This window comes from Cohnella cellulosilytica, from assembly GCF_042431195.1.
In the GTDB taxonomy this organism is placed as follows: Bacteria; Bacillota; Bacilli; order Paenibacillales; family Paenibacillaceae; genus Cohnella; species Cohnella cellulosilytica.
In genome coordinates, this window is record NZ_JBHMDN010000016.1 from 1 (window position 1) to 230,686 (window position 230,686).

Here is a 230,686-nt window from a genome sequence, read left to right on the forward strand (position 1 = left end):
ACCGAGTAATGTCGAAGATTCTCCTTACCTATTCCTATAAGTGGAGCGCCGAGCGGCAGTTCCGCAGCTTGCTGGCCAATGAAGAGATGTTTGGCGCGGAGTTGTTGAATTTCGAATATTTGTTTATTGATGTGGCGCGATATACAGAAGACGAGCTGCTGTCGTTGTCCAACACCATCGGGTCTGTGTTTTTGCTGGACCAGACGGAAGACAGGCAGCAATTGTTAAACCGACTGGGCAAGCTGATGGGGACAATCCAGCGAATGCCGGAGGACAGTCAGCAGAAGTTTATGGCGTGGATGGCCAATATTTTTCTGCAAAAGCTGCCGGAGAATGAACCGAACGTGCAGCAGTTAATCCAAAACATGAAAGGAGATGCAAAGAATATGTCGCTGGAAAAAGTGCTGGACGATATTGAGCGTGAGGGTGAGCTAAGGGGCGAGCTTAGAGGTAAACTTGAGGGCAGGCTTGAAGGCAAGATGGAAGGTGAGCTAAAGGGGAAGGAACAGGTTGCGAAACGAATGATTGAGGAGCGACTCGATCCTGATCTGATCTCCCGCGTAACGGGCTTCTCTCTGGATAAGATTGATCAGTTACGCAAAGATGAGCAAAGTGGAACGGAATAAATGGATAACGCCCTTGATTTCGACAGCGGATCAAGGGCGTTATTCTAACGTGAGGGGGAGATGCAACGTATATGTCGCTGGAAAAGGTTTTGGACGATATTGAGCGTGAGGGTGAGCTTAGGGGTAAACTCGAGGGCAGGCTTGAAGGCAAGATTGAAGGCAAGATTGAAGGCGAGCTAAAGGGGAAGGAACAGGTTGCGAAGCGGATGATTGAAGAGCAACTCGATCCTGATCTGATCTCCCGCGTAACGGGCTTCTCTCTGGATAAGATTGATCAGTTACGGGCAGATCTTTGAGGGCGGCGAAAGAAGATCCCCGCTTGAGCAGTGCCTGGATAAAAAAAAGCTCCTGAATTAGCCTTGCGGCGGTTCGGGAGCTTTTGGATGTGCCGCCTGCGCGGATTACTTGCCGTCCGTCAGCGCTTGTACGACATCGTCAATTTTGGCGCTGTCCGCGATCGGGCCGCTGAGCATCCAACGCCTTGCGGATACATTGTACTTGTGGTTTTGCTTTACAGCGGGAATCGCTTTCCACACCTGTAATTTTTCTACTCCTGTCAGGGTATCCAGCGCTTTTTGATAGACTTCCGGCGGGGACATGGAGCCTCCCGCCGTGACGAACAAATAATCGGCGGTCAACTCGGGAAGCTTCTCCAGAGACAATGTAATGCCCCATGTCTCTTCGGTCGTTTTCCGGAGATCCGTAATGCTGGTCGCGGGAGTCAGACCCAGATCGTGATATAAGACGTTGCCGAAGGAAAAGTCCGGAAAGAACAGCTCGGCTTCCTTCTCCGAAGTTCGCACCAAAGCGACTGTTTTATTCGCGCCGACCGTTTGAATGATCGTCTCCCGGGCCTGCTTTAATTTATTCCGATAGGCTTGGAGAATCGCGTTCGCCTCATCCTCCAGACCAAGCGCCTGGCCTATCTTCACGATGGACTCCTGCCATTGATCCCGGTCGTAAGCGAGGGTTGGGGCAATTTTGGATAGCTTCTCATAGGCCGCCTGATCGGGGAAGCCGCTGGAAATAATAATCAAATCCGGCTGCGCGTCCAATACGGCTTCGTAATTGGGTTCGCTTCCGGATTGGAAGGTGGGAACGTTCTTCTCCTGCAGCTCCTCGTACAAAAAATCTCCTTCTTTTCTGTACGCCAGCACCAAAGGCACATCCAACGCCAGCAGAATGTCCTCTTGCAGGTAGCTGACGATACGCTTGGGATGGACAGGAATGACCGTCTCACCGTAATCGTGCTTAACGGATTTGGTTGTGTTGCCCTCCGGATTGGCTGCTGCCTCAGCGGAATCCGTTTGTGCCGGCTGGCTGGTTTGCTTGGAAGCGGCGCCATCGCTTGCCGACGGCTGGTCACCCGCCGCTTGATTCGCATTGCTTCCGCACGCGGTTAACAGGACCGCAAGCAGCGTCAGCGTCAAGCTCCATGCATATGTTCTTCGTTCCTTCCAGCGAGCGGTCCTACTTGGGTTGCTTTCTTTTATCGGCAGCATACTTTACCCCCACGTCTAATTTTGATAATGATTATCAATATCATTATCATTATCAGTATAGAGCGGATTTGTCCGGTTGTAAATAAAAGTAATTTGCGTACGAAAAGGGATCCATTTCGATTAGGGCAAGCCATCCTCATCGGCTATAATGGTTAAGGAATAGAGATAGGCTGGAATCGGACGGATGACGAAAGGGGCGATCGCAGTGGATGAGCTGGCGCAGGGCGTCTGGCTGCTGCCTTGGCGTATCGAGCGGGTGCGGTTGACGAAGGGCATGAAGTGGGAGGCCTGCCGGACGGATCGCCATCTGTTGGCGATCGCGGTCGCCGGAGAAGGACGCGCGAAGCTGAACGGCAGTTCGGCTCGTCTGTGCAAGCGACGCATCTGCGGCGTGCGTCCCGGACAGCATTTCGAGGTGGCGGCAGCAGCCGGCGCGGAGGAACTGTTGGAATTGCTGGTGCTGGAGTTTGCGGTGCATCGCCCGGCTCGGAAAGCGGAAGGCGACTCGTTAAATGCGAAAGCGGAGACGGAGCTTCTTGGAATGAGCGGATGGTTCGCCGTCCCGGCGGAGGAGTCAACCGTTGCCCTGGGCGAGCGTCTGGCGGAGCAGTGGGAGACGGCGGACGAACTGGCGCGGCTTCGGCTGCACGCTTTGTTCCTCGAGTTCGTCTACCGGATGGTTCGCGACGAACGCGAGCATGGGCGCCGCCAGGCCGGAGATCCGCTGGAGGCGGCGAGGCAACGAATGCACGATCGCTACAACGAGAACGTGACGGTCGGCCAACTGGCCCGATGGGCCGGCAGCAGCGCGACGCATTTTCGCGAGCGCTTCCGCAGCCGATACGGGATCGGGCCGCTGGAATATTTGACCGCCGCGCGGCTGAGAGCGGCCCGCCGCCTGCTGCTCTCGGCCGATCGTTCCGTTCGCGAGGTTGCCCATCAAGTCGGGTATCGCGACGAGTTCTACTTCAGCCGGCTGTTCAAGAAACGCGTCGGGCTTGCGCCTTCGGCTTACGCCCAAAGCCGGGACCGCCGGATTGCGGCGCTCGGTTATCCCGCAGTGGGCCAACTGCTCGCGCTGGGCGTAAGGCCGGCGGCGGCAGCATTAAACGACAGATGGTCGGCTTATTATCGCTCCTATTATCGCATCGAGCTTCCGCTATTTCGGACGGACCCGTTCGCAGCGGAGGCCGACGAGCTGCTCGGGGAGCTCGGACGGCTGTCTCCGGACGCGATCATCGGCGGGGGCTTCCAGGACCGACTGCTGCGGGAGCGGCTGGATCGGATCGCCCCCGTTCTGTTCACGCCTTGGTCGGACAGCGATTGGCGGGAGCAGCTGCGGACGACCGCGGCGTTCATCGGGCGATCGGAGGAGGCGGAGCGGTTTCTGAGCGGTTACGGCCGCAAGGCGGCCGCGGCCCGCGAGCGGCTGTCTGCATCGGTCGGCCGAGAGACCGTCATGGCGATGTGCGTCTCTCAAGATCGGCTGCTCGTCTACGGCCGCAGAAATATCGGCGCGGTGCTGTATGAGGATCTGGGATTGCACCCGGCGCGGAATGTGGCGGAGATCGACGATGTAGCGGAGGTCGCGGCAGAGCGGCTGGCCGAGTTCGAAGCCGACCGCATTCTGCTGATGGTTTGGGAGGACGAGGCTTCGCGTGCGGCTTGGAGCCGGTTGCGGAGCTCGGCGCACTGGCAGCGTCTTCGCGCGGTCCGAAGCCAGCGGGTGCAGCGGATCTCCCCGTTCCCTTGGCTGGAGTATACGGCGTTCGCCCACAATGCCGTCATCGATGAGGCGTTAAAGCTGTTCGCGGCGAAACGTCCAGTCGAATAGCGGCGTTTTGTCCATGGCAGCGGCGATCCGATCATATTATAATGGCCCTGTAATTGAGAAATATTATCAATTGGGGGCGGAGAATTTGGTTGTAAAAAGGAAATTATCACTGCTGCTGCTGTTCGGAATCGTCGCTCTGGCGGCAAGCGGCTGCGGCGGATCGAACGACGGCAACGCGGCTACCGCGTCGCCTGGGACGGCTTCCGTCTCGCCGACGCCGTCCGGCGGGGCCGGCGCTTCGGCGGAGACGCAGAGCCGGATCGTTACGGACGAAGCCGAACACCAGGTCGAGATTCCCGCCGATCCGCAGCGCATCTGGGCGCCATATCTGGAGGACCCGCTGACGGTGCTCGGCGTCAAGCCGGTAGCCCAGTGGACGCGCGGGGACAACGTCATCAGCTATTTGAAGGAGCAACTGGACGGATTGCCGAAGATCGATTTCGGGGCCGGCGGGCTTGATCCGGAGAACATCTCCTCGCACAACCCGGATCTGATTCTGCTGTTCGCCTCGTTCCTCGGCAACGACGGGGCGTACGAGCAATATGCGAAGATCGCTCCAACCTATTCGTTCGCCATGTCCGGAACCGATGGGCTGAAGACGCTGCGCACGCTGGGCGAGCTGCTGAACAAGTCGGATATCGCCGAGCAGGCCATTGCCGATTACGAGGCCAAGGCGGCGGATGCGAAGGAACGGCTTCAAGCGGCGATCGGGGACAAGCCCGTGGCGCTTGTGGACGTCGCCGGCAAGACGTTCTCGCTGCTGGGAGATCAATATTACGGCGGCAAGGTGCTTTACCGGGATCTTGGGCTGACGCCGACCAAGCTGGTGAAGGACGCGGGAGGAGAGGCCCGGGACGAGCTCTCGCTTGAGAAGATTCCCGAGCTGGACGATGCGTACGCGATCTTCATGATCACGGAGGAGGAAGGGGAGATTTTCGCCAAGGAAATGACGGACAGCAAGCTCTGGCAGAGCCTTCCCGCCGTGCAGCAAAACCGCGTGTTCCAGGCCGACTACGATTATTGGATCAACAGCGGGCTGATCGCGACCGGCAAGGTCGTGGACGAGGCGCTGGAGCAACTGAGCCGATAGGGTTGCCTTCGAGTCGACGGGCGACTGCCTGCCCCACATACGCGCAATTATGCCAAGGGGTTGTCCCATAAGTACAAAGAGCCGTACCGAACGATGATCGATGGAAGGGTGCAAGTCGCATCTATCTCCTTTTTTCCAGTCCCTTGCTGCGGCGCGTGGCGGACGAGCGCCATCCTGCTGCGCTCTGACGCACGGCGCCTTTGGTTTTGCGGCCAATCGGGTCGGATCGTCCGCGCCTGTTTGCTGTGAGAAACCGACTACACCCGTCCAGGGAGCGAAGAAGCAGGCATCGGCACCCGAATCGAAATGCGAGTACCGCGGCCGTCCTCCGTTCCCCGGAGCACGGTCATCGCGAAGTCGCTGCCATAGGCGAGCGCATAGCGGCGGTAAATGTTCAAAATCCCCGTATGCTGCCGGAAGAACGGGTCGCCGCTCCGGTCCTCGCCGTCGCCCAGATTGGACAGCAGTTCGAATACGTCGTCCGACATGCCGCGGCCGTTGTCCGCCACTTCGAACAGGACGCGACCGTTATCCAGCTCGACCGATACGCGGATAAGGAAGTCGTCGTTCCCGGCGGTTGGCGACCAGCCGTATTTTAACGCGTTTTCGACAAGCGGCTGAATGCTGAGCTTCATGACCGGCATCTCCAGCAGCTCCGGGGCGACCGCGAATTGCGCGTTGACCCGCTTGCCGTAGCGATAGGAGTGAATGTTCAGAAAATCCTGCGTATATTTGATTTCCTCCTTAAGCGGGGCCTTCCCCCCGTCCCCTCTGACGTTGTACCGCATCATCCGCGATACGCATCTCAGCATGTCGCTGACCGCCTCCCCGTTGTTGTGCAGCGAGTAGGATTCGATCGTCTCCAGCGTGTTGAACAGGAAGTGGGGGTTGATCTGCGCCTGCAGTTGGAGCAGCTCCTTCTCCTTCTCGCTCAGCTTGGATTGAATCACTTCCTCTCTCATCCGGTTAAGATCGTCCAGCATCTTGTTATAGGTCCGGATCAGGAAGCCGAATTCGTCGTAAGCGGTTTGCCGGATCGGCACGGAGGTTCCGTGTCCCAGCATTTGCATGCCGGCTTTCAGCCGCTGCAGAGGTCTGAGCACCATGCCCATAAACGGATAAGCGACGATAAGCGCGACGATCAGGCTGACGGCGGCGACGATCGCCGTAATCAGCCGGGCCTGCTCGACGCCCCGGGTCAGCTCGTTCAGCGGCGCGGCGCCGACGAGCGTCCAGTTCGCCAGCGGAATCGGACTGGACAAAATTTGATACGTTATGCCGTCGACGGTTTGCGTATATTTCTCCGAGGACAGACGGCCTTCGGCCAAGCTCTGGCGGAGCGCCTCGGTGACCGCCTCATCTTCCCCGAATTGGAACAGCTCTCCGCTGGTTTCGTTGTAGAGCATGACAAGACCGCTGCGGCCGAGCTGCGTATGATCCATCAGTCCCTGCAGCCAGGCAGCGTCGATCTCGATCGACAGCCAGGCGTAGACCGCGTTGCTGCGAAGGTCGATCACGGGCTTGACGAAGGTGACGACCTGTCTGTTCGAATCGGGCGGAAGCATATAAGCGAGCGGATGCGGCGGGATAAAGCCCTCCTGGGTCATGTCGTAAATGCCGCCGTAACGGTCGTCCGCGCGGAAGGAATAGTCGAACAGCCTGTGGCCCGTCTTGGACTCCGAGTAGACTTTGCCGAATTGATCCAGATACAGGGCGCCGACAATTTCCTTCTTGGACTGAATGATCAGCTGCAGCAGCGGGCGAAAGTTGATCGCGTATTGGGCCTGTCCGGGAATGTTGTCTGCGGGAACCGAAAGATACTTCTGAAATTCGAAGTCGATGGCGAGCGTGTCCAAATTGCCGTTAATGTCCGCCAAATAGCCGTTGATCTCGCCGGACATGTAATCGATCAGCTGCGAGGAGATCGCGGACGCGTATTCGGTGCCTGAACGGAGAAAAAAGAGCTGCGACAGGAAGCTGACGATCAAGGTCGGAAAAAGGGAGATCAGAATGAGCAGCACGAACAATTTGTTTCTCAGCGAACGGGCTCTGAACTTGCGTTTAAGGCTGTCAAGCATTGCGATGCCGCCTTTCCGAACAATTGAATACCGCTCCCTGAATCGATATGATGAACATGCAACGGTGTAAGCTTAATTCGTTGCCGAAGGTTCAAATTCCTTGCGAGGGGTCGTGGCATCCATGAGAATCTGCGTCATTGACGACGAGAGCGCGGTTCGATCCAGCGTCGTATTCAAATTGAAAAGCTTGTCGGACCGGCTTGAAGTGTTCGATGTGGAGGGCGGCTTGGAGGCGATGGACAAGGTGAGGAGGATACGCCCGCATCTTGTCATTACGGATATTCTGATGCCGGACGTGGACGGGCTTGAGCTGCTTAGCCGCATTAGAAGCGAGCTGCCGGCGACGCGGGTCGTCATGCTGAGCGGCTATAACGAATTCGAATACGCGAGGAAGGCGCTGCAGAACGGGGCCGTCAATTATTTGCTCAAGCCGATCGATCCGGACGAGCTGCGGGAGCTGCTAACGGCGATTGAACGGGAAGAGAAGGAGAAGCTGGCGGCCGATTTTCAAAACGGGGCCGGGCAACTGGCCGATCAGGGCATCGGCCTGGAACTGCTTGGCGCGGACGAGGCGGAGATGTGGTTCGACGAATGGACGGCCAAACGCGTTCGGCTGACGGAAGAGGGCGGCGCGGCAGGGGAAGAGACGGCGGGGCGCATTTTCACTTTTCGCTACAACGGCATTGCCCGCGGCTTCGTCAGCAGGTGCGGCTGGTCGGAGGAAGGCAGCTTCGCCAAGCCCGAGCAGTTCGCGGCCGCTCTGCTTCACGAGGCGGAGCGGTGGGAGACGGACCGGTTTTACGGGACCGGCACAGCTTTGCGTCGTCTGAGCGAACAAGAGCAAAGGCGGGAAACCCAGCTCAGACAGGCGGTTTTGCAGGCGGTCAAGGATCAGGACCCCGACCGGCTCGCAGCGCGGTTGACGGCCTATTTGGCGTTCGTCGAAGGCTTCTCGGCGCCGCAGGTGCGCCAAAAATGCGCTTATCTGATGGCTGCCCTCGACGAAGCGCTGACGACTAAATTCGGCGCGGCGATCGTCGAGGAGCATCAGCTGGCGTACTGGACTTCCTGGGTAGACCGGTATGCCGTCTGGCGCGAGCTTCGCGACCGGATCGAGGCGTTCGTGGTCGGAGGCGTCAGAGCGTTGATCGCGGCGGAGCAGGCCGAGCCGCACGACCTGGTGGAACGGGCGATGCGCCTTGTGCGCAGACAGATCGGCGGCCAGGTCGGCCTCGAGTCCGTCGCTTCTTCGCTGTCGGTGCATTCCGTCACGTTAAGCCGCCTGTTCAAGCAGCAGACCGGAGAAAATTTCGTTCGCTTCGTCGTTCGCGAGAAGATGAAGCAGGCGGCGAAGCTGCTGGCGGAGACGGACCGCAAGGCGGCGGACATTGCCGAACAGGTCGGATATACGGATTACCGCTATTTCGCTTTGCTGTTTAAGCAAGCGCACGGGTTTACGCCGTCGGAGTACCGCAAACGGACAGAGTGTTAAAAAAATCACACGCCCTGCTAATTTATTCGTCTACGGCGGGCGGAAGCCGCTTGCTATACTTCCTAATGTAACGAACACATAGGGAGGCGTTCATCGATGAAAAAAGCGCTGTCAGTCGGCCTGCTGGCCTTGTTGGCCGCAGGCGCCGCGTTATCGGGGTGCAGCGGCGGGTCCGATAGCGGGGCGAAGGGGGAGACCGGGGTTCGGGAGAGCGGTCAGGGCGAGCATGAAGCGGTCACCTTGAAGTTCATGCATCGCTGGCCGGAATCCCAGGCGGTTTTCGAGCAGGCGATCAAGGAGTTTCAGGAGAAGTACCCGTATATTACGGTAAATATGATGCCGACCCTGGTCGGGGACCAGTATAACGCGCAGCTGCAGGCGGCGGCATCAAGCAACGATTTGCCGGACATTTTTGCGAACTCCGCCGCGGTGCCGATCGATCAACTGGTACAGTTGGGGCTGATTCGCGATCTGGACGATGTCGTTCCCGCGGAGAAGCGGGAGGCGTTTTACGACGGAACCTGGACCGAAGGCTTTACGACGATCGACGGGAAAATTTACGCGCTGCCCCACTTTACGCCTCGGCGGTTCGCGCATGTGATGTACTACAACAAAGACGTGCTGGAGAAAGCGGGTCTGACCGAAGCGGACGTGCCCAAAAGCTGGGACGAGCTGGTCGCCGTCAGCGACAAGATCAGAGCGGTCGGCAGCGACGTCTATCCGCTGATCATCGGAGTCAAAACCGCCTGGCTGACGGAAGGCTTCATCGGGCAGATGGCGACCGCCATCACCCCGAACATTTTGCCCAATAACGGGACTTATCAAGGCTTCAACTACAATACGGGGGAATACGAATTTAACTCGCCAGGCCTTGTCGAGACGATGAAGTTTTTCAAGCAGCTGCAGGACGACAAAATTTTGCACCCGAACAGCCTTGTCATCGATTACCGCGAAGCGTCTTCCATGTTTGCGGGCGGCAAGGCGGCCTTCGACATCGACGGCACGTTCCTGACCTCCGAGCTGCAGGGGAACAACCAATTCGACGCATTCGGCGTCGCTCCGCTGCCGACCAAGGACGGCAAGCCGCAATATTATGCGTTCCAGGGGGAGACGAAGGCGTCGGTTCACATTAGCCAAAATACGAAGCATTACGAGGAAGCGAAGCTGTTCTTGCAATTTTACATGGACCGCATTTACACCTTGCAGATGGAAAACGGGGTCGAAGGCTCGCCGATTATCGCGCAGAACGAATCGACGCAGACGGACAATCCGCAGTTCGCGCAGGCCCAGCAAATCCAGGACGAGACCTTTATTCTGTCCCCGCACCAATATACCCGCAATGCGGCGACGGTGAAGGTGAACACGGAATTGAACGGCAAGAAGCCGAAGGCGACTCTCGGCAACATTTTCGAGGGCTATATGACCGGACAATTCAAGGATCTGGAGGAGACGCTGGGCAAGCTGAGCGCCGATTACAACGCAGCCTTGAACGATTCGCTGGAAAGGGTAAAAGCCGGAGGCGCAGAGGTCGGTCCGGACGACTTCAAGTTCCCGAACTGGACGCCGTTCGAGCCGTATTCGCAGGACAAGTACGACGAGCTGGGCAAGTAATTGCCCGGTTCGTCCCACCGGCGCAAGGAGGGGAACGCGATGAACGTGCCTGCGGCTGCCCGGACGCCGGTCAAGCCGGCCGTCCGGCTGAAACGGGAAACCGTGCGTTATTTGTGGGCGTATCTGTTTATTTTACCGCAGCTTGTTTTCTTTATCGTCTTTACGATTTATCCGATCGTGATGAGCTATGTGTACGCTTTCTTCGACTGGAGCGGCTTCGGACCGCTGTCCAACTTCGTTCGTTTCGAGAACTTCGCCCGGCTGCTTAAGGACGAGATGTTCTGGAACGCGTTCGGCAACAGCCTTGTTTTTATCGCGGCCAAGATCGTGATCCTGATGCCGACGACGCTGCTGATGGCGCTTGTGCTGAATCAGGTTTTCTTCAAGGGCAAAGTATTCTACCGGACGATGTATTTTCTGCCCGTCGTCGCTACGACGTCGATCGTCGGCATAATTATGAGATTCATCTTCGGCAACGATCAGGCTCTCGTCAACGAGGCGCTGAAGGCGCTTGGCCTGATCTCCGAACCGATCCCCTGGCTCGGTCAATCGGGGACGGCGATGGGCGTGCTGATCGTTGTCGGCTCGTGGAAGTTTTTCGGCATGATGATGGTGTACTGGCTGGCCGGGCTGCAGTCGCTTCCGGGGGATGTGTACGAAGCGGCCAAGGTGGACGGCGCCAATTATCTCCAGACGTTCCGGAGCATCACGCTGCCGCTGCTCGTGCCGGTGGGGGTCGTCATTTTGCTTCTGACCGTCGTCAACAGCATGAACGTGTTCGATCTCGTCAAGACGCTGACGGATGGCGGACCGTACTTCGCGACGGAGACGGTGGACTTGTACATTTACAACTATGCGTTCAGCACGAGCGGCTTTCCGCAGATCGGCTACGCTTCGGCGGCGGGCATCGTGTTCGGCCTGACGATCTTCGCGATCACGGCGCTGCTCGGCTGGCTGGGCAAGCGAACCGGCGACAGCCGGAAATCGCGGGCCGCCAAACAATCCGCGGGAGGGATGTAACGTGACCGCTCGATTTTCCGTCAAACATGCCGCCCTCCATCTGATATTGATCGCGCTTGGCATCGTCTGGATTTATCCGTTCGTCTGGATCGTCTCCTCCTCCTTAAAGACCAACACGGAGTTTATCGTTTCGGGCTTTAAGCTGCTGCCGGACAAAGCCCAGTGGGCCAATTACGCCCGGGCTTGGGAGACGGGCCATTTCTCGACCTATTTCGGCAATTCGGTTATCATTACCTGCTCGACGGTGGCGATCGTGATCGTCATGTGCGCGTTGACCGGTTACGCGCTCGGCCGCGTCAGGTTTCCGGGCTACAAGCTGTTCGTGCTGGCGATTACGGCCACGATGTTTATTCCCAAAGGCTATACCATTATCCCGATCTATCAGATCATCAAGCATTTGGGACTGCTCAACACGATGCCCGGCATCATTCTGGCCGAGTCGTCCGGCGCGCACGTGCTGTTCATTCTGCTGTACATGACGTACTTCCAGAACTTGCCCAAGGAGCTGGAGGAAGCTTCGGAGATGGACGGCGGCGGCTTCCTGCGCACCTTCTTCCGGGTGATGCTGCCGCTGGCCAAGCCGATTGTCGCGACGACGGCCATCATGCAATTTATTTGGACGTGGAACTCGTTCTTCGTTCCGTTGATTTTCAGCTTGAACAAGCCGGAGTTGCGCACGCTGGCGGTCGGGATGTATGCGTTCGCCGGCGAGCATACGATCGATTGGTCGGGCATGGCGGCAGGCGCCTCGATCGCCGTCGTGCCGGTCATTGTCGTCTTCATCGTGTTCCAGCGCTTCTTCATCGAAGGCATATCGGGATCGGTCAAAGGCTGACGGGCGGCAAAATGAAACGACGAATTCGGCCAACGGCCGATCACGTACGGGAGGTTGCGGAATATGGCTAAAAAGCCGCATTTGGTGTTATTCAACCCGGATCAATGGCGCGGCGACGCAATGGGGCATCTGGACAATCCGGCGGCGGTCACGCCGAACCTGGACCGGGTCACGCGGACGGACGGCGTGTCGTTCCGCAGCGCCTTCTGCCAGAATCCGGTCTGCACGCCGAGCCGCTGCTCCTTCATGAGCGGCTGGTATCCGCATGTGCGCGGTCATCGCACGATGTATCACATGATGCAGCCGGACGAACCGGTGCTGCTGAAAGCCTTGAAGGACGAAGGGTATTTCGTCTGGTGGGGCGGCAAGAACGATCTGGTTCCCGCCGAGAACGGTTTTGAGGATTATTGCGACGTAAAATACGAGCCGGAGCGTCCGCCGCAGCGGGAGACGAATTTGCATGCCGCCGACGAGTGGCGGGGAACGCCGGACGGAGACAACTATTATTCTTTCTACGCCGGCAGACGCGACACGCCGGACGGGGAGGACGATTACTACGACAGCGACTGGGCGAACGTGCTCGGCGCGATCGAGCAGATTCGCAACGCGCCGGAAGACCGGCCGCTGTGCATCTACCTGCCGCTGCTGTATCCGCATCCTCCCTACGGGGTCGAAGAACCGTATTTCAGCATGATTGACAGAAGCAAGCTGCCTCCGCGCATTCCCGCCCCCGAGCGTTGGGACGGCAAGCCGAGCCTGCTTGCGGGCATCCATGACAAGCAGGGGCTTCAGGGCTGGACGGAGGAGCGCTGGGACGAGCTGCGCGCGACGTATTACGGAATGTGCGCCCGGGTCGACCGGCAGTTCGGCATGGTGCTGGACGCGCTGCGCGAGAAGGGCATGTACGATGATACGGCCGTTTTCTTCTTCTCCGATCACGGCGATTTTACCGGGGATTACGGGCTGGTCGAGAAAACGCAAAATACGTTCGAGGACTGTCTGACGCGGGTGCCGTTTATCGTCAAGCCGCCGAAGGACGTTCCCGTTCGTCCGGGAATTCGCGACGCCTTGGTCGAGCTGGTCGATTTGCCGGCAACGGTGGAAGCGCTGGCGGGCTTGCGGCCGGAGCATACGCATTTCGGCCGGTCGCTGCTGCCGCTGATCGCGGGAGAGACGGACGTTCATCGCGACGCCGTCTTCTGCGAGGGCGGCAGGCTGCATGGCGAGGAGCAGTGCATGGAGCGCGAAAGCGCCTCGGTCGGCTCCAGCGGAGGCTTGTACTGGCCGCGCATCCAGTGGCAGCTGCAGGAGGGGCCGGAGCATACGAAGGCGGTGATGTGCCGCACGCGCGACTACAAATATGTCAGGCGATTCTACGAACCGGATGAGCTGTACGATTTGAGCGGCGATCCGGGAGAGACGACCAACCGGATCGACGATCCCGCGCTGGCGGATGTGCTGGCGGAGCTCAAGGACCGGCTGCTGACGTTCTATCAGGAAACCTGCGACGCCGTCCCGTTCCGCGCGAATCGGCGTTAACAAAGAAGAAGCATCTGTCTCTCCGAGGTTTTGCCCGGAAGGAGGCAGGTGCTTCTTTCGTCATGCCGGTGGAGTACGACTTCTTGCTGCTGCGAGATCTAGAGAGGAATTCCCAGAGTCGCTTTGGACAGCTTGATATTTTGCTGCAGCCGGTCGACGCGCCTCTTTACGGGCTTTTCCGCTTCCGGAACTCGGACGGACTGCTGCCGGTCTGGGCTTTAAATAGACGGCTGAAATAAAAGGAATCCTCGTATCCGATCGCTTCCGAAATTTGCTTCAACGGCAAAGCGGGCTCCAGCAGCAGCAGCTCCTTGGCTTTGTTCATGCGCAGCTTAATGACGTAATCGATCGGAGACTGTCCCTTGTGCTCCCGGTAAATTCGACTTAAATAAGAAGGCGCGAACCCGAAAGTATCGGATAGGCTTTGCAGCGAAATCGGGTTGTGGTAATTCGCTTGAATATATTGCTCGATTCGCTCCGCCCATTCCTCCTGGCTTTCCCTGACATCGGACTTGAGGAGGCCGCTGGAGCAAATTTCGTCGATAAGGAGGCACATGCCGGCATGCAGAGAGCGATAGGAAGGGGACGTACTGACCAATTCCCGAATGACCAGATCGGTGTGGACGAGTTGTCCCTTGGCGTCCGCGTCCAGCATTTGGACGATTGTCTGGATGAATTGCCTGAGCGCATGCTCCAGGCGGATTTGCGGCAGCCGCTGCGCGTTCGCCGCGTCGATCAGCTTGCTCAGCTCATGCTTGAAGTATTCCGGGCTTTGCCGGTTCAGCTTCTGAAAGATGCCCTCCATCTGGTTGTTTGGCGCCAAATGAGCGGGAGAATGTTCTTCGAAGTCATTGGCCGTAATTGTGGAATGTCCGAAGCGGCTGCTGTGGTTCAGCACGATCCGCGCTTTCTGCAAGTAAAACCCCAGATCGGAAATGTCCACCGCGCGGCTCCCTTTCACCAGGGTGACCGGCCAATCGTATCGGGTCAGTTCCTCGTACAGCTTTCCGGCAGCCGTCTCCAGCATGCTTTCCGCCGGGCCGTCTCCGGCATTGGCGGAGACGATCAGCACCTTCTCGTTGTCGTTGCGGCCGTCCACGATCCAGCGTTCGCCCCGCGGTTCCTCCGGGAGCAGCCGCTCTATCGGATGCCGCTTCCAATACTCCCGGAAGGAGAGGGTCAAAGAGGTGGGGAAGGATTGGAACGAGCCGACGCAGACCAGCAAATAAGCGGCCTCGCGATAAGGGGCGAAGAGCGATTTCGCTTCCCGGGACGGAACGTTGGGCGTTCCGCTGTCTACCCACTCTTTCAGCAGGGTTAATTGCCGCTCTCTCGCTCCCTGCAGACAGATGTCGGCCAGGCCGTCAAGCAGCTCAACCAAAGAATCGCGGGAAATCGGCTTGAGCAGGAAGTCGTGCACCCCCAGCTTTAACGCCTCTTTCGCATATTCGAACTCTTGATGGCCGCTCAGCACGACCGTCAGCGGCTTGCAGGGCAGGCTCTTCGTCTCCCGCAGCAGCTGCAGACCGTCCATGATCGGCATCCGGATGTCGGTAAAGACGACATCCGGCCGGGTTTTCTTCAATACCTCCATGGCTTCTTCCCCGTCGAAGGCCGTGTCCACGACCTGGAATCGGGGATCGCAGCTTTCGATCATTTGCACGATGGCTCTCAGTATCGGCGGTTCGTCTTCCACGACGACGCAGCGGATCATGCCGTGCCTCCCCCTTCCTCTGAGGAGACGGATTTGCCGCCAATCGTAACGACGGTTCCGTCCTTCGATGTGTTCTCCGCACGCAGAAAACCTTCTTCGCCATAGAGAAGCTTGAGGCGAATCCAGATATTGTGCAGACTTAGAGCTCCAATGCCTTGGGGAAGCGGATAAGGTCCCCCGCTTTTCAGCGAAACCTCCAACTGCTCGCTCATGCGTTCCAGCTTGCCTATCGCTTCTTCCGAGAATCCCATTCCGTTATCCCGGATTTTAATCTCCCAGCGCTGATCCTTCTGCACGCCTGTAAGGCGAATGCACCACGGAGGCCGCACGCTGCGAAAGCCGTGAGCGAAGCAGTTTTCCAGCAACGGCTGCAGGATCAGCTTGGGAACAAGCGCCTCGCGCATGTCCGGGTCGATGGAGATTTCATAGGTGAAGCGCTCCTCGTAACGCCATTTGACGAGCTTCAAATAGTTTTCGGCGAAGGCAAGCTCCTCTTTCAGCCGCACGTTCGTATTTTGATAGTTGGCCGCGTAGCGTAGCATGGCGGACAGCTCGGAGCACATGGAGACGATTTTGGAGCTGTTCAGCTCCTGGCCCGCAGCGCTGATCGCCATTAACGTATTGTATAGAAAATGCGGGTTCATCTGGGCTTGAAGGGCCATCACGTTGGCCTGCATCTCGCTGTTTTTGGCCAGCATGGCCTCGTTGATCGATTGATCCAGCCGGTCGAGCATTTGCCCGAAAGCTTCGTGAAGCAGCACGATTTCGTCGTTATTGGATTTCGTATTCAATTGCAGCGACAGATTGTCGATGGAGATGCGCTTAATATAGCTGCGCAAATTACGAATCGGCGCGTTCAGGTTATAGCTCAGCCCGTAGATGGCCGCGAGGGAGACGGCAAAAAAGAAGAGGACCGCCGCATAAATAAAGCGCTGAATCTCGTGCAGGAGCGACTTGTATTGAGCGGCGGGCTGGGCAAGTACGACCGTCCAGCCGCTGAAATCCGAACGCAGGGAAAACACGACTTCCTTCTCGCCGGTAGTCGAATGTTTCTGCTCCCCGTAGGGATACACGAGATTTCCGTCCGCGTCGTAAATGGACGCCGAGATTCGCGCGTCGGCGACGGGCTGAACGATCGTCTCCAGCATGGAATACGGCTGCTGAACCTCGACGGCGCCCAGCAGCTCGTTGCTTGTATAGGTGGCGAGGATCGGCCTGACGAACGAGACGACCGGAACGGTGGCTTCGTCAGAGAGCCAGGGATCGAGGCGGGTGGGCAGCATGAAGTTTCGGCTGGGCAGCTGCAGAACGTCGCCGATCCACGGCTGCTCCGCATAGGCGGCTTTTACCGCGCGCGCCTCTTCGCCGACATAACCGCTGGAGATGTAGGACTGATTCGCCGTAAACACCATGATGCGTCTGGCAAGCAGCTTGGGCGTGTTGGCGGCCAGCAATATTTTGCGAACGTAATCCGCTTCTTCCTTATATTCGTCGAAATAGTTGCCGCGGCCCGGATCGAATTGAACGGCATTGGTCAAATATTGGTGCAGCTCGCGGCTGGTAGCCACCTGGCTGGAGAGAATGTTCATTTCCCGAATCATGGCGTCGAGTTGGGAGGACACATTATGCAGCGATTGAACGACCCCTTCCTCGGCGCGTTCAAGCAGCAAAGAGCGAATATAAGCGATAAAAATCGTCACGATCACGGCGAGAAGAATGAAGATCAAGAAGGCATACCGCAGAAACGTGCGATGATGAAAGCTGATGTTCCGCATTCTGGCTGCTCCCTCTGCAATGAAGTGATTCTATCATACAACATAATCTCGCTTTCCATTACGAGAGTATTCGATAATCCATGCTCCATTTCCGAATCCTCCATTGGTAGTCGGGCGAATATCAGGTATATTTCGTAATGTAATCGTTCACATGCCGCATTCAAACAAATTTCAAGGGGGTTTATGTCAGACATGAACAAATGGATTCAACGCGTTACCGCACCGGCTGCCTTGAGCGTATTGCTGCTCGCTGCCGCGTGCGGCGGCAACGGAGCCGGCAATACGGCAGGCAATACCGCAGGGGAATCGCCGTCTGCTTCGCCGTCGGCCGTGCAGAAAGAGGAAGTCAAGAAGAAGGATCCGGTCACACTAACCTATACAACCTTCCAGGGCTGGCGGGACGAGGCGCTTGACCGGCTGATCGAGATGTATGAAGAAGAGTCGGGCAATAAAGTGGAACTGACGACGTTTCCCGACAATCAATATGAGAACGTCATCCGCACGAAGCTCGCCTCGGGCGACGCTCCGGACGTGTTCCAATTTTATTCGAACGGCACGTTGCTGCCGGGGGAACTGATAGAATCGCTGGACGATTCTCCGTGGGTCGCCAATCTGATCTTCCCCAAGCGCTATCAGCGTCCGTCCGACGGCAAGGTGATCACCGCTCCGCTGGGCGGAAGCCAGGTGCAGGGGATCGTCTATAACAAGGAGGTTTTCAAGAAGGCGGGCATCGAATCGGCGCCCAGGACGTATACGGAATTTGTGGACGCAGCGGAGAAGATCAAGGCGATTGGCGTGACGCCGATCTATCTGAACAACAAAGACGCCTGGTCCGCACAGCTCTACTTCCTGATGGCGTATTCCGACGTGCTGGCCAAGCAGGACGGGATCGGCGACAAGCTGCTGCACAATCAGGTGAAGCTGCAGGACGTGCCGGGAATCGTGGAAACGACGGAAAAAATTATGGCATTAAAGGATAAAGGGTACCTGAACGAGGATTTCAATTCGGCCACGTATCAGATGGCGTTCGAAGCGCTCGAGGCCGACCAGGTCGGCATGTGGGCGACGCTTAGCCAGTATTACAGCACGATGTCCGAGGACTACCCGGAGGCGGTCGACAAGCTCGGAATGTTCCCGTTTACGGCAAGCGATACCGACATTCACGCGTTGATCGCTCCTTCGGGCAACGGCAACTATATCAGCGCATCCAGCAAGCATAAAGACGCGGCCAAGGAATTTATCGATTTCCTGATGTCCGATAAAGCGCAAGAAGCGTATTTCTCGATAAAACCGGGCATTCCGCCGTTCAAAGGCATGGATAGCTTCGAAGCGAACCCATGGGAGAAGCAGATGCAGGAATACGCGAAGGAAATGCCGATCATGAACGCCTGGAACAACGAATTTACGTTCGAGATGAACTCCGGCGATCTGGGCAAGCTGCACCAGGATATGTTTATGGGCAAGGAGATCAAACAATCGTTCGATGACTGGTATCGCTCCATTGTGCCGCTGAATCAGGCGCGCAGCATCGAAGGCTGGTAATCGCGGCAGTCGGGGCAGCGGCGGAGCGTTCTTCTTGTCCGCCGCTGTCTCTCAATCAAGAGGTCAATTCATAATAGATTGCATAAGGATGGAAGTCCATTGAAAACAAGAGGACAATTGCAGCGGCGATTTTATCCGCTCTGGTTCGCGTTTCCCGCGCTCGCCGTCTACTTTATCTTTTTTATTTTCCCCAATTTGATGAGCTTCGTCTTTGCGTTTACGGATTGGAATTCCAACAATATGAAGAGCATGACGTTTAACGGTCTGCATAATTTCCGGTTCTTGTTCAGCGATCCGATCTTCGGCCGGGCCGTGCTCAATACGCTGACGTTCACGTTCGTTACCGTCGTCTTCACCAACGCGTTCGGCTTCCTCATGGCGCTGGGCGTCAACATGAAGCTGAAGACAACGAATTTTTTGCGCACCGTCTTCTTTGCTCCTTACATGCTAAGCACGATTGTAACCGGTCTTGTGTTCGGAGCGATCTACAATCCGCAGCACGGAATCCTTAACGCCTTTTTGCGATTTGTGCACCTGGACTTCTTGACGAGGGAATGGCTGGTGAACGCGAAGACCGCCTTGCTTGCCGTATGCGCGATGGAGATCTGGCAGGGAATGGGCTTCGCAATGGTCATCATTTTGGCCGGTCTGCAGACGATCAACAAGGAATACCATGAAGCCGCCTATATCGACGGCGCAGGGTATTTCCAGAGATTGCGCGCGATTACGATCCCGCTTGTCGCGCAATCGCTCATTGTCAGCGGACTGCTCAGCATGGTAAGCGGCATGAAGGTATTCGGGCAGATCTACGTATTGACCAACGGCGGACCGATGGACAGGACGCAGGTCATTGCGACCTCCATCTTCAAATATTTCGGCAGCGGTTTGTTCGGGTATTCCTCGGCGATGGGCCTTGTATTTACGGTTATCGTCACCGCCGCCAGCATCGCGATTCTCAGCGTTACGCGCAAGCTGGAGGTGGAGATGTGAGCGCCGCCAAAGAGGTTCAAATCGATCACGTTTCCCGTCCGCTCCGCTGGCTGACGGAAGCCGTGCTGCTCGTGTCCAGCTTGCTTATTCTGGTCCCCCTGTGGATGGTCGTGATCAACTCTCTGAAGACGAGGCGGGAAGCCAATCTGTTCGGCATCCTTCCTCCGGACAAGCTGGAGTGGAGCAATTACGCCATTGTATTCGAAGACGGCAGCGTCGTTCGTTCCTTCTTCAACGGGTTGTTTATGTCCACCGTCTCCTGCGTCTTGATCGTGCTGATGGCGATGATGGCCGCCTTCGTCATCGGCCGCAGACGTTCCCGGATGTCGGAGTTTATGTACTATCTGCTCGTGGCCGGATTGATCGTCCCGGCGGCGCTTGTGCCGACGTATTGGATTCTCAGCTCTTTGAACCTGATCGGAACGTTCGCCGGCGTGATTCTGATCTATATCGCGACCTGTCTGCCGTTCAGCGTGTTTCTGTACACGGGGTTTATCAAGACGGTTCCGCGCGAATTGGACGAGGCGGCGATTATGGACGGATCCGGACAGCTAAGATTGTTATTCGGTCTGATCTTTCCGCTGCTGAAGCCGGTAACGATGACCGTGGTGGTCATTAACTTTATCAGCACCTGGAACGAGGTCAACAACCAGCTGTTTTTTCTGAACAGCAAGCATTGGTCTATGCCGATGACCGTGTATAAATTTTTCGGAGAGTATACGCAGGATTGGAATCTGGTGTTCGCCGACATTCTCATTACGATCCTTCCGCTCTTGGCTATCTATCTGTTGGCGCAGAGATTTATTGTGTCCGGCTTGACCGCCGGAGCCGTGAAAGGATGATGCGCGGCACGGAGATCATCGGGACGATTCTATTTTTTGGAGGGAACAGGATGAGGTTAAAGCGCTGCTTGTCGGCGATGCTCGCGTTGGTCGTTCTAGGGTCCGCTGCTATCGCGACAGTCGATCTCAATCCCGTACATGCCGGGCAGCCGGTACTGGCCGAGGACGATTTCGAATCGGGGAACGACTTGAACTGGTTGTCCAATCTGGGAAATTGGCAGGTGGTCGAGGAGCCCGGCCGCGGTTACGTCTATAGTCAGGATAAAATGAACCAAAGCGGCTACTTTACCACGATAACCGACAAGAAGTTCGATAACTTCGAAATGGAGCTGGATTACAATATCGTCAACCGGGCCGGGGACAGCTACTGGGCCGGCGTTATGTTTCGAAAAAGCAATGAACTCGACAATTATAACGAGAGCGGATACCTGGTGACGGTTCAGTATAATGGCTGGATCAAGCTGTACAAGGCGGATGGCCACGGTGCGATTCAGGAAATTGCCGTCGGCAATGCGAACAAAGGGAATCAGATAGGCTGGTGCAGTCTGAAGGTGGCGGCGGAAGGAACGAATATTCGCGTTTACTATAACGGAGAGACAACGCCGGTCCTTGATATTCGCGACGACTCCTTCACAGACGGCTATGCCGGTCTGGTAACCGGGAGAACCTTCTCCAAATTCGACAATGTCGTAATCTCCCAAAAGCCAACCTTGCTGGAGGAAAATTTCGAAGGCCTGGACGATTCCGGATGGTCAAAGGATTCGGGCGCTTGGGCTGTCCAGACCAGCGCCTATGGCGACCATCAATTCTCGCAGCTGGCAACCGATGACGCGGCGGGCGGATATACGGCTGCGTTAAAGGATGCGCAATTCGGCGATTTCTCGTTGGAGTTTCAAATCGAATTGGGGCTGACCGGTCAGTGGGCCGGCGTATCGTTCCGCAAATCCGCCCCTGCGCATTCCTACTCGCAGAGCGGGTATATGGTTTTCCTGCGACCATCGGGCACGATCAGCCTCTACAAAGCGGGCGCGGGAGAAATAGCAAGCAGCAGCAAAGGAAGGCAGTTCGGCAGGAAAAGTCTGCGAATCGTCGCCGACGGTCCCGATATTCGCGTTTATTACGAGAACGAGCTTGAGCCGAGCATTCATGTGACGGATGCTGCCTTCGGCAGCGGGTACGTCAGTCTGGTCACCCGGGAGAACGGCGCGAGCTATGCGCATTTGATTTTTCGGAACCTAGCTCCCGTTCCAGTGTTTACGAGCGATTTCGATCAGGGCAGCGACGACGGCTGGATGTCGACCTTGGGCGATTGGCAGGTGGTTGAAGAAAGCGGCAACAAGGCGTACCGGCAGAGCCGGATGGACGACAGGGTTTATCAGGCGACGTGGCGGAACGGGCGCTTCGACAACTTCAACGCCGAGTTCGACTATGAGATGACGGACCGAACCGACGATGCCGGTTGGGCGGGACTTCAATTCCGCAAAGAGCAAGCGCAGGACAGGAGCGGGGACAGCGGTTATTTGGCGGTCGTGCAGTACGACGGCTGGATAAAGCTGTTCAAGGCCGACGGCGCCGGAGACTATCAATTGCTGGCGACAAGTCCGAGCAGCAAAGGACCGCAAACCGGCCGCAAGAAGCTTAGGATTAACGATGAAGGTCCGAATATCAACGTATACTACGATCAAGAAACCGTACCGTCCATTCAATATACCGACGACACCTATCGATTGGGCGGCTATGTTGGCCTGGCGACGAGACAAATCCGGGCGAGCGTAGACAACTTCACGATCTCAGCTGCGGATGAGGCGGTATACGATACGGTCGACATGGTCACCTCCGGTTTGAATATCGATGTGAACAGCACGGTTGCTTACCGGATTGTTGCGCAGAGCGGCGGAGTTCCCTACGACACCTCCGGGAGATCCTACACGCTGACTTACGATAAGGATAAGCTGTGCGTCGATCCCGATACGCAGAAAATCAAAGGCTTGCAGGCAGGCACACATCCGATTGTATTGGAGCAGGATGGCTTAACGAGCACGTTGGTCGTTCATGTCAACGATTATGACGAATACATTCGCGTGCGGGGCGAAACGCTGCTGGCGGAGGATTTCGAGGGGCAGGTGGGCGCCTCCTTCATGCCGGATTCCCATTTTACGATCGCGAACGAAGCGGGCAATCATGCGCTCCAGATCGACGGGAACGGAGCCGTTCGGCGGACGGATGTTCTTGGCAGCGTCTATTTGAATACGGATCATCTGATTGAAGCGGACGTGAAACAATTAAACGGCACGGCCGGCACGAACGGCGGATTTTCAATAGGCGCAAGGATGGGAGACGATCAGAAGAGTTATCTGTTCCGGTATATGGACATTATCCGGTACAATCCGGGCAGCCATAAATTCAATTCGCAGTCCGACTCGCTGCGGGACACGATCGGCATTGCCCGGAATGAAAATACGACTCAAAACGATTGGTATTACGGCAATGTCAGACTTGACGGACCGCTCGGGATCCTCGATACGGGCAGCAGAAGCTTCTTGGGCAAATCTTACCGAATGACAGCCGTCGTCGCGCCGTCCATAGGGCAGATGTCGCTGGAAATGAGCGAAGCCGCGAACGGCGCCGCAGTCGGTTCGGTCGCGGCGGCCACGGGCGGCAGCTTCCAGATGGAATCCGACCTGGATCTGATCACGGTCGATCGGCTGAACACCGGTACCAGCGGGGCGATGACCACGTTGGAAACCGGGGGCGCGTTCCTGCAAGCGGAAAATACGAAGGTTCAATTCGATAATGTGCGGATTTCCCGCTTGCATCCGGCGCGCGCCATTGAGCTTAAGCTCGAAGACGCGATTGTCGCTCCCGGCCAGGCGACCAGGCTCGAGGTCAGAGCTGTAACCGGAGCGCGAAGCTATACGTTGATTCCGTTAAACAACGTCGCATTTCGTTACGATCCGTCGGAAGTGACCCTGAATACGTCACTGGGCACGGTTGTTTCTTCGGTCCCCGGAGAGCATACGATTACGGTTAAGGCGGCGGATGCGGTAACCGGGAAGGAGAAGCAGTATACCGTTATTTTAACTGTGTTGGGCAGCCCGATAACGGAAGATTTCGAGAGCGGTTCTGTCACGCATCCGCGGTATTGGTCGATACCGGCAGACCATATGACAGCGGACGGAACGAACCGGGTTTACCGGCTTAGGGACGAGCACAGCCAGCTGTTCGGCTTGGAGGACTGGTCCAATTACAAGGTGAGCGGCAAGCTGAAAATCAAGGATAGCCGCATCAACCCCGACTTGTATAATACGGCCTTCGAGATCGTCATGCGGAAAAAGGCGGCGGAAGGCGAATATACGGCGCAGGGCGGCACTCCGTTCGTGTACCGGATGGCGGATGAGGACGCCGGCAATTATATGCGGATCGGCACCTCGCCGGGGCCAACGATTGATATCGAAGACGAGCAATGGCATACGTTCGCCGCGGAGGTCAGCGGCCAGCAGCTTATTTTCACGATTGACAATACGACGCAGTATTACGCCTGGGACGGATATACGCACGGCGGCTTCAGCTTTGCGGCCATCAACAGCGAGGTGTACCTCGACGATCTGATTGTGAGCCCTGCGGCGGGAGGACCGACGCTTCCGGTCAGCTCCCTGATTGGCCTGACTTCGCCGCGGACAAGCGTCGCCGCATCGGTGTACGATATTGTGAGCCTGTCGGGCTTAACGGCGGTGCAAGCGCATTATCCGGGCGGCGGCGCCAGCTTCGTCACTTTGCAGGACGGGCTGCAATGGGAGCTCGTTGACGGAGCGGATGACGCGGAATTGCTGGAGCAGGACACGCTGCGCTTTAAGCCGACGGCGAATGAGTCAAGCACGGTGACGGTCAGAGCGCGCTATGGGGACGAGCATGTAGACATTGCGATCGAACCTTTCGTGCCGGCGCAGGGGGAATATGCCTACGTGCTGGAAGGCACGGAAAAGCGACAGGAAAATTTGCTCTATATGCTGCGCAAGCGTTATGAGGAAGGCGGCATCGTACTGGGCCCGTCTGTGGGCGCTTCGTATCTGCCCAACGTTTTCGGCAAAATGATGCTCCATCCGAAGGCGAAAAATTATGACGAGGAATTGGCCTGGATGCGGCAATATTCGTACGACAACGAACATAGAAACGCCCTGCGCAAAGGAATCGGGGACAACGACTTCAGCAATATTCAGACGATTATTCTGTACAAGGAATTGTACGGCGCCGCCAATCTGTCCTCTGCGGCGTGGAACGACATGCTGGAGCTGGTGCAAACGTCGTATTATGCCGAGCCGCATTTGCGTTTATCGGAAAATCATATGCTGGTTCATTACGCTCTCGGATATCTGGTTGCGGAAATATGGCCGGACGCGCCGATGTGGAACGGGCTGACCGGGGCTGCGAACAAGGCAACCTATAAGACCTATATCAAGGACTGGATCAATAAGCGGCTAAAGCTCGGAATGGGGGAGTACGACTCTCACAGCTATTACGGCATAGATATCGGGGCGCTGTCGACGTTGTTCACTTACGCTTCGGACACCGATGTCAAGGCCATGGCTTCCACGATGCTGAATTACCTTTATGCGGATATGGCGGCGGACTCGCTGGACGGTTCCTTGACCGGAGCGGGCTTGCGTTCTTACCCGGACCCGGTGACCCATCTGTACGGGCATACGCATTACGGGGCGGACATGTTGTTCGACAATGCAATTGTCAAAATGAATGAAAATTATCCCGTGGCCAATGCACAGGCGGCGATGATTCCGCTCAGCGACTTCCGGCCGTCCGAAGTCGTGCTGCGCATCATGAGAGATCAGACGAAACGCTTCAACAACAAGGAGCGGCGTCAAGTCTATTCTCTGCCGGACGACAGGAACATTACGGCAAGTCTGAAGAAGTACACCCATATCACTCCAGAATACGGGCTCGGTTCCGTCGTGCAGCAGGATGTGCTGCCGTTATGGGTCGACACGGGTACGCCTTCCGAGGACGTCAATGGAACCTGGGTGCCGCAAACCCACCAGGAAATCCCGTTTAAGCTGACCTTCGGCAAGCAGAGCGGCTTGCATATTTTCGAGAGCCATCCGGGACCCAAGGGAGAGACGATGCTGAGCGACAGTCAGGGCTACTGGATGGGCAATCTGTACGACAAGGTGAATTACAAATACATGCAGGAGGACAATGTGGTCATCGGAATGCGGAAAATAAGCAAACCCGGCGTACCTCAATGGACGCACTTCTGGATGGAGAAAAACAAATTCGATCAAGTGGACGAAGAAGACGGCTGGATCTTTATCCACCACGGCAATGTGTACGCGGCGATCAGGCCGATGAAGGACGGGCAGGTTACGGCCTCTCCGCAATATACGTGGACGTTGTCCGGCAAATGGAAGGACAAGGAGATCAAGGTTCTGTCGCCGAATACGGCATTCGTATGCGAGGTCGTGGATCAAGCAGAGTACAGCGGGACATTCGCGCAATTCAAGGCAGATATCAAGGATAATCCGATCAGCTACAATGCCGGTTCATCGTACTCTATCGCCTATACCGGTCTTAACGGCAAGCAGCTGACGCTTGATTTTAATACGGATGTCAGGACGATAGACCAGACGGCGGTCGACTTCGACGCTTACAAGCTGCAGGATTCTCCCTACGTGACTGCCGATTGGAACGCGCCGCTGGCGAGCATTCGGCTGCAGTATGGAGATTTGACGGACACATTGGAAGAAATCGCGGATTTTAACGACTGACGACGGGAGACTTGCACATGCGGAAAGCTAACGAGAGCCTGCCTCTGTCGGCTGCGGAGGCGCAAAATATCGTGAACCGCCTCGTTGCCGGAACGGCCGGCATGGAGCTCACGACCTTCCACCCCGGAACGGGGCTTGAGCGGGTCATTGTCGACCCCGAATTTTGGAAACAGTCCTATATCACATGGGATTGGGGGCCGGGAGTGGCTCTGGCCGGACTGATCGATGCCGACGAATTCTCGACGGACGGCGCGGCCTATCGAACGGTGCGGAAATTTGTGCGCTACTGGATCGATCGCGGGCTTCCGCTCCAGACCGTCAACTCGACCCTCCCGTATTATGCGATGTTCTGGTTGGAGATGAGGGACGGCGAAGCCGCAATGGCGGATCGGGCGCGGCAAGCGGCGGAATACTGCCTGAAGGATGCCCGCTTCTGCACGAACGGGTTATGGAATCATACGGGACTCTATTTCGAATGGTCGGAGCAAGTATGGATCGATACGGTCTACGTGGCGGGACTGCTTCTGATTCGGGCCGGTGAAGCATGGAGCAACCGGGAATACGGCGATATGATTTTCGAACAGGTGATCGGGCATTGGGACGCGCTGTACTCGGCGGAAGCAGGGCTGCTGTATCACGGATACAGCGTTAACGAGAATCATCATTTTTCCGGCGTGTTTTGGGGGCGGGGCAACGCCTGGATGGCGCTTGTTCTGGCCGAAATGCTGGCCTCGCGTTCATTCGACGGCGACCGGCGCAAGATTCTTCTCGGCCATTGGACGAAGCTGGCGGACAAGCTGCTCGCCCTGCAGGACGGGACGGGGCTGTGGCATACCGTATTGCCGGACCCGGCAAGTCCGCTGGAGGCGTCGTGCACCGCCGGTTTCGCCAAGGCGTTCCTGCAAGGATGGAGGAGCGGCTCGCTGGACGATCGGTACCGCGACGCCGGGTTCAGAGCGATAGACGCCTTGCGGCATTATGTCGGCGATGCGGGCGATTTGTTCGGAACTTCAGCGGGCACGGGCGTGCTGGCGGATCCGGCGGAGTACGCCGCCGTCCCGATGCATCATATCCAGCCGTGGGGACAGGGGCTTGCGCTGCAGGCCTTCAGCGAATATCTTCGCTGCCTTAAGCGGGACTGAAGCGGGGGAATGGAAATGAAACTGGCGGCAGTGACCGACGAGATCAGCATAGACCCGCATGCGGCCGTCTATATCGGCGTCAAGCAATTCGGGATTCGACATTACGAGCTGCGGATGATGCCGGACGGAAGAGTGCCGGATATTTCGGAACAGACGGTTGATCGGCTAGTCGGGTTAAAAGAAAAATACGGGATTTCTTATTCGGCAATCAGCGCGGGGCTGTTCAAGTGCGAGCCGATTGCGGAGAAGATGGAGCATGAGCTGCGCGTTCGCCTGGAAGCCTGCATCGCGCTGGCCAAGAGACTCGACGTCTCCTTGATTACCGGCTTTGCCCTCATCGATCATCATCGGCATCGTCCGGCGGAGCTGTTCGAGCGCGCCGTGCCTTATTTTCAACAAGCCTGCGAACGGTTGGCCGAGGTGCAGATGACTTTTGCGGTCGAGACCGAATTTATGTCGGGATGCGAGACGGCGGCGGAAGCCCGCCGCATGATCGAGCGGACGGGGCCTCGGTTAAAAGTCAATTGGGACCCCGCCAACGCCTGGATTGCAGGCGAGCTGCCGCTTGAGGGATACGTCCACGTCTGTGGGCATTTGGCGAACGTCCATGTCAAGGATGCGGATACCCGGGATTGGCGCTCGCGCAATCCGTTCGTCCCGCTTGGCGACGGGAAGGTGCCCTGGCAGCCTGTTCTGGATGTGCTGACCCGGGATCGGACAGCTCCTATGCTGACCGTCGAGACGCATGTCGAGCCGCTCATTCCCAATACGGAAAAAGGCGTCTCCGTCCTGCGTAAAATGCTGCAGAACGCGGAGGCGGGAAGGGATTTATCATGCTGACGAGCGCGTTAATCGGAACGGGACAGATTGCAAGCAGCCTGCATTTGCCTGCACATCGGGGCTTGAGCGGATCGAGGCTGGAATGGGTTTGCGATGTGGATGAGCAGGCGGCTCGGCAATTTGCCGAGAGGTTCGGAATCCCGAAATGGACGACAAGGCTGGAGGAGGTTTTGTCCGACCTCGGAGTCGATTGGGTGGATATTGCAACGCCGAACCGTACGCATGAAGCTTTGGCCGTGCAAGCGATGTCAGCGGGCAAGCACGTTCTCTGCCAGAAGCCGATGGCGCATTCCGCGGAAGCCGCCGAGCGCATGGTCAGGACGGCGAGCGAGACCGGGCGGCAGTTGGGGATCTTGATGAGCTTCAGGAGCGATCCGATTCTCGGCTCGCTTCGTTCGATGATCGAGGCGGGCGCCTTCGGGCAAATCAGTCATTACCGGGGGAAGATGGTTTCTTCCGGGGGCTTCCGCTTAAACCGGGGAGACTGGCGAGAACAAGAAGCCGCCGGAGCGCTCGATTTGCTCGGAATTCATCTCATTGACCTGTTCCACTGGATGGAAAACGATGCGATCCAGTGGGTCCAGTCCATGAGCCGGACCTTGTACGCGCCAATGAAGGGCGACGACGTTACGCTTGCGATATACGGCTTCGAAAGCGGGGTAACGGCGCTGAGGGAGACGACTTATTGCTCGTACGCGCGGGAAGGCATGCCCGTTTATGCGCTCGAGATCAACGGTACGGAAGGCAGAGCCGCCTATCAGATCGAAACGGGACAATTGACGCTCCAGCTTAAACGGGGCTATGAAGGAGATTGCTTTTCCTGCCGGCCCAACGAGACTCATGCTTTCAAGTTCGCTCCCTACGGGAGCGATGCCCATGTGCACCGCGTTCACCAGCAGTTCGTCGACAGCCTTGCAGGCGAAGAGCCGTTTCCCTTGCAGGGGGAAGCGGGAGTGCGGGCGATGCGGCTCATCGAAGCGACGCGAAGGAGCTCCGCCAAGCACAAACGTGTAGTTTTATAACAAGCCGTCCGCTGCGAAGTGAGAGGCTATCCCATACTCATAGAGGGGCAACCTTATAAAATGATCCGTTTATTACCATGGGGATATATCTCTTTCCGCAGCTGATACGGTCATGAAATTAGGAATCGATTAACCCGTAACAGGGGAATTTCATGACCGTATGAGGCAGGCGCTTCGCTCTACAGGAGATATATCCCCATTCTTTTTGCGATCATTTTAATTGCCTCGGCTTATGGAGCAGCCTCTTGCTTCAATGCTTGCCGGCTCCCCCGACGATATCGCCTTGCCGCTCGCCTGTTTGATCCGTGCGGCAGCCGGTTTTGTCCCGCTATTTTCCGAGAATTGCCCCCTTTTTCAATTCGGAGTTCACACCGCGTACAAATTGGGGATTATAATCGGTAAATGAAGGCAAAACCCGATTGGAGGGGATGGACTTGGCAACCGTTATGGTCGTGGACGACGAACGGCATATCCGTGAGCTGGTGCGCTTGTACTTGGAGGACGAAGGGTTGGAGGTGGTCGAGCAATCCGACGGGATCTCGGCCTGGGAATATTATAACAGCCAGCCGGTCGACCTGATCGTGCTGGACGTCATGATGCCGCGCATGGACGGATGGGAGCTGTGCCGAAGGCTGCGGGCCGCCGGCGACAAGCCGGTGCTGATGATCACGGCCAAAGGGGAGTCGTTGGACCGGATTCGGGGCTTCCAGCTCGGAACGGACGATTATTTGGTGAAGCCGTTCGAGCCGATGGAGCTGGTTCTTCGGGTCAAGGCGCTGCTGAAACGGTACCGGATCTCGATCTCCGAGACGATTCGGCTGGGCGGCATTACGCTCGACATGACGAGCTACCAGATTCGCTACCGGGACACGGGGCGCAGCGAGTCGATTCCCTTAAAGGAATTCGAGCTGCTGGCGGCATTGGCCGGCTATCCGGGCAAGCTGCAAACCCGGGACGAGCTGATCCAGAAAATCTGGGGCTACGAGTACGAAGGGGACGAACGAACGGTAGATACGCACATTAAGCGGTTGAGGGAACGCTTCGGCGCGTATGAACGGGATTTCAAAATCGTCACCTTGCGCGGCTTGGGCTACCGTCTGGAGGTTTACCGTGATTAGATCGCTCTACGTGCGGGTCACCGCGGTTTTCCTGGCCGCGGTCACGCTCAGTCTGATCCCTTCTTTTTACCTGGCCACCAGTCTCTACGGCGATCATATTCAGAACGTTATCGCGCAAAGCATGATCGACAGCGGCAAAAAGGTGATACAGTCCTACGAAGCCTCCCCTCCCGACAATCGGGACACGTTGATGAAGGGAGTGACGGCGCTCCCGAGCATGACGATCCTGCTGTTCGGCCAGGACGGCAAGCTGCTGCACGGCGGCGACTCGCAAGCGGCCAAGCGGCTGCATCTGGGCGACGAAGAGCTTCAGGCGGTGCTAAGCGGAAGCGTATATCGCGGGGAGGGGCACGAACGGCCGGTTACGGTCGGTCTGCCGTTTCAGATCGACGGCGAGCGGTATGCGCTGTTCCTTGCGCCCGAAATCAAAAATATGCTGGGCACTGTGGGCGATTATTTGCAAATTGGATTTCTGCTTGCATTGCTGTTCGGCAGTCTGTTTATTCTGCTTGCCGCCCGCTATATCGTTCGTCCGCTGCAGCTGTTGACACGGGCGACCCGCAAAATGGCCAAGGGCGACTTCAGCATCCGGCTCGCCAGCAAGCGCAAGGACGAAATCGGACAGCTGACGCAAAGCTTTAACCAGATGGCGAACGAGCTGGGAGATCTGGAGGCGATCCGCCGGCAGTTCGTCTCGGACGTGTCCCACGAGATTCAATCGCCGCTCACGTCGATTAAAGGCTTTACCCATGCGCTGCTGCATAAAAAGATGGATGAAGCCGCTCGCCGGCGCCTGCTCGGCATTATCGAGGAGGAGAGCAATCGGCTGTCCCGGCTCAGCGAGGATTTGCTCCAACTGGCTTCGCTCGAGTACGAGCATCTGCGGCTGAATGTCGAAACCTTCCTCCTGGACAAGCAACTGCGCCATGTCGTCGTAGCGTTAGAGCCGCAATGGGCTTCCAAGGAGCTGGAGATGGAGCTGGAAGCGGATCAGACGACGATGCGCGGAGACCGGGACAAGCTGAACCAGCTGTGGGTCAACCTGCTCGGCAACGCCGTCAAATTCACCCCGGAGGGCGGCCGCATCCGGATCGCGGTCCGTTGCGACGAACAGAACGTCCGGGTAACGATAGCCGACAGCGGTCCAGGCATTTCCGAGCACGAGCAGGAGCACATTTTCAAACCGTTCTACAAGGTGGATAAATCCAGGGACCGGGCCGTCGGCGGCAACGGCATCGGCCTCTCGATCGTGAAGCGCATCGTCGACTTGCACCGCGGCGATATTCAGGTGCTCAGCCGCGTCGGCGAAGGAACGAACGTGACGGTTACGCTGCCGCTCGATCCCCCGGAACAAAATTTTTGAACGATACAGAATTTGTATGTTTCACTTATTCATTGTCTGTATCGTCTCCGACAGAAACGCGTGCGCCGTCCTGAGGACGCCGCAGGCGTTTTTGCTTGCGCCAGTACACAGTGCGTACAAATTCGCGTGATATGATCTCTCCAGATAAAGAGAGGAGAGATTGCAATTGAATTGGCTTACCAAGATCAGTCTGAAAAACGGCACCGCCGTCGTCATCCTAGTTTTGCTTATTCTGGGCTACGGCATGTATTCGGCTACGCAAATTAAGCAGCAGACGTTTCCGGACCTGGAGCTGCCCGCCGTGTTCGTGCAGGTAACGAAGCCCGGCGCGTCAACGGAAGAGATGGAGTCGGACGTGACGCTGCCGGTGGAAAACAGCCTGAAGGGGCTGCAAAGCTACGATTCGCTGACCAGCACCTCGACCGAGAATGCGGCCAGCGTGATCATCCAGTTCCCGTTCGGCTCCGATATGGACAAGCTGTCCGGGGAAGTCGAGGCCGCCGTCGGCAAAACCCGGCTGCCGGAGGGCGCCAGCGTTACGGTGCAGCGGCTATCGATCAACGCCCAGCCGATTTATCAGGCGGCGCTCTTCTCCGACAAGGACGATGCGCAGACGCTGGCGGAGAGGCTGGAGAACGAGGTCGTGCCGCAGATCGAGAAGCTGGCCGGCGTCAGCTCCGTCAATCTGAAGGGGACGTCGTCCGAACGGCTCGACATTGTCGTCGACAAAGCGAAGGCCGCGCAGCAGGGCATTACGCTGGGCGCGATCCGCAGCGCGCTGCAGTCGCTCGATTACGCGCTGCCGCTCGGCTCGGTGTCCGCGGACGAGACGACGATTCCGATCCGCCTCAGCGGGAAGATCAGCACGCTGGAGCAGATCGAGCTGCTGAAAGTCGGGACGGGCGCTCCGGCCGAAGGCGCTGCGGGAGGCATCCTCCTGGCGGACGTCGCGGAGATCAAGCCGATGCAGGTACAGGAGGAGCGAACCCGGTTTAACGGGGAGCCGAGCTACCTGCTGGAGGTCGTGAAGACGCAGGACGCGAACACGGCCGACGTCTCCGACGAGGTCAAGTCGCTGCTGGCGGGCTACGAGGAGAAGGGCGAGCTGAGCATTCACGTCGTCTCCGACCAAGGGGAAGAGATCAAGGAGTCGGTCTCCGGCCTTGTTCGCGAGGGATTGTACGGCGCGCTGTTCTGCGTGCTCATTATTTTCGCTTTCCTGCGCAACGTGCGGGCGACGCTTATCTCGATCGTCTCGCTGCCGATCTCGATCTTCGCCACGATCGCGCTGATGAACGAGATGGGCTATACGCTCAACATTATGACGCTGGGCGGGATTGCGGTATCGGTCGGACGCATCGTCGACGACAGCATCGTCGTCATCGAGAACATCTACCGCTGGAGACAGGAGAAAGGCGAGGAACTGCGCGGCAAGGAGCTCGCCTACAGGGCGACCCGCGAGGTGATCGGCGCCGTCGCTTCCTCGACGGTGGCGATGGTCGTCGTCTTCGCGCCGCTTGCCTTCGTCAGCGGCGTTATCGGCGAGTTTTTCCGCCCGTTCTCGCTTGCCGTCGTCATCTCGATTCTGACTTCCTTGTTCGTGGCCACGATGCTCATTCCGATTATGGGCGGCAAGTTCTTCAACCGCGTAAAGCCGCATAAGGAAGGCGGGCGGTTGGCCAACGGCTTCGAGCGGACGATCCGCGGCGCGCTCAAGCGCAAGGGAGCGGTCCTCGGCCTGGCGGTGCTGCTGCTAGTCGGCTCGCTCGGCCTCATTCCGCTGCTCGGCGTTTCCTTTCTTCCGGCAGAGTCTTCGCCTTCGGCATCCGTCGAGATCACACTGCCGGCCAAGAGCAGTCTGGACCAGACCGACCAGGTCGGAAGCAAGGTGGAGAGCTACTTGAAGGAGCTGCCGGGTGCGGAGAGCTATCAGATCTCCATCGGCAGCGGCTCCGGCCGGCGTATGTTCGGCGGCAGCGCAAGCGCGTATAAAGCGGCTGCGACCGTCCAGTTCGCCCAAGGCACCGATATGGACGCGACGATCGATCGCATGAACGGGGAGCTGCCGGCGCTGGCCGCGGCGGAAGTGCCGGGCACCACAATCGCGGTCAAAGCCGCCGAGCAGGCGGGAGCGCCGTCGGGCAACACCGTTGACGTGAGCATCTACTCGGACAACACCGAGCAATTGGCCGCGGCAGCGAAACAGGTCGAAGACCTGATGCGGCAGAACGCCGACTTGAAGGATGTCGCGAACAACATGAACGAAGTGGCGCCGAAGTGGGTCGTGACGCTGAATCAGCAGGGAATCGATCTGAATGTCAATCCTGCGATGATCATGCAGCTGGTGGGCGAGCAGCTGCGGCCGATGGACGTCGGAGCGTATAAGATCGACAACGAGAACCGGGCGGTCACTCTGTCTTACAAGCAGCAGATCACGTCCAGAGCCGAACTGGAGAGTGTTCCGATTCTGACGTCCGGCGGCGTGAAGCAGCTGGGCGATATCGCCGACGTGACGGAGCAGAACGCCTGGATTCAGGTCAACCACGACGACGGCAAGATGTACGCCCAGGTCAGCGGCACGGTCAAGGACGAGAACGCGGTCCAGGCGGTGACCCGACAGGTCGAATCGGACGTGCGCAGCCTGTCGCTGCCGGGCGGGGTCGAGCTGGAGTTCGGCGGCGGCCTGCGGATGATCAGCGACGGCTTCACCAGCATCGGCATCGCGATGGCCGCGGCCGTCGGACTCGTGTTCCTCGTGATGAGCGCAACGTTCGGCGGGCTGATTACGCCGCTGATCATTCTGTGCTCGCTGGTGTTCATCCCGGTCGGTTCCTTGAGCGCTCTGCTGATCACCGGCCAATCGCTGTCGATGAGCGCGATGATCGGCATGCTGATGCTCGTGGGCATCGTCGTCACGAACGCGGTCGTGCTGCTCGACCGGGTCGAGCATAACCGCAAAGCCGGCATTCCGATCCGCGAAGCGATCGTCGAAGCTTCAAAAACGCGGCTGCGGCCGATTCTGATGACGGCGTTCGCCACGATGCTGGCGCTGCTGCCTCTCGCGCTGTCCGGCTCGACGACAAGCCTGATCTCCGGCGGACTGGCGATTACCGTCATCGGCGGACTGTTCACCTCCACGCTGCTCACGCTGATCGTGATTCCGGTCATCTACGAGCTGGCTTGGCGCAAACGGAAGGTGCACGAAATCGAGAATTTCTGATATTGATAAAAACCGCGAAGGCTTGATGCCGCGCGGTTTTTGTCTATGTACGTCCAGCATGGGCGTCATCTCTACGGTGAAAGTCCGGAATGGGGGCTGGCAAGCGCCTACCATTAGCCAAGAGCAAGGGTGTCTGCCGCGAGGCGGAATCTGAAGGAGGCTGGAGGCAAACGCACGGCTCGAGGTACATGAATCCAATTTGAGGCGGTTGCAGCCGGATGAGTCACCATAACATGACGAAATCCTAAGCTGCCAAAGGCTGTAGCCGTAAACTTGGGCGAGCGCGGGCGGAAAGATGACGTTCTTATCTGGGGAGAGCTGCGGGAGACGCGAAGTAACTTCGTAACCGCGGCTGAGAAGCCACACTGAATCCGCAGGAGTCAGCAGAGGCCATAGTACGTGAGTACGGGACGCCGGAAAGCGGAAGGGCTGAACCGAAAGGAGAGAGGAAACCGATGCGTTCGCACGAAGAGGCAGAGACAGCAGAAAATCTCGTCAGAGAGCTCACGGCAAAGAGAAGCGGTGAAGCCGCCTGGGTATGCCGGAGCGCCGAGTTCTACGCCGGCACAAGTCGCCCCCTCCTCTGGCAAAGACCAGAACGAGCTGCTGGAGCGGATGCTCGAAGGAGAAAACCTTCGACTCGCCTACAAGCGAGTGGTGCAAAACGGAGGAGCGCTCGGCGTGGACAGCGTAACGGTAGCCGAGCTATAAGCGTACCTGAAAACACATTGGGAGACGGTGAAAACCGAACTTCTCACGGGAACCTACAGACCGGCGCCAGTCAAACGGGTGGAAATCCCCAAACCCGGAGGCGGCGTACGGCTGCTTGGTATCCCGACCGTGATGGACCGCTTCCTCCAGCAAGCGCTTCTGCAAGTGATGAACCCGATCTTTGACGCTCACGGTTCGTGGCATAGCTACGGCTTCCGCCCGGGAAAGCGAGCGCAGGGCGCAGTGAAGCAGGCACAGCTCTACATCCAAAGCGGCTTGAGGTGGGTCGTGGATATGGACCTCGAGAAATTCTTCGACCGGGTCAACCACGACAAGCTGATGGCAAGAGTAGCACGGCGAGTGACGGACAAGCGTATCTGCCCTCTCGACTTCCTACTGGGAAGCGAAAGGGCTGACAAGTTTGCTTTCACGCTACTTAGAGCTTTGTTAACCTTTTGGAACCGCCGTATGCGGACCCGCATGTACGGTGGTGCGAGAGGACGGAGGCTAGCCGCCTCCTTCTACTCGATTTCTCTTGATGTGTTATAATTATTTTACAACTCCGTAAGGGAGGCCATGCGAATGAAACTTCTTAAGCTCAATAACGAAGAGTTATCCAATGCGATTACCAGCGGCGATACTTACATCCAGATTGGCAGCCGCAAGTTTATGTTGTTTGAAATCGATGAAGTTAGCCAGTCGGGAAATTATGAAGTCACGGACCCGGAAGAGGAAATGCTGCTTCTGGACGCCATGAACGCGGATAATCCGTCTCTTTCCAAGCAGGAAGTGTTGGAACAGCTGGCGCGGCGTAATCGGAAATGAGGATTATTTGGAAGCAGACAGCATTGCAATCCCTTATCAAGCTGGATGCTTGGCGTGAGGAAAATGAATGGCCCGCGATCGCCGAGCATCTGGTTGAAATCATTGAGTCCTATTTTAATCAGCAGGATGTATCTGTTTTTCTTCCGGGCAGGGAAGTTTCGATTAAAGGGATGCCCGTCAATATGAGAATGACCCTTGTCAGGCCAGGCAAGTCGGATCCTTACAAGGTGTTTTATCGATATAACGGGGATGCGATCGAAATTTTCTTAATCCGCCACCCTTATCAAAAATCGTTGCTATAAATCGATGCATGAACGCAGGAAGAAGTTCTCTTCCCTCAAAAGGGAACTGTCTCATAAGTCATTAGGGGCAACCCAAATAATCAATCGATCATTTCTGTGGTTGCCCGACTTATGGGCCAGCCTCTGTTTCTCCCGACGAACGGGCCTGACCGAACAAAAGGGCCGAAAAATGTCGTCCCATATCCATATGAACAATTTTAGGGCATAAGTTCGGTATTTTACCGGGCTTATGCCCTTTTGAATGAAAAAGCAGCCCGTCCTCGCACGAGAGCGCTCAGAGGCGTTCGAGCGTTTACCCTCCGCAAAAACCGCGACCATCCGCCTGGCAGGCGATAACCACAAGTTTCATGGGCCCGTACCGGCAGAGAACAGATTTTTATTGCCTTCCCGCTAATCTTGTTTACATGTAAAATGAATAAATGTATCAAAATGATAAAAATATAACGAAAAAGTAGTTGACGTATGTTTTCTTTTTGATATATTCTAGGCAGGAAAGTAAGCGTTGCCATGCGGGGGTTGTATAAAGGAGCGTGGGAATGGATTTTTGCTGCTTGAACATGGTTGCAAAATTATATCAATCGGAGGTGTGTGTAAACAAACGGAAGTGCATGTAAACAAAAAAGATAAATGTATACATTGCGAGGGTTTGTAAAAAAAGAAATTATTATTTTGACGAAGGAGACTATCTTCCATGAAGAAAAAAATGCTGAGCGTTTTTCTGGCCTCTATCGCAGCGTTGGTTATTCTCGGCGGCTGCAGCGGCGGATCGTCCGGTTCGGCCGGAGCGGACGGCACAGCCTCCACAGGCGGGGGTTCGGGTAAAGGGAAAGCGCAAATCTCGGTGTTCACTTGGGGATATCCGGCGGAGAAGACCGCCCGCGAAGCGCAGGCTGACTTGTTCAACAAGACGCACGACGATATCGAGGTCAAGATTACGGTATCTCCGGACTACGATCGCAAGCTCGACGCGATGATCGCCGCCAATCAGGCGCCCGACGTGTTCGAAACGTCAAGCGACTGGTACCATGTCCGCAGCGACCTTGGCCAGCTCGTCGATCTGAACGAGTACGCGGAACGCGACGGCTTCGACATCAACCAGTATTACCCGACGATGATCAACGATTTCAAGACGTTCGACGACAAACTGGAAAGTCTGCCGATCGGGATGGCCACCTTCGCGCTCGCTATCAACAAGGACCTCTTCGCGGAGAGCGGGGCGACGATTCCCGACGCCGACCAAGGCTGGACGTGGGACGAGGCGCTCGCCGCCGCCCGGAAGATCACCAAGGGCGAAGGGGCGAACAAAATTTACGGCATGTCCGACCTGTGGATGTACCAGCAGATCGCGGCGTATTTGTACGGCGGACGCTACACCTCGCCGGACTTCACCCAATCCGCCGTGAACAGTCCCGAGGCGATCAAGGGTTTTCAATTCATGACCGATCTGATCTATAAATACCAGGTCATGCCGGATGCGACGGCGGCAGCGGGATTGGCTTCGGCGCAGCGCTTCTACGCCGGGAAGTCGGGCATTATGCCGATGAACAACTGGGACATCCCCGACTTCGTATCGAACATCGGCGACAAGTTCGACTGGGATATCGTTCCGATGCCGACGATGGCGGACACCGGCAAGTCGCCGTCCTGGTACATTACAGAGGGATACGGCATCTCCAGCTCGAGCAAAAACAAGGACGCGGCCTGGGAGTTCGTAAAGTGGGTCACGTCCGATCCGGAGGCGCTGAAGCTCGCCAGCAACGCGGCCATCCCGCCAACCGAGGCTTCGGCCGCGGACTTCATCAATTCCAATCAGGTGGGCGGTAAGACGCTTAATCTGAAGCCTTATCTCCATTCGCTGGACAATGCGGTGCCAAGCCCGTTCGGCGGCGTATTCGCCGAAATCGGCACCGATCTGACCAACGTGTGGCAGAATATCGACGCCAAGAAGGCGCTTCAGCAGGACGTGACGCCGGAGATTCAGATCTTTGCCAAGAAGCTGCAGGATAAGCTGGACGAAATACACGCGGGGAACTAAGCCGCAGAGCTAGTTCGCCGTTGATCCGACCGGAGAGAGCCGGAACGCCGTCAAGCCCGCGCTTCCGGCCTCTTCTCCGAAAGTAGGGAGGGGGCCGTATAATGGCTACCGCACAAACTGGCAGGACCGGAACCCGCTTGAACATGTCCCGGCGAAGCACCCTCAATTTTCATTTATACACGTCTCCATGGGTAATCGGTTTCCTGGTCTTCACGCTCGGGCCGATGGTCTATTCGCTGTATCTGTCGTTCACAGATGCCAAGATGGGCAGCGGGGGGAATTTCGTCGGGTTCAAAAATTATGCCGCTATGTTTACAAATGACGACCTGTTCTTCAAATCGCTCGGCAATACCGCCGTCTACGCCGTGGTCAGCATCGCGCTCGGGCTGCTGTTTTCGTTCCTGCTCGCCTGTCTGCTGAATTGCCGGCTGAAGGGCGTGGGCATTTTCCGTACCTTGTATTATATTCCTTCGGTCATCTCGGGCGTCTCCACGATTCTGCTGTGGGGGTGGATCTTCAATCCGAGCTACGGTCTGCTCAATTATTCGCTGTCGCTGATGGGCATCGAAGGTCCCGGCTGGCTGTCCGATCCCCATTGGGCCATGTCGGCCGTCATCTTCATGAGCTTCTGGAGCATCGGCGGCAATATCGTTATCTTCCTGGCGGGGCTGCAGGATATTCCGCAGGAATTGTACGAATGCGCGGCGCTCGACGGAGCGGGCATCGTCGCCCGTACGGTCCGCATCACCGTGCCGATGATATCGCCGGTGCTGCTCTTCAATCTCATCATGGGGATCATCGGCGGCCTGCAGGTGTTCAACCAGCCGTACATTCTGACCCAGGGCGGTCCGAACCATGCCACCTACACGTATGTGATGCATCTGTTCGCGAACGCCTTCCAATACTTCAAGGTCGGCTACGGTACGTCGCTCGCCTGGATTCTGTTTCTGATTACGCTCCTTCTGTCGATGATCGTAATCCGCACGTCGAACTATTGGGTTTTCTACAGCGGGGGTGACGACTGATGGGAACGACGAGCAAGGGGCGCAAAATCGCGGCGGATGCGATCCGTTACGCGCTGATGATCATCGTGGGTGCGCTGTTCGTCCTGCCGTTCGCCTGGATGGTGTCGACCTCGTTCAAGCAGCCGTCGCAAATCTATGAAATTCCGCTGCGCTGGATTCCCGACCCGCCGACGCTGCAGAACTTCGTGCAGGGCTGGACGGTTCTGCCGTTCGGGACGTATTTCGCCAATACGATTCTCATTACGCTGCTCGGCACGTTCGGCACGGTGCTCTCCTGCGGACTGGTGGCGTACGGCTTTGCCAAGTTTCGCTCGAGGCTGAGTCCGATCATGTTCATTCTGGTCATCAGCACGATGATGCTGCCGAGCCAGGTTACGCTGATCCCGACCTATATGATGTTCAGCCAGTTCAGATGGGTCGATACGTTCATGCCGCTTGTCGTTCCGCAGTTTTTCGCCGTCGGCGCGTTCTATATCTTCCTGCTCCGTCAATTCTTCAAGACGATTCCCAAGGAGCTGGACGACGCGGCGCTGATCGACGGATGCGGCTCGCTGCGTTATTTCTGGCAGATCATCGTGCCGCTGTCCAAGCCGGCGATGCTGACCGTGGCCGTATTCGCGGCCATCAACAACTGGAACGATTTTCTCGGCCAGCTGATCTATCTGAATTCCGACGCCAAGTATACAGTGGCTATCGGCTTGTCGTTCTTCAATTCCAAATACGGCACGCAGCAGATGAACCTGCTGATGGCGGTATCGCTTGTGTCCATGCTTCCGTTATTGGCGACGTTCTTCTTCGTGCAGAAGCATTTCGTGCAGGGCATTGCGACGACGGGCATCAAGGGCTGACGATTTTTAAAAGGAACGGGAGGAATGGACATGAAGGCGGCATTGATCTACGATCCGAAAATCCCGTTCGACGGGAAGAGGCCCGGGGCGGACGATCTGGAGCGGCTGGGCGCAAGCTTCCGGCTTCTCGATCTTGAGCATTTTGCCGAATACGGCCCGGAAAGCTTCGACGTAATCGTTAATCTTCACGGGCGGTATATTCCCCGAAGCATGTGGACCTTTCTCGAAAGACAGTTGGCGTCCGGGGCGGGGTACGTTCATGTCGGAGGAGGCACGCCGCTCTCGGTTCCCGTGGAGCGGGAAGGCGGCTTCGATCCGGTGAACGAACAGACCGCGTACCATGAAAAGCTGAATATCTGCCATGCGCTGAGGATTCCGAAGGAACGCTACGACTCTCTGGCCGGCAATCCGGATCTGCCTCTGCTCGAAGGGTTCGAGGAGCTGTTCGAGCCGGCGGACACGGTCGGGCTGATCGTGCGGTTCACGCATCACGACGACATTCCGGAGGAGAACGGGAGCAGCGGTCCGATGGACGCGAACCTGTATCCGCTGCTGCGCGGTTATTCCGGGGACGGCCGGCACGTCGCCTCCCCGATTGTGATGATCGAGAATACGAAGGGCGAGTTTGCCGGCGGACGCTGGATCTTCATCAATATGGAGACAAGCTCCCGCTTCTGGAGCGGAGGCGCGGCGCTGCTGGAGAAGGCGGCCATCTATGCGGCGGAGGGCGTGCAGGAGGTTATCGTGCGCCCCAACTACGCCAGCTATTTTCCCGGGGAGCGTCCCGAGCTGATCGTGCATCTCCAGAGCTTCCGCAAGGAGCTGCCGAATGCGCGAATGAAGCTCGAGCTTACCCGCGAAGGAGAGCCGGTGTGGGCAGGGGAGCTGGAGATTCCGCTGGGCCCCGAGCCGCTCTATCGCAACGTATCCCTGCCGATTGAGGTAAGCGCCGGTCTCTACGCCATAGCTGCCCGGATCGAAGGCGGGGACATCGTCCGAACGCTGCGCAGCGGCTTCTGGGGCTACGACTGCGAGCTGCTTGCAAGCGGCCCCGAGCTCTCTGCCGGGCGGGATTACTTCCTGTTGGACGGCAAGCCGGCTCCGATCGTCGGCATGACCTACATGCAGTCGGACGTTCACCGCAAATTTCTGTATTTGCCGAACGCTTATTTGTGGGACCGCGACATCGCGGAGATGGCGGGCGCGGGCATCAATATGATACGCACCGGCGTCTGGACCGGCGTGCGGACGATCGCCTTTAACGACGGCGTTGTCAGCGAGGAATTTCTGCGCATGATGGACGGCATGTTCCTGACCGCGGCCCGCCACCGGGTGGCGATCGTGTTCAATTTCTTTGCCTTCTCTCCGGACGCGTGGGAGGGGCGGAATCCCTACCTCGACCCTCGCAGCCTGATGGCGCAGAAGCGGTTCGTCAGCAGCGTCGTCAGCCGGCACGCGAACAGCCGCGGCGTCTCGTGGGATCTGATCAACGAGCCGTCGCTCAGCACGATCCGCACCCAGTGGCGTCCCGCTCCCAACGGCGACCCGCACGAGCGCCGGGAGTGGTCGCGCTGGCTGCGCGAGAAGCACGGCGGGGATATCGCCTCGCTGCAATCGGCCTGGAACTGCACACCCGCCGAGCTTCCGGATTTCGCGGACGCCGCTCTGCCGACGGCGGAGGATATGGACGCCGGGGTCACCTACTCCGGTCTGCGCAAGCCGATGAAGACGATGGATTACATCCTGTTCACGCAGGAGGTCATGAACCGCTGGATTCGCGAGATGACGAAGACGATCCGCGCGGCCGGCTCGCCGCAGCCCGTCACCGTCGGGCAGGACGAGGCGCTCCGCGGCAAGCGGCCGTCGCCGTTCTTCTTCGCGCAGGAGGTGGACTACACGACCAACCATTCCTGGTGGCTGAACGACGACTTGTACTGGGACGGCGTCTTCAGCAAGGAGCGGGACAAGCCGTGCCTGATCCAGGAGACCGGCATCATGTACGTGCAGACGGCGGACGGCAAGGCGCGCCGCAATATGGAGGAGCTGCGCAATATGCTGGAGCGCAAGTACGCGCTCGCCTTTGCCGCGAACAACGCCGGGGCCGTGCAGTGGATCTGGAACATCAACGTCTATATGACTTCCATGAACGAAGTCAATATCGGGGCGGTGCTGCCCGACGGAAGCCACAAGCCGGAGGCGGACGTCTCTTACGATTTCGGCCGCTTTATGCGCGAGGCGGGACCGTGGTTCGAGGAGCGGAGGGAAGAGGAGATCGCGGTAATTTATCCGTACTCCAACAACTTCTCGGTGCGCGACTATGCCGGGCCGGCCACCAAGACGGCCGCCCGCATATTGGGTTACCGGCTCCATCTGCCCTTCAGGGCTTACGGCGAATACCACCTGGAGAAGCTGCATGGCAGCAAGCTGCTTATTCTGCCGTGCGCAGCCTCGCTCTCCGAGCGGGCGTGGGAGCGGCTCATGCGGCAGACGGCGGAAGAAGGAAGCACCCTGCTGCTGACCGGCGTCTTCAGCCGGGACGAATACTATCGGACGGTCGGCAGCCGCGCGGCAGCGCTGGGGCTGCGGACGGAGATCCGCGCGACCCGGCGGGAGGAGACGCTCGATCTGAACGGGACGGCGCTGCCGGTATCGTTCGGCGGCGACCAGTACGAATGGGTCGACAAGGAGTCCGTCGCCGGGCAAGATGCCGACAAGGTGCGGGTCGTCCCCTGCGGCAAGGGCAAGATCGTCTGGTCGCCGCTCCCGGCGGAGCTGAACCGCAACGACGACACGGTCGCCGCTCTGTATCGTTACGCGGCGGAGGAGGCCGGAGTCCGCGCGCCGCTCGAGCTTGAAGAGGGGGACGGCTGCGGCGTGCTGCTCAAGAAGCTGCCATTCAAACGGGCGAATCTGTATATTGTCGTCTCGGAATGCGGGTATGATCAGACCGTTGTGCTGTCCGATCGCGAGAATGGCAGCCGGTATCGTCTCGCGCTCCCGGCCGATCGGATCGCGATGTTCCTTGCCGAAGACGACGGCAGGGTGCTGTGCAGCTACCGCGACCGGACTCCGGAGCGGCTGCAGCGGATAGCGGATTAGGCGGACGATTTTACGATCTTGTTTACATGAAGCGGTTTTGCTTACATTCATATTACATTATTAAGCGGAGTGCGTTATACTTGTCACAGTGAAACACAGACCAATGGAAAGCGGGAAACGACTGTGACAAAAGTAACGCAGCAGGATATCGCGAATGCGCTTAATATTTCCCGAATCACCGTATCCAAGGCGTTAAACGGGGGCAGCGGCGTACGGGAGGAGAGTCGGCGGCACATTCTGGCCAAGGCGCAGGAGATGGGCTACCAGCTTCCGGCCAAAGTGCAGGAGGCGCTGGGCGAGTCGTCCAACGCTCCGTCCGCCCGCAAGCTGATCAGCCTGTTCACGCTGAGCGGCGGCAACACCGGTTCCTTCTGGAGCAAGGTGGTCGACGGAATGGTGAACGTTCTTGTGTCGCAGGGATACGATATGAACATTTGCTTCTTGGAGCTGAAGGAGCATGAGACGGTTGTGCTCCCGGGCAACTTCCTCCCGGATCTGACGGACGGGATCGTCACGCTGGGCAACTTCGAGCGGGGGCATATCGAGAAGATCAAGGAGCTCGGCTTGCCGGTCGTGTCGGTCGATACGGTAACCGATGCCAACGAATACCGCTTGATGGTCGATACGATCATGCTGTGCAACGAGCAGCCGATTACCGAGATCGCTTCCCGACTGATCAGGGACGGTCACCGGAAGATCGGTTATGTCGGAGAGAAGCACACCTGCCGGAGCTTCCGGGAGCGCTGGCTCGGCTTTCGCCGCGCGATGGAGAAAGCGGAGCTTCCGATCGATCTGGCGTACTGCTTCATAAGCGAAGGTTCCCGCAGCCTGACGGCGGAAGCGATCGTGGAAGGCATCCGGAAGATGGAAGTGTATCCGACAGCCTTTGTGTGCGCCAACGATTTTGCGGCGGTGAATGTCATCCAGGCGCTCCGGGAAAAAGGGCTCCGCGTGCCCGACGACATCGCCGTCAGCGGCTTCGACAACGTCTCGGAGGCGCAGCTGCTGGATATTACGAGCGTCGACAGCTTCAAAACCGAGCTCGGGATGCGCGCCGCCGAAGAGATCATCTGGCGGATCGGCCATCCGGAGCGGCCGTACGAAATGATTCGGACGCCTACCAGAGTCGTCTATCGAGGCTCGACCAATTGGACTAACAAAGAGAGCGAGGACATCACATGAATATATTTGTAACCGGCGGTACCGGATTCATCGGCTCCTATGTTGTGAACGACCTGCTTAAGCTGGGCCATCGGGTGAATATTCTGGCCAGAAATCCGCGGAAGGTGAGCGGCTTCCTCGGCAGCGAGGCGATCTCGTTCACCGAAGGAACGCTGACCGATCGCGAGGCGATACGACGCGGGCTTGAAGGCTGCGACGCCGTCATCCATATCGCGCTCGGCTGGGGCGATACGGCCGTCGATATGATGGGGGCGGACACGCTGCCTTCCCTGTATATTTTCGAGACGGCCGCATCGCTCGGCATCCGCAACATGATCTATACCTCCTCGATCGCGGCTTACGGAGAGGCGAGGGACGTCTTCGACGAGCATACGAGCACGCGCCCGACCGATTTCTACGGAGCGACGAAGGCGGCCACCGAAAATTTCTTTCTCGCCATGGCCCAAGTATACGGCATCCGCTGCAACGTTATCCGGCCCGGCTATACGTTCGGCAATCCCGTCGTGGACGGCGCCTCTATCTATACCGATATGAAAATCCGCAACTTTGTCAGAGCGGCCAAGGCGGGCGAGCCGATTCATCTGATCCGGGACGACGGCACCCAGTTCATCTGGGCGGGCGATCTCGCCAAAATCTATACCGCCGTGCTCGGCTCGGACCACAATCGCCAGCTGTTCACCGGCGTCAGCACGGAATTTACGACCTGGGCGGACGTCGCCCGAATCGCTGTCGACTACGTCGGCTCAAGCAGCGAGATCGTGCTGGAGGACAAAGGGCGCGACCCGCGGAAGGGGCGCAACGACGTCTCGCAGATCGAGAAGGAATTCGGCTTCAAATTCGTTACGGGCGAGAGGATGCGCGAGCACGTCGCGTATTTGGCGGATGTGGTCGAGGCTTAGAAAGCCGCCAATCTCGACGAGGGCGTCACGTTAGCTTCGGCCGACCCGGTACTGCCGGGGAGTTACGCCCTGATGCCGCTTAAACATATGATGAAAATGCGACTCGTCGCCGAATCCGCACTGCGCCGCGATGGACGAGACGGCAAGATCGGGTCGGCGCAGGAGCAAATCCTTCGCTTTCTCCATGCGATAACGAATAATAAATTGGCGGAGCGAATAGCCGGTCGCGGCTTTGAAGCGGGCGAACAGCTGCGAGCGGGACAGATGGAATCGCTCGCATAAATCCTCCGCTTCCAGCGGCTCCGAGCCGTGCTCGCCGATATACCGAAGTATTCGCCGAATGACGGGCTCGGAGGCGGCGTCGTATTCCGCCTCCGGTCTCTCCGTCATCCCCCCGCGCGCCAGCGCGATAAACAGACGAATCAGCCACATCTGCGCCGATAAGCCGAAGAAGTTCTCGCGCCGGCTCAGCTCTCCGGCCAGGGCGCTCAGTGCGGCTTCGGCTTCGGCTTCGGCGAGCGCTGCCGGCGGCAAATGCCAGTGCGCCGACGGCGCGCCGGGCGGCGCGACTTGCGCCAGGCATTCGGCAAATTGGGGGACTCTCTCCGTCAGCTCTTCCACGTACTCCTGCCGGATCGCCAGCACGTACCGCTCCAGCGGAGCGCGGGCCGGCATCATCGGCACGTGCAGAACGTGCGGCCGAATGACCGTCAGCGTACCGATCTCCAGCGGATACACCCGATCGCCCACCCAATAGGACCCCGAGCCGCGCAGGCAGAAATACAATTCGAATCCGTCGTGCGCATGCATCTGCTGGTGGGGCAGCGCCGTTCTCCACGAACAATGCAAAGGATAGCTCCGCAGCATGCGGTTGGTGTCGCTGTCAATCGCAAGTCCCGCCGGCTCGGCATCCGCAGCTGCGACCGATCCAGCGCCGCTTGCCGTGAGGCCGCATCGTGCCGAATGCTCTGTGTTCATGCGGGCGGCTCCTTCGTTTCATTTTCCCCATTGTAACTTTTGCCTGAGCAGACGTAAAGCGGGACGATTCCCCAGTTTTTATCGGAATAATGCCTATCTTCTGAAGGTTCGTATCGACTATAGTGGTAGCGAACGAACGATGCTATTGCCGATGGAGGAGAGATGGGCATGAACGTGCAGGAGAGCGCTTCGCGCGTATACGAGTATATGCGCAAAGAGGGAGCGGACAGCTGGGGACTGAATTTGAACGCGTGGGATTGGGTGCCGGGCGTCGGCGTTGCAGCCATTGCGGATTACGGGACGAAAGCGCGGAGACGGGACGTTCTCGACTTCCTGCAGCAATGGGAGGAGAACAACCGGGAGAAGTCGGAGACCTTAAAAACGATCAATTCGATTGCGCCTTTTGCGATTTATGCGCAGCTGCACCGGCATACCGGGGATTCGTATTATCGGGAAGCGTCGCTTCGCATTGCCGAGTGGCTGCGAAGCGAGGCGCCGAGGACGCGAGAGGGCGCATTGGAGCATACGGTGACGGAGAAGAACGCGGTGTTTACCGAGCAGGTATGGGCGGACACGGTATTCATGGCCGTGCTGTTTCTGGCGCGAACGGCCCGGCTGACCGGGCAGGAAGCCTATGCCGCGGAGGCGGTCGAACAAACCTTGCTTCATCTGCGTCTGCTGCAGGACGGCGAGACGGGCGTTCTGTTCCACGGCTGGAACTGCATGGCCGGAAATCACATGTCGGCGGCGCGCTGGACGAGGGCCAACGCCTGGATCGCCGTAGGCGTGCCGGAGATTTTAGCGGAAGTGAACGGCTTGACCGAGATCCCGGAGGAGCTTCGGGAGCGATACTCGCGCATGATGGAGGCGATCGTCCGCCGCCAGAACGACGACGGGCTGTGGAGCACGGTCATGGACCGGCCGGATTTCTACCGCGAGACGTCCGGCAGCTGCGGGATCGCTTGCGGAATCGTGCGCGGCGTTCGCGACGGGCTGCTGGAACGCGCGCTTCTCCCGGCCGCCGACCGGACGTTGGAAGCGGCGCTCGAACGGATTGCCGACACCGGCGAGGTGCTCGGCGTCTCCAGCGGAACGCCGGTGATGGAAACGATCGAGGCCTATAACCGCATCCGGTGCGAACCGACGCTTTACGGCCAAGGGTTAGCGCTTATGCTTCTGAGCGATTATTTGGAATAGCCGCATCCCCCCGGACGGACGGGGTGCATCAGATCAGCCTTCTGCCGCCTGGGGGATGGGCAAGCCCCTTCTACAAAGTCACCTGAGCCACGTCCATCAGCGTGCCGACCTTCCGCAGCAGGGAAGCGTTATGTCCGACGGAAATGGCGCAATGATGGGTGGGGGCTTCGGCGAACCATTTTTCCATATACAAGTCGGGATGCTCGCGGAATTTGACCGGCGTTTGCGTATTGCCGATGGCCATAATGGTTCCGTTGGTCGATTCGCCTTCGCTGATAATCAGCTTGAGGTTGCCGTCGCCGGTCTGGGTGACGTTCAGCGTCGTAATCGGCCCGGATTTTACCTTCGCTTCCACCGAAACGCCGGTGCCCTGCTTGCCGTGGAACAGCCCCATTCCCCGTAAAATCGGCTTGCCGTTCGAGATCGCGATATGGAAGGGGCCGTCGTGGCCGAGCAGAATCGTTTCGTCTACGTAATCGACGACGACAATTTCGGAGAAGCTGCCCCCGGTTCCGAGCAGATCGCAAATTTTCATCGCAATCGCCGTCTTCAAGTCGCCTTCGCCGGAGCAGGGGATGCCTTGCGCCGTCAGCAGCGAGTGCCCGACGATAAACCCGCCCTGGAGCTTCTCGTATTCTCCGCCCGGAGCGCCGTGATAATAATACGTCAAGGCGTCCAGCTCGTACTCGCGCACGAGCTTCTCCTGCGCCGCGGCGACCCGGCAGGACCAATCCAGCTGCTCCTCCGACGGTTTTCTGGCGATCGGGTCGGAGGGGGAATCGCCGCTGATCTCGAACATGGCGCGGACTTCCTCCAGCTTTCTTTTCACGTCGTCCGGGGTGACGTCCCTCAGCATCCGATCCAGATCGCACATTTCCAGCACTTCGACGTGCAGCCCGGTCTGCGCCTGCACCATGGCAAAATCGCTGTACATATCCAGCATGCCGCTGTACGTGTTGCCCAGAAAACCGAACCGGGCATGGCGCAGGTTGCGGGGAACGGACGCGGCGCGAATCCACTCTTCGATCTCCCGCCAAGCGCGAACCGCTTCCTTGCGGTCCTTGGTTATCTCGTTCGTCAGCGAAATGGAGGGGGTATAGTCCAGGCCGAGCAAGCCGTTTACGACGCGAAACGGAATGCGCGCCCGGTTAAACGCGTTGGAGATTTCCGGAACCGGACACGCCCCGCAATGCGCGAGCCACTCTCCCGTCGTCGATTGCGCGTAATTGATCCTTTCGGTCGGCTGCAGGTTCAGCACGACAACGGGCGCTTTGCAAATTTGATGGACCGGCAGCACGGACGCGCTTGTCGCATAGGTGGCGGAATGGCAGAAGATCAAATCGACGTTTTTTTCGTTAAACCATTCCCCTGCGCGCCTCCCCTTCGTTTCCTCGTCAACCAGTCCGAAGTTGAACACCTCTCCGTAGGCGGACATTTGTTTTTCCAGGAACGCTCCGTATTCGATCAATCGCTCCCGGAGTCCGGGGAACTGATTCCAATAAGCGGCCAGGCCGATCGAGTACAGGCCGATTCTCGCCTTTTTCGCCGGTTTGAGGGGGGACAGTATCGTCATGATTACACGCTCCATAGCTCAAAATAATAACATTTTAAGCCTATTGTAAGCGCTTGAACGTCTAAAAACATCCAAGGAAGATGGGCAAAAATATCAGTTTCTTGAGTGGGCTGCTGCGACCGGGACAACGGGGATGTTTCGGGCGACTCGGTTCGGACGACCCGGGCGTTTAGTTCAGGGAGTGCCATTTTTTGCGGAAGGCCAGCGGCGTCGTTTCGACCCTGCTCTTGAACAAATTGATGAAATGACTGACATTCTCGATCCCGATGTTGGCGGCGATCTCTTCCACCGGAACGTTGGAATACTTCAGCCATTCTTTCGCTTTGTTGATCCGCAGGTTGATGACGTATTCGTTCGGAGTCTCTCCCATATATTTCTTGAACGTCTTGGCGAGATGGAATTTGTTAAGCGCAAACTGCTCGGCCAGCTGCTCCAGACGAATTTTCTCCGTGTAATGCTTGTCCAGAAAGTCGACGATCGGCGCGATAAAATGGGGCAAAATGTCGGTGTCCGCTTGCGGCTGGCTGGCGGTCAGCAGCAATTCCGTCAACAGCGAGACCAACAGCCGGGAGCCGAGCAGCTCCGTCCCGAAATCCTTCTGTTGATGAAGCCGGATCAGCTGCCCGAGCGTGTCGGGAATCGGCGAGGCCGCATCCAGCGTAAGGATCGGGTTCGAGCTTTTGGCGAATTGCTCGTAGTATCCGCGGCTCGTCCCTCCGTAGAAATGAACCCAGACCAGCTCCCACAGGTTATGCCGGTCCGTCGTATAGTAATGATGCTCCATGCAGTCGATGAAGAATAATTGGCCGGGCCCCAGCGTATAGGTGCGATTCCGGTATTTCAAGGTTCCGCTCCCGGCCGCCGTATAGACGACCAAATAAGAATTCAGATGCTCCCGTTCCGTAAAATATCCGGGCAGCGTCTGGAAATGGCCGACCTCCTGCACGTAGAAAAAAGCCGATCTGGCGGTTTTGCTCGGCGTCGCAATGAGGCGCACGGACGATTCCGTCCAGAGGGAAGCAAAATTTTCGCTGAATGAGGTCATCTTATAACATCTCCGTCAAGATACTAGGATTTTCTCTCAACTTCCTGTGATGCGTTTTGGAATTAAACCGGATACACTTGAGTTGTCATACTATTATTTCATAATCGGCAAACAGGTGTAAAGTTGCCTTCCCGGCCTCGATCAAAGGCTGTCGGGAGAAAATAAAGCGATTACGCGATGCGGAGGATGACGGAGATGAGCGAACGGAAAGAGATGGATTGGCGCGGCAAGTTTGTCGAGCCGACTTCGGAATATCGCCCGGCCCCTTTGTGGGTATGGAACGATGAGATGGAGCCCGAGTCTATTCGCCTTCAATTGCAGAAAATGGCGGACAAAGGCTACGGCGGCGCGTTCGTGCATCCGAGGCCGGGCTTGATTACGCCGTACTTGTCCGAGGAGTGGTTCATCTTGTGGGGGATTGCTTTGGAGGAGGCGGAGCGTCTCGGCCTGAAGCTGTACATTTACGACGAGAATTCGTATCCTTCCGGATTTGCCGGCGGACATGTGCCTTCGGAGCTGCCGGATTGTCTGGCCAATTGCGTCCTGTTCAAGGAATACAAGCTCGAGGAGCTGGATCGGCTCACGCGAGTGCCTTCCGCCATGCTGAACCGTCCCGGCAAGCCGATCCGCGCTTTCGCGATGCGCCGCAACGCGGAGACATGGGAGATCGCCGAGGACGTCACGCTGCTGCCCGCCGCGGAGTGGACGAGCCGCGGGGAAAGCTTCTGGGTGTTCGAGCTGGGCACGCCGGAGACGAACAACTGGCTCGGCGGCTTTGCCTATACGGACCTGCTGCGTCCGGAGGTGACCGAGCATTTCCTGCGGACGACGCACGAACAGTATCGAAGCCGGTTCGGCGACCGGTTCGGAACGTCGATTCCCGCTCTGTTCACGGACGAGCCGGAAATATCGCCGGGCAACCTGTTCCAGGAGGGCGCCGATTTCCTTCCGTTCAGCTACTGGTTCGCCTCCGAATTCGCCAAGCGGAACGGCTACGATCTGCTCGATTATTTGCCGTTCCTGTTCCGCGATGCCGTGAGCGCGAACCCGGAGAGGGACGCGGCCCGGGTGCGGTACGATTTCTACGCCACGATTCATCAGCTGTGGACGGATAATTCGGTGCGTCCGATTTCCGAGTGGTGCGAGCGGAACGGGATCGCCTATACCGGCCATTACCTGGAGCACAACTGGCCTCATCCGTTCCATCGGAGCTCTCCGGCCGTCATGTCCATGTACGAGTACATGCATTGGCCGGCGATCGACATGCTCCTGACTCATATGTTTCGCGATAACGCTCCGGCCGGCGATCTCATGGCCGAGACGAGCCATCTGGCGATCGGAATCCGGGAGGTTCACAGCGCGGCCAACCAATTCGACCGCCCTCGCGTGCTGTGCGAAGCGTTCGGCGCGGGAGGCTGGGACGCTTCGTTCGAGGATTTCAAGCGAATTGGAGATTGGCTGTATGCCAACGGAATCAACTTCCTGAATCCGCATTTGACGTATTCGACGATTGTCGGCGCGCGCAAGCGGGACCACCCGCAATCGTTCGATTGGCGGCAGCCTTGGTGGGACGAGCTGCGCGGCCTGAACGATTATTTCTCGCGGCTATCCTTCGCGCTGTCGGAGGGCAAGACGTACAACCGGATTCTCGTGCTTAACCCGACAACGTCGTCTTTCCTGTTCACTCCGGGCGATCTGGAGAATAACGAAAGCTATAAGCTCGGCATCGTTCAAACCCGGGAGCTGGCCCAGCGCTTAATCGACGCGGGCTGGGATTACGACTGGTGCGACGAATATATTATGGCGCGGCACGGCTCGGTATCGGGGGAGAAAATTCAGGTCGCGAACCGGGCATACGACGTCGTAATCGTGCCGCCCGGCATGCTGAACGCAAAGAGCGAGACGGTGGAGCTGCTGCGCGGATTTATGGCCGGCGGCGGCAGGGTGATCGCCTGGAACGACGGGCTGAGCAGGAAGGAAGGGCGAAGCTGGCAGGCGTCCGAGCTAACGGGCATGCAGGGTTGGATCTCCGTCGACGGCTTCGCGCAGACGGACTCCGCCTTGCGGGAGACGCTTCGTCCGCGATCCGTCTGGCGGTCCGGCATCCGGGAGCGAGCCGGAGTGACACAGCTGCTGCGCGAGATGGACGATGGGAGCACGTTTTATTTTATCGTCAACAGCTTTGCGCAGCGGGTCGAGGACACGTTGATCGTTCCAGGACGTTACGGAGAAATCTGGGACCCGCTTACCGGCTCGGTGACTTCGCTTCCGGAGGAGGGGGTCGCTATCCCGTCGGCTCAGAGCGGTTCCGGTTCGGTGGAGGGGGTTATCCCGGTGGCTCGGGATGGTTCCGATTCGGCGGCTTCGTTAGCGGGAGCGGAGCAGGGGCAGCTTGCGATCCCGGTTTCGCTGGCCGGTTCCGGTTCGCTGCTCATCCGCGTGTATCCGGAGAAAATCGCCAATGCTTCAGCCGACGTTGACGGCATGCATGCGTCGGGAGACGCAAACGTGGCAAGAACCCGTCTTCCGGCGGAACCATCGGTCGTCACGCCCGAGCAGCCGAACATTTTCCCTATCTCCTACTGCGATCTTACTTTGGGAGAGAAAACCTATTCGGGACTGTACACGACGCAAGCGAACCGCTTCGCCTTTGAGTATCACGGCTTTTCGATGAACCCTTGGGACAACGGGGTGCAGTTCAAGCGCCGGCTGCTCGACCGGGAGTCGTCGTTCGACGAGCGGACGGGGTTCGCGGTGCAGTATCGTTTTCGCGTAGCCGGGGGAGGGATACCCGAGCAGCTCGAGCTGATGGTCGAGCGTCCGGAGCTGTACGATATTCGCGTCAACGGGATTGCCGTCGAACTGCGTCCGGGCACCTGCTGGCTGGACCACCATATGGGGCAAGCATCGATTCGCGAAGCCGTCCGGGAGGGAGAGAATGTGATTCGGCTCGAGGCGAAGCCGTTCTCGATCTTCATGGAGATTGAGGCCGTGTATTTGACGGGCGACTTTTCCGTAACGGATAACGAAGGCGAGTGGGTCGTCGGCAAGCCCGAGCGCGGGCTCGCGGTGGGCGCGTGGAAGGAGCAGGGCTATCCGTTTTACGGTTCGGCGTTTGTGTACAGCAAGCGGGTAAACGTTCCGGCCGCCGCCCGCGAGATCAGGGTTGCGTTGCCCGATTGGAGAGGTACAATCGCGAGCGTTCAAGTGAACGGCAAGGATGCCGGAATGATCGGCCTCGACCACGACAACAGCCTGGACATTACGCCATATGCGCAGCCTGGAGCAACCGCCGAAGTCACCGTCCGCGTCTCCGGCTCGTTCAAAAACTTGATGGGCCCGCATTTCGACCCGTCGAAGCCCCGCAATACCGCCTGGCCCGGCAACTGGAAAAGATCGCCGATGTACGGCCCTCCTCCGGCCCGGGAGTTCGACCTGATCGACTACGGCTTGTTCGCGGACTTCGTTGTGGAAGTGTTGGAGTAAATACTGGGAGTAACACTCTGCGAGTAAAACAAAACGAGTAAATCACTACGAGTAAAACACTACGAGTAAAACACTGTGCAAGGAAACACACGAGGGGATGTCCCGTACGTCATGCAACACATGGCTGAGGGGTATCCCCTGTTTTTTGTGCTCACGTAACGTGTGCTGGGGTATGGAAACCTGTCATGTCTCTCCATAAACCTCCACTTGGCTTGCGATGTTCTAAGAAACCTGCTATCGTCCGGCGAAAAACCTCCAAATGTCCCACGATGTTCTAAGAAACCTGCTATCGTCCCGCAAAAACTCTCCAAATGTCCCGCGGTGTTCTAAGAAACCTGCTATCGTCCGGCGAAAAACCTCCAAATGTCCCGCGATGTTCTAAGAAACCTGTTAACGTCCCGCGAAAACTCTCCAAATGTCCCGCGATGCTCTAAGAAACCTGCTATCGTCCGGCGAAAAACCTCCATATGGCTCGCGATGTTCTAAGAAACCTGCTATCGTCCCGCAAAAACTCGCCAAATGGCTGGCGATGTTCCAAGAAACCTGCTAATCCCCGCCCGCTCTCCTCCAAAATCAACAATTCAGCACCTCCCCCATGCCACGTAACGATGCGACATCGACTAAGCAACCCACATCACTCAATTTTTCGCATACATGAACTAAATTCTTAATCAAACATGTTCAAAGCGATAAAACGGCAAGATATAATCGAATAGTAGAGGTGAGGTTCTTCACTGCGAAATATGCGACAGGAGATAGAGGGGGTGGCAGCGTGAAAATGGTTAAGTCCGCTTACCGGGCTCTGGATGTGCTTGAGCTGCTGGCGGAGGCGCCGGGGGGCTATACGTTTACGGAAATTTTGCAGCGGCTCGAGCTTGCGAAGAGTACCGGATTCGAGCTGCTGAAGACGCTCGTCAATCGCAAATATATTCAATTCGATCCGGGGACGAAGCGGTACTCCTTGGGGACCCGGATTATTACGCTGGGGATGCAGCGTCTGCAAACCTCGGCGGAGATGAAGGCGGCCATCCGTTGGGCGGAGCGGTTGGACGAAGCCGTCGAGCAGGCGGTTTCCGTCCAGGTCGGCGTGCCGGCGGGGGACCATGTCGTCGTTGCGTTCGCGATCGACCGCAGGCCGAATCCGGAAAGAGACAGCCGCCCCTTGCTCGGCGCCCGGTTCCCGCTAAGCACTTCGGCGTTAGGCAAAGCTTGCTTAAGCGGAAGCACCGAACAGGAGATTCGCCAGATTTGGCTTCATAACGAGCAGGCGAACAGCCCGCTTGGCCGATCTTTTCTCCATTGGAAGGAGCTCTATTGGGAGCTTAAGGAGGTTCGGACGCTGGGCATTGCATTCGAAGCCGACGAGACACAGGGGCTGTACCGCCTTGCGGTTCCGGTCAGAAACGTCCTTGGCGAGATCGCAGCCGCCGTCGCGATCGAGCTGAAGATGCAGACGGACGAGGCGGAGCTTCGCAACGCTTTCCGGTCCGTATTCAATCAGATCGGTCCGGCGAACGGCGCACCGCAGCCGACGCAAGATCGGCGTCTTGTGTTCGTCTCGCTGCCGAACTTCCATTCCCAGAAAGCGCTCGCCTATTTGCAGACGTTCGAGCGGGAGTTCGAGCCGCCGATGCTTGCGGTAACCGCGCACGATTTGGAATGGAAGCAGCAGCTGTATCTCGACTGGGTTCTCGACAGGCTGCAGCCGTCTTGCGCGATTTTGTCGCCGGTGAACGCGGCTTCCTCGGATTCGCTGTTTCGCGAGGCGCGGGAGAAGAACGTTCCGGCCATTTGTTTCCAGCGTCCCTCCCGCAGCCGTTTCGTCGATTATTTCGTGGGCGGGGACGGTTACGAGCAGGGGGTCATGCAGATGGAGTATGCGGCCAAGCGGTTGAAGGGACGAGGGAAAGTGCTGCTGCTCGAAGGCGATCCGTATAACGATAACGCCCGCAACATGTCGATGGGGCATCAAGCGGTGCTTCGAAAATACGAGGATCGCATGAAGGCGGAGTTTATTTCCGTTCCGCTGTGGAGCAAGGAAGAGACGAAGCAGATCGTCGCGGAGCTTGCGGCTGCCGGGACAACGTTCGATGCGATCATCGCCGGCACCGATCTGATGGCGGAAGGCGTCGTCGAGGAACTGGTCAAGATCAAGCAGGCGGGAAAAGTTTTCGTGGTAGGCGGAGACGGCGATCTCTCGGCGATTCGTTTGATTAAGGCGAGGCAGCAGCATGCGACGGTGTACCAGCGGCCGGATGAAGCGGCGGCTGCGGCCGTTCGCGTCGCCAACCTCCTTATGGCGGGAACGCAGCCGGACGAGATGGAGAGAAGGCCGCTGATCCGGGATTTTCCCGGGAAGGAAGTGTGGATCCGTCCGATCCCGTACAAGCTTTACGATGCGACGAATTTGGCCGAATTGGAGCAGCGCTGGGCGGAAAATGAACGATACTTCCAATAAGCAAGCGAGGAGAGGGTGAGGAGTTGTGGCAAAAGGAACGGTAACTTACGATTTCAGCGGAAAAACCGCCGTCGTAACCGGAGGGGCGATGGGGATCGGCGAAGCGGCGGTCCGCAGGTTTGCCGAGGCCGGGGCTTCGGTGGCGATCGCCGACATAGATGCAGACAAAGGGAAACAGTTGGAGGAGCAGCTTCGGTCGCAAGGCTGCCGGGTCCGCTTCCTGAAGACCGACGTCGGCTCGGAAAGCGACGTTAAGCAGCTGATGGACGAGGCGGTCGGGTGGACCGGTCGAATCGACGCGGTCTATAACAACGCGGGCGTAGCGATCCCGGGAGACGTCGCGACGATGAGCGAGGAGGATTGGCAGCGGGTTCTTAACATTAACCTGGGCGGCGTTTTTCGGGGCTGCAAGTTCAGCCTGCCCCATATGGAGAAGCAAGGCAGCGGCGCGATCGTGAACTGCAGCTCGACGCAGGCCATTCATGGATTTCACGGCTGGGCGGGCTATGCGGCGACCAAGGGCGGCATTCTCGCCATGACCCGCCAGATCGCGATCGATTACGCCTCCAAGGGCATTCGCGTGAATGCCGTTTCGCCGGGGACGATTATGACGCCGATGAACGAGAAAATTTTCGAAGAGGTGGAGGACCCGCAAGCCCTGATCGACACCTGGAACCGGGCGCATCCGGTCGGGCGGTTCGGGCAGCCGTCCGAAGTGGCGGACCTGGTCATGTATTTGTGCAGCGACGCGGCCGCATTTATTACCGGGCAGACGTTCGTTATCGACGGGGGACAAACGATTCGCGGAGAATAGCGGGGGAGAGACGCGGAATCGAAAAGGGAGGCTGGAACGAATGGAACAACCGGAAAGACCGGAAAAATCGGAACAATCGCGACAATCGGAACGACTGGAACAACCGAAACTATCAGAACAACCGGAACAACCGCAACAATCGGAACGCCAGGAAACGAAGGAAATGCCCGCCTATACGTATTTGGAGCTGGAACGCGCGCACCGCGTGTTAAAGGTGACGATCCGGCGCGAGGAAAAGCTGAACGCGATGAACGATGCGATGATGGCAGAGATAACGGCGTGCTTCCGGTGGCTTCATGAGCAAATGGACGTCCATGCCGTCGTCCTGACCGGCACCGGCAAGGCGTTCATGGCGGGTGCGGATATCGGCGGTTACCACGATTTCGATATGGGGCAGTTTTTTGCTTTTCAGGATAGAGGGCGCGAAATGTACCGGGTGATCGAAGCTTGCGGCAAGCCGGTCATCGCGGCGGTGAACGGTTACGCGCTGGGCGGGGGTTTCGAGCTGGCAATGGCCTGCGACCTCGTGATCGCCTCCGAGAAGGCCAAGTTCGGGCTTCCCGAAGTGAAGCTCGGCCTGGTGCCGGGCGGAGGCGGCGTTCAGAAGCTCGCGCGCGTCGCAGGCCCATATATGGCCAAGGAGCTCTTGATGACGGGGCGGTTCGTCCATGCGGCGGAAGGGCGGGCGCTGCGCTTTGTCAATCAGGTAACGGAGCACGACAAGCTGCTGGAATCGGCGATGCAGCAGGCGGCGCAGCTTGCGGAGCAGGCGCCGCTGGCGGTTCAGGCGCTCAAGAAGCTCGTGAACGAGGGACGGGACGCCAGCCTGGAATCCGCTCAGGCGTACGACCGCTCTTATCTCGCGAACCTCTTCTGCAGCGATGATGCCAAAGAAGGCATAGCGGCGTTCGCCGAGAAGCGACAGCCGCGTTTTCAGGGGAAATAAACCGGCGCGGGGAGCAGCCCTGCTGGAAGCACGAACAACTGGAGGAGAGACCATGATGGAAAAAGCGTTAGAGGGGATCAAGGTACTGGATTTCACCCATCTGCTGCAAGGCCCTTTCGCCACGCAAATGCTGGGCGACCTGGGAGCGGACGTGATCAAGGTGGAGCGCAAGGGCAGCGGCGACAGCTATCGGGCATGGTCGTTCCTGAACTACTGGGTCGGGGGAAGCGAATCGCCCTGCTATCTGGCTTTTAACCGCAACAAGCGGTCGCTGGCGCTCGACCTGAAGACGCCGGAGGCGAAGGAAATTATTTATAAGCTGGCGGAGGAATGCGACATCGTGGTCGAGAATTTCCGTCCGGGCGTGATGGCGAAGCTGGGCTTCGGCTACGACGACTTGAAGGCAATCAACCCGCGCATCATTTATTGCTCCAGCACCGGCTACGGACAGGACGGACCTTATGCAGAGCGTCCGGGGCAGGATCTGATGATCCAATCCCTGAGCGGCTTGACCGTTCTGACCGGACGCAAGGATGCGCCGCCGACGCCGCTGGGCACCGGCATTGCCGATCAGCTTGGCGCGTACAACATCGTATACGGGCTGTTATCCGCGCTCTATTACCGGGAGAAAACCGGCAAAGGACAGAAGCTGGAAGTGAATTTGTACCAGTGTCTGCTTACGCACCAGCTGCAGGAATTCGCGGTCACGCTGAATTCGGGCAAGCTGTTCGAGCGGCCGGAATCGGGCATCGCGCACCCGGGACAGTCGGCTCCGTTCGGCATCTATCAGACCGCCGACGGCTATATGTGCATTTCGGTCAATCCGATTCCGGTGCTGGCCGAGGTGCTGGGCGACGAAGGGCTGAACGAATTCAACGATCCGCGAACGTTATACGACAAGCGGGACGAGGTGTTCTACCGGATTCAGGCCAGCGTGATCAAGCAAACGACAGGTTATTGGATGGAGAAAATGCTGGAGCGGGACATGTGGGTATCCGAAGTGAAAAATCACCTTGAAGTGGAGCGGGACCCGCAGGCGGTTCATCTCCAGGCGTTCGCTTCGTACGAGCACCCGACGGCCGGAGCCGTCCGCACGGTGAACGTTCCGGTCAGGTTCAGCGAGACGCCCGGAGAGATTCTGCGCCATCCGCCGCTGATCGGCGAGCACAACGGCGAGATTCTTCGCGAGCTCGGCTACGCGCCGGAGAGAATCGAATCTTTGGGAGACAAAGGCGTCATTTAAGGTGAGAGGGGAACACAATATGACGACACTTCGCGGCATAACGTGGGATCACGCGCGCGGCTACGAGCCGGTCCGGGCGGCGTCGGAGGAGTTCAGGCGGCTTCGCCCCGATATCCGGATCGAATGGGAGAAGCGTTCGCTCAAGGATTTCGGCGATTCTCCGGTCGACGTGCTGGCGCGCGAATACGATCTGCTCATGATCGATCATCCTCATGTCGGAATCAGCTCCGCTCAAGGCGCGCTGGCGCCGCTCGACCTTTATCTTCCGGCGGACTTTCTGGCCGACCAGGCGGCGCATGCCATAGGGCCCAGTTACCGCAGCTACGAGTGGAACGGCCATCAGTGGGCGCTGGCCGTGGACGCGGCGGCGCAGGTAGCGTCGTACCGGCCCGATCTCATCGGCCAAGAGGAGCTGCCCCGTTCCTGGGCGGAGGTCGAGGCGCTGGCGCGATCGCTGCCTCCGGGACGCCGAGTCGGCTGGCCGCTCTGCCCGACGGACGCGATGTGCAGCTTCCTTACGCTGTGCGCCGGGGAGGGAGGGGACGCATTCTTCAGCGAGACGGACGGCATACCGCGCCGGACAGGGGAAGCCGCTCTTGAGCGGATGCTTCGTCTGCTGCCGCTGCTGCACGAATCGTCGCTTGCTTCGAACCCGATCCAGATGTACGACCGGATGGCGAAGGAGGACGACATCGTCTACGTTCCGCTGGCGTTCGGCTATTCGAATTACGCCAGAAGCGGGTTTGCCGGGAAGCTGCTGCGTTTTGCCGACATCCCGGGCGAGGACGGCCGTCCGAGGGGGGCGCTGCTGGGCGGTGTCGGCATCGCGGTGTCCGCTTCGTCCTCCGACATTCCGTCGGCCGTCGAATTTGTTCGGTTTCTGGCCGGCGGCGAGCTGCAGCGCACCTTGTACGCCAGGCACGAAGGGCAGCCGGGACACGGGAGCGCCTGGCGGGATGCCGAGGTCAATCGGTATACGCACGGCTTCTTCGCGGACACGTATGCGACGCTGGCCGCCAGTTATTTGCGCCCGCGCCATGCCGCGTTCCCGGCTTTCCAGGAGCGGGCCGGGGCGCTGCTGCACGAAGCGCTCGTTCGGTTCCGGCAAGGGAAGGGAGCGGACCGATCGCAGCTTATCGCAGATATGAATCGGTTATACGCGACGGTGCGCAAGGAAACGCTCGTGTAGACCCAACATCCGAAAGCCCGCTCGGTCGAAGTCGACATCCGAAAGCCTTCCCCAAAGCGGGCGGAGGATCGCCAGGGGAGCCCAAGCACGGCTCGTCCGGCGATCCTCCGCCTTATTCCGCATAAAACAGAGAACGATACTTCTGCGGGTGCATGCCCGTGTATTTTTTGAACACGGTGCTGAAGTAGGCGGCATTGTCGTAACCGATCATTTCCGCGACCTCCAGCACCTTCAGATCCTGCGCCCGCAGCAGCTCCTTGGCCGCCTCCATGCGGATTTTCGTCACATATTCCGTAATCGTTTCCCCGGTCTCCTGCTTGAAAATCAGGCTGATATAGTTGGGCGACAAATAAACCTCTTCCGACAGCCGCGATACCGTTATGTTTTCCATGTACTTCTTGGAAATAATGTCCTTTATCTTTTTGATCGTGCCGCTGTTTTTCTGATTGTTCTTCTGCCAGAAAAACGCGGTGATGGCGTCGAACAGCTTCTGCATCGTCTCGACCAACTCCGCGGCGTCGTGATGCGCGTAAAGATCGCCGATCAGCGAGGGGAAATCCGGAAGGACGGCCTCGATGCTCTCGCCCACTTCGTGAAAAGCCCGCGAAGCCATGTTGATCTGCTCGACGCCGACGCTCTGCACGTATCCGATCGGGCTGCTGCGGTCCTTGCAGACCGCCTCGAAGATCGAACGGATTTTGTGGGCGACCTCCTCGCGCCGGCCGAGCTTCATGAAGTAAATGAGCTTGTTCTGATCCTCGTAAATTCTCGCCAAATCCACGTTGACCCTGCCTTCGTTAAAGTCGCTGCCGTGCAGAATCGAGCTTTTCCCGGTGAAAAATTTGTATCCGATCGCCGATTCGGCTTCGTAATAGGAGCGGTGCAGATCGCCCAGACGTTGGACGGGATTGCCGATTCCGGCCGACAGCGACAGCTTCAAATAGGCCGACACGCTGTCGATGATCTCCTGGACGACGTTTAAGTAAAATCCGGCTTCACGGCCCGATTGATCGAACAGGACGACAAACCGGTTCTCGTTCAGGCAGAACGCGATGCCCGCTTCGCTGCGGCCGACGATTTCCTCCATGATGTTGTTGACGGAGAAGCGGATCAGCTGCTTGTTCTCCTCGCTGTACCGCTCGACGGCCTGCTCGTAATCGTCGATCTGGAACAAGGCGGCGCGCATGGAGGAAACCCGCTGCAGCGGAAGTCCGAAGAAGACGAGCTTGTCCGCCAGCTCCCGCTCGTCGCGATACATGCCCATCGTCAGATTGGCCAGAAACTGCTCGCGCAGCGCCGGCATATTTTCCGTCAACTGCTGCCGCAGCTGATGCGTGTAGGCCTCGCGCGAACGCTCCGCCCGAATGGAATCGGCGACTTTGCGGACGGTATCCTGCAGCTCGTTCACTTTAATCGGCTTGAGGATGTAGCCGTCGACGTTCAGATTCACCGCCGTCTTGGCGTAATTGAAATCCTGCGCGCCGCTGATAATGATGATCCGAACCGAGGCGTCCAGCTCCCGGAGCCGGTTGGCCGCTTCCAGGCCATCCAGCACCGGCATGCGAATATCCGTGATCAGAATATCCGGCCTCAGCGATTGGCACAGCTCCAGCGTCTCCGGGCCGTCCGAGGCGACGGCGACGACGGCGATGCCCATCTCCTCCCACGGAACGACGTCTCTCAGCCCTTCCCGTACGTTGTATTCATCGTCGGCGATAATCATTTTAAGCATGCTGATCCAGTCCCTCCAGCGTTGTTCGACATGGGAATTTGACGATAACGGCGATGCCTTCCCCTTCGTTGCTCCTGAACTGAAGGCCGGAGCCTTCGCCGAACACCTGTCTGATCCGCTGATTGACGTTGTTCAAGCCGAAGGAATGGCCGCCGTCGGACTGCAGCATGGCGTTCAGCTCGTCGGCGTTCGCGCCGGGGCCGTTGTCGATAATTTCGATGTGAATCCAGTCGTTGACCACGCGGGCTTTCACGGCGATGACGCCGACTCCGCGCTTCTTCTCGATGCCGTGGACAAGCGAATTTTCCACCAGCGGCTGCAGGGTCAGCTTCACGGCATAATGGCCGTAAATCTCGGGCTCGACCTCGATCGAATACGTCAGCCGTTCCTTGAACCGGATCTGCTGAATCGAGAGATAGCTCTCGACCTGCCGCAGCTCGTCTTCGATCGGGATGATGTCGCGGCCCTTGCTCAAGCTGTAGCGGAAAAAGTCGGACAGCGAGGTGACCATATGGCTGATCTCCGGCACCTTGTGCCGCAGCGCGATCCAGTTGATCGAGTCGAGCGTATTGTACAGAAAATGGGGATTGATCTGCGCCTGGAGCGCCTTCAGCTCGGCCACCTTTTTGCGCACCTCGGAGACGTACAGCTCGTCGATCAGCTCCTTGATTTTCTGGAGCATGCTGTTGTATTGACTGAACAAATAGGTGAATTCGTCCTTGCGCTTGTATTGGATTTGAATATCGAAGTTGCCCGACTTCGCGTAAGACATCATCTTGATAAATTTGCGGATCGGATTCGTAATATTGCCGGACAGCAGCAGCGCGATCAGGAAAGCGAGCGCCATGCATACGGCCAGCACCAGGTACATGACCTTCCTGAGCGACACGAGCTTCCCGTTCAGATCGTTAAGCGGAGAGACGGACAATACCGTCCAGCCAAGCGAGTCGATGCTCCGGTAAGTCATTAACGCGGCTTCGCCCTGCAGGGTCGTTTCCTCGGAGCCGGCGAGCCCGAGACGGCGCGACGAGAGCAGGGAAACGTAAGGCTCGGCGTCGAAGCCGGCGGCGTTAAGCGCCGGCTTGTCGGTGCTGACGATGACGTTGGCCTGCTTGTCCAGGATAACGATCGTGCTGTTGACAGACGGTTTCATCTGGGTAAGAATGTTAGTGAATTCGTGAATGTCCGACTCGACGGTAAGCAGGCCGACATAGGGAATGGCGGCGTTGCGGAGGCCGAACAGCCGCTTGGCCAGCATCAGCATATAATCGCCGTCGCCCTCGGTCGTTCCACGATCGAGGGCGATAATGGAATACCGTTCCTTCGGCGGGAGATCGAAGTACCAGGCCTCCCGTTCGATGTCGCCGATCGTGGAGACGTAGCGCGAGAAATTGTACTGAACGTATTCGGGCCTGTCCAGCATATAGAGGCGGGGCGTAAATTGCCGCGTCAAGTCGGTCGGCAAGTCGTAGCTGCCCATGATTTTGTTCAAATTGGCCAATTCGTTGACGATGCCGACCTGGTCCAGCGGCCGGTCCGCCGACAGCAGCTCGATCATATCCGGATTCAGATAGATCGAATTTGCAATCGCTTCCATTTCCTCGATTCGTTTCAGCAGAATCATCTCCGCCGTCGCCAGGTTTTTCTGCAGCGTGGTCGTAATATTTTCCTTGATCGTCCGATTGGACTCGTTGTAGATCGTCACCGAAATAATGGAGGTCGGCAGAATCACGAGAAACAGAAAGTAGAGCAGGAGACGATATTTCAAGCTTATGTTGTAAAACAGCAAATAGGGGGCCAGCTTCTGCAGCATCGGCCATCCTCCTTCCGTCGTCTCGTCTCGATTCGACAACCGGACTTGATCACATTATAAGGGAAGCGATGTCGATATGAAAACGATCGTTTTGTTGAAAGCGTGCAGATGGCTTGCGGTGGCGGCGCTGGCCGCGCAATTGGCGGGCTGCGTGCAGCGGGGTCCGGAGACGGAATCCGAAGGAACCGCCGCGGCTCGGGAACCGGACGTCGCGTTAACGCTGGCGGTGCGGGAGGACGTCGACGCGGACGCCCTGAACGGCTTGATCGGGCGGTTCGAAGCGGAGCATCCCGGGGTGCGCGTGGAGCGGATTCAGCTGCCGCGCGACCGCTACGACGAAATGCTCCATATGCTGATGACCTCCGGCGAAGGGCCCGACCTGTTCCAGGCTTCGACCGAGTGGCTGGCCACCTATCTCTACAAAAACTGGCTGCTCGATTTATCCGATATTGCCGACGAGCGGACGCTGTCGGCCTATCCGCGCTGGGCCGTCGACTATACGAAGGATTACAGCCGCTTCTATGCGCTGCCTTCGGAGATGCTGACGCTGCGGCTCATTTACAACAAGGAGCTGTTCGAGCGGGCGGGACTGGACCCGGAGCGGCCGCCGGAAACGTTGGAGCAGCTCAAGCGGTACGCGGTGCAAATTTCCGAAGCGGGGACAGGCTATCGGATATACGGCTTTGCGCTGCCCGCGGGCGAGGACGATCCGTTCCGCCAGGCGCTGGAGATGGGCGGCACGTACAGCGGGGTTTATTATTACGATTTTGCCGCAGGGCAATACGACTTCACGGGTTATACCCCTTGGTTCGAGACGATGTTGGAATTGAAAAAGGACGGCGGCATGTTCCCCGGCGAAACCTCGCTGACGATGGATACGGCGTTGACGCAGTTCGCCGAGGGCAACATCGGGATGATGTACGTGACAAGCCGCGATTATGCGCTGCTCAGCCGCATGGCGCACGGCAATGCGACAGGGGTGGCGATGCCGCCGTTGTTCGACGAGGCGGATCAAGGCGCCGGCGCGTTGATGGTCGCGCTGCAATCCCCGTTTGCGATTCACAGGTATACGGAGCATAAGGAGGAGGCTGCGGCGCTGTGGAACGAGCTGCATTCCGACGCCTATTTGGGCGGACTGTTCAGCCAGGGGAAGACGATTCCGGTCAGCGGCGCGATAGCGGAAGATCCGGCGTACCGGGATGGACTGGATTCGATCGGCGCCTTCCTGCCGCGGGCCGGAGAGGAATCCCCGTATCCGAAGGAGCCGAAGTTTATTTTGGAGAATCGGACCCAGAGCGGGCTTAAAAATCCCGACGACCGTCTGCGGACCAAAGCGTACAAGGACATTTTGCTCGGCGTGCTGCCGACGGAGGACGTCTTGCGGACGCTGACGGAGCAGTATAACCAATCGCTTGAAAACGCCGTCTACCGGAGTCTGGTCAATATGGAGCATTATATCGATCCGGACTTCGATCCCCGTCATCCGGTGAAGGATACGAAATAAAACGCCCCTCGCACGGGGTGCAGAAGTTATGGCGGGAGAACGGATAGAATTTTGAAAGTTTCCGTAGATTATTGTATTCAGCCCCCGGCGCATCAATTTTATAATGAACCTGCAAACCAAACACGAGGACACGGGGGGAGATTTCACATGCAAGTGAAGAAGACGATGAAGCTGCTTATGCTCGCGATGTGCGCATTACTTATTATTGCCGGTTGTTCGAGCAAGGACAACAGCGGCAGCCAAGGCGCCGCCAGCAGCGCCGCCTCGGAGACGCCGGCCGGCTCGCAAGCGGCCGAGACGGAGGAAGCGCCAGTTCTGGACCCGGTGGAGCTGAGCATCTATTATCCGGGCAACGAACAGAAGGACGTGGCGCTTGTCGAAGAGCGGCTGAACGAGCTGCTGAAGGATAAGATCAACGCCACCGTGAAAATTCATGCCACCGGCTGGGGAGATTGGGCGCAAAAAATCAATCTGATGGTGTCCGGCGGAGAACCGTTCGATCTGATGTTCACCGCGGGCTGGGATAATTTCAGCGGCAACGTGGCGAAAGGCGCGTTCCGCGAGTTAAACGGCCTGCTTGACGAATATGCCGTCGAATTGAAAAATTCCCTCGACCCGATCTACTTGTCGGCGGCGTCGGTAGGGGACAAAATATACGGCGTTCCGGTGCAGAAGGAGCTTGCGCAGCAATTCGGGCTCGTGCTCAACAAAGCGCTGGTCGAGAAATACGGCTTTGATCTAAGCACGGTACACACGATCAAGGATATCGAGCCGATGCTGCAGACGATCAAGGAGAACGAGCCGGACATCGTTCCGCTGTGGGCGAACCGCAACCTGAACGGATTGCTTCCGTTCGAGCCGGTCGGCAACGGTCAAATTCCGGGCGCCATCTATAAGAACGGCGATACGAAGATCGTAAACCAGTTCGAAGCGCCAGAGACGATCGAGCTGCTCGATTTGCTGAGAGACTGGAAGGGCAAAGGCTACTTCCAGGACGATCCGGCAACGCTGGTAGACGCGACTCCTTATACGAAGTCGGGCCGGGTGTTCGCCCAGCACCAGCAGCTGAAGCCGGGCAAAGACGTGGAATTCAGCCTGCAGCAGGGGCAGGAATACGTTCAGGTCGAGCTGACGGGAACCTATACGAGCAACGGCGACGTGAACGGCGCCTTGACCGCGATCTCGCGCACGTCCAAAAATCCGGAACGGGCCATGATGCTGATCAATCTGCTGTACACGGACGCCGAAGTTCTGAATACGCTCGTGTTCGGCGTGGAAGGCGTGCATTACGAGAAGACGGGCGACACGATCAAGCAGCCGGAAGGCTTGGCCGAAAGCGGCTATACGCCGGGCATCAACTGGATGTTCGGCAACCAGTTCCTCAACTATCTGTGGGATAACGAAGATCCGCAGAAGTGGGAGAAGTTCAAGCAGTTCAACGAATCGGCCACGCCTTCGCCGCTGCTCGGGTTCAGCTACGACGCGGAGCCGGTGAAGAACGAGGAAGCCGCGATCATCAACATTTACGAGCAGTATATCGACGCTCTGTTCACCGGGGTTGCCGATCCTGCCGTGAAATTGCCGGAGTTTATCGACAAGATGAAGAAGGCCGGCCTGGACAAAGTCATTGCCGAGAAGCAAAAGCAAGTCGACGCGTTCTTGGGCAACTAGGATAAGCCGTCGGAAGGAAGAGCGGGGACCGGGTTCCATGGACAACGTGGATCTCGGTCCTTTTATAAAAAAGGAGAGAAACGCTATGCCCCTCACAAAGCGTTTGACGCACGCGGCCCGCAGAGTGATCAAATACCGCGCTTTGTTCCTGATGCTGCTGCCGGCGGCGGCCGTGCTGATTTTCAACAACTATGTTCCGATGTTCGGCGTTATCGTGGCGTTCAAGAGCTACAATTTTGACGGCGGCATTCTGGGGAGCCCCTGGACCGGGCTGGAAAATTTCAAATATATGTTTCAGACGGAGGAAGCCTGGGTCGCCACGCGCAATACGGTGCTTTACAATGCGGTGTTTATTTTCCTGAACACGGTCGTGGCCATCTTCCTGGCGATCGCCTTGAACGAGCTGCGCAACCGGCGAATGGCGAAGGTGTTTCAGAGCAGCCTGCTGTTTCCGTATTTCCTCTCCTTCGTCGTCGTGAGCTATCTGGTTTACGCTTTTCTTGGCGGCGGCACGGGGTTTATCAACAAAACGATTCTGGAGCCGCTCGGGCTGTCGTCCATATCCTGGTACAGCGAGGCGAAGCATTGGATTTATATTTTGCCCCTGGTTAATCTCTGGAAAGGCGTAGGGTATACGATGGTCGTGTATCTGGCCTCGATCGTCGCCATCGACCAGGAATATTACGAGGCGGCGGTCATCGACGGCGCGTCGAAATGGAAGCAAATTATGAAAATTACGGTTCCGCTGATGATGCCGGTGATTATCGTGATGATCATTTTGCAGGTCGGACGGATTTTCAATGCGGATTTCGGCTTGTTCTACCAGGTTCCGCTGAACAGCGGACCGCTGTATCCGACGACGAATGTCATCGATACGTTCGTCTACCGCTCGTTCCTGCTTAACGGCAATGTCGGAATGTCGGCGGCGGCCGGCTTCTATCAAGCGCTCGTAGGCTTGGTTATCGTCTTCCTGGCCAACTTTACCGTGCGCAGAATAAGCAAAGAGAATGCTCTCTTCTAGGGGTGTGAGACAGTTATGAGAAATCAGATATCGGGCGTCTCGAACGTGCTGCTCAACGTCATGTTCTGGGCGCTGGCCGTCGCCTGCCTGTTCCCGGTTCTGCTGGTCGTCTCCGTCTCGCTGACGGACGAGCTGGCCATTATCCGGCACGGCTACAACATTATTCCGCCGAAATTTTCGCTGTACGCCTACGAGTTTCTTTTTAAGGATTCCGATAAAATCTTTCGCGGTTACGGCATCTCCATCCTGGTCACGCTGGCGGGGACGGCGATCAGCTTAATTCTGACGTCCCTGTTCGCTTATCCGATCTCGCGGAAGGATATGCCGTATCGCAATTCGCTCTCTTTCTTCGTCTTTTTTACGATGCTGTTTCACGGCGGACTGGTTCCCTGGTACCTCACCTACGCCGCGGCGGGGCTGAAGAATACGCTGTGGGCGCTGATCATCCCGCTGCTCATCGCGCCGTTCAACATTATTATCATGCGCATCTTTTTCTCGAACACGATTCCCGATTCGCTGATCGAATCGGCGAAGATCGACGGAGCGAGCGAGCTTCGCATTTATGCCCGCATCGTACTGCCGCTGTCCCTGCCGGTGATGGCGACGATCGGGCTGTTCCAGACGCTGAACTATTGGAACGATTGGTACAACAGTATGGTGTTTATTAGCGACAATCGGCTGGTCAGCCTGCAGTATCTGATGTACAAGGTTATTACGCAAGTGCAGTATTTAACGTCCGGCATGGTGAATTCCGGCGTCGCGGGCCAGGAGCTGGCCAAAATTCCGACCGAAACGGTCCGCATGGCGATGGCGATCGTCGGGATCGGACCGATCGTATTCGTATATCCGTTCGTTCAGAAGTATTTCGTGAAAGGACTGACGATCGGAGCGGTCAAAGGATAATTTTCGGGGATAAAGAATCGAGGAGTGAACGACTTCATGAACGACCTGCTGGAGCTCTACTCATTTAATTTGCGAAAAAGCGTGGCGCCGTCCAACCATATCGGCGCGACCAGTCTATACAGCGTTGCCGCTCCCCTGGACGGCACCGTTATGGGGGTTAAAGGCTGTTATTCCCCGCCCTATGCGGCGGGCGAGCTGGCTCTGCACATGCGGCTCGAGGCCGACGGACTTCCGATCGAGGATACCGGCAACCGCGGCAAGGAGGACTGCGGACTGCTGTTCGCGGACGCCGTCTGGCGCCCGGACCGGATCGTCCGCCGCGGCACGTATCACTGGCTGAAGGAGAGCGGGCTCTATTCGTTCAAGGTGGTCAGCGAGCTTGTGCCGCTTACCGGCGCGGGGGGTTTCGTCCTGACCGTGCGGGTAACGAACCGGAGCGGGCGGCGCATGCCGATCCGATTGATGCCGAGCTTGCAGCCGGGTCGGATGGCTCTTGTTCCGCTTGGCGATTGGAACTTCAGCCCGCCGACCGGCGGCGAGCCGGCCCGTGCGCTGGACGATACGGGTACGCGGTGGGAAACCGACGCGGTGCGTCTGACGCTGCTGCGGGAGGGGGAAGCGCAGGAGGTGGAAGCCGGGCAGGAAGCGGCGTTCCGAGTCGCCGTCGTGCTGGGCGCTGCCGGTCAAGAGCCGACTTTGCCGGATCGGCTGGCCGACTGGGAAGAGCGGACCTCTTCTGCCTGGACGAGGCGCATCCGGCATGCGGAGGCGTCGCTGCCCCGTCTGGAGACGGACATTCCCGGGCTTGAGGATTATTATCGGCGTTCGGTGGTCAGCGGATTGATCTGCCTGTGGGAGCATCCGGAGTTCAAAATCCAGCCGCTGCCGTCCGTATCCGGCATCGACGGCGGCGGCATCAACAGCTATCCCTGGGACGCGGCGGGTTATGTCGGCCAGATGCTCGCGCTGCTGCTCGGCCCGGACCAGTCGCTGGCGTATTTGCGCTTTATGGTCGAAGGGGGCATCGATCGGCATATCAGCTTTGCGCCGGACGGATCGGGTCACGAGCCTTTCGCTTATTCCTATAGCTTGTGGTCGTTTTTCCATTTCGCGTGGTCGCTTTTTGTCCAGCATGGCGTTGTCGAGGATTTGTATCCCGTATTGAGCAAGGTGCTGGCGGTCGACGAAGAACGGCTGGAGCATCGCGGCGAACTGCTGGATTACGGAAAACAGCATCACTTGCTGGAAATGCGCAGCAGCGGATTCGAGCATGCGGTGGCCAGTCCGAACGCGGAGAGAGCCTGGTGCTACGATCGGCTGGCCGACCTGGCGGAGCATCTCGGTTTAAATGAAGCGAGCCGGTGGAGGGAGAAGGCGGCCCGCATCCGGAAGGCGATCGCGGAGGAGCTATGGGACGAGGAGGCGGGATGGTTCCGCAGCCTGTACCCGGACGGGCACAAGGAAGTGATCTACTCGATCCAGGCGTACGACGCTCTGCGAATGGGCGCGTGCACGCCGGAGATGGAGGCGGCGCTGCTGTCGCATCTGCGCGACGGCGCGTTCCTCGGCTCGTGCGGGGTGTCGAGCATCTCCGCGGAGGACGAGCTGCATTACGAGCTGAACGACCCGGACTGGTCGGGGAGCGGGAGCTTTGCCGGCGAGGGCGCGATTTTGGCGCAGACGCTGTGGGGGGCCGGACATTCCGGGCTGGCCTGGGACGTGTACAGACGCCATTTCTGGATGGGGGCCCATCTGCCGTATTTCCCGCAGGAGCATTACTGCGACCGGCCGATGGCTCCCGCTCACAAGCGGGCCAACAACATCGCTGGCATGTCCGGCGCACAGGCCGTCGTCTTCGGGATGGCCGGCATTCAGCCGCAGCTGGACGGCAGCCTGCACGTATTCCCGCAGCCGCCGGAGGAGGGGAACGTCTCGCTGCTCGGGTACCTCTTCCGCGGACGGCGGATCGACGTTCATATGCGGCCCGGATTTTGCAGCGTCAGCTGCGACGGCCGGACGATCTACGAGGGCGCGCCCGATCTCGTGACGATTGACGGCGGCTCGGCGACTTAAGACGCTGTGGGCCTCCGATCGGATAGCGGGCAGCGGGTCGTTAACGGACCGGGGGCCGGACGTCGGGATACGCCGGATTAGCGGTCTGCTGGACCGTTAGCGGGCCGAATATCGGAGAAACGCCGGATTAGCGGTCTGCTGGACCGTTAACGGGCCGAATATCGGAGGAACGCCGGGTTAGCGGTCTGCTGGACCGTTAACGGGCCGAATATCGGGGGAACGTCGGATTAGCGGTCTGCTGGACCGTTAACGGGCCGAATATCGGAGGAACGTCGGATTAGCGGTCTGTTGGACCGCTAACGGGCCGAATATCGGAGGAAACGTCGGATTAGCGGTCTCCTGGACCGTTAACGGGCCGAATATCGGAGGAACGCCGGATTAGCGGTCTGCTGGACCGCTAACGGGCCGGACATCGGCGAAAGCTCCGGAGTAACAGTCCGTTAGAGGTGGTCGGCTGAGCGAATGGGTTTGCGAATCGGTCGGCAATAGAATAAAATGCGGTGCCTGCTCCGAATTGGGGGCGAGGCGCCGCATTTTTCATGCGAATTATTTGGCGTTTCTACTATAGACCAGCGGGTTCAGCGGGCTGGCGGCAAGGTCGCCGGGCTTGCAGCCGGGCAGCCAGTTCCGCAGGTCGCTTTCTCTGGCTTTGCTGTCGGGCTCCGCGACGCGGCTGCCGTCGGCGACGTAGATGACCGTCATCACCTTGCGCATGCTGTCGGTCGGATTGCCGGGCGCGCAGTGCATCGTCCAGCCGGCATGGAACGTGGCGTCGCCGGCGGCCATTGCGCCGTAGCTTACCGTCGGAAATTGCTTGGCTTCGATGTATTGGCCCAACGTTTTATGAGACTCGTCGGAAATCCCTTGCTTGCTGACATAACCGAGCTTGTGAGTGCCGGACGCGAACGTCATCGTGCCGACATCTTGGGGAATCGGGACCAGCGGCATCCACATTGTAATCGTGTTGTCCGTATCGAGCGGCCAGTAAATCTGATCCTGATGCCACGGCGTATGGCCGCCGCCCGGCTCTTTGAACAGCGCCTGATCGTGATAGATGCGCACGCCGTCTACGCCCATCAAGTCGGCGGCGATTTTGGCGAAGCGCCGGGCCAGCGTGAACCGTCTGCAGTCTTCGCTTTTCTCCCACAGATTGCCGATCTGGATGAAGGCTTTACCGTAAGTGTCGCGTTCCGATACCGGCTTGTCGTGGTAATTCAGCTTTAAGACCCAGTCCGTGATGACGGGCTCGTATTCGGCGATTTCTTCCTGGGTGGCAACGTTCTTTAAGTAAATGTGCCCGTCCTCCCGATAGCCTGCAAGCTGCTGTTCCGTAAGGAGATATTCCGAGTTCAGTTCGGACGATGCTTCGACTGGTTTGGTCATTGTCATGCCTCCATCTGTAATTTTGTTCTGATTGTATCGCAGGCAAGGGGGAATTGCTTTGTATAACCCTTCGATTTTTTTGTCAAAAACAACTGAATGCCGGACGCCAATGACTGGTATAATTCAGCTGTAGCCATTCGTTCGCTCAAGGGGGACTTATGCGTAACTTTGCCGATTTTACTGCAAGGAATCCCGTTGTTCCTTATATCCGCGAATGCGATTTTGCCGTTCGTTCACCGTGGTCCGTAGCGGAAAGGCGGCTTCTCGACTATTTGTTGATTTACATCCAGAATGGAAGCTGCCGCTTCCGGGTGGACGGCAAAGCCTATTCGTTCGAGCAGGGAGAGTTTTGTCTGATTCAACCAGGCAGCCTGGTCGTTCTGGAGGGGCTCGGCAATACGGTTACCCCGTTCGCGCATTTTGACTTATTCTACAACCCCGAACGGGAGTCGAGCTTCCCGACGAGGGCGGGCCAGACCGTTCTGGACGCCTACTTCCATCTGCTTCAGCCCCGGCTTGATGAGCTGCTGGAGACGGAGATGCCATGCCGCCTTCGTCTTCGTTATCCGTCGAAGTTTCGCGATACCTTTTTACAAGTTGTCGAGCACTGGCAGTACCACGACCCCGTCATGCAGCTGCGCGCGCAGGCCGGGATGACGGAGTTGGCGATTATGCTTCTGGAGGATTACGAGGCGGACCGATCGTCGCCGGGCGTCTTGCAGCAGGCGCTTAACTGGATTGCCTCTTACTTCTCCTTGCATCTCGACCAGGAGATTCGCATCGAAGATATGGCCAGGAAGGCCAATCTGTCTCCCTCCAGGTTCAACGCGGTGTTCAAAGCGCAGTACGGCGTTACGCCGCACCAGTATTTGCTGGACATGCGCGTCAGCCACGCCTGCGAACTGCTGCGCAATACCGAGCTGTCCCAGGAACAGATCGCCGCCTATTGCGGCTTTGCGGACGTTCATCATTTCTCCAAAAGCTTCCGCGTCAAAATAGGCTTGCCGCCAGGCCGATATCGGAGCGAGCAGAGGGGGGCTCAGTAGCCGTCGGCCGCCCGGAGATGGATTGACGCGTTAAAGCGGACGATTTTATAATGAAGCTATGTCGATCCCGATCGTAAATACCAAATTATATATTCCCCCACATCGGCCGCAGGCGGTTCGGCGCCCCCGGTTGATCGAGAGATTAAACGGAGGGCAGCAGCGGCATCGCAAGCTGACGCTGATATCGGCCGCCGCCGGGTTTGGCAAGACAACGCTGGCCGCCCAATGGCTTGGCGAATGCTCCAGACCGGCGGCCTGGCTGTCGCTGGACGAGGGGGATAACGATCCGGCGCGTTTTCTCGCTTATTTCGTCGCGGCCTTAAGGACGGTCGCTCCGAATGCGGGGGAAGGCGCGCTTGGCGTGCTGCTAGCTCCCCAACTGCCTCCGATCGAAGCGATCATGACGCCGCTGATCAATGAACTGGCGGAGATCGAACCTCCCTTTATTCTCATCCTTGACGATTACCACGTGATTGAAAACGAGCTGATCGACAGGGCGATGATATTCCTGCTGGAGCGGCTGCCTTCCCGAATGCATCTTGTGATCGTTGCCCGAAAAGATCCGGGCTTTTCTCTGGCCAAGCTGCGCGCCCGAGATCAGTTAACGGAGCTTCGCGCGGCGGATTTGCGGTTTACGGCTGCCGAGGCCGGCGGTTTCTTGCATCGGACAATGGGACTGGAGCTGTCGCCGGACAACGCGGCCGCGCTCGAAGCCCGCACCGAAGGCTGGGCTGCCGGGCTTCAGTTGGCCGCGATCTCGATGCGGGACCGGCAGGACGTCGACGGCTTCGTCCGGACCTTTAACGGGACCCATCCTTACGTCGTCGACTATTTAATAGAAGAAGTTTTGCGACGGCAGCCGGACTCCGTGAAGAGCTTCCTGCTGCAAACCTCCGTATTGGAGCGCATGTGCGGCCCGCTGTGCGACGCCGTTCTGGACGTGAAGGGGGACGAGCCGGATGGGCAAACGATGCTGCAGGAGCTGGAGCGGGCCAATTTGTTTATCGTGCCGCTCGACGACGAGCGGCGGTGGTATCGCTATCATCATCTGTTCGCGGATTTGCTGCGCCGAAGGCAGCAAGGCCCGGATGCGGCGGAGCTGCGCGTGCGCGCCAGCGTCTGGCACGAGAACAACGGCGACGAGCTGGAAGCTTTCCGCTATGCCGCGGCAGCCGGAGACATCGATCGTGCCGCCCGTCTGATCGAAGGCAGCGGGATGCCCTTGCTGTTCCGGGGCGCGGCGATGCCGGTGCTGGAATGGCTGAACTCGCTGCCGAAGCGGGAGCTGAACACCCGGCCTTCGCTGCTGGTCCTGCATGCGTCGGCGCTGCTGTTTGTCGGCCGGATGGCCGACGTCGAGCCGCGGCTGCAAGCCGCCGAAGCCGCTATAGCGGGGGCGACTCCGGACGAGCGCGGCCGCGATCTGATCGGGCATATCGCCTCGATTCGGGCCACGCTGGCCGTTGCCCGGCATCAGGCGGACGAAATCGCGAAGCAATCTCGCCGCGCTCTGGCATATCTGCATCCCGACAATCTGCCGGTCCGAACCGCCACGACCTGGGCGCTGGGCTACGCCTGCCATCTGCGCGGAGAACGCGCCGCTGCCGGCCGGGCCTATGCCGAGGCTTTGGCCGTCAGCGACAGAATCGGCCATTATATTGTGGGCGTCATGTCGGCGATCGGCCTCGGCAACATACAGGAGACGGACAATCGGCTGGAGCTGGCGGAGACCTCGTATCGGGATGTGCTGCGGCGGGTCGGAGACGCTCCGCTTCCCGCCGTCTGCGAGGCCCATCTGGGGCTTGCCCGCATCGGCTATGAACGGAACGACCTGGAGGCCGCCCGACAGCATGGGCAGGAGAGTGCCCGGTTCGCGCCGCTGCTCGAGAGCACCGACAGGGCGCTGGCTTGCGAGTTGTTTCTCGCTCGTTTGAGGCGGGCCGAGGGGGATCGGGGAGGCGCTGCGGCGGCAGCGGCGAGGGCGGAGCTGCTTGCGCGGCAGCACGGCTTCGCGCATCGTCTGCCCGAGATAGCTGCGGTCCAAGCCGAGCTGCTGCTAAGCGAAGGAGACGCGGAGGCCGCGGCCGAGCGGGTTCGCCCGTACGAGCTGCCGCTCAGCCAAGCGCGTATCTGCCTGGCTCAAGGCGAATGGTCCGCCGCATTGGACCTGTTGGAGACGCTGGGCGAACGGGCCAAGGAAGAGAACCGGGAGGACGAACGGCTGCGGGCGACGATTCTCGAGGCGCTTGCCCGGCAAGCTGCGGGGGACGGGAAGCAAGCCTTGAATCGGCTGCGAGACGCGCTGGCGCTGGCCGAGCCGGGCGGCTTCGTGCGGATTTTCGTCGATGAAGGCGAGCCGATGAGGCGTTTGCTGATCGAGGCGCACAGCCGGGGGATCAAACGGGGCTATATCGCCAAGCTGCTGGGCGCGTTCCGGTCCGCTCTCCCCGCGGCTCAGGCTTTGATCGAACCGCTGAGCGAACGGGAGCTGGAAGTGCTGCGGCTGGTGGAGCAAGGCTTTTCGAATCAGGAGATCGGGGAGAGGCTGTTCCTGGCGCTTAGCAGTGTGAAGGGGCATAACCGCAATATTTTCGACAAGCTGCACGTTCGAAGACGCACCGAAGCGGTCGCCCGCGCGCGGGAGCTGGGGCTTTTATAATCGGAACGATACTAAAGTAGCTGCAAGAGAGCGCTGTTCCGCTGGTATACTACGAACGACAGCCATTCGTCGTTAACGGATGCCAGGAGGTGCTGAAGATGAAAGCCGTCGTATGTACGAGGTACGGCTCGCCGGACGTTCTTGAGCTGCAAGAGACGGAGAAGCCCGTTCCCAAAAGCAACGAGGTCAGAATCCGGGTTCGCGCGACCAGCGTAGGACCGTCGGACTGCGCGTTTCGCAAAAGCGATCCCGTCCTGATCCGCTTCATGTACGGCTTCAGGAAGCCGAAATATCCGATTCTCGGCACCGAGCTGGCGGGAGAGGTGGAGGCGGTCGGAGCCGACGTGTCCGGGTTCAAGACCGGAGACCATGTCTTCGGCTTAAGCGCCAAAACGTTCGGCGCCTATGCCGAATACAAATGCCTGCCGGAGGCGGCTCCGCTTGCCGTGAAACCTGCGGCGTTCACCTACGAGGAGGCGGTCGCCGTCTGCGATGGCGGGCTTACCGCGCTGACCTTTCTGAGAGACAAGGCCAAGGTTGGGCGAGGGCAGAAGGTGCTCATTAACGGGGCGTCAGGGGCGGTCGGCATCTATGCGGTGCAACTGGCCAAGCATTACGGGGCCGAGGTTACGGGAGTCTGCAGCGCCGGCAACGCCGAGCTGGTCAGAGCCATGGGAGCAGATCGGGTCGTGGATTACGGCAAAGAGGATTTCGCCGCAAGCGGTCACACGTACGACGTTATTTTCGACGCAGTCGGCAAGCGATCTTACAGGCAATGCAAACGCGCGTTGACGGCCAAAGGGATTTATCTGACCACCGTTCCGTCGTTGTCCATTCTATATCATATGCTGAGCACGGCCGCGTTCGGCGGACGCAAGGCGATGTTTGCTGCCGCGGGGCTTATGCAGAACAAGGACAATCTGGCCTACATTCGGCAGCTCTGCGAAGCCGGGGCGCTCCGGCCGGTCATCGACCGGCGCTATCCGATGGAGCAGATCGCGGAAGCTCACCGTTACGTAGATACGGGGCGCAAGAAGGGCAACGTCGTTATCGCCATCGAGCCTTAAACGATCGGCCTCGCATTTTCTGCCGGAAATGCGGGGCTTTCCTATGGGATGCCGGTCCGAAGTGCTATAATGGAGGCAAACCCAACACGCGCAGAACGAAAAGGAGTCATCGCATTGAATAAACGCTCCAACGCTCCCGTCATGTTTCTTGTCATCGGATTGCTGGGCCTGGGATTCTCCATCGCCTTTCCGCTGCTATGGCTGAAAATCGTCTTCTCCATCGTCGGATTCGCGGGCATTATTCTCGGTATCGTCGGCATTGCACGCATGAAATAAGCCGGAAAACCGGGACGGGGCGGCCTTCAAAAAAAGTGCTTGACCCGATATGGGGATACGTGGTAGGATATTAAATGTTGACGCCGAATAACAGGCATCACATGCGGTCATGGCGGAATTGGCAGACGCGCTGGCTTCAGGTGCCAGTGGTAGCAATACCGTGGAGGTTCGAGTCCTCTTGACCGCACCATACCTGCAAACAAGCCCTTCTTCGGAAGGGTTTTTTATTTTGTTCCATTTGCAGAACTGATAGTGGAAAAACAGACCCAAACTTTGTTTTCATTAATGACTAATCTCACTTGGTTTTGGAATTACCGTCAATTTTTTCGTGAAATAATAGAATTTTCGTGCTCCACTGGCAACGATGAAGTCTGAATAAAAACGGATATGATTCAAGCGGTGCCTTGGTCAATGTCATCAAGCAATAAAGCAAATTTCTTTAAATCGACAATTGCATTCAACTTGAGCAAAATATCCAAACCAAGAAGACCATTAATACGACCATGAGGATCAATCAGACCAAAGTCCAATTTTATTTCCTTTAAAGAAAAAGTTGTGCAGACTGCCGCCGACACCGTAGAAGGAATGCACATAGTCGTCAGACACGGCAAACAAGCCGATATCTTCGACCACGTCGGGCGAAAGAATCGTTTCCGCAGCGCCCGTGTCGATGACGATATTGTCAATGATTTTCCGGGAGCCTCTAAACTCAATTTCTATTGAAGTGAACAACAGACCGTCCCTATACACGATATTTATCATTGCTTCCTCTGAACCCGAATAGCGGCTTGATTTCGATTTCGATTTTTTCTTTGCCTGTGTGGTAGACAAGCACATCGTCTTTCGAGCGAACGAGTTCTCTGGTTGCGGTCTGCTCATCGTCAAAAGCTTGAATGACAGCGACATCCTCAACGTATCTGACCTGATTTTCAATATGGGATTTGAGAATTTGAAACTTTACGAAGCGATCGGGATACAACTGTCTAACCTCGTACCATTGCATGGCTAACACCTCCGAGCATTTGATAATTTGATCATAACATTTGACTACTGGACGTGCCACTCAATTGATTTTGTCCGGCTACTCCTCGAAAGCATCACAAAAAACTAGGTCGATCGGCTGAAATCCCTCGTCCCGATTTGGTTTGCAGTCGATAAACACCTATATAGAGTGAGCATTGAGCTCCAATATCAAGATTCAGGTTTTAGCGCGGCGGATCTATATAAGTTGAACAAAAGAAATTATCACTCAAAGCCGAATACACAAACGGTCAATAATGGCGTGAGGATGCTTCATGATTTCATTCATAAACTGCCCAACACGCAGACGAATTTCAGAAACAGTGGCATAAAACACATTATTGATCACACTGGATTTGAGCCACTTCCAGAGCCCTTCTACGATATTGAACTGGGGGCTGTATGGCGGTAAAAACACAAGTTCAAGCCGATTCTTTTGCTCTTCCAGAAAGGAACCAAGTAGCTTGGCATGATGAATTCGCGCATTATCCAACACGAGAACCAATTTCCCCGTTGGATAAGCCACAAGGACTTTTTGCAAGAAGGTAAGAAAGGTCTCTGCCGTATAGGCTTCATCTTCTTGCCAGACGATTTGCCCGGTTTCATAGTCAACAGTCGCCAAAAGCTTGACTCCGCGATGCTTACCTGTGGTGGGAATGATGCGCTGTTTACCTCGAAGAAACCAGGTTTTCTGAATGGCTTGCTAATCTCGGATCATTGATTCATCTTCGAATAGCAAGTGATCGATTTCCTCGTTCAATAGCTTTTTTTCAGTTCGGGAAAGGTGGTTTCGCTGAACTGACATTGCTTCTGAGGATCGGCGGCAGTGAGCGTGTAGGTTGGTTTCGTATAACTGAGCCCCAGTCGTTCCATGAACCTTGGACATGCCGCGAAGCGAGTACGAATGTCCCCATTCGCACTCCACGTATCCGGCAATGAGTTCAAGCGTCCAATTGTGCTTGGCTACAAATCCGACTTCATGAGGAACCCTGAAAGCGACGGTATGTTTCAACTGTTCCTGTTGTTCTTTCGTCATTCGAGTCGGGGCACCTGATGAATGCCTAAGTTGCAGGGCTGCCAGTCCACCGTTTTCGTAGGCATGAATATAACTGCTCACCGTCATTCGGTTTCGATCCAAAATGTCGGCAATCGCCGTCATGGAGTTCCCTTTCAAATGCAAATAGATCGCTTGATATCGTTCATACATTCGGCGTTCCTTGGCTTGTTTCATCGCTTTCGTTACGGTTTCTAGTTCTGTAAGCTGATCCATCGTACGCCCCACTTTGTCGGATTCTCGATCTATTTTTCTTTCGACAAATGGTTCGTTTTTCCTCGTTGTAAATTGCTAAGTATTTTGATTCAACTTATATAGCATTCAAAATACTTCGTTTGCTCCTAAATGGATAGTCGGTATTTCCGCAAACGGCATCTCATACTACCTAAACATCCTCTGAATGTAGGTCAAAAGCCGCTGCTATCGTTGTCTTTCGTCTTCAGAAATCTCCTAGAAAAATCATTCACTGAGGCTGAAGTTTTTTGTCGATCTATGAGACAAAGACGTTGTTGCTGGATCCAAATATTTAAGTGCAGAAGGGGAACCTCTTGCAATTATATGGAGTTATTTTTCTAATTATGGAGGGATGCACCAATTGCTGTCGAATTAATTTATTTTAGGTACGAAGACTTATTTTTAGAGTGAGGTGTGATGTGATGGAATGGGCTTTAGACGCTAATAAACAACATGTCCATGCATCGTCACCAAATGCAAATAAAGGAAAAAGTTATCTTTGTCCTCGATGTAAGAAAGATGCTTTTCTAAGGAAAGGTAAGAAACGGATTCCTCATTTTGCACATGTCTCGGGGCAGACCAATATAAATTGTGAGCTATACATTCCCCCAGTAATTTATGCAAGCCAAGTTGAGGGAAATAAGCCAGAAGACATTCCAATTAAAAAATTTTTAGAACTTTACATAAATGTAATAGAGAAACGGTGGACGCTAGATATAAAGATTCCCTTTACATTAGGACAGAATAATGGAAACGTCTCTCTTAAAATTCCTTTTGCTTGGGAAGGTGAGAGAACAGTACCGCTCAATTCGATACAAACAAATGGAAAGCGAGTTCGTATCCGATTACAATCGCATGATTACAGGATATTGATTAATGGACAAATTGATGCCGAATGGAAAAGACGACTTGAGCAGCCTGTGAGAGGATTAGATGATATAATCCCTACGATATTTCACTATTCTCGATTAAGTGGTCGAAGGGTGACAGAAAATCAACCGTTACAATGGGGGATGTCCTATGTTCTGGTATGGAGTAATAATACGATGAGACTTCTTCAGAACTTGCCAGTGAACTTAGCCTTTTCAAAACTGCAAGATCAAGGGAATTGGTCGGGAGTATTATTGAAACTGCCAGATTTTTATGATAACTATGTGGAGCAGTGGGTTGAAAAATATTTAAGTAGAAGCACTGTATACTCTTTACCAGAAATAAAATTAGTAACACCAATTCCAGAACGCCAGAACGACCAAGAAGCAAATGTAATATCCCCGACTACAGATGTGGTAATTGCTATCGTAGGTCAAGGGGGCTCAAAAAGATGGTCAGAGATTTCCATTGGGAGTTTGGAAGATAAAAAAAGGATACGTCATCTAGGAAATGGTGAAAATCCGATATTGCTATCAATCGGAAAGCTCCCCTTAGGGAAAACTGATATTTGGCTAGATGATGATGTAGATAGGGCTTTGAGGCTAATATGCATAGATAGTACAAAGAATATCCAGAAAATCAAGGGTGTTGTATTTCGAGGAATTAACAAAGTTGGTTGTGAAGAATCGTGTAGCTTACACAGTGCAGATGCTAAAAAATTCTTCAAAAAAATGCAATTAAACAAACTTAGATTAACTGACATAGACTTGCCGGACGGCGTAGATTTAAAAATAAAGGTTAGCGGCAATCAATCAGTAGAGTGGATAGTAAAGACAGATGGTGTGGAATCTTTTGAAAAAAAAGCTTCATTGCTAAATGAGTTATTAAGACAGGACAGCCAGTGTGTTTATATCGATGCAGGTGGTTTTGGAAAATTGGACATTTCACCCATTGATTTGACTGATGAAAAAAGATTATCTATGAGGCCCAAATGGCGCAAACAAATGAAGTGGATCATCTCAATGTTGCAGTCACAAAATAAACATGAAGAAGTCATGGTTCAATTGGAGATTGATAAAAAAGCATATGAATTTAAAACTCATAACTTGGATTATCAAGATCAAGCGCTTTTACAAAAACTTTTGAGAGTTCATTTAATCCCAATTTCGATGCTCCCTTATGTTAGATCGAGTATACACGAATATTTGGGAGCAATGACTGTTAAACAATACGATTTAAGTTGGGACTGATTAAAATGATGAAAATCATTCAATACCCGGAAGATAGACGGAAAGTGATCGTAGGTTACTCGCTGGAGGAACTCAAAGAGTTTTTTTATCAAATGCCATCGGCGATTCGATTAAGTGCAATAAAAAGGTTACCGAAACAAAATGGCTTTCGAGAAGGAAAGGACACGGATTATCGTCTTAATTTGTTTTTTAGAAGAATGAATCGGTGGAACGAAGCAGAGTGGGGCATTTTTTCGAAAATATGGTTGTCATGGACAGCTTCAAACGATCAATTCAGAAAATTGTTGAGTTTCCGAACGGGTGAGGAACTTGAGGATGTAATTGAAAAGATGATGAAGGATCCAGAAGAAAGTTCGCGTGTTTTAAGAAGCATTGTATCCGGTGAAATAACTCAAGAACTTATAAGATCTTGGTTGAAGTTTAGCCCTTTCTATATAGATATGGAAACATTATGGCTGGTTACTCTGGCTCCCACACAACATTACAGGAAACTGCAGAATAGATTAGACGCTCTGGAAGAGCAGATGGGAACAAACTTCAAAAATCAAGAAGATTTGTATAAGATGTTTTTCGAAACAACTCAAGGAAATCTATCGATGTTAAATAGCAGTATTGCTGAAATTCGGCGGGAGATCGAGGAGGTCACCGAAGTACAAAATGAGATCGCTCAAATTTCCAATGAATTCAAATTTATTGGAAATAAGACAGCAACTTTAAACGATGAAATGGATGTACTTTCGAATTTAATACCTAGCTTAGTATCTAATAATGAACATTTTAAGAAGCAATTAGAGTCTTTGGTTGAAAGAACCAATGAACACGAGCGATATTTTAATGATCTAAGTTCAAATTATTCGCGACTTGAAATTTCTCTCAACGAAATTAATTCGAATGAAGATATAACAAATAAAGCATGGGGAATGAGAGATATTCAACATGCCGCGGCAACCGAGAAAGTAGATTCGTTTATTGAAAGAAACATCGTTTTCCAAGGAGAACCGACCAAACTCTCAAGTATAGAGAGTATAGCATCACATTTGAAAAATAACTTTAACAGGCTGGGGATCAAATTAGCTGATGCGAAGTCAGTTTCTTTTGAAGTACTTTGTGCAGTCTTGTCTAATCAATTTGTTATGTTCAGTGGTTCGATGAGCATGATAGTTGCTGAATATTGTGCCGCCAGTTTAAGTAGTCATGCTATCAAAATAATAAAAGTTCCGATTGGTAAAACAGGAGAGCTTGTTTCTGAAGAACGAATTGAATCTTGGCTAAATGAGACCAGAGCAAGTGGTCTTCCTCTTGTCGTTATTTTTGATGGTATTAATCGCTCTGCATTCGAAATATATGGTTCACATTTGAAAAAGTATATTTCTGAACGCATAGTAGGACTGCGAAAAGAATATGTGCCGATAATTTTCTTGGCTACTCTGTTAGAGGGGGCTTCAGTTTTAGGGCTGAGTAAGGAACTTCTGGATATCGGTCCTGTATTTAATACTGATTATCTCGGATGGAGCTATAAGAGTACAACTCCGTCCATACCTGGAGAGATTGACCCTTGTCTATTAACAAGAAGTGAGATAGAAATAAATGACTACCTAGAATTGGAAGATTTATTGCCCAATGGAATAATTGAACATGGTAGTGTACTTTGGCGTAAAACTTTAGCTGTCACATACAAAACAATGATCGAAATAAATCCCTCTTTCGATTTTACATCCGTTAATTTTGGGTGGCTAATACCAATGACGATGCTGCAATTACCAGATCATGTGGAACAGTTATTTGATGAAGTCGAACTAGATGAGCGAAGTAAAGCACTCATAAAAAATATGACAGCGGAAGTGTAATGAACTTGAACATCCCACGATTGTTAAACCAAAAGGATATTATAGATCTGATCTTTTCGAATAAGATTGTCATAGTTCCTGAAAATGTTGAGTTTCAAAGAGAAATTTTTTTGGCAGAGTATTGGAGGCATCTCTTGTACGAACTGGCTATAGATGGTGAAGAAGAGCGCGTAAACCCAGTTCATTTTCGCAGACTGAAAAACGTTTTGAATAAATATCTTGACTCAATATGGCCTGAGTTAAAGCAAAATAATGATGGTGATAGCCCGCAAAACGTCAATGATGTTATAAGCCCAGTTCGAAATAGTCTGATACAACTTGGTGATACCATTCGATTGCCTAATGGATATTATTTTCCTGCTCCATTGCGACTAGTGAAACTATTGGGAAGTCAGTATACAGCAATTATTGGAGGGCTCTCAACTGAAGCAATCCAGCACTTTTTAGCTGATGTTAGAATTGCTGGACATGGAAGGATAATTGAAAATCAAAAAATACCTGATTCGATAAAGGAAGATGGTGCGTGGTGGCAGGACTATTCTAACTGGCTGGGGTGGATTCCTGAGAATTTAGAGGAGTGGATAATTAAACAAATTGGACTGTTGTCCTCGTCTGGTAGCCAAAGCGTTCAAGATTTCGAGGAGTTTGAAGTATACAATACCTCTCGGCAACTCGGGAATCGCGACCGTTATTCTTGGATACCCCCCAATTTAATTCTTGCGCAACAAGAATCGGGGGCTTGGCTTTGCAAGACAACTGGGTCAACCCGTTACTTTCTAGGGGAATTCAAACGTGGACGGTTAGCAAGAGAACGAACGATCACAGATAAAGAAACAGTTCGTTGGTTGATGCTTGGACTTCTCGTATATCATGGCTCATCTCCAAAGGCACAATGGAATAATTTCTATTTGAAAGTAGTTCCCCCTATTCCAAAAGCTATTGAAAGTCATGTTTTGATCTTTTCTTTTAAGAAAAATGCATTTGAATATTATGTCCCGGAACAATTCCAAAATCATATTGAACAATTAATAAAATCGTACGGCTATAGATTTCTTGAACAGAAGGAGTGACTAAATTATGAATGATACATATGGAGCATTCCATGTTTCAAAAATTCTTCATGAAACTTTACGGTCATACCTTGAGTCGGCATATCACATAAAAAACAATAGCCTAATCAAAGAACGATCGAATTTATTAAACGTATTAGGACAAATAAGCCAAGAACCGTACATAGAAGCAACGCCTAGTTATGAGCTCGGGCCAACATATGAGTCCCTAGATATCCCTGAACCAGCAAAGGATATTTTAGCACAAGTTTCAAAGTTAGATCATCCTGGTGTAGGTGTTTTTTCAAGGCCATATACGCACCAAGCAAACGCGTTGGAGCTCTTTCTAAATAAGGGGAAAGATATTATTGTTGCTACAGGAACGGGCTCAGGGAAAACAGAAAGTTTTTTAATGCCAATCCTGGGTTCTTTAGCGATAGAGGCAACTGAACGGCCGAATGTGGCCTCAATGTTAGGGTGTCGTGCAATCTTACTTTATCCAATGAATGCTTTGGTTAATGATCAACTTGGTCGAATTAGAAAATTATTTGGTGATGAACGAGTTGCTGGCTATTTGAAAAAAGGTCGTACGAGAAATGTTATGTTTGGCTCGTATACTTCGAAGACTCCGTATCCCGGAGAACCTAAAGCTGGGAAGACAACGGCACATATTGAACCAATGTTTGAAAAATTTTATTTGAAGTATGCTGGAAATATGGAGAAGGTTAAAGAATTGAAAGCAAAGGGGAAATGGCCTAGCAAAGACCTTATCAAGTTCTACGCCAAGGAGATGGAGCAACAAGAGATATATAAAACAGGCAAGCGTCAAGGGAAGCCGAGAGTCATAAGGAATTGGAGCCAACGACTTAAAACCCAACCTAACGATAGGGAAATGTTAACCCGGCACGAAATGCAAGAATCTTGCCCGGACATACTGATTACTAACTATTCGATGCTAGAATACATGTTGATGCGTCCTATCGAACGTAAAATTTTTCAACAGACAAAAACTTGGCTGGAAGCTGATGTAAACAATAAATTGATTTTAATTCTAGATGAAGCACATATGTATCGCGGAACTGGCGGGGCAGAGGTAGCTTTTCTTATTAGACGACTAATGGCTCGTTTGGGGATTGAGCGTGACCGGCTTCAATGTATATTAACAAGTGCAAGTTTGGGGAAGAGTGAGGAAGATAAAAGATCAATAATTAATTTTGCAAGTGAACTAACGGGGGTAATTGCTAAGACTAAAAGACAGTTTGAACTAATTACTGGCGATCTTGAAGCGCGATTCGGGGCTGCCGAAGGAAAAGAGGAAGAAGCAGAGGCGCTTTCAAGTTTGAATTTATCAGTTATTCAAAATACAATGGTTGAACTTGATTCAGCAATTGATTCATTTAATTTAGTGGCTAAAAGACTGAATTGGGCAGTTTTTAAAGGTGAGGGGTTAGATAAGTTTTCGAACCATATTTTTAATCAACTTACTGGTTGGGGATCGGCCGAACAAATGATTAAGGTCTTAAGCGGAAATGCTATTCCGTTGCGGCAATTGTCCCAGTCACTTTTTCCAAATGCGGAAGATAGTGTGGCTCGTAAAGCTACGGAGGCAATGTTAGCTTTAGGCACTTTGGCTAGAAGAAAATCGGATGGTAGAGTGTTTTTGCCTACTAGGCTGCATTTGTTTTTTAGGGGAGTTCCTGGACTTTATGCGTGCACAAATAAGAACTGTGAGAACCGCTTAAATAAAGAAGCTGAAGACGCCATTCTTGGTCGGTTACATGCAGTGGCTATGCTGAATTGTACTTGTGAGAAAAAAGCAAGAGTGTATAAGTTGTTGACCCACAGAGACTGCGGAACAGCGTTTATAGAAGGATATACTTACGGTGATGAGGGCGATTTTTTATTACATGAATCTACAAATGTGATAGGCACAAATGATGAAGTGCAGGATCGATTATACAAAATTCAATTGCTAGTGGATGGGAATCCAAACGAGAGGGATATTCAAAATTGTATTCCTGTTTTCCTGGACATAACTACTGGTAAATTATTTAATTCGGAGCCACCCAAACTGGATGGATTTCTCAAAGCATTCAAACCACTAAGCAATTCTGGAGGTGGAGATCGGGTTTTTCATCATTGTCCAGTGTGTCTTAAAAAGTGGAAGAAAAATAGAAGCAAAATAATGGATCTCGCAACAAAAGGTGAGGCCCCGTTTGCAAATCTCGTAAAGGCTCAGTTGTTTAACCAACCGCCACAGCGTGTAGAGAGTAGTGGGTATCCAAACGGCGGTAGAAAAGTATTATTATTTTCTGATGGTCGACAAAAAGCAGCTCGTTTAGCAAGAGACATTCCAAGAGAGGTAGAATGGGATACATTTAGGCAGACTATTGTTCTGGCCGCAGTTCGATATAAAGAAATTTGTAATAGAGATCCCAAAATAAATAATGCATTGTACAGTGCTTTTGTTTCTGTTGTTTCCGAGTTTAATCTCCAATTTTTTGATGGAGATGATAGGAAAACATTGCTACGTGATGTTCGTGACTTTAAAGAGGAGTATGCGGATTCATTAAGAGTTGCTATTGAAGAGCAATGGGGGGGACGGCCATCATCAAGCTACTATAAGGCAATTTTACGACAACTATGTAACAAAGAATACTCTTTACGAGCGGCGACCGTCGGTTATCTTAAACCTTCAAGTTTAGCGTTTGAAAAGCTAGAGAAAGAAATAATGGCGATTACAGACAAGATTACTCCTTCTAATATCGAAGCACTAGTTAATTATTTTATCGAAGAAATATTAGATGATTATGCATTCGAGTTAGAGAGTGTTATATCTGCTTCGGTAAGGCGTAAAGCTGCAGGATATCCACAAAGTTCTTGGACTAGCTCAGGGAAAATAGGAGATAATCAGCGATATATTTTAGAGACTCACTTCAATTGTACCAGTGACGAAATTACGAACATTCAAGAAATATTACGGAAAAGGCTTTGTCACAAAATTGGAGATGCATATGTCATTGACAGTAATGACGTGGTTTTGAGTATTAACACTGACGTAGAATGGTACAAATGTAATAGTTGTACATTTCTTTCGCCTGTGAAATTAGGGGGATATTGCATAAATTGCGGAAGCACTAATATTGTAATCCTGAATCCAGAAACCCACGAATATATTCAGGCGCGAAAAGGTTTTTTAAGAACACCGGTCGTGATGTCTATTAGGGGAGAAAATCGTCCGAAATACGTGACTGCCGAAGAACATACAGCGCAGCTTTCACACAAAGACGCTGGTGAAATTTTTGCCTCGACCGAAATGTATGAGCTTCGTTTTCAGGATGTAAAGTTAGATCAGGAAGATGAACTAGAAGACAGTTCTGTTGATATTTTGAGTTGCACCACTACGATGGAGGTTGGAATTGATATTGGATCACTAGTTGCCGTTGGTTTGCGTAATGTTCCGCCTCAACGTGAAAACTATCAGCAAAGGGCGGGAAGAGCTGGACGCCGAGGTTCTTCACTGTCTACTGTAATTACATACGCTGAAGGTGCGCCTCATGATAGTTTTTATTTTCAGAACCCTGTAAAAATTGTGTCTGGTGCGCCACGGCTTCCTATGATCAAGATTAACAATATCAAAATTGCTAAAAGACATGTATTTGCGTTTTTGTTTCAAACTTTTTTTCACGAGATGATAGATAGAAATGAGTTGAAAATTGATAAAAACAAAAGTCTATTGGCCGCTCTGGGATCAGTTACAGAGTTTTTTGATGAGGAGACTGATAGTGAGTTTAGAAAATCGAGATTCATCGAGTGGATTAGGCAAGGGCTCTATCAGCCATCTGCTCCTTTAGTGAAAAGGATAATTGAATGGCTTCCAGAAAATATTGCTACCGACCAATTCGCGTGTGTACTCGGTTTTATAGATGAACTAATAGAAAAGCTTAATTCAGTTGTACTTAATACTTCATCTAAAGAAAATGAAGTTGATGAAGAGACGGACGACGATGAAGGGGAGATTGACCTTAGTTCAAGCAGAGACGAATTGCTAACGTTTTTATTTGATGAAGGTTTTTTACCTAGCTATGCTTTCCCTACAAGTCTATGTAGTTTCCCGATTGAAGAGAAGCGAGAAAAAGGAAAAAATAGTTACAAGGTAGTTACTAAAGAGTTACCGCAACAGTCAATTGATCAAGCCCTGAGTGAATATGCTCCAGGCCGACTTGTAGTCATTGACAAAAAAACATATCGATCAGGAGGAATTACTGCGAATGCTGCTAAGGTGACTGAAGCTGATCGTGCAGCGAAGCTCTTTCAGCATAATCTCCGTAAATATGTATCTTGTAGGCGCTGTACTTTCGTTCGGGATATAGATGAATCTCTTAAAACAGAAAGCGATGAATGCCCTGTATGTCAGGGTCAACTTGATAGAGGTGAGTTGTTAATTCCAGAGGTATTCCTCCCAGAAAAGGGAGCACCTATTATAGAAGGTGATGATGAACAGGAATTAACTTATGCAACAACAGCGCAATTTCCTCTCCCATTATCTGAAGATGATATGGGAGGTTGGAGGAAAATTAGTAATAGACTATTAACGGTCCAAGCAAAGGATCGACGACTTGTCACAATAAATAAAGGTAATGATGAAAGTAATGCAGGCTTTTATGTATGTGAGAAATGTGGAGATGCTAAGGTTGTAGATCCGGAAGAGAAACCGCCCACTGGATCACATGATCGCCCCTATTACGTTGAGCCGGTATTTGGGGTGACTGTACCATCGAGATGTCAAGGTACGTTTAAAAGAGTATTTCTCGGACACCATTTTAAGAGTGATTTATTACTTTTACGGTTAAACATTGAAGAACCATTCGTTCGAACTGTAAATCAAAACATTTCAAATCATATATTAAATGATGCACTAAGGACTGTATCAGAGGCTCTTTCATTGGCAGCAAGTCGGGAATTAGATATTGATCCTGCTGAGTTTAAGTCCGGCTACAGACTTGTAAAGCTTGACCCCAGCGAAACGCTGAGGGTGGATATTTATATGTTTGATTCACTGGCAGGTGGTGCTGGGTATGCAGAACAGACAGGTCAGAATCTGAGCGTTGTTTTGAACAAGGCACTTGAGTTGTTGGAAAATTGCACGCAAGGATGTGATCGTTCTTGCACAGATTGTATTCGTCATTATCAAAATCGGTATTGGCACTCACATTTGGATCGTCATTTAGGAGCTCAACTATTACGTTATATGGTAGGCTCGGGAATACCGGACATTTCAAATATAGAGAGCCAAAGTGAATCTCTCGAACCACTTATCCGGCTGTTGGAATTAGAAAGCTACACTTGTGAAGCCAATATGAGTTATAATGGTGTACAGGTACCTTGGATAGTTAGTAGGCACGGACGCCATATTGTAATTGGGACGTTCCCGAGTTTAATTGATGAAACTGACGCCGTGAAGCTCCATCCCCTAGCTAAACACTTTTTAGAAGAGCAATTGTTTCTGGCTAATGAATTTTTAATAAGTCGTAATTTGTCTTTAGTGTACAAACAGTTTAAAGAGAAATTTTGAACAAAAGTTTGATTATCAAAATAATTAGGCACCTCCGAAAGGTGGGAGGTGCCATTTTATTATGAAAACCAGGGTGAATAGAAATATGATAGATGGGAAGCCGGCAGTTCATCCATTATTATCGCAAGAATACTTAAATCGATTAAATAATGTACTGGAGATTGCACAGAATATTCCGGTTAGTCGAGAAAGGGCTACATGGATATCGAACAATATTCCAGTCCCGAATAATGAAGAAATAGATGTAATGCGCTATCGTAGCTTATTGTTGTTATTTAGGGATTTGTTTTTACAAGGATGGGAACTAACTATAAATAATGGGGTTACAAGTATTCAACATCCGGTTACACCAGAAAATATTGAAACAAAACAATGGTATAGAAGGGCACTTCTACACGAAAGAAATAAACAATTAGAGAGCGAGTCATTGAATAAATTTATAACAAAGATGGAGAAAGAACGCAAGTATAAAGGGAAAACTGTCTCAATAAAAAATATAATATCGCCTGTGGAAGAGCTTCTTGGACTGATTCAGGAAAGAGGGGCTAATGCAGTACAACCTTATCTTCAAATCATTCAGTCCAGTTTAGATAGAGATGAAAAGACTGGATTAAGACTGCTTGATATTTGGAGATATTTTCGATTGACATGGACGTTACCACATAAGCCGACTCCCGGCAGGAACATGTTTATTTTGGTTAGAGATTTAGCTCAAGAGCACCATCCGGTGATAGGTATAGCGGCTTTGGGAAGCAGCATCGTACAAATCACTTGTCGGGATAATGAAATAGGATGGACAACAGAGGGTTTGAGAGAACGAGTAGATACTATGAATGAAAATGAAGCTCGAATAACGATCAATTCCCTAACTCAATCCATTATAGATTCGATATCAGAAATTGAATATCGAGATTTACTTCATGAAAACATAGATTTATTAAATGTTAAGAAATACATGCAGCTATTGGATGGTTTCTTGGAGAGGGAAAAAAGTCCCTCCCCTTCACCGCCAAGAGTTACATCAAACGCAGATGCTACTATTTGGAGGGACGTATGTTTTAGTCCATTTTACCGAAAAAAAAGAGCAAAAACACTTTTAAAGCTTTTTAAAGCACAAGTATTTTTTAATAACCTAAACATAGATGAACCATTGGCTGCACTACAGCAACTTTTAATGACTTCTAGCGGACGTTCAGTGATTTCTACCGCACTTCAGTCTAATAAGAGAGAAAAAATTGGCGCTAATATGATGGACATTATTGTATGTGGAGCAGTTCCACCATACAATTTTTTGCTTGGTGGGAAGCTGACTTCATTGTTAATGATGAGTCCTCAAATATTAAGAGCTTATGAAGAAAAATATAAACGGCAGGTTTCGGTTATTGCTTCAGCTATGAAAGGAGAGCCTGTAGTAAAGCAATCACATCTGGTTTTTCTAGGAACAACCAGCCTATATGAAACGGGGAGCAGTCAATATAACCGACTGCATATCCCAGTGAGTGCACTTGGAGAAAATACTCCTTTTTGTAAAATCGGCTTTGAATCGCTAGGTGTAACTAAGGGCTTTGGAACTGTTTACATATCGGATGAAACCGTGAATGCATTTTCAGAGTTAACCACTAAGGTGTACGGTAGACGTATCGTAAACAATACTTTCGGTGAAGGAACCAGTCCACGAATGCGGTTAATCAGAGCTGGATTGGATGTACTTGGACTCCCATCTGATCACTTGTTAAATCATAATTTTAAGCGAATAGTATACGGGATAAAATTAGCGGGAAACGCCTATGAATATTTGCGAGGGGAAGAGGATACCCCAAGCTATTATTTAAACCAAACAGATCCACTCCACATGACAGAAAAGATCTGTACATTTTGGAGGGAACGCTGGCTATCAATGAGAATACAAAATCCAAATATTATTGAACAGATCCGAGAATTCGATATTGAAAAATTTTTGTTGGGGAGAGAAAGTGCTCGAGAACAGTAATGGGTGGGATTTGCTTCGGGGTATAGAATTCATAAAGGATATAATCAGCAGTTTGGCTTAGGTCTGTTGATTCTCCAATAAAGGTATTTAATTTGAAAGAGTTCCCTCACTTTTACGATTGCTCCGCTAAAATTTGTCGATGGTAGTGGAGCAGGGTTGATTAGAGTGCCGTTCTCTCCGAGTTCTCTCAAACGTGCAATTTTGGTTACTTTTTGATGATTTCCCGAGATGCCCTGTGGTACTAAGGAAAGGCAGCGCGAAACGCCAGAAGTCCTTGATTTTATAGGCTTTCTGCGGTTTTTGGTTCCCCTAAAGGGATGTAGATTCCGCGCGGTTCCCTTTACCGAGCTAGGTTCAGGTGCCAGTGGTAGCAATACCGTGGAGGTTCGAGTCCTCTCGACCGCACCATACCCACAAACAAGCCCTTCTTCGGAAGGGTTTTTATTTTGTGTTTTAACATGGAATCGTATGAACGTCATAATGGGGCATGGGCGGCGCTTGCATCAGAACAGTTGAGGGATAAACTGCTCTCAATTTGTCCCGGAAAAAGGATTTGGAAGTGAACCAATCAAAGTCGATGGATTCGCGATGCCCAAGCAGCAAGGCCAATGCGGTTCCCCTGAGTATTTCGGTGCCGGAGAGCCATTGAGTTAATGAGTGAGAGCCACCGTGTTAACGAAATAGAGCCACGATGTTAATCGCGGGAGCCACCCCCGGTTTTCTCCTTTAAAATGGATGGATGCGTGTCCGAAATCGGAACGCAAATATCCAGCGGGAGGTCCCCGAATGACCAAGTATCGAGACATCCTACGGCTGAGCAGCATGGGGCTCAGCCAGCGGAGCATTGCATCAAGCTGTCAGTGCTCGCGAAACACCGTCTCTGAGGTTGAACCGTGCGATGGAAAAGGAGCTGGCGTGGCCGTTGCCAGAAGATGTGGCGGACGACGATCTGCAGTATCTGTTATTCCCCGAGAAAGCACAAGCCTCTTCACGCAAGATCCCGGATTGCGAATATCTTCATCGGGAATTGGCGAAGAGCGGCGTTACGCTTAGCTTGCTGTGGCATGAGTATTGTGAGACATGTCGGCTTAGTCGCGAAATCCCCTTGAAGTATACCCAGTTCTGCAATTACTATCGAAAGTACGCCGCCACCACAAAAGCGACGATGCATATCCAGCGAAAGCCTGGTGAGCAGATGGAGGTGGATTGGGCTGGGCAAACCGCGACGATCGTGGATGCCAAAACAGGCGAGATTCTGCCAGTGTACATCTTCGTCGCTGCGCTCTCCAGCAGCCAGTATACCTATGTGGAAGGCTTTCTGTCCCAGAGTCAGGAAAGCTGGACGACTGCCCACATCCATGCGTTTGCACACTTCGGCGGCGTGACGAAAATCCTCGTGCCGGACAATCTCAAGACCGGCGTTGAAAAATCCTCCTGGTATTCTCCCGTTATTAACAAGACGTATCATGAAATGGCGGAGCACTACGGTACGGCTGTCATCCCTGTCCGTGTACGCAAACCCAAGGACAAAGCCAGCGTCGAAGGAACAGTCGGAAACGTCTCCACATGGATTCTGGCTGCTTTACGCCAACAGACCTTCTTCACATTGGCGGAGCTGAACGCGGCCATTTTCGAGAAACTGACGGCATTCAATAAACGACCGTTTCAGAAAAGACCGGGCAGCCGGCTGAGCGCGTTCCTGGACGAGGAGAAACACACGCTCTTGCCGTTGCCCTCTTCTGCGTACGAAAGCGCCACCTGGAAAGTGGCTACCGTACAGTTCAATTATCACATAGCCGTAGACAAGATGCACTACAGCGTACCGTACGAATACATCAAGCACAAAGTGGACGTTCGCATCACACGCGGCGTGATCGAAGTGTTTTACAACCACCATCGGATCTGTTCGCATCCGCGGCTTTATGGTCGACCAGGGCAATATCATACGCTGGCCGATCACATGCCCGACAAACATAAGCAGTATGCACAATGGAATGCCGAGCGCTTCATTGCTTGGGCGGAGCAGGTTGGCCCAAGCACCGCTGTAGTCATCCGCGCCATTTTGACCAGACACCGGGTTGAACAACAAGGCTACAAAGCCTGTATGGGCGTGCTGAAGCTCGCAGATCGGTATTCGCTCGTTCGCGTTGAAGCGGCCTGTACCAAAGCGCTTGGCTACACCCCGAATCCTGGTTTTAAACACATCAGCACCATTCTGAAGTCCGGTCAAGACCGGGCAGTGAATGAACAAGCCGCAACGATTGAGGCAGAAACGACTACGCGTACCGCAAGCCCACACGGCTTTACGCGCGGCGCGAGCTACTACGGGAGGAAACAATAATCATGGTTAACGAAACGACAGTCAGCATGCTCATCAGTATGAAGCTCAGCGTCATGGCCGAGCAATTCCGAGAACAGCTGCAACAGCCATCTTTTAACACGCTATCTTTCGAGGAGCGACTTGGCCTTCTTGTCGATGCGGAGTGGATCAGGCGAAAAAACAATCATCTAGATAAGCTCATTAAAAAAGCAACACTTCGCTATCCCAATGCTTGCGTTGAAGATATCGAGTACCATGCCGATCGACGTCTGGATCAAGGCCAGATGTTGCGGCTGTCCACCGGCACCTTTGTACACGAGAAGCACAACGTGATCCTAATGGGCGCTTCCGGCGCCGGGAAAACCTACATCGGTTGCGCACTGGGCATGACCGCATGCCGACAGTAAATATGTTCGGCTGCCGGAACTATTGACCGATTTGGCTGTCGCTCGCGGCGAGGGCACGTACAAGAAAGTGATCGCCCAGTACAAGAAGATCAGCCTGCTCATCCTTGATGAGTGGTTGCTCGTTTCACTCACGGCTACCGAATCCCGAGACCTTCTTGAAATCATCGAGGCACGCCATCAAAACGTCTCTACGATTTTTATCTCGCAGTTTGCGCCGGAAGGCTGGCACGAGAAGATCAGCGAGCAGACAATGGCGGATGCCATCCTCGATCGCATCGTTCATAATTCGCACCACATATTGATCGACGGCGAGGATTCTATGCGCAAGCGAAAAGGCATTTCGTCGTAAATTGCACGACGGAGCCACTTCACATGAGGTGGCTCTGCCCATTAACACGGTGGCTCTATTTCATTAACATCGTGGCTCTCACTCATTAACTCAGCGGCTTCGCCGTACTGAAATATTCAGGAAGCGTTTGAAAGAATATACCGCGCATTTGAGGGATTGTAAAAATCATACTGTAAAACAAAACCGATGCGGCAGCTTTTAGGCATTTTGCGCATCGGTTATTTATTTTCACGAGCCTGCTTTGTGCGCTAATATCTGTGAAATGACGGTTTTATTCTCAAGCGTTATTTTTGACATAGGAGACAAGCAGGGATAGCTGCTTCAAGAACAAGACTATCATTGAAAATAATTCTGACACGCTTGATTCACCCCCATGAAGTGATGAGTCGCCCTACTTTAACGCTAACGCTGGGCCAATATCTCATGTATATGTGGATAGAAGCCCAGGCGTGCCTGTACGTTGAGGAAAAGAACGAGCAGGGAGAGGGCTGAGTTTGCAACCGCTCCGCTTCGGGGGAATTGTAAATTTTTGCACGGGTTTGATGGTCTGTGAAAGTCCGGCAGAATTAAGCGAAACAAAAATAGGCGGTACAGGATGAGCTGCCTGCAACGCCCATGGGAATGAAGAGCGATTGTTAAGCAAAATAGGTTAAAAGGAAAAGGAAGAAAAATTTTTAATCAATGAATCTTTCTGTTGGACACGAGCTGCTGTCGGTATTCTTTAGGTGTTTTGCCGTGACTGCGAAGAAATAGTCTGGTGAAATATTTGACGTCGCTGTAGCCGATCAGACTGGAAATATTATAATTTTTCAATTCCGGGTTTTTGAGTAGCTCACAGGCCTTTTGCATTCTGAGTTTCGTTAAATAAGCGGTAAAATTATCCCCTGTTACCGTCTTGAAAATTTGCCCGAAGTAATGCGGCGTTAAATAATGCTTGTTGGCAACATCGCGAAGAGTGAGCGGAAGTTCCAAATTTTGTTTAATATAGTCAATGGCTCGCTCTACAATTGTTTCGTGATAGGTCATTGGAGCGTCAATATCTTCTGAAGATATTGCGGGTTGCTCGGAAAATACCGAAGCTTCCATCCGTTCGTCCGTTTGTTGCATCTCCTCAAGAATATTGTCAATCAATTCAAATAACTCGTCTGTGTCAATCGGCTTCAGTACATATCCTCGTGCTTTAAATTTTAGTGCGGTGTGGGCAAATTGGAAACTCTCGTGCCCGCTAATAATAATGACTGCGATATGTGGATAGTGCGCATGAATATATTTTAATAAGTCCAACCCATCTCCGTCTGCCATCTGAATGTCAGTAACGACAATATTTACTGGACTTTGCTCAATCAATGACATCGCCTCTTTTCCGCTTGAAGCTGTGCCGATGATTTGAATATTCCGTTCGGACCAATCATCCATTGCGCTTAGGCTGCTGGAAACAAGCGTTTCATCATCGACAATCAACATGTTAGTCCGTTTAATCATGGGTTGAAGCCCTCCTTGGTATTAGTAATTTTACAATTGTTCCTCTAGGGGAAGAATCTTCAATTGAAATACCGTACTTGATGCCAAAATGCATTCGAATTCTGGCCTGTACATTGTATAATCCGACTTTGTTATTGTATTTTGTCAACGTTTCCGACTGATGCTCCAGTTGAAAACGTATTTCCTCCAGTTTATCCGGCGGAATTCCTGCTCCGTTATCCTCTATTGTAATGAGAATATCGTCATCGGACGTGTTACCGACAATTTTAATGAACCCTTTTCGTCCTGCAGGTTCCAAGCCATGGAGTACCGCATTTTCGACAATCGGCTGCAAAATCCATTTTATGGAATAAAGTTGAGACAAGTTTTCATCGAATTGGATTGTAAAATCAAACTCGTTCTCCTTCATTCTCAATTTATTGATAAGCATGTAGTGTTCAACATATTTAATTTCCTGTTCCAGAGGAACATAATCTTTGAACGTGGAAACACTGAATCGAAGCAATTTGCCCAGTAGGACGATTTGTTTGCTGATTTCGGGCTGCTTGTTATTACGTGCCAGGGAATTAATCGATTCCAGAGCATTATATAAAAAATGGGGTTTGATTTGCGCCTGCAAGGCAGCAATCTCAACGGCTCTTTTTTCCTTTTCCTGAACATAAACCTGCTCGATTAAATTTTGAATATGACGAATCATTCGGTTAAAGCCGATCCCAAGCTGACCAATTTCATCTCTTTGTTTAACAATTACGTTCTGATTCAAATCGCCTTTTGTTACTTTCTTCATCGTTTGGACCAGATTCATAATCGGATGAGCGATTCGAAAGGAAATAAATAATGTGGCAAGTAAACAAGCCGCAGTGATAATAAGCATAATAATAAACAATACATTTCTGTATTCTAAAATATCAGTAGACAGACTTTTCTGAGAAAAATAGGAAACAATTGTCCATCCGGATATCGGATTTTCCTGATAAAACATTCGGTAAGTTTTTCCATCTGAAAGTGTGACTTTATCCATTTTCTTTGGATAGAGCTGAGAATAACTGTTAGAAAGCATGGTTGAATTTTGCGGATAGATAATGTTGCCATTCTGATCGATAATAAACGTTCCAGAATCATCTTGATTCGTGTTGTCGCCTAAAAATTGTGCCAGCACTTCCAGAGGAAAATCGATAATAATAATTCCTTGTGTATTTGAAGTAATATTCCAAAAGCGCTGAACATAAGAAAAAACGAGTACTTTGTCCTCTCGTAGCGCATAATGTCGAAAATGCGGTGAAGTAATAAATGGAGTATTTTTTATTTTTGAAAAATCGGGCATCCATTCATAGTCGACAAAATTTGAAGCCTCAACATTTAGAGAGTAACTGTAAAAGTAAGCCAGTCCTTTTTCGTTCACAACGGTAATACCGATATTTTCGGGCCGAATTGTTTGCAAGCCCTTCATGAACTTATCCAGTTCGAGAAAATATTTATAATACATTTGATTATCCGCTTTAAAAAATTCCGAAAAGCTTGTACTCATGGAAATAATTTGTTCCATACGCTGCAGATCGTTAAAAAATACATTTAATGAAGTTAATTTCTGCTCCATTACAGTTTCCGCATGTTTATTCAATTCTTTATTGATAGTTTTGCTGAAATAAGAAAAACCTAAATACCCCACAATGAGTACAGGGGGAATTGAAATTAGGATGATGGATACGAATAATTTGAAAAATATTTTATCAAATATACTCATATAGCCTCCTTTTAGTTACACAAAACCCGAGTATATATAGATAAAGAGACCAGGTGCAGGTTCATGTTGTTAATCTTAGATGTATCTAAACCGTAGTCTCCATATAATTGAATTTTCTTTCAATATTCCAAACTGTCTTCCCCATATTTCAATGAATAATTCGGCGGCAACTTGTCCATTGGTTGTAACATTAGTTTTTGACAAAGTTGTCCATACGATCCCTCCGTAATTGCTCAAAGTGTAAGTGCTTTCAAAAACTATCGTACTACTTGAGATAAGACCAATCAATATTAAAAAAAGTGGAAAACGGTGGACAAATGGTTGTATTGTAAGCTCAACGCTAGAAGAAACATCTACTAGAAACATCTACTTTTTACCCGCTTTTTCCCCTTTTTTGTCCCATTTTTTTTAGAAAAAAAGTAAGTTAGCATAATTTTTAGATTCTGTTTTCTGAAAGGTATTTGCCATGAGAGGAGGCTTAAATGCATAAAAAAAGGAAAAAAACCAAAAAAAGCAGTTTTAAATCCGTGATGCCGGCAACAGAGAAAAATTAGCGTGCTTTTTCAATTTTGGATGGGCATGATAATTCAATCTTGGGGGATAGGGCGTCTTTTTTAGTTCGTGTATAGTAAGCGCTTTAATTTCGATTCCCGGCTGAAGCCAAAAATGCAGTTGGCAAGCAGCAGGGTGCAGTTGAAGTGACGAGGTGCTCCAAGCCGTTTTTTGAACCTTTATTCTAGAGAGGAGACACGCAAATGACAGCTAAAAAAGCAGTATTGATCGGTGCTTTGGATACAAAAGGGATTGAATACAAGTTTGTGAAAGAAGTGCTTGAACAGGCGGGCGTGGCGACGCTCGTCATCGATACGGGCATATTGGACGAGCCGCACTTTGCGCCCGACATTCCGAGCGCCAGGCTGGCCGAGCTGGCGGGAACGAGCATCGGCGAGCTGCGGAGCAAAAACGACCGGGGGACGGCTGTAACCGCGATGGCGCAAGGCGCAACCCTGATTTTGCAGGAATTGCTGGATGCGGGCGAGGTGGCCGGCGTATTCGGCATGGGCGGCACGGCGGGAACGACCGTTGCGGCCTCGGCGATGAAAGCGGTTCCGGTCGGCGTTCCGAAGCTGCTCGTCTCCACTGTGGCCTCGGGCAATACCCGTCCATACGTCGGGGAAAAGGACGTGACGATGATGTATTCCGTCGTCGATATTTCCGGCATCAACCGCCTGTCCAACCGCATCCTGCGCAACGCGGCATACGGACTGGCCGGGATGATTCAAGGGATGGCGAACGAGCCGCCGGCCGAGGAAACGAAAGTGACGATCGGCATGACGATGTTCGGCGTTACGACGCCGTGCGTCACCCGCGTCAGAGAGACGATGGAAGCGCGCGGCTACGACGTGCTCGTGTTCCACGCGACCGGCGCAGGTGGCTTGGCGATGGAAGGGCTGATCGACGCCGGCTACATTCAAGGGGTGGCGGACATTACGACGACCGAGCTTGCGGACGAGCTGGTCGGCGGCATATTTACGGCGGGCCCGCACCGGCTGGAAGCGGCCGGGCGCAAAGGCGTTCCGCAAATCGTTTCCGTAGGTGCGCTGGACATGGTCAATTTCGGGCCGCCGGATACCGTTCCGGAAGCGTTCAAAAGCCGCAAGTTTTACCAGCACAATCCGACAACGACGCTGATGCGCACGACGGCGGCCGAGAATGCGAACCTCGGTGCGATCCTGGCGGAGAAGCTGAACGAAAGCCAATCCCCAACGGTTGTCGTCTTCCCGAAAGGCGGCGTTTCTTTGCTTGATCGCGCCGGCCAGGCATTTGACGGCGTAGAAGAGCGCCAGGCGTTGTTGAATGCTTTGAAGCAGGGTTTGCGGGCAGATATTCCGTTCATCGAATCGGATTTGGACATTAACGATCCGCAAATGGCGGATTTAATCTCGGAGCAGTTAATTAAGCTGATGGGCAACTAAAGGATTGCGAAAATGCGAGCGAAATTGAAAACAGAAAGGGTTGTTTAAGCATGATAGCGAGAGAAGAGATTTTGGCGCGTTTGCGCAACCAACTGAAGGAAAATAAAATTCTGGTCGGCGCAGGGGCAGGAACGGGATTGTCGGCAAAAGCAGCGGAAATGGGCGGCGTCGACATGATTATCATCTACAATTCCGGTCGCTTCCGGATGGCCGGCCGCGGTTCTTTGGCCGGCTTGATGCCTTATGGCGACGCGAATCAAATCGTGGTAGAAATGGGCGGCGAAGTGTTGCCGATCGTGCAGGATACGCCTGTACTTGCAGGTGTGTGCGGTACTGATCCGTTCCGCCTGATGGACGTGTTCCTGAAGCAATTGAAGGAGGCGGGCTTCTCCGGGGTGCAAAACTTCCCGACGGTCGGGTTGTGCGACGGCGTATTCCGCCAAAACCTGGAAGAGACCGGCATGGGATACGACCTGGAAGTGGAAATGATCCGCAAAGCGCACGAGCTTGGCTTATTTACGACGCCGTATGTGTTTAACGAAGAAGATGCGATCAAAATGGCCAAAGCTGGCGCGGACGTGCTTGTGGCGCATGTCGGGTTGACGACAAAGGGCGCGATTGGGGCGAAGACGGCGTTAACGCTGGACGAGTCTGCGGATTTGGTGCAGCGGATTCATGACGCGGGCAAATCGATTAACCCGGACATTCTGGTCATTTGCCACGGCGGCCCGATTTCCGAGCCTAAGGATGCTGCTTACGTGCTGGAGAAGACAAACGGCGTCGTCGGCTTCTTCGGCGCATCGAGTATGGAAAGGCTGCCGACGGAAGTGGCAATTTCCGGGCAAGTCAAGAAGTTCAAGGATATTCCGGTTCAATAAATCATTCAACGAAGAGCATCGGGGTTTTACGAGAGAAGGTATAAGCGTTGTATGAAAAAACAGAACAACTGCGAATGTCCAAGCTGTTTGGGTTCTTTTTGCCGCTCGGCTTCTCGGCAAGTTTAGTTACAATTTCGCACATCATTATCAACAGCACGCTTGCCCGGGCTACGAACGCGGAAACGATCATTGCCAGCTATGCAATCGCAATAAGTTTGATGACGATAATGGATCGTCCGCTGTTTTTGCTCAGGCAGACGTGCTCGATTCTTGTGCGGGATCGCCGCTCTTTCCGGTCGATGTGGGCCGTATCCGCTTATGTGATCGGAGCCGTATTGTTCTTTGGCGCCGTGATGTCCTATACGCCGCTCGGCCGTATTACCTTTACCTGGTTTTACGGTGTAACGGAATCCAGGCTTGCGGCGACATTGGACGCCTACCGCATTTTGATGTTTGCTTGCATTTTTTCCGGCATTCGCTGTCTGTACCACGGCATCATTATTTCGCATATGCGCACGAAGTGGATGACGATCGGGATGGCGATCCGCCTGGTCGGAATGTATGCGCTTTCCCAATGGTATATTCAGACAGGCCGGGTCGACAGCGGAGAAGTCGGCGCTATTATTTTCCTGGTCGGTATGTTTATCGAATGTCTGGTCTGTTTTCTGGAAGGCAACCGGCTGGCCGGCAAGCTCCCGCCTGTAAATGCGGAGCGTCCGCCGGTAACGCAATCGGACATTTTCAAATTTTACCGGCCTATATTATATTCATCGTTTATCGCTTTATTTATCGGTCCGATTATTAACGCTTATCTCGGCAGGACCGTTGATGTGGAACTGGCCATTGCTTCGTATGCGATTGCCAGCAGCCTGATGCTGTTAGTTACGAGCTTTTTTTCCTACACGCATCAGATTGTGCTTAATTTTTATCGTGTCGACCGGACCGTTGTGAACAAGTTCGTATGGATTTTAAGTGTTGCGCCAACGTTGCTCGTCGCTGTTATCTGTTATACCGATGTAGGCGTATGGTTTATGGCGAATGTGATGGGAGTCGAGCAAAATCTGATGTCTGCAAGCTTGCAAGCTTTGCGGGTATTTATGATTTTTACGCTAGTCTTCCCGTGGCTGGATTACGTTAACGGACTCGTCATGCTCAATCGCAAAACGAAAATTATGGTTTGGTCGCAAGGCTCCAACGTGCTCATTACGTTTCTGATCTTGATTTCTTGTATCGCATTTGCGCCGAGATTAAACGGGACAATGGGTTCGCTTGCCCAATCGTTTGGCTATGTGGCCGAGTTCGGAGTCGTGATGGCTATTTTACGATTTGCAAGAAACAAAAAATAAATTTTGTTAAATTGGATGCAAGCGGTTTCAACCATTTGTCCACCTTTTCCTCAGTTTACTCCCATTGTTATTCCGGTTGAAGGATTCTAACATTGATATTGAAGTTACTAAATTCAACAAAGGGGAATGCAGATGAAAAGATTAATTACGATCATCAGTTTGTTCGTAGTAACAGCACTTATCGCTGCAAGTTGTTCATCGTCTTCAAACAACAATGATCCGGCGAGTCAGGCGCCGGAGAGCACGAAAGCTGCTGAAACTGGCGCATCTGGCACAAATAAAAAACTCGTTGTTATGAGAGGCAATTTCAGCAATGACGTTCAAAAACATCAATGGGATTTAATAGCCGAGGATTTTGAAAGTAAAAATCCTGGCGTAGATGTCGAAATCACGCCAAGTGATGTTCGGGTGGATTCCGGTAAATTAACAACGCTTCTAAATTCCGGGGTTGAACCGCCTGATGTCATTATGATTAATGGTGGACCCGGATGGATTGACATTCTGGCAAAAGCAAAACTTATTATGCCGTTGAATGATATGTACGCCGCCAATAATTGGCAGGATAAATTATTGCCTTCCGCTTATGGTTTGGCATCCAGTTCCGGGACGATCTATGAAGTGCCTCATATGCTTGACACGATTGAAGTTTATTATAATAAAGAGATTTTCGAAAATGCGGGGGTTTCCGTTCCGACGACAAGCGACCAATTTATGGAGGTTATGCAAAAACTGAAGGATAGCGGCGTAGTGCCTCTTACAGTCGGGGCTCGTGACGGATTCAATGTTGGTTGGTTGGTTGGCAACATCTTGGAAACTGTGGCTGGAACACAAAAGGTTGAAGATGTGATGTACGGAAAAGGGAAGTGGAATGACCCAGAGTTTGTGAAAGCTGCTGAAATGATCAAAGAATGGGTAAATAAAGGATTTATTCCTAAAGAAGCGGTTTCCCAAAGCTCTGCGGACGCAACTGCGCTTTTGACGAATAGCAAAGCGGCAATGATGGTCAGTGGAGCATGGACGATTTCAGACGTTGTAGCAAGCGATATGCAGGATAAAATTGGCGTATTTACAATGCCGTCGTTTGTTGAAGGTGAAGTAAGTAATCCTACTGGTGGAATCGGATTAACTTGGGTTGTACCTGCGAAAGCCAAAGATCCGGAATTGACTGCAAAGTTCCTTGATTACGTTCTTACTGATCTGGCAGGAGTTTTAATGACAGAACCAACCTATGACGAAGTGCTTGCATCAAAAGCGGCTGTAAGTATTACGCCTCCAGGACTAATCTTACAACAAATCCTTAAAGATGTTGAAGGCGGTTCCGGTTTCAATCCGAGCTTATATCTTGGGCCAGCTACAAAAGAAGCATACTTTCAAAACTTTCAAGGTATAGTTGGTGGACTCGTTTCACCTCAGGATGCTATGAACAATATTGAAGCGGGCGCTCAAAAAGATCGTGACGATGGTTTTGAGCTTACCAAAGCAGCGGAATAAGCAATGAAAACCCTAAAACGATCGGGAGTTGTTCTATCTTTTGTAGCCCCTGCATTACTGCTTTATTGCGTATTTATGATTTACCCGATGATTGAGGCTATACGATTAAGCCTGTTTGATTGGGACGGAAGCAGTCCGGATATGAATTTCATCGGATTGGAAAATTATATAGAAACTTTTCAAGACAAAATCTTTGGTTTAGCTTTGAAGCATAACTTACTCTGGGTCGTTCTGGATTTGATTATTATTGTTATTCCTGTTCTGATCCTCGCCGTTCTGGTCGGTAAAGTTAACAAAGGCAAACTGTTTTTCCGAGCCGGGTATTATTTGCCGGCAGTATTATCGCTTCCTGTCGTAGGCGTGCTGTGGGCGAAAATATATGATCCTAATATCGGTCCGATTAATATTTTTCTGAAAGCGATAGGTTTGGAAAGTATATCACAAATTTGGCTCGGAAATCCTTGGACGGTGTTACCCGCAATCATTATTGCGGGCGCATGGTCGGGGTATGGATTATATTTTATTTTGTTCATGGCCGGACTGCAGTCTATCGACTATTCTTTATACGAAGCGGCGGACATTGATGGGGCAGGCCCGGTACGCAAGTTCTGGAGCATTACGATTCCGTCCTTGAAGAATACGATGAACATCGTAATCAGTATGGTTATCATTTGGGGATTGAAAAGTTTTGCTCTCATATGGACGTTGACACAGGGCGGGCCGTTTTACAAAAGCGAGGTTGTGGCAACATATGTATATAAATCCGCATTTGCGATGTATGATGTCAGTTATGGCGCGGCAGGCAGCGTAATATTAGCAATCATTGTCATCGTACTGACTGTGTTGTTCAACTCATTGCGGGAAGGACGGGATTAAAATGGACAAGCGTGCCAAAATGTCTCGTCGCGCAATCTGGATCGTACTGTTGCTGGGCTTAATATTTACAGTTTGTCCGATAATTTGGGTATTCATTGGAGCATTCAAGACAAACGCCGAGATTTTCGGCAAGCCATTTAATTTGCCGAAATCATGGGATTTCGTGTATATCAAGCAGGCATGGAGTCTTGGGAATTTTGACCGCTATCTGTTAAATAGTGCAGTTACCACAATCGGCGGAATGGCTATTGTATTCCTCACTGCATGTCCCGCCGGATATGCACTCGCTCAAATGCGGTTCAAAGGCAACAATTTATTGTTCTATTTGTTCTTAATGGGTATAGCCGTACCCGTTCAAGCGATTATTATCCCGATATTCTATCAAATGAAATCATTGGGGCTTATCGACACCTTGACTGGGCTTACAATTGTATCAGCCAGCTTGGCGCTTCCGTTCTCGATATTTTTGATGAGAAATTCGTTTAAGGATATTCCGACCGAAATGAGAGAAGCGGCGTATGTTGATGGAGCCAAGGAATGGAAAACATTTATATTCATTATGCTTCCTGTTGCAAAACCTGGTGTTGTTGCCCTTATGGTATTTACTTTTATGAATATTTGGAACGATTTTCTACTGCCGCTTGTTCTCTTAATCAGTAATGAGAATTTTACAGTATCGCTTGGCTTGTTCTCGTTTCAAGGGTCATATGTAACGAATTATAATCTTGTTTTCGGCGGTACTCTAATCAGTATGGTTCCGAGTATCCTGGTATATCTAATCTTCCAGAGACAATTTACATCCGGGATGTCTGCAGGAGCCAACAAATAATAATAAGGAATGGTGATTTTCAATGAGCGGAATTTTATTTAACTATGAATATGACAGAAAAATAAAAGTAGGTTTTATCGGTTGCGGCGCGCATGCGTTGCGCAATGTGTATCCAACTTTTGATTATACGCCGATTGATCTTGTGGCGGTATGCGATTTGTCGCTGGAACGTGCCGAAATATACCGCAAGCGGTTTGGAGCGGAACGCGCTTATTCGGATTATAAAGAAATGCTCAAAAAAGAGAAACTCGACGCCGTATTTGTTGTATTGAATTATGACTCGAATGGACACCCGCTTTATCCGAAGATCGTACCTGACGTTTTGGCTGCCGGCATTCCCGTATGGATGGAAAAACCATTGGCATATACAGCGGAAGAAGGCGAAAGATTACTTGAATTGGAGGCGAAATCGGGCACATTTGTGCAGGTTTCTAATAAACGGTATTTCTTCCCTACGTATACAAAAGCAAAACAAATTATCGACAGCGGTAATTTCGGTGAGGCGGTATCGGTAGGGGGACGGTATAATTTGAAATTGTCGCCTTATCAAGAAGACATTAAAACGAGAACAAATTTAAATTGGTTTTTGGATATTTGTCATCCGATGTCAGGTATCCACTATTTAATGGGCGATGTAAAGGAATTGCTCTTTACAGATCACCAGCCAAGCGGAAACGCACAAGCGATTTTCAAATTCAAATCAGGGGCAATCGGTTCGTTACACATTGTTGCCACTCAAGCTGCCACAAGTCCGGTGGAAAGAGTGGAGATCATTGGGAATCGTCAAAATCTGGTAATCGATAACGGAATGAAATTGATCTATTACAAAGGCTCGCAAGGTACGGGGAATTACGGAAAGATTCTTGACTACATTGGGGATGATCCGGCGGACGGTCCAGTTTATTGGGAGCCGGAAAATTCACTGGGGCAATTATATAACAAGAACATGGTTTTGCAAGGTATGGTTCAAAGCGTTAATTACTTTGCCAATGCTGTATTAAATGGAACAAAACTCGAGAAAGGAACGCTGGCCGAAGCTGTGCACTTAACTAAAATATTTGATGCGTTTAAGACTCCTGGCGACAAATGGGTTTCTATCGACTAAGCTTCAAAATACTTGGAGGTATCTAAATGAAATTCAGTGTTATTACCGATGTGCTGGGAACGGATTCTTTTGAGGAAGCTCTGCGCATTGCCAAACAATTAGGGTTTGAATATATAGATATCCGGGCTAAACTCGACGGCAGCAGACTTGATATGATTTCATTGGAGCAAGCGGCTGATTTAAAACGGAAGGTGGATGCAAATGGCTTGAAGGTAAGCGCGCTTACCTCCTGGGCAATTAATCCATGTTCATTTTCCGGACCGCCAACCTATGATAATTACGACGAAAGCTTTCATATTGAAATGTTGGCGAAATTAGAGCACCTGAGTCAATTGGCAAATGTGTTTAATACGCAATATCTTCGCACGTATTCTTTATCTAAACCTGAAGGGTTTGATCGATTGTCAGATGAGGATAAAGAAATTCATTATCAACATAATGCGAAGATTATGCGCAGGCACGCAGAAACTGCCGCTAAATATAATAAAATTCTGATTATTGAAAATGAGCCTCCAACATTAACAGGGAGCGCGAAGGAACTTGGCATTATGATCAAGTTAGTTAATCATCCGAATCTGAAAGTGAACTGGGATATTGTCAACGAATGGATTGGCGGTGGATATGCGTCAGTAGACGCTTATGAACATATTAAAGGCCACGTCGATCAAGTCCACTTGAAGGGGGGATTCGGCAAACCTGATTCGGCGGACGAATCCCACCCTTATGGAAAGTTTCTGAAGGTCGGTATTCCGGGTAAGGATGATTTTAATCATGCAGCCATCATGAAAGAGATTGTTAAACACGATCCCCAAGTGATGATGACGTTTGATCCGCATTATTCTTCACTCGATGCGGCGGATCAACTTGGCGAGGTTGAAGTCATTCGTCAATCCAAACAGTTTATCGAATCTATATTTAAAGCATGAGTACTGCTCACCTAGCTCATGAAGATTCGAGGCAATATAAGACATTGCGGCTTGTATTGCCTTGGATCGTATTCTTTCAATTTATGCAGTCCTTTAACGAAAATATGTTTCAAATCATTTCTCCGAGTATAGCGGATGAATTTGGAATTACGAAAGCAACTGTGAGTCTTGTCGTTACGTCCAGCGGTCTAATCGTTGGCATTGGCGCAGCCGTGTACGCGACACTTACAGATAAGTTTAGTATGAAGCAGCTTTTCGTGTTTGGAATTATTACGCTTAGCATAGGTTCGATATTCGGTTTCATCATGCATGACTGGTTTTTTACAGTTGTGCTGGGTCGTGTTGTTCAATGTATTGGATCGGCGTGTATTACAGGCTGCTACATTATATTTATTACGAAGTATTTTCCGAAAAAAGAGCAGCCCAAGTATATTGGTTTTATTCCGGTGATGTATCAATTGTCTGCAGGGCTAGGAGCTGCAATTGGGGGCATGCTCGCAGGATATATATCATGGACTTTTTCTTATCTGTTGCCGATCGTTACGATACTGGCATTGCCGTTTTTTCTTAAATATCTTCCTGACGACAGGGGACAGAAAGATAAGCAAGTGGATATTGTTGGCGCAATATGGATGACGGTGTGCGTATCGCTTTTAATTTTGTCCATTACTTTTTTGAATGTGTATGGCATTGTTATTTCAATTTTAATGTTCGGATATTACACATGGCGCGCAAATAGACATCGTTATCCGTTCTTCAATTTCTCTTTGCTGAAAATCCCCCGTTTTAAAATGACTTTAACGATTACTGTATTAGTTTTTGGGGCACATTCCTGCATGATGTTTATGTTTCCTTTCGTCATGAAAGAAACATACGGGTTAAGTACGGTAGAAGTAGGCTTTTTGTTTGTTTCTTCTACAATCCCTGCGATTATCGCAGGGATTGTAGTTAATAGAACCATTCACAGGTTTGGTATCAATAAAATGTTCTATATGGGATGTTTGTTGTTTATTTCAAGTTCGCTGTTATTTGCGCTATTCATGGGAAAATCAATTTACTTTGCATGGTTCTCCTTTATGTTGTTTACGTTAAGTTATCCATTCATATTCACGGGATTTGTAAGCTCGGTGACCAGACTGTTGCCAAAGGATAAGATAGGAGCTGGAATGGGCATTTATTTTTTGGCCGTCGGTTGCGGAAGATCCATACCTGTTTCGATAGTCGGCTTAATGCTCACTCATCACACATTTGACCAACAAATCATTCCAATTATTAGCGGTGACAATGATATGTATGTGTATAGTAATATCTATTTGTTGCTAGCTATCCTTCTCGGGGTGGGATGGATTTTATTCAGGTTGGCGCATGGTAAAGAAAGAAGGGACTAATGTTTGTGCCAAAACAGGTTTAAACATTTATGTCAGTGAACGAGCAGCCGTTGCGTTTGTCTCAAATTTTTGCATTTTTCTTACCGCTTAGTGTCGCAGCATGCCTGGTTACAGTCTCACATCTTATCATCAGCAGCACGCTTGCCCGATCTGCAAACCCGCAAATCGTTATAGCTGCTTATGCAATTGCGATTAGTTTAATGGGTATCGTCGAACGACCGGCTGTGCTTTTAAGACAAACCTGCTCAAGACTGGTTAGTGATCGTCGATCGTTTCGTTCAATGGCGATTGTGACAACACTTGTCATTATTGGCATCGTTTCTCTTGGTCTGATTATTGCATATACTCATTTAGGGGTATTTATTTTCAGACGGTTTTTTGGAGTTGATGATGCGTTAGTTAAGCCGATTTTGGATATATATCGAATCTTAATGTTTGTCGGTATATTTTCCGGTTTGCGCGGCCTTTTCCAGGGAATTATTATTTCTAACAGGCAAACCAAGTGGCTTACCGTCGGCATGGTTATCAGGCTTGCCGTTATGTACATGCTTTCTGTTTATTTTATCAGGACAGATCAGGTTAGTAGCGGAAAAATTGGAGCTATCATATTCTTCACGGGTATGGCAATTGAATGCGCAGTGAGCATTATTTTGGGCGTCAGAGTGCTTAAACGGTTAAAGTTGGCTGACACAAATCGTCCAGCGGTATCTCAAAAGCATATTTTTAGATTTTATCAGCCGCTTCTTTACTCTTCTATAATTGCCGTTTCAATTGAACCGTTGACCAATGCCCTGCTCGGGCGCACGAATAACATTGAATTATCTATCGCTTCTTTCGCCATTGCCGCTAGTTTAACAAACCTTATTACAAGCCTGGTATCTTATTCGCATCAGATTGTGCTTAATTTTTACAATGTCGATCGGAAAAAGGCTAGGCAATTTATTCAGCTTGCCAGCCTTATTCCGCTGTTAATTATGGCTTTGCTATGCTATACGCCTTTAGGCCTATGGGTTATGCACTATATTATGGGAATTGACCAGTTACTGATGAATGAAAGCTTGAAAATACTACGAATATTTATGATTTTTGCATTCGTGTTTCCTTGGTTAGATTACTGCAATGGGCTTGTCATGTTAAGCGGTCGGACAAAAATCATGCTATTGTCGCAAAGCTCAAACGTGTTGATGACGTTCGGCATATTAATCTTTTGTATTATGTTTTTTCCTCATTTAAACGGAATGATTGGATCGCTGGCACAGTCAATTGGCATGCTCAGCGAAATATCAGTTGTTCTGCTGGTTATGCGATTATCAAAAATCAAGCTAAATGAGTTACCATTGAATGGAAATTGAGAGGGTGGATCAAATGGCTACTGTTACAGATTTGAATGAAGAAAAATATTTGCTTCCTATGGAATGGGGCGGTATTCAATGGTTGTGCGGCCAAGAAATTGACCCGGAATGCGAAATGACTTTCGGTATGGTGTATATCAACGCCGGAACTGAAAATCCGCGTCATTATCACCCCAATTGTGAAGAAGTGATTTTTGTGTTAAGCGGAGAATGCGATCATACGCTCGGCAACGAAACTTTCCATTTGAAACCCGGCATGATGCTGCGCATCCCCAGGAATGTACCCCATAATGCCAAAGTGACGAGTTGGGAACCATGTCGCATGATTATTGCTTATTCCGCGCCGGATCGCAAGACGATTGGAGAATAAGGTCAAACGAGGTAGTATGCCATGTGTAGAAGGGTAGTGGACACATATTTAAATAATCGATAATGAAATGCAAGAGAGTAAGAGTTGCTCTATGGATTTAAACGAGCGGTCTGCTGCCTACAATACCAGCAGGTAATCCAATATGCACAATTCACAAATGTGAGAGTCAGTAGCCTAATGTTTCAGACAACTGACTCTCAATATGATGGACATATTATCGTATCTTCCGACGAAGCCCCATATTCTCGACCGGACTATATCTTTGATGTTGCAATTGGATGTCGGTACTGAATAATTCGACATAATGCCTGACCATATCCAAAGTGGAGTGTCCTAAAATCCGTTGTAGCGTGAAAATGTCTCCGCCGTTGATAATATAAAATTTCGCCAACCCGCCTCGATTTTCTGCCTTTCCCCATTTTGATTGAAATTTCCTGCTCCTTAAAGTTAATATCGCTTAGCTCTAAGGCCATGCATTCGCTGATTCGCATCCCTGTTTCGAGTAAAAGCAGCATGATCTTATAATCGCGGAAGCCGGTAAATGTTCGTTGATCCGGCTGTCCCAAGAGCTCGACCATTTGTTCTTTCGTCAGCGTTTGAATCATTTTTTTCTCGGTCTTGATTAAATGGAATTGATCGACAATGTTATTCGTTATAAATTTTTCCTCATACAAAAATCTGAAGAAGGTTTTGCATGCTCGAATTCGATTATTTACCGTGTTGCTGGCTAATCCGCTATCTAACATGTACATAATATAGTTTTGTTTAATTAGCTTTGCAGTGATGCTACCCAATTCCAGCGATAATTGCTGTTCTTTAAGCGCTCTTTGAAAACTCCGAAGTGCTTCTTCATAAAAATTCAACGTTCTTGGTGATAAGTTTTTAGCTCGGTTGTGCAATGTAAATGATTTTAGGGCATGGTCAAACGTGATTTGCTCTGTTAGTGCTTCCGTTGCGACCTCTTGAGCGACGGTCAGGGAATTGGTGCGACGTGCCACATTACCACTCCCCCCGTTCTTCTATTTCAGTTGGAGTCGTGATAAATTCAACAGGGCTTGCTTTACTATGTTGGTTATGAATGTCGCTGCTGAATAAATCAATGTACCGCTGTGTCATTTCTATGGAAGTATGCCCTAAAATTTGTTGAAGGGAAAAAGCATCTCCGCCACTTAGAAGGTAAAACTTTGCCATCGTGTGTCGGAAGGTGTGGGCAGAACCTCTAGTTCCTTGTATGTTTGCAGCTTTGCAGCGATTAATAATCATTCCGTTTACTGTTTCATAACGAAATGGTGTATTGTTCAGCGTAATCCATAGATCGTCGAAAGGCTGCCTTCCTCGTTCCCTAATGTATTTATCAAGCTCGTATTGGCAAGTTTTTTGAATCGGCACGACTCGCGGTTTTCGTCCTTTTCCTAATGGGATATGAATGGTTCCTTCATCGGCATGGAAGTCGGAAACTTTCATATTGGTTAGTTCCATGAGCGGAAAAGGATTAGCGCGACTGAAAGCCATCTGGCGCGGTAAACTTTTAGTTTGATGAACTCGCTAAACACTTGCAAATTTTAAGGAAAAGCGGGCTTGTCCGAAAAATTTGACCTGACCGAAAAGCCCTTATATATCAAGGCATTTCGGGTTTTTCGGGAAAAACATTCACCTCCTAGCACCCCGTCAAATTCAGGTGCCAGTGGTAGCAATACCGTGGAAGTTCGAGTCCTCTTGACCGCACCATACCTACAAACAAGCCCTTCTTCGGAAGGGTTTTTATTTTGTGTTTTAACATGGAATCGTATGAACGTCATAATGAGGCATTGATGGCGCTTGCATCAGAACAGTTGATGGAAGAAGAAACGGACTTCGAGCGACAGCAACCCGATTTTAACGTAACGAAACAATTGCAGCTTCAGGAAAATTGCGTTGCTTCGGTTCTTCTTTCGAGGATGGGAGGATGTTTATGCATTGCGTAATGCCGTCCAAATGATGCTGAGGCTATCAAACGTTATCACTATTTCAGTGAAAGTGTAGCTCTACTCCTTTTCTAGGGTATAATACTAGTATGGAAACTTGCGTATTGACTGGTTCTTGAAGAAGGAGACTTTATGACGTTTGAACAATTGCAGTTGATTCCCCCTATTATTAAAGCGATAGCTAAGGAAAATTATTCGCAGCCCACGCCTATTCAAGAGCAGGCGATTCCCCCGGTGCTGGCAGGCCGTGACTTGTTTGGCTGCGCCCAGACAGGGACCGGCAAGACAGCGGCCTTCTTGCTGCCGATCATCCAACTGCTGAGTACACAGCAGGGTCCCCCGAAAGGCAAGCGCGTTATACGCTCACTGATCCTGACGCCTACGCGTGAGTTGGCTATTCAGATTTCCGACAATGCCAAATCTTACGGATGTTTCACGAATGTGCGCTGCGGCGTGATCGTGGGGGGTGTCACGCAGAGGGCTCAGGAGCAGCTGTTGGAGCGAGGCACGGACATTCTGATTGCAACACCGGGACGGTTGATCGACCTGATGAACCAAGGGTTCGTTGATCTGCGTCACGTGCAGATTCTGGTGTTGGACGAAGCCGATCGGATGCTTGATATGGGATTCATTCATGATATGAAGCGAATCATTGCCAAGCTGCCCGCCAAGCGGCAGACGTTATTCTTCTCTGCGACTATGCCGTCCGAGATCACATCTTTGGTTAACACTTTGCTGAAGAATCCGGTGAAAATTGAGATTACTCCTGTTTCCTCAACGGCGGAGCGGATTCAACAGGTCCTCTATTATGTGGACAAGCCGAATAAACTGCCGCTGCTGATCGATCTGCTGCAGGATAAGTCGATCGCGAGCGCTATCGTGTTCACCCGTACGAAGCACGGTGCGGACCGGGTAGCGCGAGGCTTGACGAAAGCGAAGATTACTGCGCAAGCGATTCATGGCGACAAGTCCCAGAATGCCCGACAAGCGGCGCTGAATAACTTCAAAAGCGGTGCGACACGCTTGCTGGTGGCGACAGACATTGCGGCACGGGGCATCGACATTGAGGAACTATCGCACGTGATTAACTTTAATTTGCCAAATATCGCGGAGACTTACGTACATCGGATCGGCCGTACGGGGCGTGCGGGCTTAAGTGGGATCGCGATTTCGTTCTGCGAAAACGAGGAGATTCCTTATCTGAAGGAAATCGAGAAGTTGACGAAGCAGAGAATTCCGGTGATTACCGATCATCCTTACCCGATGACCATTACGAAGCCGGAACCGGCGACGGTCGTGGCGGACCGAGTCAAAGTTAACAATGCGCCATCCAAGGACGATGCTCGCGGACATAGCGGCGGAGCTGGCCGCCGCCACAGACGGCGATCCAATACTAGAAAGTAAGCCGGTTAAAGTTTTTATTACAGAGAAGGCACCCAATCGGGTGCCTTTCTATTGTAGGATTATTTCAGTTATAAGAAAGGGTATCCTTCTCGTTTCCGCAAAAACTGATTAAGTTACTATGGATGAGGTGATCGCCATGAGCGTAATACGGTTGGAGAACGTCACGAAGAAGTATGAAGAGTCCATGATCTTTCGCGACATTTATTTTCGAGTTATGCAAGGGGAACGTATTGGCCTAATTGGACGGAACGGCGCCGGCAAGTCGACGGTATTTAAGCTCATCATGGGCAAGGAAGAGCCGACGTCCGGCAGAGTAGAAATAGATCCTCAGGTGCAAATCGGATATTTCTCGCAATTCTCGGAACTTAGCGGAGGCTTGTCCGTTCAACAAGAACTGGAAGCATGCTTCGAGCAGGTTGCCCTTATTGAACGAGAACTGCAAGAGGTCGGAGATAAACTGGGTGCGGTTACCGACGATAGCGAGATGAATGCGCTGCTGGCCAGGCAAGCGGAGTTATTCGAGCAGATGGATCATCTCGATGGCTGGAACGTGTCCGTCGAGATTAATACGGTGCTTACGAAGTTAGGGTTTAATGACAGATCCCGCAATCAGCCAATCGATGAGTTGTCCGGGGGATGGCGTAACCGTGCGGCGCTCGCGAAGATGCTTATCGAGTTGCCTGATGTCGTTCTGCTCGACGAACCGACGAACTACTTGGATATGGAAGGGATCGCATGGCTGGAGCAGTGGCTGTACCGATTCAAGGGAGCCATGATTCTGGTATCGCATGACCGGCAATTTATCGACAAGGTTGTCACGCGCACGATCGAGATCGAGAACTATCATTTTCAGGAATACGAAGGCAACTACACGGATTACGTCCGTAAGAAGAAGATGCGCAAAAAGGAGCTGGACCGCCAGTTCGAGTGGGAGGAAGAGCTGCTGCTCATGGAATCCGAGGCGATCGACAATCGCGCGAACCGGAAATCCGGTTCCAAGGACCGTCTCTCGCGGAAGCTGGCGGATAACAAGAAGCGGATAGAGCCGCATCCCGTTAACGTGCTGATTACCGATATCTACGAGAGGCTGCGCTTCCCGGACAAGCTGTGCGAAGTGAAGGAGATCGGGCAGACCTACGAGGGCAGGCAGATCTTCGAGAACGTTAGCTTCGATATTCAGAAGGAAGATCGTTTGGTCATCGTGGGACCGAACGGAAGCGGGAAGTCCACGCTCATTAAGGCGCTTACCGGGCAGGAGAAGCCGGAATCCGGGGAGGTTGTTTGGGAGAAAGGCGTCAACTACGCCTACTTCAACCGGATGTGGGAGGAACTCGATCCTAAGGACACCGTCAGCCACGCGGTAAATACGTATGGATTGGGACTGGACGCTCCGCGCAAAAAGGTGAACAAATTCCTGGCTATGCTGCAATTCTCGGAGGCGGATCTGAGCAAGGCGATCGGCAATCTGTCCGGCGGGCAGAAAGCTCGGGTGGCGCTGGCTAAGTGTCTACTCTCGGGTTCGGCCGTTATCATTTTGGACGAGCCGACCAACCATCTGGACCTCACGAGCATACAGGTGATGGAGCAAGCTCTGATCCATTTTCCCGGCGCAGTCATTACGGTAAGCCATGATCGCTTCTTTATCGATAAGATCGGGACCAAGATGCTGACCTTCGATCCGGTAACGGGAGTGACCGAACGGAGCTTGTAAGAGAGAAGCCCCACCTTTGATGCTAGACGGTAGCAAGCAGGCAACATGATAAGCTATGCAGAGAAGGCATTCGACAGAGTGCCTTCATTTTCGCTTTATAGTTGTGACGGTGAAAACCGGCATATACGCCGATTCGTTTCAGATTCTCGATTCCCATCCCCCCCCATTGACAAATGAATGAACCGTTCATTATAATCGATTAAGTGAATGAATGGATCATTCAATATAACGGGGAGGGATTCTGAATGGACAGAATTCATCAAACAAATGATCAGAATGTAAGAGGAAAATATGTGGTGATTACCGGTGCGACGAGCGGAATTGGATTGGCAGCTGCCCAAGAGCTAGCCGCGAGAGGGGCGAATTTGGGGATTGTTGCGCGTAATACGATCAAAGCTAACGAGGTTGCGGATGGGATCCGGGCGTCCTTCGGTAATCGGATCACGGTGGACGTCTTCATCGCCGACATGTCCTCACAGCGTTCGATCCGCCGCGCGGCAAACGAAATATTAGCGAAATGCCCCAAGATCGATATTCTGATCAATAATGCAGGTGCGATGTTCGTCGATCATAAGCTGACGGAGGATGGAATTGAGATGACCATGGCGGTCAATCATATCGCGCCATTCTTGTTAACGAGGCTTTTGCTTGATAGACTGATGCTGAGCGAACATGCCCGTGTCATTACGACGTCATCCCACGGCCATAAAATGGCCAGGAAAGGCATCGATTTCGACGATCTGAGCGGTAAGCGTTATTTTGATTTTCTTGGGAAGCTGAAGGGCGGCCCTAATTTCCGATATGGCGAGTCGAAGCTGGCGAACATCTTGTTTACTACAGAACTGACGCAACGGTTGAAAGGCACGAATGTGGCAGCGTATAGCTTCGATCCCGGACTTGTCGCCACGAATTTCAATCGGGACAACGGATGGATGGCCCGGATGACGGCGACCGTAATGATGTGGTTCGCCAGAACACCCGAGAAGGGCGCAGAGACGTTGGTATGGCTGGCGGATACCGACAACAAGAACTTGGAGAACGGGCGTTACTACGTCGATAAGCGCGTTGGGACGCTGTCAGCACAGGCAAGCAACATGGAGGCAGCGAAGAAGCTATGGGAAGCGAGCGAGGAGCAGATCCGTTTGTCGCAGGCTTAATGCGAGACTGACGTACGAAAAAGGAAGAGGGATAACCTATGCCAAGAATAGAAAAAATGCAATCTGAACAAGAACGCAAGGATCAGATCAAAAAAGCGGCTCTCAAAATATTTGCGGAAAAAGGTCTCGTCGGCACGAAAATGAGCATGATAGCGGAGGAGGCCGGGATTAGCCAAGGTTTATCGTACCGCTACTTTGAATCCAAAGACGAGATCTTTGCGCTTCTCGTGGAAGAGGCGATCGAGGAATCCCGGAAAGCCATCCGGGATATCGCAAAGTTCTCCGGTTCGCCTCTTGAGCAACTAAAGGCGTTTACGCTTCAAATGTTGGATGAGAACCACAGGCTATATTTCCTGCTCGTTCAACAGGCGCTAACGTTGGAAGTCGTTCCGAGTAAGGCGAGGGAAGCCATCGAGAGGTATTCCCCACAGGAAACCATTGAACAGATTATCCCGATCTTTGTCCGAGGGCAGCAAGAAGGAGTATTCTCGGAGGGCGATGCCTACAAGCAATTGATTCTATATTTTTCGGTTGTTAACGGTCTTATACTTCAAGACGCCAAGGTAATCGGAATGGATTGGACACAGGAAGTTGATCTTCTGCTGAAAATATTGATGAAATAGAGATCGTCGTGGTTAAGGTTCATACGGTCTCGCTTATCGGAACGAGATGCCGATTCACTAAAAAGGAGTTGATCGTTTGTACGGATGGTTGCTAGTGTTGCATATATTCGCTGCGGTAGCGGTGATCGGTTCAGCCTTCGTGGTGCCTATTATCCGCAGATCGGCCAAAACGACGGACCAGCTTCGCTTTATTTTCGACATTACGTCCAAGGTTGCCTTGTTTTCTAAAATCGGCGGCACGGTACTCGTACTGACCGGTATTTGGCTAATGGTGATTGCCAAAACGGGGTTCTCTGAAATGTGGCTAAATCTCTCCATTCTATTATCGCTGATCTTAATCGTCACCATTGTCGGTTTAATCGAACCGCGTACAAAACGGCTCGCCCAACTCGCCTCGGAAAGGCAAGGCCATGAATTATCCGCCGATGTCAGGCTGGCAATGCGGAGAATTTCGCCTATGGAGACGACTGCCCAACTGCTGTCCCTGGCGGTAACCGTACTGATGGTCATTAAGCCGATGTTCTAAATACCGCTGTAACATAGGAGGTGGTGGCGGAAGCCCGATATACACGTTAGCAGATCTTGAAGTTTCCGTGTTTGCGCTTAATTAATTCTAGTGTAAGGTGAAGCAGTCTTTCGGATTGATCTTTGTTTCGTATAACTTGAGCAATATTTAATCTTTTGTTTTGTTTATAAGCGGTTAGCGATTCTTCTGGCGGCGACTGTACGAAATGAAGGACGGGGTCTACGGCTTTCTGAACAGGCAGTCCGATGATTTTGTACATGAGCTTGACCCATGTTTTTATCAGCTTGTGATCGAATGCTTCCGTCGCCCCTTTTGTTTGGACGGCTCCGGGATTGAATAATACATATTTGATATTCGTATCTTCAGCGCTTTGGGCAAAGGCCACACCCAGCAGATTATTGAGTCTGCTGCCATGCATAATGGCTTTAATACTATTAAATGGTCTTTGGTTTCGAAGTTGCAAATCTCCCCATTGGATATCCCCCTTCACGCCCGGAGCGCAAACGTTGATAACAAGAGGGGCCGCGCTGTTCCGAAGCAGTTCTCGAAATTGATAGCTGAGAATAAATCGACTCAAATAATACAATGCGAAATGTTGCTCAAATCCATCTGTTGTCTCCCGATACGCTTTGCTGTATTTCTGGGATTGCGCGCAAAGAAGGAGTAGATCGATGTGATTTACGCTTTCACTTACCTGTTGGACGATCCGAATATTTTCCGAAACAAGGCTTAAATCTGCTTGGAGAAATAAGAACCTGTCTTTTCCGCCTAACTTTGCTGCCTCAAGTCGCAAATCCTCGCCTTTCTTCGAACTACGACCGATAACAATGACATGTTCCCCATTACGTATAAATTGTAAGGCTAATTGCTTTCCAATCCCATCGGTTCCTCCGGCTATTACAATCGTACGCATGATGATTTTACCCCCCAACGATTTAGGCCGTTTCTCATAATTGAATTACTATGAAGTATAATGGAATCAACTATAGGGTTGAAGAAGGCACTTTTTTCTTATTTAGTTTGCTTTAATGAAGCTGCTTACTATAAGTAATTGGCGAGGTGAATGTCATGTATACAGACAGCCAGAAAGAAGAATGCTCCGCCTCATTGGGTGAAGCCATGCAGGTGATGGGGAGCAAGTGGTCATTCTGGGTCATTGGCGAGCTAGCTACAGCTCCTCGACGATTCAATGAACTGAGAAGAGGCTTAGGCAACATTAGCACCAAATCGCTAACGGAAGTATTGCGTTCCTTGGAACAGGCCCGCATCATTCGCCGCCAGGTGTTTGCAACCGTACCTGTAACCGTCGAGTACTCCATGACAGACAAGGGAATGGATTTCCTCCAGGTGTACTACGCCATGCAGGGGTGGGGAGAGAAGTGGAAAGACTATGATATTCAGGTGCAAGGGGACAAAATATAGAAAACTTAGTCGAGCCAGTCGTGCTGTCGGAATGAAGGCGGCGATTTGGAAAAGAAATGAACGGGAATGGTTTTGCAGGTAAGAAGTAAAGGGAGAGAACGAAAGCAAGAGCGGCGCAAATGACGGTTCATGGCGGGGGTAGTCCATTGGAAAATAAGCAGGCGATTATCGGACGTAATTGGTTTTTCGCTCTCTCCATTTTTTTGCTAGCCGGAGGCGTTGCCGCGGTGTGTATGCTTGCTGCTCCGTCGGCTTCTGCGCCATCTTACGGCAAGGTTATCGAACTGCAGGAGAATACGGACAACTATTCCGTAAACGATCAAATGGATGTTTTGGCTGACGAGGAGGGGAGGTTGACATTCGCGGACGTGCAAACCGCTGCCGTGGCGGAACGCTTCCAGCCCGCTGAAGGGAAATCCGCTTTCGGGCTAACTGCCGGAACCTACTGGGTCCGAACGTCGGTCGTTAATCATACCTCCCGCGATCAGTGGGTGATTCGCGTGAACAATTCGGTCATTGAACAGTTCAGCTTGTATGTTTTCGACAAGCATGCCACCGGCGCCAGCCAATCCGGCATCCTGGAGAAAGTAAACGAACATTTCACGTCGTATTACATCCATCTGCCTGCGGACGTGCCGGTGGACATCTATATCAGATGCAAAATCAACGGGTCCATGATTATTCCGATCGAATTGATGGATAACGGCACTTTCCTTGGCAAGCTGAAGCATAACTACGTGTTTTTCGGCATTTATTACGGATTTGTCTTGATGATGGCTGCTTATATGCTGTCCATGTTTATTTTTAACCGGATTGCCGTGTACTTCTATTACTCTATGTATATCCTGTGCTTCAGCATCTCGCAGCTCGTGTGGAACGGACTTTTGAAAGAGTTCCTGGGCGAGGAAAACCGGGCAATGACATTCTTGCTGCGCGTATTCGGCAATTACGAAGGGATCGACTACTTTTTCTTTATTTCCTGTCTCTGGTTCGGGCTTTTGTTCCTGGGTCAAATTTGGCAGCTTCGGACCTATGCTCCGCGCATGTTTGTTGTCTATCGGCTGTTGAATATTGTGTCCCCGCTCGTATTGGTCGCTTCGCTGCTGCATTGGCCGGGATATGCGACAATGGCCATCCTGTACGAAAGCCTGTTTGCCCTGCTGCTTGTCGTCAGCACCGTCTGGTGCATATGGAGAGGCAATCTGGCAGCGCGATACGTCATTTTGGCGGCAATTCCGTTCCTTGGATTCGCTGCGCCTACGATACTGAACACTTACAGCTTGATGCAGGAAAGCTTTCTTACCCACTATGGCTTCCAGATTGGATCGATTGCCGAATATGTGATGTTCGCGATTGCGCTGTCCTACCAATTAAGGCAGGCCCGCATGGATAAAGAACGCGCGCTGCGGCAGAACGAGCTGAACGAACAAAGGCATCAAACGCGCAACGAGCTGCTGCAGAACATCTCCCATGACATTCGGTCACCCCTTGCGGTCGTACAAGGCGGAATCCGGGCAATCCTGCATGGAATCGAAATCGAACCGGAAGCGAAGGCCAGATTTCTGAATACCTTGTACGATAAAGTTCTTTATATCAATAAATTTATCGACGATTTGTTTGAATTAAGCAGCCTCGAACGTTCTCCTCCAGAAATCGCGACTCTGGAAACGATTCCGTTCGCGGATTGGATCCGGCGCGAATTCGAATCGTCGTCTGCAACGATCCGCATGGCTGATCTGCATGAGCAAGCTTCGGTTTTGGTAGATTCGGCTACTATGGTATCGATTCATTCTCACGAGATAAGCCGCGTGCTTGCCAATCTGGTGCACAATGCATGCAAATTTTCTCCGATAGGGGGGACTGTCCGTCTGCAAGCGAATTCGGAAAACGGGGAAGTCCTTGTATGCGTGGAGGATGAAGGGGAAGGGATGGCCCCGGAGTATCTCGAAACGATATTTAATCGCGCGGTCATGATAGATCCCGCCAGTAAGCTGAGCGGAAGCGGAATCGGGCTTGCGATCGCGAAGGAGATCGTCGAACGCCATAAAGGCTCCATTTGGGCGGAAAGCCAGCCGGGCCAAGGCAGCCGATTTTGCTTCAAGTTGCCCGCGAATGTACCGCGTCCGGATTCGGATCGAATTTATACCCAAAACCGATGACGGTTCGAATATAGCTCGGATGCGCCGGATTGGATTCGATTTTTCGGCGCAATTGAGAAATATGGACCTTTACGGTGTCGATGGAATAACTGGCAGGATCGTTCCAAACCCGCTCGTACAGCTGCTTCGGATGAAAGACTTTATGCGGATTCTGGGCGAACGTAATCAGCAAGTGCAGTTCTTTGGCCAGCAAAGTTACCGGACGTTGATTCACTGCAACGGTCATTCGTTCCAAGTCGATTTCCAATCCGGGATAAGACAGCCTTTGGCCGCTTATTTTCGTAGCCGCGATCTGTGCGCTCCATCGCAAATTGGATTTGATTCTCGCCACCAGCTCCAAAGGATCAAAGGGTTTCGTAATATAGTCGTCGCCGCCGGACGCGAGAGAATTCAGAATATGTTCCTGCTGTTTGTTTCCCGATAGAAATAGAATAGGGCGATTAAAGGTTTGGCGGATGCGTTTGCACAAGGTTGCGCCGTCAACGTCGGGCATTTGCAAATCCAATAGGATAAGATCGGGGATTTGTCGCTGCAGCATGGACAAGCCTTGTTTGCCGTTCAAAGCCTCCGCGACCCGAAAACCTTCGTTAACCAAAAACAATCGAATCATCTCTTGAAAATCCGCATCGTCGTCGATAATCAATATAGTTGCCGACATGATAGGCTGCTCCTTCCTTTTTCACGGTCGCACAAAGGGTTCATCTATTCTTCATTAAATCAAATTATGCTATGATTTTAAATGATTTTTCAGTTTCGATTTCACATTAAAAGAGCTCTTGGGCAAGGAACGGATGAAGGACATACGCTCGAGGAGGAATGGCGAATGAGAGATATACAGCATGCGATGCAGACTTTTTTGGAGGAAAAAGTCCGGGAGGGCAGCGAACGGGGGCTGCAGCTGGCCGTTTATTACCGGGGCGAGCTTATCGTCGACGCTTTTGCCGGGATCGCCGACCAAGCAAGCGGAACGCCGGTTGACGGCGATACGCTGTTCCCGGTTTTCTCGACAACGAAGGGCGTTGCGGCGACGGTTATCCATCTGCTTGCCGAACGGGGACAACTGGACTATGATGCGAAAATCGGCGACATATGGCCCGAGTTCGGCGTGAACGGGAAGGAGGAGGCATTGATCCGGCATGCGCTCTACCATACGACCGGCATTCCGCACATGCCGACAGGAATCGGCGTGGCGGATCTTAGCGATTGGGACAAGATGTGCGCGGAGATTGCCCGGCTTACTCCTCAGTGGCCTCCGGGCGAGCATATGGAATATCATGCGATTACCTATGGCTGGATTCTGGGGGAGATCGCACGCCGGGTCGACGGACGCGCCTTCTCCCAGATCCTGAAGGAAGATATTTGCGATCCGCTTGGCATAACGGATATGTATGTCGGCTTGCCGGATGGGATGGAGCATCGGGTGGCCCTCCTTGAAGAACCCGGTTTCGTTCCGCCGAGCGTCGATGAAGACCGCCCTCAAGCCATCCCCGCATGGATCAGTCCGCTGCATGAATGGATGAATACGCCGGCCGCCAGGCGGGCTTGCGTTCCGGCAAGCAATGGCATTATGTCCGCCCGCTCGATAGCCCGGCATTATGCCGCTTTGCTTCCCGGAGGGGTTGACGGCGTTCAACTGCTGCCGAATTCGCGGATGAAGCTTGCGACGGCGCCGTTAAGATTGAAGGATGGCGTTCTGCTGCCCAGAGGAATGGGATATGAGGTCGGGCAAGAGAACTCCATTATAGGACCTCGTCTCGAGGCATTCGGGCATGGCGGATATGGAGGCTCTATCGCTTTCGCCGACCCCGGGCAAGATCTTGCCGTTGGGTTTACGAAAAATCTGTACTCCCAAAACGATGCGGGCTCGTCTATTATTGGCGAGTTGAAGAACAGATTGGGGATAGCCTAGCGGACGTAGATTCCGCTTCGCTTGCTTCCCTCTAGTATGCAGGGGAGGGGGATTATGTTGAACCATCTGCTGCTGGCAGACGATGATTCAAATATTAGAGCGCTGGTGCGTTATGTCATGACCCGTGAAGGATACAGTGTACATGAAGCTTGCGACGGAGCCGAGGCGGTAATGGTGATGGAACGTTCCCCGATCGACATCGCGATTATTGATGTGATGATGCCGCACATGGACGGGTTTGAGTTATGCGAGCATATTCGGCAGCGCTACGACATCCCGATTATTTTGCTTACGGCCAAAGACCAGCTGTCGGATAAAGAACAAGGCTATCTAAAAGGAACGGACGACTATGTGACCAAGCCTTTCGAACCGGAAGAGCTGCTCTTCCGGGTCAAGGCGCTGTTCCGCCGCTATAATCGGGCGTCGAATGATCTCATTCGGATGCATCGTATTACCATTGATCGCAAAAACGTTGAAGTGAATGACGGCCAATCTGTTATTTTACTGCCGATGAAAGAATTTGAATTGTTGGCCCAACTGGCACAGTACCCGGGGCGACTATTTTCCCGCGACGATTTGATCCGTCTCGTATGGGGCCAGAATTATGAAGGAGACGACAATACGGTTAATGTGCATATCAACAGGTTGCGCCAGCGGTTTGCCGATTACGCGGATGACTTTGTTATCCAGACGGTTCGAGGCATCGGCTACAAGATTGTGGTGAGGGACAAATGAAAAGTCTATACTACCGCGTGTTTCTGATCACATTGGCCGTTATCTTCGCCAGCAGTACGCTGGGGTTCCTCGCTTCGAATATTTACTACCACATAAAGCTTAAACCGTATAACGACGCGAAGCTTGTATCCATTGCCGAGAATATGAAGCGTTTTATTGAACTCGATCCTTCGGGCATGGAGCCATACCTTCGAAATGCAGCGGCTTTAGGATACGAAATCTATTTGACGGATGGGCAACAAGAATCGCATTTCTATGGAAGGAGCTTCCGTAAGCAAGATCTGAACCAGCATAACATCAGGATTGTTCTTGACGGCGGTATCTACCACGGTGTGGCGCAATTTCCGAATAAGCCATTCATCACCGGCTTCTTCGAGAATCATTTAAGCAATACGGTAGGCGTGCCCGTCCAAGCGTCCGGGAAGACCCTCGCCTTGTTTATACGGCCGGATGTCCTGCTGCAGTTCGGCGAGCTTCGCACCTTCTTCGCGTTGGTCGGATTGCTGACCATCATTATCAGCATCTTGTTTTTCTTGGTCAGTACCCGCTATATCGTCAAGCCGATTACACGGCTGACCGAAGCGACCAAACGCCTTGCCCAAGGGAACTATAATCTTCGGCTGACGACGAGAAGAAGGGATGAGATCGGTCAGCTAGCTGGGCATTTTATGACAATGAGCCGGGAGCTGGAGCGGGTCGATCTGGCACGCCAGCAATTTGTATCGAATGTCTCGCATGAGATCCAATCGCCGCTTACCTCCATTCAAGGATTCGCCAAGGTATTGGCACAAAGCGATTTGCCGCAGGAGGAACGCCTCCAATATGCATCGATTGTGGAAGCGGAGAGCCGTCACCTCTCCATGCTGAGCAAACAGCTTCTGCTGCTTTCTACACTGGAACAAGGAGAAGAGGCGCTGAACAAAAAGCGTTTTTCCTTGCGCAGTCATATCCGTCAAGCCGCAGAAATACTGCAATGGCAGCTGGAAGAGAAGAATTTGCTGCTTAAGCTATCCGTTCCGGAAACCATCTCGGTTCATGGCGATGAAGTGCTTCTGATGCAAGTATGGACAAATTTGTTGAGCAATGCGGTGAACTATATTCCGTCAGGCCGCAGTATCGAAGTGTACGCAGAGGATATGCAGTCGCATACCCGCGTCGTTATTTCGGATACGGGAGAAGGGATAGCTCCCGAGCATTTACCCTTTCTTTTCGATCGTTTTTACCGTGTTGATCGCGCGCGAGAACGTTCTTCGGGCAGGACGGGCTTGGGGCTGGCCATCGTGAAGAGGATTTTGCAGCTGCACGAGGGAACGATCGAAGCGAGCAGCACGCCAGGGGCAGGGACCCGCTTTACGGTGACGCTTCCCAAATTGTAATTTGTTATTTATGCGCCATTTATATTCGCTTCCTATACTGGAGACATCCAAGAGGAGGGAAGCAAGATGTATCTGGCCATTCGAGAAATGAGGTTCGCTAAAGTCCGTTATTCGCTAATTGCGATAATTATGCTGCTCGTCGCTTTCTTGGTGCTGTTCGTTACCGGGCTTGCTCGAGGGCTCGCCTACGATAACGCGGCATCGATTCAAAATATGGGCGCTACGCATTTTATTATGGAGAAGAATTCGAATCATCGCTTTACCCGTTCGCAGCTTAACGAAGAGGTAGGGGGACAAGCGGGCTTGATCGCGGGACAGGAGAACGTGCAGCCGCTTGGCGTCAAAATGACTGTCATGATGGCGGAAGGGACGACCGGCAAGCTGGACGTGACGCTTCTTGGCATAAATCCGGAGGGCTGGTTGATGCCCAAGGTGACCGAAGGTACAGCAATCACATCGGACGAGAGTGGGCAAGTAGTGGTGGATCGCAAGCTGAAGGATTCGGGAATTGGTCTTGGCGCCGTTCTGGTCGATCAGACTTCCGGCTTGAAATGGACGGTAACCGGTTTTGTCAGCCATGAATCGTTCAGCCATTCGCCGGCGGTATTTCTGAATGAGCAGGATTGGGAGCAGCTACAGTTGAAAACAGCTCCGCGACCGGGAAGCGATGGAGCCGGAGAGGGCAGGATCTACAATGCGTTTGCCGTAAAAGCGAATAAGCACCAAGTGGAGCAGCTTGTTACAGCCTTCCCGGACTCGGAGATCGTTACAAAATCGGAAGCGGTTTCGGCCATCCCGGGATACAAGGAGGAACAGGGTTCGCTTTGGATGATGATCATCTTCTTATTTATCATTTCATCCTTTGTCCTAGCGGTGTTCTTCTATGTCATCACGATCCAGAAAAGCAGTCAATTTGGCATTTTGAAGGCCATTGGCACACGAACGGCGTATCTGGCGCGAAGCGTTGCCCTGCAAGTGCTGCTATTATCAACAGGGAGTCTCATCGTCAGCACGCTGCTTGTTCAAGCGATCGAAGCCGTCTTGCCTGACGGAATGCCTTTTCAGCTTCAAATCTCCACGCTGGCTTATACTAGCGGAGCCTTTATTGCGATGTCGCTCGCCGGATCATTGCTTTCCGTCTGGAAGGTAACCCAAATAGACGCCCTGGATGCGATTGGGAGGAGTGCAGCATGAGGCACAGAATGATCCTGGGCAATATTACGCACGCATTCGAGGATGGCGGCATGCAGCGAACGGTGCTCGATCATCTAAGCTTACAGGTATCGGAAGGGGAATTTGTCGCTGTTATGGGGCCTTCCGGATCCGGCAAGAGCACGTTTCTATCGATAGCGGGCGCGCTCCTTAAGCCTGCAAGCGGCGAAGTATGGCTGGACGGGGAAGCGATCGTCGGTAAAGAGAAGCAGGCGTTGTCCGACATACGGCTGAACAAGATCGGGTTTATTTTTCAAAGCGCCAACTTAATTCCGTATTTGAAGGTAGAAGAACAGTTGATGCTGGTCGCAAAGTTGGGGGATATGGACAAGGCAAAGGCGAACGAACGTGTCCGGGAGCTGCTTCTTAAGTTGGGTCTGGACCACCGCAGGAGCGCTTATCCCGACAAGTTGTCCGGAGGGGAGCGCCAGCGCGTCGCTATCGCGAGAGCGCTCATGAACGATCCGGCCGTGCTGCTGGCGGACGAGCCGACGGCAAGTCTAGATGCTTCAAGGGGAATGGACGTCGTGCGGATGATTGCCGGAGAGGCAAAGGAACGGGGTAAGAGCGCCATAATGGTTACGCACGACGAACGGGTTCTGCCGTTGTGCGATCGTGTTCTCTATTTAGAGAACGGCCGTCTAATCCCCCAACGATGATCGATGGAATGCTGTAAGAAGCATCTATCTCCTTCCTACGTTAGTTTCCAGGAGATAGATGCTTCTTTTTAAAGTTTCTTATACTCCTCGTCCAATACGGGCTCCAACCATTCCGGGGTACCTGCAGTGATGGCAAGATGTTCAAGCCAACTGTCTTTTGTGGCGCCGTGCCAGTGCTTGACGCCATCATGGGTCACAATAACATCGCCGGCTTTCAGGAATTGGGGAGCTTTTCCCTCTTCCTGGTACCAGCCTTCGCCTCCAGTGACCAATAAAAGTTGGAACCCGTTGCGATGAATATGCCAGTTATTTCTGCACCCCGGTTCGAAGGTCACGTTCCCAACGCCGACATTAACCTGGGGATCGGCGACCAACGTTTTAAGATAGCTTTGTCCCACAAAATACTTTGCAAATGCTTCGTTCTTCTCCCCCGCGGGGAAAATTACGCCGGTTTTGACTTCTTCATGTTTTGCCATTTTTCATCCCCCAAATAAACGATTAATATTGATATCCTCCGGAAGATCAATTGACTTTATTTTTCTCCCCGAAGACCGGAAAGAAGTTGTGCTCGCCATAATTTTGGATAACCTCAACATTCTTCAAAGTCTCCATATCCGTGTCGCCGATCACAAAATCAAGCTCTGCGTTCATTCTCATATGATCCGGATTTGCCGTCTTAGGAATGACGACCAGACCAAGCTGGATATCATAGCGCAGGCTGAGCTGAGCAGCGGATACGCCGTACTTATCGGCTATCGCCTTAACCTCTGCGTGATCAAGGATTGCACCGTGCGCGATTGGCGAATAAGCTTCGACCAGAATGTCATACTTTTGGCAAAACTCAATTAACTCAAGCGGTGTATTGCTCACATGCGCCAAGATCTGATTGACCATAGGTTTGATCTCGCAGCTCGCAACAATATTCTCTATATCGTCCCGCAGGAAGTTAGAGAGACCGATGGCTTTTACTTTGCCTGATTGATAAGCCGCCTCCATCGCTTTCCATACTTTTTTGTTTTCTGCGAAATAGCGCTTTTCCTCGCGGAACTCGTTCCAAGGCTGCGGGCTGTGAATAATCAGAAGGTCAATGTAGTCTAGTCCCAGTTTGGCCAAAGACGCATCAATGGATTGCGTAACCGCATCATAGTCCTTTGCCTCTGCCGCAATCTTCGTCGTGATGAAAAGTTCTTCTCTTGGGACGCCGCAAGAACGGATTCCCTTGCCTACTCCAGTCTCATTCCCATAAGCCTGAGCCGTATCGATATGCCGATAACCGATGGATACCGCGTCCCGTACTGCCTGCTCGGCCTGTCCATCGTCGAGCAGCCAGGTGCCCAGCCCTAATGCGGGTATAACAACGCCGTTTGATAAGCGGTAGGTTTCAGTAAACATGTTTTTTTCTCCTTTGCATGATGTTAATTCCGAAGTGCCGCGGCCCAGAATGATGTCAAAAATGACCAACGATTCGGTGTGGAACATACGGTTCTTCCAAAAATGCCATTTCTTCAAGCGTTAATTTAATCGAAAGCGCAGCGTTCGCGTCCTCGAGCTGGCAACTTTCGTAGCGCCAACGATGGGCGCGGTTACCGGATCTTTGTGCAGCAGCCACGCTAGCGCGATATGAGCGCGCCGAACGCCATGCTGATCCGCCAGACGCGTAACCCGATCTACAACCAGACGATCCGCATCAGCTGTTGCATCATACTTCTGTTTGGCAATTTCGTCGGTTTCGGCCCGGTGCGTTGTTGCTTCGCGCGCCAATCTTCCGCGTGCTTTCCCGGCCTTGACTACGTCGTGAAGTGCTTCCATCGTCTCTTCAATGGGCGTGCTGCCATCCCAACGATGAATTTGATACAAATCAACGTAGTCGGTTTGCAGTCTCCTAAGGCTTTTATCGATTTCGCTCATAATCGCTTTGCGCGAAAGTCCGGCGCCATTGGGCCCCGGATGCATGCGTCCATGTATCTTCGTCGCGATGACAATTTCGTCTCGATTGGAAAGCTCCTTCAGGACCTTTCCGACAATTGCTTCGCTGGTTCCCTCTGCGTATACATTCGCTGTATCAAAGAAGTTGATCCCAAGCTCCAGAGCTTTTTTTAGGATTGGACGCGTATTCTCCTCAATCAAGCACCCAACGATGATGTCCTTTTTCTGCGTTGCCAAAGCCCATACAACCCAGACAAATCCGGGATACATCCAACCCGGTATTCCCGAGTTTTGTATAATCCATTTACTGCCCCTCGCTTTCTGAGAAATTGAACATTGATCGATTAAACAACTCATGTTTATAATTGTAAGCGGAAAGGTAAGGCTTGCAATAGTCATTTCTTCACGATGTGTGGATTATTAAACAGATCAGCTAAAATTGCCTATAAACGAAAAGAAGGTGTCGTTAAGGATGTCCATTCAAGAATATGGCGTAGAAGTGGATGTAAGCTTGCCGGACCGAAATTTTTAATGCTCCGTTTTATCTAAATATCAAGCTTGCGGGTTCCGATCCATTTCACTCTTTCGGGGTCCCGATGCGAGAAGAAAAGGCTTTGCTTCGTATCCAATGTTGCAATCCGATCCAGGTCCTCTTGGCTTAATTCAAACGTAAAGACATCGAAGTTTTCAATAATCCTTTCTTTGCGAACGGATTTTGGAATGACAACGATTTCTCTTTGGATGAGCCAGCGTAAAACCACCTGAGCAACGGATTTATGATGTTTTTCAGCAATGGACACCAACACTTCATTGTGGAACAAATTGTTTTTCCCTTCGGCGAAAGGTCCCCAGGATTCGATTTGGACATGATTCTCTTTCATGAAGTCGGCGTTTTCGATTTGTTGGTTAAACGGATGCGTCTCAACCTGGTTTACGGCGGGAACGACTTCATTGTGAAGGATCAAATCAATCAACCGATCCTCATGAAAGTTGCTGACCCCAATTGCGCGAACTTTTCCTTCCCGATACAATTCCTCCATCGCGCGCCAAGAGCCATACACATCGCCGTAGGGCTGATGAATCAAATACAAATCCAAATAATCGAGCTGCAGTCTTCTCAACGATTTTTCAAAGGCCTGTTTTGTACGTTCGTAGCCCGTATCTTGCACCCAGAGCTTTGTTGTGACGAACAGTTCATTTCTGGGAATGTCGCTTCGTCTAATCGCTCTGCCCACTGCTTCTTCGTTTAAGTAGGACGCAGCCGTATCAATCAGACGGTAGCCAGCCATAATAGCGTCAAGAACGCTCTGTTCGCATTCTTTTGGCTCGGGAATTTGAAAAACACCGAAACCGAGTATAGGCATTTCAACGCCATTGTTCAAAATGACCTTTTGCATCCGAATCCCTCCGTTAAAAATATTCGCAAATCGGCTTGGACTCTATTATGAATCTCCAGGCCTGGATTTGATATCGAAATTGTCTTAAATCATTGCCTAATCCTCTCAAAGGCATATAATAATAAAAAGCAAACCGTCGAGGAGGGAGTCTATGTACGACGAAATAAGGAGAAGACAGGACAGCCTTATTCGTCTGATCAATCGGCATTGTAAAGAGGCAGGAGTAATGACGACGGCGATCCCTTCTCTGTATCTTATTCGTTCGGATAAGCTCGGCGAACCCGTTCATCGCGTGTACAAACCATCCTTTTGCTTTGTTGCTCAAGGGCTGAAAGTGCTCCATCTGGCCGAAGAACGCCTGGAATACGGTCCTTCCGATTACCTGATCACTTCGGTGAATCTTCCGGTCAGCGGACAGGTTGTAGAGGCTTCACCCGAGTTTCCGTATTTGAGTTTAAAGCTGGAGTTTAACGAAAATGAAATTTTTGAAGTGCTGAATGCCATTCAAATTCATGCCCATCCGCAGATTAATACTTCACGTGCCTTATTTGTCGGTCAGATCGAGCTGATCATGTTGGACGCTGCCCTCCGATTGGTTCAACTGCTCGATTCTCCCGAAGACATTCCGTTCCTGGCTCCCATTCATAAAAAAGAGATCCTGTATCGGCTCCTTCAAGGCCCCTATGGTCCCACACTTGCGCAGATTGCAGTGGAAGGAAGCAATGCTTATCGAATTCGCGCGGCAATCGATCAAATGACTCAAGCTTACGATCAGCCGTTAAGAATTGAAGAGCTTGCCGAGGTCGCTAATATGAGTGTTTCTTCGTTCCATAGACACTTTAAAGAAATTACCGCCATGAGCCCGCTTCAATATCAAAAACAGCTCCGATTGCAGGAAGCCCGGAGCCTGTTATTGATGGAGTCGGCGGATGCCACTGAAGTGGCCTATCGAGTCGGCTATGAAAGTGCATCCCAGTTTAGTCGTGAATATTCGCGTCTATTTGGCTTCCCTCCCAAGACGGACATCAAGCGACTGAAGGAACCGTATAAACCAATAGAAGGAAATGCCTACCGCAACTCCTTGGAAGCTCGTACCTAGTTCGGCTAGGCAGCACATTGCCGAACAAGATTACAAGCAAAAAGCTCTTGAATCGTCGTAAGGACGAATTCAAGAGCTTTTCGTTTGCTTCATTTGCTTAACACATTATCGTTATTCGTTCATTACTTAACAAATCAAGCGCAATTAACAATTGCAGATATTCTATAACCTAATATAATTATGGACATCCGTTCATTATTGAAAATTAATCGAATGGTAAAAGATAAGCGTATCAGCCGCTATTTCTAAAATTAGGAGTTATCGAAATGAATGCAAAAACCAATAATCATTCCGTTCTGTTTGCCTTGATGTTATCCGCCTTTTCCGCCTTGGGGCCGTTTACGGTCGATATGTACCTTTCATCGCTTCCGCAAATGATGAGTTATTTTGGCACGAATGCATCGATGATCCAGGCAAGCTTAACGGCGAGCTTGTTAGGCCTGGGGATAGGGCAGCTTGTCACAGGCCCTTTAAGCGACGTCCATGGCAGACGCAAACCTTTGTTGATTTCCATGATTCTTTATTTGCTGACTTCCCTGGCCTGCGCTTTTTCGCCGAACATCGGTCTTTTTATCGCCTTGCGCTTTATTCAGGGGTTCGTCGCTTCCGCAGGGCTTGTGATCTCGCGTGCCATTGTTCGTGACCGGTATAACGGCGTAGAAATGATCAAATTCATGTCGCTCCTGACCATGATCAGCAACATCGCTCCGTTGATTTCCCCTACGGCCGGCAGTACGGTGACGACGTTCACCTCCTGGATTGGCGTATTCATATTTTTGGGGGTGCTGGGACTTTTCCTGACGGGTGTGACGGTATGGGGAATCAAAGAAAGCTTGCCTGCAGAACGGCGTATCCCAAGCAACTTCAGGGAAGTGTTAAGGAACTATGGTTCCTTGGTGCGGGATCGGAGCTTTATGGGCTATGCGCTTGTCAACGGCATTTTGTTTTCCGGTGTGTTCGCCTATGTCGCCGGAACTCCGTTTATTTATCAAAATAGGTACGGCATCTCGCCTCAATTGTTTTCCGTCTTGTTCGCCTTGAACGGCCTCGGGATCATATTGGGTTCGCAGCTCGTCAAACGGTTGGCCGGAAGGATGGAGGAGCGCCATATTTTTCGGATCGGATTGCAGGTAGCTTTCATCACTACGGCTGCTATTTTGGTTATTGTTTTAGCGCACGGGCCGTTCTTTGCGTTGTTTATTTCCATCTTTTTATTCGCAGCATCGATCGGTATTATTGGCCCGGTTTCCTTTACGCTGGCGATGGAATCGCAAGGTCGTATCGCCGGGAGCGCTGCCGCCGTATTGGGTACGCTGCAATTTGCCTTGGGGGCGGTCACTTCTCCGCTTGTGGGACTTGCTGGGGAAAATTCCGCCGTGCCTTTCGGAATCACGATTTTTATGACCAGTGTATTGGCTGTTATCGCTTACGTGTTCCTGATTAAAAAGCCGGCGTCTGCGTCACTGTAATCGCTGAAAATGCCGCTTGAGCGGTCTAATCCTACTATACTTTCAAAGGATGAACTAAACGGCTTCCTTTCGATGCTCGAAGGAGAGCTATATATTGATAGAATATCGGACATCTGTCTATAATTATAAGGGATTCAAAATTCCACGTTCCCAACGGAAGCATCGAATGTGTACGCGAGTGCTTGCCGTGGACGAATAGCGGAAAGTACGGTGATCGATCCATGCCTAAAGTGGACAGAAGGATAGCCAAATCGCAAGAAGCGTTAAAAAAGGCGCTTCTGGAGCTGATGTCTGAAAAAAACTTTGATGAGATTACAATCCAGGATCTTTCCGATCGGGCGAATGTAAGCCGGGGAACCATCTATTTGCACTATCAGGACAAATACGATCTGCTTGATAAGCTGATTGAAACGCATATTCTTGAGCTTCGGAGACTTTGCGCGGATGCGGCGGAGATGGATTATATCGAGTCCACTTTAATCTGCACCGACTATTTTGAACATAACTTCTCGTTCTTTTCGATGATGCTGGCGAGCAAAGGCGCGCCTTATTTCCGGAATCGGTACCTCGATTTCCTGATCGAAGAATTTGGCGTGGAAGTAGACGTATTGAAGGGGAAAAACAAGGGATTAAGGAAAGACATCCTTGTTCGATTTGTATCGGCAGCCTATGTAGAGGTCGTGGAATGGTGGTTCAGGAATGAAAGGCCTATTCCGCACGAGGAGTTAGCCAAACAATTGGGTGAATTGTTGGAGAGAAATTTATAGTACGGGAGTGTGTTCTCTCCGAGTTCCTGCTTCTGCCCAAATCCCGCAAGCCCTTATCTGACGCGGATTTGGGCTATTTTGTGTGCATTTCTTTCATTATTCTTTTATCGGAGGGGCTTAAGATATAGTTAAAGAGCCCGCGATTGCGATAGACAGCGGCGGTACTGACTGGCGTGCAAGACAGGCGAAGAGCTGCGGCAGGCGAGAGGACGGGGGCTGGCCGCCCCCGCCTGCTCGACGATACATCCTCGTGGCTGAACAGCCTCTCGGCTTTCCCGAGCGTCGTCTGCCAAGCAATCGAATCACTCTTTTATGAACACTTGAACGATGTGATATTTTTGGAGCAAAGCTACTTTCGCTTCCGTCAACACCGTTCCCGATCTCATCAGCAGCACGCCCTTTTTGTCCGTAATGTCTTGGGCGACCTGTTTTCCGATTAACGCTTTGCCCAGAAACTTTTTTTCCATTGCCTATGACCTCCACATCGCTCTATCGCCTCTCGGCATGCGCCGAGGCTTGCGGCAAGGATTTCCTTATCCCGCTTGACTCGCCTTCCTCCTGGTTGCGCAGGAGATTACTAATTTCGTTCGAGGGTTGTCCAATGCCGTGAGGCTATTGGAGCGTGACGGAGGAGAGGCTTCCGTTTTTCGCAAAGTCTTTGGAGTAGGAAACCGTCGCCTTTGCCGTTATCGTGCCATTCGGACCTTTAATCGTGATCGTGGGCGCCGAAGAATAGCCGGAGCCGGGGTTCGTGATGGAGATTCCCGTTACGACGCCGTTTTCCACGATCGCGGCGGCGGTTGCCGGGACGATCTTCCAGGTTTGCGATTGCTGTCCGTTATACCGATAATAATCGGATACTTCGTCCAATCTGTCGTTGGTGATGCCGTAAGGAGCCAGCACCTTCAACAGCGCGGCTTTGTTGCTCTGCGCCTCCTGGGCGGTCGGGCCGCCGCTGCTCAGTTCGGCCGGCGTTACGCTGCTGAACGCTTCGCGGAATACTTCGGTCGGAACCCCGAGGGCGGCAGCAATAAGAACGACGGGGCGGCCATGATCTTGCGGATCGGTCTCGTAACCTCCCGAGACAGTGACGGAAACGGTGCCGTCCTCGGTTGTGGTGACCGTAGTCAAGTTGCCGGGGGCCGGGGCGGCAGCTTGGCCTCCTGCGCCGGTTCCGGATGGTTTAGGCGGGCGGGGTTGATCTGGATTGCGCTGCCCTTCGTTTCCGTTTGGCGGCGGCGGTGGCGTTTTGCCCGTGCCTCCCGCACCGCAATCGTTCTGTCCGGAAGGAGCCGCCATCGTGTGATTGGAACGGTCAAGCGCAGTCCCCCCGCCGATAATTACCACAGCCGCCAACGCAGCCGCCATCCATTTTGCCGTCTTTTTCATGTTCATCCTCTTCCTTTCATCGTGGGTTTGTTCTTGCTTGATCCCGATGTTACCCGGATTTGGTGAAAATATAGTGAAAGCGCGAGCTCTATCGAAAATACTTTTAGAGATTCGGAAAGAGGGGAATCGCCTTGAAAATATTGCTGGCGGAAGACGATGTCCGGTTAGGCGAGTTAACCTCGCACATGATCAAGAGAAAGGCCGGCTGCACGGTTGACTGGGTGACGACGGGCCGTGACGCTTACGATTATGCGACCGCCTCCAGCTACGATGTGGTCGTCCTCGATTGGATGATGCCGGAGGGGAATGGCCGCGACATCTGCGCAAAGCTGCGCAAGCTCGGGTATGCCGGGGCGATTCTGATGCTGACGGCAAAGGATGCGCTGCGGGATCGCGTTGCAGGTTTCGATGCGGGGGCCGACGATTACTTGGTGAAGCCGTTCGAGATCGAGGAGCTGCTCGCCCGGCTGCGGGCATTGACGCGCAGAACGTTCGTCCCGCTTCAAGAGGACGTTATCCGGATCGGCGATCTGGAGCTGCACAGAAACAACCAGATCGTCAGGAACGGAGGCGAAGAAATGAAGTTGTCTCCCCGCGAGTTTCAAATATTGGATCTGCTCGTTCAGAATAAGGGGCTGACGTTGGCGCGGGAAGTGATATTGGACAAAGTATGGGGGCTCGACGCCGAGGTGAATTTGAAGACGATCGACGCGACCGTCAAATTGATTCGCAAGAAGCTCGGAGCGTCCTCTTCGCAGGAGCTCATCAGGAGCGTGAGAGGCGTTGGGTATCGCATTGAAGCCTAAATGGGGGATAAAAAGGCGGACGGCAAACGGCGATCTGTTCGCCATGACGCGTAATAAGCTGACGCTTCAATACAGCGGCATGCTGATTTTATTTCTGAGCCTGTTCATTATCGCCGTGTATGCACTGCTGTACGGGGTGATTTGGAGCGAGCAGCGATCCGCTCTGGGCGCAGTCGCCGATAGCGAATTCCAAGCGCTGAAGCAATGGAGCGGGCAAGGCGGCGATTCGACCCGTCCGCCCCCTCGCGATGTAGAGGATGCTTTCTCGATCAGCAACGATCAGTCGTTCTATTATTTGATCGGCGATGGCGGGCATGTCCAGTTGGGCGGCGAAATTCAGTCTCAACTGCGCGAGCAAGTGATGCAGGCGATCTCGCAAGGACAATTCGCGCGGGACGATTATACGCGAATCTCGATGCAGACCTTCAGCGGCGCGTCGGCCCACGATGCGCAATTTTTGGTTACGGCCCGCGAACTGGCGTTTAACGGGGATCGAAGCAGCGTGTTATATATCGGGAAAGAGGTTACGTTCCAACACAACTTGTTTCGCTGGCTGCTCATTCTGCTGGTCGGCATGGCGCTTCTGTTCTTTTTATTGGCTTTAGGGTTCAGTTATTGGATGTCCCGCAAAGCGATGGTCCCGATCGCTCGCTCCTACGCGAGACAGAAGGAATTTGCAGCGGACGCTTCGCATGAGCTAAGAACGCCGCTTAGCGTGCTTCTAACCTCGATTGAAGCGCTCCAATTAGAACTGGAGGAAAGCGCCGCGGCTCTCCCTCTCGCCCATAACCTCCTGTCGGGAATGAAACAGGAAGTCGGATCGATTACGAAACTAACGGGAGATTTACTGCAGCTTGCCCGTTCCGATTCCGGAGAGCTTGAGCTTGACCGGTCGCCGTTTCATGCCGGCTTGACGGCAGAGAAGGTCGTCGATCGCCTCCGGCTGTTGGGGGACAACAAGCGTATCGCCATCGAGCTGGACGCTCCGACTGACTTCATTGTGGAGTGGGACGAAGAGAAGTTCGCGCAGCTGCTTATTCTGCTTGTCGATAACGCCGTGAAATATTCATCGGAAAACGGAGTCGTACAAGTCAGGCTTGCCGATAGGACGGTAAAAGGGGAACGGATGATGATGATCGAGGTCAAGGACAGCGGGATCGGCATCGCACCCGAAGCGCTGCCCCGCATCTTCGACCGCTTTTACCGCCAGGATCAATCGAGGACGCGGCAATCCGGTGGGCACGGACTGGGGCTCGCGATCGCTCAAAATATTGTAAATGCCGGTCATGGCACAATCCATGCGGAAAGCGTCGTCGGCAAGGGCACTACGTTTATAGTGTGCTTGCCTCTGTAGTATCACGGTTGCCGCCCGGCACCTCTCGGCGTGTTTGGCCGCTGCGAAGAATATAGGTGAACTCATAAGGACAAATACATATTCGGTACGATGTTAATTGGAATACTATAGGGTTAGGCAGATAGAGGAAGGGGGAGTCGGTGTGAGAATCGATCTGGGCAGCGGAAAACAAAAATTTGATCATTGTATAGGCATAGATCGGATCGCTTACCCGGACACGGATTTGGTGCATGACTTTAATCGTCCGCTTCCCTTTGAAGATAACTCTGTGGAATTCGTGATGGCCTCGCATAGTCTGGAGTATGCCGATGACCTTCAATCGGTCTTAACGGAGCTTTACCGGATATGCCGTCACAATGCAATAGTTTGTATCGTCGCTCCCTATGCGCATGCAAGCTCTCATATGGTTAACCCGCAGTTTAAACAATTGTTTAATGAGCACTCGCCGCGGTTCTGGACGCGTTCTCCCGAATCGGTTATCGCCGGGGATGAGTACCTGCTATCGCAGAATAGCACCTGGTCCTTACTGGGGGAGGAGGCGCCGTCTATTGACTTCAGAGTGCTTCGTATGGAGTTTTTCTACTTTGCCGCTTATCAAGTCGGCTATAACCCATTCGAGTTGGCCTTGCTTCGTCAAACGCAGCTAAATGTCGCTTATCAGATTATGTTCCATCTGCTCGTTGTCAAACAGCCGGTATCTCTGGGAGAAATGCTTTTTTTTAGCGAGAACGGACAGTTCGAGGAGCCGCATTATGTCAAGGAACAACGGGGTGCCCCCCAAAAAAACGAGGAAACGGAACGCCTGCTGTTCTTGGATCACATGGAGTCCGTTGTCCGGTATCGGGACGCGAAACGTTCCTTGCCCGAGCAAACCGCAATGGGAAATACGCATCCGAAACTGCGGAAACCCAAAATCAATAGACAAGGGAAGCAGCGGAAAAGGCAGGGTCATTCTCCCAAAAAAGGCTAAGACGTCTGCAAGTTATTTGTCCTACGCCACAATAAGCCTTCCCAGGAGCTGGATCCGTGCTGACGCGTGGACCGGCTTTAATGCGTTAAGTTACTCTTCCTCGTCTTCGACTTGAATGTCGGCAGATACGGTAACGTCGCCTAGAACGGTACATACGGTGGCACGCAGCGTATAATGCTTGAAGCGCTTGTCAAGCGGTGCGGCAAGCCGGAAGCGAATCGTATCCGTTTCTCCAGGTTGGTTCACGCCCAGATCAATATCATGAAGCGATACTGCCGAATCCGGCCGATTGCGGACAACCAGAGACCCGGGGAGATAGCGAAATTCCGCGGGAAGGTGAACGTGCAGCCGCTTTACAATGGGCACGTTGGCCCTATTTTGGACCGTGATCGTGACAGCTGTCTCTCCTCCCGGAGGAACGTCGTCCGGGTCTACAGTGATGGTCACTGCGGGAGGCTGGGGCGTGCAGAATGCGGGCACATACACCAGGGCGGGAGGGTAAGGCAATATCCTTTCCGCATTCGCTTCCATCCAACTTGCGAAGGCTTCGCTGTTGGCCGGAATATCGGGCACGTTCCCTCCGCTTCGGGAGATGACGCCCGGATTCGGAGTAAGATCAAACGCGATAATCGTCTTGAAGAAACGCCCTTCCTGCAGAGCGGCTTCCTCCGGAGCCCACAGATCTCCCGCACGCAGCACGACGGTATAATGGTCCCCCTCCTCGGTTATGCTGACCAACCCGCCGCTCAAATCGACAGGCTGAAATAAAACCGGACTATCCGGCGTGCGCACAAAGGCCACTTGAAGCGAATTCGCATCCAGCGTGAAGGTGCCGTCATTCGGCTGGGAAGGACCACCGGCGGATCGACGGGGAACCCTATCCGTAATAACGACATTGCGAAAGAAACCGAGCTCCGCGTTAGTGACGGCAATCATCTGATCACGCAGCGCATCCTGCGCGTTGGCGATCTCGAGAGGAACGATAAAAGCTTGGCCGGAAGACGCCGTCGCATCCAGATATTCAGGCAGCAGAACCGAATGACCGATCCCGATCGTATCGATCCGAATTCCATTGGCGCGAATCTCCTCCGAAGAGGCGATCATAAACCGCTTGGCCTCGTTGCTGGCGAAGATATTCCGGCTCGTCTGCTCGTAATAATCGATAAGCCGGGTTTGCGAAATTTTGGCGTCGGTGGCGAAGATCATCAGCTCCGTCTCGGAGTTGTCGAATACGACCGTCTCGAGCTCGCGTCCGACCAGACTTTGCGGAAAAAAGACATCCTCATATACCGGTTGAATCGGAATCCCCGTGGCCGATTGCGAAAATTGCCAAATGCCGTCGACCCTGGCGAAGAACGGGCTGCGCTGGTAGTAATAATAATTGGCCGCGAATCCGATTCGTCCGTTAGACCAGTAATAGCCGTTTAACGTAATCTCGTCGAGCAAATTAGGCGCGGCGGGTACGCGGGTCGCATTGTCGCTGTTTCTTCCGTCGAAGTTATGCCATTCGCCGGCAAACGGATTGACGATGAGCGATTGGGTCGCGGCTGCGAAGAAAGCTTCGCTTCTGGCCAGCGCGCGCAATTTGAGACCGACGGTTTGCAGCGGAGTGAAGGCCGCCGGATCGAAGCTGTTCGGGTTGATTCCTTCCCGGACCAGGTCCTCGAACGTAACGGGCGCCCGGATACCGTTGTAGTCGGCCAAGAGCGCGTTCCCTTCTTGTACGAGAACCGCTGCGTTGATTCGGGCTGGAATATCGGCTTCATTATAATACGCATAGAAGGTGGAAGAGGCGGCGCTCTCGCCATCCGTCATGAGAATGATCAGCTTGTGCGCCTCGGCGGGAATCGCCTCCAACAGCTCGCCTGCCAGGAGAAAACCGGATTGAACGTTTGTATTGCTGTAACGACTGATATTGTCGATCATCGTCTCGATGTCTTCTTCATCCTGATAGAAAAAAGCGGCCTTGTCCGCCACGCTCCGGAAGTTGGCTAGCGCCGTCGCCGCCTGCGCCGGATCGTAGCTGTTGGCGCCAATATAATGATCTTGCACCGGCGCACCGCCGCCGGCCGGCAACGTTAAAGGGGCCGGGTTGACCAAACCGCTAAACTTCCCTTCGGCATCGGCTTGCGTGACATGTACCCTTGCTCCGTTCCCGAACGTTACCAGGGCGATATGCTTCTCGACGGAAGCATATTCTTCCGAAAAGATAATGTCCAAGAAGGAGTGAATCGCTTGAACCGCAACCTGGAAGCGCGTCGCTGTGTTGTTGTTGACATCCTGTATGCCCATCGTCGAAGTCGCGTCAATAACGAACACCAGATACAAAGGCAAATCTAACGTTGTGAGGCTGCCTTCCGCGGAGAGCTCGACCCGGAACGTACAAGGTGTCTCCGGGCTGCTGCTTGCCTGCTTCCGAATGGTTAACGCCAAGGTATTTTCCCTCTTTTCGCTTTTTCAAAGATGAATTCTACCTCCATTATATGGGCGAAATTCAATTCCGATGAGCGTCAATGCAATTCCGACGATCTTCGGGCACTATGTGTTTAATCTGCTGTTAAAATCCATCGGAGCAACCACGGTTTCTGTAGGCATTATAGGCGAGCCTGTTCTGGCGATCCTCCTGGCTTATCTGTTGTTAGGAGAACATATTTCCGTCTTTCAGTTTGCGGGCGGATTGATTACGCTGTCGGGGATGCTGATGTACTTTTGGCTGAGATCCTTGCAATATTCCCATACTGGGCATGATCCTGCTAAGGACTTGTAAGATCATCGATAAAGGTGAAACTCCTCCGGGTCGCTCGACTGAGAGGACGGAGGTTAGACGCCTCCTCCTGCTCGATTAAGGCTTGTCCATTGTGCAAAGTATCCCTGTTAGAATGGGTTAAACACGGCAAACTGACCCAAGGGCAAACGATTTGAAGGACGTCCGGCCTTGGCAGCCAAGCCGACGCAAATCAGCATAACCGGCGCATATCGAGCCGGAACGTTAAACGATTTAACAAATTGCTCCTGATTATAGCCGACCATGGGACACGTGTCATAACCCAGCGCCTTTGCCGTTAACATCAGTTGCATAGCGAACAGACCGGCATTGCTGAATGCTGAATCACGAGCGAATTGGGGATCTTGGTAATAGTCTGCTATTTGCGCAGCCAGACGGTCTCTCACCTCGTTCGGTATCAGCCCGGCTTCAACCGCCGCGTCATAAACAATTTCCGTGTTTTTATTTGCCTCCAGATCGCCAAGCACCGCGATCACGACGGAGCTTTGGATGATTTGCTTCTGGCCGTTAGCGATAGATAACAATTTTTCCTTTTGCATCATGTCCGGAGCAAGCGATTGTCGGTTCGGCACCGGCAGGATCAATCGAGGACGCGGCACGATCGTTCATTTGGCTTCGGCAATAAACACCTTGAAGGTGTTTACCGCCGAAGCCAGCTCTTTTTATTGCACATTTTCCCCGTTGAACCATACAGTAGTACAAATGACTCGATTGAAATGGAAAATTTGCAGGGTAAATAACAAATAGAAGGAGAAAAGTATGAAGATTATTGTTCCCCCCTTTACGCTGAAAACGGCGATCGAGAAAGTTCGCAAAGCGGAGGATGATTGGAACACTCGCGATCCGCAGCTGGTGGCCATGGATTATTCCGAAGACAGCCGCTGGCGTAACCGTGTCGAGTTTCCGGTTGGCAGAAAACAAATCATCGATTTTCTTACGCGTAAATGGAATAAAGAATTGGATTATCGGCTCATCAAAGAGCTTTGGTCTTTTAACGGCAACCGAATCGCCGTCCGTTTTGCTTATGAGTGGCATGATGACAGCGGACAGTGGTTCCGATCTTATGGGAATGAGAACTGGGAATTTAATGATGCCGGCTTGAACCGGCTCCGGTACGCTTCGATCAATGACAAGCCGATAAGCGAAGCAGAGAGGAAATATCGCTGGCCGCTTGGGCGCCGTCCCGACGACTATCCGGGTCTTACAGAGCTTGGCTTATAAGAGGGACGACATTATTTCTGAACGTTATCCTCAAACACGAAAACGGACATGGCGATATCCTCTTCGACCTTCATATCGGCAAATAGATGGACGAGTCGGGTTCCCATCAGCTCCTCCAGCTGTTCCGTAAAATCCGTCATATACGCCCGTTGAATCATTTTGGTTCGCGCCGCATGAACCATATCTTTGCCGGCGGGATCGCTGGCGATAAATTTTTCGGTCGGAGTCATATTGCCGTAAAGCATGCAGATGACCATATTATCAACGAAAGTCGTATGAATGCGTTCGGGACCTTTGCTGAACAAATCCTTGCGAACCTTTCTGATCAGTTCATTGAATGCGGCTGCTTTGTTCATCGGCCATCCCTCTCCGTCAACGATGATAGTCTGGCTAGATCATTTCTATCTATCATACTAATACATCTTATTTAAGGGAGTCAAAAATTGAAGAGGAGGGCCGTCTCTTGCATTGAATTCCCCCGGAATCGGAGTTATAATATTGTCAATGACATTGGTCACATTGGCGACCTGCAGTGTATCTGCATGCCGTTAATGGCTATATTTAATGGCGGATTGGCAATCGAGTATACTGATGCTTGAATGACTACTCCACCATAAGAGAGATGTGCTCGATTATCCGACGCATTTTTCTTGTGGCGGAGTTTTTTTGCGTCATGACATCCGAAGGGGGAGTCGTTCCATGAGTGGACACACCGTAACTATCCAATTAAACGAAACGGAATATGAGACCGAAGCGGGTTCGACCCTGCTGGAGGCCATTAATCGGCATGGAATCGCCCATCCTCAAATCTGTTACGTCCCGGAAGTCGATCCGATTCGGACTTGCGATACGTGCATAGTGGAAGCGAACGGCAAGCTGGTCCGTTCCTGCTCGACCAAGGTTGCGGAGGGGATGCGCGTGCAATTGTCCTCCGACAGGGCCAAGGCGGCGCAGACCGAAGCGATGGATCGGATTCTGGAAAATCACCTTCTCTATTGCACCGTTTGCGATAACAATAACGGCAACTGCAAAATTCACAATACGGCGGAATTGATGGAGATCGAGCATCAGAAATATCCGTATACGCCGAAAGTCGATCCCAGTGAAGTGGATATGTCGCATCCTTTTTATCGCTATGACCCCAACCAGTGTATCGCGTGCGGCCAATGCGTAGAGGTCTGCCAAAACCTTCAGGTTAACGAAACGCTGTCCATCGATTGGGAAGCCGAACGTCCGCGCGTTCTCTGGGACCTGGGGTCAACGATCAACGATTCCTCGTGCGTCAGCTGCGGTCAATGCGTAACGGTCTGCCCTTGCAATGCTTTAATGGAGAAATCGATGCTCGGCGAAGCCGGATTTATGAGCGGAATCGAACAGGACCTGCTTGATCCGATGATTCGTCTTATAAAAGAAGTGGAGCCCGGCTACAGCGGCATTTTTGCGGTTTCGGAAGTGGAGGCCGCCATGCGAGAAACCCGCACCAAAAAAACCAAAACGGTTTGCACGTTCTGCGGCGTAGGCTGCTCCTTCGAGGTGTGGACCAAGGACCGCAAAATTTTGAAAGTCCAACCGGTTTCGGACGCTCCCGTTAACGGAATTTCGACCTGCGTAAAAGGGAAATTCGGTTGGGATTTCGTGAACAGCGAACAACGTCTGACGCAGCCGCTGATTCGTCGGGGAGACGAATTTGTGGAAGCCACCTGGGAAGAAGCGTTAAACCTGATGGCCAGCAAAATGAGCGGCATTAAAGAGCGGTACGGCGCTAACGCGCTTGGCTTCATCTCCTCCTCCAAGTTCACCAACGAAGAAAATTATTTGCTGCAAAAGCTGGCCCGGCAAGTGTTCCAAACCAACAACGTGGATAACTGTTCGCGCTACTGTCAATCTCCCGCCTCCTGGGGCTTGCAGCAGACGACGGGCATCGGCGGCGATTCCGGCACGATCAAGGATCTTGCCGCCGCCGGTCTTGTTATTCTGGTGGGCTGCGCCCCGGGCGAAGGCCACCCGGTGCTCGCTACGCGCATCAAGCGCGCGCATAAGCTGCACGGGCAAAAGCTGATCTCCGTCGACCTCCGCAGGCACGAGATGGCCGATCGCGCCGACTTGTTCATCCGTCCGAATCAAGGAACGGATTACGTGTGGTTATCGGCGGTGACCAAGTACATGATCGATCAGAATTGGCACGATCCGCAATTTATCGAACGGCATGTGAATTTTTATCCCGAATATGTGAAGCTGCTGCAGCGCTTTACGTTGGATTTCGCCGAGAAAGAAACCGGCATTCCTCAAGAAACGTTGATCGCAATCGCCCAAATGATTCGGGACGCGGACGGAACCGCGATTTGTTGGGGAATGGGCGTCACCCAAAACATAGGCGGCTCGTATACTTCGACGGCGATCGCGAACCTGCTGCTCGTTACGGGGAACTTTATGCGTCCGGGCGCAGGCGCGTTTCCGCTTCGCGGCCACAACAATGTGCAGGGCGCGTCCGACATGGGCACGATGCCCAACATTTTCCCCGGATACCAGCCGGTCGCGGACGACGCCATTCGCGCCAAATTCGAAGCGGCTTACGGCGTTTCGCTTCCGGGCGAACCCGGCCTGGACAACATTCAAATGCTGAACGAAATCGAGCGCGGAAATCTCAGAGCGATGTATATTGCCGGAGAAGAGATGGCGTGGGTGGACGCCGATTCCCGGCATACGCAGGAAATGCTGGCGAAGCTTGATTTTCTTGTGGTGCAGGACGTGTTCCTGAGCAAGACGGCCGAATTTGCCGACATCATCTTGCCTGCCGCGCCGTCGCTGGAGAAGGAAGGGACCTTCACCAATACCGAACGCCGGGTGCAGCGTCTGTATCAAGCGCTCGAGCCGAAAGGCAACAGCAAGCCGGACTGGTGGATCTTCACGCAGGTGGCCAAGCAGATGGGATTCGAGTGGAATTACCGTCACCCGGGCGAGATTTTCGCGGAAATGGCTTCGCTCACTCCGTTTTTCTCGCAATGCAGCTATGACAAGCTGGCAGGCTGGAACAGCTTTAACTGGGGATCTCCGGAAGGCGGCAATACGCCTTTGCTCTTTACGGACGGCTTCAACTTCCCGGACAAAAAAGCGCGCTTGGGCCTCTTCGATTACATTCCGCCTACGGAATTTCCCAAGGAATTCGACTTGTCGCTGAATAACGGGCGCTTGCTGGAGCAATTCCACGAAGGAAATTTGACCAACAAATCGAAGGGAATCAGCTACAAGCTTCCCGAAGTGTTCGTCGAGGTGTCCCCGGAGCTTGCCCAAGAGCGCGGCGTCAAGGACGGATCGTTAGTCCGGCTGGAATCCCCGTACGGGGCGATCAAGCTGCGCGTCGTCGTATCGGACCGGGTGCAGGGCCGCAGCGTCTACGTTCCGATGCATTCCGCAAGCCACGAGAATGCGATCAACATGCTGACCGGCGGCGCGGTGGACGTACAGACGCACACCCCGGCCTACAAACAAATCAAAGTGAGCATGCAGGTGCTGGAGCTGGAAGGCGGCAACCCGCTGCCCAAGACCAGTCCGCGATACAAGAAACGCCACCCGCAGAACGGAGTGGAAGTGCAGCGCAAATGGAATCGTCCCGGCTATGTTTCGTTAGTGGATCAAGAATAAGGGAGACGAGATCATGGCACAACCGATTAATGCCGTCAGGAAAAATATTGTCTCGGAAGAGGATAAGCAAAAGCAGTCGTTGGATGAGCTGGCCGCTCATCTGACGGAGCATGACGAAGCGCTCAAGAAGACGCTGGAGCTCGTCCGGGAGCTGCATGACAGCGGCATTCTCGAAGCAGTTCACGCCATGCTGAAGGCGAAAAAAGACATCGCGAGAATCGCGCTGGATCAAGCCTCCCGCAAGCCCGTCACCAATGTGATCAACAACCTCATGGGCGCGGCGGAGGCGCTGTCCGAGATGGACCCCGAGCTGACCAAAAAGCTGCTCGGAAGCGTGTCTTCCGGCATGGAGGAAGCCAGGGAATATTTGAAAGCGCCCAGGAAAGTCGGAATCTTCGGCCTGCTGAAAATTTTATTCGATCCGGACATTAACCGCGTTCTCGGTTTTGGTGCCCGTTTCCTGAAAGGCATGGGGAAGAAGCTATGACAATTATGGATTCGGTTGAGCAGACGCGCGAGATTATTCGGTATCAACATGGTAAAATTGAACGTGTGCCGGATCAAGTCGTGACCGAATATCCGGTAACCGTCCAAATCAACGGCGAAGAATTCGCGACGATGGTCTGTTCGCCGCAAGATATCGAGGACATGGTCGTCGGTTTTCTGGCCTCCGAAGGCGTGATTCGGCGTTACGAGGACATTGACGATATCTGGTTTGAGCCCGGAGACGGCTTCGTTCATATCAAAACCCAAAAGCTGAACGAGTTTTATCGACGGTTTCATTCGAAGCGGTATATTACTTCCTGCTGCGGCAAGAGCAGGCAAGGCTTTTATTTTATCAACGACGCCAGGACGGCAAAAGCGATGACGGACCGCCAGGTCGCTTTATCGTTCGACGATTGCTTTCGTCTCATGAACCTGATGCAAAGCTCGGCGGACGTGTTCCAACAAACGGGTGGCGTTCATAATGCCGCGCTGTGCGACAAACACGGGATCGTCCTGTCAAGAATGGATATCGGCCGACATAACGCGCTGGATAAAATATACGGCTACTGCTTAAGAAACGCGATTTCGTTAACGGGTAAAATCATGGCGTTCAGCGGACGCATTTCGTCGGAGATTTTATTGAAGGTCGCGAAAATCGGGTGCGAGGTCGTGCTTTCCAAGTCAGCCCCGACCCAGCTTGCGCTGCAGCTTGCGGATGAGCTGGGGATCACAACGGTCGGCTTTATCCGGCAGCGCTCGCTAAACGTCTATACTCATCCTTCAAGGATCGAGGAGCTGGCGGAAGAACAACAATAAACAGAGATCGGTGTGAAGACGATGGAGCACAAACTCGCAGATTTAAGCAATCGTCCTTTGCGCGATTTGAGAATATCCGTGACGGATCGATGCAATTTTCGCTGCCGCTACTGCATGCCGGCCGAAATATTCGGTCCGGATTTTCAGTTTTTGCCGCAGGAGAGCATCCTGACATACGAAGAGACGGTTCGCTTGGCCCGAATCTTCGTCTCCCTGGGCGTCCGGAAATTGCGCATTACGGGCGGAGAACCGCTGCTGAGAAAAGGGCTCCCGTCTTTCATCCGCGAATTGGACCGGCTCGAGGGAGTGGAGGACATCGCGTTGACGACCAACGGGGTCCTGCTTCGCAAATATGCCAAGGAGCTTTACGATGCGGGCTTGAAGCGGGTCTCCGTCAGTCTCGATTCCCTCGACGACCGACGGTTCCGTCTGATGAACGGCGACAGAAGCGGAGTTCAGCCCGTTCTGGACGGAATTGCAGCGGCGGCAGAGGCGGGCTTAAAGGTGAAAATCAATATGGTGGTCCAAAAAGAGGTCAACGAGCAGGATATTTTGCCGATGGCCGCTTATTTTCGCGACAAGAAGCTCACTCTGCGGTTTATCGAATTTATGGACGTGGGCAATACGAACGGCTGGAAGCTGGATAAGGTGGTCACCAAGAAGAGAATTCTGGAGATCATCCAGGGGTGGGCGCCTGTCGAGCCTTTAGACGCCCATTATAGCGGCGAAGTGGCTGCACGCTATCGCTACAAGGGGAGCGACGAGGAGATCGGCATCATCTCGTCCGTCAGCGACGCTTTCTGCTCGACCTGCACGCGAGCAAGAATTTCCGCCGAAGGAAAGCTGTATACCTGTTTATTCGCTTCCCGCGGACACGACTTGCGCGAGCTTCTCCGGTCGGATCGGACCGATACGGAAATCGGCAGGTTTATTGAGGCGGTCTGGATGGCAAGAAGCGATCGCTATTCGGAGGAGCGAGCCTCCTCGCATTCAAGCCACTCGCCCAAAATCGAAATGTCTCACATCGGGGGATAAAGTCAGCCTCGGATATTCGCGGCGCCTGCTACGCAACTACTCCTGAATTGCTACTTTCGGGTAATATCGCCACCTTCCGCTCAATGATACCGTGATATTGATCACAATCGGGAAGGGTGAGAGAGTTGCGGAGAAGGAAAGGCAATAAAGCGATCCTCTGGGCGGCTGTTATCCTGATGCTGTTCGGCATGACGCCCCCGTATATTGCCGAAGCTGCCGCAAGCGACAGCCAAGGCAAAGCACGGACCGTTACGTTCAAGGACATTCCGTCCCATTGGGCGTACAACGATATTACGGAGCTTGCGGAACAGAACATCGTATCGGGCTTCGAGGATGGAACTTTTCGGCCGGACGGCGATGTGACGCGGGAGCAGTTTCTGAAAATACTCGTCGATTTAAGAAAAATCCCGGTCGATTCCAGAGAGGTTCCATTCCGCGACGTGGAGCAGAAGCGTTGGTCCGCCCCTTACATTGCGGCGGGGTTAAAGCAGGGCATTCTGATAGCCGGAGACTACCCGGACGGCTTTGGGCCGAGCCGGCCGATTATGCGCCGCGAGATGGCGGTCTGGATTGTGAGAGCGCTTCAGCTCGCGCCGCAGACGGAAGAGAAGATGCTGGGCGGATTGAAGGACCAGGGAGAGATCAAGAGCCACCGCGATCTGATCGAAGCGGCGCTGCGGACGGGAATCATTAGAGGTTATCCGGACGGCACGTTCAAAGGCGGCAACCCATCCACGCGAGCGGAAGCGGCGACGATGGCCGTGCGCGCGCTTCATTATTCATCGGAGCAGCCTTCATCGTCATCCTCGTCGTCGAACCCGGGAGATACGCGTAAAATCGTCGAATATTTGCCGGAAGTAAAGAGGAGTGCCAGCAAACAGTACGCGAAAAAAGACGACAGCACATGGGTCATTCACGATCCGGATTTGACGCTGAACGTTGGCGAGGTATTCGTCCTGCCTCCGAACGAGGAATTTTATGGCGGCATTGCCAAGAAGGTAGTGTCCGTTCGCAAGGAGAACGGCGCGCTGGTTGTGACGACGTCCGTCCCCAAGGTGCGAGAGGTTTTCTCCAAGCTGGATATCCATACGACCGAGGCGATTGATCCCAGGCTGCTTACCCCGGCCGATCCTTCGATTCAAATTGTGACGGACATGCCGGATTCAACCGCGAAGCTGGCCTCCGCGCAGGACGTGGCGCTGAAGCTGCCCTGCTTCATGATCAAGATGGATAATGCGAGCTACGACGGATTTGCCATGGATGCGCGGATCAATTTTTGCAATCTGGGCGTCGATGCGGATATCGGACTTGATGTCGATGTGGATTGGTTTGATGTCAACCTCGATTTCTATGCAAAATTGGTATTAACCGGGGACGTTACGACGAACGTGAATGTGCGAGCGAACAAAGCGATCGCCAAGCCCGTGTACATTCCGTTGACGACTCCGTATTATGTGCCTGTCTTTACGGGCGTGTTCATCAAAGGACAGCTCTATTTGAAGATTGAGCCCGATTTCAAAGCCTCGCTCGAAATCAAATTCGAGGATCGCTTTCATCTGGAGCAAGGCTTCTCCGTCTCGTCGAGCAAAGGCTTCCAACCGATCAACAAGACGACGAACACCGCAACGCTCGCCGTGAACTCCAAGTTGAATGCCAGTCTTGCCGCAGGGCCGGATGTGCAGCTGACGCTGACCTTATTGGATATCGCCTATGCCGGCCTCGAACTGTATCCGGGAATCAAGGCGGGCTTCTACCGCTATTATGAACTGGGGCGATGCGATGAGATCCGGGTTGACGCATTTCTCAAGCTGGACGTGATCGCCGGTTACGATGTGTGGGTAGCCAAAGGGAAGCTCAGTAAAACGTTGGTCAACCTGAACTATCCGCTATTTGAGGATCAGCTGCTCTGTCCGCCGCCGCCGGCGCCCGGGAATTTGCAGGCTCAGCTCGTTCGCGAAATCTTTTATCCGCCGCAGCTGGCCCTAACGATCACGGATCGCATCAACGTCCAGCTGAATTGGAGCGCCGCCAAGGAAGCGACGAGCTATACGGTGAAGCGCGCGGACGCTCCGGGAGGCCCGTTCAAGACGGTGCGTTCCAACCTGAAAGCCGTCACGTATACGGACACCGCAGCCGCAAGAGGCAAAACGTATTATTATCAAGTGGCTGCCGTGAATCCGCATGGCGAGGGCGCAGCCCCGGTGCTGCCGGTTAAGATCGCGAATCTGCCGCCGCCGCGGCCTACCGGTCTGAAGGCAACAAGAGGCGGATCGGGCGTTGCTCTGCAGTGGGATCGTCTCGACGGCATGCGATTCGCGGACAACAGCAGCGGGCCATTGGGACTTCAGATGGAACACAACGGGATTACGTATAACGTGAGGCGAAGCGATAAGGTGAACGGCGGTTTGATGACACTGGCCAAGAACCTGACGGAAGCCAAGTTCACCGATACGACTGCCCGGTGGGAAGAGAGCTATCTTTACGTTGTCACGGCTGTGGATTCTAATGGAGAGAGCGGCCTGAGCAACTGGGCATGGGTGGATAAAGGCAAGCTGACGGAGCTTGACTTGCGAATCAACCCGGATGTCCTCTTTAGAGAAATGCCGGAGGCTCTCCAGCTGATTAAACCGCCCGCTCCCGACAATTTTATCGCTGAGCCCTATAGCGGGAAAGTCGCTCTGAGCTGGAGCCGGGTGGAGGGAGCGACGGGTTATTACGTGAAGCGTGCGAATGCGTCCGACGGGGCTTACGTGACGATAGGCTCTGTAGCCAGCGGTACGACATTTACGGACACAGCGGTTGAAAATGGCAGAACCTACTACTATAAGGTGACTGCGGTGAATAATCTGGATTTCGAAAGCAAGGACTCCCGGATTCAGGCGGCTAAGCCGGAGCAGGCCGGAATTCGCGACGTCGTTACGCCGATTAACCCGAATGTTGTCATCCCGATCAACCCGAATCTGCTGCTCCTTGCCGCACCGGGAAATTTTAAGGCGGAGACCGAGCCGAGCAGCGGGAGGGTGACGCTGAGCTGGAGCGCGGTCAGCGGCGCGGCAGGCTACAACGTATGGCGTTCGGACGCTGCGAACGGCACATTCGTGACGATCGGCGCCCGGGTTAGCGGCACGACGTTTACCGATACGACAGCCGCCATCGGCCAGACGCACTACTACAAAGTTACGGCAGTGGATAACAAAGGCAGCGAAAGCCTCGCTACGCCCGTCAAGTCGGCGGTCCCCACGCGCGGGATCAGATAGCGATTCCGGAAAAATGCCGCTCTTCCCATCGTTGGAGGAGCGGCATTTTTTTGTGCCGGTGCGCCCGCCGCTTACATTGGACGGCGTCGCAGTAAGGATTTGCAACATTAAGCCGCGTGCTTCCGTTTTTTAATTAGTCACCTGGAACGAATTCTATTAAGGTGTGAAATGGGTATCAAGCCTTATTGTCATTGGGACGGTAACAAGCAAAGAATTCTCCGAAGAACAAAGAGAAGTCCGCAAATCGAATTATACAACGGTTCAACGATGGGGCAATGGACGCCCGAACAATACGAAGAGACCTACCAAGCCTACTTGGAATTACAATCCAAGCCAAATAAAAGCGACAAAAGCGTCGCCGAATCTCCCGTAACGGCAGCATATAAAACGATTAATGACGGGGCCGGGGCTGCCGCGCTTTCCGTTACAGCTGCGCGACAAACCTTCTCCCCCTTTCGTACATCTCTAATTGTCGGGGGCGCCGGCGCTGCCGTGCTCTTGATCTTTCTGATCCTGAAGCGTAAAAGACAATATTAGATTTGCCCCTGCATGAAAAATGATGAAGGAGACTATCCGTAAGTCCTTAAAGGGTCAACTCTATAAAATGATCCATTTAATACCATGGGGATATATCTCCTTCCGCAGCTGATACGGCCATGAAATCAGGAATGGATTAACCCGTGACAGGGTAATTTCATGACCGTATGAGGCAGACGCTTCGCTCTACAGGAGATATATCCCCATTCTTTTTTTGATCATTTTAATTGCCTCGGGCCTATGGGACAGCCACCTTGCATCTACACATCAGGCTCATGGAGAATCGTTATTTCGATAGCGTAACGCACAGGCGAATCCAGTCTGCAACCGTCCAGGACAAGGCACTCCCTTGTTCTGGTTTTTTTATGGGCAGAGCGGCCCGTTATTGCTCACTTCAGCGTCGTAATACAATCGTAATCATTTGCTTAGAAAATCGTAAGCGGTTTGGCTTACTCTACTTTTGCAGGATAAATCGATATGGAGCGTGATCGGGAATGATTAGAGCAACCAAGGGCAAGATGTTCGTTTTGTTGGCAGCGCTTGTACTCTCTCTGACTTTTGCCGGATCGGCGAGCGCGGAAGCGCCGAAGACGATCAAGCAGAATGGGATGGAGCTTGTGCATCTGAGACAAGCGGCGGAGATGTATGGATACCGCGTGGCATGGAACGGTAAGGAAAAGTCGATAACATTGGTTTACGCAGGCATTATGACAAAGGACGACATGATGACGGACAACGACATGATGACGAACAACGACATGATGACGAACAACGACATGATGACGAACGATGGCATGATGATGGACGATGGCATGATGACCAACGATGACATGATGATGGACGATGGCATGATGACCAACGATGACATGATGATGGAAGACGACATGATGACGGACGACGGCAAAAGGATGGAGGATAAAATGCAGCATGCGGGACAAACGATTAAAGTATGGATCGGTTCGAAAAAGATGACCGTGGACGGCAAGCAGATGAATCTGGATACAGCGCCTGTGCTTTATCGCAATAGCACTTATGTTGTCGAAGCATTTGTAACAAAATATATGAAGCCGGCTCAATAATAGCGGGAATACAGCCGGGCTGAGCAGCCATTTTATGGTATGATCGAGTTAATTCCTTTTATCGGACGTTAGGGGTGGGGCGGATTGAACGAGCGGGTGCTGGTCGCCGATGACGAAGCGAATATTACGGATGTGTGCCGCAGATATCTGGAACGGGAAGGCTATCAAGTCATGACCGCGAGAGACGGCCAGGAAGCGCTGGAGATATGGTCCAGCGCAAGGCCGGACCTGATCGTGCTCGATCTCATGATGCCCCGCAAGGACGGTTGGCAGGTAGCCAAGGAGATTCGCCAAACGGAGGATACCCCGATCATCATGCTGACCGCGCGGGGCGAAGAGCAGGATCGGTTGATGGGGCTGACCTTAGGGGCGGACGATTATTTGACGAAGCCCTTTAGCCCGAGGGAACTCGTTCTTCGCGTCAGGGCGATTCTGCGCAGGATTCGCAAGATACAGCCTGCCCGGGATCCGTCCTCCGAACAAGTGCTCCAATACGAGGGGATCACGATTCACGTTGGCAAACGCAGAGTTGAAGTATGCGGGAGGGCGATTGACTTGACGGTTACGGAATTCGAGATGCTGCAATTGCTGGCCAGCCATCCGGACCAAGTCTTCTCCCGAAATCAGATTGTGAGCAAACTGTGGGATTTCAGCTATGAGGGAGATACGACCACCGTGACTGTGCATATTCGCAGATTGAGGGAGAAGATTGAGCCGAATCCCTCGGAGCCTAAATATATCAAGACGGTGTGGGGCATTGGCTATAAATTTGCGGGTGAGGCCGTCCCATGAAACTAAGAACGAATTTATTGTTGGCCAATTTTGCCGGCATTGGCGTTTTATTAATCTGTTTGTTCGTCTCTTATTCCAAAATGCTGCTATCGATTGAACAGCTTTACTGGTTATCCAGCGTAACGGCCGGCATCGGTCTGCTCTCTTTTATCCTGCAGCATCTGCTGACCCGTCCTTTGGAAAATTCGATCGCGAGGATCACCCAACAGACGAAGAGAATTGCCGAAGGGGATTTCCATACCGAGGTTCCGTCGATTGGTCCCCTGGAATTCAAGATTTTGGCCCAACAGTTCAACGAGATGAGCCATAAATTAAAGGAAAGCTTCGATAGTCTGTACAGCTCCGAATCGGCGAGGCGGGAGTTGATTGCCAATGTCTCCCACGATCTGCGGACGCCCCTGGCCTCCATCCAATCGTTCGTAGAAGCGTTGGAGGACGAGGTGATCAAGGATGAGGAAACCTTTCAACGATATCTTCATACGATTCGGCTGGAAACCAGGCGGCTGGGAGGGCTCATTCAAGACTTGTTTGAGCTTTCCAGCATGGAAGCGCAGGGGGAAACGTTCGCCCCGCAGCCCTATCATGTGGACGAAATCCTGATTGGCACATTGGAAAGCTTTTCGCTGCATCTGGAGGAGAAGCGGCTTAAGGTAGAGATTGAGATGCCGGATAAACTTCCTGCCGCGAATATGATGCCCGCCCAGATTAAGCGGGTTCTATCCAACTTGCTGCAAAATGCCATTCAATATTCCCCCGTCGGAGGGAAAATCGTGTTATCCGCCAGTCGACTGAACGAGTCCTTTCTGAACATCTCGGTCGCCGACGAAGGCGAAGGAATGGAAGCGGCCGAAACCTCCCGCATCTTCGAACGATTTTACCGGGTGGATAAATCACGAAGCAAAAGCAGCGGAGGCGCCGGGCTGGGGTTGGCTATCGCCAAATCCATCGTCGGGCTCCACGGCGGCGAAATCGGCGTGCGCAGTTCCGTCGGGGAGGGAAGCTGCTTCTGGTTTACGCTGCCGATCTACAGCAATCCAAAAATATAAGGTTGGGAGGTGGCAAATTGGCAGGCGATCCCTTGTTCCTCTTCGGCGTATTTAGCGCAGGGCTGCTATCGTTTTTTGCGCCATGTATTTTGCCGCTGCTTCCCGTCTATGCGGCCTACTTGTCGGGAACCGGCGCGAAGGACGCGAACCGGGAGGGAGTCAACACCGGGTCCATTCGGCTCCGGCCTGTGTTAATCGTAAGGACACTGTTGTTTGTCCTTGGGTTGTCTACCGTCTTTATCTTCCTCGGTTTTGGCTCGGGGACGCTCGGCACCTTGTTCACAAGCTCCCGATTTATTGCTGTCTGCGGAGCCGTCGTCGTCCTGTTCGGGATATATCAGACGGGATGGATCAAGCTTGCGTTTCTGGAGCGGGAAAGGAAGGTTTCCGCCGAGCGTATCGACAAGGGAGGATACATTGGAGCTTTCCTGCTCGGGCTGACTTTCAGCTTCGGATGGACGCCGTGTATCGGACCGGTGCTTGCAGGCATTCTCAGTATCGCGGCCGGCGAAGGCTCTCCCGTCTACGGCGGCTTTATGATGTTCGTCTATACGCTGGGCTTGGCGATCCCCTTTTTGCTGATGTCGGTATTTTCGGATTTTATTCTCGCGCGGATCAGACGGCTGTATAAATTCATGGGTCTGATTCGGGCCGTATCCGGCTGTATCCTCATTCTGATGGGAATTGCGCTGATGACGGACCGGCTCAATACGATTGTCATGTGGTTTCAGTAAACGATTGGGAGGGATGGAGCATGAAGCTTTCAAAGCAATGGGTCCAATATGCGCTGACAGCCGGCGTTCTGCTTGCGGTCCTGTCCGGATGCGGAGCCAAGGAAACGACGATGCAAGATTCCGCAGCGGGAAAGTCAATGACGACAAGCGGCCCAGCGGCGAACAAGGGGGAGGAAGCTCCCGCATTCTCGTTAAGCGACTTGAACGGCAATCCGGTCCGGCTTGCGGATTTTAACGGCCAGAGGGTTTATGTGAAATTTTGGGCTTCCTGGTGCTCGATCTGTCTGGCGGGGTTGGAGGACTTGAATACGCTGGCCGGTCAAGACAACGGCTTCCAAGTGGTTACGATCGTCACGCCTAACTATAAAGGGGAGAAATCCGCAAAGGATTTTACCGAATGGTTCACCAAGCAATCCTATGACAATCTCACTGTGCTGTTCGACGAGGACGGGACGTGGGCGAAGAAATTCGGCCTGCGGGCTTATCCAAGCTCCTATTATATCGGCTCGGACGGCATTCTGGTCAAATCGTCGCCCGGTCATGCGTTCAACGATGCGATTACGGAAACCTTCAAGGAAATCCTATGAGAAGGGAGAGAAGACTCTTGAGAAACGCTGCCTTAGGCTTATTTTTGGCCGCCTTGATCCTAGTATTGTCCGCCTGCGGGAGCATCGACGCCGATCCTGTTCGGCAGAACGCAGCGGGAGCAGCGACACCCCGATCCGAGAAGGCCGTTCAAATAGCCGACTCCGATTTGCGGGAGTTGTATTTGGCCGGGGGCTGCTTCTGGGGCGTGGAAGCGTATATGTCCCGCATTAACGGCGTTTACGACGTAACATCGGGTTACGCGAACGGAGAGGGCGAGAATCCGACCTATAAAGAGGTGGTCCGGGGCAATCGCGGTTTTGCCGAAACGGTTCATGTGAAATACGATCCCAAGCAAGTCAGCCTGCAGAAGCTGCTAACCGATTATTTTCGGGTCATCGATCCCACTAGCGTAAACAAGCAAGGGAACGACCAAGGCGTTCAGTATAGAACGGGGATTTACTATACCGATGCCGAGGATGCCGAAGTGATTCAGCAAGCGGTGACCAAAGAGCAAGAAAAGTACAGCAAGCCCATTGTGACCGAAGTATTGCCGCTGCAGAACTATTATCTGGCGGAGGAGTATCATCAAGATTATTTGGAGAAAAATCCGAACGGTTATTGCCATATCGATCTAAGCATTCTGGATGAACAAGAGATTGTGATCGATCCTTCGCAATATCCGCGGCCGTCGGATCAAGAATTGAAGGAACGGTTAACGGACGCGCAGTATGCGGTAGCCGTCAACAATGATACGGAACGCGCCTTCTCCAACGAGTATTGGGATAACGAGGAGCCTGGCATTTACGTGGATGTTGCGACCGGAGAACCACTGTTCTCCAGTCGGGACAAGTACGATTCCGGTTGCGGGTGGCCGAGCTTCACGAAGCCGATTATTCCGGACGTGGTTACCTATGATGAAGATACAAGCTTCGGGATGGTTCGGACGGAGGTGCGAAGCCGGGCGGGCGACATTCATCTCGGCCATGTGTTTGACGACGGACCCGAAGATCGCGGAGGCAAGCGCTACTGCATCAACAGCGCATCTATCCGATTCGTCCCGCTCGCGCAGATGGATCAGGAACACTACGGGTTTTTGACCTCCGTGGTGGAAGAGAAATGAAACCGGTGCAGGTGCATATTGAGATTGATAGCAGGATATTCATGCTCGTTGAAGTCGAACAAGTCTTAGGGCCGGATATCTACGAAGTGCAGGATGAAGAAGAAAAACAGTTGCTTCTTGAGGCTCTTGAAGGAGACAATCCCATACTATCAGATTCTGAAATCGATACGATGCTGGGAATTTCAAGAGACAAATGAAAGTATACTGGAGAAAATCGGCTGTGCGATCGCTTTTCAGATGAAGCCAACGCCTGTAGGTCGAACAACAGCAATCCAAGCAGAGCAGTTGTAACCACAACCCCAGTGCCGCATAAGGCACTGGGGTTGTTGCGCAGGAGGTCATTCAACTAACCCGGGGAAACAATAAGCTGGTACAGGCGAAGAAAACGGGGCGATTGCCTGTGCTTATTGGCCTGCTTGGCGCCGCGGCCGTTCTTGTCCTTCTATTTGTTACAGCGAAAAACCGGACTTTGGTCCAGGGGCCGACTTGGCCTGGGCTGGAGTTCGCCAAGGGCGGGTTTCGGATAAAATAGAAATAATGAGACTGGTGGGACAAGGAAAAGGAGAGGGATACAGTTGAACAATCGTGCGCTCATGGGACTTGGCCTTCTGGCGGTCGGAGCATTGCTGCTGATCTTCGGCAAGGGAGAGGCGATCGGCACGGGAACGATGATCAGCTATTTGTGGCCGAGCATGTTCGTCATTCCGTTAGGCTTGTTTTTTCACTGGATGTATTTTTCCATGCTGGAAAAGAGAGGCATCGGGCTGCTGATTCCCGGTGGAATATTGATCACGGCAGGGGTTGTGTGCCAGATTGCGACGGTGTTCGGAAGCTGGGGCTATATGTGGCCGGGATTTATTTTCGCCGTCGCGGTCGGTCTGTTCGAATTTTACTTCTTCGGCGGCCGCAACAAGTGGCTGCTCATTCCGATCAATATTTTGTCGGTGCTGTCGGCGTTGTTCTTCATGGTATTTTCGATCGGCTCCTTGATCGGCCGCTTCACGTCCCAGCCGATCATCGCGATGCTGCTGATCGTGGCCGGCGCCGTGCTGCTGGTCGGCTTCAAGAAGCGGACCGTGTAATCAAGAGGAATCCAGTCGGTATAAGAAACGTCTGCGGGAGTGGAGGTACTGCTCCGTGGGCGTTTTTTTGTTGATAACGTGTAAACGCGCTCTTCGGCGTACCGGCCTCCAAAGACGATCAAACGGATGGCTCCAAAATAAATTTATGGGAACGGTTGCAATCAATTTCGCTCCGTACTATAATGGGTGATGTCGGATGTATAGGAGGTGGCGGCGAGATGCCCAGAAAGGTTACGATATTGGATGTGGCCCAAGCTTCGAATGTAACCAAATCAACGGTGTCCCGGGTCATTAACGATTCGCCTCTTGTCAACGAGAAGACGAAACAGCGGGTATGGAAGGCGATTAAAGAGCTGGGCTACACGCCCAATCGTACGGCTCGTTCGCTGGCGTTGGGTAAAAATCACGTCATTGGCATGGTCGTATCCGAACAGCAAATTAGCGACGTCGTGCTCAATCCTTTTTTTCCAACCGTCTTGAAAGGGATTACAACGGTCGCCAATCGGGAAGGCTACAATATTCTGCTGCTCAGTCTGAGCGGACAGGATGCCAGATCGTACACGGAAGTCGTGCAGCGTCATACGGTGGATGGTTTTCTGATATTGGGCGGTCCGCTTGATGTGAACCTTGGCCGCGATTTGGACAAGATGAAAGTCCCTTACGTTTTTCTGGGCAAGCACGATCCGGAGGCGGAGCACAGTTTTGTAAGCACCGACAACGAGGAAGGCGGCTACTTGGCGGGCAAGCATCTCCTCGATTTGGGGCACCGCGAGATTCGTCTGCTGGTCGGAGAAGTCAAGGGAACGGTACTGGCGCACAACATTGAGCGAATTGCAGGCTTCAAAAGGGCGTTCCGGGATTCCGACATTCCGTTCGAAGACCGATTTGTAGCGAAAATGCCGACAGACATGGATAGCAGCTACTATTTCATGAAAAGCTACCTGGATAAAGAGAAACCCAGCGGTCTGATCCTGTCGAATGAAGTGACCTCGATGTCCTGTCTCAACCTGCTGATGGATGAAGGGATTTCGGTGCCGGAAGAGCTGTCGCTCATTTCCTTTGGCGATTCCCAGTTTTTCCGGAATACGCGGCCGAGCTTGACGACAGTCAGTCAAAGCGTCGAATGGCTGGGGAGAACGGCGATGGAGATGCTGTTAAAGCGGGTCACGGGTGAAGTATGGCTCCCGAGTAAAATTATCAGGAAGCCGGAAATTATATTAAGAGGCAGCACAAAAAAATGCGACTAATACGCATTTTTTTAAGCGCAAAATTGGCACCGTTCCCATTAAAACGCTTACAAATTCTTACTTTATATCGAATGAGACCAGTTATATAAAGGTTTTTCAACAATTTAATGATATACAACCGGTTTAATTGAGAGGGGGAATAGGATGGGGAAATGAATAGCCTCGAAGTCAAAGACGGACAATAATTCACAAAATTATGGAGGGGATTGCATGAAAACAAGTATGAAATGGATGGCGACAATGCTTTGCGTATTTTTGATCTTGGCAGGCTGCTCCAAAACGGCAACACCCCCGGCAGGTACGAATACGAATTCTGCAAGCGGCGGGCAGCCGGGCGATTCGGGCACAGAAAAAACCGAAATCACCGTGCTTTCCTGGAAATTCGATCCGGAAAGCGACCTGTGGAAAAAGATTGTGAGCGCCTTCAATGAAAAACATCCCAATATTACGGTTCATGCCGTTAACGCCCCTACATCCGAGATCGACCAGAAAATAACGTCGATGGTAGCCGGACACCAGCCTCTGGACGTCGTGTTTACGGACTCGACCCGCAATCTGTCGTTTTCCTCCAAAGGATTGCTCGAAGATTTGGGGCCTTATTTGGAAAAATCCGATATCCAGCTTGAGAGCGATTACTATGTTAAAAGCTTGTCCGATCATATGTACAAAGGAAAATTGCATGGACTTCCCATTTTGAATATGTCTTACTTCATCTTCTTTAATAAAGATCTGTTCGACGCGGCGAATGTGCCTTATCCGACGAACGATTGGACCATTGAAGAGTTCCGCGATATCGCGCTGAAGCTGACCGACCGGGACAAAAACCAGTATGGCTACAACCTGCGTCCTTGGGTGGGAACCCACTTCCTGGCCTGGGCGTACGCGATGGGCGGAGAATACTTTTCCGAGGACGGCTCCCAGGCGCTTGTCACGAGCCCGGGCACCGTTGCGGCGATGCAGTTCCTGAAAGACCTCGTATACGAAGACAAGTCGGCTCCGGCCCCGACGGCGCAATCCGCTTCGCAAGCCGGCGGCGTAGCGTTCGAGTCCGGCAACCTGGCGATGAACTGGTCCGGTTCGTGGGATATCGCCGGCACCGAGAAAACGCCTTCCAAATGGGCGTTCAACTGGGGTGTGGTCATGCCGCCGAAAGGTGAAAACGGTTCCTACCCGATCGTCATCTCCAATGCGTGGGGCATCTACTCGGGCTCCAAAAATAAAGATGCCGCGTGGGAGTTCATCGACTGGTGGATGAGCGACGACGGTCAGATGGTATTGGCCGAGAACGGCGAATTCCCCAGCAAAAAAAGCATTGCGCAGGAGCATGCGTTCACGCATCTGGATGAGGAAATGCGCGACATCGTCTTCAAGACAGCCGAATTGGGCGTCTCCCGTCCAACGCAATTCCCGGCGATGCCGCGCAGTGAAACCGTGTTCGGCTCCAGAATGGAGGAAGTGTTGTCGAGCAAAAACTCCGACGTTAAAGCCATTATGGAGAAAGCAAACGACGAACTGAATCAGTTGATCAAGGATATCGAGGCCGGCAAGTAAAGCCGGCGCAGCACGCCGCAAGCGAGCCTGACCCAAATACTTGAATGATGCAGGCGGATAAAAAGGAACGGACAGGTCCTCTTCCATCCGCCTGCCCAAAGGGGCGACAAGCGATGAAACGTTCACAACGCTCCCGGCGCGAAGAGCTTACCGGCTGGCTTATGGCGTCGCCGTGGATTATCGGCTTTCTGTTTTTGACCTTGGGAGCGATGTCTTTCTCCCTGGGCATGAGCTTTACCGACTACGACTTTTTCAACAAGCCCGGCTTTGTCGGACTGGAGCATTACAAGCAAATGCTGTTTGAAGACAGATTGGTGTGGCATTCCATTAAGATCACGACGCTTTACGCGTTATTCAGCGTACCGCTTACGCTGGTGCTCGGCCTGATGCTTGCCGTGCTGCTCAACCAGAAGCTGAAAGGCATATCCGTGTTCCGGACCGTCTACTATTTCCCGTCGGTGCTGCCGGAGATTGCAACGATCTTCCTGTGGATTCTGGTGTTCGATCCAAGCTTCGGCTTGTTCAACTCGATCCTGAAATGGTTCAGCATTTCGGGGCCGAACTGGCTTGGCAGCATGGAATGGGCGCTTCCGTCCTTTGTCATTATGAGCTTATGGGGCGTGGGCGGAGGCATGCTGATTTACTTGGCGGGCTTGCAAGGGATTCCCACGGAGCTTTATGAGGCGGCTAAGGTGGACGGCTCGAACCGCATGACGACCTTCTTCAAAATTACGCTGCCGATGCTGTCTCCGGTCATCTTTTTCAACCTGGTTATGGGCATTATCGGGGCTTTGCAAGTATTCAATCAAGCGTACATTATGACCAGCGGCGGACCGGCCAGATCGACCTACTTCTTTATGCTTCACATCTTCTATACGTCGTTCCAAGAATACCGCATGGCCTATGCCAGCGCGTTGTCCTGGCTTTTGTTCCTGTACATCGGCCTGCTGACCTTTATCGTATTCCGATTTGGTGAAAAGAAAGTATTTTACGGCTAGGGCGCGTATGCAACCTCCGAGGACAGCAGATATTGCCGAATTTTCGTTCCATGCAAGGAACTTTTGTGAAGGCGTACCGGGGGTACGTCAAACAAAAGTGACGCAGCAGGGGGCGAAAAGGCGGTGAAAGATGCCCCTGAGCGGGTTTGCATACACGCCCATAGGAAGGGGTGAACCGATTGCGGACAGATGCTGGCAAAGCGACAAGCATGAAAAAAAACAATTTCGTCATCAACGCTCTATTGTACGCGCTGCTCACGGCCGGCGGGCTGGTGATCATGATTCCGTTCGTCTGGATGCTGAGCACCTCGTTGAAAATTCCAAGCCAGGTATTTGCGTGGCCGATCGAATGGATTCCCAATCCGATCAAATTCAGCAACTATGCCGAAGCCCTATCGATGCGTCCGTTCGGCTTGTATTACTACAATACGTTCTTGATCACCGGTCTGGCCGTAGTGGGGCAAGTGTTCTCCTCCTCCATCGTCGGCTATTCGCTGGCGCGTCTGCGCTGGCGCGGGAGCAATGTCGTGTTCGCGCTCATTATGAGCACGCTGATGCTTCCGGAAATCGTCAGAATGATTCCCACCTTCGTGATCTTCAGCAAGATCGGGTGGGTCAACACGTTTATTCCGCTCATCCTGCCTCACTTTTTTGCAGGGGCGTTTAATGTGTTTTTGTTCCGTCAGTTTTTCCGCAATCTGCCCAAGGATTTGGACGAATCGGCAACGGTGGACGGGGCTTCTCTGTTCGGCATCTACTGGCGGATTATCTTGCCGCAGTCCAAGCCGGTCATCGGCATTGTGGCCATCAACACCTTCCGGTATAGCTGGAACGACTTCTTGCACCCGCTCATTTATTTGAACGACACCAAGCTGTGGACGATTACGCTTGGCCTCCGGGCCTTCCAGCAGGAGTTCAATGTGGACTGGAACCTGCTGATGGCGGCCAGCGCCACGTCCATGATTCCGATTATCGTATTGTTCATCATTGCTCAGAAGTACTTTATCCAAGGCATCGTGTTTACTGGCGTGAAAGGATGATATCGACATGCTGCAAGAAGCGATCTACCATGTTCCGAAAGACCAGTATTGCTATTCCCTCGACCCGGAAACGATTCGTGTCACGATCCGGGTAAAACGCCGGGATATTGACGGCGGAGAGGTCGTATTCCAGGATCGGTATTCCCATGAACAAAAGCCGGCGCCTGCGCCCGAATCGGTTGCCCGCTTGAGATTTGCCGGCAATGACCGGATGTACGATTACTGGTATGCGGACCTGCGGCTCGAGGTGCGACGTCCCAAATACGTATTTCATTTGCGGTCGGGCGGCGGCGAGGGGTGGTACAGCGAACGCGGATTGACGGACGGCAAACCGGACAACAAATGGTTCGAGTTCCCGTATATTGCGGCTGCGGATACGATTCGCCATCCCGAATGGTTTGAACAAGCGATTTTTTATCAGATCGGCGCAGATCGTTTTTTTAACGGAGATAAGGAAAACGACCCGTCCGGCGTGCTGCCGTGGGGAGAACCGCCAACGATGACCACCTTCTTCGGCGGGGATTTGGACGGCATTGTGGAGAAGCTCGATTATTTGACCGAGCTCGGCGTCAATGCCCTGTATCTGAATCCGATCTTTCAGGCTCCGTCGACGTTCAAATACGATACGGCGGATTATTATCAGATCGATCCTCATTTTGGCGGCAATGAAGCGTTTGACCGGCTCCTCGCCGCCTGCCACGGCAGAGGCATACGGGTCGTGCTCGACGCGGTGTTCAATCATGCGGGGCTTCTGTTTGCGCCCTTCCGCAATGTGATTGAACACGGTCCCAAGTCCGCCTATTACGACTGGTTCCAGATTCGCCGGTGGCCGCTGGTGCTGGAAGAACCGAATCAGAGCTATCATACCTTTTCCCATACGGCGCGCATGCCGAAGCTGCGCCACGACAATCCCGAGGTGCGCAAATACTTGCTGGATGTTGCGGCCTACTGGACCCGCAAAGGAATCGACGGCTGGCGCCTCGACGTGGCCAACGAAATCGACCATGCGTTTTGGCGGCAGTTCCGGCAAGTGGTGCGCGACATTAATCCCGAGGCGTTTATTCTCGGCGAAGTTTGGCTCGACGGAACAACCTGGCTGCAGGGCGACCAGTTTGATTCCATTACCAATTATATGTTCCGGGAGGCGGTGCTCGACTTTTTTGCCTATGGGAAGATCGGCGTGGAACAGCTGGACGAGCAATTGTTTTCCGCTCGCATTCGCTATCAGGATCAGACCAACCGCGTCATGTTTAATCTGATCGGCAGTCACGACGTGCCGCGTATTCTGGAAATTTGCGGCGGTTCCGTGCAGCGGGTCAAGCTGGCGACGGCGTTTATGTTCGCTTATCCCGGCATTCCGATGATTTATTACGGGGACGAGGTGGGCATGAAGGGAGGTGATTTTGTACAGGCAAGGCGCTGCATGGTGTGGGAGAAGGAACGGCAAAACCTTGAATTGCTGGCGTTGTATCGGAGCTGCACGGGGTGGAGGAAACGATATCGGCCGCTCGTGCAGGGGGAGTTCCGCAAGCTGTATGCGGACGAGACGGATGCGGTGTACGGATTTGCCCGGGAATTGGAAGGAGAGGCGGTATGGGCCTTTTTTCACAATGCTGCCGGAGAGGCCGCGATTCGCGTTCGGGCGCCGCAAGGCGCAATATTCGTCAATCTCGAAAGCGGCGAATCGTTAACGGAGGCGGACGGGAGTCTTGAAGTGAAGCTCGGCGAGTTTGGATTCATACTGCTTTATACACGAACCTCTGGAGGGAATCAACCATGACAACGGTAGACATGAAAGACACTCAGCTTTACGACAAAATTTTTGGATGTATCGCGGCTTCCAACATCGGATCCTCGATGGGAGCGATGGTGGAAACGTGGAGCCCCGAAAAAATCAAAGAGAAGTACGGGGTGCTGGATAAATTGGAAAGCTACAGTCATTACAAGGCCTATCAGCGCAAGCCGGGTACGACGGAAGACGGCATTGAACGCCAACGCTTGATGGTATCGGCCATCCATGAGAAGAACGGCCGGATCACGGCGGAGGATTTGAAGCAAATCTGGCTGCGCGATATTAATCCGAACAACTTTAATGTACAGATGGAGCCTTGCGATGAAATTTTATATAAATTGGCCGCAGCGGGACTTCCGGCCGGCTACATCGGCAATTATTCCGATTATATGGGCATCGTATCGTTCGCAAGATCGTGTCACCCGATCGGCCTGATCAATGCGTGCAATCCGTATCAGGCGTTCACGGATACGTGGGAGGTCGGCCGTCTGTATCAACCGCTTCATGCTTACGGTCTGGACTGGGCGACGGTAACGTCGGCAGGCATTGCCGAAGCGATGCGCCCGACGGCAACGGTGGACTCGGTTGTCGACGCTGCGCTGCGTTACGTATCCCAACCGGTGCGCGACGAGCTGGAAAGAGCGCTGGAGGCTTCGCAAAACAAATCCAGCATCGAGGAATTGATGCCCTGGTTCTACGAGCACTACAACGGAGTAGGTACGCCTTACTGCTTCAGTATGGGCAACGAAATTGTCACCAAGGCGCTTTGCCTGTTCTACGTGGCCAAAGGAGATCCCGAACAATTAATTATCGGAGCGGTCAACTTCGGACGGGACACAGACTGCCTTGCGGCCGTGTCCTCCGGTCTTGGCGGCGCTCTGCGCGGAGCTTCGACCTTGCGCAAGGAATGGATCGAGACCGTTGACGACGCGATGACGACCAACCCGTATACGGTTTCCCGCCGTTCGCTGGCCGAAATGTCCGAAGTCATCTATCAAGGCGTATTAAACGAACGTCAAAAAACGATTGCGCACGCGAAGGAAGTGGCTTCGCTGATCGTTTAAGCCGTTTGCGTCCGGACGAATAGCGCGACGGCTGCCGCTATGCCGCAAGACGGGCGACGGCAGCCGTTTTCAGCTGCGGCAAGGAGGGAGCGGGACAGATGCTTATAGCCGTTGGAAGCGATCATGCCGGTTTTCCGTTAAAATCGCATATGCTTGAGGCGCTTGCGGAGTTGGGGGCCGAGGTGAAAGACTTTGGCAGCTACTCTCCCGAGCCGGTCGATTTTCCCGATATTGCGAGATTGGTATGCGACGCCGTAAGGAGCGGCCAGGCGGGTCGGGGCATTATGATATGCGGAACCGGGGTGGGCGCGGCGATCGCGGCCAATAAAATCCCGGGCATAAGGGCGGCGGTCGGCCACGATATTTACAGTGCGGCGCAGTGCGTCGAGCATGACGATGTCAACGTATTGTGCATCGGAGCCCAGGTGATCGGGCCTACCGTTGCAGCGGCGTATGCAGCCGCATTTTTGTCGGCGGAATTCAGCACGGAGACTCATTTTCGCCGAAGAGTGGAGAAGCTGCGCCAGCTTGAGAGAACGGCCGCCCTGGAATGGCTGGCGGCGGAAGAAGGCCGGGACTAACGCCGAGACGGCGTCAAACATTGCAAGGGCAACAGAGAGTCGATAGGAGAGAGGAGAAACACAACCATGACTACGAAACAGGTGCTTGGATTTATCGGTTTGGGCGCGATGGGATTGCCTATGGCGGAACGTTTGTCGGAAAACGGGTTTCGCATTCATACGACGGTGCACAGCAACGGCGCTCCGGCGGAGGCGCTTGCGGCCAAAGGCGCGGTTATTCATCCGACGGCGGCCGACGTGTTCGCCAATTGCGCCTGGGTGGTGACCATTTTGCCCGCGGACGAACAGATTGAGGAAGTCGTGTTATCCGAAAACGTGCTGCGTCATGTGCATGAAAAAACGGTTTTGCTGGAAATGACGTCCGGTTCGCCGAAAGCGATTCGGAAGGTAGCCGAAACCTTTGCGGCCAAAGGCGGCAGAGTGCTGGACGCTCCGGTCAGCGGTGGGACGATCGGCGCGGCCAACGGCACTCTGACGGTTATGGCGGGCGGAGAGCAGGCCTTGATCGGTTTCCTGAAGCCGGTGCTGCGCCAAATCGCGGCGAAAGTCATTCATACGGGCGAGATCGGTTCCGGCAAAGCGGTTAAAGCGATTAATCAAATGCTGGCGGCCGTTCATATGACGGCGGCGTCCGAGGCGATCGCGCTTGCGGACAAGCTGGGGATCGACCGCGCCGTTTTACGGCAGGTCGTCGGCGGAAGCTCGGGCAATTCCTGGATTTTCGCGAATAAAAGCGATGCGGTCTACGACCGGGCGTTCGAGCCGGGCTTTAAGCTGCGCTTGATGAAGAAGGATGTAGACATCGCGCTTGACGCCGCCGGAAAGCTGCCGCTGCCGCTGGCAGCGTCTGCAAGGGAACTGTTCGAATCCGCGCTTGCCGAGGACGGGGAGCTGGACTTTGCCGCGATCAGCAAGCACATCGGCGTCAAGACCAAACGCGCCTAAAGACGACAGAACGGGAGGGGCTGGAATGCCGCAACAAGGATTTCGTGTTTATACGGAGCGGGCGATGCCTTCCGCCGAATTGGTCGGACGATTCCGCAAGGTGGTCACCCCTCATATCAGCGATAACATGAGCAGGCTGCACGCCATTGCCGCCGGCTTGCGCCCCTTTCACCGGGAGGGGCGTTTGCTGGGAGCCGCGTTGACGGTCAAGACGAGGCCGGGAGACAACCTGCTTGTGCACAAAGCGATCGATATGGCTTTGCCGGGAGATGTCATCGTTGTAGACGCGGGCGGCGACGTGACCAATTCGATCGTCGGCGAGATTATGCTTCGGCTTGCCGAAAGCAAAGGGATTGCCGGTTTTATTATCGACGGCGCCATACGCGACACGGCTGCGTTCTCCGCCGGAGATTTTCCGGTATATGCGCGCGGCGTCACGCATCGCGGTCCCTATAAGGACGGTCCGGGCGAGATCAACGTCCCCATTTCGGTAGGAGGCATGCTGGTCAAGCCGGGCGACATTATCGTCGGCGACGAGGACGGGCTGGCCGTCGTGCCGCTGGAAGAGGCGGAGGCGCTGCTGCAATCGATTGAAGCCCAACAAATTCGCGAAGAAAAAATGCTGCGGGAAGCGGCAAGCGGAGAGGCCGACAGATCGTGGGTCGATGAGACGCTGCGGCTAAAAGGATGTGAAGTCATTGACGGCAAATATGATTTTTCGCGATGAACAACTGCGCTGGTTCGGCAGCGAGGTGCTGATGCGCGCCGGCGTGCCGGAGGCCGGGGCGAGGCTTGTGGCCGAAACGCTGGTCGATGCGGATTTGCACGGCGTCGACTCTCATGGCGTCGTACGGCTCGATATTTATTTGAAGCGGCTCGAAGGCGGCATGATCGAAGCCGCGGCGGCGCCGGCGGTCCTTCGGGATCATGCGCCGGTGCTGCTTATAGACGGCAAAAACAATTTCGGCGCGGTGGCCGGCCAGTTTGCGCTGGAGCAGGTGCTGGATTCCGCCAGGCGGCACGGCTGCGGCATTGCGGGCATTCGTCATTCCAATCATTTTGGCACATGCGCTTATTATGCCCGGAAGGCGATCGATGAAGGCTTTATTCTGATTGCGTTATCCAACGCTTCGCAGACGATGCCGCCTGCGGGCGGCTTGAGGCCGTTCCTCGGCACCAACCCGCTGTGTGTCGGCATTCCTGCGGGCGAGCGGCTGCCCTTCGTGCTGGACATGGCGACCAGCGTGGTGGCGCGCGGCAAAATCATTGTCGCCGCCGAGAAGAAGGAGCCGATTCCGGCCGGATGGGCGATTGACAAGGAGGGCCGGCCGACTACCGACGCGCAGGCTGCGCTCGCCGGCTCGGTGCTGCCGTTGGGCGGTCCGAAGGGATACGCGATCGCCATGTTTATCGATATTTTATGCGGCGTGCTGACCGGAGCCGGTTATGGCGACAAGGTGCATAACATGTATGAGGATTGGGTGAATCCGCAAAATGTCGGCCATCTGTTTATTGCGCTCGATGTGGAACGCTTTATGCCGCAGGCGGAATTTCGAAGCCGAATGGATCAATATATCGATGCGCTGAAAGCGGAGCCGAAGGCGCCGGGCGTTGCGGAAATCTTCGTTCCGGGCGAGCTTGAGCATCGCACGTTCGAGCGCCGCAAGCGCGACGGGATCGTGCTGCCCGCCGGAGTGGCTACCGCGCTTCGCGGTTGGGGAAAGAAATACGGCGTGGAATTGGACGGACATGCGTCCGCCTGAAAATGACGGCAATGGGGACGGAGGAGACGGAGATGAACGAAGGTACGCGCCTTTTTCAATATGATTTGCCTACAGCCATCGAATTCGGCAACGGCGCCGTGCGGGGCTTGCCCGGACATATCGGCAGACTGGGCGGCGGCAAAGCGCTGGTTGTGACCGATCCCGGCGTTCTGAAGGCCGGCGTTGCCGACAAGGTAACGGCCGAGCTGGAGCGCGGGGGAGTTGAATACGAGCTGTTCTCGGATGTGGAGTCCGACCCCGATATTCAATCCATAGCGGAAGGCGTCCGACGGGCCCAAGCGGGAGGATGCGACATTGTTGTCGGCATCGGGGGCGGCAGCGCGCTGGATACGGCCAAGGCGGTAGCGCTGATGCTTGGCAACGAAGGATCGATCAGGGATTATGTCGGCATCCATCAGGTGCCGCGCAAGGGCGCGCCCGTCATTGCGATTCCGACTACCGCGGGAACGGGCAGCGAGATTACCATTTGGTCGGTGCTGTCGGACAAGGCGAACAATGTCAAGCTCAGCGTGGGCAGCCGTTACAATTGCCCCGATCTGGCTTTGTGCGATCCGGAGCTGACGTTGTCGCTGCCGCCTTCGGTGACGGCTGCAACGGGAATGGACGCGCTGGTGCATGCGCTGGAGTCCTATGTCAATAAAGCGACGCAGCCGATCTCGGAGGGGATGTCGCTGCAGGCGATGCGGCTGATTGCGCGCAGTCTGCGCAATGCCGTGCTGCGGGGCAACGACTTGGACGCCCGCTACGACATGCTGCTCGGCAGCTTGCTTGCCGCCATGGCGTTTAACGCGACCAGACTCGGACTTGCCCATGCTTTGGCGCTTCCGCTGGGCGCGAGATTTCATATTCCTCACGGACTGGTGAATGCGATATTGCTGCCGGAAGTGATGGATTACAATTTGCCGGCCCATATCGGCAAGTTCAAGGAGATTGCCCTCATCTTCGGAGTCGAGGCCGGCGTCAGAAGCGACCGCGAGATTGCCGAGGCCGGCGTCGGGGCGATACGCCAGCTTATGCGGGATATCGGAATCCATCAAACGTTGACCGATTTCGGCGTTACGGAAGAAGAGTTGCCCGTGATTGCCGAGGAATCGCTTCTGTCCGGCAATGTGGCGGTGAATCCGCGGCTGGCGCGCGCAGCCGATCTGATGGACATCTGCCGCCGGGCGATGCGTCAATAGGAACAGCTGAATGCGAGGAGTGAGAACGTGAAGCCGAATATATTTGTGACCCGCCCGCTGCCGGGCGATCATTTGGAACGACTTGCCCGAATCGCGGACGTGAACGTGCATGAAGGCGGCGACCCGTCTCCGGCCGAACTGGAGCGGGGCATTGCGGAAGCGGACGGCGCAATCACGATGCTGGTCAATCCGATGGGACGGGGGATGCTGAGCAAGGGGAAGAAGCTGAAAATTGTCGCCAACTATGCGGTAGGCTACGACAATATCGATGTGGCGGCGGCTACCGAGCTTGGCATTTGGGTGGCCAATACGCCCGATGTGTTGACGGAAGCTACAGCGGATATGGCCTGGGCGCTGCTGTTGGCCGTCTCGCGCCGCATTGCGGAAGGCGATCGTTTGGTTCGCGAGGGAAAATTCGACGGCTGGAAACCGGACTTGCTGCTGGGGCGTCAGGTTTACGGCAAGACGCTCGGCATTGTCGGGATGGGACGCATCGGACAGGCTGCGGCCCGGCGGGCCGCCGGTTTCGGCATGCGGGTGCTGTACAGCGGACGACGTCCGCTGGATCCCGTTCTTGCGAACGAACTAAGGGCGGAGTATGCGGAGCTCGAGCGCTTGCTGCGCGAATCCGATTACGTCAGCCTCCACGCTCCCTTCTCCGAGGCCAATCGCCACCTGATCGGAGCCGAACAGCTCCGGATGATGAAGCCGGACGCCATTCTGATCAATACGGCCAGAGGAGCGCTGGTTGACGAGCGGGCGCTGGCCGACGCGCTTAAGCGGCGTACGATAGCCGGCGCGGGACTGGACGTATTCGAGCGGGAGCCGTTGGTAGAGCCGTTGTTGCTGCAATGCGACAATGCGGTCCTGGCGCCGCATACGGGCAGCGCCACCCGGGAGACGCGCGGCGAAATGGCGGGCTTGTGCGTCGATGCGGTAATTGCCGCGCTGCAGGGCGAAATCCCCCGCACGGCGCTAAATCCGCAAGCCGGAGCGTCCGGACGCGAAGCAGGGCGGAAGGGGATGAATCCATGACAATTGCAAATATGAACGATTGGTTGGCCCGCAACACGGGCCAAACGTACGGCAATTTCATCGACGGCGAATGGAGGGCGAGCGTCTCGGGCGAGGCGGCGGCCGTTTACAACGCTGCCGATCGGGAGCAGCTGCTCGGATATTTTCAGCAATCGCAGGCGGAGGACGTATGGACGGCTGTAGAAGCCGCGCATCGCGCGTTTGCGATTTGGTCGACAACCTCGCCTTCGGAGCGCTCCGCCGTGCTGCTTCGTTTTGCCGATCTGCTTGAAGCCAACCGCGAAGAATTGGCGTATCGGTTGTCGGCGGAGCAAGGCAAGGTGCTGGCCGAGTCGCTCGGCGAGGTAGGGCGGGCGGCAAAAGAAGCCCGCTTTGCGGCGGGGGAAGGCTTGCGGATGGGCGGCGAGGCGCTTCCGGCCGACAGCGGTATCGGGTACCACACTCTTGAACGACAGCCGATTGGCGTTGTGGCGGCGATTGCGCCCTGGAATTTTCCGGTGGTGACGCCCGTTCGCAAGATTGCGCCCGCGCTGGCTTACGGCTGTACGGTGGTATACAAGCCGGCGTCGGCTACGCCCTGGACATCGACGAAGCTGATGGAGCTGCTCCGGGAGGCCGGCGTTCCGGACGGAGCGGTCAACCTGGTAAGCGGGGCGGGCGGCGCCGTGGGCAACGCGCTTGTGGGTCATCCGCTTGTGAAAGGCATTACCTTTACGGGCTCCACGGGTCTTGGCATCGGCATTCAGCTGAAAGCCGCCGAGCGACTGGCGCGCACGCAGCTTGAGCTGGGCGGCAAAAATGCTGCGGTCGTGCTTGATTACAGCAATGTCCAGTATGTTGCCAAGCAGATTTCGGCCGCGGCGTTCGCTTGCAGCGGCCAGCGCTGTACGGCGATCAGCAGAGTGGTCGTACTGCAAGAGCATGCTGAAGAATTGACGGCGGCGCTCAAGCGTCAAATGGAGCAGCTTGCCATCGGTCCGGCATGGGACAAATCGGCTGCGGTCGGTCCGCTGGTCAATCAGGCTCATTTGGATTCCGTACAAAAGCATTTGCATGCCGCGCTGGAGGAAGGAGCCGAACTGACGTATGGCGGAGAAGTGCTGACGGAGGGCGTGTACGCGTCCGGAGCTTATATGCGTCCCGCCCTGCTTGTCGGCGTTCAGCCGGGAATGAAGGCGGCGCAGGAAGAAATATTCGGGCCCGTGCTTTCGGTGCTTTCGGCCGCCAGCGAAGACGAGGCGCTGCAGATTGCCAATGGAACCGTGTATGGGCTGGCTTCGTGCGTGTTTACCGAACGGATTGCAGCCGTGCGGCGTTTTGCCGCCGAGCTGGAAAGCGGCATGGTGCATATCAATACGGGGACGGCCAGCGAGGCGCATATTCCGTTTGGCGGCGTCAAAATGTCCGGGTTCGGCGCCTACTCGATCGGGAGCAGCAACCGGGAATTTTTTACCGAAAGCAAGGTCGTGTATTACTAAATCCGAATAATGCCGATTGGGCTGCGGGGCTGTCCGAAAAGCCGGTGAAAACCGACTTGGGGCGCCCCGCTTTTTTGTGCGACTGACCGCCTCGTTTAAAACCTTTGTTTTTCTGCGATCAATATGATAGAATCCTATTAACCAAACATCCTATGTTTGATAAATGAATGAAAGAAGGTTTAACCTATGCTCCAGAAAACAAACCGGCTGACCCTCGTTGAACAAGTTGCCTTACAGATGGAAGGTCTGATCGAATCCGGCAAGTGGGCGGTCGGAATGCGCATTCCGGCCGAGCCGGAATTGATGGTCGAGTTGAATGTCAGCCGCAATACGTTAAGGGAAGCCGTTCGGGCGTTGATCCACGCGGGACTGTTGAAGACGAAGCAAGGGGACGGAACCTATGTCTGCTCTTCAAGCGCTCTGGGGGTCGTGCTGCAAAAACGGATTTTGCGCTCCGATACGCTGAAAACGTTGGAGGTCCGGCAGGCGCTCGAACGCGAAGGAGCCCATCTGGCCGCGCAGCGCAGAACGAGCGAAGAGGCGCGAGAGCTGCTTCTCCAGCTGGAACGCTGCGAGGCGGCAGCGGCACGCGGCGATATTGACGGCTTTGTCGCCGAGGATATCCGGCTTCACCAGACGATCGTCGCTGCGTCCCATAACGAAATCTTGCTCGAATTATACGATCATATCGCCGAAGCGTCGCAGGATTCGATTACAAGCTTGACCCGTTATGAAGTCAAGGCGGATTTTTTGGAAATCCACCGGCAGTTGGTCGAAGCGATTGTTGGTCAGGACGCAGATCAAGCCGCGGCGGCGGTTCATCGCTATATTTCCGAATCGAAGGCTGTTTTCGAAGGCAGAGAAGAGGAACAGCGGTGAACGCGACAAGCGATACAAAACCAACCCTGATGAAGAAGTCGTTGGCGTTGGGCTGGCCGATCGTCGCAGGCATCGTCCTGATCTCGCTGACTATGCGATCGCCGCTGACGTCGGTAGGCCCGTTGATCGGCTTGATTCGCGAGTCCCTGGGGCTGTCGAATACCGGAGCGGGTCTGCTCACCACCTTGCCGATACTTGCTTTCGCCATTCTGTCCCCGTTCGCGCCTCTTCTGGCGCGCCGCTTCGGGGCGGAACGGACTATCCTTTACGCTTTGGTTCTGCTAATGGCGGGCATCGCGATCCGCTCCGCGTCCGCAACGGCTTCTTTGTTCGCGGGCACTGTTCTGCTCGGGCTCGCGATCGCGGTGTGCAACGTGCTTATTCCGAGTCTGGTGAAACGGAATTTCCCCCGTCAGCTCGGCCTCATGACGGGAGTATACTCCTTGTCGATGAATTTATGCGGGGCGATCGCATCGGGCGTAAGCGTTCCGCTCGCCCGCAATCTCGGTTTCGGCTGGAATGGCGCTCTGGCCGTCTGGGGCGCGCTTGCTCTGTTGGCCGCACTATTCTGGCTGCCTCAAGTTCGGACAAGCACCGCCGCATCCGGGACGGCATCGGCCACCGGCGCGGCGGCGCAGCGAAGTCTGTGGCGTTCGCCGCTGGCTTGGATGGTTACGATTTTTATGGGGACGCAGTCTCTCCTGTTCTATGTATTAATCGCCTGGCTGCCCGAAATCATGATCAACCGCGGCCTTGGCGAAGACAGCGCCGGTTGGATGCTGTCGCTGTTTCAGACCGCCGCGCTGCCCGTATCGTTCGTCGTGCCGATCGTCGCGGGACGCATGAAGAATCAACGCCTATTGGTCGTCCTTACGGCAATCCTGCTGTTCTCGGGTCTGGCGGGACTTTATTTCGGCGGCAATGCATTCCTTTCGTTATGGACGATTTTGCTCGGCATCGGCGGGGGATTTGCGTTTAGTCTGGCTATGATCTTTCTCAGCTTGCGCACGCGGGATGCCCACGAAGCGGCAGCCTTGTCCGGCATGTCGCAATCCGTCGGCTATTTGCTGGCGGCAACCGGACCGATCCTGTTTGGACTATTCCACGACCTCACGGCCAGTTGGAGTCTTCCGCTGCTGCTATTGTTCGCCATCGGCGCCCTGATGTTCGTCTCCGGCTTGGGCGCCTCTAGAAATCGGACGGTATAACGTCAGCCAAACCTTGTTCCCGGCATGGACTTCAAAGCCGTTTGTCTCGCCAATCCTCCCAGCGCTCATCGCCGATAGATGAAAGACGCGCGGTAAGCGGCCGGCGTTACTCCTTCGACCTCTTTGAAGCGTTTGATAAAGTAGCTGACGCTCGGGTAACCGCAGATTTGGGCAATTTCGGAGATCGGACGCGCGGAGTCGTCCAGGAGCAGCTGCTTGGCTTGACGGATTCGGCAAAGCCGGATGAAGTCCATCGGGGACATCTGCGCGACCTTGCGAAACAATTTGCAGAAATAGAATGGGGTACAGCCCGCTTTGGCCGCCCATTCGCCGAGCGTAAACGGCTCGCAAGCCGCTTCCTGCATGGCCGGCAGAAGCTGGATCACCGCCTGCGACGTGTCCCGGTTTCGCCGGGGCAGGAGCGGGACGGCCTGAGCCGAAAACTCGGCGAGGATGCCGTAGGAAAGCATAGACAGCACCGAGGGCCGAAGCAGCTTGTTGTGCTCGATTTCCGATAGCAGGCGGTTCCAGGTCTCCTGGAGCCCCTTCGTGCCGTTCGTCGACCACAACAAAGTCCGGCGAAATCCTTGTCGGGTCAAAATTTCAGGCAAGGCATCCCCGTAAAAATGCATCCAGTAGACATCCCACGGATTTTCCGTACTGGAACGGTATTGCTGCGGACGATTCGGAAAATAGAGAAAGGCGTCGCCGGGCTGAAGCAATTTCCATTCGCCGTCGACTTCAACGTAACCTTGCCCGGATACGACATAGTGCAGATTAAAAAAACCAAACGTATCGGCCGGCCGCACCGTCCAGTGTTCGGGTTCGTCGTAATAGCGGCCAGCCGCCTCGGGGAAAATCACGTAAGTATTCGGTTCCATTACCGGAAGAGTCAGATGCGTTTTCATGGCCACCCTCTTTTGCCAAGAACAAGATCGTGCTATACAGAACAATAAGATGTCATATACACAATATTTGATTTGACCTATAATTTCAATATCCCTATATGTATCCGAACAATGGCGAGAGAGGGGCCGACGTATGACGAATTCGGGAACGAACATGGAGTACCTGGCGATAGCGGGAGTCGCGCAGCCGGTTTCGCAGCTGATTATGGGCTCGATGCAACTGAGCGACGAACGGATGGATGCCGCCGTCGAGCTGCTGGACGCGTATGCGGCGATTGGCGGCAACGCCCTGGACACCGCTCGCGTATACGGTCCGCACGGCATGGCCGCGATCGGCCGCTGGATGCGGGAGAGGGGCAACCGCGACGAACTGGTTCTCATCGCCAAAGGCGCGCATCATGACGAGGCGGGACCGCGGGTTACCCGCGCAGCCATCGCCGACGATATGGACTATTCGCTCGATTTGCTGCAGACAAGCTATGCGGATATTTTCATGCTGCATCGGGACGATCCCGGCAAGCCGGCGGGCGAGATCGTCGAGACGCTGCAGGAATTGCTGGCCACGGGCCGCTGCCGGGCGCTTGGCGCTTCCAACTGGACTTCGGCCAGACTTGAAGAAGCCAACGCGTATGCCAAGGCGCATGGGTTGACCGGATTCGCGTGCAGCAGCCCGAATTTGAGCCTGGCCAAGGCGAACGAGCCGAGATGGCCGGGATGCGTGTCCGTTGATGCCGCCGAGGCCGACTGGTACGAGCGCTCGCAGCTTCCGCTGCTGTCCTGGTCGTCGCAGGCGGCGGGTTTCTTCACCGGACGATTCTCCCCCGACATTCGAAATAACGAAGAAATCGTTCGTGTCTATTACAGCGACGACAACTGGGAGCGCTATCGCCGGGCAGCCCAACTCGGCGAGGCGAAAGGCGTCGACGCCAACCAGGCGGCGCTTGCCTATGTGCTGCACCAGTCTTTCCCCGTATGCGCCTTGATCGGGCCGGCCAACGCGGCCGAATTGCTTTCCAGCGCGAAGGCGCTGGAGGTTGCCCTTTCTCCGGAGGAACTCCGATGGCTTGATTTGCGGGATGAATAAGATATGCCGCAAGCTTGAAGGAAATGGCTTGTCCTCTGTTGTTTCCAGAGCGTACGAAGGATGGTAAAATAAAGGAAAGGATGCCGAAGGGGTGTTGGCTATGTTATGGTCCGAAGTGAGGGAGCTCTTTCCTGATCAATTTGTATTGGTGGAAGAATTGAAATCCCATTACGAAGACAACAGGCTCCATGTGGAAGAAGTGGCGGTCATTAAGTCTATCCCGAATTCGAAAGCGGCATGGAAGGAATTGTTTTCCGCAAAAAATGAACGCTTTGTTTATCATACGTCAAATGAAAATATCGTCGTGGAAGTTCGGGACAAGCCTATGATCAGGAGAGCCCCAAAACATGAAGCTTGATTAAGAAATAAAAGCTCTTAAGGTCAAAAATGAAGAGAACGCTTCAACAATACGCCGGCCGGCTTCATCATATGTATAAGTCGAAGCGGGAAGCTCTAAACATATGGTATAATGATTACAAATTGAAGCTGCGAGGTGTCTTCCCATGCTTCCACAGAAAATGGATGCCAACACCGTAAAGGAGTTGAGGAATATCCTGCGTAAAGTCAATATCACGCACCCGCGAGTGATCATTGATTTTAATCAGGAGACCGTAGAAATGGAAGAGACGGGCGACTATAACGTAGATGATCTGCTTCAGTCTGCAGGCGTCTTGCCCCCGGAGAGGATCAAGGAATTAAAGGATGAAGTCGGTCGCATGCGCGAGGATTGGGACTGATGACGAGGCAAGGCTATCTCATGGATACGAACATTGCGATCGGCTTGATCGACGGTGAGGCGCCCATTTTGAATCTAATCAAACAAGCTGCTGCGGACAGGCAAAATATTTATTTTTCGGTTGTCACCGAATGCGAACTGATTAGCGGGCTTGCGTCCGAAGCTGAAATTCGGCATATTCCGTTTCTAAGGAGCGGGCGTTTCCTGGAAGTAACCTCGAGCATTGCACGAACAGCGGGAAACATTCGCAGAGAACAGCGGGTCAAAGGAAGAAGACTGAAAACGCCCGATGCCCTCATCGTCGCAACGGCCTTGGAGCATGGCCTGTCGTTGGTGTCCAGGGATCGGGATGTGTGGTTTGCTCAGGATGAATATCAGGTGACAATAGTTAAAGTGTAACGGATCCATCCTCTTGACGGAGAGATTGGATCCGTTTTAACTTTCGGGAGCCATCTTGCGCCTTCAAGTAAATTTCGTTTGCGTCGCGTATTTCCTTGTCATCGTCGACGACCAACACCACGCGTTGCTCCATCTGATTTTCTCCCCTATGTACTGACTGGCTCCCTCTCATTATAATTGGAAAATCTTAATATCCAATGATCGAACTATGAAGAACTTCTTAATTTCCTGGGGCGGAAACGGACCGAAATTCATTGATATTGATAATCATACTCAATTAAATTACGATACAGAGTAACAGGCTTGACGAGGGAGTGCGGACCTATGCGAGAAGAAGCTGAATGTATACAAGTATTTACGCCGGAAATGATCGATACAATGGCCCGTATTTGGACACGCGCCTCCATTTCATTGATGGATGTGCGTCATCAACTTATTCGACCGGGACAGCCGTTGCAAAACTATCGAATGCCCAGCAGCATGCTGGTTTATGCCTATGGCGGATCGGCCAACGTTCAACTGAACCAAACGCTGTTTGGGATGGAACGGTTCGGCGTCTTCCATGGCGGGAAGGGAACGACGTTAAGCATCTCTTCTGAGGGGGAGACGCTGGGAAGCTTTATGGTGCTCTACAAAGCGGAGGCGCCGCCTTTTTTCAGAAGAGACCTGCAGCGCTTGCTGGAGCAGATGAATCCCTTCGTTCAACTATACGGATTTTCGCCAAGCACTCCGGTTTGGTTTATGGATGTGTTTCAGCGGATGCTGGATAGCTGGAGTCGTGCAACGGCGATGAATCATTTTCATACCACAAGTTTGTTTTATCAGTCGATGCATGAAATCTATAGAGACCTTGAACGCAAAGAAGCCAGATTCCTTCAACCGGACCCGGTCGTCTCGGCCAAACGATATTTGGACGAACATTACATGAGTCCGATCCTGTTTCAGGATATAGCCGATATGTTCGGGATCAGCGGTGGGCAATTGACACGGCTGTTCAAGAAAAATGAAGGGAAAAGCTTGCGGGCGTATTTAACGCTCAAAAGACTTGAAGTAGCCCGGCGCCATCTGTTGCATACGAATGCAACCGTGAAAGAGATTGCGTTGGGATGCGGACTGAACGATGAATTGAATTTGAATCGGATGTTTAAGCGGCATTATAAAACGACGCCCAGTGAATTTCGGAAAATAGAGAGAGCACGCATGCAGGCTTTGGATATGGATAACGATTCTCACCTCTCCTACAATGAGAAAGAACTAGACAACCTAGTTAAATTTCAAGGAGACGGGGATATTGAAATGAATAGTAACAGAGGCTTCAGGGCAACCGCCTTTTTACTTGGCATGGCGTTATTGCTAAGCGCTTGTTCCGGCACCGGCGGAGCAAGCGGGGGGAATGGCGGAAATAACCAAACGCCGAGCGCGGTCAACAGCAGCGCAGTAACCGAACATGAGCAGGCAAGTCAGGAGTCTCCGGCTTCGACCAAGCGCTTTCGGCACTCTTTCGGAGAGATTGAAGTTCCTATTCAACCTGAAAGAATAGCGGGCTTCTGGATGGAGGATTATTTATTGGCGCTGGGAACGGACTCGGTCGTCGATTCTTTGTCGGGGCTCTATGACCGGCATTACTTGCAATCCAGAATGAGCAGCACCACCGTTGTCGATCCGTTCAATATGAACTTCGAGGCGTTGATGACAACAGAGCCCGATTTGATTATACTGGCGTTTCCCCATATCGCAGAGGGGAAGTATGACAGCTTCTCCAAGATAGCGCCAACTTATGTTCTTGATGATGGAGAATGGAGAGACTGGCGGTCCGCTTTACGGTTGGTAGGAGAGCTTACGGGTCGACAGGCGCAGGCGGAGCAATTCATTAAACAATACGAAGAAAAGGTAGCCGACGGTCGAGTGAAGCTGCATGCCGCCTTGGGAGAAGAAACGGTCGCGTTTATTCGAATTCAGGATAAAAATCTGACCCTGTACGGGAACCTGACGGATTATGTCGGCACTGTTTTCTATACGGAGCTTGGACTTAATCCTGCGGGAATCGTCAAGAAACTCGTTCAAAGCGAGAATCCCGTCTCGGAGTTCTCCATGGAGCTTATTCCCGATATCGATGCCGACCATTTATTCATCACTGTCTATGAATCCGATGACTCCAAACAGAAGTTGAAGGAGATTTACGACAGCCCGCTATGGAAGGAACTTCCGGCAGTGAAGAATGGAAATATCCACGAAGTAGATATGGGGCATTGGATGACCTCCGGCGCAATCGCCTCCGATATGAAAGTAGACGACGTGCTGAACGCGCTGTTAAAATAAAAGGCTCTATTCGCAAGAGGCGATCCTGTGATGCAATTACCCTCGTCGATCAGGATGAAGACATGCCGTGTACCGCCTTGTGTAACTATTGGATCTTCTTCATCGTCTAATAGAATGATAGATTAGACGAATACAGGATGCGAAGGAGTCGGCCGATGTTCAAAAAGGTGGCAGTTGCGGCTATACTGTGCGCGTTGACGTTCTCCGGCAGCGCTTATGCGTACGACGTTCAATTAAAGCCGTTCAAGGATGAGACGTTCGATTATTCGCGCGAGCCGATCTATGCGCTGACAGCGCTGGGCGTCGTCTCCGGGTACCCGGACGGGACGTATCATCCGAACGAGGCGCTGACGCGGGAAGCGTTCGTGAAATTGCTTGCCGCGGGCGCGAAGGTTGAAGCCGGCAAGGCGTCCGGGAAGCGTCCGGCGGATGTGGCCGGCAATCGCTGGTCCGCGCCCTATGTTTCGGCTGCTTACGAGCGCGGCTGGATTGACGGGTTGATCGACCCGGAGGGATTGTTCCATCCGACGAGGACGATTACCCGCGAGGAAGTCGCGATGGTCATGGGCGCTTATCTGTTGTCGTTCGAAGGGGAAGAGACCCGGCAGCAATGGCTGTCGGGAGGATGGCGGACGGAGCAGGAAACGCGGGCTTACCGGGACAGAGAGGCGATTGGAGAAACCCGAAGGCCGTACGTCTATTATGCAATCCAACGCGGGATTATGACGGGCGAGCCGGACAGCTTTAAGCCCGACGAGGCGCTTAACCGGAAGCAGGCGGCCGCTGTCATCTACCGGCTAATCGACCAGCAGCTGGCCGGGCAAGCCGTCGATTTCACCGGATTTTACGCCATCCAGTCGTATTCGGCGATCGACCGGATCGACGATCTGTCCGACGTAATCTTCGGCTGGTCCCGTCTGGATTATGCGGCCGCCGGCAGCGCCCGATTGGATACGGCGACGGCGGTGTACCGGATTCCGTCGGGCTACGAAGAAGCGGTCGCCGCCGCGGATAACGTGCATGCCGGGAAGGAACTGATGGTATTTTACGATGGCGCCGATCTGTCGGATTTTCTGCGGGACCGGCCGGCCCGTCAAGCTTTTATCGATTCGCTGCTGGCGGTTCTGGACGATCCGGCGTATGGCTTTAACGGCGTCTGCATCGACTTCGAGGGCTTGAAGGAGGAAGCGAGCGCCGCGGATTATACCGATTTTCTGCGGGAACTGAACGATCGGCTGGGCACGCATATGCTGTCGGCGGCGGTTCCGCCGACGTATTATTACAAAGGCTACGATATGAAGGAGATCGGCAAGCTGGCGGACACGGTCATTCTGATGGCTTACGATTTCACCCATCATGAGAGCAAGCTGCCATCGGCGCCGCTGCCGCTTGTCAACGACGCCGTGCGGCAGGCGCTTGCCCAGGTGCCGGCGGAGAAGCTCGTGCTGGGCATCTCGAAGCAGACGAACCAGTGGATTACCCAGAACGGAGCAACGGCGCCCCCGGTCAGCCCGGCGATTGCCGACGTGGAGAAGCGGATCGCCATGCCGGGCGTGAAGCAGACGCGAATGCTGCCTTATTTTCTCGATCTCATCACATTCGTGGACGAGCGCGGCTCGCACGAGATTTATTACGAGGATACGCAGAGCATCGCAGATAAAATCTGGCTTGCCAAGTTCTACGATTTGAAGGGCGTCTCCCTGTGGTATATGGGCAGCTATACGTCGGCGGATTGGGCGTTAATCGAACGGGAGGCTGCCGGGCGGTAAGCGCATAGGACAAGCTCCGCCATCGGCGGCCCCTCCGCGCGCACAAGGATGTCGCTGCCCGGGCCGTCGAATGCAGACGCGCGACTGCCGCGTCTCTCAACAAGCGTGCAAGTAAGTCGAGCCCAACAAAATAGGGAGAGTCGGCGGGAATGCAGCGTTAGCGACATTCCCGCTTGCTTTTGCGAACGCCGCCGCCGGATCTCCCCTCCCCGATTCCCTCTGTACGACAACCGCCCCGGCGCCGCTCTTTTCCACTGAATCTATTGAACATCCGACCATCTTTCCATAAGCTTGTCGTAGCGAAGAGAGACGACAGAACGTTTATAATAGAATAAAAACGCCGCGGCCTTTTCGTATAATGGCCTTTTCTTCGGGGAGGAAGCTTATGTACAAGCTGATCATCGTGGATGACGAGTTTTCGACGCGCAACGGCCTGAAAATCTGCATCCATTGGTTCGAGTACGGCATCGAAGTCGCCGGAGAGGCCGAGAACGGCAGCAAGGGGCTGGAGCTGGCCGACCGGGTCCGGCCGGACATTGTGCTGACCGACGTGAAGATGCCGGGCATGGACGGGATCGAGATGGTGAAACGGTTGAAGGAACGCCATCCCGATACGAAAATCGTATTCATCAGCGGGTACGACGATATCGAATATTTGAAATCCGCGATGAAGATGGATGCGGTGGACTACATTCTCAAGCCCGTCAATCTGCAGGAATTGACCGCGGTGATCGAGAAAATCATGGCGATGTCCAGGCGCGAGGAAAACCGCAAGGATATGCTGCAGCGGCTGTCCGCCAAGCTGAACGAGAGCATTCCGCTGCTGCGGGAGAAGTTCTTCGTCCAGCTGATCAAGGACGGCACCATGGACCGCGCCTCGACGGAGAAGCGCATCGATTTCCTCGACTTGCGGATGCCCTATCAGGCGCCTTACTGCGCCATCATCATCGGCATCGACAATCCGCGCACCGTGTTCGAGAAGATGCCCGAGCAGAATACGCAGCTGATATCCTTCGCCATTCAAAATATTTGCCGGGAGGTCGTGGAGGCGCGCGCTTCCGGCAGCGCGTTCGAGCATCAGCGGGGGGAATACGTGCTGATCGTGGAATTGCCGGAGAACGAAGGGGAGGAGATTATTTTCCCTCTCGTAAGCGAATTGATGGCCAGTCTGAACGATTTCCTGAATCGGATGATCGGCGGCATCAGCCTGACGATCGGCATCGGCGGCACGGTCGAGCATCTGGGACGATTGGCCGACAGCTATCAGATGGCGTCGGGCGCGATCGAACGCAAGCTGTTTCTCGGTAGAAACCAGGTCGTCACCTTCGACGCGATGGCGGCGCGCAAGGACGTCGATTACCGCGCCGTCAACGAGCGAATGAGCTCGCTGTCCTCCGTGCTCAAGTCGGGCGATGCCGGCCAGGTGTCGCAGCGGCTCGACGCGCTGTTTGAAGAATTGCGCGGAAGCTCGGGCATCGGCTATATCGATTGCCAGCGGATAGGCCTGCAGGTGCTGCTGGTCGCCTCGCAGTTTCTGTCCGAGTCCGGCATTCGCGCCGGCGATCTGGGCGAACGGGAGTCCGAAGCTTGGGCGCAGCTGATGAAGCTTGAGACGCTGGACGATATGAGCCATCATCTGAAGGTGTATTTAACGCAGGTATGCGAACGGATCGAGCATCGGGAGGACAGGAGAATACCGGAGGTCATTACGGAAATCATGCGCATCATCCGGGAGCGCTACTCCGAAAACTTGACGATTGCCGACATTGCCTCGCAGGTGTACCTGGCCAAGACGTACATTTGCCTGCTGTTCAAGCAGGAGACCGGGGAGACGATCAACGAATATATAACCAGGGTCAGAATGGAGCAGGCGAAGGAATTGCTGAACGGCACGGACCGCAAGCTGGCGGAAATCTGCACGGCGATCGGTTATGCCGAGCCGAGCTATTTCACCAAGCAGTTCCGCAAATATACGGGCATGAATCCGAGCGATTATCGGGACATTCACAGGAGGACGAACGGATGAACGGGAGCAGATGGCGCGGCGCCGGCTGGGCGACGCTGGGAGACAGCATTACTGCGGCAGGCGGGTACCAGCCGCTCGTGCAGCAGGCGCTCGGCTTCGCCCGGGCGGACAACTTCGGGCGCGGAGGCTGCCCGCTGACCGCAGGCAGCGACCGGGACGAGGGGGCGACGGTTCATATGGGTCGCCACCTTGAAGCGCCGTACGATTGCATTACAATATTCGCGGGCACGAACGATTACCGGCTGAGTATGCCGCTGGGGGAGCTGCGGCCGGCGGGCGGCGTTTTCGACGCTCGCACTTTTTTCGGCGCCTACCAGACGCTGGTCGAGCAGCTGCAGAGCCGGTATCCGCTTGCCCGGATCAATCTGTGGACGCCGCTGCAGCGGGACAAGGACGGATACGATTGCGAGAGGCGCAACGAGGTCGGCCGCCTGCTGGCCGATTATGCGGCCGCCGCGCTCCGGGTCGGACAGGCGTACGCTTTGCCGGTGCTGGATCTGTACACGGTCAGCGGCTTCAACAAGCTGACGCTGGATGCTTTCACGAGCGACCGGCTCCACCCCAACGAGGCGGGCTTCCGGCGCATCGCCGACACGGCCATTTCGTTCCTGGGCGCGATTTGACCGGCTGCCGCGGCGGGACAGGGACGGCTTTCACGGCGGGAGGTAAACGGAGCAATGGGAATTTGGCGTAAATTACAGCTGTTGTGGCTCACCTACCGGAGGATGCTGCTGCTCTATCTCCTGGTCGTGCTGCTGCCGGCCGGCGTCATGCTGTATTATTATTTCGAGAAATCGGCCGATATTTTGGAGCGCCAGGTGACGCAATCGATGCTGAAATCCGTCCAACAGGTGAAAATCAATCTGGATTATCGGCTGTCCAAGGTGGGCGATATTTCCGATGCGCTCATTCTCAACTCCGATCTGTACGACATTCTCGCCCTCGATCCGCTGGTCGGCACCCGGTTCGGCCAAGTGGAAGAGGAGAAGAAGCTGGGCAATATGATCCGCAGTCTCCAGGGCAGCGATATTCTGAAAATCAAGCTGTACGTCAACGCAGACAAAATGTACGCGGGCGAGCACGTCAACTTTTTCAGCCTCGATCTTGCGCGGCAGATGCCGTGGTACGACGCCGTGATCGGACGCAACGGCGCGGTGGAATGGATACCGACGCATATCGAGAATTATATCGGCTCGCCCGGCGAGGTCCGGGTGTTCTCGTCCGCGCGGATGATTCGGGACCCGAACGAATATGCGCGCGTGATCGGCATTCTGATGCTGGACATGCCGGAAGCCAATCTGGCCGCCATTCTGAACGACGCCGAGCTGGACGCCGCCAATCGGAACATGTACGTCGTCGACCGGGACGGCGTTATCGTCTCCCACGGGCAGCCGGACAAGATCGGCGGCAAGCTCCCCGTGCCGGAATCCGTGGGCCTGTCCGGCAAGGGACCGTCCGGCATCGAGAAGTTTACGATGAACGGGCAGTCCTATTTCATGATTCACGCCGCACTGGGCGCAGGCGGGTGGAGCGTGGTGTCCCTGCTGCCGGCCCGTCAGATCAACCATATGAACAACGATTTCAATTTCGGATTTTCGCTTATTTTGACGTTGTCGCTGGCGCTGCTGTTTATTCTTGGCGCTTTTCTCGTGTTCGTGCACGTCACCCGCGGTACGATCGGCCGCGTCCGCCATATTACCGAGCAATTGCGGGAGCGCGGCGCCGCCATGATCGAAGAAGGGATTCCCCATCACAGCGGCGTCGTCATTCAGCTGGAGAAGAGCGTGGCGCACATGCTGTCGACGTTCCAGCATTTGATCGAAGACAATTACCGCGTCAAGGAGCAGGAGAAGGAAGCGAGATTTCGGGCTTTGCAGGCGCAGATCAACCCGCATTTTCTGTACAACGCGCTCGATACGATCAATTGGATGGCGCTGACCAAGGGCGCGCACGACATCAGCCGGATGCTGAACATGCTGGCGCAGTACTTTCGGCTGACCTTGAACAAGGGCAAGGACATCGTGTCGCTGGAGGACGAGATGAATCTGGCGCGGGCTTATCTGGAAATTCAGAAGCAGCGGTTCCACAGCTTCGATTACGCCGTGGAGTGTCCGGAGGCGCTGGCCGCCCGGCTTATTCCCAAGCTGTCGATTCAGCCGCTGATCGAGAATGCGATTCTGCACGGCATTCAGGGCGCCGAAGGGCATTACGGCAGCATTCGGGTGGAGGCGGAGCCTATCGTCGACGGCGGCGGGTTCGTGATCCGGGTGTCCGACGACGGGAACGGCATGAACGAGGAACAGGTGGCGCGGCTGTACGCCGGCCTGGACGCCCCGCCGTCGCCCTCGCCGTCCGGCTACGGTCTGCACAACGTATGGGAGCGCGTGCGTCTGTTCACCGGGGGCAAGGGCAGGCTGCTCGTTCGTTCGGCTCCGGGAGAGGGGACGACCGTCAGCCTGTTCGTGCCGGAGGGCGCGGAGTCCGGCGGCTCATAGCATAACCGACGAATGACGCGACAAGACGAGACGAGGCTGTCCCGCAAGGCCGCAAGCAGGCCGGGCCGGGGCAGTCTTTTTTTTGCTGGCGCGACCTGAAGAATGAACCAGTACCGTTGAACGATGTGCCTCACGACCGAACGCCTCCGGCCGCTATGATAAGACCAGGATCAAGCGGCGACGCTGGAGGGGAGGGATAACATGAGGGGCCGTATTCACTGGATTTCTCAAGTCAGACGCAATTACGATTTATACCTGTTGCTCGTTCCGGGACTCGTATTTTTGGCGATTTTCAAATATACCCCGATATACGGCCTTGTGATCGCGTTTCAGGAGTTCAATATTTTCAAGGGCATTAACGGCAGCGAGTGGGTCGGGCTCAAGCAGTTCGAGCGGTTGTTCTCCTCCGACGATTTCGGCCGGGTGATGACGAACACGCTGCTCATCAGCCTGTACAAGATCGTCATTCTGTTTCCGATTCCGATCGCCATCGCGATTTTCCTGAACGAGGTCGGGAAAATGTGGTTCAAGCGCACGGTCCAGACGATCATCTACTTGCCCCATTTTCTGTCGTGGGTCATTATCGCCGGATTGTTCGTCAACATCATGTCGCCTTCCAACGGCATCGTGAACAACATGATCGAATTTTTCGGCGGCGAACCGATCAACTTCTTCATGGACAACGACTATTTCCGCAGCGTGATCGTGGCGACGGCCGGCTGGAAGGAAGCGGGCTGGAACGCCATCATCTTCATCGCCGCGATCGCCGGGCTCGATCCCGAGCTGTACGAGGCCTCGAAGCTGGACGGGGCCAGCCGGATTCAGCAGATTTTCACCATTACGCTGCCCGGGATCGCCTCGACCATCGTGCTGATGTTCATTTTGCGGATCGGTCATGTGCTGGAGGCGGGAACGGAACAGATTCTGCTGCTGTACAACCCGACCGTCTACGAGACGGGCGACGTCATCGGCACCTACATTTACCGGATGGGGCTGACCTCGATGGAATACAGCTTCTCCACCGCCGTCGGGCTGTTCGAATCGGTCATCGGGTTTTTCCTGGTCATCGGAGGCAACTGGATGGCCAAGCGGGTGACGGGCAAGAGCATATGGTAACGAAGGAGGCGGACGAAGTTGGAACATTCGATCAAACGGCCGTGGTCTGAGAGGATTTACATCGGAGCGGTGTACGTCATTCTGATCGGCTCGGGCATTCTCTGCCTGTTTCCCTTTTTGAACGTGCTTGCCAAATCGTTCAGCGCCAACTGGGCGATCATATCCGGCAAAGTGGGGCTGCTGCCGGTGGCCTTCACGATGGAGAACGTCATGTTCGTCCTGCGCGACCGGCTGTTTCAGAACGCGTTCCTGATCTCGGTTTTCGTCACGGTCGTCGGCTCGCTCGGCGCGGTCCTGTTTACCGCCGTCTCCGCGTACCCGCTGTCCAAGAAGCATCTGCCGGGCATCAAGTCCGTCTTGCTGCTCTACATCTTCACGATGCTGTTCAACGGCGGGCTGGTGCCGACCTATCTGCTGGTCAAAAACCTTCATCTGATGGACAATCTGGGTTCGCTGATTTTGCCGGCCCTGATCAATGTGTTCAACCTGCTGCTGATGAAAAATTATTACGAGAGCCTGCCGGAAAGCCTGGAGGAATCGGCCAAGCTCGACGGGGCGAGCAATCTGAGAATCGTGCTCTCCATCGTCATTCCGATCTCGGCGCCGGTGTTCGCGACGATCAGCCTGTTCTACGCGGTCTACTTCTGGAGCGACTGGTTCCATCCGATGCTGTATTTGAACGAGCCTTCGCTGAAGCCGCTGCAGCTGTATTTGCGGGACATTATTTTGCAGGCCTCGGACGAGAACTTGCTCAACCAGGACATCGACGCGCTGCTCAATTTGTCGCCGGAGGGCATTCGCAATGCGACGATCATCGTCTCGACGGTTCCGATTCTGCTCGTCTACCCGATGCTGCAGAAGTATTTTATCAAGGGAATCCTGATCGGTTCCGTTAAAGGTTGACCGGGCCGGGACGGCTCCGGCGGACGGAATAATCCCTCTCGCTTGGCAGGCTTGTATCTATTTGCGGCAAAGCGCAGCGGGTTTATTTATAATAAAGTTTATTGGAGGGGTTCGACATGTCGAGGAAAAAAGGGCTCGCCGCACTGCTCGTACTGCTGCTGTCGTTCGCGACGATTCTGGCCGCATGCGGGGGCAAGAACAATGACGCCGGCGGCAATTCCGAGGCCAGCCCGGCTTCGCCGAGCGCAAGCGGCAAGGCGCCCGAAAGCTCTGCGGCCGCGCCGGAAGAGAAGCCGGTTCTGAAAGCGCTGCGCAACTACATGCAGGACGATTACAACACCTACCCGGTGAATCAGTACATCGAGGAGAAGACGGGCTATAAAATTCAGAACGACATGCTGCCGCAGGAGAAGCCCAGCGACAAGCTGAACCTGATTATGGCTTCCGGCACGGATTACGACTTCATCGACGCGATGAACACGCAGGACTTCTTCAACTTCGCGCAGAACGGGGCGCTGACCGATCTTACGCCGCTGATCGAGCAGTACGGTCCGAATATCAAGCAAGCGCTTTCTCCGGAATCGCTGGAGGGCGCGACGGTGGACGGCAAAATTTACGGCATTCCTACCCTTAACGTCAGCTACGTGAGAGACGGCCTGCTGATCCGCACCGATTGGCTGGACAAAGTCGGAAAGGCGATGCCGACGACGCTGGACGAGTTCGTCGATGTGTTGAAGGCGTTTAAGGACCAGGACCCGGGCGGCAACGGGAAAAACAACATTCCGTTCACAATCGACAGCATCGGGCTGGTGGACAACATCATGGGCGCGTTCGGCATTTACGGCCAGTGGAACGACCTGGACGGCAAGGCGGTTAACGTATCGAGCCATCCGGCGTTAAAGGATTATGCGTCGTTCATGCGCTCCTTGTACGAGCAGGGACTGCTGGACAGGGAATTCGCCACGAACAAATCGGCGACCTCCGCCGAGAAGTTCACCAGCGGCCGCGCCGGCGTCATGTGGGCGCGCTGGTCGTCGATTCCCGGATACGACGAAGCGCTCAAGAAGAACGTCTCCGACGCGGCTTACCAGTTCATTCCGCCGATGAAAGGTCCGGACGGACAGAGCGGGTTTACGCTGATCGGAGGATTCAACAAAATCACGTTCGTGCCCAAGTCGGCGAAGCATCCCGAGGACGTGGTGAAGCTGGTCAACGCGATGCTGGACCCGGAGACGTTCAAAGGCATATTCGTCGGCGAGGAAGGCGTCACCTACACGCTCGAGAACGGCAACTATATGCCGATCGAACCGGCGTTCTTCGATCAGCGGGGCTCCGCGAACGGCTTCGTGATCGGCATGGACGAGGCCAACTTCGTGACGTATTGGCAGGCGCGCCTGCAGAAGAACAAAGCGATGTTCGACAATTTCCAGCTGGTCAACAATATTCCCAAGGAGCAAATCCACCAGGACGTGCTGGCGTTCGCGCCTTACCTGCCGAAATATTCGGCGAACGGCGCCAAGCTGGACAGCGCCGTGAACGACTACCTGATCAAGATGATCGTGGACGGCGTATCGGACGACTCGATCGCCAGCCTGCAGAAAGCCTGGAACAACGCGGGCGGAGAAGAAGTCGCCCAGGAAGTAAGCGCTTGGTACGCGGGTAAATAAAGTTCGGTTACAGCGGAGAGGAAGTGGCAAGGATGGCGAATTCCGGAGCAGGCGGCGCAGCGGGCGCTCCGCTGCGGTCGGCGCCGGTTGTGCATCGGTATGCGGGCAATCCCGTGCTGTCGCCCGCCCAGGTGCCATACGGTCCCGCGATGGTGTTCAACGCGGGCGTAACGAAGTACGAGGGCAAATACGCGATGGTGTTCCGCAACGACTACGGCGACGAACGGGCCGAGCGGGTGCACGACAGCCGGACGACGAATCTCGGTCTGGCCTTCAGCGACGACGGCGTCAACTGGGAGGTGCGGCCTTCGCCGATCTGGCAGTGGTGCGACGAAGAGGTGGATCGCGTGTACGATCCGCGCTTGACGGTCATTGAAGGCAAGGTGTATCTGTGCTTCGCAATGGATACGAAGCACGGACTGCGGGGCGGCATCGCGACGACGGAAGATTTCGCGAGCTTCAACGTGATCAGTCTGAGCGTGCCGGACAATCGCAATATGGTGCTGTTCCCGGAACGAATCGGCGGTCGCTATATGCGGCTGGAGCGGCCGATGCCGGTGTACAGCCGGGGCGGTCGCGACCGGTTCGATCTGTGGCTGTCCGAATCGCCGGACCTGGTCTACTGGGGGCGGTCGTCCCTGGTGCTGGGCGTCGAGCAGGTGGCGTACGCCAACGACAAGGTCGGTCCCGGCGCGCCTCCGGTCCGCACGAAGCAGGGCTGGCTGACGACGTTCCATGCCGTCGATATCGACCCGGCGCGCGGCAAGAACGGCTGGGAGCCGAAGTGGACCAAGCGCTACAGCGCCGGCATCATGCTGCTTGATCCGGACGATCCGCGCAAGGTGATCGGCCGTTCCCGCGCGCCGCTGCTGGCGCCGGAGGCGCCCTACGAGGTCGCGGGCGGATTTCGCAACGACGTGATCTTCCCCGGGGGCATGATTCTCGAAGACAGCGGAGAAGTGAAAATCTATTACGGAGCCGCGGACACGGTAGAGTGTCTGGCGACCGCGCATGTGGACGATCTGGTCGCCCTGTGCCTGAAGGACGGTCCGGGCGGTCCCGCGGCGGGTGGAGGATTAACGAATGATCTATGATCTGGTGATCTACGGAGGCACGTCGGCAGGATTGGCCGCCGCCGTGCAGGCCGGCAGGCTGGGACTGCGCGCGGTCGTGCTGGAGCCGTCCGCGCGCTTGGGCGGACTGAGCTCGGGCGGGCTCGGCGACACCGATTTCGGGGACAAAGGCGCGATCGGCGGATTGTCGCTGGACTTCTACCGGCGGCTCGGCCGCAGGTACGGCACGGATAACGCGGCGGCATGGCTGTTCGAGCCCAAGGCCGCGCTGGCCGTGTTCCGGGAATGGGTCGAGGAATACGGGCTCGACGTGCGCTTCGGCGAACGGCTCGACCCGATCGACCCGCTCGTCAAGCAAGGGCCCCGCATTGCGGCGATCCGGATGGAATCGGGCCGCAGCTTCAGCGGGCGGATGTATATGGATGCCGGGTACGAAGGAGATCTGATGAAAGCCGCGGGCGTGTCCTACGCGACGGGCCGCGAGTCCAACAGCGTATACGGGGAAACGTACAACGGCATTCAGACCGCCAACGCGGTGAAAAACCAACTGCCGCACGGCGTCGATCCCTATGTGGTGAAGGGCGATCCGTCCAGCGGCCTGCTCCCCGGCGTCAATCCGGACGCCGGCGGTCCCGACGGACAGGGCGACGCCAGAATTCAAGCCTACTGTTACCGGATGTGCCTGACGGACGACCCGGCCAACCGGGTGTTCGTAGAGCGGCCGGACGGCTACGACGAGCGGGATTACGAGCTGCTGTTCCGGGCGATCGAGCAGGGCGAGCGAATCTTCTTCAAGCTGAACAAGGTGCCGAACCGCAAGACGGATTCGAACAATGACAAAGGCTTCTCCACCGACTATATCGGCTGCAACTACGATTATCCGGAAGCTTCGTACGCCGAACGGGACTTGATCGCGGCCGCGCACGAGCGCCACCAGCGCGGCTTGATCTGGACGCTGCAGCACCATCTGCGGGTGCCGGAAAGCTTGCGTGCATTCTATGCGCCGTGGGGGCTGCCGCTGGACGAATTCGAGGAGACCGGGCATTGGTCGCCGCAGCTTTATATTCGGGAAGCCAGAAGAATGGTCGGCGACTTCGTCATGAACGAGCATCATATTTTCCTGCGTTCGCCCGTTGCGGACGCGATCGGACAAGGCTCCTACACGATGGATTCGCACAATGTGCAAAGACATGTGAGCGCGGAAGGGTTCGCGGTCAACGAAGGCGACGTGCAGATCAAGCTGCAGGGCCCGTACCCGATCAGCTATCGCGCCATCGTGCCCAAGGAAGAGGAGTGCGTCAACCTGCTCGTGCCCGTCTGCTTGTCGGCCTCGCATATCGCCTACGGCTCGATCCGCATGGAGCCGGTGTTCATGGTGCTGGGGCAGTCCGCGGCGACGGCCGCGGCGCTCGCGCTGGAAGCGGACATCCCCGTGCAGGCGGTGGATTACGCCGCGCTGCGGGCGCAGATGCTGTGCGACGGGCAAGCGCTGGCCTGAGCCTGGCCGGGGCTGCGAAGCGATCGTCAAGACATACGCGTAAATAGGAGCTCCCGAATTTGTCCTCGCGACAGTTCGGGGGCTTCTTCGTTTTGGATTTGCACAGCGCCGCGGCCCATTTGTACGCGCGTTAGGTAATCGTACAATCCCGATTAAGGAGGCGGGATATATTATATACGGACAGAAGGAGGGGGGAGGAAATATGTTAACCGGCTCTAAGCATCGCTGTCGAAAGCGTAAGCCAAGATTAAGATGCGGCTGCAAGAAAAGGATTTGTTGTTGCCCTTCTCATAAAAAAGGAACAAGAGGACAGATGAAACGCCCTGTCCGCATCAAGCGTCATCGGCACCCGGGTCCGGCCGGACACCCCGGCGCTGTCGGCCCCGAAGGAGCGAGGGGGTTAACCGGCCTCACCGGCTCTGTCGGTCCCGTCGGCCCGATCGGTCCGGAGGGCCCCGTCGGCCCAGCCGGGTCCATCGGTCCTGCGGGTCCCGTCGGCCCTGCGGGTCCCATCGGCCCTGCGGGTCCTGTCGGTCCTGTCGGTCCGGAAGGTCCCGTCGGCCCGGTCGGTCTGACCGGCCCCGCCGGTCCAACCGGTCCTGCCGGACCGGCAGGCGAAGTCGTCCTGGCTTACGGATCGTTAAGAGGAGCCAGCGTAGAGCTGCCCGGAGCGACTTTCACCCCCGTGCCGTTTAGCGTGGTCGGACCTTTATCGGATACCGTTACAGTGAGTCCCACGGGCAACGAGCTGGTCGTGGGAGAGAGCGGAATCTATCAAATCACGATCTCCATTAACGCGGAAGCCACGGTTGAAGCCGATCCGACGCTGCCTTATTTAACCGCAATTATTACGGTCAACGGCGTGCCGATTTTCGGAGATACCACCACTTTCTTTAATATCGCGAACAGAAGCAGCTCGACGTTTGTGGCTCAGGCCGCCTTGGCGGCGGGAGACGAAGTGGGAGCGAGCATCAGTACGGCTTTTCCGGTTTTGGGCTATATGAATCGTATTTTGACCATCGTTCAGTTAAGCGCGTAATCGCGTCGCGGAGGGGCTGTCCCCCAGGTATAAGAGACGTACGGATTCGATGGATGCTCTTCTCTTTTCATCCGTCATCTTGGACGTTTCCTCTTACGGGTCGGCCCCTATTATTGGCATACGATGAGGAGGGGGATCGTCCCCTTACGCGTTAGGGGATGCCGGAGCAATCCGCATCAAGTCGGGTTCGGCAGCATTCTCATGCCGGCGTGATTCAGATGGATATGTACATCAACCCGATCGAGCGAGTCTTCATTCAGGACCGGCCGCTCTTCGCTTTTGAAGCGGGACCAGCGTTTGGGGTGGCGCTTGAACAGCAGGTGGTTCAGGTTATACACATCGATCTGCCGCCGGATACCGGCGCGGTAGGTGTCGACAATCTCGCTTCTCACCTTCTCCGCCGCCCAATTCACGATTTCGTCCCGCGAAATATCGTTTAACGTTTCGGTTACGTTCCCGTTCATGGTAACGCGAAGGCGGTATTTCGGCAATCCGTCGGCGAAGGCGACGGACCACTTGATTTGCGGATTCTCCAGGGACAGGACGGCGGCGGCTTCGCCGTTCTTCTCGACGACGAGAGGCGAGCGGTAAGTGTTCTTGTCCGTCCAGCGGAGGCCCGTCAGCTGCTTGTTGCCGAGCGGTCCGCTGTATTTTCCTTCCGATACGGTAAAAGCTCCGTCGATGAATTGCTTGGGGTCGGTTTTTCCGTTTTTTCTCCAGGTATGCGATTCGATCGCCAAGGCAGGGAGCAGAACCGTGCTGGCCGGCTCCGTAACCTCCGACATGAACGACATGTAGCGGACCGGGTCGATGAACGACTTCTGCTCATGCACCTCCAGCGGCTCGTGAGAGATCGTATTCAACGCCGATACGTTAAAGAAAGGGTGGGCGATCAGCAGCTTCTCGATGGACCCCTTCGCTCCGTAGATCCACGACGTATGCCGGAATTCCTCGAAGCGGCCGATCAGATCGTCCCGGAGCAGCGCCTGGGCGCGCAGCGCGTTTTCGCTGACGATAATCGTCGTGACATGGCTCCACATCGTCCTTTGCTGCGTCGTATCATACAGCTTGTTGATGGCAAGGTCCAGCGTCGGGCCTTTCGCTTTGCCGACCCAGATCTGCGCGGTCTTGTCGGACTTTCCCGTCTCCATCTTGGCCACCGACGTGAAATCGAGCATCTGGGCGTATACGACGTACTGCCGCTCCTCGACGTCGATGCCGATGGCCGCAACGTAATTAATGTTCTCGATCTCTTTAATATCCCAGCAGCCGCCGAGCAGGAGCAGAAGGGGCAGGACGAGCAGCGGTCTCGGAAGAGGAATGCCCATGTCATTCGTCGCCTCCTTCCCGACGGATGTCGTCGATCGTATGAAGGAATCCCGGTCTGTGCTTGACGGCGGACCACGGCTTGGCCAACAATCCGGGAACCAGCTCCTTCCAGCTAAGCGGCGACAGCGGCGCCAGATAGGGAATGCCGAAGGACTCCAGAACGGACATGTAAGCCAGAAGGCACAAGACGCTGACGAAGAAGCCGAACATCCCCAGGAAGGCGGACATAAACAGAATGCCCAGGCGGACGATGCTGACCGTGCCGCTTAACGACTGGTTGACGAGCGTGAAGGTCGCTACGGCGGTGGTCGCGGATGCGACCAGCGTCGTCGGGGAGGTCAGTCCCGCCCGAATGGCCGCGTCTCCGATGATCAGTCCTCCCAGCACGGCGATCGTCTGCCCGACCGCCTTCGGCAGGCGAATTCCCGCCTCCCTGAACAATTCGAACATGCTCAGCATAAGCAGCATCTCCAACGGGGTCGAGAACGGAAGTCCGGCCCGGGACGTGGTAATGGTAGCCAGCAGCGGCAGGGGCAGCTGATCCACGTGATAGGACGTCAGCGCGATCCACAGACCGGGCAGCAGCGTGGCGATCAGCAGTCCCGCCAATCTGAGAATTCGTTCGAAGGCGACGAAATGGTACGGCAAATAAGCGTCCTCCGGCGTTTTCAGCAGCTCCGTCAAGTTGCAGGGGGCGATCAGCGCCATCGGAGAGCCGTCCACCAGCACGATAAAGCGTCCCCTTAGCAGGCATTGAACGGCAAAGTCCGGCCTGCCGATATAGTCGATAAGCGGAAAGAAGGCAGCGGAGGAATCGGACATGCCCTCTTCCAGCTGCCCGCTGGACGTCAAGGAGTCGACATGGATTTTGCCCAGGCGCCGTCTGGCCTCCCGGATCAGGTCGGGATGGATAATATCGGCCATGTACAGCAGCGATACCTCGGTGCGGCTTCGCGTTCCGATGCACATCCGCTCATGGTGCAGGGTGTTTGTCCGCAGCCGTTTGCGAATCAGGGCGACATTCGTGGCGATGTCCTCCGTGAAGCCGTCGCGGGCGCCTTTTACGGATATTTCCGTATTGGATTCCTCGGGCTGTCTCTGCGGAACCTCGGAAATATTGAAGGCGTACAGCCGTCCGGAGTCCGAAAAATAAAGCAGCAAATAACCGTTGAACAGATGCTTCTCCGCGTCCTCGTTCGTGCGCAGCGGGTACCATTCCATCGTCTCTTCCAGGCTCTCCGCCAGCTCGTCCGCAGATTCGCTTTTCTCCATGAGAATTTTCAAGCTCGGCAGCACGTGCTGGTTCAGCTGTCTGGAATCGATCATTCCCGAGCAATAGATCAGCAGATGCCCGTCCGCTTGGCTAAGCGCGACAATGTCCGCCGACGACAGGATCATGGATCTCAGCCGGTCTCCGTCAATCTTCGTCTCCGCAGCCGGCTCCCGGCTCCCGGAAGCCGGGGTTCGACCTTTGCCGCCGGAAAGCAGTCTCGTCAAATATTTGCCGAAAATGTTAATCACCTCGCGCCGCGGGTTTGAAGACGGTGGTTAAGGCAATGGACAGAGTGAGCAGCGCCAAAAAGGAAATGGGGATCAGGAAGTATTCGCCCAGAACGTAGCTCTCGACGATTCTGTCGACCCGGTTGTCCAGAAGGAGTACGGCCAGGGCCGCTCCCATCAGGAGAAGAAGCGTCAAGCGGCGCCGCCGCCGCTTAAACGGCATCATGTCGGAGATAATGAACAGAAACAGGGCGATCCGGATAACGGCTCCGGCGAGCCATTGATACAGGGCGAGAAAGTCCAGATGGTTGATGTATTTGGAGAGGGTCACCAGCTTCCACTGATCGAACGCCGCATAACGGGAATGGCTTGCGACCTCCGGACCGAAATTGGCGATGGCTCCGATCAGAGGTCCGAGAGCCAAGCCGCCGAGCAGAGCGGCCAGTCCGGCCAGAGAGAGATAGCTGGGCTGCTGCGAGAAATGGTGCTGAATGAAGATCAGGACGACCATCTCCATCAGGCCTCCTCCCGCGATCACCATGCTTTTCAGCATCGGCATCACGCCGTCGACGAACAGGGGCGTAAGCAGGGAGTAATTTTTGTATCCCAGGTTGGCAAGCCCCACGAAATGGCCGAGCAGCCAGACGAACGGAAGCAGAATGCCGGACATGACGGCAATCGAGCGCAGTCCGTTCGAGGCGATATAGACGCAGAGGAGGATCAGCACGAGCAGCACGACGACCTTCGGCGTTTGCGGCAAATAGGTCGCTTTGATCCAGGTCGTCGTTTCCCGCAGCGTAATGACGGCCATCGCGAAGCAGAAAATAAAGGCGGCGGCAAGAAGCAGTCCGCTTCCCGCCCCGCCCAGCCGCTCCTTGAACCATATTCGCAACGGTTGGCGGCGCGTTCGCTTTATGATCGCGAAATAGACGTATACCCAGATCATATGCAAAATGGTGGCCAGCAGGACGCCCAGCCAGGCGTCCCGTTTGGCGGTCAGCAGCAGCAGCGGCATCAAGACGACGTGGTTGGTGAATCCCGATGCGAGCAGGAAGATGAAGTAGATGTCCACCAGCGATATTTTTTTCGTAGAGGCCATGTCGCGATTCTCCGGGTCGTTATGGAATTTTTTGCCGTTATGTATTATCCCTATTGCTTCAATAATTATGCAAATCTCGCGGACGCTAAGGTATAATGGACAGAAGCCGTTAAGGCGTCGATGACGCCATCTATCGAAGGGTTAACCGAAAAGGAGACTGCCATGATCCCGATTATCAAGTCCGATGCGGAGGATCGACTGCGGAAGTTCGTTGGAGCCGATGCCTACATCCATAGCGAAGCGACGTCGTATGTTTTCGCGCGGAATTTCAAGGTCAGAATTACCGAGGCTTTCGTCGCCGGAGAAGGGCCGTATCGGGCCGCGCTCCGCTTCGACGGACACGGCTGGCTGCGGATGGAAGCGCTCACTCATTACGAGACGGAGGAGCAAGGCCGGCTGCTGCTGGCCGGATACGACGACAGAGGGCGGATGAATGTCGCGCTTCACCTCGGAAAGGAGCCGTTCCCGGAATGAAAAATCCGAAGACGCAGCGCAAGCTGCTTGCGGTGTTCGCGCACCCGGACGACGAGACTTTCATATGCGGAGGGACGCTGGCGAAATATGGCGCCGAAGGCGTCGAGATTACGCTGGTCAGCGCCACGCGCGGCGAGATGGGACGCCGGATGGGCAATCCGCCTTATCTGAACCGGGAATCGATGGCGGCCGCCCGCGAAGCGGAGCTGCGGGAAGCGTGCGCGCATCTGGGCGTGCGCTCGCTGCATTTTCTGGACATTCGCGACAAGACGGTCGAATTTATCGACGAGGCCGCGCTGACGGAGCGGGTGGCGGAGTTCATCCGGGAATTGGAGCCGGACGCCGTGCTGACCTTCCACGAGAAGCTGGGCGGGCATCCCGACCACTGCGCGATCGGGAAGGCGACGACGGCCGCTTTTCGCCGCGCCGCGGCTCGGGGCGCGCTTTATTTCATCAGCTTCGGGGAAACGATGGCGCAGCCCGAGCGCTACGGCTATTCCCGCGAGGACGTGGTCCGGGTCGACGTGAGCGGGCATCTTCAGGCGAAGCTCGCCGCCTTCCGCGCCCATCGCTGCCAGACCGAGATCGACGAGTGGGTATGGCGGTCCGACCGCGAGGCGCTGTCCAGATTCGGCAAGCATGAATATTTTATGCGCGGGGCGGGAAAGTCGCGCAGCGGGGATTCTCGCGATTTGTTTTAGAAGTCGGCTTGCCATTTGAGCGCAAATCGTCTATCATGGATATCGTAGGTCCATAATTGTTTTGTGGAGGGGAGGAAAGCATGCAGTATTCCAAAAGCACGGATTACGCCCTGCACGCGCTGCTTCATCTGGCTCGTCCGGAGCTGCGGAACAACGTCGGCATCAAGGAACTGTCCGCGATGCTGGAAGTATCGGAGAGCTATCTGTCGAAAATCATGTCCAAGCTGCGGCAGGACGGACTCGTGCGCGCGGTGCCGGGAGCGAACGGCGGCTACGAGCTGGCGCGGCCGGCGGAGAACATCTCCTTCCTCGACGTGGTCCAGGTGATCGAAGGCAGGCAGCAGATGTTCGAATGCTCGAACTCGCGTTCGCGGCAGCACCGGCTGCTGGCGGAAGAAGAGGACGGGCGGGAGCTCGCGATTTCGCGAGGCAGCGAATGTCTGGTCGAGAAGGTGATGGTCGGCGCGGAGCAGGAGCTTCACCGCTATTTGCGGGAGCACACGATTCAGTCGGTGCTGGACGAGGCGCTGCAGCGCGGCGGGTTTCAAGCAGCCAAGAAGCGATGAGCTTCTTGTGCTTTAATTATGGATATCAGAGATCCATGGAGGTTGATTGAGAAATGGAAAAACAACTGCTCGATGCGGCGATTATCGGCGGCGGTCCGGCAGGCCTTAACGCCGCGCTTGTGCTGGGAAGAGCCCGGAAAAACGTAACGGTAATCGACGAAGGCCGTCCCCGCAACGCGGTGACGCGCAAGACTCACGGGTTTCTGACCCGCGACGGGGTGAGTCCCGGCGAGTTTCGGCGGCTCGCCAGGGAAGAGATCGGCGCTTACCCGTCGGTATCCTTCCTGGCGGATGCGGCCGTGTCGATCGAGGGCGCGGACGGCCGCTTTCAAATTACGACGGCCCAGGGAGTCACCCTGCTGAGCAGAAAGCTGCTGTTGGCCGTCGGCTTGAAGGATCGTCCGCTGGACATTCCCGGACTGGCGGACGTATACGGGAAGAGCGCGTTCGTATGTCCCTATTGCGACGGCTGGGAATTGCGGGATCAGCCGCTGGTTGTCATTAACAAGGGGGCCGAACTGATGCATTTCGCCCCGCTGATTTCCGGCTGGACGGACCGGTTTACGATCTGCACGAACGGCCCCGACGAGCTGACCGACGAGCAGCGCGAGGAGCTGCGGCGGCACCGGGTTCCCTTGTTCGATTCGCCGATTCGACGGATCGAATCCGACGACGGGATCGTGCGCGAGGTCGTACTCGCGGACGGGACGGCCGTTCCGTGCAGAGGCCTCTTTTTCAGACCGGAGCTGGCGCTGGGATCGGATCTGCCGCAGGCGCTCGGATGCGCGCTGACGGACATCGGAACGGCGGAGATCGACGCTTTCGGGAAGACGAGCGTGCCGGGCGTCTATAGCGCCGGAGACGCGGCCTCGCGCATGCATCAGGCGATCGCCGCCGCTTCGATGGGCGCGCTCGCCGCGGCGATGATCAATAACGAGCTGAACGCGGAAGCATGGGGGCGAAGCGAATGAACGATTTTTACGACGAGACGGCGTGGGAGCAAGCTTGGAAGGATTACGGAGATTCCGTCGCGAACAAGCTGGCCGGCGCCGGTGTCGACCTGTCCCGATCCTTCGATGCCAAGGCGAAGGTCTTTAACGAGCAATCCTTTAACGAAGAAGGAAGGAGGCGGACCGCGCGAATTATAAACTGGCTGGAGGTCCAGGGCGTCGAGCTCGAGGGCGCTTCCGTGCTGGACGTCGGCGCCGCCTCGGGCGTGTTCTCGGTGCCGTTCGCGGAACGGGGAGCTTTCGTTACGGCCGTAGAGTCTTCTCCCCCGCTGGTCGAATTGCTGAGCGCCAACCTGGCCGGGTTCGGCCCGGATCGGGCGAGCATCGTGGCGGAGCGGTTCGAGAACGTCGACGCGGAGGCCCGGGGCTGGAGCGGGAAGTTCGACCTGGTGTTTGTCTCGATGTGTCCGGTCGTTCGCGATTGGGAGAGCGTGGAGAAGCTTCTGGGCTGCGCGGGCCGGTTCTGTTATATCAGCCTGCCCGCCGGTCCGGCGGAGCACAGTCTGGCCAGCGAGATCTGGCCGCTGATTGTCGGCCAGCCGTTCAGGCCGGGGCCTACGGCTATGGGGTATTTGCTGCATCTGCTGTATCTCAAGGGCTATTCCTACCAATCGATCGTCACGCAGGAAAGGAAAACGGCCGAGATGTCCCGGGAAGCGGCGCTTCAGGAAGCGATGGGCCTGCTGAGCAGCCGCGGCTTGCCTGCCGACGAAGCGAGCCGCCGCACGATTGCGGATTATTTGGAGCGGACCTACCCGTCCGGAACGGTAACCGTCAGACAGGGCGGCCGCTTCGGCAAAGTTCTGATTCGTTTGCAGGACCTGTCGATGTACGGCTAGAGCCGGGGGAGCTTGACCTGCCGAGCGGGTATCCGCCAACGGCTGCAGCGAAGATGGGATATCGGCCGGAGCGGCTGGTTTGACATCGGCGGATCCATTCCTTATAATTTTAATGGACAGTTGTTCATTAAAATTAGGGAGGGATTCGCGATGCGGTTGGAAGGCAAAACAGCGGTCGTCACCGGCGCCGCCTCGGGCATGGGCAAAGCGATTGCGGAGTTGTACGCGAAGGAAGGCGCCAAGGTCGTCGTATCGGATCTGAACATCGAAGGAGCGGAAGCGGTCGCTTCCGGCATTCGATCGAGCGGCGGAGAAGCCGTCGCGATCAAGACGAACGTCGGCGACTTAAACGACGTCAACGCGATGATCGACAAAGCCGTCAGCGAATACGGCACCCTCGACATTCTGGTCAACAACGCCGGCATCATGGACAATATGGCGGCTGTGGGAGACGTGGAAGACGAGAGATGGGACCTGATTTTCGACGTGAATACGAAGGGCGTTATGCGCGCGATCCGCAAGGCGCTGCCGATCTTCCTGGAGAAAGGAAGCGGCGTTATCATCAATACGGCGTCCACCGGCGGCTTCAGCGGGGCGCATGCGGGCGCGGCGTATACCGCCTCCAAGCACGCCGTTATCGGCATTACGAAAAATACCGGCTTCATGTACGCCCAGAAGGGCATCCGCTGCAACGCGATCGCCCCGGGCGCGACGATTACCAATATCGCCTCGACGATGACCAACATCAACGAGTTCGGAGCGTCGCGGACGAAGGTGACGCAGGGCGTTATCCCGCGCGCCGGACAACCCGAGGAAATCGCGCAGGTGGCGCTGTTCCTGGCGTCCGACGAATCCAGCTTCGTGAACGGCGCGGTCATCGCCGCCGACGGCGGCTGGACGGCGGGCTTCTAAAACGGCCGACAGCTATGGCTGCGGGAAGGCACAACCTTCCCGCGGCCTTTTTACATTTTCCCCGTTCCGTTATATAATACATGTCAAATTAAGATATTAGACAAAATCGATTGAACTGTTCACTAAGTGGATGGGGAGTCGAGACGTCAAACGGGGAATGGAAGAGATGAATCCGAACGATCTGCGAGTGATCCAAACCAAAAAAGCGCTCCATCAAGCGCTGCTGGAGCTGCTGAAGACAAAGCCGCTCGAAACGGTATCCGTATCGGCGCTCTGCCGCCGGGGCGCGATCAGCAGAGGCGCTTTTTACCTGCACTACAAGAGCGTCGAAGAACTGTTCGACGAGCATCTGCGTCAACTGCTCCAGGACCTGGAGGAGTCGTATTACGAGCCTTACCGCCGCGTGCCGAATCTCGTGCCCAGCCTTCTCGATCCCTCGACGATTCGCATTTTTCATCATGTGAAGAAGTACCAGACCTTCTACGAAATCGTATTCGGCGACAAATCTCCGCTCTCTTACTATTATTCTCTGCTGGAGAAAATCAAAAGCCTGATGCGCAGCAGCTCCGGGTCCGACGTGCCGGACGACCGGAACGCTTCGCTGCTGTTCGCCTATCAGGCCAACGCGATGATGGGGCTGCTGATCTGGTGGCATGAGAACGGGTACGCCTTCAGCCCCGAGCATATGAACGAGCAGTTGGCGGCCTTGCTGCGGATGTACGGTGCGCGAGGGGTATCCGACGCCGAAGGGGACAACGTTTAGGGATAAGAGGTAAGGAGGATCTCCGCCGCTGCAATGTCTCCCGGAAAGCTGACGGTAAGCTTCGCAAGCTTATGCCGACGACTTTCCGGGGAAACCTCGAAGCCGAAGCGCGGCCATGAAGTCCACTTTCGGCTTCGGGCCCGCTATTTCCTCAGCTTCACCGTAACCGGGGCCAGCGGAAGGGACGGCGTCCCAGTGAGATACAGACCGGTTATGTTCAAGCTGTAGCTTCCGGGCGGAATTTCATCGTGCCGGATGACGACATGCTGCGAATAAATAATCGTGGCGAATTCCGCGCCCGGAACGCCGGCAACCGTCACGCTGCCACCGGCGACAACGGGTTGTTCGAAGCTGACGACGAGATAATCGAAGTCGTCGCGTATGACGTATACGCCTTCATCCGGATTCAGCATATTATTCCCGATTCCCGTCGCGTCGGGGGCGCTCCACACGTTCGTAACGGCATTGGGCTTGCCGACGGCGACGTTGTAGGCTGCCGTCAGCCCCTCATAAGTGGCCGTAACGGTCGCGCTGCCGTAGGCGATAGCGGTCACTTGGCCGGTATCGGAGACGGTGGCGACAGTTTCGTCCGAACTGGACCAGCTCTCAGCCGCGTCGGTTACGTCGACTGCCTCCGCGCCGTTCGTCCTGGCTTTCAAGACCAACTGCACGGACTCCGCGAGCCCCAACGCGACATTCGCTTCGTATACAAGCTCCGTGACCGACGGCGGGTTCGGGTCCGTATCCGGATCGTCGGGATCGGTATTCGGATCGTCGGGATCGGTATTCGGATCGTCGGGATCGGTATTCGCATCATCGGGATCGGTATTCGGATCGTCCGGGTCCGTATCCGGATCAGTGTCCGGGTCCTGAACAGGGTCCGGCGTCGGCCTCGGGTTTGGCGTCGAATTCGAATTCGATGCCGGAGCCGGCGCAGCAGGAGCAGGGGCGCCGACTCCTTCCGTAGCGGCAGGCTTGATCTCGAACGTCGTTTCTTTCGCGCCTTCGTCGAGAACGGCTTTCTCGATTTGGCCGCTTCCCAGCACTTTGACGGCGGATTTCAGAATAAGCTCCGCCACCTTCGCGTCCCTGCCCAAATTCAGCGACGTATTGCCGGCCTGATCCGACACGGACAGATTGCGAATGCTGCCGCCGGGAACGTCCACCGAGACGGATTTGGCGTTGATGTCGACGCGATCGAAATTTCCGAGCAAGGAAACCCGCGATAACGCCGGCAGCTTGTCCGTCAAGCTTACATTCGAGAAGCCTCCGCTATTCGCCTGCGAATTGTCGATTCGGGCCGAGGATTGTACGCTGACTTGCTTTGCCTGCGTTCGGCCTTGTGCGACGATTCGCACCTCGCCGGTTTTTTTGTTGACCACAATCTGCACCATGATCACATCTTTGAAGTGGATCGAGTTGTCTCCGCCGCCGCTGACCGTCGTATCCCCTTTGACTTCAACATTGTCCAGGGTCGCGTCGCCTTCGCCGATGCCTTCGCCCAGCAGCAAATTGCCCTCGATGACCGTGTTCCGCAGGGTTACGCCTTCGGCCTCGATCCATACGTCGCCTTTCACCGTTTGCGTGCCGTTGGCGGGACCGTACAGACCGGGCTGGTCGTAGACGGCGGCATACCGGCTGCGCAGCGCGCGCTCCAGCATGACGACGGCCTCGGCCCGTGTCACCTCGCGGCTCGACCGAATCGAGCGGTCGTCGAAGCCGACCAGGATGCCCTTGGCAACGACGGCTCCGACGGCGGCTTTGCTCCATTGCGGAACGTTCGCCGAATCCGCGTACGCTTCGAGGGCGGCCGCCGAGGAGGGATCGTTAAGCTTTAACAGGCGGGCCATCATGACCGCCGCTTCCTGACGGCTCAATTCGGCCGAAGGACGCATGGAACCGTCCGCGAAGCCGGTCAAATAGCCGGCTCCGACAGCGAGCGCGACATGCTCGTGCGCCGGCGTGTTCGGAGGGATGTCGACGGCGGCGACGTCCGCCTTCTCCCCGAGCTCGAAGGAGCGGTTGATCAGCGAGATGAATTCGATTCTCGTGACGGCTTCGTTCGGCCGAACGTTCGCGCCCCAGTCTTCCGGCAAATATCCCTTTTTCGACCAGGCGCCGAGTTGTTTGTCCGCCCAGTGGCTGCCGTCCTCCGGCACGGATCCCGATGCGAGGACCGGGCCGAGGCTCGAAGCAAGCATACTGATGCACAGCATAAAAACAGCGATGCGGTTTCTCATTTTGATTCTGGTCATACGTTTCGCTCCTTTGCGGCAAGGCCGGAAGTCGAAGACCGATGTCGAAAATTCATTTATTATGACGAAAACCGCTTCTGTATTAGGAGATTAGTTCTACTAATTTTGCGGAATTCCTGCTTCTTAAGTCTGATAAAGTGCGATAATCTGGAATGTAATCGTTTTCATTCATTGGTTGAGATTGTGCTCGGAGCGGATATCGTATTGATTGATCAAACGCCCCGCTATATACTGTTACAAATCAAGCATAGTTTTCGGCAACTACAAGGATGGAGATGAAATATGAAGCGTTTCGTTTTTTTGCTTGTCGCTCTTTTTCTGGCTTCTCTGAATTTGCGTCCGGCCATCTCCTCGGTATCGCCCCTGCTGGGGACGATCCGGGAGTCGCTCGGAATGAGCGGATCGGCGGCGAGTCTGCTGACCTCGCTTCCCGTGCTCTGCATGGGCTTCTTCGCTCCGCTGGCCATCAAGCTCGGCGCGCGCTGGGGCTTCGAGCGGGCCATCGCGCTCAGCTTGCTGCTCATCGGAGTCGCGACGGCGGCGAGATACGCGGCGAACTCGGAAGCGCTGCTGCTGGTGACGGCGCTCGGGGCCGGGATAGGCATCGCCGTGGCCGGTCCGCTGCTGTCCGGGTTTATCAAACGGCGATTCGCCAACCCTTCGGCGATCGTCGGCGTCTATTCGATGTCGCTGGTCATCGGCGCCGCGCTCGGCGCGTGGCTGGCCGTCCCTCTGCAGGAGGCTTTCCAATCCTGGCAGGCGTCGACCGCGATCTGGTCCGTATTGGCTTTCCTCGCGCTGTTCTTCTGGTGGAAGCCGACCCGGTCGGACGGCGCGGCGCAAAGTCCGGCTCCCGTCGGCGGGAGCCGGAGCGGGAGATCGCTGCTTCGCAGCAAGCGCGCCTGGCTGCTGACCGGTTTCTTCGCCCTGATGGCGATCATGTTCTATTCCATGACCGCCTGGCTGGCCCCGATCGTCGAGGAGATGGGCTACAGCCAGCAGACGGCGGCGGCCGTGCTGACGCTGTTCACGCTGATTCAGATTCCGGTGAGCCTGCTCATTCCGCTATTGATCGGCCGCTACGGGCGGAAGACGGCGTGGCTGGTCGGCTGCTCCGTCCTGGAGCTGGCCGGTTTTCTGCTGCTGCAGCTTCAGGCGTCGCCCTGGCTGATTGCGAGCCTGCTCGGCATCGGCGCGGGCGGATTGTTCCCGATTGCGCTGATGCTGCCGATCGACGAGGCGGAGAGCGCGGAGGAGGCGAGCGCCCTGTCGGCGATGACGCAATCCGGGGGCTACATGATCGCATCGCTCGGCCCGCTGTTCGTCGGCATCGTCCATGACGCCGCCGGCAGCTACAGCCCGGCGATCGCCGGACTGATCGCGCTGGTCGCGCTGATGATTGTCATTCAACTGGCCATCGGCAGAAAGCGGACGGCGGCGCAATTGGCCGGCGGATAAGCTCCGGGATGCGGGAAACGGGCACGAAAACAAGAGCAAGTCCCGCAGGTTGCCGTTCGATTCCGCCGATTGGAATCCGGGCGGCTGGAATAGCCCGTCCTGGGGGGATTTTCCCTCGGAGGATCAAGCGGACGCGGCCGAAATGTCCGGCCGTCAAATCGCGAAGGGGACTTCCGTTAGCCGCTCGCTTAGCGTCCAGAGCCGTTCGGCGGCATCCTCGTCCATCGCCCACGGCCATACCCCGTTAGCTCCCGGCGCCGCAAGCTGCTCCGACGGCACGGGTTCGGCGATATCCGCATTGCGGCAGTAGACGCCGCCTTGGCCGTCGAGCTGCCTGCCGACGGCACACCAGACGATGGTAGCCGCGCCTTCCGGCACGGTTTTGCGCTCCTCCGTCGTTTCCGAATACGTGCGGCGTCCCTGGTCGTCAAGCGCGCCCATCGCTTTCATCTCGTCGTCGGACAGATGGCGGGAGAGGTCGGTCACGACCGAGCCGGGATGGGCGGAGAACGCTCTGACGCCATAGGGCGCTCCCTTCCGGTCGAGCGCAAGGGCGAACAGCGCGTTCGCGGTTTTCGACTGTCCGTACGCTTCCCATTTGGCGTAGGGCCGATGCAGGTAGTTCGGGTCCTCGAACCGAATGGCCGAGAAGCGATGCGCTCCCGAGGATACGGATACGACCCGCGCGCTTCCGGCCCGCCGCAGCGCCGGCCACAGCCGGGCCGCAAGCTGGAAGTGCCCGAGATGATTGGTCGCCAGCTGCAGCTCGTAACCTCTCTCGTCGCGCCGCAGCTCGGGCAGGGCCATAATGCCGGCGCACTGGATCAGCAAATGAAGCGGCCTGCCGGTCGCTTCGAAGCCGGCGGCGAACCGGTCGATCGAAGCGGGATCTGCCAGGTCCATCTCCGCCAATTCCGCACCAGGTACGGCGGCGGCCGCCGCCGCGGCTTTGCCCGGCGAGCGGGCGGGAAGCACGATGTGCGCGCCCGCCTGGGCCAGTATGCGGGAAACTTCCAGCCCAAGGCCGGAATAGCCGCCGGTGACGATGGCGATTTTGCCGCGCAGGTCGATTCCGGCAACGATGTCCTGCGCCGTCGTCCGCGGTCCGTAACCGGAAGGGATCGGCCGCTGCGGCGTACGTTGCGTATAAGTGTGTTCGCTCATGAGGATTCTCCTTTATTTCCCATCTTTTATTTCTTGAAAATGCGCAAGCTTGTACTGAATCACCCGGTAAGTTTCGGTCAATTCGGCCAACTGCTCCTCAATGGCTTTGCGATGCTCGTCGAGCAGCGCGTAGCAGCCGTCCTCGTCCTGCCTCTCATAGTGCCCCACGTAATCTCGAATATTTCTCAACGGCATTCCGGTCCGCTTAAGCAGCGTCAGGAAACGGATCTTCCCGATGTCCGCTTCGCTGTACAGGCGTTGTCCGTTGGCATCCCGCGCGGGCGGAACGACCAGCCCGATTTTCTCGTAATAGCGCAGCGTGTCGGGCGTAAGTCCCGTCAGCTCGGCCGCTTCGGATATGGCATAAGCGGACGTCGGCGGATCGGAGTCCGTACCGCCTCCGGTTTTCGCGATGGCATTCGGCTTCATGGCTTCCCTCCTTCGGAGCGGAGTTTGTTTACAGTGTTCACGATACAGCCTGGAGTATGCTCCAAGTCAAGGGGCTTTTCTGTCTGTCAAGGCGGGTATTCCACCGCTTAAGGAGATGCGCTGCCGGCTGGAGGACGCCGGAAAATCGGCCGATCGGCGTTCCGGACGTACGCACGGACCGGCCGCCAAGACGATTAAGATGCGATTAAGCGATTGACAATCGGACGGAGCATGAGGCATAATAACGTCAGTCGTAATAGTAATAATTACAATTAATGAAAGTTGGATCGGCACCATGGGCAAATTCATTTTGCAGCGGCTGCTGCAGACCGCGGGGCTGCTGCTGGGCATCTCGTTGATCGCGTTCGGACTGATGAGCCTGACGCCGGGCGATCCGGCCGAAATCCAGCTTCGCTCCGACGGCGTTCAGCCTTCGCCCGAAGCGGTCGCCGCGGCGCGGGTCGAGATGGGGCTCGACAAGCCGTTGTACGCGCAGTACGGCCATTGGCTGTGGCGGGCACTTCACGGAGATCTGGGCTTGTCCTTCGGCAGCGGCCGTCCGGTGACGGAGGAGCTGCTCAGCCGGCTGCCGGCCACGCTGCTGCTGACCGCCAGCGCCATCGCTCTGCTGCTGCTGGCCGCGCTGCCGATCGGCGTCGTCTCGGCCTTGCATCCGGGAGGCTGGATCGATCGCATCGGCCGGACGGCGGCGCTGCTCAGCGTCTCCATGCCCGGTTACTGGCTCGGCCTGCTGCTGCTGTACTACGGAGCGGTTAAGCTGAAATGGTTCCCGGTCACCGGGCTGGACGGCATCTCCAGCGTGCCGCTGCCGGCTTTGACGCTGGCCTTCGGGCTGGCGGGCGCTTATATCCGGCTTATCCGCGCGGGCATGCTCGATGTTCTCCGCCAAAGCTACGTGCGCTCCGCCAGAGCGCGCGGCTTGCGCGAGACGGTCGTCGTCGGCTCGCACGCGCTGCGCAATGCGCTGCTGCCGACCGCGACGCTGCTGGGCATCCACTTCGGCCAGCTGCTCGGCGGGGCCGTCGTGGTGGAGACGATCTTCGCCTGGCCGGGTCTGGGCAAGTACGCCGTCGACGCGATTTTCTCCAAAGATTTCATCGTTATTCAAGGCTATGTGCTGTTTATGGCCGTAAGCGTCGTGACCGTCAACCTGCTGACGGATATCGGCTACAGATTGCTGGACCCGAGAATTCGTCTCGGCAGGCCGGCGTAAGGGGGAGCGCGCATGAACGTCCAAACCGCGTCTTCCCGTCGAAGCGCCGCCGTCTGGATCGGAGGCGGTCTAGTCGTCCTGGCGCTGCTGACCGCGCTCTTCGCCCCGTACCTGATGCCGTCGGACCCGCTGCTGATCAACCTGGACATTCGGCTCAGCCCGCCCTCCGCGCAATACCCGCTCGGCACCGACCATCTCGGCCGCTGCGTGCTGTCGCGGCTGATTGCCGGCACGCGGACGTCGCTGCTCTACTCGCTGCTGGCGCTGGGAGCGGTGCTGCTGATCAGCGTGCCGTTCGGCACGCTCGCCGGTTACGTCGGCGGCCGAACCGACCAGGCCGTCATGCGCCTCGTCGATCTGCTGCTGGCGTTTCCCGGCCTCGTGCTGGCGCTGGCGATCGTCGGGCTGCTCGGCCCCGGCTTGCGGAATCTGCTGCTGGCTTTCGTGCTCGTAGGCTGGGCAGGCCACGCCCGCATCATTCGCGGCATCGTCCTGCAGATCAAGGAGAAGGACTTTATGCTGGCGGCCCGCGCTTCCGGCGCGTCGCACCTGCAGCTGATCCTGCGGCATCTGATCCGCAACGCGGCCCGGCCGCTGCTCGTGCTCGCTTCGCTCGAGGTCGGATCGATGATTCTTTCGATCTCGGGGCTTTCCTTCCTCGGGCTCGGCGCGCAGCCGCCGACGCCCGAGTGGGGGGCGATGCTCAGCGACAGCCGCGCGTATATGCAGACGGAGCCCCGGCTGATGCTGTTTCCCGGGCTGGCGATTATGGCGGTGGCGGCGGGCTTTAACCTGCTGGGGGAAGGACTGAGGAAGGATTAGCCGCCTTGCGGAGAAGGAGGGAAAACGGATGAACAACGGCAAGCTGCTGCGCATTCGCGGGCTGAGCGTGCAATTCGCGACGCCGGGCGGGGCGGTGGAGGCGGTCCGGGAAGCGAGCCTGGACGTGCCTCCCGGCACGATCGTCGCCCTGATCGGCGAGAGCGGGAGCGGCAAATCGGCGACGGCGCTGTCCGTCTTCGGGCTGCTCGATTCCCCCGGCCGCGCGGCCGCGGGGGAGATCTGGCTGGGGGAGACGGATTTGCTGCGGCTGAAGCCGCGGGAGCTGCGCGCGCGCAGGGGCCGGGATATGGCGATGATCTTCCAGGACCCGGCGAACAGCCTGAACCCGGTGCTGACGATTGGCCGGCAGATGGTCGAAGCGATTCGCCGCCATCGCCGCGTCTCGCGGCGCGAGGCGCGGGAGATCGCGGTCGGCCAGCTGGCGCGCGTGGGCATGCCGGACCCGGAGCGGCTGCTGCGCCGCTATCCGTTCCAGATCAGCGGCGGGATGTGCCAGCGGGTGATGATCGCGCTGGCGCTCGTCTCGGGGGCGCGGCTGCTGATCGCGGACGAGCCGACGACGGCGCTGGACGTCACGCTGCAGGCGCAGCTGCTGGACGAGCTGTACCGGCTGCGGCGGGAGCGGGGGCTCGGCATCCTGCTGATTACGCACGATCTGGGCGTCGTGGCCGAAATCGCCGATTTCGTCTACGTCATGAAGGAGGGCCGCATCGTGGAAGCGGCCGACGTCTACGCGCTGTTCGAGCGGCCGGCGCACGAGTATACGAGGAAGCTGCTGGACAGCCGCAGCCTGCGGGCCGATTCGCCCGCGGCGGCGGCTTCGGGGCGGAGGGGGTGAGCGCTTGCTGCTCGAAACGCAACAGCTGACAAAGATTTACCGGCAGGAGAGAGGATGGATGGCCGCAGCCGAGCAGGTGACGGCGGTCGACCGCGTCTCCCTGCGGCTTGTCCCGGGCATGTCGCTGGGACTTGTCGGCGAGAGCGGCTGCGGCAAAAGCACGCTCTCGCGCCTGCTGCTGGGACTGGAAAGCCCGACGTCGGGGCGAATTATTTACCGCGGCACGGACATCACCGGATGGAGCCATCGGCGCATGCGCCCGCTCAGAGCCCGGATGCAGATGGTGTTCCAGAACAGCTTCGCCTCGTTCGATCCGCTGTTGACGGTGGAGCGGATTGTGACCGAGCCGCTGGAGAACGGCCGCAGGCTGTCGCCGGAGGAGCGCCGGCGGGAGGCGCTGGAATTGCTGCGTCTGGTCGAGCTGGACGAGCGTTATCTGCGGCGGTATCCGCACGAGTTGAGCGGCGGCCAGCAGCAGCGGGTCGGCATTGCGCGCGCGCTGGCGCCGAAGCCGGAGCTGCTGATCTGCGACGAGCCGTTCTCAAGCCTGGATTTCACGCTGCGCCGGACGATGCTGCAGCTGCTTCTCGGGTTAAAGGAGCGGCTGAGGCTGACGTACTTGTTCATTACTCACGATTTGTCGCTCGTTCCCGAGCTGTGCGACGAAGCGGCGGTCATGCGCCGCGGACGGGTGCTGGAGACGGTGCCGGCCGGGCGCATCCCCGAGCTGGGCCGCCATCCGTATACGAGACAGCTGTTGGACGCCGTTCCCGCGCTGTCTCCGAAGCATAGAAAACAAAGACAACAGGAGATGGAGAGCTGACATATGAGAAAAAGAAGCGGATTAACAAAGTTTCGTTGGCAGGCGGCCGCAAGCGCGGCGCTGGTCGTGACGCTGCTGGCCGGCTGCGGGCAGAGCAAGGAGGAGCGTGCCGCCGAGGGCGGAGCTTCCGATAAACGGATTGTGATCGCGGTCGCGTCGGACCCGGCGCTGGACCGGCTCGACGCCGGCTCCTACCAAGGCTCGATCGAAGCGCATCCGATGGTGTACGACAGCCTGGTGGAGTACGGGGAAAAGGGGGCCATCGTGCCGTCCCTCGCCGAGTCGTGGGACATTTCGGAAGACGGCAAGGTCTACACGTTTCATCTGCGGAAGGGGGTTGTTTTCTCCGACGGAACGCCCTTCACCGCGGACGCCGTGAAGTTCTCGTTCGAGCGCTGGTACACGGACCCGGCGAACGCTTCGCTTAACGTCGCCAAAAGCTTGCAGAAGATCGAGACCGTCGACGAGACGACCGTCCGCTTCACCTTCGCGGGCGCTTTCTACCCGCTGCTCACGGAGCTGACCTTCGCGCGTCCGGTTCGCATCATCAGCCCTTCCGCGGTCGAGCCGGCCGGCGATCCGGAAGGCCGGTTCGTGAAGCCGATCGGCACGGGCGCGTGGATGGTGGACAGCTACAAGCAGGACCAGGAAGCGGTGCTTGTGCGCAACCCGAGCTACTGGGGCCAGGCGCCGAAGCTGGCGAAAATTGTGCTCAAGGTGATCCCGGACGCACAATCGCGGGTGCTGGCGCTGCAGAGCGGAGCGGTCGACATTTCCGGCGGCTCCTCGGGCAAAATTCCGTTCGACAATTTGGAGCAGCTGCGGGGCGACAAGCAGTTGACGGTGCAGCAGGGAACGGGCACCGGCTCGCATTTTCTCATTTTCAACTACGACCTGCCGCAGCTCCAGGACGCGAGCGTTCGCAAGGCGATCAACCTGGCCCTGGACAAGAAAAATATTGTCGACAAGCTGCTCTCCGGCGCGGGCCGGGAAGCGCAGGGCTTGTTCCCGCTGACGGTGCCTTATGTGACGGAAAGCAACAACGCCTGGTACGGCTACGACGCGGAGGAGGCCAAAAACTTGCTGCAGCAAGCCGGATATGCCGATTCCGACGGGGACGGCATCGTCGAGAAGGACGGCCGCGCGCTGGAATTGAACCTGGTGCTGCAGCAGACGGAATTTCCCGAGTGGAAGCCGATTGCCGAGTACGTCCAGTCCCAGCTGCAGCAGGCGGGCATCCGCGTGCAATTGCAGGTGCTGGAATCGAACGCGTATTACGACGCGCTGTGGACGACCCGCAAATACGATCTCATTTTCTACCGGACCTATTCGGACGCTTACAACCCGCACGCCTTCCTGCTGTCGCTGTTCCATCGCACCGGCGATGCGCCGGCGGTGGCCTGGTCGGACCCGCGGCTCGAGGAGCTGATCGAGGAGGCGGTGGCGTCCACCGATCTCGAGCGGAGGCAGGAGCTGTACGACGCCTGGTTCGCCAGGGCGAGAGAAGAGGCGATCTATGCGCCGATCTATTATCCGGACGATATTTTCGTCGTCAACAAGCGCGTGCAAAACTTTAAGCTCGGCTATACGACGTATGAGCCGATCGCCTGGAATGAGCTGGATGTCGCCAACTGACGAACCGCTCCGGCGTTCGTGGACAATCGGAGGGGTAAACAGATGCAATTAAAGGAAATTTCCCGTTACTGGACGTCCGGGGCCGCCGCTTACGACAAAGTGGTGCGGTCTCAAATTCGCAGCCGGCGGACGGTCCGGATGTGGGAGGCGCTGCTGCGGGAAGGGCTGGGCGCCCGTCCCGGGCAGAAGGTGCTGGACGTGGGAACCGGCCCCGGCTTCTTCTCGCTGCTGCTTGCGCGGATGGGGCACCGTCCGACCGCGGTCGACGCCTCTCCCGGCATGGTGGAGACGGCGGCGCGCAATTTCAAGGAAGCCGGGGCGGACGTCCGCGTCTATGAAGGCGACGCGGCGAATTTGCCGCGGGAGGAAGACGATACGTACGACGCGGTCGTCTGCCGGGACGTCGTCTGGACGCTGCCCGACCCGGTCGGCGCTTATCGCGAATGGTTTCGCGTGCTGAAGCCGGGCGGACGGCTGGTCGTGTTCGACGGCAATTATTTGTTCGAGCTGCCGAGCGGCTGGAAGTACCGGCTGTGGTACGCGCTGGCCTGGACGCTGATTCTGCTGACGGAGCGGCGCGCCAGACGGCGGTCGGACGAGACGGAGCCGTCGCTGAAGGAGCTGCCGTTCGTTCGGGTGCTGCGGCCGGAAGCCGACGAAGCGACGCTTCGCGGCATCGGCTATCATGTCGAGGAGATACGGCGCAACTACATGTCCGGCTACAAGCGGACGCTGCAGCATCTCAAGTACGGCCACCTTACGGGCGTTCGCTTCCGAATTATCGCCAGCAAACCGGGCGGAACCGATCTCACGCATTGATCGACTCCATGGATCGCACGTACTGAACGCCCGCATGAATCGTCCGCATGATCGCACCAATCCATCGCACGCATTGATCGCACGTACTGAACGCCCGCATGGATCGTCTGTAAGATAGCACCAATCCATCGCCCGCATTGATCGCACGTACTGAACGCCCGCATGGATCGCCCGCATGATCGCACCAATTCATCGTCCGCACGGAGCGAGAGCAGGCCGCCGAACCGCCGCAAGGCGGCTGCGGCTGCCCTGCCGGGAATGGACTCTGCAGCGCCGGATTTTGAATTTTGTATGATAAATCATACAAATCGGCCGAGGTTGAGCGATAATGGATGATTTTTATATGATTTATCGCACAAAGTACCGCAATCGGCGGCTCGAAACCGGATTTTTATATGAAAAATCATACAAAAAAGGGTTTGTCGGCCAACCGAAGCCGGGTTCGATCCTATATTTGAATTCAAGCGGCGAAGAGCGCCCCGATGATCCTGCATTACGCGGGATTGTTCGGGGCTGTTTGATTAGGAATATAACGACAAATTGTCCGGGAGGCTGCAAGGGATTTTCACCGGGCTGCGTCGAATTATGTTGAAACGGGCTTATAGGGGAGGCGGAAAAAATGATCAAAGGGCAGAAGAGCGATGTGACGAAGGGGCGGAATGTTCGCGAGCTGGACGTTATTTTCGGCTGGCAGTGCGATCCTCCCGACATCGGCATCGATGCGGCCGGGTTTGTGCTGTCGGAGCGGGGCCGGTGCGAGCTGGACGAGCATTTCGTCTTTTACGGCAATCCGCATGCGCTTGGCGGGGCGATGACGCATTCCGTCTCGGGCGGAGAGGGCCGGGAGACGCTGCGGATTTCGCTGCCCAACCTGCCCGAGGAGGCCGACACAATCGCGATGACGGTAACGATCTATGAAAGCGAACGGCAGGGGCATACGATGAGCGGCGTGTCCGGCTTGTACATTCGACTTGTTGATGCCGCCGCCGGAGAGGAAATAGGCCGCTTCGACTTCGGCGCGGATTTGGACCGGGAGACTGCGGTCGTGGCGGGCGAGCTGTACAGACATCAAGGGGAGTGGAAGTTCCGCGCGGTCGGAAGCGGCTTCTTCGGCGGTCTGCGCGCGCTGTGCGAGAGCTTCGGACTCGAGGTGCGCGAGGAGGAGACCGCAGTTCCCGAGGCTGCGGCCGCGGCCGAGCCTCTCATGCTATCGACGATTGATCTGCGCAAAAAAACGGTCGGGCTCATGCTGGAAAAGAAGAAACTGTCGGGAGTTGTCGCCAGAGTCGGCCTGGTGCTGGACATTACGGGATCGATGAGAAAATTGTACAACAACGGCACCGTACAGGAGGTCGTGGAGCGAATGCTGGCGGTGGCGTGCAGGTTTGACGACAACGGCGCGCTCGACGTCTGGGTGTACGACCATGAATTCAGCAGACTGCCGTCCGTTACGGAGCGCGATTTCGCCGGTTACGTGCCATCCCGCATCCTTGGCGACCCGGCGATTCACAAGTTCGGAAGAAACAACGAACCGTTGGTGATGGAGGACGTCGTCCGCAAATATACGGAGGAGGAGCCCGATTCCACGCCCGTATTCATTATTTTCATCAACGACGGCGGTGTGGTGAGGCCAACGAAAAAAACGCTGACGAATGCGGCCGTTCATCCGATCTTCTGGCAGTTTGTCGGCATCGGCGACTCCGATTTCGAGGTGTTAAGCCAACTGGATACGCTGCCGGGGAGGGTTGTCGATAATGCGAACTTCTTCCATATTGCCGACATTTCTACGATCACGGACGAAGAGCTGTACGACAAGCTACTGAACGAGTTCCCGTCCTGGCTGCAGGAAGCGAAAGCGAAAGGCATTCTTCGCTGAGGCTGGGGACGAACGTTGGCGGTTATCTGCGACTGCACGGGAACAATCGCCGCCTTCGCGAGGGGCGCGCCATCGCCATAGGGCGACATTTTTCGGACGGGATGGGGTCAAGAGGGATGAGACATAAGCCTGGAGAACGGAAAAGCTCGAACGGGCGGGGCTGGCTGGTCTGCCTGCTGTTCGTGCTGGTTGCCGCGGCGCTGGCAGGCTGCAGCATCGAGATGAATACGGAGTTCGAGATTTCAAGCGATTCGACTCACGCTGCGGCGGAGACGGTCGAGACGAGAGCGGCGGACCCGGATGCGGCAGGGGCAGGCCGGAGCGGGACGAAGGCGGTCTGCGAGGCGTACGAGGAAGAGGCGGGGAACGGGGCTTGCAGCTACACCATCGATTGCGACAGTGCCCGGTCGTGCGAGGAATGGAGCGCGCGGATGATCGGGGAGATGGAGAGCTGGCTCGGAGACTTGACCTACTCGGAAGAATGGGACGTGGACGAGCAGGAGAGCGAGAAGGAGGCCGATGTGCTGGCCTTCTACGAGGTGGACGGCAGCGAGCTGGATTTGGACCCGTCCAACGAGGACGAGGCCTATTACGCCTGGCTGTGGGAGCGCTTCGCCTGGATTATCCCCGAGGAGTACAGGGAGATGATTACCGGGTTCGAGCTTTACGATCATGCCGATCTGCTCGCCTATGTCGTCCAGAACGAAGACGATTACGAGGAATGGACGTATGCCGCCAATCTGCTGCAGTCGACGTACGAGACGGAGCGCGTCATGACGGACATTCATGAGTTCGGGCATCTGCTGAGCCTGAATGCGGACGAGGTCGATCCCTACGAGGACGAAAGCGACTGCGACACGTACATGCTGGACGAGGGCTGTCCGTACGACGATTCGTACATTTACCGCTTCTATCGCGAGTTCTGGAAGGGCGGGGCGAGCGAGGACCCGGACGATTACGTAACCGATTACGCGATGTCCAATCTGTACGAGGATTTTGCCGAGTCCTGGTCGTATTTCGTCATGACGGTGCGCCCCGAAGGGAAGACGGAGGCGGACAGGAAGGTGCGCTTTTTCTACGACTACGACGAACTGGTTATGCTGAAGGCGAGCATTCTGGGACGGGCGGCCTCCTGGATCGACCGCAACGTCGAGTGGGAATAAGCGGGCGGCCCAATGCTCGCTCCGGATGAATATCCGGCGTTTCGTTCACGATTCCGGCGTTTTTTAGCTGGACCCGCAATAAGCGTCGTTCTCTTGCAAACCGCAGGGGAACGGCGTTTTTGACGTTTAAATCCGCGAAAAAGAGTGTTGTCACAAAAAAAGAAGAGCCCTTCGCGGAAGGAAAGCGTAGCCTCGCAAAAAGTGTCCGTTTCGCGGAGGGAGCGCCCCGTGATAGGCTCAGACCATAACCAAGACCAACATCCCGGCCTACCGGAGAGAAAGGAGAAAGCTCATGACGACGAACACGATCCCGACGGCGAAGCGGCCCGGCGGCAAGCTCGCGGGGAGCGCGCCCGGGTTCCGAAAGCATTTATCCCGCAACCGCTTTCTCTACGCGATGCTCGTCCCGGTCGCGATTTATTTAATCGTATTTAAATACGCGCCGATGGCGGGAGAAATTATCGCCTTCAAAAACTACCGCCTGTCCGACGGCATATGGGGCAGCAGCTGGGTCGGCTTCGAGCAGTTCGAGAAGCTGTTCGCCAGCCGCGACTTCTACATCGTGCTGAGGAACACGCTGCTGCTGAATTTGTACCATCTCGTCTTCGCTTTTCCCGTACCGATCGTCCTGGCCATTCTGCTGAACGAGGTGCGGGCGGAATGGTACAAGCGCACCTTGCAAAATCTGCTCTACATTCCCCATTTCATCTCGTGGGTCGTGCTGGGCAGCATCGTGATCGCGATGCTGTCGCCCTCCACCGGCATTGTCAATTCACTGCTCAAGGCGTTCGGCATGGAGCCGATCTACTTTATGGCCGACAAGTTCTGGTGGCCGGTCAGCTTTATCGTCTCGGGCATCTGGAAGGAGGCGGGCTTCGGCACGATTCTGTATTTGGCGGCGATGGCTTCGATCGACCCGACGCTGTACGAGGCGGCCAAGATCGACGGGGCGAGCAAGCTGAGGCAAATCTGGCACGTGACGCTGCCAGGCATCCGCAGCACGGTCGCGATTCTGCTCATTCTTCAGGTTGGCAAAATGATGGACGTCGGCTTCGAGCAGGTGTTCACGCTGCGCAACGACGCCGTAACGAGCGTGGCGGAGGTTATCAGCACGTTCGTCTACACGCGGGGACTGGTCAGCCTGCAGTACAGCTACACGACGGCGCTCGGCCTGTTCCAGTCGCTGATCGCGCTCGTTCTGATCGTGTCCGTCAACCGCATCATTAAAGCGATGGGAGAGCGAGGCCTATGGTAACGATGGCAAAAGACAGGGGCGGTCCGTCCGCAGCCGCGAAGCGGAGCCGCCGGAGCTCGCCCGGCAGGTGGCTGAACAACGTATTTCTGGCGCTGTGCGCCTACGCCACGCTGTTCCCTTTCGTGAACGTGATCGCCACGTCGCTGAGCAGCAGCCGGGCGATCAACGCCGGGGAAGTGTTCATGTGGCCGATCGAATTCAACGTCGACGCGTACAACAATCTGATTCGGGACGGCCAACTGGTCGTCGCGATGCAGAACACGGTGCTTATTACCGTCGTCGGCACGGCGCTTAACATGCTGTTTACGATTTTGGCGGCGTATCCGCTGTCCAAGGCCCGGCTCAAGGGCCGTAATCTCATGCTGATGGCGATTCTGTTCACGATGCTGTTCAGCGGCGGGCTGATTCCGAACTTCCTGCTCGTGAACAGCCTTGGCCTCGTCAATACGTATTGGGCGCTGTGGCTGCCCGCCCTGATCAGCGCCTACAACATGTTCGTAATGAAGGCGTTCCTCGAAGGGCTGCCGGAGGAGCTGGAAGAGTCCGCCTCCATCGACGGCGCCGGCGAGTTCACGATATTGACGCGCATCATCCTGCCTTTATCCAAGCCGGTCATCGCCGCGCTGACGCTCTTTTACGCGGTCGGCTGGTGGAATTCCTATATGAACGTGCTCATCTACATTCGCAGCACGGACAAAATGTCGCTGATGGTGAAGCTGTACCAGATGATCGATCTGGTCAGCTCGGAGCTGCTGCGCGGCGAAGGCGTCACGCAGGCGGTCATCACGCCGGAAAGCATTCGGGCGGCCGCGGTCGTCTTCGCCATTCTGCCGATTCTGTGCGTCTATCCGTTCCTGCAGAAGCACTTCATCAAGGGCGTGCTGCTCGGCTCCGTCAAAGGGTAATCGGGCAAACGGGGATATCGAATGCGTCTCTTGGAAGCGTGTTCATCAAGTCCGGTTTTCGGCGCCGAATTCCGAGCGGCTTTGTGAACAAACTCCCGAACGCATTTTGATATAATAAAAAAACTAGGAGGGCGAACATGCAACAAAAGAGAAACGGCAGCAAGTTTAAGGGGAGTTTGGCGCTGATCATGGTTATGCTCGCGGCGCTGCTGGCGTCCGCTTGCTCAAGCGGGAACAACGAGGGCGGCGCAAGCGCCAAGCCGGAGCAGGGGAGCGGCAGTCCGTCGGCCGGCGCGTCGCAGTCGGCATCCGACGATCCGTACGCGAGCTTGCCCCGAAAGATCAGCATTTCGATGTTCGATCGCGGCCAGGTGTCCAGCGACGAAGGCACGTACGAGGACAATCGCTGGGTGAAGTGGATTCGCGAGCAGTCCGGCATCGACGTGACGATCGTTCCGGTGCCGCGCAATCAGTCCCAGGATTCGCTGAACGTCCTGTTCGCGTCCGGCCAGGCGCCGGATCTGGTGTGGGAGTTCGACCGCGCCTATATCGGCAAGCTGGTGACGCAGGGCGTCATTCAGCCGATCGGCGATTATATCGAGAAATACAGCACGTCCTATAAAAAATATTTGGCGGAAAACCCCGAGCTGCTTCCGCACATGACCTTTAACGGGGAGATTTACGCCGTAACCACGAAGCGTCCGATTACCGCCATCGCCAACCACGGCATGTGGATTCGGCAGGACTGGCTCGACGAGCTGAATTTGCAGCGTCCGACAACGGTCGAGGAGCTGGTCGAGGTCGCCAAGGCGTTTAAGGAGCGCTATCCGGACAGCACGCCGATCGTCGGCCATACGACCGGCGACATCTATTCGGCAATGTTCGGCGCGATGAATTTCCTCTGGTACCTGGAGGACGGCAAGATGCAGTACGGCGCGACGCTGGACCGGTTCGCCGACGTCATCGATCTCGAAAAGCAGGTCTACGAGCTGGGGCTCGTGGATCGGGAGTACCTCACGGACAGCAACAATCAGCGGGCGGCCCAGCTGTGGACGACCGGCAAAGCCGGCATTTATCTCGGGCAATGGGGCAACGGCACCACCGATATTATGATCCAGGACATGCTGGCCAACGTGCCGAACGCCAAGCCGGAGCCGCTGGAGATGGTCGCCTCCAAGTACGGAAAATACGGGGCTTATCAGGAGTCCTCGCCGAATATTCTCGTCGCGTTTAACAAAGAAATGAAAAATCCGAAGGCGGCGATCGAATATTTGGACTGGCTCATCGACAAAGGCTGGTACCCGCTTACCTACGGGGAAGAGGGCGTGCACTACAAGCTGGCGGACGGCGTGCCGAAGCGGCTGGACGACGATAAATTCAACAAAGAGGTGCTGTATGCCGGCGAGTACGCCGTCCTGCGCGATCAGGTCGTCAAGGCGGAGGATTTGATGGCCATGGCCGCGGACGACGAGCTGTCCCAGCGCATCGCCGCGCTCAAGGTGGAGTCGCTGAACCTGACGCTCAAAAACGAATTCCGCCGGGACATTCCGTATCAGCCGAGCTTCGACGAAATCAACGAAATTCGCGCGACGCTGGACAAGTTCATCCGGGAGACGCGGGCGACGGCGGTGACGCAGGGCGCCAAGTATACGGGAGAATGGGCGCTCGGCGAGATTCGCAAGGAATGGGATCGGCTCGGCGGCGCGAAGGCGCAGGAGATCGCCCAGCAGTGGTATGAGGAGAACAAGGGCAGCTTCTAGTTAAACCTGGAAGGCGCCGTAACGGGACGAAGGGGGAGCAGGCATGAACCTGGCGAAAAATCGGAGGCTTGTGAAAGCGATCGGCATCTTGTCGATCGTCCTGTTCCTCCTGGTCTCTTCCTCGTTTTTCTTTACGTATTCGGTGTTCAACAAGCAGCTCAAGCGGCAGTTGGTCGATACGAACATGGAGCTGCTGGGTCAGCTCGATCACAAGCTGAAGCTTGCGCTGAAAAATATCGACAAGTCGGCTATCCAGCTGCTGAGCAGCGACGAGATCGTGCGCTTTTACGAGCACGAGCTCAATGAGCAGGAGGCCCGCAACAACGCGTTCCGCATCTCCAATCAGATCACGAACGCGATTCAGAGCATGGACAACGTCTTTTCGATCGACATCTACTCCTACGACAAGCAGCGGCTCGTCTCGGGCAACATTTTGACGGAGCAGGACCTGTCGGGCGAATTTCAGTGGATATCCGGGTTCGAGCAATTCGACGGGTTCGCGGAATGGCTTTCGACCCGCAAGGTGATGCTGAATCGTTCGACTTATCCGATCTATCGGAACGTCGTCACGCTCGTCCGCACGTATCCGCTCATTCATTCGCCGGGCGCACGCAAGGGGGCGATCGCCCTCAACCTCAAGGAGGACGCGCTGTTCAGCCTGATCCGCAGCACCGCGGAGAACGACGAGGGGCAGACGTTCGTCATCGACGACGAGGGCGTCGTCGTGCTGCATGCCGACAAGAGCAAGCCGGGCAAGGACATCAGCGAATTTCCCTATATCGGCCGCATTCTGGAGAGCGGGGAGGAGAGCGGCCATTTCGTGGCCGAGGTGGAGCAGACGGCCTCCTCCGTCTTCTACGTGCGAGACGATTATACCGGCTGGCAGATCGTCCGCGTCGTGCCCGAAGCGCAGTTTACGCGTCAGCTTACGCTGTTCCGCAATGCGGTGGCCGTGCTCGCGGCGGTGCTGTTCGTCGTGGCGACCGTCTCCGCCGCCGCGATCGGGCGGTGGACGTTCAAGCCGGTCAACCGTTTCGTGCAATCGATGAGGAGTCATCTGACCGCGTCGCCCAAGCACGGCGTTCGCAAATACAACGACGAATTCCATTATCTCGAATCGACGGTTCAGGATATTTTGGAGGACCGGGAGCAGCTGCACAAGCAGGTCGTCGAGAGCAAGCCGCTGATCAAGTGGCGGCTCATGAGCGAACTGCTGTCCGATCGCCGGATCAACCCGGCGGTGCTTCAGCCTTATATGGACATGCTGAACGTTCGCCTGGACGGCGACCGGTTCGTGGCCATGAGCATCGAGTTCGACAACCGGGGCGAGATCGCCTCTCCGCGGGATTTGAAGCTGTACGCGTACGCCTTGTGCAACGTGGCCGAGGAATTGATGAACGCCGAGAGCCGGGGCATCGCGGCCGAGCTGGACAACGGCAAATGCGCGGTCGTGATGATGTTCGCCGACGGGGACGACGGGGAGCGGCATTTCATGAGGGCGGTCGCCGTGGCCGACTTGCTGAAGAAATTCGTTCAGGAATATTTCGGCCGCACGATTACAATCGGCATCGGCGACCCGGCGGAGCGGCCGGACGACATCCACGTCTCGTACCGCCAGGCGCAGGAGGCGCTTCGCTACAAGCTGGTCATGGGCGGCAACTCCATCATTACGCGGGAGGATATTTCGACCGATCCGTCCCCGCAATTTTACCGGCTGTTCGCCATGATCGACGGCATCATCGCTTCGGTGAAGCTGCCCGACGCCGACAAGATGCGGACGCAGGTGCGCAGATGGTTCGACTCGATTGCCGAGAACGGCGTTCCGGCGGAGATGATCATGCAGCTTGTTGTGCAGTGCCTGATGAAGACCGCCACGGCCGCGGCGGAGATCGGCGTCGAGGCGGAGGGCGTGTTCCCCGAGCAGTATTTGGTCGAAATGCTGAACCAGTACGAGCAATTGGAGCAGTTGGAGCAGTTCACGGTCGGAGCGCTGGACAGCTTTATCGAGCGGATCAAGGGCAAGCGCAGCAGCAGGGAGCGCAACGACGTCATCGACAGGGCGATGCTGTACATTCAGGACAATTACATGCGCAGCGACCTGTCGCTGAACCTGCTGGCCAGCGAATTCCATATCAGCGTTTCGCACCTGAGCAAGCTGTTCAAGGAACAGCGGGAATGCAATTTTATCGACTGTCTGATGGAGATCCGGATGAACCACGCGAAGGAGCGGCTGGCCGGCACCGATGACAAAATCCGCGATATCGCGGAGCAGGTCGGCTATTCCAACGTGAACAGCTTTGTGCGGATTTTCAAGAAGATGACCGGCTTTACGCCGACGGAATACCGGGAGCGGCACGGCTCGCAGCGTTAGCCGGCCGCTCTCCGGCTTTACTAACGGAGAAGGCTTCGTCCCCGCGCGGAAAGCGGGAGGAGGATCAGGTGAGCCATGCTGACGATAAGAAGCTTCAAGGACCCGCATACGGGCGTTTCTATTCACGCCTTGGGCAAGGCCGGCGCCAATACGGGCCATAACTATTTCACGGCGATGACCTGGCTGTCGGACAGCCGCCGTCTTGTGCTGTATACGGACATCGACGAGACCAAAATGAGCGTCTGCGTCGCGGCGGATTTGCAGAGCGGAACCGCGGAGACGGTCGTCGAACGGGTTGAGTGGGCGCGGGGACTCGTATCGCCCCAAGACCGCTTCTACTATTACGAAGGACCCCTCATCCATGAATACGACCTGCGGACGGGGGCAAGCCGGACCGTCTGTACGCTGGCGGAGGACGCCGTCGTGTACGGGCCGCTGTCGATCACGAACGACGGCCGGACGATGGGCATCTATTGGCGCGAGGGCGACGCGTGGGTCATCGGTACGGTCGACACGGAGACGGGAAGCTTGACGGAGGCGGCCAGGCCGTCGTTCGCCGAGCCGTATCCGGTCGCCAACCACGCGATGGTCAACCCGGAGGACGGGCGGCTGGTGTTTTTCGCGCACGAGGGCAAAACCGAGCATATTCCGGATCGCATCTATATGGCGGACGCCGTTGGCGGGCAAATTCGCAGCGGCCACCGTCAAGCCCGGCTCGACACCGGCGCGCATGTGGAATACGTCGGACACGAGATGTGGGCGCCGAACGGAGAGCATCTGTATTTTGTCAAATATCCGCAGAGCCCTCTGAAGCCGACCGGCATTTACCGCGTGCACAAGGTTACGGGAGAGGCGGAGTTCGTCAACGGAGATTACGCCTATTGGCATGTCTCGCTCAGTCCCGACGGACGCTGGGCGGTTGCGGATACGATCGAGAGCGGGGAGACGAGCAAAATCGTGCTGATCGACCTGCGGGATCGCTCGTCCCGGCTGCTGTGCGAACAGCCGATGTGGGCAGAGCATCCCGGCCATCCCCATCCGTCGTTCAGTCCGGACAGCCGCAAAATCAGCTTTACGTTCGCGGACGAGAACCGTCATCTATGGGTAGGCGTAATCGAGAGAACGGCGGATTCCGAAGCTGCCGACGAAAGCGGCCGAAGGATCGAAGCGAAGCAAGGAGAGGAGCGCTGACAAATGGAAGCGACAATCGATCAACATAGGATGCTGCTGCGGGCGATCGAAGCGAAGGAGGGGGACTACAATCCGCAAATTCGCATGCTTCGTTCCCCTTTCAGCAGCCCGGGTTATCATACGACGATCAAGCAGGCCGAGACGATTCATTCGACCTACAAGTCGCTCGTTTACGCCCTCGGATTGCTGGATACGGAGGAGGGGAGGTACGAGCGGCGGGCTTTCGACATCATCGAACAGCTTGCGGGGATGCAGGACAAGGACCCGGGCAGCGCGACCTTCGGCATCTGGTCGTGGTATTACGAGGAGCCGCTGGAGCGGATGTCGCCGCCGGACTGGAACTGGGCCGATTTCTGCGGAAAAGTGCTGGTGCTCGCCGTCCTGCGCCACGGACATCGCTTTCCCGAGCCGCTGCGAGAGGAAGTCAAGCGGACGATCGGCAACGCCTGCGACGCCATTATCCGGCGCAACGTCGGCCCTGAATATACGAATATCGCCATCATGGGGGCGCTCGTCACGCTGATTGCCGGAGAGCTGTTTGAGCGGGAGGATTACAGCGGCTACGGGATGCGGCGGCTGGAGCGGATCGCTTCTTTCACGCGAGAGCGGCGGGCGTTCCAGGAATACAACAGTCCGACGTACACGTATGTCGCCCTGCTGGAGCTGGGCAAGCTGTCGACATCGACGCGCAATCCCGAAGCCAAACGGCTTGCGGACGAATTGAGCGACATGGCGTGGGACAGCGTGGCGAAGCATTTCCATGCGGCGACGGGGAATTGGGCGGGCCCGCACAGCCGCTGCTATCGGACGATGCTGGTCGACGAGCACAAGGCGTTCCTGCAACTGGCGACGGAAGGCGCTCTGAGCTTTTTCCCTTGGGAAGAGCTGCCTTACGAGGAGGGCTGGTACGGCATCGGCTTCCGCTGCCCGGAGCGATTCAGGGCGCAATTTCTGACGGCGGAGGTCCGGGACGTTCGCGAATGCTACGAGCCGGCGAGCGGCGGGGAGCCCGACAAGTGGGCGGTCACCCATATGACGGAGACGTACGCGCTGGGCAGCTTCAGCAAGGAAATCCTGTGGAACCAGCGGCGGGCGCTGCTGCTGTACGCGGACAACGGCGGCGAGCCGACCTATGCGCACTTTCGTTGTCTGCACGACGGCTACGACTTCTGCTCGGCCATTCTGCACGCGGACCAGGAGGGCGGCGAGCTGCTGTTCGGCGTCAGCTTCATCACGAACGGCGGCGATACGCATCCCAATCTCGACAAGACCGAAGGGGAGATTGAGGCCGCCGACTTCAGACTGCGGCTGGAGCTGGGCGGCTGCCTGGAGCGGGTCGAGGCCGGCGTGCAGGGCGATCGGGTGACGGTGCGCATCGGCGGGCTGACGCTGCGGCTGAGCTGCGGATACGCGGCATTCGGCGGCGAGCTGCCCCGCGAGTGGAACGTCGGGACCGATGAGAAGGACGGCATACTGTTCGTCGATCTGCCGATCTATGCCGGGCCGGCAAAACGAATCGACCTGCGCGCGCTCGAGCAAGCGGCGTTCCTGTTCGCGCTGTCCGTTGACGGTGAAGAAGGCGGCGCGGCGCCGCAAATCTCGACCGCGAACGGCACGCTCGAGGCCCGGGCGCAGCGCGGCGGCCGCGAATTGGCCGTGACGCTGCCTCTTCGTCCCGTGGAGCGTGCGGGACGCTAGCACCGAACAGTGCGGCATGAGACGTATTCTCCGTTAGCCCCCTCGGCGCAATAGGTTAGAGGAGGCTGTCCCATAAGACATTAGAGGCTCAACCCTATAAAATGATCTATTTAATATCATGGGAATATATCTCCTTTCGCTGCAATGTACCCCAGAAAGTGACGAGAAGCTTCGCAGCTTATTCCGATTACTTTCCGGGGACCCCGAAGCGCGGCCATGAAATGAGGAATCGATTAACCCGTAACAGGGTAACTTCATGACCGTATGAGGCAGGCGCTTCGCTCTACAGGAGATATATCCCCATTCTTTTTTTGCGTGCGCGCAATTCGATTCCCCCGCAGCGTTCTCCGTTTCTTGACCCCCCAGGAGCTTTCATTTAAAACCGCAATTGATTCAAAATATAGGTCATGCTGTCAAGGAGCGGCTCCGTTCGATCATAACGCCGTATGATGAGAGCGGTACACAAGCTGTCGATCAAGGCGATATGCGCGATGCGGGACGACACCGCTTCCTTCAATACGTCGGTTTCCGTGGATGAAATGACCAGCTTTTGGTCCACGACATCGAGCAGCGGAGAATTGTAGAAGCTCGTTATTCCGATAATTTTGGCTCCCTTTTTTTTGGCGATCTGCAGCGTTTCGATCGTATCCTTCGTGCGACCGGTATGGGAAATGCCGATCGCCACGCATTGATCATCAAGCAGATTAGCCGAAACTCTGCTGATGTGCGGATCCGTCGCGGCATAAGCGGGCAGGCCGATCCTCATAAAACGATAATAGGCGTCCTGCGCGAGCGAGGCGGACGTACCTACCCCGTAAATTTCAATTTTTTTGGCCTTGACCAGCAAATCGACGGACCGCTGCAGCTCCTCTTTGTCCAAAATCCGGATCGTATTTTGCAAAGTCAGTATGCTGGAGTTAAATACCTTTAAAGCGATAGAATAATCGTCATCGTCAAGCTGTATTTCCGCGGGGATCGGATAATGGGATTGCGAAACGGCTTTGGCAAGATTGATTTTCAGATCCGTAAAGCCGTTCAGACCGACAAGTCTGCAGAAGCGGACGATGCTTGAATCGGCAACCGACAATTTGGACGCCAATTGGGCAACCGTCATCGAGATCACCTCTTCCGGCTGAGCGAGAATGTAGTCCGCAATTTTTTTTTCCCCTTGATGCAAGGACGGCAATAAGCTTCGGATTATCACCAGGCTGTCTTTAGCCGAAGACATCGATTCATCTCCTTAACGTTCAATTATGTTTTTAAGTATAAATGTAAATCCAGTATAACGCTTTAATCGGAAAAATAATTTTACGTCCTGGTTATTCCCGGTTTATTTGGGGTTTACAAACCGAGGATATGCTAGTATTATCGACTTGCAAGGAATATAATTCAATATAAATTTTATTTTAGAGAATTTTATTCCTTGGTTATGGTTGAGATTACAGTCAACAACTCAAGAGGATCTGATTATTCGGCAAATTGCGTTGGGAGGTGAAGCCTGTCGAGGAACGAGACAACGGCTTAGCAGACATTCTTAGAAAGTAACGTTCGAGGAGGTCATCGTTTGAAAGCGATCGCATTATCGCTTCTATGCGGAATGATTGTTGGAGCCTTGTTTAAGTATTTTCGTTTTCCTATTCCCGCTCCGACGACAATTGCCGGAATTATGGGGATACTTGGAATATGGCTTGGCGCATCGATTGTAACGAAGTTTATGGAATCGTAAATGAAGAGAATATATGAGCACGCCGGCATGCTGCGAAATTCGAGCCTTAACAAGATTGGATTCAGAAGGAGAGGTTAAACATGAAGGCAAGGAAGAGAATAGGACATCTGCTGCTGACCGCGGCGCTGGTTGTCGCGATTTCGGCTTGCGGCAGCTCTTCGAAAGAAGGAGAAGCGGCGGGAACGTCGGGAAAAACGGCTGCGGAAACGGTGCGGCTTTCGTTTATGACGACTTGGTCCGAGACGGATCCCTACTCCAGCTTTTATTATGATTTGGTT

181 protein-coding genes, 2 tRNA genes and 4 pseudogenes (1 of these 187 cut by a window edge) are annotated in these 230,686 nt (G+C 54.6%); 151 read left to right on the plus strand and 36 right to left on the minus strand.

Annotated elements, in window-relative coordinates; genetic code table 11:
• Together ACFFT4_RS12075 and ACFFT4_RS12080 are read left to right on the plus strand one after the other, a co-directional pair.
• Positions 1–626, plus strand: a 626-nt coding sequence (locus ACFFT4_RS12075) for an RpnC/YadD family protein (RefSeq protein ID WP_512699939.1), incomplete at its 5' end; no start/stop codon positions are given.
• Between the two features lie 71 nt (positions 627–697).
• A complete protein-coding gene (locus tag ACFFT4_RS12080) occupies positions 698–922 on the plus strand; it encodes an RpnC/YadD family protein (protein WP_378047929.1) in 225 nt (74 codons plus the stop codon).
• Positions 923–1,027: 105 nt separating this feature from the next.
• Here ACFFT4_RS12080 and ACFFT4_RS12085 read toward each other — a convergent pair whose 3' ends face one another.
• The gene (locus tag ACFFT4_RS12085; RefSeq protein ID WP_378047932.1) at positions 1,028–2,128 is read right to left on the minus strand and encodes an ABC transporter substrate-binding protein; all 1,101 of its coding nucleotides are present in this window, start codon (positions 2,126–2,128) and stop codon (positions 1,028–1,030) included.
• A gap of 184 nt (positions 2,129–2,312) precedes the next feature.
• Between ACFFT4_RS12085 and ACFFT4_RS12090 the strand changes: the two genes are divergently transcribed.
• Positions 2,313–3,962 (plus strand): helix-turn-helix domain-containing protein, encoded by a 1,650-nt coding sequence (locus tag ACFFT4_RS12090; RefSeq protein WP_378047934.1) that lies wholly within the window; start codon positions 2,313–2,315, stop codon positions 3,960–3,962.
• Between the two features lie 85 nt (positions 3,963–4,047).
• Positions 4,048–5,052 (plus strand): ABC transporter substrate-binding protein, encoded by a 1,005-nt coding sequence (locus tag ACFFT4_RS12095; protein ID WP_378047936.1) that lies wholly within the window; start codon positions 4,048–4,050, stop codon positions 5,050–5,052.
• A 257-nt stretch (positions 5,053–5,309) separates the two neighbouring features.
• Here ACFFT4_RS12095 and ACFFT4_RS12100 read toward each other — a convergent pair whose 3' ends face one another.
• Positions 5,310–7,130, minus strand: coding sequence for a cache domain-containing sensor histidine kinase (locus ACFFT4_RS12100; RefSeq protein WP_378047938.1), 1,821 nt, complete (start codon positions 7,128–7,130; stop codon positions 5,310–5,312).
• 121 nt (positions 7,131–7,251) lie between these two features.
• Here ACFFT4_RS12100 and ACFFT4_RS12105 point away from each other — a divergent pair, with 121 nt between their 5' ends.
• The 5 genes from ACFFT4_RS12105 to ACFFT4_RS12125 all read left to right on the plus strand — a co-directional run bounded on the left by ACFFT4_RS12105 (position 7,252) and on the right by ACFFT4_RS12125 (position 13,627).
• Entirely contained in the window at positions 7,252–8,622 is a 1,371-nt protein-coding gene (locus tag ACFFT4_RS12105; protein ID WP_378047940.1) for a response regulator transcription factor, read from the plus strand.
• 96 nt (positions 8,623–8,718) lie between these two features.
• Complete coding sequence (locus ACFFT4_RS12110; protein WP_378047942.1) at positions 8,719–10,233, plus strand: ABC transporter substrate-binding protein; 1,515 nt, start codon at positions 8,719–8,721, stop codon at positions 10,231–10,233.
• Positions 10,234–10,272: 39 nt separating this feature from the next.
• On the plus strand, positions 10,273–11,253 hold the full coding sequence (locus ACFFT4_RS12115; RefSeq protein WP_378047944.1) for a carbohydrate ABC transporter permease: 981 nt from the start codon (positions 10,273–10,275) through the stop codon (positions 11,251–11,253).
• 1 nt (position 11,254) lies between these two features.
• A complete protein-coding gene (locus ACFFT4_RS12120; protein WP_378047945.1) occupies positions 11,255–12,088 on the plus strand; it encodes a carbohydrate ABC transporter permease in 834 nt (277 codons plus the stop codon).
• Between the two features lie 63 nt (positions 12,089–12,151).
• Positions 12,152–13,627 carry a sulfatase family protein gene (locus ACFFT4_RS12125; RefSeq protein WP_378047947.1) on the plus strand — a complete coding sequence of 492 codons (1,476 nt, stop codon included), beginning with the start codon at positions 12,152–12,154 and terminating at the stop codon, positions 13,625–13,627.
• Positions 13,628–13,793: 166 nt separating this feature from the next.
• Here ACFFT4_RS12125 and ACFFT4_RS12130 read toward each other — a convergent pair whose 3' ends face one another.
• Positions 13,794–15,341 carry a response regulator gene (locus ACFFT4_RS12130; RefSeq protein ID WP_378047949.1) on the minus strand — a complete coding sequence of 516 codons (1,548 nt, stop codon included), beginning with the start codon at positions 15,339–15,341 and terminating at the stop codon, positions 13,794–13,796.
• A complete protein-coding gene (locus tag ACFFT4_RS12135) occupies positions 15,338–17,116 on the minus strand; it encodes a cache domain-containing sensor histidine kinase (protein ID WP_378047950.1) in 1,779 nt (592 codons plus the stop codon). Before ACFFT4_RS12135 ends, ACFFT4_RS12130 begins: the two co-directional genes overlap by 4 nt.
• Positions 17,117–17,308: 192 nt before the next feature.
• Between ACFFT4_RS12135 and ACFFT4_RS12140 the strand changes: the two genes are divergently transcribed.
• The 19 genes and pseudogenes from ACFFT4_RS12140 to ACFFT4_RS12230 all read left to right on the plus strand — a co-directional run bounded on the left by ACFFT4_RS12140 (position 17,309) and on the right by ACFFT4_RS12230 (position 45,898).
• Complete coding sequence (locus tag ACFFT4_RS12140) at positions 17,309–18,658, plus strand: ABC transporter substrate-binding protein (RefSeq protein ID WP_378047952.1); 1,350 nt, start codon at positions 17,309–17,311, stop codon at positions 18,656–18,658.
• Between the two features lie 99 nt (positions 18,659–18,757).
• Positions 18,758–19,648 (plus strand): carbohydrate ABC transporter permease, encoded by an 891-nt coding sequence (locus ACFFT4_RS12145; protein ID WP_378047954.1) that lies wholly within the window; start codon positions 18,758–18,760, stop codon positions 19,646–19,648.
• Positions 19,645–20,490, plus strand: a complete 846-nt coding sequence (locus tag ACFFT4_RS12150) for a carbohydrate ABC transporter permease (RefSeq protein WP_378047956.1) — start codon at positions 19,645–19,647, stop codon at positions 20,488–20,490. The genes ACFFT4_RS12145 and ACFFT4_RS12150 overlap by 4 nt, the downstream gene beginning before the upstream one ends.
• 50 nt (positions 20,491–20,540) lie before the next feature.
• Positions 20,541–26,267, plus strand: a complete 5,727-nt coding sequence (locus ACFFT4_RS12155) for a 3-keto-alpha-glucoside-1,2-lyase-like domain-containing protein (RefSeq protein WP_378047958.1) — start codon at positions 20,541–20,543, stop codon at positions 26,265–26,267.
• Positions 26,268–26,284: 17 nt separating this feature from the next.
• Positions 26,285–27,409, plus strand: a complete 1,125-nt coding sequence (locus tag ACFFT4_RS12160; protein ID WP_378047960.1) for a glycoside hydrolase family 88 protein — start codon at positions 26,285–26,287, stop codon at positions 27,407–27,409.
• Between the two features lie 15 nt (positions 27,410–27,424).
• Entirely contained in the window at positions 27,425–28,249 is an 825-nt protein-coding gene (locus ACFFT4_RS12165; RefSeq protein ID WP_378047962.1) for a sugar phosphate isomerase/epimerase family protein, read from the plus strand.
• A complete protein-coding gene (locus ACFFT4_RS12170; RefSeq protein WP_378047963.1) occupies positions 28,243–29,271 on the plus strand; it encodes a Gfo/Idh/MocA family protein in 1,029 nt (342 codons plus the stop codon). Before ACFFT4_RS12165 ends, ACFFT4_RS12170 begins: the two co-directional genes overlap by 7 nt.
• Positions 29,272–29,705: 434 nt before the next feature.
• On the plus strand, positions 29,706–30,389 hold the full coding sequence (locus ACFFT4_RS12175) for a response regulator transcription factor (protein ID WP_378047964.1): 684 nt from the start codon (positions 29,706–29,708) through the stop codon (positions 30,387–30,389).
• Positions 30,382–31,752 carry a sensor histidine kinase gene (locus ACFFT4_RS12180; RefSeq protein WP_378047966.1) on the plus strand — a complete coding sequence of 457 codons (1,371 nt, stop codon included), beginning with the start codon at positions 30,382–30,384 and terminating at the stop codon, positions 31,750–31,752. Before ACFFT4_RS12175 ends, ACFFT4_RS12180 begins: the two co-directional genes overlap by 8 nt.
• 166 nt (positions 31,753–31,918) lie before the next feature.
• Positions 31,919–34,972, plus strand: coding sequence for an efflux RND transporter permease subunit (locus tag ACFFT4_RS12185; protein ID WP_378047968.1), 3,054 nt, complete (start codon positions 31,919–31,921; stop codon positions 34,970–34,972).
• Positions 34,973–35,427: 455 nt separating this feature from the next.
• Positions 35,428–36,070, plus strand: a pseudogene (locus ACFFT4_RS12190) (reverse transcriptase domain-containing protein); the annotation flags it as partial.
• A gap of 195 nt (positions 36,071–36,265) precedes the next feature.
• Positions 36,266–36,508: a hypothetical protein gene (locus ACFFT4_RS12195; RefSeq protein WP_378047970.1), complete on the plus strand. Its 243-nt coding sequence runs from the start codon at positions 36,266–36,268 to the stop codon at positions 36,506–36,508.
• Positions 36,505–36,810 (plus strand): type II toxin-antitoxin system RelE/ParE family toxin, encoded by a 306-nt coding sequence (locus ACFFT4_RS12200; protein ID WP_378047972.1) that lies wholly within the window; start codon positions 36,505–36,507, stop codon positions 36,808–36,810. The genes ACFFT4_RS12195 and ACFFT4_RS12200 overlap by 4 nt, the downstream gene beginning before the upstream one ends.
• A gap of 691 nt (positions 36,811–37,501) precedes the next feature.
• Complete coding sequence (locus tag ACFFT4_RS12205; protein ID WP_378047974.1) at positions 37,502–38,845, plus strand: ABC transporter substrate-binding protein; 1,344 nt, start codon at positions 37,502–37,504, stop codon at positions 38,843–38,845.
• Between the two features lie 101 nt (positions 38,846–38,946).
• Positions 38,947–39,870: a carbohydrate ABC transporter permease gene (locus ACFFT4_RS12210; protein WP_378047976.1), complete on the plus strand. Its 924-nt coding sequence runs from the start codon at positions 38,947–38,949 to the stop codon at positions 39,868–39,870.
• Positions 39,870–40,718 (plus strand): carbohydrate ABC transporter permease, encoded by an 849-nt coding sequence (locus tag ACFFT4_RS12215; RefSeq protein ID WP_378047979.1) that lies wholly within the window; start codon positions 39,870–39,872, stop codon positions 40,716–40,718. The genes ACFFT4_RS12210 and ACFFT4_RS12215 overlap by 1 nt, the downstream gene beginning before the upstream one ends.
• 30 nt (positions 40,719–40,748) lie before the next feature.
• Positions 40,749–43,817 (plus strand): beta-galactosidase, encoded by a 3,069-nt coding sequence (locus tag ACFFT4_RS12220; RefSeq protein WP_378047981.1) that lies wholly within the window; start codon positions 40,749–40,751, stop codon positions 43,815–43,817.
• Between the two features lie 123 nt (positions 43,818–43,940).
• A complete protein-coding gene (locus tag ACFFT4_RS12225; RefSeq protein WP_378047982.1) occupies positions 43,941–44,999 on the plus strand; it encodes a LacI family DNA-binding transcriptional regulator in 1,059 nt (352 codons plus the stop codon).
• Complete coding sequence (locus ACFFT4_RS12230) at positions 44,996–45,898, plus strand: NAD-dependent epimerase/dehydratase family protein (protein ID WP_378047984.1); 903 nt, start codon at positions 44,996–44,998, stop codon at positions 45,896–45,898. Before ACFFT4_RS12225 ends, ACFFT4_RS12230 begins: the two co-directional genes overlap by 4 nt.
• A 30-nt stretch (positions 45,899–45,928) precedes the next feature.
• Here ACFFT4_RS12230 and ACFFT4_RS12235 read toward each other — a convergent pair whose 3' ends face one another.
• On the minus strand, positions 45,929–46,876 hold the full coding sequence (locus ACFFT4_RS12235) for a helix-turn-helix domain-containing protein (RefSeq protein ID WP_378047986.1): 948 nt from the start codon (positions 46,874–46,876) through the stop codon (positions 45,929–45,931).
• A gap of 168 nt (positions 46,877–47,044) precedes the next feature.
• Between ACFFT4_RS12235 and ACFFT4_RS12240 the strand changes: the two genes are divergently transcribed.
• Complete coding sequence (locus tag ACFFT4_RS12240; protein WP_378047988.1) at positions 47,045–48,073, plus strand: glycoside hydrolase family 88/105 protein; 1,029 nt, start codon at positions 47,045–47,047, stop codon at positions 48,071–48,073.
• 70 nt (positions 48,074–48,143) lie between these two features.
• On the opposite strand, the gene ACFFT4_RS12245 is transcribed toward ACFFT4_RS12240, so the two are convergent.
• Positions 48,144–49,646 (minus strand): L-arabinose isomerase family protein, encoded by a 1,503-nt coding sequence (locus ACFFT4_RS12245; protein WP_378047990.1) that lies wholly within the window; start codon positions 49,644–49,646, stop codon positions 48,144–48,146.
• A 169-nt stretch (positions 49,647–49,815) separates the two neighbouring features.
• On the minus strand, positions 49,816–50,691 hold the full coding sequence (locus ACFFT4_RS12250; protein WP_378047991.1) for an AraC family transcriptional regulator: 876 nt from the start codon (positions 50,689–50,691) through the stop codon (positions 49,816–49,818).
• Between the two features lie 195 nt (positions 50,692–50,886).
• On the opposite strand from ACFFT4_RS12250, the gene ACFFT4_RS12255 reads away from it, so the two are divergent.
• The 6 genes from ACFFT4_RS12255 to ACFFT4_RS12280 all read left to right on the plus strand — a co-directional run bounded on the left by ACFFT4_RS12255 (position 50,887) and on the right by ACFFT4_RS12280 (position 60,827).
• A complete protein-coding gene (locus ACFFT4_RS12255) occupies positions 50,887–54,177 on the plus strand; it encodes a glycosyl hydrolase (protein WP_378047993.1) in 3,291 nt (1,096 codons plus the stop codon).
• A 778-nt stretch (positions 54,178–54,955) separates the two neighbouring features.
• Positions 54,956–56,635: a substrate-binding domain-containing protein gene (locus ACFFT4_RS12260; RefSeq protein WP_378048427.1), complete on the plus strand. Its 1,680-nt coding sequence runs from the start codon at positions 54,956–54,958 to the stop codon at positions 56,633–56,635.
• Between the two features lie 25 nt (positions 56,636–56,660).
• Complete coding sequence (locus tag ACFFT4_RS12265) at positions 56,661–57,449, plus strand: SDR family NAD(P)-dependent oxidoreductase (RefSeq protein ID WP_378047995.1); 789 nt, start codon at positions 56,661–56,663, stop codon at positions 57,447–57,449.
• A gap of 163 nt (positions 57,450–57,612) precedes the next feature.
• Positions 57,613–58,395, plus strand: a complete 783-nt coding sequence (locus tag ACFFT4_RS12270) for an enoyl-CoA hydratase/isomerase family protein (RefSeq protein WP_378047997.1) — start codon at positions 57,613–57,615, stop codon at positions 58,393–58,395.
• 55 nt (positions 58,396–58,450) lie between these two features.
• Positions 58,451–59,638, plus strand: coding sequence for a CaiB/BaiF CoA transferase family protein (locus ACFFT4_RS12275; protein ID WP_378047999.1), 1,188 nt, complete (start codon positions 58,451–58,453; stop codon positions 59,636–59,638).
• Between the two features lie 19 nt (positions 59,639–59,657).
• Positions 59,658–60,827, plus strand: a complete 1,170-nt coding sequence (locus tag ACFFT4_RS12280) for an ABC transporter substrate-binding protein (RefSeq protein ID WP_378048001.1) — start codon at positions 59,658–59,660, stop codon at positions 60,825–60,827.
• A gap of 112 nt (positions 60,828–60,939) precedes the next feature.
• On the opposite strand, the gene ACFFT4_RS12285 is transcribed toward ACFFT4_RS12280, so the two are convergent.
• Positions 60,940–62,559 carry a response regulator gene (locus ACFFT4_RS12285; RefSeq protein WP_378048003.1) on the minus strand — a complete coding sequence of 540 codons (1,620 nt, stop codon included), beginning with the start codon at positions 62,557–62,559 and terminating at the stop codon, positions 60,940–60,942.
• Positions 62,552–64,372, minus strand: a complete 1,821-nt coding sequence (locus tag ACFFT4_RS12290) for a cache domain-containing sensor histidine kinase (RefSeq protein WP_378048005.1) — start codon at positions 64,370–64,372, stop codon at positions 62,552–62,554. Before ACFFT4_RS12290 ends, ACFFT4_RS12285 begins: the two co-directional genes overlap by 8 nt.
• Before the next feature lie 76 nt (positions 64,373–64,448).
• On the opposite strand from ACFFT4_RS12290, the gene ACFFT4_RS12295 reads away from it, so the two are divergent.
• From ACFFT4_RS12295 to ACFFT4_RS12315, 5 genes are all read left to right on the plus strand, one after another.
• Positions 64,449–65,876, plus strand: coding sequence for an ABC transporter substrate-binding protein (locus ACFFT4_RS12295; RefSeq protein ID WP_378048006.1), 1,428 nt, complete (start codon positions 64,449–64,451; stop codon positions 65,874–65,876).
• A gap of 147 nt (positions 65,877–66,023) precedes the next feature.
• Positions 66,024–67,547 carry an ABC transporter substrate-binding protein gene (locus ACFFT4_RS12300; protein WP_378048008.1) on the plus strand — a complete coding sequence of 508 codons (1,524 nt, stop codon included), beginning with the start codon at positions 66,024–66,026 and terminating at the stop codon, positions 67,545–67,547.
• Between the two features lie 85 nt (positions 67,548–67,632).
• A complete protein-coding gene (locus ACFFT4_RS12305; protein ID WP_378048009.1) occupies positions 67,633–68,568 on the plus strand; it encodes an ABC transporter permease in 936 nt (311 codons plus the stop codon).
• Between the two features lie 15 nt (positions 68,569–68,583).
• The gene (locus tag ACFFT4_RS12310) at positions 68,584–69,471 is read left to right on the plus strand and encodes a carbohydrate ABC transporter permease (protein ID WP_378048011.1); all 888 of its coding nucleotides are present in this window, start codon (positions 68,584–68,586) and stop codon (positions 69,469–69,471) included.
• 36 nt (positions 69,472–69,507) lie between these two features.
• The gene (locus ACFFT4_RS12315) at positions 69,508–71,544 is read left to right on the plus strand and encodes an MGH1-like glycoside hydrolase domain-containing protein (RefSeq protein WP_378048013.1); all 2,037 of its coding nucleotides are present in this window, start codon (positions 69,508–69,510) and stop codon (positions 71,542–71,544) included.
• A 546-nt stretch (positions 71,545–72,090) separates the two neighbouring features.
• Here ACFFT4_RS12315 and ACFFT4_RS12320 read toward each other — a convergent pair.
• Positions 72,091–72,927 (minus strand): phytanoyl-CoA dioxygenase family protein, encoded by an 837-nt coding sequence (locus tag ACFFT4_RS12320; RefSeq protein ID WP_378048015.1) that lies wholly within the window; start codon positions 72,925–72,927, stop codon positions 72,091–72,093.
• A 158-nt stretch (positions 72,928–73,085) separates the two neighbouring features.
• Between ACFFT4_RS12320 and ACFFT4_RS12325 the strand changes: the two genes are divergently transcribed.
• From ACFFT4_RS12325 to ACFFT4_RS12345, 5 genes are all read left to right on the plus strand, one after another.
• Positions 73,086–73,973: a helix-turn-helix domain-containing protein gene (locus ACFFT4_RS12325; protein WP_378048017.1), complete on the plus strand. Its 888-nt coding sequence runs from the start codon at positions 73,086–73,088 to the stop codon at positions 73,971–73,973.
• 130 nt (positions 73,974–74,103) lie between these two features.
• Entirely contained in the window at positions 74,104–76,632 is a 2,529-nt protein-coding gene (locus ACFFT4_RS12330) for a winged helix-turn-helix domain-containing protein (RefSeq protein ID WP_378048019.1), read from the plus strand.
• Positions 76,633–76,730: 98 nt separating this feature from the next.
• On the plus strand, positions 76,731–77,699 hold the full coding sequence (locus ACFFT4_RS12335) for an NAD(P)-dependent alcohol dehydrogenase (protein ID WP_378048021.1): 969 nt from the start codon (positions 76,731–76,733) through the stop codon (positions 77,697–77,699).
• A gap of 114 nt (positions 77,700–77,813) precedes the next feature.
• Positions 77,814–77,975: a hypothetical protein gene (locus tag ACFFT4_RS12340; protein WP_378048023.1), complete on the plus strand. Its 162-nt coding sequence runs from the start codon at positions 77,814–77,816 to the stop codon at positions 77,973–77,975.
• A gap of 103 nt (positions 77,976–78,078) precedes the next feature.
• Positions 78,079–78,165: transfer RNA gene (locus ACFFT4_RS12345), tRNA-Leu, on the plus strand.
• Between the two features lie 320 nt (positions 78,166–78,485).
• Here ACFFT4_RS12345 and ACFFT4_RS12350 read toward each other — a convergent pair.
• The 3 genes and pseudogenes from ACFFT4_RS12350 to ACFFT4_RS12360 all read right to left on the minus strand — a co-directional run bounded on the left by ACFFT4_RS12350 (position 78,486) and on the right by ACFFT4_RS12360 (position 80,265).
• Complete coding sequence (locus ACFFT4_RS12350; RefSeq protein ID WP_378048025.1) at positions 78,486–78,737, minus strand: hypothetical protein; 252 nt, start codon at positions 78,735–78,737, stop codon at positions 78,486–78,488.
• Positions 78,718–78,978, minus strand: coding sequence for a hypothetical protein (locus tag ACFFT4_RS12355; RefSeq protein WP_378048027.1), 261 nt, complete (start codon positions 78,976–78,978; stop codon positions 78,718–78,720). The genes ACFFT4_RS12350 and ACFFT4_RS12355 overlap by 20 nt, the downstream gene beginning before the upstream one ends.
• Before the next feature lie 246 nt (positions 78,979–79,224).
• Positions 79,225–80,265 (minus strand): annotated as a pseudogene (locus tag ACFFT4_RS12360) (IS630 family transposase).
• Positions 80,266–80,705: 440 nt separating this feature from the next.
• Here ACFFT4_RS12360 and ACFFT4_RS12365 point away from each other — a divergent pair.
• From ACFFT4_RS12365 to istB, 8 genes and pseudogenes are all read left to right on the plus strand, one after another.
• Positions 80,706–82,403 carry a competence protein CoiA family protein gene (locus ACFFT4_RS12365; RefSeq protein WP_378048029.1) on the plus strand — a complete coding sequence of 566 codons (1,698 nt, stop codon included), beginning with the start codon at positions 80,706–80,708 and terminating at the stop codon, positions 82,401–82,403.
• Positions 82,404–82,408: 5 nt separating this feature from the next.
• Complete coding sequence (locus tag ACFFT4_RS12370; protein ID WP_378048031.1) at positions 82,409–84,250, plus strand: hypothetical protein; 1,842 nt, start codon at positions 82,409–82,411, stop codon at positions 84,248–84,250.
• A gap of 134 nt (positions 84,251–84,384) precedes the next feature.
• Complete coding sequence (gene druD / locus ACFFT4_RS12375; RefSeq protein ID WP_378048032.1) at positions 84,385–85,320, plus strand: Druantia-type antiviral defence protein DruD; 936 nt, start codon at positions 84,385–84,387, stop codon at positions 85,318–85,320.
• A gap of 7 nt (positions 85,321–85,327) precedes the next feature.
• Positions 85,328–90,874 (plus strand): DEAD/DEAH box helicase family protein, encoded by a 5,547-nt coding sequence (locus ACFFT4_RS12380; RefSeq protein ID WP_378048034.1) that lies wholly within the window; start codon positions 85,328–85,330, stop codon positions 90,872–90,874.
• A gap of 61 nt (positions 90,875–90,935) precedes the next feature.
• Positions 90,936–92,864 carry a Druantia anti-phage system protein DruA gene (locus ACFFT4_RS12385; protein WP_378048037.1) on the plus strand — a complete coding sequence of 643 codons (1,929 nt, stop codon included), beginning with the start codon at positions 90,936–90,938 and terminating at the stop codon, positions 92,862–92,864.
• Positions 92,865–93,194: 330 nt separating this feature from the next.
• Positions 93,195–93,272: transfer RNA gene (locus ACFFT4_RS12390), tRNA-OTHER, on the plus strand.
• Between the two features lie 490 nt (positions 93,273–93,762).
• Entirely contained in the window at positions 93,763–95,205 is a 1,443-nt protein-coding gene (gene istA / locus ACFFT4_RS12395) for an IS21 family transposase (RefSeq protein WP_378048039.1), read from the plus strand.
• A 2-nt stretch (positions 95,206–95,207) separates the two neighbouring features.
• Positions 95,208–95,940: pseudogene (gene istB / locus ACFFT4_RS35375) on the plus strand (IS21-like element helper ATPase IstB).
• Between the two features lie 678 nt (positions 95,941–96,618).
• Here the strand turns inward: istB and ACFFT4_RS12410 are convergent.
• Together ACFFT4_RS12410 and ACFFT4_RS12415 are read right to left on the minus strand one after the other, a co-directional pair.
• Entirely contained in the window at positions 96,619–97,422 is an 804-nt protein-coding gene (locus ACFFT4_RS12410) for a response regulator transcription factor (RefSeq protein ID WP_378048045.1), read from the minus strand.
• Positions 97,415–99,166 carry a sensor histidine kinase gene (locus ACFFT4_RS12415; RefSeq protein WP_378048047.1) on the minus strand — a complete coding sequence of 584 codons (1,752 nt, stop codon included), beginning with the start codon at positions 99,164–99,166 and terminating at the stop codon, positions 97,415–97,417. Before ACFFT4_RS12415 ends, ACFFT4_RS12410 begins: the two co-directional genes overlap by 8 nt.
• A gap of 755 nt (positions 99,167–99,921) precedes the next feature.
• Between ACFFT4_RS12415 and ACFFT4_RS12420 the strand changes: the two genes are divergently transcribed.
• The 11 genes from ACFFT4_RS12420 (at position 99,922) to ACFFT4_RS12470 (ending at position 111,703) form a co-directional block, all read left to right on the plus strand.
• On the plus strand, positions 99,922–101,142 hold the full coding sequence (locus ACFFT4_RS12420; protein WP_378048049.1) for a Tm-1-like ATP-binding domain-containing protein: 1,221 nt from the start codon (positions 99,922–99,924) through the stop codon (positions 101,140–101,142).
• A gap of 50 nt (positions 101,143–101,192) precedes the next feature.
• Positions 101,193–102,020, plus strand: coding sequence for a phosphoenolpyruvate hydrolase family protein (locus ACFFT4_RS12425; RefSeq protein WP_378048051.1), 828 nt, complete (start codon positions 101,193–101,195; stop codon positions 102,018–102,020).
• 47 nt (positions 102,021–102,067) lie between these two features.
• Entirely contained in the window at positions 102,068–103,366 is a 1,299-nt protein-coding gene (locus ACFFT4_RS12430; RefSeq protein WP_378048052.1) for a multi antimicrobial extrusion protein MatE, read from the plus strand.
• A gap of 132 nt (positions 103,367–103,498) precedes the next feature.
• Positions 103,499–104,857, plus strand: a complete 1,359-nt coding sequence (locus tag ACFFT4_RS12435; RefSeq protein ID WP_378048054.1) for an ABC transporter substrate-binding protein — start codon at positions 103,499–103,501, stop codon at positions 104,855–104,857.
• A gap of 3 nt (positions 104,858–104,860) precedes the next feature.
• The gene (locus ACFFT4_RS12440; protein ID WP_378048056.1) at positions 104,861–105,733 is read left to right on the plus strand and encodes a carbohydrate ABC transporter permease; all 873 of its coding nucleotides are present in this window, start codon (positions 104,861–104,863) and stop codon (positions 105,731–105,733) included.
• A gap of 1 nt (position 105,734) precedes the next feature.
• A complete protein-coding gene (locus ACFFT4_RS12445; RefSeq protein ID WP_378048057.1) occupies positions 105,735–106,562 on the plus strand; it encodes a carbohydrate ABC transporter permease in 828 nt (275 codons plus the stop codon).
• 22 nt (positions 106,563–106,584) lie between these two features.
• Positions 106,585–107,667: a Gfo/Idh/MocA family protein gene (locus tag ACFFT4_RS12450; RefSeq protein ID WP_378048059.1), complete on the plus strand. Its 1,083-nt coding sequence runs from the start codon at positions 106,585–106,587 to the stop codon at positions 107,665–107,667.
• 26 nt (positions 107,668–107,693) lie between these two features.
• Entirely contained in the window at positions 107,694–108,593 is a 900-nt protein-coding gene (locus tag ACFFT4_RS12455) for a sugar phosphate isomerase/epimerase family protein (RefSeq protein WP_378048061.1), read from the plus strand.
• Positions 108,594–108,637: 44 nt separating this feature from the next.
• Positions 108,638–109,981 (plus strand): MFS transporter, encoded by a 1,344-nt coding sequence (locus ACFFT4_RS12460; RefSeq protein WP_378048062.1) that lies wholly within the window; start codon positions 108,638–108,640, stop codon positions 109,979–109,981.
• Positions 109,982–110,010: 29 nt separating this feature from the next.
• Positions 110,011–111,333 carry a multi antimicrobial extrusion protein MatE gene (locus ACFFT4_RS12465; RefSeq protein WP_378048064.1) on the plus strand — a complete coding sequence of 441 codons (1,323 nt, stop codon included), beginning with the start codon at positions 110,011–110,013 and terminating at the stop codon, positions 111,331–111,333.
• Positions 111,334–111,346: 13 nt separating this feature from the next.
• Entirely contained in the window at positions 111,347–111,703 is a 357-nt protein-coding gene (locus ACFFT4_RS12470) for a cupin domain-containing protein (protein WP_378048065.1), read from the plus strand.
• 254 nt (positions 111,704–111,957) lie between these two features.
• Here the strand turns inward: ACFFT4_RS12470 and ACFFT4_RS12475 are convergent, their stop codons facing one another.
• Together ACFFT4_RS12475 and ACFFT4_RS12480 are read right to left on the minus strand one after the other, a co-directional pair.
• Positions 111,958–112,701, minus strand: coding sequence for a tyrosine-type recombinase/integrase (locus ACFFT4_RS12475; RefSeq protein ID WP_378048067.1), 744 nt, complete (start codon positions 112,699–112,701; stop codon positions 111,958–111,960).
• Between the two features lies 1 nt (position 112,702).
• Positions 112,703–113,167: a tyrosine-type recombinase/integrase gene (locus ACFFT4_RS12480; protein WP_378048068.1), complete on the minus strand. Its 465-nt coding sequence runs from the start codon at positions 113,165–113,167 to the stop codon at positions 112,703–112,705.
• 632 nt (positions 113,168–113,799) lie between these two features.
• Between ACFFT4_RS12480 and ACFFT4_RS12485 the strand changes: the two genes are divergently transcribed.
• The 5 genes from ACFFT4_RS12485 to ACFFT4_RS12505 all read left to right on the plus strand — a co-directional run bounded on the left by ACFFT4_RS12485 (position 113,800) and on the right by ACFFT4_RS12505 (position 119,088).
• Positions 113,800–115,071, plus strand: a complete 1,272-nt coding sequence (locus tag ACFFT4_RS12485) for a DEAD/DEAH box helicase (protein WP_378048070.1) — start codon at positions 113,800–113,802, stop codon at positions 115,069–115,071.
• A gap of 136 nt (positions 115,072–115,207) precedes the next feature.
• Entirely contained in the window at positions 115,208–116,782 is a 1,575-nt protein-coding gene (locus ACFFT4_RS12490) for an ABC-F family ATP-binding cassette domain-containing protein (protein ID WP_378048071.1), read from the plus strand.
• A gap of 245 nt (positions 116,783–117,027) precedes the next feature.
• Entirely contained in the window at positions 117,028–117,939 is a 912-nt protein-coding gene (locus ACFFT4_RS12495; RefSeq protein ID WP_378048072.1) for an SDR family oxidoreductase, read from the plus strand.
• 38 nt (positions 117,940–117,977) lie between these two features.
• Entirely contained in the window at positions 117,978–118,562 is a 585-nt protein-coding gene (locus tag ACFFT4_RS12500; RefSeq protein ID WP_378048074.1) for a TetR/AcrR family transcriptional regulator, read from the plus strand.
• A 76-nt stretch (positions 118,563–118,638) separates the two neighbouring features.
• Positions 118,639–119,088, plus strand: coding sequence for a DUF2269 family protein (locus ACFFT4_RS12505; protein WP_378048076.1), 450 nt, complete (start codon positions 118,639–118,641; stop codon positions 119,086–119,088).
• Between the two features lie 46 nt (positions 119,089–119,134).
• Here ACFFT4_RS12505 and ACFFT4_RS12510 read toward each other — a convergent pair whose 3' ends face one another.
• Positions 119,135–120,001, minus strand: coding sequence for an SDR family NAD(P)-dependent oxidoreductase (locus ACFFT4_RS12510; protein ID WP_378048078.1), 867 nt, complete (start codon positions 119,999–120,001; stop codon positions 119,135–119,137).
• A 155-nt stretch (positions 120,002–120,156) separates the two neighbouring features.
• On the opposite strand from ACFFT4_RS12510, the gene ACFFT4_RS12515 reads away from it, so the two are divergent.
• Both ACFFT4_RS12515 and ACFFT4_RS12520 read left to right on the plus strand, forming a co-directional pair.
• Positions 120,157–120,510 (plus strand): winged helix-turn-helix transcriptional regulator, encoded by a 354-nt coding sequence (locus tag ACFFT4_RS12515; RefSeq protein ID WP_378048080.1) that lies wholly within the window; start codon positions 120,157–120,159, stop codon positions 120,508–120,510.
• 233 nt (positions 120,511–120,743) lie between these two features.
• Positions 120,744–122,669, plus strand: a complete 1,926-nt coding sequence (locus tag ACFFT4_RS12520; RefSeq protein ID WP_378048429.1) for a sensor histidine kinase — start codon at positions 120,744–120,746, stop codon at positions 122,667–122,669.
• Here the strand turns inward: ACFFT4_RS12520 and ACFFT4_RS12525 are convergent.
• Positions 122,608–123,327: a response regulator transcription factor gene (locus tag ACFFT4_RS12525; protein WP_378048082.1), complete on the minus strand. Its 720-nt coding sequence runs from the start codon at positions 123,325–123,327 to the stop codon at positions 122,608–122,610. The two genes, ACFFT4_RS12520 and ACFFT4_RS12525, sit on opposite strands and share 62 nt — an antisense overlap.
• A 165-nt stretch (positions 123,328–123,492) precedes the next feature.
• On the opposite strand from ACFFT4_RS12525, the gene ACFFT4_RS12530 reads away from it, so the two are divergent.
• The 5 genes from ACFFT4_RS12530 (at position 123,493) to ACFFT4_RS12550 (ending at position 128,560) form a co-directional block, all read left to right on the plus strand.
• A complete protein-coding gene (locus ACFFT4_RS12530) occupies positions 123,493–124,578 on the plus strand; it encodes a serine hydrolase domain-containing protein (RefSeq protein ID WP_378048083.1) in 1,086 nt (361 codons plus the stop codon).
• A 57-nt stretch (positions 124,579–124,635) separates the two neighbouring features.
• The gene (locus ACFFT4_RS12535; RefSeq protein WP_378048084.1) at positions 124,636–125,313 is read left to right on the plus strand and encodes a response regulator transcription factor; all 678 of its coding nucleotides are present in this window, start codon (positions 124,636–124,638) and stop codon (positions 125,311–125,313) included.
• Positions 125,310–126,689, plus strand: coding sequence for a sensor histidine kinase (locus tag ACFFT4_RS12540; protein ID WP_378048086.1), 1,380 nt, complete (start codon positions 125,310–125,312; stop codon positions 126,687–126,689). Before ACFFT4_RS12535 ends, ACFFT4_RS12540 begins: the two co-directional genes overlap by 4 nt.
• Before the next feature lie 66 nt (positions 126,690–126,755).
• Positions 126,756–127,883 (plus strand): ABC transporter permease, encoded by a 1,128-nt coding sequence (locus ACFFT4_RS12545; protein WP_378048088.1) that lies wholly within the window; start codon positions 126,756–126,758, stop codon positions 127,881–127,883.
• Positions 127,880–128,560 (plus strand): ABC transporter ATP-binding protein, encoded by a 681-nt coding sequence (locus tag ACFFT4_RS12550; RefSeq protein WP_378048089.1) that lies wholly within the window; start codon positions 127,880–127,882, stop codon positions 128,558–128,560. Before ACFFT4_RS12545 ends, ACFFT4_RS12550 begins: the two co-directional genes overlap by 4 nt.
• A gap of 68 nt (positions 128,561–128,628) precedes the next feature.
• On the opposite strand, the gene ACFFT4_RS12555 is transcribed toward ACFFT4_RS12550, so the two are convergent.
• From ACFFT4_RS12555 to ACFFT4_RS12570, 4 genes and pseudogenes are all read right to left on the minus strand, one after another.
• Positions 128,629–129,036 carry a cupin domain-containing protein gene (locus ACFFT4_RS12555; RefSeq protein ID WP_378048090.1) on the minus strand — a complete coding sequence of 136 codons (408 nt, stop codon included), beginning with the start codon at positions 129,034–129,036 and terminating at the stop codon, positions 128,629–128,631.
• Between the two features lie 46 nt (positions 129,037–129,082).
• Complete coding sequence (locus ACFFT4_RS12560; RefSeq protein ID WP_378048092.1) at positions 129,083–129,952, minus strand: aldo/keto reductase; 870 nt, start codon at positions 129,950–129,952, stop codon at positions 129,083–129,085.
• 55 nt (positions 129,953–130,007) lie between these two features.
• A pseudogene (locus tag ACFFT4_RS12565) lies at positions 130,008–130,790 on the minus strand (aldo/keto reductase).
• A gap of 241 nt (positions 130,791–131,031) precedes the next feature.
• Complete coding sequence (locus tag ACFFT4_RS12570; RefSeq protein WP_378048094.1) at positions 131,032–131,883, minus strand: aldo/keto reductase; 852 nt, start codon at positions 131,881–131,883, stop codon at positions 131,032–131,034.
• Positions 131,884–132,034: 151 nt separating this feature from the next.
• Between ACFFT4_RS12570 and ACFFT4_RS12575 the strand changes: the two genes are divergently transcribed.
• The 3 genes from ACFFT4_RS12575 to ACFFT4_RS12585 all read left to right on the plus strand — a co-directional run bounded on the left by ACFFT4_RS12575 (position 132,035) and on the right by ACFFT4_RS12585 (position 135,218).
• Complete coding sequence (locus ACFFT4_RS12575) at positions 132,035–132,982, plus strand: AraC family transcriptional regulator (RefSeq protein ID WP_378048095.1); 948 nt, start codon at positions 132,035–132,037, stop codon at positions 132,980–132,982.
• Positions 132,983–133,248: 266 nt separating this feature from the next.
• A complete protein-coding gene (locus tag ACFFT4_RS12580) occupies positions 133,249–134,451 on the plus strand; it encodes a multidrug effflux MFS transporter (RefSeq protein WP_378048098.1) in 1,203 nt (400 codons plus the stop codon).
• A 221-nt stretch (positions 134,452–134,672) separates the two neighbouring features.
• The gene (locus tag ACFFT4_RS12585) at positions 134,673–135,218 is read left to right on the plus strand and encodes a TetR/AcrR family transcriptional regulator (RefSeq protein WP_378048100.1); all 546 of its coding nucleotides are present in this window, start codon (positions 134,673–134,675) and stop codon (positions 135,216–135,218) included.
• 302 nt (positions 135,219–135,520) lie between these two features.
• Here ACFFT4_RS12585 and ACFFT4_RS12590 read toward each other — a convergent pair whose 3' ends face one another.
• Positions 135,521–135,685: a hypothetical protein gene (locus ACFFT4_RS12590; protein WP_378048102.1), complete on the minus strand. Its 165-nt coding sequence runs from the start codon at positions 135,683–135,685 to the stop codon at positions 135,521–135,523.
• A gap of 145 nt (positions 135,686–135,830) precedes the next feature.
• On the minus strand, positions 135,831–136,607 hold the full coding sequence (locus tag ACFFT4_RS12595) for a hypothetical protein (protein ID WP_378048103.1): 777 nt from the start codon (positions 136,605–136,607) through the stop codon (positions 135,831–135,833).
• A gap of 131 nt (positions 136,608–136,738) precedes the next feature.
• Here ACFFT4_RS12595 and ACFFT4_RS12600 point away from each other — a divergent pair, with 131 nt between their 5' ends.
• The 3 genes from ACFFT4_RS12600 to ACFFT4_RS12610 all read left to right on the plus strand — a co-directional run bounded on the left by ACFFT4_RS12600 (position 136,739) and on the right by ACFFT4_RS12610 (position 139,737).
• Entirely contained in the window at positions 136,739–137,413 is a 675-nt protein-coding gene (locus ACFFT4_RS12600) for a response regulator transcription factor (protein WP_378048105.1), read from the plus strand.
• A gap of 43 nt (positions 137,414–137,456) precedes the next feature.
• The gene (locus ACFFT4_RS12605; protein WP_378048107.1) at positions 137,457–138,767 is read left to right on the plus strand and encodes a sensor histidine kinase; all 1,311 of its coding nucleotides are present in this window, start codon (positions 137,457–137,459) and stop codon (positions 138,765–138,767) included.
• Between the two features lie 142 nt (positions 138,768–138,909).
• Positions 138,910–139,737, plus strand: a complete 828-nt coding sequence (locus tag ACFFT4_RS12610; RefSeq protein WP_378048109.1) for a class I SAM-dependent methyltransferase — start codon at positions 138,910–138,912, stop codon at positions 139,735–139,737.
• Between the two features lie 90 nt (positions 139,738–139,827).
• Here ACFFT4_RS12610 and ACFFT4_RS12615 read toward each other — a convergent pair whose 3' ends face one another.
• Complete coding sequence (locus ACFFT4_RS12615) at positions 139,828–142,170, minus strand: hypothetical protein (protein ID WP_378048110.1); 2,343 nt, start codon at positions 142,168–142,170, stop codon at positions 139,828–139,830.
• Between the two features lie 70 nt (positions 142,171–142,240).
• On the opposite strand from ACFFT4_RS12615, the gene ACFFT4_RS12620 reads away from it, so the two are divergent.
• Positions 142,241–142,504, plus strand: a complete 264-nt coding sequence (locus ACFFT4_RS12620; RefSeq protein ID WP_378048111.1) for an EamA family transporter — start codon at positions 142,241–142,243, stop codon at positions 142,502–142,504.
• A 107-nt stretch (positions 142,505–142,611) separates the two neighbouring features.
• On the opposite strand, the gene ACFFT4_RS12625 is transcribed toward ACFFT4_RS12620, so the two are convergent.
• Entirely contained in the window at positions 142,612–143,106 is a 495-nt protein-coding gene (locus ACFFT4_RS12625) for a nitroreductase family protein (RefSeq protein WP_378048113.1), read from the minus strand.
• 175 nt (positions 143,107–143,281) lie between these two features.
• Between ACFFT4_RS12625 and ACFFT4_RS12630 the strand changes: the two genes are divergently transcribed.
• Complete coding sequence (locus ACFFT4_RS12630; protein ID WP_378048115.1) at positions 143,282–143,743, plus strand: nuclear transport factor 2 family protein; 462 nt, start codon at positions 143,282–143,284, stop codon at positions 143,741–143,743.
• Positions 143,744–143,754: 11 nt separating this feature from the next.
• On the opposite strand, the gene ACFFT4_RS12635 is transcribed toward ACFFT4_RS12630, so the two are convergent.
• The gene (locus tag ACFFT4_RS12635) at positions 143,755–144,099 is read right to left on the minus strand and encodes a Na-translocating system protein MpsC family protein (RefSeq protein ID WP_378048116.1); all 345 of its coding nucleotides are present in this window, start codon (positions 144,097–144,099) and stop codon (positions 143,755–143,757) included.
• Between the two features lie 343 nt (positions 144,100–144,442).
• On the opposite strand from ACFFT4_RS12635, the gene fdhF reads away from it, so the two are divergent.
• The 28 genes from fdhF to ACFFT4_RS12775 all read left to right on the plus strand — a co-directional run bounded on the left by fdhF (position 144,443) and on the right by ACFFT4_RS12775 (position 176,740).
• Positions 144,443–147,385 carry a formate dehydrogenase subunit alpha gene (gene fdhF / locus ACFFT4_RS12640; protein ID WP_378048118.1) on the plus strand — a complete coding sequence of 981 codons (2,943 nt, stop codon included), beginning with the start codon at positions 144,443–144,445 and terminating at the stop codon, positions 147,383–147,385.
• 13 nt (positions 147,386–147,398) lie between these two features.
• Positions 147,399–147,872 (plus strand): helical membrane plugin domain-containing protein, encoded by a 474-nt coding sequence (locus tag ACFFT4_RS12645; protein WP_378048119.1) that lies wholly within the window; start codon positions 147,399–147,401, stop codon positions 147,870–147,872.
• A 5-nt stretch (positions 147,873–147,877) separates the two neighbouring features.
• A complete protein-coding gene (fdhD, locus tag ACFFT4_RS12650; RefSeq protein WP_378048431.1) occupies positions 147,878–148,687 on the plus strand; it encodes a formate dehydrogenase accessory sulfurtransferase FdhD in 810 nt (269 codons plus the stop codon).
• 21 nt (positions 148,688–148,708) lie between these two features.
• Positions 148,709–149,722: a GTP 3',8-cyclase MoaA gene (gene moaA, locus ACFFT4_RS12655; RefSeq protein WP_378048121.1), complete on the plus strand. Its 1,014-nt coding sequence runs from the start codon at positions 148,709–148,711 to the stop codon at positions 149,720–149,722.
• Between the two features lie 125 nt (positions 149,723–149,847).
• Positions 149,848–152,979 (plus strand): S-layer homology domain-containing protein, encoded by a 3,132-nt coding sequence (locus tag ACFFT4_RS12660; RefSeq protein WP_378048123.1) that lies wholly within the window; start codon positions 149,848–149,850, stop codon positions 152,977–152,979.
• A 1,031-nt stretch (positions 152,980–154,010) separates the two neighbouring features.
• Positions 154,011–154,595: a stalk domain-containing protein gene (locus ACFFT4_RS12665; protein ID WP_378048124.1), complete on the plus strand. Its 585-nt coding sequence runs from the start codon at positions 154,011–154,013 to the stop codon at positions 154,593–154,595.
• An 84-nt stretch (positions 154,596–154,679) separates the two neighbouring features.
• Complete coding sequence (locus tag ACFFT4_RS12670; protein ID WP_378048126.1) at positions 154,680–155,387, plus strand: response regulator transcription factor; 708 nt, start codon at positions 154,680–154,682, stop codon at positions 155,385–155,387.
• Positions 155,388–155,467: 80 nt separating this feature from the next.
• Positions 155,468–156,433 carry a sensor histidine kinase gene (locus ACFFT4_RS12675; protein ID WP_417291707.1) on the plus strand — a complete coding sequence of 322 codons (966 nt, stop codon included), beginning with the start codon at positions 155,468–155,470 and terminating at the stop codon, positions 156,431–156,433.
• 17 nt (positions 156,434–156,450) lie between these two features.
• Entirely contained in the window at positions 156,451–157,167 is a 717-nt protein-coding gene (locus tag ACFFT4_RS12680; protein WP_378048129.1) for a cytochrome c biogenesis CcdA family protein, read from the plus strand.
• Positions 157,168–157,187: 20 nt separating this feature from the next.
• Positions 157,188–157,754, plus strand: a complete 567-nt coding sequence (locus ACFFT4_RS12685; RefSeq protein ID WP_378048131.1) for a redoxin family protein — start codon at positions 157,188–157,190, stop codon at positions 157,752–157,754.
• Between the two features lie 17 nt (positions 157,755–157,771).
• Positions 157,772–158,875, plus strand: coding sequence for a peptide-methionine (R)-S-oxide reductase MsrB (msrB, locus tag ACFFT4_RS12690; RefSeq protein ID WP_378048133.1), 1,104 nt, complete (start codon positions 157,772–157,774; stop codon positions 158,873–158,875).
• On the plus strand, positions 158,872–159,072 hold the full coding sequence (locus tag ACFFT4_RS12695; RefSeq protein WP_378048135.1) for a hypothetical protein: 201 nt from the start codon (positions 158,872–158,874) through the stop codon (positions 159,070–159,072). Before msrB ends, ACFFT4_RS12695 begins: the two co-directional genes overlap by 4 nt.
• Before the next feature lie 378 nt (positions 159,073–159,450).
• Entirely contained in the window at positions 159,451–159,957 is a 507-nt protein-coding gene (locus ACFFT4_RS12700) for a hypothetical protein (RefSeq protein ID WP_378048136.1), read from the plus strand.
• A gap of 218 nt (positions 159,958–160,175) precedes the next feature.
• Entirely contained in the window at positions 160,176–161,204 is a 1,029-nt protein-coding gene (locus ACFFT4_RS12705; protein WP_378048138.1) for a LacI family DNA-binding transcriptional regulator, read from the plus strand.
• Positions 161,205–161,414: 210 nt separating this feature from the next.
• A complete protein-coding gene (locus ACFFT4_RS12710) occupies positions 161,415–162,755 on the plus strand; it encodes an ABC transporter substrate-binding protein (RefSeq protein ID WP_378048140.1) in 1,341 nt (446 codons plus the stop codon).
• Between the two features lie 113 nt (positions 162,756–162,868).
• Positions 162,869–163,753 carry a carbohydrate ABC transporter permease gene (locus tag ACFFT4_RS12715; protein WP_378048142.1) on the plus strand — a complete coding sequence of 295 codons (885 nt, stop codon included), beginning with the start codon at positions 162,869–162,871 and terminating at the stop codon, positions 163,751–163,753.
• 179 nt (positions 163,754–163,932) lie between these two features.
• Positions 163,933–164,793, plus strand: a complete 861-nt coding sequence (locus ACFFT4_RS12720) for a carbohydrate ABC transporter permease (RefSeq protein ID WP_378048143.1) — start codon at positions 163,933–163,935, stop codon at positions 164,791–164,793.
• A gap of 7 nt (positions 164,794–164,800) precedes the next feature.
• A complete protein-coding gene (locus ACFFT4_RS12725) occupies positions 164,801–166,573 on the plus strand; it encodes a glycoside hydrolase family 13 protein (protein WP_378048144.1) in 1,773 nt (590 codons plus the stop codon).
• On the plus strand, positions 166,570–167,649 hold the full coding sequence (locus tag ACFFT4_RS12730; RefSeq protein WP_378048146.1) for an ADP-ribosylglycohydrolase family protein: 1,080 nt from the start codon (positions 166,570–166,572) through the stop codon (positions 167,647–167,649). Before ACFFT4_RS12725 ends, ACFFT4_RS12730 begins: the two co-directional genes overlap by 4 nt.
• Positions 167,650–167,747: 98 nt before the next feature.
• Positions 167,748–168,230, plus strand: a complete 483-nt coding sequence (gene rpiB, locus ACFFT4_RS12735; protein ID WP_378048148.1) for a ribose 5-phosphate isomerase B — start codon at positions 167,748–167,750, stop codon at positions 168,228–168,230.
• A gap of 66 nt (positions 168,231–168,296) precedes the next feature.
• Entirely contained in the window at positions 168,297–169,175 is an 879-nt protein-coding gene (locus ACFFT4_RS12740; RefSeq protein WP_378048150.1) for an NAD(P)-dependent oxidoreductase, read from the plus strand.
• 25 nt (positions 169,176–169,200) lie between these two features.
• Positions 169,201–169,902, plus strand: a complete 702-nt coding sequence (locus tag ACFFT4_RS12745) for an RraA family protein (protein ID WP_378048152.1) — start codon at positions 169,201–169,203, stop codon at positions 169,900–169,902.
• On the plus strand, positions 169,874–170,938 hold the full coding sequence (locus ACFFT4_RS12750) for an Ldh family oxidoreductase (protein WP_378048153.1): 1,065 nt from the start codon (positions 169,874–169,876) through the stop codon (positions 170,936–170,938). Before ACFFT4_RS12745 ends, ACFFT4_RS12750 begins: the two co-directional genes overlap by 29 nt.
• 32 nt (positions 170,939–170,970) lie before the next feature.
• A complete protein-coding gene (locus ACFFT4_RS12755) occupies positions 170,971–172,140 on the plus strand; it encodes an iron-containing alcohol dehydrogenase (RefSeq protein WP_378048155.1) in 1,170 nt (389 codons plus the stop codon).
• Positions 172,141–172,167: 27 nt separating this feature from the next.
• Positions 172,168–173,175, plus strand: a complete 1,008-nt coding sequence (locus tag ACFFT4_RS12760) for a 2-hydroxyacid dehydrogenase (protein WP_378048157.1) — start codon at positions 172,168–172,170, stop codon at positions 173,173–173,175.
• Positions 173,172–174,653 carry an aldehyde dehydrogenase family protein gene (locus ACFFT4_RS12765; RefSeq protein ID WP_378048159.1) on the plus strand — a complete coding sequence of 494 codons (1,482 nt, stop codon included), beginning with the start codon at positions 173,172–173,174 and terminating at the stop codon, positions 174,651–174,653. The genes ACFFT4_RS12760 and ACFFT4_RS12765 overlap by 4 nt, the downstream gene beginning before the upstream one ends.
• 186 nt (positions 174,654–174,839) lie before the next feature.
• Positions 174,840–175,532 carry a FadR/GntR family transcriptional regulator gene (locus ACFFT4_RS12770; protein WP_378048161.1) on the plus strand — a complete coding sequence of 231 codons (693 nt, stop codon included), beginning with the start codon at positions 174,840–174,842 and terminating at the stop codon, positions 175,530–175,532.
• A 29-nt stretch (positions 175,533–175,561) separates the two neighbouring features.
• Positions 175,562–176,740: a CynX/NimT family MFS transporter gene (locus ACFFT4_RS12775; protein WP_378048433.1), complete on the plus strand. Its 1,179-nt coding sequence runs from the start codon at positions 175,562–175,564 to the stop codon at positions 176,738–176,740.
• A gap of 65 nt (positions 176,741–176,805) precedes the next feature.
• On the opposite strand, the gene ACFFT4_RS12780 is transcribed toward ACFFT4_RS12775, so the two are convergent.
• A complete protein-coding gene (locus tag ACFFT4_RS12780; protein WP_378048162.1) occupies positions 176,806–177,648 on the minus strand; it encodes a helix-turn-helix transcriptional regulator in 843 nt (280 codons plus the stop codon).
• 133 nt (positions 177,649–177,781) lie between these two features.
• Between ACFFT4_RS12780 and ACFFT4_RS12785 the strand changes: the two genes are divergently transcribed.
• The 15 genes from ACFFT4_RS12785 to ACFFT4_RS12855 all read left to right on the plus strand — a co-directional run bounded on the left by ACFFT4_RS12785 (position 177,782) and on the right by ACFFT4_RS12855 (position 195,772).
• Positions 177,782–178,732 carry an aldo/keto reductase gene (locus tag ACFFT4_RS12785; protein ID WP_378048164.1) on the plus strand — a complete coding sequence of 317 codons (951 nt, stop codon included), beginning with the start codon at positions 177,782–177,784 and terminating at the stop codon, positions 178,730–178,732.
• 100 nt (positions 178,733–178,832) lie between these two features.
• Positions 178,833–179,090 (plus strand): hypothetical protein, encoded by a 258-nt coding sequence (locus ACFFT4_RS12790; protein ID WP_378048435.1) that lies wholly within the window; start codon positions 178,833–178,835, stop codon positions 179,088–179,090.
• Between the two features lie 145 nt (positions 179,091–179,235).
• Positions 179,236–179,469, plus strand: coding sequence for a hypothetical protein (locus ACFFT4_RS12795; protein WP_378048166.1), 234 nt, complete (start codon positions 179,236–179,238; stop codon positions 179,467–179,469).
• Between the two features lie 20 nt (positions 179,470–179,489).
• The gene (locus tag ACFFT4_RS12800) at positions 179,490–179,867 is read left to right on the plus strand and encodes a type II toxin-antitoxin system VapC family toxin (protein WP_378048167.1); all 378 of its coding nucleotides are present in this window, start codon (positions 179,490–179,492) and stop codon (positions 179,865–179,867) included.
• A gap of 324 nt (positions 179,868–180,191) precedes the next feature.
• Positions 180,192–182,186, plus strand: a complete 1,995-nt coding sequence (locus ACFFT4_RS12805; protein WP_378048169.1) for a helix-turn-helix domain-containing protein — start codon at positions 180,192–180,194, stop codon at positions 182,184–182,186.
• 155 nt (positions 182,187–182,341) lie between these two features.
• Positions 182,342–183,955 (plus strand): S-layer homology domain-containing protein, encoded by a 1,614-nt coding sequence (locus ACFFT4_RS12810; RefSeq protein WP_378048170.1) that lies wholly within the window; start codon positions 182,342–182,344, stop codon positions 183,953–183,955.
• A 385-nt stretch (positions 183,956–184,340) separates the two neighbouring features.
• Positions 184,341–185,981 carry a response regulator gene (locus ACFFT4_RS12815; RefSeq protein WP_378048171.1) on the plus strand — a complete coding sequence of 547 codons (1,641 nt, stop codon included), beginning with the start codon at positions 184,341–184,343 and terminating at the stop codon, positions 185,979–185,981.
• Positions 185,978–186,604, plus strand: a complete 627-nt coding sequence (locus ACFFT4_RS12820) for an SGNH/GDSL hydrolase family protein (protein ID WP_378048172.1) — start codon at positions 185,978–185,980, stop codon at positions 186,602–186,604. Before ACFFT4_RS12815 ends, ACFFT4_RS12820 begins: the two co-directional genes overlap by 4 nt.
• 54 nt (positions 186,605–186,658) lie before the next feature.
• The gene (locus ACFFT4_RS12825) at positions 186,659–188,476 is read left to right on the plus strand and encodes a cache domain-containing sensor histidine kinase (RefSeq protein WP_378048173.1); all 1,818 of its coding nucleotides are present in this window, start codon (positions 186,659–186,661) and stop codon (positions 188,474–188,476) included.
• A 201-nt stretch (positions 188,477–188,677) separates the two neighbouring features.
• Positions 188,678–189,592, plus strand: a complete 915-nt coding sequence (locus ACFFT4_RS12830; protein ID WP_378048174.1) for an ABC transporter permease — start codon at positions 188,678–188,680, stop codon at positions 189,590–189,592.
• Between the two features lie 18 nt (positions 189,593–189,610).
• Positions 189,611–190,495 (plus strand): carbohydrate ABC transporter permease, encoded by an 885-nt coding sequence (locus ACFFT4_RS12835; RefSeq protein ID WP_378048176.1) that lies wholly within the window; start codon positions 189,611–189,613, stop codon positions 190,493–190,495.
• 116 nt (positions 190,496–190,611) lie between these two features.
• Positions 190,612–192,162: an extracellular solute-binding protein gene (locus ACFFT4_RS12840; protein ID WP_378048177.1), complete on the plus strand. Its 1,551-nt coding sequence runs from the start codon at positions 190,612–190,614 to the stop codon at positions 192,160–192,162.
• Between the two features lie 32 nt (positions 192,163–192,194).
• Positions 192,195–193,256 (plus strand): glycoside hydrolase family 130 protein, encoded by a 1,062-nt coding sequence (locus tag ACFFT4_RS12845; RefSeq protein ID WP_378048179.1) that lies wholly within the window; start codon positions 192,195–192,197, stop codon positions 193,254–193,256.
• The gene (locus tag ACFFT4_RS12850) at positions 193,246–194,733 is read left to right on the plus strand and encodes an FAD-dependent oxidoreductase (RefSeq protein WP_378048181.1); all 1,488 of its coding nucleotides are present in this window, start codon (positions 193,246–193,248) and stop codon (positions 194,731–194,733) included. Before ACFFT4_RS12845 ends, ACFFT4_RS12850 begins: the two co-directional genes overlap by 11 nt.
• A gap of 313 nt (positions 194,734–195,046) precedes the next feature.
• Positions 195,047–195,772, plus strand: coding sequence for a hypothetical protein (locus ACFFT4_RS12855; protein WP_378048183.1), 726 nt, complete (start codon positions 195,047–195,049; stop codon positions 195,770–195,772).
• 176 nt (positions 195,773–195,948) lie between these two features.
• Here ACFFT4_RS12855 and ACFFT4_RS12860 read toward each other — a convergent pair whose 3' ends face one another.
• Genes ACFFT4_RS12860 through ACFFT4_RS12870 form a run of 3 tightly spaced genes read right to left on the minus strand, consistent with a single transcriptional unit; the run spans position 195,949 to position 199,700 of the window.
• Positions 195,949–197,100 (minus strand): Ger(x)C family spore germination protein, encoded by a 1,152-nt coding sequence (locus ACFFT4_RS12860; protein ID WP_378048185.1) that lies wholly within the window; start codon positions 197,098–197,100, stop codon positions 195,949–195,951.
• A gap of 1 nt (position 197,101) precedes the next feature.
• A complete protein-coding gene (locus tag ACFFT4_RS12865; protein ID WP_378048186.1) occupies positions 197,102–198,622 on the minus strand; it encodes a spore germination protein in 1,521 nt (506 codons plus the stop codon).
• Positions 198,615–199,700 (minus strand): endospore germination permease, encoded by a 1,086-nt coding sequence (locus ACFFT4_RS12870; protein ID WP_378048187.1) that lies wholly within the window; start codon positions 199,698–199,700, stop codon positions 198,615–198,617. Before ACFFT4_RS12870 ends, ACFFT4_RS12865 begins: the two co-directional genes overlap by 8 nt.
• Positions 199,701–199,862: 162 nt before the next feature.
• Here ACFFT4_RS12870 and ACFFT4_RS12875 point away from each other — a divergent pair, with 162 nt between their 5' ends.
• From ACFFT4_RS12875 to ACFFT4_RS12905, 7 genes are all read left to right on the plus strand, one after another.
• Positions 199,863–200,174 (plus strand): DUF1806 family protein, encoded by a 312-nt coding sequence (locus tag ACFFT4_RS12875; protein WP_378048189.1) that lies wholly within the window; start codon positions 199,863–199,865, stop codon positions 200,172–200,174.
• On the plus strand, positions 200,171–200,875 hold the full coding sequence (locus tag ACFFT4_RS12880; protein WP_378048190.1) for a PIG-L family deacetylase: 705 nt from the start codon (positions 200,171–200,173) through the stop codon (positions 200,873–200,875). The genes ACFFT4_RS12875 and ACFFT4_RS12880 overlap by 4 nt, the downstream gene beginning before the upstream one ends.
• An 80-nt stretch (positions 200,876–200,955) precedes the next feature.
• Complete coding sequence (locus ACFFT4_RS12885) at positions 200,956–201,441, plus strand: RrF2 family transcriptional regulator (RefSeq protein WP_378048191.1); 486 nt, start codon at positions 200,956–200,958, stop codon at positions 201,439–201,441.
• 53 nt (positions 201,442–201,494) lie between these two features.
• Positions 201,495–202,412, plus strand: coding sequence for an NAD(P)/FAD-dependent oxidoreductase (locus ACFFT4_RS12890; protein WP_378048193.1), 918 nt, complete (start codon positions 201,495–201,497; stop codon positions 202,410–202,412).
• Positions 202,409–203,290 carry a class I SAM-dependent methyltransferase gene (locus ACFFT4_RS12895; protein ID WP_378048194.1) on the plus strand — a complete coding sequence of 294 codons (882 nt, stop codon included), beginning with the start codon at positions 202,409–202,411 and terminating at the stop codon, positions 203,288–203,290. The genes ACFFT4_RS12890 and ACFFT4_RS12895 overlap by 4 nt, the downstream gene beginning before the upstream one ends.
• A 150-nt stretch (positions 203,291–203,440) precedes the next feature.
• Positions 203,441–204,202, plus strand: coding sequence for an SDR family oxidoreductase (locus tag ACFFT4_RS12900; RefSeq protein ID WP_378048196.1), 762 nt, complete (start codon positions 203,441–203,443; stop codon positions 204,200–204,202).
• Positions 204,203–204,368: 166 nt separating this feature from the next.
• On the plus strand, positions 204,369–204,965 hold the full coding sequence (locus ACFFT4_RS12905) for a TetR/AcrR family transcriptional regulator (RefSeq protein WP_378048198.1): 597 nt from the start codon (positions 204,369–204,371) through the stop codon (positions 204,963–204,965).
• Positions 204,966–205,108: 143 nt separating this feature from the next.
• On the opposite strand, the gene ACFFT4_RS12910 is transcribed toward ACFFT4_RS12905, so the two are convergent.
• A complete protein-coding gene (locus ACFFT4_RS12910; protein WP_378048199.1) occupies positions 205,109–207,220 on the minus strand; it encodes an S-layer homology domain-containing protein in 2,112 nt (703 codons plus the stop codon).
• 282 nt (positions 207,221–207,502) lie between these two features.
• Here ACFFT4_RS12910 and ACFFT4_RS12915 point away from each other — a divergent pair, with 282 nt between their 5' ends.
• Complete coding sequence (locus ACFFT4_RS12915) at positions 207,503–208,678, plus strand: MFS transporter (protein WP_378048201.1); 1,176 nt, start codon at positions 207,503–207,505, stop codon at positions 208,676–208,678.
• A 153-nt stretch (positions 208,679–208,831) separates the two neighbouring features.
• On the opposite strand, the gene ACFFT4_RS12920 is transcribed toward ACFFT4_RS12915, so the two are convergent.
• Both ACFFT4_RS12920 and ACFFT4_RS12925 read right to left on the minus strand, forming a co-directional pair.
• On the minus strand, positions 208,832–209,842 hold the full coding sequence (locus ACFFT4_RS12920) for an SDR family NAD(P)-dependent oxidoreductase (protein ID WP_378048203.1): 1,011 nt from the start codon (positions 209,840–209,842) through the stop codon (positions 208,832–208,834).
• Positions 209,843–209,854: 12 nt separating this feature from the next.
• Complete coding sequence (locus tag ACFFT4_RS12925; RefSeq protein WP_378048204.1) at positions 209,855–210,271, minus strand: MerR family transcriptional regulator; 417 nt, start codon at positions 210,269–210,271, stop codon at positions 209,855–209,857.
• Positions 210,272–210,566: 295 nt separating this feature from the next.
• Between ACFFT4_RS12925 and nikB the strand changes: the two genes are divergently transcribed.
• The 14 genes from nikB (at position 210,567) to ACFFT4_RS12995 (ending at position 228,682) form a co-directional block, all read left to right on the plus strand.
• A complete protein-coding gene (nikB, locus tag ACFFT4_RS12930) occupies positions 210,567–211,505 on the plus strand; it encodes a nickel ABC transporter permease (RefSeq protein ID WP_378048205.1) in 939 nt (312 codons plus the stop codon).
• Between the two features lie 12 nt (positions 211,506–211,517).
• Entirely contained in the window at positions 211,518–212,327 is an 810-nt protein-coding gene (nikC, locus tag ACFFT4_RS12935) for a nickel transporter permease (protein ID WP_378048207.1), read from the plus strand.
• Positions 212,328–212,355: 28 nt separating this feature from the next.
• Entirely contained in the window at positions 212,356–213,186 is an 831-nt protein-coding gene (locus tag ACFFT4_RS12940) for an ABC transporter ATP-binding protein (protein WP_378048208.1), read from the plus strand.
• A gap of 4 nt (positions 213,187–213,190) precedes the next feature.
• Positions 213,191–214,009 (plus strand): ATP-binding cassette domain-containing protein, encoded by an 819-nt coding sequence (locus tag ACFFT4_RS12945; protein ID WP_378048210.1) that lies wholly within the window; start codon positions 213,191–213,193, stop codon positions 214,007–214,009.
• A gap of 3 nt (positions 214,010–214,012) precedes the next feature.
• Positions 214,013–215,644 (plus strand): nickel ABC transporter substrate-binding protein, encoded by a 1,632-nt coding sequence (locus ACFFT4_RS12950; RefSeq protein WP_378048212.1) that lies wholly within the window; start codon positions 214,013–214,015, stop codon positions 215,642–215,644.
• 42 nt (positions 215,645–215,686) lie between these two features.
• Complete coding sequence (locus ACFFT4_RS12955) at positions 215,687–216,463, plus strand: class I SAM-dependent methyltransferase (protein ID WP_378048214.1); 777 nt, start codon at positions 215,687–215,689, stop codon at positions 216,461–216,463.
• A 619-nt stretch (positions 216,464–217,082) separates the two neighbouring features.
• Positions 217,083–218,339 (plus strand): VWA domain-containing protein, encoded by a 1,257-nt coding sequence (locus ACFFT4_RS12960; protein ID WP_378048215.1) that lies wholly within the window; start codon positions 217,083–217,085, stop codon positions 218,337–218,339.
• A gap of 116 nt (positions 218,340–218,455) precedes the next feature.
• The gene (locus ACFFT4_RS12965) at positions 218,456–219,502 is read left to right on the plus strand and encodes a hypothetical protein (protein WP_378048217.1); all 1,047 of its coding nucleotides are present in this window, start codon (positions 218,456–218,458) and stop codon (positions 219,500–219,502) included.
• Between the two features lie 292 nt (positions 219,503–219,794).
• Positions 219,795–220,757: an ABC transporter permease gene (locus ACFFT4_RS12970; protein WP_378048219.1), complete on the plus strand. Its 963-nt coding sequence runs from the start codon at positions 219,795–219,797 to the stop codon at positions 220,755–220,757.
• A complete protein-coding gene (locus ACFFT4_RS12975; protein ID WP_378048221.1) occupies positions 220,751–221,662 on the plus strand; it encodes a carbohydrate ABC transporter permease in 912 nt (303 codons plus the stop codon). Before ACFFT4_RS12970 ends, ACFFT4_RS12975 begins: the two co-directional genes overlap by 7 nt.
• A gap of 137 nt (positions 221,663–221,799) precedes the next feature.
• Complete coding sequence (locus ACFFT4_RS12980) at positions 221,800–223,422, plus strand: extracellular solute-binding protein (protein ID WP_378048223.1); 1,623 nt, start codon at positions 221,800–221,802, stop codon at positions 223,420–223,422.
• A 43-nt stretch (positions 223,423–223,465) separates the two neighbouring features.
• Positions 223,466–225,793 carry a helix-turn-helix domain-containing protein gene (locus tag ACFFT4_RS12985; RefSeq protein ID WP_378048224.1) on the plus strand — a complete coding sequence of 776 codons (2,328 nt, stop codon included), beginning with the start codon at positions 223,466–223,468 and terminating at the stop codon, positions 225,791–225,793.
• A 75-nt stretch (positions 225,794–225,868) separates the two neighbouring features.
• Positions 225,869–226,984, plus strand: a complete 1,116-nt coding sequence (locus tag ACFFT4_RS12990) for a beta-propeller domain-containing protein (protein ID WP_378048226.1) — start codon at positions 225,869–225,871, stop codon at positions 226,982–226,984.
• A gap of 3 nt (positions 226,985–226,987) precedes the next feature.
• Positions 226,988–228,682 carry a DUF8769 domain-containing protein gene (locus tag ACFFT4_RS12995; RefSeq protein WP_378048227.1) on the plus strand — a complete coding sequence of 565 codons (1,695 nt, stop codon included), beginning with the start codon at positions 226,988–226,990 and terminating at the stop codon, positions 228,680–228,682.
• 376 nt (positions 228,683–229,058) lie between these two features.
• Here the strand turns inward: ACFFT4_RS12995 and ACFFT4_RS13000 are convergent, their stop codons facing one another.
• Entirely contained in the window at positions 229,059–229,910 is an 852-nt protein-coding gene (locus ACFFT4_RS13000) for a MurR/RpiR family transcriptional regulator (protein ID WP_378048229.1), read from the minus strand.
• Positions 229,911–230,246: 336 nt separating this feature from the next.
• Here ACFFT4_RS13000 and ACFFT4_RS13005 point away from each other — a divergent pair, with 336 nt between their 5' ends.
• Together ACFFT4_RS13005 and ACFFT4_RS13010 are read left to right on the plus strand one after the other, a co-directional pair.
• Positions 230,247–230,408, plus strand: a complete 162-nt coding sequence (locus ACFFT4_RS13005) for a XapX domain-containing protein (RefSeq protein WP_378048230.1) — start codon at positions 230,247–230,249, stop codon at positions 230,406–230,408.
• An 80-nt stretch (positions 230,409–230,488) separates the two neighbouring features.
• Positions 230,489–230,686, plus strand: partial view of an ABC transporter substrate-binding protein gene (locus ACFFT4_RS13010; protein WP_378048232.1) — the 5' portion only. Its footprint extends 1,119 nt past the window's final position; 198 of the gene's 1,317 nt are visible here — the first part of the coding sequence; it begins with the start codon at positions 230,489–230,491; its stop codon lies beyond the right edge, outside the window.

What these genes read in the sequence shown, in the direction of transcription:
- ACFFT4_RS12960 (WP_378048215.1), top strand. Translation starts at nt 217,083, where the DNA reads ATGATCAAAGGGCAGAAGAGCGATGTGACGAAGGGGCGGAATGTTCGC.
- ACFFT4_RS12595 (WP_378048103.1), bottom strand. Translation starts at nt 136,607, where the DNA reads ATGAAAAAGACGGCAAAATGGATGGCGGCTGCGTTGGCGGCTGTGGTA.
- ACFFT4_RS12870 (WP_378048187.1), bottom strand. Translation starts at nt 199,700, where the DNA reads ATGGCCTCTACGAAAAAAATATCGCTGGTGGACATCTACTTCATCTTC.
- ACFFT4_RS12355 (WP_378048027.1), bottom strand. Translation starts at nt 78,978, where the DNA reads ATGCAATGGTACGAGGTTAGACAGTTGTATCCCGATCGCTTCGTAAAG.
- ACFFT4_RS12085 (WP_378047932.1), bottom strand. Translation starts at nt 2,128, where the DNA reads ATGCTGCCGATAAAAGAAAGCAACCCAAGTAGGACCGCTCGCTGGAAG.
- ACFFT4_RS12270 (WP_378047997.1), top strand. Translation starts at nt 57,613, where the DNA reads ATGCCCGCCTATACGTATTTGGAGCTGGAACGCGCGCACCGCGTGTTA.
- ACFFT4_RS12450 (WP_378048059.1), top strand. Translation starts at nt 106,585, where the DNA reads ATGAGCGGAATTTTATTTAACTATGAATATGACAGAAAAATAAAAGTA.
- ACFFT4_RS12980 (WP_378048223.1), top strand. Translation starts at nt 221,800, where the DNA reads ATGCAACAAAAGAGAAACGGCAGCAAGTTTAAGGGGAGTTTGGCGCTG.
- ACFFT4_RS12790 (WP_378048435.1), top strand. Translation starts at nt 178,833, where the DNA reads ATGTTATGGTCCGAAGTGAGGGAGCTCTTTCCTGATCAATTTGTATTG.
- ACFFT4_RS12195 (WP_378047970.1), top strand. Translation starts at nt 36,266, where the DNA reads ATGAAACTTCTTAAGCTCAATAACGAAGAGTTATCCAATGCGATTACC.
- ACFFT4_RS12795 (WP_378048166.1), top strand. Translation starts at nt 179,236, where the DNA reads ATGCTTCCACAGAAAATGGATGCCAACACCGTAAAGGAGTTGAGGAAT.
- ACFFT4_RS12950 (WP_378048212.1), top strand. Translation starts at nt 214,013, where the DNA reads ATGAGAAAAAGAAGCGGATTAACAAAGTTTCGTTGGCAGGCGGCCGCA.
- ACFFT4_RS12295 (WP_378048006.1), top strand. Translation starts at nt 64,449, where the DNA reads ATGAAAACGATCGTTTTGTTGAAAGCGTGCAGATGGCTTGCGGTGGCG.
- ACFFT4_RS12850 (WP_378048181.1), top strand. Translation starts at nt 193,246, where the DNA reads ATGATCTATGATCTGGTGATCTACGGAGGCACGTCGGCAGGATTGGCC.
- ACFFT4_RS12540 (WP_378048086.1), top strand. Translation starts at nt 125,310, where the DNA reads ATGAAAAGTCTATACTACCGCGTGTTTCTGATCACATTGGCCGTTATC.
- ACFFT4_RS12635 (WP_378048116.1), bottom strand. Translation starts at nt 144,099, where the DNA reads ATGAACAAAGCAGCCGCATTCAATGAACTGATCAGAAAGGTTCGCAAG.
- ACFFT4_RS12380 (WP_378048034.1), top strand. Translation starts at nt 85,328, where the DNA reads ATGAATGATACATATGGAGCATTCCATGTTTCAAAAATTCTTCATGAA.
- ACFFT4_RS12715 (WP_378048142.1), top strand. Translation starts at nt 162,869, where the DNA reads ATGAAACGTTCACAACGCTCCCGGCGCGAAGAGCTTACCGGCTGGCTT.
- ACFFT4_RS12880 (WP_378048190.1), top strand. Translation starts at nt 200,171, where the DNA reads ATGAAAAATCCGAAGACGCAGCGCAAGCTGCTTGCGGTGTTCGCGCAC.
- nikB (WP_378048205.1), top strand. Translation starts at nt 210,567, where the DNA reads ATGGGCAAATTCATTTTGCAGCGGCTGCTGCAGACCGCGGGGCTGCTG.
- ACFFT4_RS12590 (WP_378048102.1), bottom strand. Translation starts at nt 135,685, where the DNA reads ATGGAAAAAAAGTTTCTGGGCAAAGCGTTAATCGGAAAACAGGTCGCC.
- ACFFT4_RS12830 (WP_378048174.1), top strand. Translation starts at nt 188,678, where the DNA reads ATGAGGGGCCGTATTCACTGGATTTCTCAAGTCAGACGCAATTACGAT.
- ACFFT4_RS12415 (WP_378048047.1), bottom strand. Translation starts at nt 99,166, where the DNA reads ATGAGTATATTTGATAAAATATTTTTCAAATTATTCGTATCCATCATC.
- ACFFT4_RS12425 (WP_378048051.1), top strand. Translation starts at nt 101,193, where the DNA reads ATGATAGCGAGAGAAGAGATTTTGGCGCGTTTGCGCAACCAACTGAAG.
- ACFFT4_RS12320 (WP_378048015.1), bottom strand. Translation starts at nt 72,927, where the DNA reads ATGACCAAACCAGTCGAAGCATCGTCCGAACTGAACTCGGAATATCTC.
- ACFFT4_RS12905 (WP_378048198.1), top strand. Translation starts at nt 204,369, where the DNA reads ATGAATCCGAACGATCTGCGAGTGATCCAAACCAAAAAAGCGCTCCAT.
- ACFFT4_RS12370 (WP_378048031.1), top strand. Translation starts at nt 82,409, where the DNA reads ATGATGAAAATCATTCAATACCCGGAAGATAGACGGAAAGTGATCGTA.
- ACFFT4_RS12780 (WP_378048162.1), bottom strand. Translation starts at nt 177,648, where the DNA reads ATGAAAACGCATCTGACTCTTCCGGTAATGGAACCGAATACTTACGTG.
- ACFFT4_RS12840 (WP_378048177.1), top strand. Translation starts at nt 190,612, where the DNA reads ATGTCGAGGAAAAAAGGGCTCGCCGCACTGCTCGTACTGCTGCTGTCG.
- nikC (WP_378048207.1), top strand. Translation starts at nt 211,518, where the DNA reads ATGAACGTCCAAACCGCGTCTTCCCGTCGAAGCGCCGCCGTCTGGATC.
- ACFFT4_RS12165 (WP_378047962.1), top strand. Translation starts at nt 27,425, where the DNA reads ATGAAACTGGCGGCAGTGACCGACGAGATCAGCATAGACCCGCATGCG.
- ACFFT4_RS12965 (WP_378048217.1), top strand. Translation starts at nt 218,456, where the DNA reads ATGAGACATAAGCCTGGAGAACGGAAAAGCTCGAACGGGCGGGGCTGG.
- ACFFT4_RS12310 (WP_378048011.1), top strand. Translation starts at nt 68,584, where the DNA reads ATGAGAAATCAGATATCGGGCGTCTCGAACGTGCTGCTCAACGTCATG.
- ACFFT4_RS12140 (WP_378047952.1), top strand. Translation starts at nt 17,309, where the DNA reads ATGAACAAATGGATTCAACGCGTTACCGCACCGGCTGCCTTGAGCGTA.
- ACFFT4_RS12100 (WP_378047938.1), bottom strand. Translation starts at nt 7,130, where the DNA reads ATGCTTGACAGCCTTAAACGCAAGTTCAGAGCCCGTTCGCTGAGAAAC.
- ACFFT4_RS12155 (WP_378047958.1), top strand. Translation starts at nt 20,541, where the DNA reads ATGAGGTTAAAGCGCTGCTTGTCGGCGATGCTCGCGTTGGTCGTTCTA.
- fdhF (WP_378048118.1), top strand. Translation starts at nt 144,443, where the DNA reads ATGAGTGGACACACCGTAACTATCCAATTAAACGAAACGGAATATGAG.
- ACFFT4_RS12485 (WP_378048070.1), top strand. Translation starts at nt 113,800, where the DNA reads ATGACGTTTGAACAATTGCAGTTGATTCCCCCTATTATTAAAGCGATA.
- ACFFT4_RS12385 (WP_378048037.1), top strand. Translation starts at nt 90,936, where the DNA reads ATGAAAACCAGGGTGAATAGAAATATGATAGATGGGAAGCCGGCAGTT.
- ACFFT4_RS12605 (WP_378048107.1), top strand. Translation starts at nt 137,457, where the DNA reads ATGACGCGTAATAAGCTGACGCTTCAATACAGCGGCATGCTGATTTTA.
- ACFFT4_RS12740 (WP_378048150.1), top strand. Translation starts at nt 168,297, where the DNA reads ATGACTACGAAACAGGTGCTTGGATTTATCGGTTTGGGCGCGATGGGA.
- ACFFT4_RS12200 (WP_378047972.1), top strand. Translation starts at nt 36,505, where the DNA reads ATGAGGATTATTTGGAAGCAGACAGCATTGCAATCCCTTATCAAGCTG.
- ACFFT4_RS12445 (WP_378048057.1), top strand. Translation starts at nt 105,735, where the DNA reads ATGGACAAGCGTGCCAAAATGTCTCGTCGCGCAATCTGGATCGTACTG.
- ACFFT4_RS12955 (WP_378048214.1), top strand. Translation starts at nt 215,687, where the DNA reads ATGCAATTAAAGGAAATTTCCCGTTACTGGACGTCCGGGGCCGCCGCT.
- fdhD (WP_378048431.1), top strand. Translation starts at nt 147,878, where the DNA reads ATGGATTCGGTTGAGCAGACGCGCGAGATTATTCGGTATCAACATGGT.
- ACFFT4_RS12895 (WP_378048194.1), top strand. Translation starts at nt 202,409, where the DNA reads ATGAACGATTTTTACGACGAGACGGCGTGGGAGCAAGCTTGGAAGGAT.
- ACFFT4_RS12675 (WP_417291707.1), top strand. Translation starts at nt 155,468, where the DNA reads ATGCTGCTATCGATTGAACAGCTTTACTGGTTATCCAGCGTAACGGCC.
- ACFFT4_RS12495 (WP_378048072.1), top strand. Translation starts at nt 117,028, where the DNA reads ATGGACAGAATTCATCAAACAAATGATCAGAATGTAAGAGGAAAATAT.
- ACFFT4_RS12530 (WP_378048083.1), top strand. Translation starts at nt 123,493, where the DNA reads ATGAGAGATATACAGCATGCGATGCAGACTTTTTTGGAGGAAAAAGTC.
- ACFFT4_RS12470 (WP_378048065.1), top strand. Translation starts at nt 111,347, where the DNA reads ATGGCTACTGTTACAGATTTGAATGAAGAAAAATATTTGCTTCCTATG.
- ACFFT4_RS12410 (WP_378048045.1), bottom strand. Translation starts at nt 97,422, where the DNA reads ATGATTAAACGGACTAACATGTTGATTGTCGATGATGAAACGCTTGTT.
- ACFFT4_RS12885 (WP_378048191.1), top strand. Translation starts at nt 200,956, where the DNA reads ATGCAGTATTCCAAAAGCACGGATTACGCCCTGCACGCGCTGCTTCAT.
- ACFFT4_RS12170 (WP_378047963.1), top strand. Translation starts at nt 28,243, where the DNA reads ATGCTGACGAGCGCGTTAATCGGAACGGGACAGATTGCAAGCAGCCTG.
- ACFFT4_RS12775 (WP_378048433.1), top strand. Translation starts at nt 175,562, where the DNA reads ATGAAGAAGTCGTTGGCGTTGGGCTGGCCGATCGTCGCAGGCATCGTC.
- ACFFT4_RS12810 (WP_378048170.1), top strand. Translation starts at nt 182,342, where the DNA reads ATGTTCAAAAAGGTGGCAGTTGCGGCTATACTGTGCGCGTTGACGTTC.
- ACFFT4_RS12365 (WP_378048029.1), top strand. Translation starts at nt 80,706, where the DNA reads ATGGAATGGGCTTTAGACGCTAATAAACAACATGTCCATGCATCGTCA.
- ACFFT4_RS12490 (WP_378048071.1), top strand. Translation starts at nt 115,208, where the DNA reads ATGAGCGTAATACGGTTGGAGAACGTCACGAAGAAGTATGAAGAGTCC.
- ACFFT4_RS12215 (WP_378047979.1), top strand. Translation starts at nt 39,870, where the DNA reads ATGGGAACGACGAGCAAGGGGCGCAAAATCGCGGCGGATGCGATCCGT.
- ACFFT4_RS12860 (WP_378048185.1), bottom strand. Translation starts at nt 197,100, where the DNA reads ATGGGCATTCCTCTTCCGAGACCGCTGCTCGTCCTGCCCCTTCTGCTC.
- ACFFT4_RS12455 (WP_378048061.1), top strand. Translation starts at nt 107,694, where the DNA reads ATGAAATTCAGTGTTATTACCGATGTGCTGGGAACGGATTCTTTTGAG.
- ACFFT4_RS12755 (WP_378048155.1), top strand. Translation starts at nt 170,971, where the DNA reads ATGAACGAAGGTACGCGCCTTTTTCAATATGATTTGCCTACAGCCATC.
- ACFFT4_RS12925 (WP_378048204.1), bottom strand. Translation starts at nt 210,271, where the DNA reads ATGAAGCCGAATGCCATCGCGAAAACCGGAGGCGGTACGGACTCCGAT.
- ACFFT4_RS12250 (WP_378047991.1), bottom strand. Translation starts at nt 50,691, where the DNA reads ATGACCTCATTCAGCGAAAATTTTGCTTCCCTCTGGACGGAATCGTCC.
- ACFFT4_RS12545 (WP_378048088.1), top strand. Translation starts at nt 126,756, where the DNA reads ATGTATCTGGCCATTCGAGAAATGAGGTTCGCTAAAGTCCGTTATTCG.
- ACFFT4_RS12745 (WP_378048152.1), top strand. Translation starts at nt 169,201, where the DNA reads ATGCCGCAACAAGGATTTCGTGTTTATACGGAGCGGGCGATGCCTTCC.
- ACFFT4_RS12575 (WP_378048095.1), top strand. Translation starts at nt 132,035, where the DNA reads ATGTACGACGAAATAAGGAGAAGACAGGACAGCCTTATTCGTCTGATC.
- ACFFT4_RS12845 (WP_378048179.1), top strand. Translation starts at nt 192,195, where the DNA reads ATGGCGAATTCCGGAGCAGGCGGCGCAGCGGGCGCTCCGCTGCGGTCG.
- ACFFT4_RS12305 (WP_378048009.1), top strand. Translation starts at nt 67,633, where the DNA reads ATGCCCCTCACAAAGCGTTTGACGCACGCGGCCCGCAGAGTGATCAAA.
- ACFFT4_RS12525 (WP_378048082.1), bottom strand. Translation starts at nt 123,327, where the DNA reads ATGTCGGCAACTATATTGATTATCGACGACGATGCGGATTTTCAAGAG.
- ACFFT4_RS12335 (WP_378048021.1), top strand. Translation starts at nt 76,731, where the DNA reads ATGAAAGCCGTCGTATGTACGAGGTACGGCTCGCCGGACGTTCTTGAG.
- ACFFT4_RS12990 (WP_378048226.1), top strand. Translation starts at nt 225,869, where the DNA reads ATGCTGACGATAAGAAGCTTCAAGGACCCGCATACGGGCGTTTCTATT.
- ACFFT4_RS12230 (WP_378047984.1), top strand. Translation starts at nt 44,996, where the DNA reads ATGAATATATTTGTAACCGGCGGTACCGGATTCATCGGCTCCTATGTT.
- rpiB (WP_378048148.1), top strand. Translation starts at nt 167,748, where the DNA reads ATGCTTATAGCCGTTGGAAGCGATCATGCCGGTTTTCCGTTAAAATCG.
- ACFFT4_RS12160 (WP_378047960.1), top strand. Translation starts at nt 26,285, where the DNA reads ATGCGGAAAGCTAACGAGAGCCTGCCTCTGTCGGCTGCGGAGGCGCAA.
- ACFFT4_RS12110 (WP_378047942.1), top strand. Translation starts at nt 8,719, where the DNA reads ATGAAAAAAGCGCTGTCAGTCGGCCTGCTGGCCTTGTTGGCCGCAGGC.
- ACFFT4_RS12910 (WP_378048199.1), bottom strand. Translation starts at nt 207,220, where the DNA reads ATGACCAGAATCAAAATGAGAAACCGCATCGCTGTTTTTATGCTGTGC.
- ACFFT4_RS12300 (WP_378048008.1), top strand. Translation starts at nt 66,024, where the DNA reads ATGCAAGTGAAGAAGACGATGAAGCTGCTTATGCTCGCGATGTGCGCA.
- ACFFT4_RS12805 (WP_378048169.1), top strand. Translation starts at nt 180,192, where the DNA reads ATGCGAGAAGAAGCTGAATGTATACAAGTATTTACGCCGGAAATGATC.
- ACFFT4_RS12685 (WP_378048131.1), top strand. Translation starts at nt 157,188, where the DNA reads ATGAAGCTTTCAAAGCAATGGGTCCAATATGCGCTGACAGCCGGCGTT.
- ACFFT4_RS12510 (WP_378048078.1), bottom strand. Translation starts at nt 120,001, where the DNA reads ATGCGTACGATTGTAATAGCCGGAGGAACCGATGGGATTGGAAAGCAA.
- ACFFT4_RS12555 (WP_378048090.1), bottom strand. Translation starts at nt 129,036, where the DNA reads ATGGCAAAACATGAAGAAGTCAAAACCGGCGTAATTTTCCCCGCGGGG.
- ACFFT4_RS12785 (WP_378048164.1), top strand. Translation starts at nt 177,782, where the DNA reads ATGACGAATTCGGGAACGAACATGGAGTACCTGGCGATAGCGGGAGTC.
- ACFFT4_RS12435 (WP_378048054.1), top strand. Translation starts at nt 103,499, where the DNA reads ATGAAAAGATTAATTACGATCATCAGTTTGTTCGTAGTAACAGCACTT.
- ACFFT4_RS12730 (WP_378048146.1), top strand. Translation starts at nt 166,570, where the DNA reads ATGACAACGGTAGACATGAAAGACACTCAGCTTTACGACAAAATTTTT.
- ACFFT4_RS12630 (WP_378048115.1), top strand. Translation starts at nt 143,282, where the DNA reads ATGAAGATTATTGTTCCCCCCTTTACGCTGAAAACGGCGATCGAGAAA.
- ACFFT4_RS12260 (WP_378048427.1), top strand. Translation starts at nt 54,956, where the DNA reads ATGGTTAAGTCCGCTTACCGGGCTCTGGATGTGCTTGAGCTGCTGGCG.
- ACFFT4_RS12440 (WP_378048056.1), top strand. Translation starts at nt 104,861, where the DNA reads ATGAAAACCCTAAAACGATCGGGAGTTGTTCTATCTTTTGTAGCCCCT.
- ACFFT4_RS12985 (WP_378048224.1), top strand. Translation starts at nt 223,466, where the DNA reads ATGAACCTGGCGAAAAATCGGAGGCTTGTGAAAGCGATCGGCATCTTG.
- ACFFT4_RS12240 (WP_378047988.1), top strand. Translation starts at nt 47,045, where the DNA reads ATGAACGTGCAGGAGAGCGCTTCGCGCGTATACGAGTATATGCGCAAA.
- ACFFT4_RS12585 (WP_378048100.1), top strand. Translation starts at nt 134,673, where the DNA reads ATGCCTAAAGTGGACAGAAGGATAGCCAAATCGCAAGAAGCGTTAAAA.
- ACFFT4_RS12245 (WP_378047990.1), bottom strand. Translation starts at nt 49,646, where the DNA reads ATGACGATACTGTCCCCCCTCAAACCGGCGAAAAAGGCGAGAATCGGC.
- ACFFT4_RS12290 (WP_378048005.1), bottom strand. Translation starts at nt 64,372, where the DNA reads ATGCTGCAGAAGCTGGCCCCCTATTTGCTGTTTTACAACATAAGCTTG.
- ACFFT4_RS12875 (WP_378048189.1), top strand. Translation starts at nt 199,863, where the DNA reads ATGATCCCGATTATCAAGTCCGATGCGGAGGATCGACTGCGGAAGTTC.
- istA (WP_378048039.1), top strand. Translation starts at nt 93,763, where the DNA reads ATGGAAAAGGAGCTGGCGTGGCCGTTGCCAGAAGATGTGGCGGACGAC.
- ACFFT4_RS12825 (WP_378048173.1), top strand. Translation starts at nt 186,659, where the DNA reads ATGGGAATTTGGCGTAAATTACAGCTGTTGTGGCTCACCTACCGGAGG.
- ACFFT4_RS12770 (WP_378048161.1), top strand. Translation starts at nt 174,840, where the DNA reads ATGCTCCAGAAAACAAACCGGCTGACCCTCGTTGAACAAGTTGCCTTA.
- ACFFT4_RS12515 (WP_378048080.1), top strand. Translation starts at nt 120,157, where the DNA reads ATGTATACAGACAGCCAGAAAGAAGAATGCTCCGCCTCATTGGGTGAA.
- ACFFT4_RS12550 (WP_378048089.1), top strand. Translation starts at nt 127,880, where the DNA reads ATGAGGCACAGAATGATCCTGGGCAATATTACGCACGCATTCGAGGAT.
- ACFFT4_RS12090 (WP_378047934.1), top strand. Translation starts at nt 2,313, where the DNA reads ATGACGAAAGGGGCGATCGCAGTGGATGAGCTGGCGCAGGGCGTCTGG.
- ACFFT4_RS12220 (WP_378047981.1), top strand. Translation starts at nt 40,749, where the DNA reads ATGAAGGCGGCATTGATCTACGATCCGAAAATCCCGTTCGACGGGAAG.
- ACFFT4_RS12645 (WP_378048119.1), top strand. Translation starts at nt 147,399, where the DNA reads ATGGCACAACCGATTAATGCCGTCAGGAAAAATATTGTCTCGGAAGAG.
- moaA (WP_378048121.1), top strand. Translation starts at nt 148,709, where the DNA reads ATGGAGCACAAACTCGCAGATTTAAGCAATCGTCCTTTGCGCGATTTG.
- ACFFT4_RS12210 (WP_378047976.1), top strand. Translation starts at nt 38,947, where the DNA reads ATGGCTACCGCACAAACTGGCAGGACCGGAACCCGCTTGAACATGTCC.
- ACFFT4_RS12115 (WP_378047944.1), top strand. Translation starts at nt 10,273, where the DNA reads ATGAACGTGCCTGCGGCTGCCCGGACGCCGGTCAAGCCGGCCGTCCGG.
- ACFFT4_RS12725 (WP_378048144.1), top strand. Translation starts at nt 164,801, where the DNA reads ATGCTGCAAGAAGCGATCTACCATGTTCCGAAAGACCAGTATTGCTAT.
- ACFFT4_RS12465 (WP_378048064.1), top strand. Translation starts at nt 110,011, where the DNA reads ATGTCAGTGAACGAGCAGCCGTTGCGTTTGTCTCAAATTTTTGCATTT.
- ACFFT4_RS12285 (WP_378048003.1), bottom strand. Translation starts at nt 62,559, where the DNA reads ATGCTTAAAATGATTATCGCCGACGATGAATACAACGTACGGGAAGGG.
- ACFFT4_RS12695 (WP_378048135.1), top strand. Translation starts at nt 158,872, where the DNA reads ATGAAACCGGTGCAGGTGCATATTGAGATTGATAGCAGGATATTCATG.
- ACFFT4_RS12620 (WP_378048111.1), top strand. Translation starts at nt 142,241, where the DNA reads ATGAGCGTCAATGCAATTCCGACGATCTTCGGGCACTATGTGTTTAAT.
- ACFFT4_RS12420 (WP_378048049.1), top strand. Translation starts at nt 99,922, where the DNA reads ATGACAGCTAAAAAAGCAGTATTGATCGGTGCTTTGGATACAAAAGGG.
- ACFFT4_RS12130 (WP_378047949.1), bottom strand. Translation starts at nt 15,341, where the DNA reads ATGATCCGCTGCGTCGTCGTGGAAGACGAACCGCCGATACTGAGAGCC.
- ACFFT4_RS12480 (WP_378048068.1), bottom strand. Translation starts at nt 113,167, where the DNA reads ATGAAAGTTTCCGACTTCCATGCCGATGAAGGAACCATTCATATCCCA.
- ACFFT4_RS12705 (WP_378048138.1), top strand. Translation starts at nt 160,176, where the DNA reads ATGCCCAGAAAGGTTACGATATTGGATGTGGCCCAAGCTTCGAATGTA.
- ACFFT4_RS12080 (WP_378047929.1), top strand. Translation starts at nt 698, where the DNA reads ATGTCGCTGGAAAAGGTTTTGGACGATATTGAGCGTGAGGGTGAGCTT.
- ACFFT4_RS12570 (WP_378048094.1), bottom strand. Translation starts at nt 131,883, where the DNA reads ATGCAAAAGGTCATTTTGAACAATGGCGTTGAAATGCCTATACTCGGT.
- ACFFT4_RS12665 (WP_378048124.1), top strand. Translation starts at nt 154,011, where the DNA reads ATGATTAGAGCAACCAAGGGCAAGATGTTCGTTTTGTTGGCAGCGCTT.
- ACFFT4_RS12315 (WP_378048013.1), top strand. Translation starts at nt 69,508, where the DNA reads ATGAACGACCTGCTGGAGCTCTACTCATTTAATTTGCGAAAAAGCGTG.
- ACFFT4_RS13000 (WP_378048229.1), bottom strand. Translation starts at nt 229,910, where the DNA reads ATGTCTTCGGCTAAAGACAGCCTGGTGATAATCCGAAGCTTATTGCCG.
- ACFFT4_RS12920 (WP_378048203.1), bottom strand. Translation starts at nt 209,842, where the DNA reads ATGAGCGAACACACTTATACGCAACGTACGCCGCAGCGGCCGATCCCT.
- ACFFT4_RS12995 (WP_378048227.1), top strand. Translation starts at nt 226,988, where the DNA reads ATGGAAGCGACAATCGATCAACATAGGATGCTGCTGCGGGCGATCGAA.
- ACFFT4_RS12325 (WP_378048017.1), top strand. Translation starts at nt 73,086, where the DNA reads ATGCGTAACTTTGCCGATTTTACTGCAAGGAATCCCGTTGTTCCTTAT.
- ACFFT4_RS12205 (WP_378047974.1), top strand. Translation starts at nt 37,502, where the DNA reads ATGAAGAAAAAAATGCTGAGCGTTTTTCTGGCCTCTATCGCAGCGTTG.
- ACFFT4_RS12855 (WP_378048183.1), top strand. Translation starts at nt 195,047, where the DNA reads ATGAAACGCCCTGTCCGCATCAAGCGTCATCGGCACCCGGGTCCGGCC.
- ACFFT4_RS12765 (WP_378048159.1), top strand. Translation starts at nt 173,172, where the DNA reads ATGACAATTGCAAATATGAACGATTGGTTGGCCCGCAACACGGGCCAA.
- ACFFT4_RS12275 (WP_378047999.1), top strand. Translation starts at nt 58,451, where the DNA reads ATGGAAAAAGCGTTAGAGGGGATCAAGGTACTGGATTTCACCCATCTG.
- ACFFT4_RS12820 (WP_378048172.1), top strand. Translation starts at nt 185,978, where the DNA reads ATGAACGGGAGCAGATGGCGCGGCGCCGGCTGGGCGACGCTGGGAGAC.
- ACFFT4_RS12280 (WP_378048001.1), top strand. Translation starts at nt 59,658, where the DNA reads ATGACGACACTTCGCGGCATAACGTGGGATCACGCGCGCGGCTACGAG.
- ACFFT4_RS12890 (WP_378048193.1), top strand. Translation starts at nt 201,495, where the DNA reads ATGGAAAAACAACTGCTCGATGCGGCGATTATCGGCGGCGGTCCGGCA.
- ACFFT4_RS12125 (WP_378047947.1), top strand. Translation starts at nt 12,152, where the DNA reads ATGGCTAAAAAGCCGCATTTGGTGTTATTCAACCCGGATCAATGGCGC.
- ACFFT4_RS12350 (WP_378048025.1), bottom strand. Translation starts at nt 78,737, where the DNA reads ATGATAAATATCGTGTATAGGGACGGTCTGTTGTTCACTTCAATAGAA.
- ACFFT4_RS12560 (WP_378048092.1), bottom strand. Translation starts at nt 129,952, where the DNA reads ATGTTTACTGAAACCTACCGCTTATCAAACGGCGTTGTTATACCCGCA.
- ACFFT4_RS12580 (WP_378048098.1), top strand. Translation starts at nt 133,249, where the DNA reads ATGAATGCAAAAACCAATAATCATTCCGTTCTGTTTGCCTTGATGTTA.
- ACFFT4_RS12135 (WP_378047950.1), bottom strand. Translation starts at nt 17,116, where the DNA reads ATGCGGAACATCAGCTTTCATCATCGCACGTTTCTGCGGTATGCCTTC.
- ACFFT4_RS12500 (WP_378048074.1), top strand. Translation starts at nt 117,978, where the DNA reads ATGCCAAGAATAGAAAAAATGCAATCTGAACAAGAACGCAAGGATCAG.
- ACFFT4_RS12235 (WP_378047986.1), bottom strand. Translation starts at nt 46,876, where the DNA reads ATGAACACAGAGCATTCGGCACGATGCGGCCTCACGGCAAGCGGCGCT.
- ACFFT4_RS12900 (WP_378048196.1), top strand. Translation starts at nt 203,441, where the DNA reads ATGCGGTTGGAAGGCAAAACAGCGGTCGTCACCGGCGCCGCCTCGGGC.
- ACFFT4_RS12815 (WP_378048171.1), top strand. Translation starts at nt 184,341, where the DNA reads ATGTACAAGCTGATCATCGTGGATGACGAGTTTTCGACGCGCAACGGC.
- ACFFT4_RS12105 (WP_378047940.1), top strand. Translation starts at nt 7,252, where the DNA reads ATGAGAATCTGCGTCATTGACGACGAGAGCGCGGTTCGATCCAGCGTC.
- ACFFT4_RS12520 (WP_378048429.1), top strand. Translation starts at nt 120,744, where the DNA reads ATGCTTGCTGCTCCGTCGGCTTCTGCGCCATCTTACGGCAAGGTTATC.
- ACFFT4_RS12255 (WP_378047993.1), top strand. Translation starts at nt 50,887, where the DNA reads ATGAGCGAACGGAAAGAGATGGATTGGCGCGGCAAGTTTGTCGAGCCG.
- ACFFT4_RS12975 (WP_378048221.1), top strand. Translation starts at nt 220,751, where the DNA reads ATGGTAACGATGGCAAAAGACAGGGGCGGTCCGTCCGCAGCCGCGAAG.
- ACFFT4_RS12970 (WP_378048219.1), top strand. Translation starts at nt 219,795, where the DNA reads ATGACGACGAACACGATCCCGACGGCGAAGCGGCCCGGCGGCAAGCTC.
- ACFFT4_RS12710 (WP_378048140.1), top strand. Translation starts at nt 161,415, where the DNA reads ATGAAAACAAGTATGAAATGGATGGCGACAATGCTTTGCGTATTTTTG.
- ACFFT4_RS12800 (WP_378048167.1), top strand. Translation starts at nt 179,490, where the DNA reads ATGGATACGAACATTGCGATCGGCTTGATCGACGGTGAGGCGCCCATT.
- ACFFT4_RS12940 (WP_378048208.1), top strand. Translation starts at nt 212,356, where the DNA reads ATGAACAACGGCAAGCTGCTGCGCATTCGCGGGCTGAGCGTGCAATTC.
- ACFFT4_RS12915 (WP_378048201.1), top strand. Translation starts at nt 207,503, where the DNA reads ATGAAGCGTTTCGTTTTTTTGCTTGTCGCTCTTTTTCTGGCTTCTCTG.